The 224,523-nt window shown below is 49.3% G+C and carries 188 protein-coding genes, 1 tRNA gene, 1 rRNA gene, 1 other RNA gene, 3 pseudogenes and 2 other annotated features; of the genes and pseudogenes, 115 read left to right on the forward strand and 79 right to left on the reverse strand.

The window, feature by feature from the left end; genetic code table 11:
- From UF06_RS27585 to argR, 6 genes and pseudogenes are all read right to left on the reverse strand, one after another.
- A partial coding sequence (locus tag UF06_RS27585; protein ID WP_045569808.1) for a helix-turn-helix domain-containing protein occupies positions 1-211 on the reverse strand: 211 nt, incomplete at its 3' end.
- A gap of 52 nt (positions 212-263) precedes the next feature.
- Positions 264-914: pseudogene (locus tag UF06_RS27590) on the reverse strand (IS630 family transposase); the annotation flags it as partial.
- A 126-nt stretch (positions 915-1,040) separates the two neighbouring features.
- The gene (locus tag UF06_RS07060) at positions 1,041-1,478 is read right to left on the reverse strand and encodes a universal stress protein (RefSeq protein WP_045569809.1); all 438 of its coding nucleotides are present in this window, start codon (positions 1,476-1,478) and stop codon (positions 1,041-1,043) included.
- Positions 1,479-1,552: 74 nt separating this feature from the next.
- A complete protein-coding gene (locus UF06_RS07065; protein ID WP_045569810.1) occupies positions 1,553-4,132 on the reverse strand; it encodes a TRAP transporter permease in 2,580 nt (859 codons plus the stop codon).
- A 211-nt stretch (positions 4,133-4,343) separates the two neighbouring features.
- Positions 4,344-5,312, reverse strand: a complete 969-nt coding sequence (locus UF06_RS07070) for a TAXI family TRAP transporter solute-binding subunit (protein ID WP_045569811.1) — start codon at positions 5,310-5,312, stop codon at positions 4,344-4,346.
- 348 nt (positions 5,313-5,660) lie between these two features.
- Complete coding sequence (gene argR, locus UF06_RS07075) at positions 5,661-6,131, reverse strand: transcriptional regulator ArgR (protein WP_039423288.1); 471 nt, start codon at positions 6,129-6,131, stop codon at positions 5,661-5,663.
- A gap of 375 nt (positions 6,132-6,506) precedes the next feature.
- Between argR and mdh the strand changes: the two genes are divergently transcribed.
- Together mdh and UF06_RS07085 are read left to right on the forward strand one after the other, a co-directional pair.
- Positions 6,507-7,439 (forward strand): malate dehydrogenase, encoded by a 933-nt coding sequence (gene mdh / locus UF06_RS07080; RefSeq protein ID WP_039423290.1) that lies wholly within the window; start codon positions 6,507-6,509, stop codon positions 7,437-7,439.
- Positions 7,440-7,579: 140 nt separating this feature from the next.
- Positions 7,580-7,765: a hypothetical protein gene (locus UF06_RS07085; RefSeq protein ID WP_039423292.1), complete on the forward strand. Its 186-nt coding sequence runs from the start codon at positions 7,580-7,582 to the stop codon at positions 7,763-7,765.
- Positions 7,766-7,831: 66 nt separating this feature from the next.
- Here the strand turns inward: UF06_RS07085 and ispB are convergent, their stop codons facing one another.
- Positions 7,832-8,803: an octaprenyl diphosphate synthase gene (gene ispB / locus UF06_RS07090; RefSeq protein WP_045569812.1), complete on the reverse strand. Its 972-nt coding sequence runs from the start codon at positions 8,801-8,803 to the stop codon at positions 7,832-7,834.
- Between the two features lie 270 nt (positions 8,804-9,073).
- Between ispB and rplU the strand changes: the two genes are divergently transcribed.
- From rplU to folA, 6 genes are all read left to right on the forward strand, one after another.
- Entirely contained in the window at positions 9,074-9,385 is a 312-nt protein-coding gene (rplU, locus tag UF06_RS07095) for a 50S ribosomal protein L21 (protein ID WP_045569813.1), read from the forward strand.
- 20 nt (positions 9,386-9,405) lie between these two features.
- On the forward strand, positions 9,406-9,663 hold the full coding sequence (gene rpmA, locus UF06_RS07100; protein WP_004401772.1) for a 50S ribosomal protein L27: 258 nt from the start codon (positions 9,406-9,408) through the stop codon (positions 9,661-9,663).
- 154 nt (positions 9,664-9,817) lie between these two features.
- Positions 9,818-10,984 carry an Obg family GTPase CgtA gene (gene cgtA / locus UF06_RS07105; RefSeq protein ID WP_045569814.1) on the forward strand — a complete coding sequence of 389 codons (1,167 nt, stop codon included), beginning with the start codon at positions 9,818-9,820 and terminating at the stop codon, positions 10,982-10,984.
- 173 nt (positions 10,985-11,157) lie between these two features.
- Positions 11,158-11,925, forward strand: a complete 768-nt coding sequence (locus UF06_RS07110) for a threonine/serine exporter family protein (RefSeq protein WP_045569815.1) — start codon at positions 11,158-11,160, stop codon at positions 11,923-11,925.
- Positions 11,925-12,398 carry a threonine/serine exporter family protein gene (locus UF06_RS07115; RefSeq protein ID WP_045569816.1) on the forward strand — a complete coding sequence of 158 codons (474 nt, stop codon included), beginning with the start codon at positions 11,925-11,927 and terminating at the stop codon, positions 12,396-12,398. Before UF06_RS07110 ends, UF06_RS07115 begins: the two co-directional genes overlap by 1 nt.
- 8 nt (positions 12,399-12,406) lie before the next feature.
- Positions 12,407-12,895 carry a type 3 dihydrofolate reductase gene (folA, locus tag UF06_RS07120; RefSeq protein WP_045569817.1) on the forward strand — a complete coding sequence of 163 codons (489 nt, stop codon included), beginning with the start codon at positions 12,407-12,409 and terminating at the stop codon, positions 12,893-12,895.
- A 36-nt stretch (positions 12,896-12,931) separates the two neighbouring features.
- On the opposite strand, the gene apaH is transcribed toward folA, so the two are convergent.
- The 6 genes from apaH to lptD form a co-directional block, all read right to left on the reverse strand.
- The gene (apaH, locus tag UF06_RS07125) at positions 12,932-13,741 is read right to left on the reverse strand and encodes a bis(5'-nucleosyl)-tetraphosphatase (symmetrical) ApaH (RefSeq protein ID WP_045569818.1); all 810 of its coding nucleotides are present in this window, start codon (positions 13,739-13,741) and stop codon (positions 12,932-12,934) included.
- Positions 13,742-13,755: 14 nt separating this feature from the next.
- Complete coding sequence (gene apaG / locus UF06_RS07130) at positions 13,756-14,136, reverse strand: Co2+/Mg2+ efflux protein ApaG (RefSeq protein WP_045569819.1); 381 nt, start codon at positions 14,134-14,136, stop codon at positions 13,756-13,758.
- A 63-nt stretch (positions 14,137-14,199) separates the two neighbouring features.
- On the reverse strand, positions 14,200-15,006 hold the full coding sequence (rsmA, locus tag UF06_RS07135; protein WP_045569820.1) for a 16S rRNA (adenine(1518)-N(6)/adenine(1519)-N(6))-dimethyltransferase RsmA: 807 nt from the start codon (positions 15,004-15,006) through the stop codon (positions 14,200-14,202).
- Positions 15,003-15,992, reverse strand: coding sequence for a 4-hydroxythreonine-4-phosphate dehydrogenase PdxA (gene pdxA / locus UF06_RS07140; RefSeq protein ID WP_045569821.1), 990 nt, complete (start codon positions 15,990-15,992; stop codon positions 15,003-15,005). Before pdxA ends, rsmA begins: the two co-directional genes overlap by 4 nt.
- On the reverse strand, positions 15,982-17,268 hold the full coding sequence (gene surA, locus UF06_RS07145; RefSeq protein ID WP_045569822.1) for a peptidylprolyl isomerase SurA: 1,287 nt from the start codon (positions 17,266-17,268) through the stop codon (positions 15,982-15,984). Before surA ends, pdxA begins: the two co-directional genes overlap by 11 nt.
- Before the next feature lie 56 nt (positions 17,269-17,324).
- On the reverse strand, positions 17,325-19,655 hold the full coding sequence (gene lptD, locus UF06_RS07150) for an LPS assembly protein LptD (protein WP_045569823.1): 2,331 nt from the start codon (positions 19,653-19,655) through the stop codon (positions 17,325-17,327).
- Positions 19,656-19,802: 147 nt separating this feature from the next.
- Here lptD and djlA point away from each other — a divergent pair, with 147 nt between their 5' ends.
- On the forward strand, positions 19,803-20,666 hold the full coding sequence (djlA, locus tag UF06_RS07155) for a co-chaperone DjlA (RefSeq protein ID WP_045569824.1): 864 nt from the start codon (positions 19,803-19,805) through the stop codon (positions 20,664-20,666).
- Between the two features lie 126 nt (positions 20,667-20,792).
- Here the strand turns inward: djlA and UF06_RS07160 are convergent, their stop codons facing one another.
- The 5 genes from UF06_RS07160 to leuA all read right to left on the reverse strand — a co-directional run bounded on the left by UF06_RS07160 (position 20,793) and on the right by leuA (position 26,480).
- Entirely contained in the window at positions 20,793-21,572 is a 780-nt protein-coding gene (locus tag UF06_RS07160) for a DUF547 domain-containing protein (RefSeq protein ID WP_045569825.1), read from the reverse strand.
- A 148-nt stretch (positions 21,573-21,720) separates the two neighbouring features.
- Positions 21,721-22,323, reverse strand: a complete 603-nt coding sequence (gene leuD, locus UF06_RS07165) for a 3-isopropylmalate dehydratase small subunit (RefSeq protein WP_045569826.1) — start codon at positions 22,321-22,323, stop codon at positions 21,721-21,723.
- Between the two features lie 12 nt (positions 22,324-22,335).
- A complete protein-coding gene (leuC, locus tag UF06_RS07170; protein ID WP_045569827.1) occupies positions 22,336-23,736 on the reverse strand; it encodes a 3-isopropylmalate dehydratase large subunit in 1,401 nt (466 codons plus the stop codon).
- A 19-nt stretch (positions 23,737-23,755) separates the two neighbouring features.
- Positions 23,756-24,847: a 3-isopropylmalate dehydrogenase gene (leuB, locus tag UF06_RS07175; protein WP_045569828.1), complete on the reverse strand. Its 1,092-nt coding sequence runs from the start codon at positions 24,845-24,847 to the stop codon at positions 23,756-23,758.
- A gap of 85 nt (positions 24,848-24,932) precedes the next feature.
- Entirely contained in the window at positions 24,933-26,480 is a 1,548-nt protein-coding gene (gene leuA / locus UF06_RS07180; protein ID WP_045569829.1) for a 2-isopropylmalate synthase, read from the reverse strand.
- A gap of 422 nt (positions 26,481-26,902) precedes the next feature.
- Here leuA and UF06_RS07185 point away from each other — a divergent pair, with 422 nt between their 5' ends.
- From UF06_RS07185 to UF06_RS07220, 8 genes are all read left to right on the forward strand, one after another.
- Positions 26,903-27,553, forward strand: coding sequence for a TetR family transcriptional regulator (locus UF06_RS07185; protein WP_045569830.1), 651 nt, complete (start codon positions 26,903-26,905; stop codon positions 27,551-27,553).
- Between the two features lie 132 nt (positions 27,554-27,685).
- The gene (locus UF06_RS07190; RefSeq protein ID WP_045569831.1) at positions 27,686-28,234 is read left to right on the forward strand and encodes a phosphatase PAP2 family protein; all 549 of its coding nucleotides are present in this window, start codon (positions 27,686-27,688) and stop codon (positions 28,232-28,234) included.
- Between the two features lie 3 nt (positions 28,235-28,237).
- On the forward strand, positions 28,238-29,284 hold the full coding sequence (locus tag UF06_RS07195; protein ID WP_045569832.1) for an MJ1255/VC2487 family glycosyltransferase: 1,047 nt from the start codon (positions 28,238-28,240) through the stop codon (positions 29,282-29,284).
- Positions 29,285-29,633: 349 nt separating this feature from the next.
- Positions 29,634-30,593 carry a transcriptional regulator LeuO gene (leuO, locus tag UF06_RS07200; protein WP_045569833.1) on the forward strand — a complete coding sequence of 320 codons (960 nt, stop codon included), beginning with the start codon at positions 29,634-29,636 and terminating at the stop codon, positions 30,591-30,593.
- A gap of 200 nt (positions 30,594-30,793) precedes the next feature.
- A complete protein-coding gene (locus UF06_RS07205) occupies positions 30,794-32,599 on the forward strand; it encodes a long-chain fatty acid--CoA ligase (protein ID WP_045569834.1) in 1,806 nt (601 codons plus the stop codon).
- A gap of 426 nt (positions 32,600-33,025) precedes the next feature.
- The gene (locus tag UF06_RS07210; protein WP_045569835.1) at positions 33,026-34,750 is read left to right on the forward strand and encodes an acetolactate synthase 3 large subunit; all 1,725 of its coding nucleotides are present in this window, start codon (positions 33,026-33,028) and stop codon (positions 34,748-34,750) included.
- A 1-nt stretch (position 34,751) separates the two neighbouring features.
- Entirely contained in the window at positions 34,752-35,246 is a 495-nt protein-coding gene (gene ilvN / locus UF06_RS07215; RefSeq protein WP_039423616.1) for an acetolactate synthase small subunit, read from the forward strand.
- Between the two features lie 168 nt (positions 35,247-35,414).
- Positions 35,415-37,295, forward strand: a complete 1,881-nt coding sequence (locus UF06_RS07220; RefSeq protein ID WP_045569836.1) for a diguanylate cyclase — start codon at positions 35,415-35,417, stop codon at positions 37,293-37,295.
- A 448-nt stretch (positions 37,296-37,743) separates the two neighbouring features.
- Here UF06_RS07220 and UF06_RS07230 read toward each other — a convergent pair whose 3' ends face one another.
- Together UF06_RS07230 and pykF are read right to left on the reverse strand one after the other, a co-directional pair.
- Positions 37,744-38,403, reverse strand: a complete 660-nt coding sequence (locus UF06_RS07230; RefSeq protein WP_039423623.1) for a GntR family transcriptional regulator — start codon at positions 38,401-38,403, stop codon at positions 37,744-37,746.
- A gap of 167 nt (positions 38,404-38,570) precedes the next feature.
- Positions 38,571-39,983 (reverse strand): pyruvate kinase PykF, encoded by a 1,413-nt coding sequence (gene pykF / locus UF06_RS07235; RefSeq protein ID WP_045569838.1) that lies wholly within the window; start codon positions 39,981-39,983, stop codon positions 38,571-38,573.
- Between the two features lie 428 nt (positions 39,984-40,411).
- Here pykF and UF06_RS07240 point away from each other — a divergent pair, with 428 nt between their 5' ends.
- Together UF06_RS07240 and glmS are read left to right on the forward strand one after the other, a co-directional pair.
- Entirely contained in the window at positions 40,412-41,173 is a 762-nt protein-coding gene (locus tag UF06_RS07240) for a DeoR family transcriptional regulator (protein ID WP_045569839.1), read from the forward strand.
- Positions 41,174-41,246: 73 nt separating this feature from the next.
- Complete coding sequence (gene glmS / locus UF06_RS07245; RefSeq protein WP_045569840.1) at positions 41,247-43,079, forward strand: glutamine--fructose-6-phosphate transaminase (isomerizing); 1,833 nt, start codon at positions 41,247-41,249, stop codon at positions 43,077-43,079.
- Between the two features lie 163 nt (positions 43,080-43,242).
- On the opposite strand, the gene UF06_RS07250 is transcribed toward glmS, so the two are convergent.
- The 5 genes from UF06_RS07250 to UF06_RS07270 all read right to left on the reverse strand — a co-directional run bounded on the left by UF06_RS07250 (position 43,243) and on the right by UF06_RS07270 (position 50,672).
- Entirely contained in the window at positions 43,243-43,773 is a 531-nt protein-coding gene (locus UF06_RS07250) for an MltR family transcriptional regulator (RefSeq protein ID WP_045569841.1), read from the reverse strand.
- A gap of 56 nt (positions 43,774-43,829) precedes the next feature.
- Positions 43,830-44,978: a mannitol-1-phosphate 5-dehydrogenase gene (locus tag UF06_RS07255; RefSeq protein WP_045569842.1), complete on the reverse strand. Its 1,149-nt coding sequence runs from the start codon at positions 44,976-44,978 to the stop codon at positions 43,830-43,832.
- Positions 44,979-45,089: 111 nt separating this feature from the next.
- Positions 45,090-47,042: a PTS mannitol transporter subunit IICBA gene (locus UF06_RS07260; protein ID WP_045569843.1), complete on the reverse strand. Its 1,953-nt coding sequence runs from the start codon at positions 47,040-47,042 to the stop codon at positions 45,090-45,092.
- A gap of 497 nt (positions 47,043-47,539) precedes the next feature.
- A complete protein-coding gene (locus tag UF06_RS07265) occupies positions 47,540-48,622 on the reverse strand; it encodes a TRAP transporter substrate-binding protein (protein ID WP_045569844.1) in 1,083 nt (360 codons plus the stop codon).
- A 286-nt stretch (positions 48,623-48,908) separates the two neighbouring features.
- Positions 48,909-50,672, reverse strand: coding sequence for a GNAT family N-acyltransferase (locus UF06_RS07270; protein WP_045569845.1), 1,764 nt, complete (start codon positions 50,670-50,672; stop codon positions 48,909-48,911).
- 390 nt (positions 50,673-51,062) lie between these two features.
- On the opposite strand from UF06_RS07270, the gene UF06_RS07275 reads away from it, so the two are divergent.
- The 3 genes and pseudogenes from UF06_RS07275 (at position 51,063) to UF06_RS07280 (ending at position 53,284) form a co-directional block, all read left to right on the forward strand.
- Positions 51,063-51,779: an SIMPL domain-containing protein gene (locus UF06_RS07275; protein WP_045569846.1), complete on the forward strand. Its 717-nt coding sequence runs from the start codon at positions 51,063-51,065 to the stop codon at positions 51,777-51,779.
- A gap of 100 nt (positions 51,780-51,879) precedes the next feature.
- Positions 51,880-52,199: pseudogene (locus UF06_RS23995) on the forward strand (tyrosine-type recombinase/integrase); the annotation flags it as partial.
- Positions 52,200-52,345: 146 nt separating this feature from the next.
- Entirely contained in the window at positions 52,346-53,284 is a 939-nt protein-coding gene (locus UF06_RS07280) for a DUF2971 domain-containing protein (protein ID WP_045569847.1), read from the forward strand.
- 322 nt (positions 53,285-53,606) lie between these two features.
- Here the strand turns inward: UF06_RS07280 and UF06_RS07285 are convergent.
- The 7 genes and pseudogenes from UF06_RS07285 to rpsU all read right to left on the reverse strand — a co-directional run.
- Positions 53,607-53,768, reverse strand: a pseudogene (locus tag UF06_RS07285) (HipA N-terminal domain-containing protein); the annotation flags it as partial.
- Positions 53,761-54,096, reverse strand: coding sequence for a helix-turn-helix domain-containing protein (locus UF06_RS07290; RefSeq protein WP_045569849.1), 336 nt, complete (start codon positions 54,094-54,096; stop codon positions 53,761-53,763). The gene UF06_RS07290 and the pseudogene UF06_RS07285, both read right to left, overlap by 8 nt.
- Positions 54,097-54,431: 335 nt before the next feature.
- Positions 54,432-54,507: transfer RNA gene (locus UF06_RS07295), tRNA-Ile, on the reverse strand.
- Positions 54,508-54,650: 143 nt separating this feature from the next.
- Complete coding sequence (rpoD, locus tag UF06_RS07300; protein ID WP_045569850.1) at positions 54,651-56,525, reverse strand: RNA polymerase sigma factor RpoD; 1,875 nt, start codon at positions 56,523-56,525, stop codon at positions 54,651-54,653.
- Positions 56,526-56,624: 99 nt separating this feature from the next.
- Positions 56,625-58,391 (reverse strand): DNA primase, encoded by a 1,767-nt coding sequence (gene dnaG, locus UF06_RS07305; protein WP_045569972.1) that lies wholly within the window; start codon positions 58,389-58,391, stop codon positions 56,625-56,627.
- Positions 58,392-58,477: 86 nt separating this feature from the next.
- Positions 58,478-58,921: a GatB/YqeY domain-containing protein gene (locus UF06_RS07310; protein ID WP_045569851.1), complete on the reverse strand. Its 444-nt coding sequence runs from the start codon at positions 58,919-58,921 to the stop codon at positions 58,478-58,480.
- A 30-nt stretch (positions 58,922-58,951) separates the two neighbouring features.
- On the reverse strand, positions 58,952-59,167 hold the full coding sequence (gene rpsU / locus UF06_RS07315) for a 30S ribosomal protein S21 (RefSeq protein WP_001145625.1): 216 nt from the start codon (positions 59,165-59,167) through the stop codon (positions 58,952-58,954).
- A gap of 227 nt (positions 59,168-59,394) precedes the next feature.
- Here rpsU and tsaD point away from each other — a divergent pair, with 227 nt between their 5' ends.
- The gene (tsaD, locus tag UF06_RS07320) at positions 59,395-60,414 is read left to right on the forward strand and encodes a tRNA (adenosine(37)-N6)-threonylcarbamoyltransferase complex transferase subunit TsaD (RefSeq protein WP_045569852.1); all 1,020 of its coding nucleotides are present in this window, start codon (positions 59,395-59,397) and stop codon (positions 60,412-60,414) included.
- Between the two features lie 53 nt (positions 60,415-60,467).
- Positions 60,468-61,283, forward strand: a complete 816-nt coding sequence (locus UF06_RS07325) for an alpha/beta fold hydrolase (protein WP_045569853.1) — start codon at positions 60,468-60,470, stop codon at positions 61,281-61,283.
- 64 nt (positions 61,284-61,347) lie between these two features.
- Here UF06_RS07325 and plsY read toward each other — a convergent pair whose 3' ends face one another.
- A complete protein-coding gene (plsY, locus tag UF06_RS07330) occupies positions 61,348-61,956 on the reverse strand; it encodes a glycerol-3-phosphate 1-O-acyltransferase PlsY (RefSeq protein ID WP_045569854.1) in 609 nt (202 codons plus the stop codon).
- Between the two features lie 124 nt (positions 61,957-62,080).
- Here plsY and folB point away from each other — a divergent pair, with 124 nt between their 5' ends.
- Genes folB through UF06_RS07345 form a run of 3 tightly spaced genes read left to right on the forward strand, consistent with a single transcriptional unit; the run spans position 62,081 to position 63,738 of the window.
- The gene (gene folB, locus UF06_RS07335; RefSeq protein WP_045569855.1) at positions 62,081-62,440 is read left to right on the forward strand and encodes a bifunctional dihydroneopterin aldolase/7,8-dihydroneopterin epimerase; all 360 of its coding nucleotides are present in this window, start codon (positions 62,081-62,083) and stop codon (positions 62,438-62,440) included.
- Positions 62,437-62,919 carry a 2-amino-4-hydroxy-6-hydroxymethyldihydropteridine diphosphokinase gene (gene folK, locus UF06_RS07340; protein WP_045569856.1) on the forward strand — a complete coding sequence of 161 codons (483 nt, stop codon included), beginning with the start codon at positions 62,437-62,439 and terminating at the stop codon, positions 62,917-62,919. Before folB ends, folK begins: the two co-directional genes overlap by 4 nt.
- A 15-nt stretch (positions 62,920-62,934) precedes the next feature.
- Entirely contained in the window at positions 62,935-63,738 is an 804-nt protein-coding gene (locus UF06_RS07345) for an undecaprenyl-diphosphate phosphatase (RefSeq protein ID WP_045569857.1), read from the forward strand.
- A gap of 89 nt (positions 63,739-63,827) precedes the next feature.
- Here UF06_RS07345 and UF06_RS07350 read toward each other — a convergent pair whose 3' ends face one another.
- Positions 63,828-65,048 carry a multifunctional CCA addition/repair protein gene (locus tag UF06_RS07350; protein ID WP_082069619.1) on the reverse strand — a complete coding sequence of 407 codons (1,221 nt, stop codon included), beginning with the start codon at positions 65,046-65,048 and terminating at the stop codon, positions 63,828-63,830.
- 96 nt (positions 65,049-65,144) lie between these two features.
- Here UF06_RS07350 and UF06_RS07355 point away from each other — a divergent pair, with 96 nt between their 5' ends.
- Complete coding sequence (locus tag UF06_RS07355) at positions 65,145-67,271, forward strand: AAA family ATPase (RefSeq protein ID WP_045569859.1); 2,127 nt, start codon at positions 65,145-65,147, stop codon at positions 67,269-67,271.
- A gap of 51 nt (positions 67,272-67,322) precedes the next feature.
- Here the strand turns inward: UF06_RS07355 and UF06_RS07360 are convergent, their stop codons facing one another.
- The 3 genes from UF06_RS07360 to UF06_RS07370 form a co-directional block, all read right to left on the reverse strand.
- Positions 67,323-67,934: a TIGR04211 family SH3 domain-containing protein gene (locus tag UF06_RS07360; protein ID WP_045569860.1), complete on the reverse strand. Its 612-nt coding sequence runs from the start codon at positions 67,932-67,934 to the stop codon at positions 67,323-67,325.
- A gap of 184 nt (positions 67,935-68,118) precedes the next feature.
- Entirely contained in the window at positions 68,119-69,378 is a 1,260-nt protein-coding gene (locus tag UF06_RS07365; protein ID WP_045569973.1) for an inorganic phosphate transporter, read from the reverse strand.
- A 129-nt stretch (positions 69,379-69,507) separates the two neighbouring features.
- Entirely contained in the window at positions 69,508-70,188 is a 681-nt protein-coding gene (locus tag UF06_RS07370) for a TIGR00153 family protein (RefSeq protein WP_045569974.1), read from the reverse strand.
- A 205-nt stretch (positions 70,189-70,393) separates the two neighbouring features.
- Between UF06_RS07370 and UF06_RS07375 the strand changes: the two genes are divergently transcribed.
- Positions 70,394-71,911 carry an inorganic triphosphatase gene (locus tag UF06_RS07375; protein WP_045569861.1) on the forward strand — a complete coding sequence of 506 codons (1,518 nt, stop codon included), beginning with the start codon at positions 70,394-70,396 and terminating at the stop codon, positions 71,909-71,911.
- 31 nt (positions 71,912-71,942) lie between these two features.
- Here the strand turns inward: UF06_RS07375 and UF06_RS07380 are convergent, their stop codons facing one another.
- A complete protein-coding gene (locus tag UF06_RS07380; RefSeq protein WP_045569862.1) occupies positions 71,943-72,695 on the reverse strand; it encodes a potassium channel family protein in 753 nt (250 codons plus the stop codon).
- A 111-nt stretch (positions 72,696-72,806) separates the two neighbouring features.
- Here UF06_RS07380 and UF06_RS07385 point away from each other — a divergent pair, with 111 nt between their 5' ends.
- The 3 genes from UF06_RS07385 to hldE all read left to right on the forward strand — a co-directional run bounded on the left by UF06_RS07385 (position 72,807) and on the right by hldE (position 78,533).
- A complete protein-coding gene (locus UF06_RS07385; RefSeq protein ID WP_045569863.1) occupies positions 72,807-74,063 on the forward strand; it encodes a methyl-accepting chemotaxis protein in 1,257 nt (418 codons plus the stop codon).
- A 128-nt stretch (positions 74,064-74,191) separates the two neighbouring features.
- A complete protein-coding gene (gene glnE / locus UF06_RS07390) occupies positions 74,192-77,032 on the forward strand; it encodes a bifunctional [glutamate--ammonia ligase]-adenylyl-L-tyrosine phosphorylase/[glutamate--ammonia-ligase] adenylyltransferase (RefSeq protein WP_045569864.1) in 2,841 nt (946 codons plus the stop codon).
- 70 nt (positions 77,033-77,102) lie between these two features.
- Entirely contained in the window at positions 77,103-78,533 is a 1,431-nt protein-coding gene (gene hldE / locus UF06_RS07395) for a bifunctional D-glycero-beta-D-manno-heptose-7-phosphate kinase/D-glycero-beta-D-manno-heptose 1-phosphate adenylyltransferase HldE (RefSeq protein WP_045569865.1), read from the forward strand.
- A 124-nt stretch (positions 78,534-78,657) separates the two neighbouring features.
- Here hldE and tolC read toward each other — a convergent pair whose 3' ends face one another.
- On the reverse strand, positions 78,658-79,983 hold the full coding sequence (gene tolC / locus UF06_RS07400) for an outer membrane channel protein TolC (RefSeq protein ID WP_045569866.1): 1,326 nt from the start codon (positions 79,981-79,983) through the stop codon (positions 78,658-78,660).
- A 228-nt stretch (positions 79,984-80,211) separates the two neighbouring features.
- Between tolC and nudF the strand changes: the two genes are divergently transcribed.
- The 6 genes from nudF to parC all read left to right on the forward strand — a co-directional run bounded on the left by nudF (position 80,212) and on the right by parC (position 87,108).
- Positions 80,212-80,847: an ADP-ribose diphosphatase gene (gene nudF, locus UF06_RS07405; RefSeq protein ID WP_045569867.1), complete on the forward strand. Its 636-nt coding sequence runs from the start codon at positions 80,212-80,214 to the stop codon at positions 80,845-80,847.
- Positions 80,847-81,296, forward strand: a complete 450-nt coding sequence (locus UF06_RS07410; protein WP_039440701.1) for a DUF1249 family protein — start codon at positions 80,847-80,849, stop codon at positions 81,294-81,296. Before nudF ends, UF06_RS07410 begins: the two co-directional genes overlap by 1 nt.
- Positions 81,297-81,314: 18 nt before the next feature.
- Entirely contained in the window at positions 81,315-82,130 is an 816-nt protein-coding gene (gene cpdA / locus UF06_RS07415; RefSeq protein WP_045569868.1) for a 3',5'-cyclic-AMP phosphodiesterase, read from the forward strand.
- Between the two features lies 1 nt (position 82,131).
- Positions 82,132-82,722, forward strand: coding sequence for an esterase YqiA (gene yqiA / locus UF06_RS07420; protein WP_045569869.1), 591 nt, complete (start codon positions 82,132-82,134; stop codon positions 82,720-82,722).
- Positions 82,723-82,947: 225 nt separating this feature from the next.
- The gene (gene parE, locus UF06_RS07425) at positions 82,948-84,828 is read left to right on the forward strand and encodes a DNA topoisomerase IV subunit B (RefSeq protein ID WP_045569870.1); all 1,881 of its coding nucleotides are present in this window, start codon (positions 82,948-82,950) and stop codon (positions 84,826-84,828) included.
- Between the two features lie 3 nt (positions 84,829-84,831).
- Positions 84,832-87,108: a DNA topoisomerase IV subunit A gene (parC, locus tag UF06_RS07430; RefSeq protein WP_045569871.1), complete on the forward strand. Its 2,277-nt coding sequence runs from the start codon at positions 84,832-84,834 to the stop codon at positions 87,106-87,108.
- A gap of 42 nt (positions 87,109-87,150) precedes the next feature.
- Here the strand turns inward: parC and degS are convergent, their stop codons facing one another.
- The 3 genes from degS to zapG all read right to left on the reverse strand — a co-directional run bounded on the left by degS (position 87,151) and on the right by zapG (position 90,304).
- The gene (degS, locus tag UF06_RS07435) at positions 87,151-88,218 is read right to left on the reverse strand and encodes an outer membrane-stress sensor serine endopeptidase DegS (RefSeq protein WP_045569872.1); all 1,068 of its coding nucleotides are present in this window, start codon (positions 88,216-88,218) and stop codon (positions 87,151-87,153) included.
- A 118-nt stretch (positions 88,219-88,336) separates the two neighbouring features.
- On the reverse strand, positions 88,337-89,704 hold the full coding sequence (locus UF06_RS07440) for a DegQ family serine endoprotease (RefSeq protein ID WP_045569873.1): 1,368 nt from the start codon (positions 89,702-89,704) through the stop codon (positions 88,337-88,339).
- A gap of 150 nt (positions 89,705-89,854) precedes the next feature.
- Positions 89,855-90,304: a Z-ring associated protein ZapG gene (gene zapG / locus UF06_RS07445; protein WP_045569874.1), complete on the reverse strand. Its 450-nt coding sequence runs from the start codon at positions 90,302-90,304 to the stop codon at positions 89,855-89,857.
- A 159-nt stretch (positions 90,305-90,463) separates the two neighbouring features.
- Here zapG and zapE point away from each other — a divergent pair, with 159 nt between their 5' ends.
- The 8 genes from zapE (at position 90,464) to sspB (ending at position 96,800) form a co-directional block, all read left to right on the forward strand.
- Positions 90,464-91,567: a cell division protein ZapE gene (gene zapE / locus UF06_RS07450; protein WP_045569875.1), complete on the forward strand. Its 1,104-nt coding sequence runs from the start codon at positions 90,464-90,466 to the stop codon at positions 91,565-91,567.
- A 251-nt stretch (positions 91,568-91,818) separates the two neighbouring features.
- Positions 91,819-92,247, forward strand: coding sequence for a 50S ribosomal protein L13 (rplM, locus tag UF06_RS07455; protein ID WP_039423932.1), 429 nt, complete (start codon positions 91,819-91,821; stop codon positions 92,245-92,247).
- 15 nt (positions 92,248-92,262) lie between these two features.
- A complete protein-coding gene (rpsI, locus tag UF06_RS07460; RefSeq protein WP_039423934.1) occupies positions 92,263-92,655 on the forward strand; it encodes a 30S ribosomal protein S9 in 393 nt (130 codons plus the stop codon).
- A gap of 329 nt (positions 92,656-92,984) precedes the next feature.
- Positions 92,985-93,575 carry a ubiquinol-cytochrome c reductase iron-sulfur subunit gene (gene petA, locus UF06_RS07465; protein WP_045569876.1) on the forward strand — a complete coding sequence of 197 codons (591 nt, stop codon included), beginning with the start codon at positions 92,985-92,987 and terminating at the stop codon, positions 93,573-93,575.
- Positions 93,575-94,840 (forward strand): cytochrome bc complex cytochrome b subunit, encoded by a 1,266-nt coding sequence (locus UF06_RS07470; protein WP_045569877.1) that lies wholly within the window; start codon positions 93,575-93,577, stop codon positions 94,838-94,840. Before petA ends, UF06_RS07470 begins: the two co-directional genes overlap by 1 nt.
- Entirely contained in the window at positions 94,837-95,574 is a 738-nt protein-coding gene (locus tag UF06_RS07475) for a cytochrome c1 (RefSeq protein WP_045569878.1), read from the forward strand. The genes UF06_RS07470 and UF06_RS07475 overlap by 4 nt, the downstream gene beginning before the upstream one ends.
- Positions 95,575-95,672: 98 nt before the next feature.
- Positions 95,673-96,308 carry a stringent starvation protein SspA gene (gene sspA, locus UF06_RS07480; protein WP_045569879.1) on the forward strand — a complete coding sequence of 212 codons (636 nt, stop codon included), beginning with the start codon at positions 95,673-95,675 and terminating at the stop codon, positions 96,306-96,308.
- A 3-nt stretch (positions 96,309-96,311) separates the two neighbouring features.
- A complete protein-coding gene (gene sspB / locus UF06_RS07485; RefSeq protein WP_045569880.1) occupies positions 96,312-96,800 on the forward strand; it encodes a ClpXP protease specificity-enhancing factor in 489 nt (162 codons plus the stop codon).
- A gap of 68 nt (positions 96,801-96,868) precedes the next feature.
- On the opposite strand, the gene UF06_RS07490 is transcribed toward sspB, so the two are convergent.
- Genes UF06_RS07490 through UF06_RS07505 form a run of 4 tightly spaced genes read right to left on the reverse strand, consistent with a single transcriptional unit; the run spans position 96,869 to position 100,213 of the window.
- On the reverse strand, positions 96,869-97,450 hold the full coding sequence (locus UF06_RS07490) for a BON domain-containing protein (RefSeq protein ID WP_045569881.1): 582 nt from the start codon (positions 97,448-97,450) through the stop codon (positions 96,869-96,871).
- Positions 97,451-97,452: 2 nt separating this feature from the next.
- Positions 97,453-98,043, reverse strand: a complete 591-nt coding sequence (locus tag UF06_RS07495; RefSeq protein WP_039423958.1) for a phosphoheptose isomerase — start codon at positions 98,041-98,043, stop codon at positions 97,453-97,455.
- A 3-nt stretch (positions 98,044-98,046) separates the two neighbouring features.
- Entirely contained in the window at positions 98,047-98,415 is a 369-nt protein-coding gene (locus UF06_RS07500; protein ID WP_045569882.1) for a YraN family protein, read from the reverse strand.
- A complete protein-coding gene (locus UF06_RS07505) occupies positions 98,402-100,213 on the reverse strand; it encodes a penicillin-binding protein activator (protein ID WP_045569883.1) in 1,812 nt (603 codons plus the stop codon). The genes UF06_RS07500 and UF06_RS07505 overlap by 14 nt, the downstream gene beginning before the upstream one ends.
- A 68-nt stretch (positions 100,214-100,281) precedes the next feature.
- Here UF06_RS07505 and rsmI point away from each other — a divergent pair, with 68 nt between their 5' ends.
- The 22 genes from rsmI to UF06_RS07610 all read left to right on the forward strand — a co-directional run bounded on the left by rsmI (position 100,282) and on the right by UF06_RS07610 (position 129,061).
- Complete coding sequence (rsmI, locus tag UF06_RS07510; protein WP_045569884.1) at positions 100,282-101,148, forward strand: 16S rRNA (cytidine(1402)-2'-O)-methyltransferase; 867 nt, start codon at positions 100,282-100,284, stop codon at positions 101,146-101,148.
- Between the two features lie 105 nt (positions 101,149-101,253).
- Positions 101,254-101,699: RNase P RNA component class A (rnpB, locus tag UF06_RS23155), an RNA gene on the forward strand.
- A gap of 182 nt (positions 101,700-101,881) precedes the next feature.
- Positions 101,882-102,832: a 16S rRNA (cytosine(1402)-N(4))-methyltransferase RsmH gene (gene rsmH, locus UF06_RS07515; RefSeq protein ID WP_045569885.1), complete on the forward strand. Its 951-nt coding sequence runs from the start codon at positions 101,882-101,884 to the stop codon at positions 102,830-102,832.
- A 3-nt stretch (positions 102,833-102,835) separates the two neighbouring features.
- Positions 102,836-103,153, forward strand: a complete 318-nt coding sequence (gene ftsL, locus UF06_RS07520; RefSeq protein WP_045569886.1) for a cell division protein FtsL — start codon at positions 102,836-102,838, stop codon at positions 103,151-103,153.
- Positions 103,150-104,880, forward strand: coding sequence for a penicillin-binding transpeptidase domain-containing protein (locus UF06_RS07525; protein WP_045569887.1), 1,731 nt, complete (start codon positions 103,150-103,152; stop codon positions 104,878-104,880). The genes ftsL and UF06_RS07525 overlap by 4 nt, the downstream gene beginning before the upstream one ends.
- 35 nt (positions 104,881-104,915) lie before the next feature.
- Positions 104,916-106,400, forward strand: a complete 1,485-nt coding sequence (murE, locus tag UF06_RS07530) for a UDP-N-acetylmuramoyl-L-alanyl-D-glutamate--2,6-diaminopimelate ligase (protein ID WP_045569888.1) — start codon at positions 104,916-104,918, stop codon at positions 106,398-106,400.
- A complete protein-coding gene (gene murF, locus UF06_RS07535; RefSeq protein WP_045569889.1) occupies positions 106,394-107,755 on the forward strand; it encodes a UDP-N-acetylmuramoyl-tripeptide--D-alanyl-D-alanine ligase in 1,362 nt (453 codons plus the stop codon). Before murE ends, murF begins: the two co-directional genes overlap by 7 nt.
- Entirely contained in the window at positions 107,752-108,834 is a 1,083-nt protein-coding gene (gene mraY, locus UF06_RS07540; RefSeq protein WP_039423983.1) for a phospho-N-acetylmuramoyl-pentapeptide-transferase, read from the forward strand. The genes murF and mraY overlap by 4 nt, the downstream gene beginning before the upstream one ends.
- 36 nt (positions 108,835-108,870) lie before the next feature.
- On the forward strand, positions 108,871-110,184 hold the full coding sequence (gene murD, locus UF06_RS07545; protein WP_045569890.1) for a UDP-N-acetylmuramoyl-L-alanine--D-glutamate ligase: 1,314 nt from the start codon (positions 108,871-108,873) through the stop codon (positions 110,182-110,184).
- Between the two features lie 45 nt (positions 110,185-110,229).
- Positions 110,230-111,402, forward strand: coding sequence for a cell division protein FtsW (gene ftsW / locus UF06_RS07550; RefSeq protein ID WP_139046301.1), 1,173 nt, complete (start codon positions 110,230-110,232; stop codon positions 111,400-111,402).
- Positions 111,389-112,456, forward strand: a complete 1,068-nt coding sequence (murG, locus tag UF06_RS07555) for an undecaprenyldiphospho-muramoylpentapeptide beta-N-acetylglucosaminyltransferase (protein ID WP_045569892.1) — start codon at positions 111,389-111,391, stop codon at positions 112,454-112,456. The genes ftsW and murG overlap by 14 nt, the downstream gene beginning before the upstream one ends.
- Positions 112,457-112,469: 13 nt before the next feature.
- Positions 112,470-113,933: a UDP-N-acetylmuramate--L-alanine ligase gene (gene murC, locus UF06_RS07560; RefSeq protein ID WP_045569893.1), complete on the forward strand. Its 1,464-nt coding sequence runs from the start codon at positions 112,470-112,472 to the stop codon at positions 113,931-113,933.
- 198 nt (positions 113,934-114,131) lie between these two features.
- The gene (locus tag UF06_RS07565; RefSeq protein WP_045569975.1) at positions 114,132-114,908 is read left to right on the forward strand and encodes a cell division protein FtsQ/DivIB; all 777 of its coding nucleotides are present in this window, start codon (positions 114,132-114,134) and stop codon (positions 114,906-114,908) included.
- Positions 114,901-116,163 carry a cell division protein FtsA gene (gene ftsA / locus UF06_RS07570; protein WP_045569894.1) on the forward strand — a complete coding sequence of 421 codons (1,263 nt, stop codon included), beginning with the start codon at positions 114,901-114,903 and terminating at the stop codon, positions 116,161-116,163. Before UF06_RS07565 ends, ftsA begins: the two co-directional genes overlap by 8 nt.
- Positions 116,164-116,195: 32 nt before the next feature.
- Positions 116,196-117,392, forward strand: a complete 1,197-nt coding sequence (ftsZ, locus tag UF06_RS07575; protein WP_045569895.1) for a cell division protein FtsZ — start codon at positions 116,196-116,198, stop codon at positions 117,390-117,392.
- A 98-nt stretch (positions 117,393-117,490) separates the two neighbouring features.
- The gene (gene lpxC / locus UF06_RS07580) at positions 117,491-118,408 is read left to right on the forward strand and encodes a UDP-3-O-acyl-N-acetylglucosamine deacetylase (protein ID WP_039424002.1); all 918 of its coding nucleotides are present in this window, start codon (positions 117,491-117,493) and stop codon (positions 118,406-118,408) included.
- A gap of 661 nt (positions 118,409-119,069) precedes the next feature.
- Positions 119,070-121,793 carry a preprotein translocase subunit SecA gene (secA, locus tag UF06_RS07585; RefSeq protein ID WP_045569896.1) on the forward strand — a complete coding sequence of 908 codons (2,724 nt, stop codon included), beginning with the start codon at positions 119,070-119,072 and terminating at the stop codon, positions 121,791-121,793.
- A 106-nt stretch (positions 121,794-121,899) separates the two neighbouring features.
- Positions 121,900-122,298 (forward strand): 8-oxo-dGTP diphosphatase MutT, encoded by a 399-nt coding sequence (mutT, locus tag UF06_RS07590; RefSeq protein WP_045569897.1) that lies wholly within the window; start codon positions 121,900-121,902, stop codon positions 122,296-122,298.
- Positions 122,299-122,391: 93 nt separating this feature from the next.
- A complete protein-coding gene (dapB, locus tag UF06_RS07595; RefSeq protein WP_045569898.1) occupies positions 122,392-123,201 on the forward strand; it encodes a 4-hydroxy-tetrahydrodipicolinate reductase in 810 nt (269 codons plus the stop codon).
- A gap of 482 nt (positions 123,202-123,683) precedes the next feature.
- Positions 123,684-124,823 carry a glutamine-hydrolyzing carbamoyl-phosphate synthase small subunit gene (gene carA / locus UF06_RS07600; RefSeq protein WP_045569899.1) on the forward strand — a complete coding sequence of 380 codons (1,140 nt, stop codon included), beginning with the start codon at positions 123,684-123,686 and terminating at the stop codon, positions 124,821-124,823.
- A 16-nt stretch (positions 124,824-124,839) separates the two neighbouring features.
- On the forward strand, positions 124,840-128,073 hold the full coding sequence (gene carB / locus UF06_RS07605; RefSeq protein WP_045569900.1) for a carbamoyl-phosphate synthase large subunit: 3,234 nt from the start codon (positions 124,840-124,842) through the stop codon (positions 128,071-128,073).
- A gap of 208 nt (positions 128,074-128,281) precedes the next feature.
- Positions 128,282-129,061, forward strand: coding sequence for a TSUP family transporter (locus UF06_RS07610; protein ID WP_045569976.1), 780 nt, complete (start codon positions 128,282-128,284; stop codon positions 129,059-129,061).
- Here the strand turns inward: UF06_RS07610 and UF06_RS07615 are convergent.
- From UF06_RS07615 to gltB (UF06_RS07660), 10 genes are all read right to left on the reverse strand, one after another.
- Positions 129,012-129,857, reverse strand: coding sequence for a LysR family transcriptional regulator (locus tag UF06_RS07615; protein WP_045569901.1), 846 nt, complete (start codon positions 129,855-129,857; stop codon positions 129,012-129,014). The two genes, UF06_RS07610 and UF06_RS07615, sit on opposite strands and share 50 nt — an antisense overlap.
- Positions 129,858-129,989: 132 nt before the next feature.
- Positions 129,990-130,610: a TRIC cation channel family protein gene (locus UF06_RS07620; protein ID WP_045569902.1), complete on the reverse strand. Its 621-nt coding sequence runs from the start codon at positions 130,608-130,610 to the stop codon at positions 129,990-129,992.
- Between the two features lie 73 nt (positions 130,611-130,683).
- A complete protein-coding gene (gene btuF, locus UF06_RS07625; protein WP_045569903.1) occupies positions 130,684-131,520 on the reverse strand; it encodes a vitamin B12 ABC transporter substrate-binding protein BtuF in 837 nt (278 codons plus the stop codon).
- Entirely contained in the window at positions 131,520-132,473 is a 954-nt protein-coding gene (locus UF06_RS07630) for a cobalamin biosynthesis family protein (protein WP_045569904.1), read from the reverse strand. Before UF06_RS07630 ends, btuF begins: the two co-directional genes overlap by 1 nt.
- A gap of 12 nt (positions 132,474-132,485) precedes the next feature.
- The gene (mtnN, locus tag UF06_RS07635; protein WP_045569905.1) at positions 132,486-133,181 is read right to left on the reverse strand and encodes a 5'-methylthioadenosine/S-adenosylhomocysteine nucleosidase; all 696 of its coding nucleotides are present in this window, start codon (positions 133,179-133,181) and stop codon (positions 132,486-132,488) included.
- Positions 133,182-133,274: 93 nt separating this feature from the next.
- Positions 133,275-133,703 carry a DUF1499 domain-containing protein gene (locus UF06_RS07640; RefSeq protein WP_045569977.1) on the reverse strand — a complete coding sequence of 143 codons (429 nt, stop codon included), beginning with the start codon at positions 133,701-133,703 and terminating at the stop codon, positions 133,275-133,277.
- A gap of 101 nt (positions 133,704-133,804) precedes the next feature.
- A complete protein-coding gene (locus UF06_RS07645) occupies positions 133,805-135,217 on the reverse strand; it encodes an FAD-dependent oxidoreductase (protein WP_045569906.1) in 1,413 nt (470 codons plus the stop codon).
- A 17-nt stretch (positions 135,218-135,234) separates the two neighbouring features.
- Positions 135,235-139,698 carry a glutamate synthase large subunit gene (gene gltB / locus UF06_RS07650; RefSeq protein WP_045569907.1) on the reverse strand — a complete coding sequence of 1,488 codons (4,464 nt, stop codon included), beginning with the start codon at positions 139,696-139,698 and terminating at the stop codon, positions 135,235-135,237.
- A gap of 433 nt (positions 139,699-140,131) precedes the next feature.
- Positions 140,132-141,604, reverse strand: a complete 1,473-nt coding sequence (locus UF06_RS07655) for a glutamate synthase subunit beta (RefSeq protein WP_045569908.1) — start codon at positions 141,602-141,604, stop codon at positions 140,132-140,134.
- Positions 141,605-146,143, reverse strand: coding sequence for a glutamate synthase large subunit (gene gltB / locus UF06_RS07660; protein WP_045569909.1), 4,539 nt, complete (start codon positions 146,141-146,143; stop codon positions 141,605-141,607).
- Between the two features lie 547 nt (positions 146,144-146,690).
- On the opposite strand from gltB (UF06_RS07660), the gene UF06_RS07665 reads away from it, so the two are divergent.
- The 4 genes from UF06_RS07665 to UF06_RS07680 all read left to right on the forward strand — a co-directional run bounded on the left by UF06_RS07665 (position 146,691) and on the right by UF06_RS07680 (position 152,439).
- Positions 146,691-147,635 carry a TIGR01212 family radical SAM protein gene (locus tag UF06_RS07665; protein WP_045569910.1) on the forward strand — a complete coding sequence of 315 codons (945 nt, stop codon included), beginning with the start codon at positions 146,691-146,693 and terminating at the stop codon, positions 147,633-147,635.
- A gap of 52 nt (positions 147,636-147,687) precedes the next feature.
- Entirely contained in the window at positions 147,688-149,472 is a 1,785-nt protein-coding gene (locus UF06_RS07670; RefSeq protein ID WP_045569911.1) for a diguanylate cyclase, read from the forward strand.
- Between the two features lie 172 nt (positions 149,473-149,644).
- On the forward strand, positions 149,645-151,993 hold the full coding sequence (arcB, locus tag UF06_RS07675) for an aerobic respiration two-component sensor histidine kinase ArcB (RefSeq protein ID WP_045569912.1): 2,349 nt from the start codon (positions 149,645-149,647) through the stop codon (positions 151,991-151,993).
- The gene (locus tag UF06_RS07680; RefSeq protein ID WP_045569913.1) at positions 151,990-152,439 is read left to right on the forward strand and encodes a hypothetical protein; all 450 of its coding nucleotides are present in this window, start codon (positions 151,990-151,992) and stop codon (positions 152,437-152,439) included. The genes arcB and UF06_RS07680 overlap by 4 nt, the downstream gene beginning before the upstream one ends.
- Before the next feature lie 59 nt (positions 152,440-152,498).
- On the opposite strand, the gene arcA is transcribed toward UF06_RS07680, so the two are convergent.
- Positions 152,499-153,215 (reverse strand): two-component system response regulator ArcA, encoded by a 717-nt coding sequence (gene arcA / locus UF06_RS07685; protein ID WP_045569914.1) that lies wholly within the window; start codon positions 153,213-153,215, stop codon positions 152,499-152,501.
- A 302-nt stretch (positions 153,216-153,517) separates the two neighbouring features.
- Here arcA and UF06_RS07690 point away from each other — a divergent pair, with 302 nt between their 5' ends.
- Positions 153,518-153,997 (forward strand): DUF3293 domain-containing protein, encoded by a 480-nt coding sequence (locus UF06_RS07690; RefSeq protein ID WP_226972774.1) that lies wholly within the window; start codon positions 153,518-153,520, stop codon positions 153,995-153,997.
- 38 nt (positions 153,998-154,035) lie between these two features.
- On the forward strand, positions 154,036-154,518 hold the full coding sequence (locus UF06_RS07695; protein ID WP_045569915.1) for a putative 4-hydroxy-4-methyl-2-oxoglutarate aldolase: 483 nt from the start codon (positions 154,036-154,038) through the stop codon (positions 154,516-154,518).
- On the opposite strand, the gene UF06_RS07700 is transcribed toward UF06_RS07695, so the two are convergent.
- Entirely contained in the window at positions 154,515-154,979 is a 465-nt protein-coding gene (locus tag UF06_RS07700) for a hypothetical protein (RefSeq protein WP_045569916.1), read from the reverse strand. The genes UF06_RS07695 and UF06_RS07700 overlap by 4 nt on opposite strands.
- A gap of 312 nt (positions 154,980-155,291) precedes the next feature.
- Positions 155,292-155,412, forward strand: a sequence feature (Thr leader region).
- A gap of 30 nt (positions 155,413-155,442) precedes the next feature.
- On the opposite strand from UF06_RS07700, the gene thrA reads away from it, so the two are divergent.
- The 3 genes from thrA to thrC are packed head-to-tail and all read left to right on the forward strand — an operon-like array spanning position 155,443 to position 160,154.
- Positions 155,443-157,902 carry a bifunctional aspartate kinase/homoserine dehydrogenase I gene (gene thrA / locus UF06_RS07705; RefSeq protein ID WP_045569917.1) on the forward strand — a complete coding sequence of 820 codons (2,460 nt, stop codon included), beginning with the start codon at positions 155,443-155,445 and terminating at the stop codon, positions 157,900-157,902.
- An 18-nt stretch (positions 157,903-157,920) separates the two neighbouring features.
- Entirely contained in the window at positions 157,921-158,877 is a 957-nt protein-coding gene (thrB, locus tag UF06_RS07710; RefSeq protein ID WP_045569918.1) for a homoserine kinase, read from the forward strand.
- Entirely contained in the window at positions 158,874-160,154 is a 1,281-nt protein-coding gene (gene thrC, locus UF06_RS07715) for a threonine synthase (protein ID WP_045569919.1), read from the forward strand. The genes thrB and thrC overlap by 4 nt, the downstream gene beginning before the upstream one ends.
- 118 nt (positions 160,155-160,272) lie before the next feature.
- Here the strand turns inward: thrC and grcA are convergent, their stop codons facing one another.
- A complete protein-coding gene (gene grcA, locus UF06_RS07720; protein ID WP_045569920.1) occupies positions 160,273-160,650 on the reverse strand; it encodes an autonomous glycyl radical cofactor GrcA in 378 nt (125 codons plus the stop codon).
- 322 nt (positions 160,651-160,972) lie between these two features.
- Here grcA and nfo point away from each other — a divergent pair, with 322 nt between their 5' ends.
- The 3 genes from nfo to UF06_RS07735 all read left to right on the forward strand — a co-directional run bounded on the left by nfo (position 160,973) and on the right by UF06_RS07735 (position 163,504).
- On the forward strand, positions 160,973-161,854 hold the full coding sequence (nfo, locus tag UF06_RS07725; RefSeq protein ID WP_045569921.1) for a deoxyribonuclease IV: 882 nt from the start codon (positions 160,973-160,975) through the stop codon (positions 161,852-161,854).
- Between the two features lie 330 nt (positions 161,855-162,184).
- Entirely contained in the window at positions 162,185-162,865 is a 681-nt protein-coding gene (ung, locus tag UF06_RS07730; RefSeq protein ID WP_045569922.1) for a uracil-DNA glycosylase, read from the forward strand.
- An 87-nt stretch (positions 162,866-162,952) separates the two neighbouring features.
- Positions 162,953-163,504 (forward strand): hemerythrin domain-containing protein, encoded by a 552-nt coding sequence (locus tag UF06_RS07735; RefSeq protein WP_171816711.1) that lies wholly within the window; start codon positions 162,953-162,955, stop codon positions 163,502-163,504.
- A 73-nt stretch (positions 163,505-163,577) separates the two neighbouring features.
- On the opposite strand, the gene UF06_RS07740 is transcribed toward UF06_RS07735, so the two are convergent.
- Positions 163,578-163,763: a DUF3545 family protein gene (locus UF06_RS07740; protein WP_045569924.1), complete on the reverse strand. Its 186-nt coding sequence runs from the start codon at positions 163,761-163,763 to the stop codon at positions 163,578-163,580.
- 700 nt (positions 163,764-164,463) lie between these two features.
- On the opposite strand from UF06_RS07740, the gene UF06_RS07745 reads away from it, so the two are divergent.
- Together UF06_RS07745 and yaaA are read left to right on the forward strand one after the other, a co-directional pair.
- The gene (locus UF06_RS07745) at positions 164,464-165,891 is read left to right on the forward strand and encodes a sodium:alanine symporter family protein (protein ID WP_045569925.1); all 1,428 of its coding nucleotides are present in this window, start codon (positions 164,464-164,466) and stop codon (positions 165,889-165,891) included.
- Positions 165,892-165,986: 95 nt separating this feature from the next.
- Positions 165,987-166,763: a peroxide stress protein YaaA gene (gene yaaA / locus UF06_RS07750; protein WP_045569926.1), complete on the forward strand. Its 777-nt coding sequence runs from the start codon at positions 165,987-165,989 to the stop codon at positions 166,761-166,763.
- Positions 166,764-166,823: 60 nt separating this feature from the next.
- Here the strand turns inward: yaaA and srmB are convergent, their stop codons facing one another.
- Entirely contained in the window at positions 166,824-168,050 is a 1,227-nt protein-coding gene (gene srmB / locus UF06_RS07755; RefSeq protein ID WP_045569927.1) for an ATP-dependent RNA helicase SrmB, read from the reverse strand.
- 104 nt (positions 168,051-168,154) lie between these two features.
- Entirely contained in the window at positions 168,155-168,874 is a 720-nt protein-coding gene (locus tag UF06_RS07760; RefSeq protein WP_045569928.1) for a methyltransferase, read from the reverse strand.
- Between the two features lie 308 nt (positions 168,875-169,182).
- On the opposite strand from UF06_RS07760, the gene brnQ reads away from it, so the two are divergent.
- Positions 169,183-170,496: a branched-chain amino acid transport system II carrier protein gene (gene brnQ / locus UF06_RS07765; protein WP_045569929.1), complete on the forward strand. Its 1,314-nt coding sequence runs from the start codon at positions 169,183-169,185 to the stop codon at positions 170,494-170,496.
- 119 nt (positions 170,497-170,615) lie between these two features.
- Here the strand turns inward: brnQ and fldB are convergent, their stop codons facing one another.
- On the reverse strand, positions 170,616-171,134 hold the full coding sequence (fldB, locus tag UF06_RS07770; protein WP_045569930.1) for a flavodoxin FldB: 519 nt from the start codon (positions 171,132-171,134) through the stop codon (positions 170,616-170,618).
- Between the two features lie 157 nt (positions 171,135-171,291).
- Between fldB and xerD the strand changes: the two genes are divergently transcribed.
- The 7 genes from xerD (at position 171,292) to UF06_RS07805 (ending at position 180,008) form a co-directional block, all read left to right on the forward strand.
- Positions 171,292-172,209, forward strand: coding sequence for a site-specific tyrosine recombinase XerD (xerD, locus tag UF06_RS07775; RefSeq protein WP_045569931.1), 918 nt, complete (start codon positions 171,292-171,294; stop codon positions 172,207-172,209).
- 25 nt (positions 172,210-172,234) lie between these two features.
- Positions 172,235-173,026: a bifunctional protein-disulfide isomerase/oxidoreductase DsbC gene (dsbC, locus tag UF06_RS07780; RefSeq protein WP_171816712.1), complete on the forward strand. Its 792-nt coding sequence runs from the start codon at positions 172,235-172,237 to the stop codon at positions 173,024-173,026.
- A gap of 57 nt (positions 173,027-173,083) precedes the next feature.
- Positions 173,084-174,823 (forward strand): single-stranded-DNA-specific exonuclease RecJ, encoded by a 1,740-nt coding sequence (gene recJ / locus UF06_RS07785; RefSeq protein WP_045569933.1) that lies wholly within the window; start codon positions 173,084-173,086, stop codon positions 174,821-174,823.
- A gap of 139 nt (positions 174,824-174,962) precedes the next feature.
- Positions 174,963-176,061 (forward strand): peptide chain release factor 2 gene (prfB, locus tag UF06_RS07790; protein ID WP_139046298.1). Its coding sequence is split into 2 segments (ribosomal slippage): positions 174,963-175,037 and positions 175,039-176,061, totalling 1,098 coding nucleotides; the frame shifts between segments, so codons are not numbered across the junction.
- 33 nt (positions 176,062-176,094) lie between these two features.
- Positions 176,095-177,636, forward strand: coding sequence for a lysine--tRNA ligase (gene lysS, locus UF06_RS07795; RefSeq protein ID WP_045569935.1), 1,542 nt, complete (start codon positions 176,095-176,097; stop codon positions 177,634-177,636).
- 300 nt (positions 177,637-177,936) lie between these two features.
- Complete coding sequence (gene vpsR, locus UF06_RS07800) at positions 177,937-179,271, forward strand: cyclic-di-GMP-binding transcriptional regulator VpsR (protein WP_045569936.1); 1,335 nt, start codon at positions 177,937-177,939, stop codon at positions 179,269-179,271.
- A 485-nt stretch (positions 179,272-179,756) separates the two neighbouring features.
- Positions 179,757-180,008 (forward strand): hypothetical protein, encoded by a 252-nt coding sequence (locus UF06_RS07805; RefSeq protein WP_045569937.1) that lies wholly within the window; start codon positions 179,757-179,759, stop codon positions 180,006-180,008.
- A 41-nt stretch (positions 180,009-180,049) separates the two neighbouring features.
- Here UF06_RS07805 and UF06_RS07810 read toward each other — a convergent pair whose 3' ends face one another.
- Complete coding sequence (locus tag UF06_RS07810) at positions 180,050-181,084, reverse strand: NADP(H)-dependent aldo-keto reductase (protein WP_045569938.1); 1,035 nt, start codon at positions 181,082-181,084, stop codon at positions 180,050-180,052.
- Between the two features lie 195 nt (positions 181,085-181,279).
- Between UF06_RS07810 and UF06_RS07815 the strand changes: the two genes are divergently transcribed.
- On the forward strand, positions 181,280-181,591 hold the full coding sequence (locus UF06_RS07815) for a DUF6482 family protein (RefSeq protein ID WP_045569939.1): 312 nt from the start codon (positions 181,280-181,282) through the stop codon (positions 181,589-181,591).
- Here the strand turns inward: UF06_RS07815 and mutH are convergent.
- Positions 181,578-182,261 (reverse strand): DNA mismatch repair endonuclease MutH, encoded by a 684-nt coding sequence (mutH, locus tag UF06_RS07820; protein WP_045569940.1) that lies wholly within the window; start codon positions 182,259-182,261, stop codon positions 181,578-181,580. The genes UF06_RS07815 and mutH overlap by 14 nt on opposite strands.
- Positions 182,262-182,882: 621 nt before the next feature.
- On the opposite strand from mutH, the gene rppH reads away from it, so the two are divergent.
- The 5 genes from rppH to UF06_RS07845 are packed head-to-tail and all read left to right on the forward strand — an operon-like array spanning position 182,883 to position 188,171.
- Positions 182,883-183,401: an RNA pyrophosphohydrolase gene (rppH, locus tag UF06_RS07825; protein WP_039424132.1), complete on the forward strand. Its 519-nt coding sequence runs from the start codon at positions 182,883-182,885 to the stop codon at positions 183,399-183,401.
- Between the two features lie 2 nt (positions 183,402-183,403).
- Positions 183,404-185,650: a phosphoenolpyruvate--protein phosphotransferase gene (gene ptsP / locus UF06_RS07830; protein ID WP_045569941.1), complete on the forward strand. Its 2,247-nt coding sequence runs from the start codon at positions 183,404-183,406 to the stop codon at positions 185,648-185,650.
- Between the two features lie 11 nt (positions 185,651-185,661).
- The gene (locus tag UF06_RS07835) at positions 185,662-186,453 is read left to right on the forward strand and encodes a sulfite exporter TauE/SafE family protein (protein WP_045569942.1); all 792 of its coding nucleotides are present in this window, start codon (positions 185,662-185,664) and stop codon (positions 186,451-186,453) included.
- A gap of 41 nt (positions 186,454-186,494) precedes the next feature.
- Positions 186,495-187,307 carry a prolipoprotein diacylglyceryl transferase gene (lgt, locus tag UF06_RS07840; RefSeq protein WP_045569943.1) on the forward strand — a complete coding sequence of 271 codons (813 nt, stop codon included), beginning with the start codon at positions 186,495-186,497 and terminating at the stop codon, positions 187,305-187,307.
- 12 nt (positions 187,308-187,319) lie between these two features.
- Positions 187,320-188,171, forward strand: coding sequence for a thymidylate synthase (locus UF06_RS07845; protein ID WP_045569944.1), 852 nt, complete (start codon positions 187,320-187,322; stop codon positions 188,169-188,171).
- Between the two features lie 82 nt (positions 188,172-188,253).
- Here UF06_RS07845 and UF06_RS07850 read toward each other — a convergent pair whose 3' ends face one another.
- Complete coding sequence (locus UF06_RS07850) at positions 188,254-189,402, reverse strand: flavohemoglobin expression-modulating QEGLA motif protein (protein WP_045569945.1); 1,149 nt, start codon at positions 189,400-189,402, stop codon at positions 188,254-188,256.
- Positions 189,403-189,523: 121 nt separating this feature from the next.
- On the reverse strand, positions 189,524-190,672 hold the full coding sequence (locus tag UF06_RS07855; protein WP_045569946.1) for a Na/Pi symporter: 1,149 nt from the start codon (positions 190,670-190,672) through the stop codon (positions 189,524-189,526).
- Between the two features lie 372 nt (positions 190,673-191,044).
- On the opposite strand from UF06_RS07855, the gene nhaR reads away from it, so the two are divergent.
- Together nhaR and UF06_RS07865 are read left to right on the forward strand one after the other, a co-directional pair.
- The gene (gene nhaR, locus UF06_RS07860; RefSeq protein ID WP_045569947.1) at positions 191,045-191,935 is read left to right on the forward strand and encodes a transcriptional activator NhaR; all 891 of its coding nucleotides are present in this window, start codon (positions 191,045-191,047) and stop codon (positions 191,933-191,935) included.
- 128 nt (positions 191,936-192,063) lie between these two features.
- On the forward strand, positions 192,064-192,372 hold the full coding sequence (locus UF06_RS07865; protein ID WP_045569948.1) for a metalloregulator ArsR/SmtB family transcription factor: 309 nt from the start codon (positions 192,064-192,066) through the stop codon (positions 192,370-192,372).
- A gap of 141 nt (positions 192,373-192,513) precedes the next feature.
- Here UF06_RS07865 and rpsT read toward each other — a convergent pair whose 3' ends face one another.
- Positions 192,514-192,774, reverse strand: coding sequence for a 30S ribosomal protein S20 (gene rpsT / locus UF06_RS07870; RefSeq protein WP_039424157.1), 261 nt, complete (start codon positions 192,772-192,774; stop codon positions 192,514-192,516).
- Between the two features lie 248 nt (positions 192,775-193,022).
- On the opposite strand from rpsT, the gene murJ reads away from it, so the two are divergent.
- From murJ to ispH, 6 genes are all read left to right on the forward strand, one after another.
- Positions 193,023-194,585 carry a murein biosynthesis integral membrane protein MurJ gene (gene murJ, locus UF06_RS07875; protein WP_045569949.1) on the forward strand — a complete coding sequence of 521 codons (1,563 nt, stop codon included), beginning with the start codon at positions 193,023-193,025 and terminating at the stop codon, positions 194,583-194,585.
- A gap of 72 nt (positions 194,586-194,657) precedes the next feature.
- Positions 194,658-195,593, forward strand: a complete 936-nt coding sequence (gene ribF, locus UF06_RS07880) for a bifunctional riboflavin kinase/FAD synthetase (protein WP_045569950.1) — start codon at positions 194,658-194,660, stop codon at positions 195,591-195,593.
- Positions 195,594-195,657: 64 nt separating this feature from the next.
- Positions 195,658-198,501, forward strand: a complete 2,844-nt coding sequence (ileS, locus tag UF06_RS07885) for an isoleucine--tRNA ligase (protein ID WP_045569951.1) — start codon at positions 195,658-195,660, stop codon at positions 198,499-198,501.
- A 78-nt stretch (positions 198,502-198,579) separates the two neighbouring features.
- Positions 198,580-199,083 (forward strand): signal peptidase II, encoded by a 504-nt coding sequence (gene lspA, locus UF06_RS07890; protein WP_045569952.1) that lies wholly within the window; start codon positions 198,580-198,582, stop codon positions 199,081-199,083.
- A gap of 96 nt (positions 199,084-199,179) precedes the next feature.
- Positions 199,180-199,611, forward strand: a complete 432-nt coding sequence (fkpB, locus tag UF06_RS07895; RefSeq protein ID WP_039440512.1) for an FKBP-type peptidyl-prolyl cis-trans isomerase — start codon at positions 199,180-199,182, stop codon at positions 199,609-199,611.
- A 21-nt stretch (positions 199,612-199,632) separates the two neighbouring features.
- Positions 199,633-200,595 carry a 4-hydroxy-3-methylbut-2-enyl diphosphate reductase gene (ispH, locus tag UF06_RS07900; protein WP_039440509.1) on the forward strand — a complete coding sequence of 321 codons (963 nt, stop codon included), beginning with the start codon at positions 199,633-199,635 and terminating at the stop codon, positions 200,593-200,595.
- A gap of 63 nt (positions 200,596-200,658) precedes the next feature.
- Here ispH and btsR read toward each other — a convergent pair whose 3' ends face one another.
- The 3 genes from btsR to UF06_RS07915 form a co-directional block, all read right to left on the reverse strand.
- A complete protein-coding gene (gene btsR, locus UF06_RS07905) occupies positions 200,659-201,387 on the reverse strand; it encodes a two-component system response regulator BtsR (protein ID WP_045569953.1) in 729 nt (242 codons plus the stop codon).
- A 26-nt stretch (positions 201,388-201,413) separates the two neighbouring features.
- Complete coding sequence (locus UF06_RS07910) at positions 201,414-203,093, reverse strand: sensor histidine kinase (protein ID WP_045569954.1); 1,680 nt, start codon at positions 203,091-203,093, stop codon at positions 201,414-201,416.
- Between the two features lie 97 nt (positions 203,094-203,190).
- The gene (locus tag UF06_RS07915) at positions 203,191-204,675 is read right to left on the reverse strand and encodes a carbon starvation protein A (RefSeq protein WP_045569955.1); all 1,485 of its coding nucleotides are present in this window, start codon (positions 204,673-204,675) and stop codon (positions 203,191-203,193) included.
- 45 nt (positions 204,676-204,720) lie between these two features.
- On the opposite strand from UF06_RS07915, the gene UF06_RS26805 reads away from it, so the two are divergent.
- Positions 204,721-204,885 carry a hypothetical protein gene (locus tag UF06_RS26805; protein WP_171816713.1) on the forward strand — a complete coding sequence of 55 codons (165 nt, stop codon included), beginning with the start codon at positions 204,721-204,723 and terminating at the stop codon, positions 204,883-204,885.
- A 36-nt stretch (positions 204,886-204,921) separates the two neighbouring features.
- Positions 204,922-205,263: a DUF2799 domain-containing protein gene (locus UF06_RS07920; RefSeq protein ID WP_045569956.1), complete on the forward strand. Its 342-nt coding sequence runs from the start codon at positions 204,922-204,924 to the stop codon at positions 205,261-205,263.
- 231 nt (positions 205,264-205,494) lie between these two features.
- On the opposite strand, the gene UF06_RS07925 is transcribed toward UF06_RS07920, so the two are convergent.
- Positions 205,495-206,607, reverse strand: a complete 1,113-nt coding sequence (locus UF06_RS07925) for an anhydro-N-acetylmuramic acid kinase (protein WP_045569957.1) — start codon at positions 206,605-206,607, stop codon at positions 205,495-205,497.
- Between the two features lie 105 nt (positions 206,608-206,712).
- Between UF06_RS07925 and nagZ the strand changes: the two genes are divergently transcribed.
- The 3 genes from nagZ (at position 206,713) to tyrA (ending at position 210,108) form a co-directional block, all read left to right on the forward strand.
- Positions 206,713-207,696: a beta-N-acetylhexosaminidase gene (nagZ, locus tag UF06_RS07930; protein WP_045569958.1), complete on the forward strand. Its 984-nt coding sequence runs from the start codon at positions 206,713-206,715 to the stop codon at positions 207,694-207,696.
- A 195-nt stretch (positions 207,697-207,891) separates the two neighbouring features.
- Positions 207,892-208,962, forward strand: a complete 1,071-nt coding sequence (locus tag UF06_RS07935) for a 3-deoxy-7-phosphoheptulonate synthase (RefSeq protein ID WP_045569959.1) — start codon at positions 207,892-207,894, stop codon at positions 208,960-208,962.
- An 18-nt stretch (positions 208,963-208,980) separates the two neighbouring features.
- The gene (gene tyrA / locus UF06_RS07940; protein ID WP_045569960.1) at positions 208,981-210,108 is read left to right on the forward strand and encodes a bifunctional chorismate mutase/prephenate dehydrogenase; all 1,128 of its coding nucleotides are present in this window, start codon (positions 208,981-208,983) and stop codon (positions 210,106-210,108) included.
- A 69-nt stretch (positions 210,109-210,177) separates the two neighbouring features.
- On the opposite strand, the gene UF06_RS07945 is transcribed toward tyrA, so the two are convergent.
- The 3 genes from UF06_RS07945 to ettA all read right to left on the reverse strand — a co-directional run bounded on the left by UF06_RS07945 (position 210,178) and on the right by ettA (position 213,367).
- Positions 210,178-211,182, reverse strand: a complete 1,005-nt coding sequence (locus tag UF06_RS07945; RefSeq protein WP_045569961.1) for a M23 family metallopeptidase — start codon at positions 211,180-211,182, stop codon at positions 210,178-210,180.
- 27 nt (positions 211,183-211,209) lie between these two features.
- On the reverse strand, positions 211,210-211,584 hold the full coding sequence (locus UF06_RS07950; protein ID WP_045569962.1) for a PilZ domain-containing protein: 375 nt from the start codon (positions 211,582-211,584) through the stop codon (positions 211,210-211,212).
- A 115-nt stretch (positions 211,585-211,699) separates the two neighbouring features.
- The gene (ettA, locus tag UF06_RS07955) at positions 211,700-213,367 is read right to left on the reverse strand and encodes an energy-dependent translational throttle protein EttA (protein WP_045569963.1); all 1,668 of its coding nucleotides are present in this window, start codon (positions 213,365-213,367) and stop codon (positions 211,700-211,702) included.
- A gap of 328 nt (positions 213,368-213,695) precedes the next feature.
- On the opposite strand from ettA, the gene sltY reads away from it, so the two are divergent.
- Both sltY and trpR read left to right on the forward strand, forming a co-directional pair.
- Positions 213,696-215,645, forward strand: a complete 1,950-nt coding sequence (gene sltY / locus UF06_RS07960) for a murein transglycosylase (protein ID WP_226972246.1) — start codon at positions 213,696-213,698, stop codon at positions 215,643-215,645.
- Between the two features lie 12 nt (positions 215,646-215,657).
- Positions 215,658-215,966 carry a trp operon repressor gene (trpR, locus tag UF06_RS07965; protein WP_045569965.1) on the forward strand — a complete coding sequence of 103 codons (309 nt, stop codon included), beginning with the start codon at positions 215,658-215,660 and terminating at the stop codon, positions 215,964-215,966.
- 10 nt (positions 215,967-215,976) lie between these two features.
- Here the strand turns inward: trpR and yjjX are convergent, their stop codons facing one another.
- The 4 genes from yjjX to UF06_RS07985 all read right to left on the reverse strand — a co-directional run bounded on the left by yjjX (position 215,977) and on the right by UF06_RS07985 (position 219,413).
- On the reverse strand, positions 215,977-216,522 hold the full coding sequence (gene yjjX, locus UF06_RS07970) for an inosine/xanthosine triphosphatase (RefSeq protein WP_045569979.1): 546 nt from the start codon (positions 216,520-216,522) through the stop codon (positions 215,977-215,979).
- 34 nt (positions 216,523-216,556) lie between these two features.
- Positions 216,557-217,735: a prephenate dehydratase gene (pheA, locus tag UF06_RS07975; RefSeq protein WP_045569966.1), complete on the reverse strand. Its 1,179-nt coding sequence runs from the start codon at positions 217,733-217,735 to the stop codon at positions 216,557-216,559.
- Positions 217,736-217,747: 12 nt separating this feature from the next.
- Positions 217,748-217,869, reverse strand: a sequence feature (Phe leader region).
- A 114-nt stretch (positions 217,870-217,983) separates the two neighbouring features.
- Positions 217,984-218,313, reverse strand: a complete 330-nt coding sequence (raiA, locus tag UF06_RS07980; RefSeq protein WP_039424214.1) for a ribosome-associated translation inhibitor RaiA — start codon at positions 218,311-218,313, stop codon at positions 217,984-217,986.
- Between the two features lie 374 nt (positions 218,314-218,687).
- Positions 218,688-219,413, reverse strand: coding sequence for an outer membrane protein assembly factor BamD (locus UF06_RS07985; RefSeq protein WP_045569967.1), 726 nt, complete (start codon positions 219,411-219,413; stop codon positions 218,688-218,690).
- A 134-nt stretch (positions 219,414-219,547) separates the two neighbouring features.
- Here UF06_RS07985 and rluD point away from each other — a divergent pair, with 134 nt between their 5' ends.
- The 4 genes from rluD to UF06_RS08005 form a co-directional block, all read left to right on the forward strand.
- Positions 219,548-220,525: a 23S rRNA pseudouridine(1911/1915/1917) synthase RluD gene (gene rluD, locus UF06_RS07990; protein ID WP_045569968.1), complete on the forward strand. Its 978-nt coding sequence runs from the start codon at positions 219,548-219,550 to the stop codon at positions 220,523-220,525.
- A gap of 6 nt (positions 220,526-220,531) precedes the next feature.
- On the forward strand, positions 220,532-221,254 hold the full coding sequence (pgeF, locus tag UF06_RS07995) for a peptidoglycan editing factor PgeF (RefSeq protein ID WP_045569969.1): 723 nt from the start codon (positions 220,532-220,534) through the stop codon (positions 221,252-221,254).
- A 108-nt stretch (positions 221,255-221,362) separates the two neighbouring features.
- Positions 221,363-223,936, forward strand: coding sequence for an ATP-dependent chaperone ClpB (clpB, locus tag UF06_RS08000; RefSeq protein ID WP_045569970.1), 2,574 nt, complete (start codon positions 221,363-221,365; stop codon positions 223,934-223,936).
- 501 nt (positions 223,937-224,437) lie between these two features.
- Positions 224,438-224,523 (forward strand): 16S ribosomal RNA (locus UF06_RS08005); the annotation flags it as partial.

Raw genomic sequence — 224,523 nt, forward strand, 5'->3', positions numbered from 1 at the left:
TTGGCTTTTCCTTCAGCCCTTCTAATCCTTCTTCAAGAAAAGTGTGAACCCACTTATTGACACTGGTTCGGCTCACCATAAGAAACTTGGCGATTTGGGTGCGAGAGTGTCCCTCTTTGAAATGAGCGAGGGCCAGCAATCTCATTTTCATCTGAATAGATTTCTGCTGGCTTGCGAGCTTTTTAAAGTCGATATTATTGAGACTGTCCATAGCGAATAAGTTTTATCGTTGAATGGCCTCAATTAGATCACATTTTTACTTAGATTGGTATGATACTGACATTGCTAAACGGTTCTGCAATGTCATTGGTATGCCAACTAGCGCCATCCATAATGACGACAGCGTGACGTCCCTCCTCTGTGACTGCTGATATTTGTTTTAAGTGCGCTATCATGATCTCTTTATTGACCCAAGGGACAACCATAGCCTCACCAATTCCTTTGCTGGGGCAGACAGAACCAAACAGATACGCATATTCAAATTGTTGTTGCTTCACGGCTCTGGGGCGTGTTCCTTTCTCTGCCCACAACCGTGTTGTCGTGTTTTGTTGCCCAAATCTGGCTTCATCTTGAAACCAGACATCAACATGCTCTAGAGCGATATGTCCTGGGATCTTCAGGATCGTTTCAATTTTGAATTTTTTTAAAATCGTCTTGGACTTCTTGAGATTGCTTGGGGTGTTTTGAGCGGGAAGTTATCCATGAAAACCCCATGTGCTCGAGCAGATAATAGATAGAGTCGGGGTGTGAACCCATTTATTCACACTGGTACGGCTTACCTTGAGAAACTTGGCGATCTGGGTGCGAGAATGCCCATCTTTGAAATGAGCAAGAGCCAGTAATCTCATTTTCATCTGAATGGATTTTTGCTGTCTAGCGAGTTTTTTGAAGTCGATATTATTAAGTTTATCCATAGCGAATAAGTTCTATCGTTGAATGGCCTTAATTAGATCATACATTTACTTAGATTGGTATTATTCAAGAAAAGCCCATGTGGGGAAATACTCCCTCTCAGCAGAGCTGAGAGGGGACAGAACTATTCAGCCTTGCGGCTTGACTACCAACACATTAATCGGCGAATTTTCGACCACTTTACTTGCGACGGAACCGAGAACCACTTTGTCGATTTTCGAACGCTTATGACTCGGCATGATAATTAAGTCCGCACCGAGTTTTTCTGCATAATCGAGGATGGTTGCATATGGTTTGCCTTCGGCAACATGTACCTTGTACACTACGTCTTCGGCAATTTGCTCGCTAGCAAATGTTTTCAACTGCTGCGCCACATCTTGTTTCATTTTCTGCGCCGCATCTTTGGGGAAATACGTCGAGACCATCGACATATGGATTCCCGGTAGCACGTTGAGGAGATGCAGTTCGGCATTGGCTTGGCGAGCGTGCCACACAGCCAGTTCGACCGCTTTATCTGAAAAGCCTTTGTCATTCAAATCAACAGGAACAAGAATTTGTCTGTACATGGTTATATCTCTAATTGTGTGTTCAGTAGACGACGGTGAGATAAAGATAGCCCCCAAAACGAGGCTACCATAATTTAAGCGCTCATCTGTTCCTTGCGAGCACGGCGTTTCTGGTTAGTGGCCATCAGTAGCAGTATCAGCAAGCAAGGGGCGAAAACCCACTCTTTCATTGGCCGATCAGCTTCTTGTACCACCGATTGAATCTCCCAATCGAAGTCGATACCAGAGGCTTCTGCTGGGCTACCAAATTCCACCATATCGACCAGCATTTTACCGTCTTTCTCTATTAGAGAGAGACCCATTGAACTGAGTCGCTCTTCTGCTGTGATGGCATCGTCAGCAAAAGGCAGTTGCACGGTTTTCTCGACATGCTCTCCCGTGAGGTTTTCGCCAGCAACACGGAGTTCGAGCGATTGTCCTACATTCAGTGCGGCGGTGATTTGCGTTACCTCAACTCCCGGTGAAAGAACTTTGGCGGGGTACAACATATCCCACCAAAATCCGGGGCGGAAAAACGAGAAAGTCAGTACCAGTAGAAGCAAAGTTTCCCACCATTTGTTCTTGGTTAACCACCAACCTTGAGTTGCCGCAGAAAAGATCAGCATCGCGGTGATGGAGGATAAGATGGTCAAAGCTAAATGCCACCAGGTATCAATGCCCATCAACAGCAGTTGAGTGTTAAACACAAACATAAACGGCAAGATGGCGGTGCGGATATCGTAGGCAAAACCTTGAATACCTGTACGGATTGGATCGGATTTGGCGATAGCCGCGGCAGCAAACGCGGCTAATCCGACAGGTGGCGTATCGTCGGCCAAGATGCCAAAGTAGAACACGAACAGGTGAACCGCAATGAGTGGGATGATCAAACCGTGCTGCGCACCGAGTGTAACGATCACCGGAGCCATTAAGGTTGAAACGACGATGTAGTTGGCGGTGGTGGGCAGTCCCATACCGAGGATCAAGCTGATCACGGCGGTAAAGATAAGCATCATGATCACGTTGCCACCGGAGATAAACTCGACAAAGTCGGTCATCACTAAGCCGATACCCGTCAAAGTAACAACGCCGACTACCGTGCCTGCGGCCGCTGTGGCAACGCCAATGCCGATCATGTTACGTGCGCCAGAGACTAAGCTTTCTGCGAGGTCGACAAAGCCCGCTTTAGTTTGCTCAGTGAGATCGTCACTCTTGGTTAGCCACGCCGTGAGTGGACGTTGAGTGATCAAGATGAAAATCATAAACACCGTTGCCCAAAATGCGGACAGACCCGGTGAAAAGCGCTCAACCGTCAAACACCACACCAGCACGACGATCGGCAAGAGGAAATGTAAGCCCGATTTGATGGTTGGACCGGGATCGGGCACTTCGGTCAGTTCTGTGTCGATCTCGATAGCACCATCTTTGCTGTAGTGAGCTGATACTTTGAGCAGCAAAACGTACGAGAGCAGTAACGCCGTCATGACAATCGGCGTTGCCGCCGCGCCAAATGCGTCTTTTGTCCAGCCAATACCATAGTAGACCGCAGCGCTTATGACGCATAAGGCGACAATGGTGCCAGTAAACGACAGCAGGCTTTGTAAAAGAGTTGGGTTGTGGCGACGTGGGAGGCCAGTCATACCTGCCTTACACGCTTCCAAGTGAACAATGTAGATAAGAGCGATGTAAGAAATCAGTGCAGGCAAGATCGCGGCTTTAATCACTTCGACATAAGAGATGCCGACGTATTCCACCATCAAAAACGCAGCAGCGCCCATAATGGGGGGAGTAAGCTGGCCGTTGGTTGAAGCGGCGACTTCAACGGCGCCAGCTTTGGTACCCGGAAAGCCTACTCGTTTCATCAAAGGAATGGTGAACGTGCCTGTGGTCACCACGTTGGCGATAGATGATCCGGAAACTAAGCCAGACAGACCAGAAGCAACGACTGCCGCTTTGGCTGGACCGCCGCGCATGTGTCCGAGCAGTGAAAATGCCACTTTAATAAAGTAAGCGCCAGCACCCGCGCGCTCTAGCATGGCGCCAAACAGTACAAACAGGAAAACGAACGAGGTCGACACCCCAAGGGCGACACCAAAGACCCCTTCGGTGGTGAGCCACAGATGGGACATGGCTTTGTTGAGACTAGCGCCTTTATGGGCGATCACTTCTGGCATGTAAGGACCAGCAAAAGTGTAAAGCAGAAAGACGGCGGCGACTAACATCAACGGCGGACCTAATGCCCTGCGTGTCGCTTCAAGCAGCAAAACCATGCCCGTTACCGACGCGATGATATCGAACGTCGTTGGCGCGCCAGAGCGGCTTGCCAGCTCGGTATAAAAAATGTAGATGTACGCGGCAGAGAAGCTGCCCGCCAACGCCAGTAACCAGTCAATGAGGGGAATACGATCGCGCGGCGAGTTTTTTAAGGCCGGATAGGCGGTAAAAGCGAGAAAAACAGCAAAGGTGAGGTGAACCGCTCGGGCCTGAGTATCGTTGAGAATAGCGAAATTAAAAATAAATGGTAGCGGTGAAGCATACCAAAGCTGGAACAGTGACCAGCAAAGTGGGACAAACCAGAGAATTTGTCCCGGTAATCCATTCGGATTCCGTGCGCCAGTATCGGCTTGTGCCACCATTTCTTGCACATCTTGTGACGCAGTTTGGTTCCTCGTCATGTACGTTTCCTTATTATTGATGGTCCGGTGTCTATCGGTATTGAGTTATCAGCACGCCTCGCTCTAACAAGGACGATACGTGTGGCGACTCATGGATGGTTATTATTTTTATTGCAGCGCAGCCTTGTGGCGGCGAAATGATGCTCTGACCTAAGAATCGTGGTCAATAGAAGGCAGGAGTTTGTTCTCCTGCCCGAACTGTGGGTGAAATTTACTTCAGAAGTCCCATTTCTTTGTAGTATTTGACTGCGCCTGGATGCAGAGGGATAGAAATACCCGCTTTCACCATATCTTCTTTCTTCAGATTGGCGAACGCTGGGTGAAGGCGCTTGAAGGTATCAAAGTCTTCAAACACGGCTTTGGCCACATTATAAGCGACGGCATCGGATACATCCGCTGATGTCACAAGTGTAGCCGCCACACCAAAGCTTTTAACATCGGTGTTGGTGCCACGATACATATCGGCAGGGACAGTGGTGTAAGTGTAGTACGGATTGTCGGTAACCAGCTTGTCGATCTGTGGGCCGGTAGCCGAGATCAGTTTGGCATCGCAAGAGGTAGTAGCTTCTTTGATCGAGCCATTTGGGTGACCAACCATGTAGATGAAGGCATCGATCTTGTTGTCGCACAGCGCTTGTGAACGTTCAGAACCTTTCAATTCTGATGCCAGTTTGAAGCTGTCATTGGTCCAGCCCATAGCATTCATTACCACGCCCATAGTGGCACGGTCACCCGAACCTGGGTTACCAATGTTCACGCGTTTACCCGCCAAATCTTTCAAGCCCTCAATACCAGAGTCAGAGCGAACGATGATGTTGAACGGTTCTGTGTGCAGAGAAAAAACAGCGCGCAGCTTTTTGTAAGGGCCAAACTCGGAAAACTCACCAAGGCCGTTGTAACCGTTGTACTGAGAGTCTGACTGTACGACGCCAAAGTCGAGTTCGCCAGCACGAATGGTATTGACGTTGTAACCTGATCCTCCCGTTGATTCGACAGAACAACGGATATTGTGCTCTTTACGTCCTTTGTTTATAAGCTTACAAATGGCGCCACCCGTTGGGTAGTAAACCCCAGTCACTGAGCCTGTACCAATGGTGATAAATTCTTGAGCGTTTACTGCACCAGCACCCATTACCGCAGCGGCGATAGCACCCACTTTAACCAGTTTTTTTAATGCCATGAATGTTCCTTCCTTATTCATTATCAACCCTAAAGTCTGTGTCATGTGCTTTAGGAGTTTCCTTTTGGGAAACGGCACCTTTTCCAACGCTTTAGTTTGAAAAAGTGGCCGAATAATAACAAATAATTGGTAGAAAATTATACGATTGTTAAAAGTTGTAGCGAAAAAATCTAGCGAAATTGGCGAGAGCTAGAGCGCTTTGAATGTAATGTCACTTAATTATCAATGAGTTAAGTTGCTCTAATCAGTCACAATCAAAAACGTTGATTGCGTGAAAGGGATCACAAATTCTATCGAGCGATGATCCCTTCTCCCACAAGCGAGTAGAGCCGAGACAGGCTAAGGTGCTCAGCCTGCGTATTCAAACAGGTCGCAGACTGAATTAAATAACTGCTCTGTCGTAATGCTCAGGGTCGGCGTGATGAAGATGGTATCGTCTCCGGCCACGACGCCCAAAATGCCTTCCGATTTGCCCAGTGAGTCTAAAAGACGTGCGATTAACTGTGCTGCGCCGGGGCCAGTATGGATAACAACCAAGGCTTGGTTGTAGTCGACATCCAGCACTAACTCACGTAGCGAGCTGCTGACGGTAGGAACGCCCAGTTCAGCCGGCAAACAGTAAACCATCTCCATTTTGGCATTGCGCGTACGTACTGCGCCAAATTTGGTCAACATACGAGAGACTTTAGACTGGTTGATGTTATCAAAACCTTCATCTCTGAGGGCGTCAACAATCTCACCTTGAGAGCCAAAGCGTTCTTCTTTCAATAAAGCTTTAAAAGCACGGACGAGATTATCTTGTTTTTCTGAATTGCGCATAACAGCTAATATTTCCGATTCTATTTTCATCTTGCATATTCTCGCATAGATATTCATTAAGTGCCAAAGGGGGCGTGTAATCTGCTAGAGATGTCACTGTAAACATTCCATGAAGTGACATTTATTGCTGGATAACTCGATGCCAGACGATGGCGTAATTTGATTTTTGACAGAGAGTTAACTCTTTGTCATGCATAGAAATTGTGTGGATAATCCGCTTTTTTTGTGTGGCACGCAATATGTGAGTTGCGCGAAGTCGCAAAGCGAGCGTTAATTGATTGTAATCAAGTTGTGATTGCTATAGTTTTCTACACAGATGTTTACGAAGTACCCTACGAAAACGTTTATAAGAGATCACTCTCAAGGAGAACTACAATGAAAGTAGCTGTTATTGGTGCCGCAGGTGGCATCGGTCAAGCCCTAGCTCTTTTACTGAAGAACCGCCTGCCAGCGGGTTCAGATTTAGCCCTATACGATATTGCTCCTGTTACTCCTGGTGTTGCTGCGGACTTAAGCCATATCCCAACGCCAGTTTCGATCAAAGGTTACGCGGGTGAAGATCCAACTCCTGCACTTGAAGGTGCGGATGTGGTGCTGATCTCTGCTGGCGTGGCACGTAAACCTGGTATGGACCGCGCTGATTTGTTCAATGTTAACGCTGGCATCGTAAAAGCACTGGCAGAACGTATCGCGGTCGTTTGTCCAACGGCGTGTGTTGGTATTATCACCAACCCAGTGAACACGACCGTGCCCATCGCCGCTGAAGTGCTAAAGAAAGCTGGCGTTTATGACAAGCGTAAATTGTTTGGTGTGACCACGCTGGATGTGATTCGTTCTGAAACTTTTGTCGCTGAACTAAAAGGCAAAAATCCAAATGAAGTCCGTGTTCCAGTCATCGGTGGTCACTCAGGCGTCACCATCCTACCACTACTTTCTCAAGTGGAAGGCGTTGAATTTACCGATGAAGAAGTGGCAGCGCTGACGAAACGTATTCAAAACGCAGGTACTGAAGTTGTCGAAGCCAAAGCGGGTGGCGGCTCAGCGACTCTCTCTATGGGGCAAGCCGCATGTCGCTTTGGCCTTGCATTAGTGAAAGCGCTCCAGGGTGAGGAAGTGGTTGAATACGCATACGTGGAGGGCAATGGCGAGCATACCAGTTTCTTCGCGCAGCCAGTCAAACTGGGTAAGAATGGCGTAGAAGAGATCCTACCGTATGGCGAACTAAGCGCATTTGAGCAAGCCGCTCTTGATGGTATGCTGGATACGCTACAAGGCGACATCCAAATCGGTGTTGATTTCGTTAAGTAAGCACTCCAACGAACACTTTTATTTTAAAGCCGATCTTTACGATCGGCTTTTTTGATCCCTCTTTTCTCTTTCTGCGTATCTTAGATCGTCAGTGATCCAAGCGAAAAGTAACACGCTTTCATTAAAAGAGGAGGGAGACGATGGAAACCTGCGCCATTCGTAAAGGGATGTTGGTGGAGTGTCAGCAAGGCGTTGGCACCATATTGGCCGTTGATCGAGAAATGGAAATGGTCTTGGTGGAAAAAACAGGGACGCAGCAACAGCTCGCATTGCGTTTCGATGAGATTGAAGCGGCCGCGTCGCCGTGTAGCGAACGCCGTGAATAAATGAGACAAAAAGGAAGAACGGACATTCTTCCTTTTTGATTAGCGATGGTTTTTGATTAGTGATGGTTACTTGCTGCGGTTGACTGCCATATGCGCTAAAGCGATCAAAGCCTGCTTGTATTCAGATTCCGGCAAAATCTCCAGCTCAGCGATGGCTTTGTCGGCTTCCTCAACCGCTTTGGCCTCGGTGTAAGCCAGTGAGCCTGCCTGATACATCACCGCCATGATCTCATCCAGACGTTCCATGCCATTGGCCTTTTCAATCGCTTCGCGGATCATCGCTGCGTTTTCTTCGCTGGTGTGGCGCATCGCATGCAGCAGCGGTAGGGTGGGTTTACCTTCCGCGAGATCATCACCGACGTTTTTACCCATCTCTTCGCCGTCGGAAGTGTAATCCATCACATCGTCGATCAATTGAAACGCCGTGCCAAGGTATTTGCCGTAATTTTGCAGTGCTATTTCAACCTCGGTTGGTGCATTGGTCAGGATCGCCCCGATCTGCGTTGCGGCTTCAAACAAGCGTGCGGTTTTCGAATAGATCACCTGCATGTAGCTTTCTTCGGTCGTTTCGGGGTCATTGCAGTTCATCAATTGCAAGACTTCGCCTTCGGCGATCACGTTAACAGCGTTACTCATCAACTTGAGGATCTTCATGGATCCTAGCTCTGTCATCATCTGAAATGAGCGAGTGTAGATGAAATCACCAACCAACACGCTGGCGGCGTTACCAAACGCGGCGTTCGCTGTTGCTTTGCCACGGCGCATGTCCGACTCATCCACGACGTCGTCATGAAGTAAGGTTGCGGTGTGGATAAATTCAATAAAAGCAGCGGCTGTCGTGTGAGCATCACCTTGATAACCCAACGCACGCGCAGATAAGACCGCCAATAAAGGGCGGAGACGTTTACCGCCACCACTGATGATATAAAAACCAAGTTGGTTGATTAAAGAAACATCAGAATTCAGTTGAGCTTGAATAGTTTCATTCACTTTTGCCATGTCATCGGCAGTAAGCGCTTGGATAGTTTTAAAATCCATTGTATATCCGGCTGAAGTTAGACCCTGCAAGGCTTATAGGATTTGTATAATTGTCGAATAATACACTAAAAAACGTTGATTAATACATTACTAAAAGGCATGATTGCGGCACTTTTCTTTGGCGATTAGCTTTTCGCCAATTTTTTCAAAATATGGCTTGTCATAGGGGCATCCTTTCTGTAGAATCTGCGCCCTATTGATGATTAGTTTAGCGCACACCCTTATCGCACAAAATGTTGCATAGGCTGTGCGGAAAGAGCGGAGTAAAATATGTACGCTGTTTTCCAATCTGGTGGTAAACAACACCGTGTAAGCGAAGGTCAAACTCTTCGTTTAGAGAAATTAGACGTTGAAACTGGTGCAACTGTTGAATTTGATAAAGTTCTACTTGTTGCTAACGGCGAAGACATCAAAGTTGGTGCTCCTCTACTTGAGGGCGGTAAAGTAGTTGCAGAAGTGGTACAACACGGTCGTGGCGATAAAGTTAAAATCGTTAAGTTCCGTCGTCGTAAGCACTCTCGTAAGCAACAAGGTCACCGTCAGTGGTTCACGGAAGTGAAGATCACTGGTATCAACGCGTAATCTAATAGGAGAGTTTAACAATGGCACACAAAAAAGCTGGTGGTTCTACTCGTAACGGCCGTGATTCAGAAAGTAAACGTCTGGGTGTTAAGCGTTTTGGTGGTGAATCTGTTCTAGCAGGTAACATCATCGTTCGTCAGCGCGGTACTAAGTTCCACGCTGGTAACAACGTTGGCCTAGGTAAAGACCATACTCTATTCGCTTTGACTGACGGTAAAGTTAAGTTCGAAGTGAAAGGTCCTAAAAACCGTAAATTTGTAAGCATCGAAGCTGAATAATTTAGGTTTCTAGATGAATAGAAAAGCCCTGCCGTTACGGTGGGGTTTTTTATTGCAGTCGACATATTCAAAACACCTTTAATCGGTGTCTTCGATCTGTCATCTGCTAAAATGTAGTGAAATTGATTTACAGGCGAAGTAGTCGGAGTAAAAGATGAAATTCGTTGATGAAGCGGTAATTAAAGTCCAAGCTGGCGACGGCGGAAGCGGTGTGGTGAGCTTCTGGCGTGAAAAGTTCGTAACCAAAGGTGGTCCAGACGGCGGCGACGGTGGTGACGGCGGTGATGTTTACATACAAGCTGATGAAAACCTAAATACGCTGATTGATTACCGTTTCCAGCGCTTCTACGAAGCAGAACGCGGCCAAAATGGTGGTGGTGGTAACTGTACTGGTAAGCGCGGCAAAGATATTACCCTGCGTGTGCCTGTGGGGACGCGCGCGGTCGACATCCACACCAATGAAATCGTGGGCGAAGTGGCTGAACACGGTAAGAAGGTGATGGTAGCGAAAGGTGGCTGGCACGGTTTGGGCAATACCCGCTTTAAATCGTCAGTGAACCGTGCACCACGCCAGAAAACGCTGGGCACTAAAGGTGAAATTCGTGAGTTGCGCCTTGAGCTGCTTTTGCTTGCTGATGTCGGTATGCTAGGGCTGCCAAACGCAGGTAAGTCGACCTTTATCCGCGCTGTTTCTGCGGCAAAACCGAAAGTGGCCGATTACCCGTTCACCACCTTAATCCCAAGTTTGGGTGTGGTAAGCGTCGTGCCAGAAAAAAGTTTTGTGGTTGCCGACATTCCAGGACTGATTGAAGGTGCAGCCGATGGTGCTGGCTTAGGGATTCGCTTCCTCAAGCACCTTGAGCGCTGTCGAGTGCTGCTGCATATGATCGATATTTTCCCGGTTGATCAATCAGATCCGGTGCAAAACGCTCTGACGATCATTGATGAGCTTGAGCAGTACAGTGAAAAACTGGCCAATAAACCGCGCTGGTTGGTGTTCAACAAAGTCGATCTGGTGAGCGAAGAACAAGCCGACGAGATCATTCAAGAAGTGATCGATGCCCTAGGTTGGGAAGAACAGTACTTCAAGATCTCAGCGATCAACCGTCTAGGCACCAAAGAGCTTTGCTACAAATTGGCAGACTACATGGAAACCTTGCCTCGTCAGGCTGAAGAGATCTCAGAAGAAGAGAAAGTTAACTTCATGTGGGATGATTACCACAAAGATGCCATCGCTGGTCGCGATGTGATCACCGAAGATGACTGGGATGATTGGGACGACGAAGAAGATGACGGTCACGTTATCTATGTGCGTGAGTAATCGCTCAGGGTAAAAATAGTAAGCCGCAATCATCAATTGCGGCTTTTTTGTATTTACATCATTTTTGGTCGCTTGCTTTTCGGGCAGAATATGACCTTTTGCAGTATGGCTGCACTTTGGTAAGTCAGATTAGCTGGCAAATCGCCAGTCATTAAAGGGAATTAGGGTATTTTATGGCATCGAATCAGAGAGCGATTTCTCGATTGGTCGCTCAAGCGGGGCAGATGTTGTTAGCGCATGGTGCAGAAAGCACCTTGGTCGGTGATATCATGCGCCGCATTGGCATGGCATCGGGCGTAAACGAAGTGGAAGTGGCGCTGTCAGCGAATGCGTTGGTGGTCACTACTGTTAAGAATGGTCACTGTATTACCACGACACGCAGTTGTGCGGATCGTGGTATCAATATGAAGGCGATCACGGAGATTCAGCGCATCTGTATCATGATGGAAAAAGGCATTTTAGATTTTTCCATGGCGCAGAAAAAACTCAATGCCATCAGCCCAGAGCGCTACAATCGTTGGCTGGTGGTGGCAATGATCGGCCTCTCTTGCGCCTCATTTGCTCGTCTTGCTGGTGGGGATTGGGCTGTGTTTTGGATGACGTTTTTAGCCTCGGCATGTGGCATGATCGTACGTCAAGAGATTGGTCACCGCCATTTCAATCCGCTGCTCAACTTCGCAGCGACGGCATTTGTCACCACCTTAATTTCCGCGCAAGCGGTTAATTTTTCGATTGGTAATCTCCCAACCGTTGTGATGGCATCCTCGGTCTTGATGCTAGTGCCAGGCTTTCCGCTCATTAACGCGGTAGCCGATATGTTAAAAGGGCATATCAACATGGGGATTGCGCGTTTTATGATGGCCAGTTTACTCACGTTGGCGACCAGCCTCGGTATTGTGGCTGCCATGGGGATTACTGGTATTTGGGGATGGATGAGCTAATGGATTTAGTACAACTTCTCGTTGGTCTGTTGAATGACATGTTTTTTGCTGCCATTCCTGCGGTGGGGTTTGCCTTGGTGTTTAACGTACCACCTCGAGCGTTGATCTACTGCGCGCTCGGCGGGGCGATTGGTCACGGTAGCCGCTATTTGATGCTCAAGTTTGGTATTCCGATTGAGTGGGCAACGTTTTTCGCCGCAACATTAGTGGGTATGATTGGGGTGTACTGGTCGCGTAAATTGCTCGCGCATCCGAAGGTGTTTACCGTGGCGGCCTTGATTCCGATGGTCCCGGGAGTCTTTGCCTTTAAAGCCATGATCGCCATGGTGGAGATCAATCATATGGGCTACACCCCAGAATTGGTGGCGACGTGTTTGGAGAACTTCCTTAAAGCGATGTTTATCATTGCAGGCTTAGCCATTGGCCTTGCGGTGCCGGGGCTGTTATTCTACCGCCGCAGACCGATAGTGTAGGAAAAACGATGTTGATTAGTATGATAGCGGCGATGGCCGAGAATAGAATCATCGGTAAAGAGAATCAGATGCCGTGGCATCTCCCCGCCGATTTTGCTTGGTTTAAAAGTTGTACTATGGGCAAACCCGTGGTGATGGGGCGTAAGACGTTTGAGTCGATTGGTCGGCCACTACCAGGGCGAAAAAATATTGTCATCAGTCGAGATACGGCGTTGTCTATTGAAGGTGTCAGCATAGTACATTCGATTGAAGCCGCGCTAACCGAAGCGGGTGACAGCGAGGAAGTGATGATCATCGGCGGAGGTTCGATTTACGCAGAATGCTTGCCAAAGGCGGATAGACTCTACCTCACCTTTATTGATGCGAATGTGGATGGTGATACCCAGTTTCCCAAGTGGGGAGAGGGCTGGCATGAAAGCCATCGCGAGCACTATTCAGCCGATGAGAAAAATCGCTTCGCGATGGATTTTGTTATTTTAGAAAGAGACAATTGCTAGTTTGCTAGTTTGCTAGTTTGCTAGTTTGCTAGTTTGCTAGTTTGCTAGTGCCTTCTGACTAAACACTTGTTTGTCTTCCCAACGGATCATCGTCAGGCTGCCATTCCATACGCAGCCTGTATCTAACCCAATCACCTCTCGACTAAAATAGCCCTGTAAAGCGGCCCAATGGCCAAACAGTACGGGCTTCTCTAGTGCAATACGCTGCGGCAGTTTGAACCAAGGTACCAGCAATGCTTCGTTCACTTCGTTGGGCGGAAGCTTGCAGTCCATGTCTAGGCGGCCGTCAAGAAAGCAAAAACGCATGCGAGTAAAACTGTTGATGGTGTAGCGATAGCGATCCAAGCCAGTTAGCGTCGGGCTCCAGAGATCCGGTGTATTACAGTACATGTTCTCAATCAGCCAAGGCATGTGCTCACTTTGCAGCACGGCTTCGACTTCGCGTGCGCATTGGCGAGCGGTAACCAGATCCCATTGTGGTGAAATGCCCGCATGACACAGTACAAACTCATCATGTTCGAGCAACAATGGCTGTTGTCGCAGCCAGTTGAGCAGTTCATCACGATCACTGGCCTCAAGAATCGCGGTCGTTTGATCTTTTTCTTTGTTTTTGCGCACACCTAAAGCGACAGCCAGAAGATGAAGATCGTGGTTGCCCAGCACAATCCGTGCACTATCACCCAGTGACTTGGCAAAGCGCAGGGTTTGTAACGATTTTGGCCCACGTGCGACTAAATCACCCGCAAACCACAGTGTGTCTCGCTGCGCTGAAAACTGCACTTGCTCTAATAGTAGGGTTAATTCATCAAAACAGCCTTGAATATCACCCACGATGTAATTTGCCAAAACGCCCCCAAAAATCAGTTCAACAGGTTAGGTACCGCCAGACGAAATGGCTCAATTTCTACCACAAACTGATCGCCTTGCGAGTCGCGCATCATGTATTGGCCCTGCATCGCACCGACTGGGGTATCAAGTCCTGTGCCACTGCTGTAGGTATATTCATCGCCGCCATCGATGTAAGGTTGCTGGCCAACGACACCATCGCCTTCGACGGTGATCTGTTTCCCATTCGCATCGGTAATGAGCCAACGGCGGCTGATCAACTGAACCGTTTCTTGGCTGAGGTTTTTAATCGTGATGATGTAGGCAAAGATGTAGCGCCCTAACTCTGGGTTAGATTGCGCTTCGATGTACTTAGTGTGCACCTGAATTTTGATGCAGGGTAGGGAGACATCCATGTTCACTCCTTCTCAGAGAGTCAAAATGAGATGCGAGCAGAGTGCTCGCATCGTGTCATCGTATTACTGATGGTTTGCATCCAACCAGTTTGCCATCGCAACGAATTGTTGCAAGGTAAGATTTTCTGGGCGTAACCCGGGATTGATACCCAGTTCTTCCATCACCTCTTCGCCGAGAAGGCCTTTGTAGCAATTGCGGATGGTCTTGCGCCTTTGGTTAAAGCCCTCACGGCATACGCGCTCAAGCCATTCCAAGCTGGTTGCTGGATGTGGCAAGGTTTCGTAAGGCACCAAACGCACGACCGCAGAATCCACTTTCGGTGGTGGAACAAACGCCGTTGGTGGTACTTCCAAAACAGGGACCACTTTACAGAAGTACTGCGCCATCACAGTCAAGCGGCCGTAAGCTTTGCTGCCTGGGCCTGCCGCCAAGCGGTTGACCACTTCTTTTTGCAGCATAAAGTGCATGTCTTGGATATCTTTATGAAATTCAAAAAGATGGAACATCAATGGTGTTGAGATGTTGTACGGCAAGTTGCCGAAAATGCGCAGCTTGTTATTTGGCTTCACCAATTGAGTGAAGTCGAAACGCATCGCATCGCCTTCGTGGATGGTGAGCTTATCAGCCAACTCAGGATGGTTGCGCAAACGCTCAGCCAAATCGCGGTCCAGTTCGATAACCGTGAACTTATCGACTTCCCGGCCAACAGGCTCAGTGATCGCCCCAAGACCTGGGCCGATTTCCACCAGATTTTGCCCCGATTTCGGATTAATCGCTGAAACGATGCCATCAATAATGTATGGATCGTTCAGGAAGTTTTGACCAAAACGTTTACGCGCTTTGTGTCCTAGATGGACATCATTTCTCATTGTTTCTTCTCTACCAGTTCTATCGCATGCGCGAGTGCTGTCTGAAAGCTCCCTGTATCGGCTTGGCCCGTTCCGGCCAGATCGAGTGCAGTACCGTGATCCACCGATGTTCTTATAAAGGGTAGACCAAGAGTAATGTTCACTGAACGACCAAAGCCTTTGTATTTGAGCACAGGCAGCACTTGGTCGTGATACATGCCTAAGACAGCATCCGCATCGTCTAAATATTTTTCATTAAAAATAGTATCGGCCGGCAATGGGCCGACCAAATGAATGCCTTTTTCACGACGAATTTTTTCCAGCGTCGGCGTGATGGTTTCGATCTCTTCTCGGCCAAGGCAGCCATCTTCACCAGCATGCGGATTGAGCCCGCAAACATAGATCTTTGGCTCTGCGATGGCAAATTTTTCCACCAAATCCCGATGAAGGATATCGATGATTTTTTCCAGGCGATCTTCCGTGACGGCTTTTGACACATAGGCCAGTGGAATGTGCGTGGTGACCAGCGCCACACGCAGCCCTTCGGTCGCCAACATCATGACAACTAACGGGGTGTTGGATTTTTCGGCGAAGAATTCAGTGTGGCCGCTAAAGGCGACGCCCGCACGATTAATCACCCCCTTGTGAACAGGGCCGGTGACAATAGCATCAAATTCGTCATTCATACAGCCCAAAGCGGCTCTTTCCAGTGTTTTTAACACATAATGGCCGTTACTTTCGTTTAACTGTCCGGCGATACACGGCGCGTTCATGGCTATGTGATCGACCACCAGCGAACCCGCTTTTTGTGGCTGCGGCGTGCTCCCTGCTAGATAGTCGTGCAGTTCAACCTCGATGCCGAGCTGTTCGGCGCGCTGCGCAAGTAACGATTTATCCGCGCACACCACCAGTTGGTGATCCCAATCTTGCTTGGAAAGCGCCAGCACCAGATCCGGGCCAATCCCCGCAGGCTCTCCGGCGGTGACGACGATACGTTTAACTGTCATGCTCTTCGTCCTTGACGATTTCAACAAAGGCACCTGCTCGCAGCTCTTGCATCCAAGCGCCCGCTTCTTCGTTAAATTTACGGTTAAACAAAATACGGTAAGCTTTGTTTTTCATCGCCGAATCGGTGCGATCCACTTCGCGGCGATCCAGCACTTCGACAATGTGCCAGCCGTGCACGGTTTGGAAAGGTTCGCTGATCTTGCCGACAGGAAGCGTTTCGACCTGATGCTTAAATTCAGGGACATACAGATCGGGCGTTTGATAGCCTAACTCGCCATTTTGCGCGGCTGAGCCCGGGTCTTGGCTGTATTGCTGCGCTAGCTCAGCAAAGCTGGCTTCACCGGCTTTGATGCGACGGATGAACTCGTTCAGTTCACGTTTCGCCCCTTCATCACTGAGGATAACGGTCGGTTTAAGCAGGATATGACGCGCATTCACTTCGGTCACGGCGATGGTTTCTAACCCTTTGATATCTTCAATCTTCAGGATATGAAAACCGACACCGCTGCGAAATGGGCCAATGACGCTGCCTTTGTTTTGCATCTTAATTTGATCGGCGAAGATGGTTGGCATCTCTTCTTTACGCATCCAGCCCCAATCGCCGCCTTGCAACGCTTTCGGGCCTTTGGAGTAGGTGTAGGCCATGGTACTGAAATCCGCGCCGTTATTGAGTTTTTCAATGATCGCTTTTGCTTGTGCTTCGACGGCCGCTTTGTCTTGGTCATCGGAGAAACGCAGTTGGATGTGGCCAAGCTTGTATTGCACGGTGGCACTGGTTTCTTGCGCGAGCATCTCGGATAAGCTGTCGACTTCGGCAGGCAGAATGTTGATACGACGACGCACTAGGGCGTTGCGAGCTTCAGAAGCCGCAATCTCTTTGCGGATCTGCTCGCGAAATTCCGCGTAGCTTAATCCTTCGCTGGTGATCGACGCGGACAGTTCGGCGACCGTCTGTTGGTTGTTGGCGGCAATCTCACTGATGGCTTGATTGAGTCGATTGTCGTCAATTCGTACGCCGATGCGGTCTGCTTCTTGGGTTTGTAGTGTGTCGAGGATCAGCTTTTCGACGATTTGCTCGTGCAGCACCTCGGCTGAAGGTAAGGCTTGGCCATTTTGCTTGGCGTTGGCCCGCAAGGTTTTCATCGCAGTGTCAATGTCGCTTTGCAAAATCACACCGTTATTGACAATGACGGCAACCTTATCAAGTTCTACAGGAGCGGCCAGTGCACTGCCTGACAGCAACAGAGCGAATAAGATTGTTTTCCAGCTTTTCATTTAATAATCCATTGTTGCATCGATTTAACGTCTGACTACTCAGACGTCGGAAATCACTAATTGTTCAAGTAGAAAGGACGACCATAGACGATGGAATTATCGGCATCTTCCAGCTCTTTGGCGGCGGTATAACTTCTGTTTTTGGTGGCAAAGCCTTGAATACCAAAGTTAACACTGATGTTGGTGTCGTAAACCGGGTCATTGTTGTCACCGCCGACCACGTTGTTTTTCCACTTCACTAATTGATTGGTGTAAGTAAAACCGATATACCAACAATCGGATTGATAACGCAGACTCGCCATCCATTCCAAGTCGATCTCTTCGGTCAAATCATAATAATATTGGCCACTGGCAGACCAGTTGCGGTTAATTTCATAGGCTGCGACCAGACCGGCTTGAGAGATCCCTTTACGAGTGATGGTGTCGAGATCTTCAAACGAAATGGTGTCTTCGATGTACTCTCGAGTAACGTAACGATAGTTACCTTGGACAAAACCATCTTTGAATTGATATTCCAAGGTACTGTTGGCCAATTGCATCGCATTAAGGTCGATGTCGTACTGAACCCCACCGTGATAAAACAGATAGTCGTCGTAGTTAAAATCGGTTTCAATTGCCCATGAAGAGTAGTTCGACGTTTCCTCTTTATCGCCCGTTAGCTTGGTGTTTTTGTCGATGTAGTAGATCTGACCAAAGGAGATGTTGAGTCGCTCCTTATACTCATCGTCAAAAAAGCGCGTACTGGCACCATAGCTGAGCTGATTGGCAGGAGCAACTTTGTCGATGCTGCTGTATTTGCGGCTGCGAAATAGCCCATAGTAGTCAGTTTGCAGCAAGGTTGTGTCGTAATTATATATATTGTCTTGCTTTTCTTCCGGTACATAGAGGTACTGGACCTGTGGCTCTAGGCTTTGGGTGAAACCGTCAAAAACTTTGGCTTCACGTTGCAAAAAAATCCGTGCGTGGCTGCGAAATTCAGGGATAACCCGAGTCACCTGCTCATCCAATTGTGCTTGCAGGCTTGGGTCTTCCAGTTTGCTCAGTTCTTGCTGGTAATAGGTAGCTAAGACGCGCGCTTCCGTGGTCCAAGTTGCCCAAGTGGTTGACAGTGGGATGGTCAAACCGGGTTCTATGTGCGCTCGAACGGCATTAGGTTTGGCTTTGTCGAGTGTATTGAAATGACTCAGTTGGCCTTTCACATCGAAGTTGATATAACGCCCCCAAAGTGGCGTGTAGTAGTTAAATTCCAACTGGGGCAGCAAACGATACGGCTTATTGTTGTCTTCCAATAAGATCTGGAAGTCCCGCACCAGAACAGAGGCATCCCATGAGTTAGAACGGTAAGCTACCTTCCCCTCTTGCACTAGCTGGCCATCTTCTCGGTTACCCAAATCGGATTTGAGATCGCGGAAATAATCGATGTCGCTGACTTTGGAGTAGTCAAGCTTCACCAGCCATTGCTGGTCGATAATGCCATCGTGTTTGTATTGATAGCCCCAACGATCCTCTTCCGCGTATTTTTCATCGCCCGGGAGATATTCGCCTTTGATTTCGCCGCCACCCCATTGACTGGTGAGATAACGGAAATCCGAGTCCAATTTTACTCCGCGCTGTTGCATGTACAGAGTGGTCAGTGTCAGATCATAGTTAGGTGCGATATTCCAGTAGAAAGGAATTTCCGCTTCGACACCATCGCTCGAACCATAAGAGACGGAGGGAAAAAGAAAGCCCGTTTTGCGTGTGTTGCCAATCGGCAGAGTTAAATAAGGCACGTAGAAAATCGGCACATCCATCACTTCAAAGCGTGGATTGTAAAACGTCGCCGTTTCTTCATTTTGGTCAACGTCGATGCTTGATGCGACCAGGCGCCAAGCGTTGTCGTCTGCCGGGCAAGAGGTTATCGAGCCATCTTGCAACTGGTATACGGCTTGTCCGGTCTTGGCGATGTACGCGGCTTCACCGCGACCTTGTTGGCAAAGGAACTGGTATTGGGTGTTTTCCAGCGAGAAGGTTTCTTGTGCCATGTTGTTGGTGACGCGGCTAGAGCTGGCTTTCACCTCGCCATCGTTAAACGTGACGTTGCCTTCGGCCACGACCACTTGTTCTTGTTGATGCAAAGTGACCGAATCGGCAGTGATTTTTTTCTTGCCTTGAATGACTTCCACATCGCCCGAGTAGACGGCTTTATCGCCATTAATCGCTTGTAGACGGTCTGAGTGCACCACAATCGGCGCATTGGCATCATTTTCTTCTGCGCTGACCAAACATTGATCTATAGTGGGCATTTCCTGCACACTATCACCGAGTGTTGTTTGGGCTTGTGTGTAAGGGACAAACAGGGCGGTACTGATAGAGGCCGCTAAAAAAGTGCGGGAGAAATGTTGCATTGAACGGAACTTTCCTATGTCACTACTGCTCGATGGCTATATGATGGCCAGACCGAAAAAATAATTTCCCTATCATAAAGGAAATCGTGGCATCCAGCACTATATGACCGTCATTGACGGGAAAAATTCAGAGATAGAGAACACATAATGCAGATTTTTGGCAAAATACTTGGCGCCTTTTTTGGTTTTTTATTTGGTAATGTTTTTGGCGCTCTGTTTGGCCTGTTTCTTGGCCATCAGTTTGATAAAGCGCGTCGCTTAAACCAAGCGGGGTTTAAAACCTCCGGCTTTGGACAAGGCCCGAGTCAGACCGAAAGACAGGAAGAATTTTTTAAAGCGGCCTTTGCGGTGATGGGACACGTGGCGAAAGCCAAAGGGCAGGTGACGCGTGAAGAGATTCAACTGGCGATGGCGATGATGGATCGTATGAGCCTGCATGGCGAACAGCGTAAAGCGGCGCAAGAAGCCTTTCGTGAAGGTAAAGAGCGTGATTTCCCCTTAGAGCAAGTGCTAGAGCGAGTTCGCATCGCCACTGGCGGGCGTTTTGATTTGCTGCAATTCTTTTTGGAACTGCAGATTTCCGCCGCGTTTGCCGATGGGGATGTCCATCCGAGCGAGCGAAACGTCCTGCATAAAATAGCGCGCGGCTTGGGCTTTTCCTCTGAGCAGCTTGAGCGCCGTTTACATATGCAAGAAGCGGCGTTTCGCTTTCAGCGTCAGGGCGGTTTTGGTCAGCAACAAGGGGGCTCGCAGCGCTCTTCGTCCAACGGTGGTTGGCAGCAAGCCTCACAAACTGATCAATTGGCTGACGCGTATAAAATTTTGGGTGTGGATGCCTCGGCCGATGGTAAAGAGGTGAAACGAGCGTATCGTAAACTGATGAATGAACACCACCCAGATAAGCTGATGGCCAAAGGTCTTCCACCCGAAATGATGAATATGGCCAAAGAAAAGTCGCAAGAGATTCAAAGCGCCTACGATTTGATCAAAAGAGAAAAAGGTTTTAAGTAGACACTGATTTTAAGTAGCTATCGTCATTTTAAGTAACCACCGTCGTTTTAAGTAACTACCGTTGTTTCAGTAACAAACATAAGGGCCGAATGCGGCCCTTTTGTTGACCATGCAAAATGGTTATCTTCAGTCTGCCTGATTCAAGTTCCAGTCATACTGGTATTCAACCTTGGCCGAAAAACCGCGATATTGAGGTGCGTAAGTGCCAATGTGTTCAAACACTTTTTCTTTGCCGCCAAAATCTTCCACAAACCAGTCATAAATCGAAGAGAGCCGTGCCTGATTGCCCTGTATGTCAACGCCTTTCGAGCTATTGATAAATTCTCTTGCCGCCTGTTCAAGTAAGGCGTCACGGTTGCTTGCGGTGAAGGCGTAAGGTTGTAAATTGGGGCAGCCTAAGCTGGCGCAGTTCACCGCATAATGGGTGCGAGGATCGTTCCAGATCGGACGCAAGATTCGATGCTCAATGTCGTTGAGCGTCAGCGCTTTGCCGTTAATGGTGCTTACTTTGTCATTCCACGGGCCAAAACTGAACAGCCCGCCCAGTTTGGTAATCGATTTGACGGGGTAGTGTTGCAAGATAAGGTCGACGGTGATGGCATTGTAAAGGTTCACCCAATAGGCGTACTGTTCGGCGCGTTTCAAGCGCAGTGGATCTTGGGTCGCCAAGTCAGCTAAATATTGCTTGAGGGCTTTTTTATCCGCATCAGAAACGGCAGCATAGCGAAACAGGGTATTTTCCCCTTGGCGCACCAGATAGCGATCGAGTAAGTTCTGCCAAGTTTGGTGGGATACTTCCAGAGTGCTCTGTTCATCGGATGTCTGCCAATAGGGCCAAAGTTCGGATTTAGGCGCCGCGTAGCTGGCAAAAGAAAAGAACAAAAGCAGTAGGATAAGTGGTCGCATAGTCAGGCTCTTCGCTAGGTTATTTATCTAGGTCATTTATCGAGATAACGAATAAGACCGCAGTGCGCGTCCATCCCTTTCATCGGCTCGAAAACAAAATGGGAATAGCGCGCTATTCCCATTGATTTGAACCAAGACATTTTCACGCTTAGCGTAAAAATGCCGGGATATTGGCTTCATAAGCTGCGATCTTCTGTTCATGTTGCAGAGTTAGGCCGATGTTGTCTAAACCGTTTAACAAGCAATGGCGACGAAAATCATCGATTTCAAAGGCGTACTCTTTGCCGTTGGCTCGCACTTTGAGTGCCTCAAGGTCCACTTCGATTTGTGCACCTTCATTGGCCTCGACAAACTGGAACAGCTCTTCGACTTCTTGTTCCGTCAGACGCACGGGCACCATCTGGTTATTGATCGAGTTGCCATAGAAAATATCCGCAAAGCTCGGCGCTATCATGGCGCGAATGCCGTAGTCCGCCAGTGCCCATGGCGCGTGTTCGCGTGATGAGCCACAGCCAAAGTTTTCGCGAGCAAGTAGAATGGATGACCCTTGGTAGCGCGGCGCATTCATCACAAAGTCAGGGTTGGGCTTCTCGCCCGCGTCATCCAGAAAACGCCAATCGTGGAACAGGTGTTTGCCAAAGCCTAAACGAGAGACTTTCTGCAGAAACTGTTTTGGAATAATGGCATCGGTATCGACGTTGGCCGCATCCAGAGGAACCACCAAACCGGTATGTTGTTTAAAACCTTGCATGTTTGCTTCCTCTTATTTCCAATCTCGAATATCAACAAAATGGCCGGCAATCGCTGCTGCTGCTGCCATGGCTGGGCTCACCAAGTGGGTACGACCATCACGCCCTTGTCGCCCTTCAAAGTTGCGGTTGGACGTGGACGCGCAGCGCTCTTGCGGTCCTAGACGATCGTTGTTCATCGCCAGACACATTGAGCACCCTGGCAACCGCCATTCAAAGCCTGCTTGTTTAAAAATAACATCCAAGCCTTCAGCTTCCGCTTGCGCTTTCACCTGTTCAGAGCCCGGAACGATCAGCGCTTGCACATGTGACGCCACTTTGCGCCCTTTGGCGACACTGGCGGCAGCGCGCATATCTTCAATTCGCGAGTTGGTGCACGAGCCGACAAACACTTTGTCGACTTTATAGTCAGAAAGCGATTTGCCCGCTTCAAGGCCCATATAAGCCAGCGCTTTTTCTGCCGAGGCTTTCTCGACCGGGTCGCTGAAGCTTTCAGGTGCAGGAATCGGCTCGTCTACTGCGATCACTTGGCCCGGGTTGGTGCCCCAAGTCACTTGTGGTTTGATTTCTGCTGCGTCGAGTGTGACCACGGCGTCAAAGGCGGCATCTTCATCGGTTTTGAGTGTTTTCCAATACTCCACTGCCGCTTCAAAATCAGCACCTTGTGGTGAGAATTTACGACCTTTAATGTACTCGAAAGTGGTCTCATCTGGCGCAATTAAACCGGCTTTTGCGCCAAGTTCAATCGCCATGTTGCACACGGTCATGCGGCCTTCCATCGACAGGTCAGTAATCGCTTCACCACAGAATTCGACCACATAACCCGTACCGCCAGCGGCGGTGGTTTTGCCGATGATGGCTAACACGATGTCTTTGGCGGTGATGCCTTCGGCCACCTTGCCTTTGACTTCGATTTTCATGGTTTTGGCGCGCGCCTGCTTGAGCGTTTGTGTGGCGAGCACGTGCTCCACTTCTGACGTGCCGATACCAAAGGCGAGCGAGCCAAACGCGCCATGAGTCGCGGTGTGTGAGTCCCCACACACAATCGTCATACCTGGTAACGTGATGCCCAACTCTGGCCCCATGACGTGTACAATGCCTTGATATTTATGGTTTAAGTCATACAGAGTGACACCAAAGTCCAGACAGTTTTTGATCAGCGTTTCCATCTGAATGCGTGCCATCTCGCCGGACGCATTGATGTCTTTGGTGGTGGTAGAGACATTGTGATCCATCGTGGCGAAGGTTTTGCTCACCTGACGTACTTGACGTCCTTTTTCACGCAAACCATCAAAGGCTTGTGGGGAGGTCACTTCGTGAACCAAGTGGCGGTCAATGTACAGGATCGGGGTTTCCCCTGGCGCTGCAACGGCGACATGCGCATCGTAAACTTTTTCGTAGAGTGTTTTGCCCATTGCTCGAACTTCCGTGTTTTTATGAATTTAGAATGTATTGTGCGATCTTATCGCCCATCTCAGAGGTTGTCAGGGCGGGTTTGTTGCCCGCCAGATCCGCTGTCAGCTCGCCTGCAGCCAGTGCTTGAGAGACCGCGTTTTCGATCTCTTGCGCTGCGGTTTCTTCGCCAAGGCTGTATCGCAGCATTAGCGCTGCCGAGAGGATTTGCGCCACTGGGTTAGCGATGTTTTTGCCCGCGATATCGGGCGCACTGCCGCCGGCAGGCTCGTACAAACCAAACTTACTTTCATTGAGGCTGGCGGAAGGCAGCATGCCCATCGAACCGGTGATCATCGCACACTCATCAGAAATGATGTCGCCGAAAATGTTGGAACAGAGCATCACGTCAAATTGCGCTGGATCTTTGATGAGCTGCATGGTCGCGTTGTCGATGTACATATGTGAAAGTTGCACATCTGGGTACTCTTTGGCGATCTCTTCCACCACTTCACGCCATAAAATCGAGCTTTGTAGCACGTTGGCTTTGTCAATCGAGCACACTTTTTTGCGGCGCAGGCGCGCTGATTCAAACGCAATTTTTGCGATGCGCTCTATTTCAAAACGGTGATAAACCTCGGTATCAAACGCTTTCTCGTTAGCGCCTTCTCCTTCACGGCCTTTGGGTTGACCAAAGTAGATACCGCCAGTGAGCTCGCGCACCACCACAATGTCAAAGCCGCGCGCAGAAATATCGGCGCGCAGTGGTGAGAAGTTCTCTAAACCGCTGTGAATTTGCGCGGGACGAAGGTTACAAAACAGTTGGAAGTGTTTACGCAGTGGCAGCAGAGCGCCGCGCTCAGGTTGATCGTTGGGCGGCAGGTGTTCCCATTTCGGACCACCGACTGAACCAAACAGAACCGCATCGCTCTGTTCACAAGCTCTGACAGTGCTTTCTGGCAGCGGGCAACCATGATTATCGATCGCAATCCCGCCGACATCGTGCTCTTCTCGCTCAAAAGTGATGGCATGTTTTTTCTCGATGGCGTCCAGCACTTTATGCGCTTGTGCCATCACTTCTGGGCCGATGCCATCGCCAGGTAAGACGGCGATTTTGTAAGTTTTGTCTGTCATGTTAATCCTTTCGTTTTATTTAATCTTTTTTGAGTTGTGTTTGTCTCAATTCTTTATCTGTGCGCCTGATTGGGCGCAAAGGGCATCAGACGGTGGCAATCTTTTTCTGCTTCAGCTCGGCGATGGTGTCGGCGCGATGAATGCTGTTGATCACGTGCAGCAGAGCTTGTCCAGACGCTTCGACAATATCCGTGGAAACGCCGGTGCCGTGGTATTTTCTGCCTTTGTAGTTGGCGATAATATCCGCTTGGCCTAAACCATCTTCCCCTTCGCCTTTGGCGGTCAGATCAAACTTGTCCAGTACGATATCGTAGCCCGTCAAACGGTAGATACACTGGTATAACGCATCAACCGGGCCGTTGCCAACGGCGGCTTCGCATTTTTCTTCTTCGCCGCATTGCAATTTAATGCTGGTGGTCGCCATCACGCTGCCTGATTGAACGCTTAGATAACTCAATTTATAGAAATCGTCTTCTTCACGCAGGTTGGAAAAATGCATCAACGCTTCTAAATCGTAATCAAATACTTGACCTTTGCGATCGGCCAGTTTTAAGAAATCTTCGTACAAGGCATCCAAATTGTACTCTTCGGTTTTGTAGCCCATTGAATCCATATGGCTTTTCACTGCGGCGCGGCCGCTGCGACTGGTTAGGTTCAGCGCTTGGTTTTTCAGGCCGATCGACTCGGGTGTCATGATTTCGTAGGTGTTTTTGTTCTTTAGCATGCCATCTTGGTGAATGCCGGATGAGTGGCTAAAGGCATTGGCGCCGACAATCGCTTTGTTGGCTTGGATCGGCATGTTGCAAAGCTGGCTGACCAATTTACTGGTGCGATGGATCTCTTCGTGTTTAATGCCAGTGCGCACGCCCAATAGCTCTTGACGTGTTTTGATGATCATGGCGACTTCTTCCAGCGAACAGTTACCTGCGCGCTCGCCGATGCCATTGATGGTGCCTTCCACTTGACGTGCGCCCGCTTGCACCGCGGCAATCGAGTTGGCGACCGACATGCCCAAGTCATCATGACAGTGGACTGAAATGATCGCTTTATCGATGTTCGGCACGCGATTGAACAGCGTTTGAATGATGCCGCCAAACTCGCTTGGCACGGTGTAGCCAACGGTATCGGGAATGTTGATGGTGCGTGCGCCAGCGTTAATCGCCGCCTCGACCATACGGCACAGGTTGTCCATTGGCGTGCGGCCCGCGTCTTCACAAGAAAACTCGACATCATCAGTGTAGTTGCGCGCATGTTTGACGGCATGCACCGCCATCTCAACCACATCATCGTAGCTACGGCGCAGCTTATCTTGAACGTGGATGGTGGATGTGGAAATAAAGGTGTGAATTCGAAACGCCTCAGCGACTTTTAGCGCTTGCGCAGCGGCGTCAATGTCTTTCTCAACGGCACGAGAAAGGGCACAAACCCGGCTGTTTTTAATATGTTTGGCGATGGTTTGCACCGATTCAAAATCACCCGGAGAGGAGACCGGGAAGCCTGCTTCAATCACATCAACGCCCAGCCTTTCCAGCGCGTAGGCAATTTGCAGTTTTTCTTTGACTGTCAAACTCGCTGACAACGCTTGTTCGCCATCACGCAATGTGGTGTCGAAAATTATCACCTGATCGTTCATGTTCGCTTCCTTTTTTCGATAGTTAATCGATTTCTTCCGGTAGATGTTGTGTTTAGATATAAAAAAACCCGCATCTGCGTGCGGGTTTCTTGTCATTCTGTGTGGTTATTTTTCTTCCACAGCCTACCCGCGCGATCTGGTCACGATAAGGAGGAGGTTGAGGAGAGAAAAGTGTGCTGTCATCTTGTTAAGCATTCCACAAAATTAAGTTAACAGATTAGTACCGCACTCGGTGGAGCGCGTCAACCCTAAAGTTGATTTTTTACTCATATCCGATCAGTTCCGCGTGCAAACAGTTTCGCTCGCAAAGAGCGGTGAGGTCTAAAATTCATCGCTGATTAAGCGATGAAGAATAATTGCGATATCACTCTAATCACGACGGGATATAATTCATCGACGATGAATATGGGAGATAAAACGAGATGGCGGAAAAACGCAGAGTAGGGCGACCAAGTAGTAACACCGATGCGCGTAAAAAGTTGATTGACCATGCGCGGGATCTGTTTGTGGTCATGGCGTATGACAAAGTCTCAACGCGGTTGATTGCGCAAAAGGCGGGGGTCAACAGCGCTTTAATTCGCTACTACTTTGGCAGCAAAGAAGGGCTGTTTGAAACCATGTTAAGAGAGACGTTAGCGCCGATGCAGAAGAAAATGCAGCAGTTGGTCATGGAGAGCACAGAGCGCAATCTGCTCGACATTATGAAAACCTACTATCGTGAAATGGTAAAAATGCCGCAATTTCCGCGTTTGATCGTTCAGGTGATGCACATGCCGCCCTCAGACATTCAACGTCGGCTGGTGGAAAAAGTCTTTTTGGATATCACCCAACCGATGCAAGAAATGTTGTTTGGCAAATTGGCCAGCAGTGGCGTGATAAACCCTGAAAGGGATCCGCAGCTCTGTCGTATTTCTTACATCAGCCTAATGGTCTTTCCGTTTATTGCGCCTCCGGCGTTGCTTGCAGTGCATGGCGTTGAAATTAATGAACCGTTTTTGGAGCGTTTGGTGGAACACAATATTCAAGTGATGAAAAGCGGCTTTTTACGGCCTGAACTGGCTACGGTTCTGTAGCCGTCGTAACCTGCTTTCTGCTGCATAGTACGGCAGTGCTCTGTTCACCAAATAGCCAAATTGCCTTCATTGGATTGTCATTAACCTCTTCTAGCTTAACTTTTGTACCCCAAGGTTAATAGGAAGATACTTATGAGGACTCTCGTTTCCCTGAGCCAGCCGATGGAGCGGATCGCGGCGTTGGATTTGGCTTTTTCAAGTCTCTGTCTCAGACACCGCTTTAGCCATCAAGTCGCGACCATCAGTAAAGCGGTGTCGCACAGTGGTGATGGGCACTTGTATCTGGCGCTAGGTTTAGCCGCTTGGTTGATGCAGCCCACTCACGGATGGATGTTCTTGTGCGCAGGATTGTTGGCTTTTGCTATCGAGCTGCCGATCTATTGGTTACTGAAAAATAGCTTTAAACGGCGTAGGCCCGAAGAGTACTGCGCTTATCTCCCCGCTTTTATTACTCCCTCCGACCGCTATAGCTTACCTTCTGGGCACACCGCTGCGGGTTTTGTCATGGCGACGTTAATTGCGCACTTTTATCCTGAGTTGGCTTGGTTTGCTTTCTGCTGGGCAAGTTTAATTGGCTTGGCACGCATCTTACTTGGGGTGCATTTTCTCACCGACGTGTTGATTGGTGCCGTGCTTGGGAGTGCATGCGCATCCTTTGCTTTGTCGCTGCTGTTGGGGTAAAGCATGAAAATATTGTATGGCGTGCAAGGGACGGGCAACGGTCATATTGCCAGAGCGAGGGCAATGGCCAATGCGCTCAAACAACGTGGCGTCGCGGTGGACTTTTTCTTTTCTGGGCGCGAAGCGGAACGCTATTTCTCGATGGAGGCATTTGGCGAGTTTCGAACCTGCCGTGGTCTGACTTTTGCCACGGAGAAAGGTCGAGTGAGCTATGTAAAAACGGCACTGAATAACAACCTGCTACAACTGAAGCGTGAAATCGACAGCCTCGATCTCTCTGCCTACGACTTGGTGATCAATGATTTTGAACCCGTGTCGGCGTGGGCGGCGAAAAAACAGCAGAAAACCTGTATTAGCATCAGCCACCAAAATGCTTTTCGCTATCCGGTTCCACTGAAAGGAGCAAGTTGGTTAGACAAGCAAGTGTTGCAGTACTTTGCCCCTGCGGATATCCACATCGGCTTGCACTGGTATCATTTTGATCAACCGATTCTGCCGCCGATCGTCAATACCGTGCAGCAGAGCTCGGCCCATCGAGATTTCATTTTGGTTTATCTGCCTTTTGAACAGGTAGAGGAGATTTGTGAGTTATTGTGGCGCTTTCAAGGGCAAAAGTTTCTCTGCTACCACCCCGACCTCTTACATACTGAAGTGCTGGAAAATGTCGAGCTTCGTGCCCTCAATCATCAGGCTTTTCAGGCCGATTTACATGCCTGTAGCGGTGTGATTGCCAACGGTGGGTTTGAACTGCCATCCGAGGCCCTCTCCCTAGGAAAAAAATTGTTGGTCAAGCCCCTGCAAGGGCAGTTTGAGCAGCAAAGCAATGTGGCAACACTCGAAACCTTGGGATTGGCGTCGGTGATGGATTCGCTCGATGCACCAGTGGTGCGTGCTTGGTTGGAGGAAGAGCATGCCGAAAGCGTCACTTATCCTGATGTGGCCGCTGCAATCTCAGACTGGCTTTTGCAAGGCGATTGGAGCTCACAGCAAGAGCTCTCCCGACTGCTTTGGGAACGAGTCGATTTCCCCACTTACGTGTCAAATTTATAAATTATTCATTGACGGAATTTCTTGTATCTCATTGTGGTTATATGCCAAATGAATAAGTTCCGTCTTTGTTTTTGTCACGTATACACGAGCTAAATATTACTTATTGAAATGATATTCTTGATTTTTATACTTTTTTATATTTATCTCAACCAATTGAATTTGCTAGTTATTATTTTTTCTTACCTAAAATTTCGTGATTAGTTGTCAATCTGTTTGCCAACCATTAACGGATTCAATGATAGTAGTAGTGCCCTAGCTGACATAGGGGCGATATATATAACAATCCAGGTTATCTATTCCGATTACTACATTCATTTTTGTTGACCGTTAATAATAAGAGGCAAGTCAGATGTTAGATAAAAAAGAAGCGATCAGCGCTATCGCTAGCTATCGGATGGAAAGTACCCTGAGAGGGGTCGATTTGAACCTGTTGACCGTGTTTGATGCCGTGATGCAGGAGCAAAATATTACTCGAGCGGCGCACAATCTAGGGATGTCACAACCTGCGGTGAGTAATGCCGTCGCGCGTTTAAAAGTGATGTTTAATGATGAGCTGTTCATGCGTCAGGGGCGTGGTATTCAGCCAACTCAGCGTGCTCGTCAGTTGTTTGGCCCTATCCGTCAAGCGTTGCAACTGGTGCGCAATGAACTGCCAAGCTCCGTATTCCAGCCTGAATCTTCTACCCGCCTGTTTAAACTGGCGATTTGCAGCCCGTGTGATATGCGTTTCGCACCAAGAATCATGGCCGATATCCACGCCCAAGCACCAAGTGTGCAGTTGCATCTCGATGCGGAATTTGATCGCAAGTTGTCGGAGCGTATGCGTTATCAAGAGATCGACTTTGTGATCGATTACGCGCGTTTTGATGAACAAGGTTTTTCAAGTACCGAGATCTTCAAAGATCAATTGGTGGTAGTGACGTCAAAAGGTCACTCTCGTATCCAAGGCGAGGTGACGGCGGAGCAATTGCTTAGTGAGCGCCACGCCAAGTTATCCAAGACCCATGGGCAGAGAAGTTTTTCTGAACAAGCGTATCGTGAGTTAGAGGTGGAAGCGTATTTTGAAGGCACCAGCTTGAGCAATGTACTTTACGTGGTCGGTCAGTCCGAATTGGTGACGATTGCGCCGCGCTGGATTGTGGAAAATGCCGCCAATCATGACCAATTGCAGATTTTGGATCTGCCGTTTGAAAATTGCGAGATCAGTGGTTACCTCAGCTGGCATGAATCGAGCGAAAAAGACAAAGGCCATATTTGGCTGCGCGATTTGTTGATGGTGACCTGTGGTGAAGTGGTTGCTGTGCAATAAAAGAGACTTCAGCTTGATGAATTAAGCCCTTGACGCTTTAGGCGACAAGGGCTTTTTTCTTGGTTGTGCTTTTTGACAAACTAAGTGATGACGCTCTCTAAAACAGGATAAGTTTGACCCGCATCAGTTGCGTTTTTCTCTTTCATGGCTACACTGTGCCCGCAAATAGAGCTTACAGGTGTAAGCCAAAGGTAGAAGAGATGGCCAATTTAGATTTTCATATTGTAAAACGAGTTCGAGAGCAGATAGCTCAAAGGGCAGAGACGACCGCTTTGAAGCATAAAGTAGGTGACGCCTGGCAAGAGATCAGCTGGAAGCAGTTTGGCCAACAAGTTGACAATCTTTCCCTAGCTTTGCTAACGCAGGGGCTCAATGTACAAGACAAAATTGGTATTTTCTCCAACAACATGCCGCAGTGGACCATTGCTGATTTTGCTGCGCTGCAAATACGTTGTGTCACGGTGCCTATCTATCCGACTAATACGGCCGCTCAGGCGGGATACATTCTGCAAGACGCCGATGTCAAAGTGCTGTTTGTCGGTGAGCAGGCACAGTTTGATGCAGCAGTGACTCTGTTTGCGCAGTGCCCACAGCTTGAATTGATCGTCGCCATGTCGGATGAGATTGAGCTTGGCGATCACCCTAGAGCCAAACATTGGCAACGTTTTATCGCGCAGGCGAACCCAGAACAGCAAAGCGAACTTTTACTGCGCGTTGAACAGGCCAATTTTGCCGATCTTCTCACCTTAATCTACACCTCCGGAACGACGGGACAGCCAAAAGGGGTGATGCTGGATTACACCAACATCGCCGCGCAGCTCAAAGGGCACGACCAAGTACTGAGCCTGAGTGAGAAAGACGTTTCCCTCTGTTTCCTGCCTCTTTCCCATGTATTTGAGCGAGCTTGGACCTTTTACGTGCTCTACAAAGGGGCGACCAACTGTTATCTGCAAGATACCATGCAAGTACGTGCCGCGCTCGGTGAAATCCGCCCGACGGTGATGTGCGCCGTGCCCCGTTTTTACGAGAAGATCTTCTCTGCCATTCATGAAAAAGTCGCCAAGGCCCCTTTAGTGAGAAAAGTGCTGTTCACTTGGGCGGTGAATATGGGGGCCAAAATGGCGGCCTGCCATCAGCAAGGACGCAAGCCATCTTTATTATTGAAAAAATCGTATGCTTTAGCCGATAAAATCGTACTGTCTAAGTTGCGTGAGCTGCTCGGTGGACGGATCAACTTTATGCCTTGTGGTGGCGCCAAGCTAGATGAAACCATTGGTCGCTTTTTCCATGCGATAGGCATTAACGTTAAACTGGGCTACGGCATGACGGAAACTACCGCCACGGTTTCCTGTTGGGGGGATAATGGGTTCAATCCCGATTCGATCGGTGTCTCGATGCCGGGCGCGCAAGTGAAAATTGGTGAGAACAACGAAATTCTGGTGCGCGGTCCGATGGTGATGCGTGGCTACTACAAAATGGCGGAAGAGACCGCCAAGAGTTTCGATGAACACGGTTTCTTGAAAACTGGCGATGCTGGGCATATTGATGAACATGGCAACCTGTTTATCACGGATCGCATCAAAGAGCTGATGAAAACTTCGGGCGGTAAATACATCGCGCCGCAGATGATTGAAGGGACGATCGGTAAAGATCATTTTATCGAACAGATCGCGGTAATTGCCGACACGCGTAAATTTGTTTCCGCTTTGATCGTGCCATGTTTTGACGCGTTGGAAGAGTACGCCAAAGAGTTGAATATCAAGTATCACGATCGCTTAGAGCTGATTAAGCATCACCAAGTGGTGGAGATGTTTGAAAAGCGGGTTAATGAGCTACAAAAAGAGCTGGCCAAATTTGAGCAAGTGAAAGCGTTCAAATTGCTGCCTAAAGCATTCTCAATGGACGATGGTGAGTTGACGCCAACGCAAAAATTGCGTCGTAAAGTGATTAACGATAAATATCAGGATGAGATTGAAGAAATGTATTCGGATAAAGGCAAAAAATAACGCCTTGTTACTCGTTTGATTGTTCAAAGCGCATTGACCGTCTTGTTGGCCTTTCGGCAACCAAGGCGGTTTTTTATCTGAGCATTTTTGCCCATAGTTAACTCGTTATGAGTGCAAGCGTTGGATTATTCATCCTTAATTGCTGGTATCTTGATGTTTTATTCCGCAGAGTGGCGAAGAAGTAACATCAATTTCTTATTAATCTCTAAAATTTAGCATCTTGTTTAAAATTCGATCCAAGTCGCATTAGATCTCCTGATAAGAAAAGGTTACATTTGTTGCGTTACCTTGCTCTTTGTTATGACAAAGGCGGGACATAGCTGAAATTGGAAATATTTCGAATTAGGCTACAAATAAGCCCTAGACTATGTAAAACCAGCACAATTGATTGACCTTATTCGTTGCATGCTGGCAAGGAGAAACGATATGACAGCGATGTTGTCTGGCGCAGAGATGGTGGTGCAATCTCTGATCGAAGAAAAAGTAGAACAGATCTTCGGTTACCCCGGTGGTTCCGTACTGGATATCTACGATGCACTGCATGCCAAAACCGAACAAATTCGTCACGTTTTAGTACGACACGAGCAAGCCGCAACGCATATGGCTGATGGCTATGCCAGAGCCACAGGCAAGCCGGGCGTGGTCTTGGTTTGTTCTGGACCCGGTGCGACTAACACAGTGACAGGAATCGCCACTGCCTACATGGATTCCATTCCGATGATCGTCATTTCCGGCAACGTGCCCAATAGCCTGATTGGTAACGACGCGTTTCAAGAGTGCGACATCGTCGGTGTATCACGCCCTATCGTTAAACACAGTTTTCTCGTCAAGCGTGCGCAAGATATTCCAGAAACGATCAAAAAAGCCTTCTTCATTGCCACCACTGGCCGACCTGGCCCGGTGGTGATCGATCTGCCTAAGGACGTAATGAATCCGCTGGTGAAATTGCCGTACGAATACCCAAAAACCATCAGCATGCGTTCGTATAAGCCAACCACAGAGGGTCACAAAGGGCAGATCAAAAAAGCGCTCAAAGCGTTGCTCGAAGCCAAGAAGCCAGTGTTGTACATCGGTGGCGGCGCCATCATCTCTGGCGCGCACGAGCCAATTCTCAAACTGGCCGAGCATTTAAATCTGCCTGTCGTGAGTACCTTGATGGGGTTGGGGGCTTTTCCTGGGACCCACAAAAACGCTTTGGGCATGCTCGGTATGCATGGTATGTATGAAGCCAATATGGCAATGCATCACGCTGACCTGATCTTCGGGGTCGGGGTTCGTTTTGATGACCGTACTACCAATAATTTGGAAAAATACTGTCCGGACGCCAAGATCATGCATATCGATATCGATCCATCGTCGATTTCGAAAAACGTCAAAGTTGATCTGCCGATCGTCGGCTCTGCTGAGAAAGTGCTCGAAACCATGGTTGGCCTGATGGAAGAGCAGGGAGCGAGCAACGATAGCGCCGCGTTAGACGCTTGGTGGCAAGAGATCCAAGTGTGGCAGGATCGCCAGTGTCTTGCTTATGATACTTCCTCAGAGCGGATCAAACCGCAGCAAGTGATTGAAACCTTGCACAAACTGACCAATGGAGACGCGTACGTCGCATCGGATGTCGGTCAGCATCAAATGTTTGCCGCGCTCTACTATCAATTCAACAAGCCGCGTCGCTGGATCAATTCCGGTGGCCTTGGCACCATGGGTTTTGGTTTGCCGGCGGGTATGGGAGTGAAATTTGCCATGCCAGAAGAAGAAGTGGTGGTGGTGACGGGCGATGGCAGTATTCAGATGAATATTCAAGAGCTTTCCACGGCGATGCAATACGATATTCCAGTTAAAATCATTAACTTGAATAACCGTTTTCTTGGCATGGTTAAGCAGTGGCAAGACATTATCTATCAGGGACGTCACTCGAATTCATACATGAGTTCGGTGCCGAATTTTGTGGCTATCGCTGAAGCGTATGGGCATGTGGGTATCCGCATTGAAACGCCGGACCAACTGGAGTCCGGTCTTCGTAAAGCACTGGAGATGAAAGATCGTTTGGTCTTTGTCGATATCAGTGTGGATGAAACGGAGCACGTATACCCAATGCAGATCAAAGGCGAAGGGATGGACAAAATGTGGCTAAGCAAAACGGAGAGAACCTGATATGAGACACATAATTTCACTGCTATTGGAAAACCAACCGGGTGCTTTGTCTCGTGTGGTTGGCCTGTTTTCTCAGCGTGGCTACAACATCGAATCGTTGACGGTTTCCCCCACCGATGACGAAACCCTATCGCGTCTTAACATCACCACGATGTCGGATGAGATGCAACTGGAGCAAATTCAAAAGCAACTGCACAAGTTAATTGATGTGCTCAAAGTGCAAGAGGTCACCGAGTTTGATCACATCGAGCGTGAGCTGATGATGGTTAAAGTCAAAGCCAGCGGTTTTGCTCGCGCGGAAGTCAAACGCACTGCGGATATTTTCCGTGGGCAGATCGTGGATGTCACCGCTTCGCAATACACCGTACAGTTGGCGGGCAATAGTGAAAAACTCGATGCGTTTATTGATGCGATTTCCGAAGTCACTGAAGTGATTGAAGTCGCCCGAAGCGGCGTCGTGGGCATTGCACGTGGTGAGCGAGCGTTACGCGCTTAACCTGCGTTGATTCTTTTTTCTTTCTGGGCCACATTATGTGGCCCTAGTTATTTACAACGACTTCGTTTGCAACTACTTCATTTACAAAGATTTGATGAGAGTTTGTAGGGGCAAATCTGATTTATGTTATACTTCGCTCTTCATTTAGCCAGGAAGGTGTAGCTCAGAGTGAAAGTCAGAAAACTGTTCGGCATTCTTCTTCTGATCAGCGTCTTTTTTGCAGCACTCATCGCCTTTTATTACCACGACAAATATCGCTCCCTGCTTGATGACAACCTGCAAAGCAGTGCCGAAGATGCGTTGAATCAGCTCGCTTACACTCAGCGCGAGTACACCAATCTCTACGGGCAGATGTTGTCGGTTCTCGATCTGCTCAAATATAACCAAACGCTGACAGACTTCATTCTCACTCCTGATCAAGAACACCAAGCGGCGTTAACCGATTTGTGGTCCTCAGTGCTACTCAATCAGAAGTGGTATACCCGCATTAGCTTACTGGATCTGTCGGGATATGAACGCTTTCGGGTGAACTACGATTTGAATGTGGGGGTTTTCCTCTCCCAAGCCCCAGCGCAAGATGTATCGAATGACCCGTTTTTTGCCAGTGCTCAAGCACTCAAAAATGATGAGACGGGCGTTTGGGGCGTCACGCTGGAAGAAGAACAAGGGCAACTCAAAGAACCTTATACGCCAGTGATGCGCATCTTTGCTCCTGTCACTATCCGTAATCAGCGCGTGGGCTATCTGGTGATGAATCTTAACATTCGCTACATGGCGAGCCGTTTGCACTATTCGCCTGTGCAAGATTTTAACGTCGACATCATCAATCAACGCGGTTACTACGTGGTCAGCGATCAACCAGAGAAGCTGTTCGGGGATTATCTTCCCGAACGAGAAATTTACCGCTTTAGCAAACTCTATCCGCAGAGCTGGCAAAAGTTCTCCCAGCAACAAGCGGGTTATTTTTACGACAATAAGTGTTTGGTCGTTTTTAATACCTTAGTTCTGGGCAGTCATGGTGCGCTGCACTTAGTGATTGATATGAGTCAAGAGCAGTTGATGGCGCGCTCACAGCAGGCGGTCAATGAGTTGATTCGTGAAGCCTTGATCGTTTTTTGTGTGGTGATGCTGTTTGTACTGCCCGTGACCACCGTCGCATTGCATTATCGCCGTCACAGTATCGAAAGTAAGTTAGCGCGCGCGGCACTCAATGGCATGACGGCCGTGATGATCTCCAATACCTCGCACCGGATCATTTTAGTTAACCGAGAATTTGAGCAGATGTTCGGTTACGACAATCAGCAGATCGAAGGCAAGCGAGCATACAACTTGATCTTTTTGAGTGATGATCTCGACATCGTGATGCAGGCTTGGAATGAGTTGCAAAAAAACGATGTGTGGGAAGGGGAGATCCGCTGCCAAACGTATTTCAATCAAGTTCTGACCGCTATCATGCATATCCAAGCCGTCAAGAACTCAGCGGGAAAAGTGAGCTACTACATCACCTCGCTGGTGGATATTACCGCGCGTAAACAGCTTGAAGAGCGGCTGCGCTATTTGAGCGAAAAAGACGAACTGACTCAGATCTGGAACCGACGCAAGTTTGAAGAGCAATTGCAACACCACGCCAGTTTGTTGGAGCGATATCCTGCAACGCCAACAGCCTGTTTGGCCCTAGTCGACATCGACCATTTCAAACGCATTAATGATGAGCAAGGGCATGATGAGGGCGATCGCGTCATCAAAGCCGTGGCGAGCCTGCTACTGCAAAGCCTGCGCAATACCGATTTTCTTGCGCGAGTCGGTGGGGAAGAGTTTGCCATCATCATGCCGCACACCACCATCTCAGCGGCGGAAGTAGTTCTCAACCGGCTACGTATTGCGATTCAAGTTGCAAAAGATTTGGATGTGACAGTCAGCATCGGCTTTACCGACCTGACGGCTAACACAACCCGCAGTTACAAGTGTGCCGACATCGCCTTGTACGATGCGAAAAGCTCCGGACGAAATCGTGTTTCGCTTTGCTACAGTGATGACGACATCGCTTAATTTCTCTGTGCGGCAAATTGTCACAAAATATGTACAGTTAGACTAAAGTCTAATATTTGAGCAAAATTGAACTAGACTGGTTATTAAGTAAACTGTCACTCCTTTTGTGGCTTGTTGTGATCTAAGGCGAATTTCGTCGAGGATTTCGTGCAACCCAGCGTGACACATTGTTCAGTTTGTCCTGTCTTGAACGGATTCAGCGCGCGTGGCGTGTTGGTAAGGAAATACGCAGTTCGGGCATCAGAGGCAGAGTATGGTAAACCATTTTCTAGTGAGACTAACCTTAGGCACTTTATTGATTCTGGGGATTAAGTTGAGTGCCATCTATTTTCTATTGATGGTTGTGCTGCTTAATACCCATCACAAAGAGATCTTTGGTTGGTAAAGTCGTTATAAGCAAAAAATCGGGGTCAACCCGATTTTTTTTGTCATAGAGTCAAGGTCAAGCTCAAGCCGCTTCGATGGCGGATTCAATCACCTTCATTGAACCCAGCAGGTGGCTATCGAGCAAACGAGTGGCCTCCTCGACATTTTTCGCCAGCACCAGCTTCATGATCATCTCATGCTCTTCAATATTAAACAGCGCTTGGCGTTCGCTGTTTGACTGACACAGGGCAAAATAGCGATAACGTTTGATCTGATTGATCAAATCTCGGAAGAACTCAAACATATTGAGCGACTCGGAGCCGGCGAGCAGCGTGGTATAAAATTGATGATGACGCTCTTCCCATTCTGGCCAATGCTCATCGCTCAGTTGCTGCACTTTGGACAGTTTGTGGAATGAGGTTAGTACGCTCAGCTCCCAATTTTCATCACCGCAAGCGATTGCTTTTTTGAGCAAAACGGAAGCGATGACGCGCAGGCTCTCATACAGGTCGTTGAGTTCAAATTTGCACATAGGGGCAACCCAACAGCCTTTTTGTGGTTCAAGTTTTACGTATTTGGTCCAAGAGAGTTGCACTAACGCTTCACGGATCGGAGAGGCACCAACGTCGTACTTTGCTTTTAGGTCAGCAACGACTAACTTTTGCCCCGGTTTCAATGCGCCGCTTAGAATGTCGTCGCGGATCATTTTGGATACTTTGTCAGTAAGAGTAGGACTGGACACAACAAAACCTCATAGATAAAAAACGACGTATAAATAAGAAGTTATCTTTATTTAACAGTACGAAATTCTGACGGTTTTGATGATATAGCGTACAATTTTTTATCGCAAGGCGTTTCATAAAAAAAGAGGGCCGAAGCCCTCATTTCGTTTTATCTTTGTAAATTTATTTACAGTACGTGTACTGATGCTGTGTTGGTTGTGCCTGACGCCACGAGAGCACCAGATACCATCACAACGATGTCGCCTTTGCTGCCTAGGCCAGACTCAAGCGCAAGCTCTTTACCTGCTACGTAGAAAGCATCAGTGTTGTCGATTGATTCAACAACAACCGGTGTAACACCTTTAGTTAGGACAAGTTGAGCGGCTGTTTTCTTGTTGGTAGTCAGCGCAAGAATGTTTGCCGTTGGGAAGTACTTACGTACAGAACGTGCAGATTTACCACCTTCTGTTGCAACGATGATCAGTGGCGCTGCAAGTTTCTCAGCCGTATCTACTGCACCTTTACATACCGCTTCAGTGATACGTAGGCGTGGGCTGTCTAGACGAGAGCCTAGCTCTGCTTTTAGTACAGAATCAGTACGGTTCGCGATTTGCGCCATGATAGTGACCGCTTCAACAGGGTATTTACCTTTTGCTGTTTCACCAGAAAGCATGACTGCGTCAGTACCGTCCATGATCGCGTTCGCAACGTCACCCGCTTCAGCACGAGTTGGACGTGGGTTCTTGATCATAGAATCGAGCATTTGAGTTGCAGTGATAACCACTTTACGAGCACGGTTACATTTCTCGATCATCATCTTCTGCGCGAAGATAACTTCTTCTGCAGGGATTTCTACACCTAGGTCACCACGAGCAACCATGATACCGTCAGAAAGCTCTAGGATTTCGTCGAAGTTGTCCACACCTTCTTGGTTTTCAATTTTAGAGATGATTTGGATGTTCTCGCCGCCGTTTGCAGCGAGAACTTCACGGATCTCTTTCACGTCAGAAGCTTTACGGATGAATGAAGCGGCAACGAAGTCAACGCCTTGCTCACAACCAAATTTCAGGTCGTTTTTGTCTTTTTCAGACAGTGCAGGCAGGTTTACTGAAACGCCAGGAAGGTTAACACCTTTGTTTTCGCCCAGAGCGCCGTTGTTCATTACTTTACACTTAACTTCAGTGGCTGTAGTTGCGATAACTTCCATCTCGATGAGGCCATCGTCAACAAGGATAGTGTTACCTACAGATAGGTCAGCAGCGAAACCTGGGTAAGTGACAGCAACAACATCTTTGTTACCTACAACAGATGTGTCAGTGGTGAAAGTGAACTCTTGACCAGCAACGAGATCAACGTCGTCACCGTTTTCCAGTTTGATAGTACGGATTTCAGGACCTTTAGTGTCCAGAAGAATTGCCAATTGCTTACCAGTTACTTCCATTACTTTACGGAAGTTCGCGATACGAGTGCCGTGTTCAACATAGTCACCGTGAGAGAAGTTCAGGCGCATTACGTTCATGCCTGCGTTTACTAGCTCAGTTAGCTTCTCTACAGATTCAGTTTTCGGGCCAATCGTACATACGATTTTGGTCTTTTTCATGGAAGAGTCTCTCCGGTCAATATAGTTACAATTTGAAAGTCGGTTGTTGTGCTCGGGAGTGGAAAATATCGGCTTCTTGTGGTGTGCGAGCCCATCTTTTCGTGCAAATTCACTGCCTTCCAGAGCTGTAAGTCTTTCATCAAGTTTAGTCATTTTATGACCAACTCAATGAGCAAATATTCAGGTTTTTTGTGACTTCCCCCACCTTATATGAAGAAAGTTGCAAAAAAATAACGGTCAATTCTGTAATTTTTTTTCTTTTCGGGGGCGAATTCTACCATTGAATGATAGCAATATCACTGCCTAAGAATTGTCTTAGGACAAGGTTTTATCGCTATTTATTAATTTTTTGGATCAAAATAAATGGACGAAAAAGTTTCGTTTGGAATATAATAAATTTCATAACGAAACTTTTATTTCAATTAAAGATGTCGAAACGAAACACGCAACTTAGAAGACACGCGATTTCTAATCTGGTAAACGAGAAAGGCGAAGTCAGTGTTGACGAACTTGCCCATAAGTTTGATACCTCAGAAGTCACTATCCGAAAGGATCTCGCCTCTTTAGAGAAAAATGGCCAACTGCTTAGACGCTACGGTGGTGCTATCTCTATCCCAAAAGAAGTGATTCATGATGAACTCAGTAAATATGTTTCGAATCGAAAGATAAGGCTGGCAGAACTGGCCGCGGAGCTGATCCGCGACCACAATCGCATTGTCATCGACAGTGGCAGTACCACAGGGGCACTGATTCAGCAGCTCAATGGTAAACGGGGTTTGGTGGTGATGACCAACTCCTTGCATGTTGCCAACGCGCTGAATGAGCTGGAAAGTGAGCCAACCTTGCTGATGACAGGTGGCACCTGGGATACCCATTCTGAATCCTTTCAGGGTCAAGTCGCCGAGTCTGTATTGCGCTCGTACGATTTCGATCAACTGTTTATCGGCGCCGACGGCGTTGACCTTGCACGTGGCACCACCACGTTTAATGAACTGGTTGGTTTGAGCCAAGTCATGGCCGAAGTATCGCGAGAAGTGATCGTGATGGTGGAGTCTGACAAGGTTGGTCGAAAAATCCCTAATCTGGAGCTGGCGTGGTCGATGATCGACATCTTGATCACCGACGAAGAGCTGCTGCCGGAGCACAAAGCAGAAATTGAAGCAAACGGCGTTCGCGTCATTTGCGCCTAATCCTTATTCTTCGCCATTACTCTTGCTTGCCGAGGGCGAAGAAAACAAAAAATATCAATATGGAGAGATAACTATGTGTGGAATCGTCGGTGCGGTAGCACAGCGAGATGTGGCTGAAATTTTGGTGGAAGGTCTGCGCCGTTTGGAGTATCGCGGTTATGACTCGGCGGGTGTGGCGATTGTCGATGCCGAGCACAACCTAACGCGTATTCGTCGTTTAGGTAAAGTACAAGAGCTGGCGGATGCGGTTAACCAAGCTGAAGTAATGGGTGGTACGGGTATTGCTCACACGCGTTGGGCGACACACGGCGAACCATCAGAAATCAATGCACACCCACATAAATCGGGCGATATCACTGTAGTGCACAATGGCATCATCGAAAACCACGAAGAGTTGCGCGCACTGCTGCGTGAGCGTGGCTATGTGTTTGAATCACAAACCGATACCGAAGTGATTGCGCACATGGTTGAGTGGGAACTGCGCTCCTCTGCTTCACTGGTTGAAGCGGTACAAAAAACAGCGAAACAACTGGAAGGGGCTTACGGTACGGTAGCAATGGATCGCAACGATCCGTCACGCATCGTGGTTGCTCGCTCTGGTAGCCCAATCGTTATTGGTTTTGGTGTGGGTGAAAACTTCCTCGCGTCGGACCAACTGGCGCTGCTGAATGTCACGCGCCGCTTTATGTATTTGGAAGAGGGTGACGTTGCCGAGATCACCCGTCGCGAAGTGACCGTATTTGATGCTTCCGGTGAGCGTGTAGAGCGTGAAATCACTGAATCGAATGCTGAGCATGATGCTGGAGATAAAGGCAAATATCGCCATTTCATGCAAAAAGAGATCTACGAGCAACCAACGGCTCTGATCAATACCATGGAAGGGCGCATCTCTGGCGACTCTGTGGTGACGGAAGCGATTGGTGTTAACGCGGCTGAAATTTTGAGCAAAGTAGAGCACGTACAGATCGTTGCTTGTGGCACATCTTACAACGCTGGGATGACGGCGCGTTACTGGTTTGAAGATCTGGCTGGTGTCAGTTGCGATGTGGAAATTGCCTCTGAATTCCGCTACCGCAAATTTGTCACTCGCCCAAATAGCTTGCTGATCACCTTGTCTCAATCGGGCGAAACGGCGGACACGCTAGCGGCGCTGCGTTTGGCGAAAGAGAAAGGCTATATGGCCGCGATGACCATCTGTAACGTAGCGGGTTCATCTTTAGTTCGTGAATCGGATTTTGCTTTCATGACCCGCGCAGGGGTTGAGATTGGTGTGGCGTCGACCAAAGCGTTTACCACTCAGCTCGCGGCTCTGCTAATGCTGGTCACGGCGCTGGGCAAACAGCAGCAACGCATCAGCAAAGAGAAAGAGAAAGAGATCGTTCACGCGCTGCATCAACTGCCAAAACAGATCGACGCTGCTCTGTCGTTCGAAAAAGAGATTGAAGCTTTGGCTGAAGATTTTGCCGACAAGCACCACACGCTGTTCCTTGGTCGTGGCGAGTTCTATCCAATTGCGATGGAAGCGTCGCTGAAGCTCAAAGAGATCTCCTATATTCACGCCGAAGCCTATGCGGCGGGTGAATTGAAACATGGCCCGCTGGCGCTGATTGATGCCGATATGCCAGTGGTTGTGGTCGCGCCAAGCAATGAGCTACTAGAAAAGCTTAAGTCTAACATCGAAGAAGTACGTGCACGCGGCGGCCTGCTGTATGTGTTTGCCGATGCCAATGCGGGTTTTGAAGCGGATGCCACCATGAAGATCATCACCATGCCACACGTCAGTGAGATCACGGCGCCGATCTACTACACCATCCCAATGCAGTTGCTCTCTTACTATGTCGCACTGATCAAAGGCACGGACGTGGATCAACCACGTAACCTAGCGAAAGCGGTAACGGTAGAATAAATAGCACACTAATTAAGAACCGAGGCACTGGCCTCGGTTTTTTTTGCCTGAGTGTTTGACAAGCTCACGAACAAGGACGCGTGCAAAGGTTGGGCGGTGCTGAGACCGCGAATGGTTATTGCGCGAGTAGCTATTGAGAGAAGGTTGAGGCAAAAAGGTGGCGTTAGAATGGGCTGTCCTTGCCCAATTCATTGCAGATTTCAACGATGGCCAAAGAGAGACCTGAGCGGATCACTTGTTGCCGACGTTGCAGCTGTAATTGATAAAAGCCAAGATCAATGTCGTCATCGGGTTCATCGACGCGCAGTTGCACCATTCCCATGCTTTTCACTAAATGCAGCTTTTGGATCGCTTCTAAAATGTATGGATCGGTGAATTCGTAATCGGTACTGTCGCTGTTAAGTTTATGTTTGAGCTTAATAATGTCTTCGATGTCGTGATAGCAGTGATCGCCCAGCACCCCAAGGCCAAACAGCAGTTTGAGGCGCACGGAGAGATCGCCAAGCGGTCCTGAATCATGAAGTAACGGGCCAACCACCGACTGAACGGCGAAGTTGTCTTTGCGGAAAATACGTTGGATAAGACCGTCAATGGCTTCAGTAAAAATATCTACGCTTTCAACAAAAAAACCTCTGACCGAAGCGGCATTATTCAAGCGTTCTATTATCTCGGTTTCGTTTAGGTTCTCTGCCATATGCTAGGTCAATATATCGTTATTATAGTAGCGGGGAGCTAAGCTCCCCGAACAGATTAAAGTTGTAGGAAAATGGCTTCGATTTGCGCCACTTCCGCACTCTCTTCAGCGAGACCTGTGTAGTGACTTAAGGTCTTTTTCACCCCAAGCTCTCGCAGTGCGTTTTGCAATTCTTGTGCTTGCGGGTCGGTCTCATTTTGGTATTTGAGCGCAGCGGCAATCCCTTTCAGCAGGGTTTGGTTGTCGGTGCCGTACTCAATTGTACCCAGTAGTGGTTTGATTAATCTATCATTTTCGCCAAGCTTGCGGATTGGCTGACGCCCAACGCGATCCACTTCATCCACCAAATATGGGTTGGCAAAGCGGCCAAGAATTTTCTCGATGTAAGCATTGTGCATCTCGCGATCAAAGCCATAACGGCGGATCAGCACTTCACCACTCTCTTGCATCGCCTGTTTGACGTCTGCGTAGATTTCTTCATCCTCAATCGCTTCACGGATGGTACGGTGCCCTTTTAAGCAGCCTAAGTACGCGGTGATGCAATGACCAGTGTTGAGGGTGAACAGTTTGCGCTCGACAAACGCCATCAGATTGTTGGTTTTCTCCATGCCGGCAATATCAGGGATCTCGCCTTTAAACTGCTGTTCATCGACAATCCACTCGCTAAAACTTTCCACGGTGACTTCCAGTGGGTCATCGTTGGCCGCTTCAGCAGGTGGCACGATGCGGTCAACCGCTGAATCGACAAAGCCAATCAGCTCGTCGGCTTGAGCGTGAAGCTCGGGATTTAAATGTTTGTACACTTCGCCTTTCAAATGTGTGGTGCCGCGTACCATGTTTTCACACGCAATGATGTTTAGCGGCGCTTGGTTGCCAGCAGCAAAACGTTGTGCGATGCCTTTGGCAATCGTCTTAGCGATGATATCGAGCACGTTTGGCCCCACTGCGGTAGTGACCAAATCGGTTTTCACAATTTGCTCAATCACATCGTCACTAGCGGAGTTGACCGCAGTAACATGCGTCACGGTGTCGATTTGGCACTCACTGCCGACCACTTTCACTTTGTACTGTTGTTTGTGGCTGAGTTGATCGACCAAGGGAGCGTTGACGTCGGCAAAGGTGACTGCGACATCGGCATCAGCGAGCAGTTTGCCAATAAAACCACGACCAATGTTACCTGCGCCAAAATGAACTGCATTTTTCATATTCTTACCTACCAAAATTAAATCAATGAACGAGACGAAGATGAGGTCAACCGCATAGGGGGTGACAGCTGACCTCGGTTTGCTCAGGAGCAAAAAGGTTGACTCAGAGGCTTACGCGGCTTGTTGACCGCTCAAAATGTTGAGGATTTCTTCAACATCCTGGGTGCTGGTCAGCCTTTCAATCGCTTCTGGCTCGTCAAGTGCGTTGGTAATGGTGGTAATTACCTGAATGTGTTCATCGTTTTTCGCCGCGATGCCAATCACCAACTTAGCCACGTCGTCGGCATCATCGGTAAACTGGATGCCTGCTGGGTATTGGCAGATCACGATCCCGGTTTTCTTCACGCGATCTTTCGCTTCCACCGTGCCGTGCGGTACGGCGATTGATTCGCCCAGATAAGTTGGTACCAGTGCTTCGCGTGCAAACATCGCATCAACGTATTCTGGCTCGGCGTAACCCAATTCAACCAACTTGTTGCCCGCAAAACGGATCGCTTCTTCTTTGTTGGTCGCTTTCAATCCGAGGTGGATGTTTTCACGTTGGATTTGAAAAACCGAAGGTTGCTGAGGGTTGTAATTATCGTCGTTGGCCGCCACCAATGACACTTTCACCGCATTCTCATCGTTTGCCGCCGACGGCTTTTGCGCAGCGAGCAGTTTGGTCACCAGTTGGTTGTACATCTCGCCATCAAGGAAATTCACCAGTGAGATGTGGTAGGCGTTTGGTGCGTGCTTGCGTGCACGGTCAGTGAGATCTTTATGAGTAATCACGATATCGGCACTCTCGGTTAGGCTGTTGATAGCAAGGTTAGTGACGTGGATTGTAAGTCCTGCCTCTTGTACTTTCTTGCGTAGCATACTCGCGCCCATCGCGCTTGAGCCCATGCCCGCATCACAAGCGACGATAATGCTTTGTACTTTGGTCAGATCAACGTTGCCCTTGCTCTGATTGCTTGCACTCACTGTGCCTTTTGACGCCGACTTCATGTTTTTCATTTGTGAGGTTGCTTTGGCCAACGCCGCTTCATCACCTTCTTCTTCGCTTGAGCTCTGGGTTTTCATCAGCAGTGAAGCCACCGCGAAAGAAACCGTTGCCGCCGACGCGATAGACGCAAGAACACCGACGATAGATGCTTTTTGTGTCATCAGCAGTACCGCGAAGATAGAGCCAGGAGAAGCAGGAGAGACGATGCCTGCATCAAATACGGTAAGGACGAATACGCCAGTCATGCCACCTGCGATGGCTGCGAGGATCAAACGTGGATTCATCAGAATGTATGGGAAGTAGATCTCATGAATACCACCGAAGAAGTGGATGATGGATGCGCCGCCAGCGGTTTGACGCGCGGTGCCTTTACCAAACACCATGTACGCCAACAGAATGCCAAGACCTGGGCCTGGGTTTGCTTCAATCAAGAAGAAGATCGATTGACCCATTTCAGAGGCTTGCTGAATGCCCAGCGGTGAGAAAATACCGTGGTTGATTGCGTTGTTCAGGAAGAGAATTTTCGCAGGTTCAACAAAAATGGAGGTAAGAGGGAGCAGGTGTGCTGAAACTAGGAAGTTTACCCCTGCCGCCAGACCGCCAGAAAGGATTTTGACAAATGGGCCAATCAGGAAGAAAGCCAACATGGCACAAAGCATGCCGATGATGCCAGCGGAGAAGTTGTTGACCAACATCTCAAAGCCGCTTTTGATTTTTCCTTCGACTTTTTTATCAAAGGTTTTGATTGCCCAGCCGCCAAGTGGACCGACCATCATTGCCCCCATAAACATGGGGATATCGGTACCGACAATGACACCCATGGTGGTAATGGCACCAACGACAGCGCCGCGATCGCCACCGACCAGTTTACCGCCAGTGTAACCGATCAGCAGTGGCAGTAAGTAGGTAATCATAGGGCCAACCATGGACGCTAAGGTCTCATTGGGTAGCCATCCGGTTGGAATGAAAAGTGCGGTAATAAAGCCCCAAGCGATGAATGCGCCTATGTTGGGCATGACCATGTTAGACAGAAAACGACCAAAATTTTGTATCTTGATCTTTGCATCTGGTGATATCATATCTGTTCCCCGTTTGATGTTCTGATGAATATTGTTGTAGTAAAACGGTTCGCCAAAACCGTCTGATTGCTTAATTCACAGTCAATTTACCACACATTCTCCAATTGGAACTGACAACGGGTTTTTCGTGACCAGTGCCAGATTTTCTCACCCAAGCAAACGTTTTTTAAGTGATGGCGATCAATTAATTGATATGTAACTTAATAACGAAAAGCCAATTCTTTATTTGTCAATGAAAATAGTAGTGACAAGTATCTCACTTAAGTAAATTGTAAATAAAAATATTTTGTGACATATATCACCTTTTATTTATTTCTATACGTGAAATAAAACATTTAAGTTATTTGTGTCACCTTTTGTTTTTTGTGGATCAAATTTGAAATGTGATCTTCGTCAGTTTTTGCTGTTTTTGAAACTTTTTGACAAAAAATGAGCGTGTTTTAGGTGGGGGCGACACTGAAGAAAAACGCACAGTGCCGCCGATTTGTTGCTGTGACTTATTGTGTGTTGCTTTGCAAATAGGCTTGGGTAGAGATGTTGGTCCAAGCGCGAACTTTCTTCAGATACTGCTCTTGTGAGTTGATGATCTCTTTTGCCAAAGGATCTTTGGCCGCTTCTTCTGCGAGCAACTCTTGGGTGGCGGTTCGCATCGCAGCGAGCACCTGCGGCGGAAAGTCGCGCACTTTAATGTCGGGATACTCGCTTTTCATCGTTGCCCAACTGCTGGCATTGGCATCCACCGCTTGGGTGTACATGTCAAACGCCGCGACTCGAAACGCCGTTTCCAAGATCACTTGGAGATCCTTGGGTAATTTATCCCACGTCTTTTTATTGACTAAGAATTGGGTTTCTGAGCCCGGTTCATGCCAAGCGGTGTAATAGTAAGGGGCGATCTTTTGAAACCCCATGCGCAGATCAAACGCAGGTCCGACCCATTCCAGTGCATCTATGGTGCCGCGCTCAAGTGATGTATACAGCTCTCCGGGGGCAATATTGGTTGGTTTGGCGCCGACACGGGCCAGCACTTCTCCAGCAAAGCCCGGAATACGCATTTTCAGCCCTTGCAAATCTTCCAGTGAGTTGATCTCTTTTTTAAACCAACCGCCCATTTGAATATCAGAATTGCCACCGGGAAAGGAGAGCAGGTTATGCGGCGCATACACTTTTTCCATCAGCTCCATACCGCCGCCGTGATAAAACCACGCGTACTGCTCCATGGTGACCATGCCAAACGGCATTGAAGAAAAATAGAGGGTATTCGGCACTTTGCCTTTCCAATAGTAAGAACTGGAATGGCCCAAATCGTATTGACCTGATTTCACCATATCAAACACGCCAAGCGGCGCTTTGTGCTTGTTGGCGGAATCAATGCGGATCTGCAAACGCCCGTTGGACATCTCTTGGGCCAGTTTGGCCATATTTTTCGACGCATCGCCTAAAATCGGCGTGTTTGGCCCCCAAGTTTCCGCGAGCTTGAGACGATAGACTTGGTCGGCGGCAAAGGCGGAAAAGGAGAGCAGGGCGACAGACGCAATCAGCGCGCGTTTTAGTAGGGATTGGCAGGGTTTGTTGGCTGGCATGACTTCCTCGTTATCGATTGTTGTTTGCCAACAGAGTCAAAGCAGATCAATGTCTCGTCAACTGAGTTGCTAGTTAAAATGAGCGTATCGAATCGACTAAATGACTGCGTTTTGATGTTTTATTAATCGTTTGTTGAAGGGTTCTGTGTGATAAGTGGTGCAAAATCGTGATGAATGCCTTATTAGCAAGAGTAAGATCTTGATTTTAAAACTGCCAAAGCAGTCACGGGCCAGTTACTCGCGACTGCTTTCTGTTGATGCTAGTTGAGCTGGTGATCTGGGCTGGTTATTTATCAAGGGCTTGATGGTGCTTGAGATAAGCCTCGGCACCGCTTAGTGTCATGTATTTCGCCAGAGTCTTGTCGGGGACATCACGCAAGTCCACCACGATCAGACCATCCAGTGCGTTGTTAAATGCAGGATCGACATTAAAGCACACCAGTTTGCCATTGAGCCCTAAATATTGCCGCAACAGCACAGGTACGCTTTTCCCTTCATCGAGACGGGCAATAACGCGCGACAACAGTTGCAAATCGCCGAGCGCCGTCAACATACTGGTGTTCCAGCCCAAGTGTGCCTCGGGCAGCGGATTGAGTGGCTTTACATGCTCGGCATTGGCCGTGTCATAGTGGTGCAGCGTCATCGATTGGGCCAGTAGCTGTCGCGCTGCTGGGCTGTAATCGTTACTGATGCTCACCGGACCAAACAGATGAGTGTATTGCGGATGCTGGTGGACAAAAGTGGCGATCCCTTTCCACAGCAGCAGCAGCGCGCTCATGCTGCGTTGGTATTTGGCGGTGATCACCGATCGCCCCATTTCAATCGACTGACCAAGCTGAGAAAGAAAACGCTGATCGTACTCAAACAGAGTGCGCGAGTAGAGGCCGTCAATTCCCAACTGCGCTTGCAGCTCATCTACCAAACCAAGGCGATAAGCGCCCACTAAGCATTGCTGTTCATCGTCCCACACAAACAGATGATGGTAGTAGTGATCAAAATGGTCGATATCTATCGCGTTGCCCGTTCCTTCGCCGACCGCGCGAAAGTTAATTTCTCGCTGGCGGCCAATTTCATGCAGCAAAGAGGGGATTTGCGATGCTTTGGCACAATAGACGCTGAACTCACCTTGTTTCAGTAACCTTGCATCGTGTGGCAGCATGGCCAACTCGCGCAGCAGCATTTTTTTGTCGAGCGGCTGCGCAATCGGTTCTTGACTCACTGGGGGGCTGCTCGGCGTTGTTTGGCCGTCACCTCGATGCCCAAGTAAATAGGTGTTGAGGCGCAAATAACTGACCAATTGCTCGTCATTAAGCGTGGTCACTTCTTTGTATTTGATGGCTTGACCAATGGAGAGCTGGATGGGTTGGTTGTTTTTGTTCAGAAGCTCTCGCCCGAGCATCAGCGTGCGCAGCAAAGGGTGAATTTTGCCCGCCATATAAAAGTGCTGCGAATTTTGCCCATTAATAAACACGGGCACCGCGGTGGCTCTGTTCTTGCGGATCAACGCACTGACAGAGCGGCTCCAGTCTTTATCTTCCACTCGGCGCTGTTTGCGGTCGACCAGTTGCGACACCTCGCCCGCAGGGAAGACCAATAATAAGCCGCCCTGAGCAAGGTGTTTGTTGGCGTCGCGCAGTGCTTTCATATTGGATTTCATCGCATCTTTGCCTTCAAACACATCGACACCGATAAACAGCTTATCCAGCTCCGGCACAGTTTTGAGGTATTGATTGGCTAAGATCTGCACATCGCTACGAATGGTGAGCAGTAGCTCCGCCAAAATAACTCCTTCGACACACCCAAGCGGATGGTTCGCCACCACTACCGTCGGGCCGATTTTCGGTACTGAGTCCAATGACCCGCGCGCGATATGATAGTCGATACCCAGCACTTGCAAGGTATAGCGCAGGAAAGCAGGGGTGTTGCAGCCTACTGGGCGCTGCACATAAAACTTATCCAGTTTACTCAAACCGGTCATCCACTCCGCGACATTTTCGCCGATGCCAAACGGGGTCTTACGTGGGAGACGGAAAGGACTGCTTGTTGCCATAGTCACCTCGAGACAGTATTGCTAAAGGCATGCTAAGGCGGCTTTGTGACAGCCAAGCTGCACAATGATGAGGCTTTAATGACGCGCGCGTGACAGTTCAGTGAAGGGGGTAAGTTCAATGCAACAATGATTAATTTAATTGATATAAATAATCTGTTGCTCACAAAATATACTAATTTTGCATCAAATCCTAAGTTTGGGTGTTAAGTTACAAACGCGGGATAAAAAAATAACGCATAAGTCAATAAACCTTTGTTTTGCTGCTCTGGAAAAACGGGAATCGATATCGGTTCCCGTTTCTTTTTCTTCTTCACGGCGTTTCTTAGCCTTGAAGCAATAAATACGCTATGTTTTAGCCAGTTATCCACTTTCCCCATTAAGGACAGAATAATGAAAGAGCTCAATAGTAGGGCCGCGCTGATTTTGGGTATTTCCCTGATGCTAGGCTTGGGATTGCTCGGTTATTTTTTGCAGCAGACCGCGATTCAGTTTAAAGCGTATGAACGTGTGGTGACGGTCAAAGGCTTGTCGGAGCGAGAATATCCGGCAGATACCGTTATCTGGCCGATCCAATTTACCGTCGCCGACAACGATGTGCAGAAACTGTTTACTCGGGTTGAGAGCCAAACTGCCATCATTGAAACGTTCCTCAAAGAAGCGGGGATTGATGAGAGCGTCACGCTCGCAGCGCCGGCAGTGATCGACAAAAAAGCGCAACAATATGGCGGTGAAATGGAGCCACAATATCGCTATCTGGCGACACAGACGATCACTGTGTTCAGCACCCAAGTGGATGCCGTGCGCCAAGCCATTAGCCAAATTGGCCGTTTGGGTAAGCAAGGCATCGTTTTCAACCAAGATCCTTACTACAACTCTGTGGTGTACAGCTTTACGAAACTTAATGATGTCAAACCCGACATGATTGAAGAAGCCACTAAAAACGCCCGTGAAGTGGCCGAAAAATTTGCCAAAGATTCGCACAGTACCCTTGGCAAAATTCGCAATGCTTCCCAAGGTCAGTTCACGATTTATGAGCGCGATAGCAATACACCACATATTAAAATCGTCCGAGTAGTTTCAACGGTGCAGTACTATTTGTCGGATTGAGCAACACAAAGGGGTAGAATCATTCTGTCCATTTGTTACCTATCGGTTACCCAATACGCGGGTTAATCGCCGAACAACTATTCGCTGGCGCTGGCAATATCAACGACGATTTCAACAACCGAAGAACCCTTATATCTTTGCCGGAGATGCACCCGGTAGACCTATCGCCCATCCGAAGAAGGCATTTGCACGGATTAAGAAAGCTGCAGGGATTACTGACAACTTCCGAATTCATGATTTGAGGCATAGCTTCGCATCGATCCTGATTAACTCAGGTAATGCCACGCTTTATGATGTTCAGCACTTATTGGGCATCAATCACCGCAGACCAGTACGAGATATGCTCATTTAGCTAGTTCAAGACTGAGGGAAGTTAGTGCGAATGTGGCGGAGTTGGTGGGGAATGTGAGCCACGGTTAGATCTAAAAGCAGTGGGTATGTTGCTCGCTGTTTTTTTAGCATTAAGAGCATCAGGTTCATTATCACACTGGCTTGCTAGAAAGACTTTTACTTATATTGTCAATCAGATACCCTTATGACAGAAAGGTTCTCGGTGTCTGTTAGTGATGAAAATACTATATAAATATGTAGAAAATCCAAATTTTATTTTGAAGGATGGGTACATCCGAGCTTCACAATTATGCGCGTTAAATGATCCTTTCGAAGGGAACTACTGTGAGGAAGGGCTAAGTAAACTTGCCGAAGAAATTAAGTTTGGTTATGGGATTGTTACAAATTTGCGTGAGTTTGTTGAAAATAACAAACACAAAATTGGTATTGTTTGCCTTACCGAGTCTAAAGAAAACCTGTTAATGTGGTCACATTATGCCAAAGAACATAAAGGCTGTGTAATTGGATTTATTGTTAGCTCTAAACATGAAACAGAGCCATTTCACTTATTTGATAACCTTTTTGAACATGATAATTTTGAGATAGTTCCATCACCATTCAATGGAGCATTTGAAGCAGTTAGTTACAGAAAGCAGCCAAGGTATCGCATAGATAGCTTTGATTGTGATTACTCGAACTTTCATGAAGAGCAAATTTTGTACGAGATTTTTCAAAGAAAAAGCGATGAATGGATATATGAAAAAGAGCACAGAGCGATTTTAAGACTATCACAAGCGGATAAAGTCATTCTTACGGAAGAGGCATTACTAACACACAGAGATCCTTCACACTTTCTAGAGATGGCGAACGATTTAAAATGCTACGAAAAAGTAAAAAATGAGCATCATTTCTTACTAGAAAAAATTTCAGATCGTTGTGAGCGGGGAGCTATGGCAGATGCATTGGAGAATTTTTCAAAACGTAGAGACGCATTATATTTGTTTAAGCTTAATAAATCATCAATTAGATCAATAACGTATGGGTACAACTGTTCACTTATCGATAGCGCTTGTGAATTTAAAGAAATTTTCCCTACTAGATTTTTTGAACACTGGCAAACCTGTTTGAATAAGACTAGTTATACGCTTGATTTTAAAGAAATTGATTTTATTTAAAATGTTACCCCGACTCGTCCCCATTAACACCCACAACAACAAATCCTAGATCGCTGGGTCGGTCACACCTTACTGGCCCTGTAATCTCTCTCTAAGATCCCGCCTAACTTCCTGCATGCTTTAGCTGTAATTATCGCGACGGTGCCGTCGACGGTAATTACATCTGATTCCACTAACCCAACTCTACACCTTAACTCATAGCAGATTCGCGCTGTAATCCAGTGTGCCGTTAGTTTTTCCGGTTCCAGTATGAATCCTGTAATTAGCTGCTGTTTCTGGGGTTGTGGTTGATGAGTGTGGTAATTTTCGATGCTACGTGGACCTGATCATCGAAAGGGATGTGTGGCGAAATTGGGAAACCAGTGTGTTTCCATTCATCTTCATAGATGAATGAAAACTCTGTTTCTGTTCCGACAGGAAGAATCAAACGACCAATTTTGGTATTCGTACCGATAAACACGTCTAACTGTTGTAACTTACTCATACCAACCGCCCTCACTGTTTCTCACGCTGTTTTCAGCTTGGGAGGTTATTTGGCTATGTGGACGAACAACTAGTTTTAAGTCGATAAGGCGTAACGATAGCCCTAAAATATCCATGAGGACGAGTACATTGGCAAAGGTGACACTGGTATCGCCATTTTCTACCTTCATGACTGTTCTACGAGATAAATTGGCTTTTGAAGCGAGATCATCAATACGCCAGCCTCTATCGGTGCGCTTTGAGCGAATGGCGCTCCCCAGCGTTTCCATACTGAACTCGGTATTCAAATCAGGCATAGGTTGTGCCTTTACCATCTTACCTTTTCTCATAAGTGTCTTTTAATGTACTTTTGTCATTATTGGGTCCATCTTAACATATAAGTTCACTATAACTCACTTTTGTCATGACTGTATAAGAAATTATCTATAAGTGCAATTTAAGTTACTTATGGTTGGTTTGCGAGTTTAATCTCTCTCTTTTTTCTCTATGAGAGATATTTATCAGCCAGAAGGACATATTTGGCAACAGCGTAGTATTCGGATTAGTATTGGAAGAAGACAGAGAAGAGTGCGTGATCGGGGCTTACCTGACCCATTACTTGACCCAAAATCGTCAGGTACAAAAAAAGGTTAGTAAACACTACGCTTACTAACCTTCTAGAATTTGGTGGCCCCTATGTGACTTGAACACATGACCAATCGATTATGAGTCGACTGCTCTAACCACTGAGCTAAGGGGCCAAATAAGAGCCAAGATTATAGGAGAACTAGGGCAGGGTGTCTAGACGTTGTGACGGCTAATTGCGCTTAGTTTTTATTCACTTAGCACAATAAATAACAAAAAAGGTGAGCCGAGGCTCACCTTTTGTCTGAAACACGCTGTGTTATTCGTCTAAGAAGCTGCGCAGCGTTTCTGAGCGGCTTGGGTGACGCAGTTTACGCAGTGCTTTTGCTTCGATCTGACGGATACGCTCACGCGTCACGTCGAACTGTTTGCCCACTTCTTCTAGAGTGTGGTCGGTGTTCATGTCGATACCAAAGCGCATGCGTAGTACTTTTGCTTCACGAGGTGTTAGGCCAGCAAGAACGTCTTTAGTCGCTGCTTTTAGGCTGGTGGCCGTTGCAGAGTCGAGAGGCAGTTCGAGCGTGGTATCCTCGATGAAATCGCCTAGATGAGAATCTTCGTCGTCACCGATAGGTGTCTCCATTGAGATTGGCTCTTTGGCAATTTTCAGTACTTTACGGATCTTGTCTTCTGGCATTTGCATGCGCTCAGCCAGCTCTTCCGGTAGTGGCTCACGGCCCATCTCTTGTAGCATTTGACGAGAGATGCGGTTGAGCTTGTTGATCGTTTCGATCATGTGTACCGGAATACGAATAGTACGTGCTTGGTCCGCGATAGAACGAGTGATCGCCTGACGAATCCACCATGTGGCGTACGTTGAGAACTTGTAACCACGGCGGTATTCAAATTTGTCTACCGCTTTCATCAGACCGATATTGCCTTCTTGAATGAGGTCGAGGAATTGCAGGCCACGGTTGGTGTACTTCTTCGCGATAGAAATAACCAGACGTAAGTTTGCTTCCACCATCTCTTTCTTCGCACGGCGTGCTTTCGCTTCACCGATAGACATGCGACGGCTGATGTCTTTGATGTTGTTAACAGACAAAGAAGTTTCTTCTTCAATCGCTTTCAATTTGGCGATTGAGCGACGAATGTCTTCTTCATGTTGGCGGATTTTTTCTGCGTATGGTTTGTCAGAGGCGAGGATCTGATCTAGCCATGCCTCGTTAGATTCGTTGCCTGTAAACAGAGCAATGAACGATTTTTTCGGCATCTTGGCGATTTCGACCGCTGATTTCATGATCAAACGTTCTTGGGTACGAACGCGATCCATTGCCGTGCGAAGCTCGTTAACCAGATGATCAAACTGCTTTGGTGTGAGACGGAATTCTTTGAATACTTCCAGCATCACTTCATGCGCTTGAGCAACCTGAGCGCTGTCGTAGCCGTGCTCGTTGATAGCAAGCTGAACGTTCTGGTAGCTGTTACGCAGTTGTGAGAACTTCTCAAGCGCCACTTCAGGATCGATGCCGATCTCTTCATCAGAATCTGAGTTTGAATCGTCGCCGTCTTCATCCTCGTCTTCATCGTCGTCTATATCGTTGCTGTCTTCATCTTCCAGATCCGCTTTGGTCAGCTCAGAGCCGATGTGTGTTGCGGTTGGCGCTGCGGTTTCGTCAGCGTTAGGATCGACAAAGCCACTGATAAGGTCGGTCAGACGAAGCTCTTCCGCCTGAACTTTATCAAATTGCTCAAGGATGTAAGGAATGGTACCTGGGTATTCGGCAACCGAAGATTGTACTTGGTTGATACCATCTTCAATGCGTTTAGCGATGTCAATTTCGCCTTCGCGTGTTAGTAGTTCTACCGTGCCCATTTCGCGCATGTACATACGCACGGGATCCGTGGTACGGCCAATTTCGCTTTCTACACTCGAAAGTGCAGCCGCTGCCGCTTCGGCTGCGTCTTCATCGGTAATGTTTGTTTCATCACTCAATGACAGGTCATCAGCATCAGGAGCAGTTTCTACTACTTTGATGCCCATGTCGTTGATCATCTGAATGATATCTTCCACCTGCTCGGAATCGACGATCTCAGCAGGTAGGTGGTCATTTACTTCGGCGTAGGTCAGATAGCCTTGCTCTTTGCCACGAATGACAAGTAGTTTTAGCTGTGACTGCGGATTATGATCCATAGACGGTATCCAACTTCGTAATCTGGTGAAGGAATTAGTATGCGAAATGCAAACCACTAACTATAGCAAATAAAATCGTTGCTGACTAATTAAACAGGGTTACGCTTTTAAATCTAGCATCAGCGCTAGCAGCTCCCTTCTTTCATCGGCTGATAAGCCGATACTTCTATCTTTTGCCTGCAGGTTTTCAATTTGCTTTTCGATGCACTGGGCAAGAATTTTATCCAGTGAATCCAAAAATATATCTTCTTCGTTATCTTCATCGAGTGGGATTTCCCAGCTCGCAAGACGAGACAGAAGGGTCTCATTCTGGCTACCACGCCAGCTTTCTAACAATTGGCCCGTAGTGATATTGGGACGTGTTTGACATTTTTCAAGCACTTCTATCAATAAACTTAAGCCGGGTATGGTTAAGTGAGCGACTGAGCTTAGGTCTGGCACTAATTGAGCAAAATCTGGGCGCTGGATTAACAAGGCGATGACTTCACGCATCGGAGTTCGCTTCAGCTCTCGGTGAGGCTGCGGCTTCTGTTCGCTTTGAGCTTGGCGCGCAATGAGTTGCTGCAATTGACGCTCATCAACCAAACCAAGCCGACGTCCCAACAATTCTCTCAAGTATAGACGTAAAGTTCCGCCTGGCACTTTATCAATTAATGGAACAGCGAGTGTACTGAGTTTTGCCATGCCCTCTTTGCTGCTCATGTCCACCTGTTGAGCAAGGGAGCTAAACATAAACTCGGACAATGGCGTGGCGCTGGCAACTTGTCGCTCGAACTCTGCTTTTCCAAATTGGCGGATGTAAGAATCCGGGTCTTCGCCATCCGGTAGAAACATGAACTTAAGTTGTCGCCCATCGGTCAGGTACGGCAGGGCGTTTTCCATTGCGCGCCAGGCCGCTTCTCTGCCTGCGCGGTCTCCATCATAGCAACACACCACTGTGCTGGTTTGTCTGAACAACACTTGCAGGTGATCGCCAGTGGTGGAGGTGCCAAGGGACGCGACGGAATAATCTACGCCATATTGCGCCAAGGCGACAACATCCATATAGCCTTCGACCACCAAAATTTGTGGTGGCTCTCGATAGGCTTGCAACACTTCATACAGGCCGTAGAGTTCTTTGCCTTTGTGGAAAATCGGTGTTTCAGGCGAGTTGAGGTATTTTGGCGTACCTTCGCCAATCACTCGCCCACCAAATCCAATGACTCGACCACGGCGATCGCGGATGGGGAACATCACTCGGCCGCGAAAACGGTCGTATCGATTGCCTTTGTCGTTTTCGATCAACATGCCGCCTGAAACCAACATCTCTTGAGCTTCATTGTGTTGGCCGAAGTTTCTGCGCACCAAATCCCACTCATCGGCGATGTAACCGATGCCAAATTTCTGCACTATTTCGCCCGAGAGGCCACGATTTTTCAGATAATCAATCGCTACTTTGCCTGTAGGCTGTTTGAGTTGGCCACGATAAAACTGTGCGATGCTCGCCATCAAGTCATACAAGCTGCGTTTTTCGCTGCTGCTGGCTTGAGGGGCTTGGCTAAAGCGTCCACTACCTTGAGCGCGCTGTTCTCTCGGGACATCTAAACCGAGATAAGAGGCGAGTTCTTCAATGGCTTCAACAAACTCAAGTCGCTCGTATTCCATCATGAAGTCGATGGCGTTACCGTGCGCACCACAGCCGAAACAGTGGTAAAACTGCTTTTCCTGACTGACGCTGAACGAGGGGGTTTTCTCGTTGTGGAAAGGGCAGCAAGCACCGTAGTTCTTGCCTTTTTTCTTAAGTTTTACCCGTGCGTCAATAATATCGACGATATCTAGTCGAGCTAGGAGGTCATCAATAAAACTACGAGGGATGTGTCCTGCCATAAAACCTAATAAAAAAGAGAAGAGTAGATACAAACAAGCCGTGCGCTCCAAAGGATAGCACGGCTTGCTGCAAACAGGTGTGGGTATTAAGCCAGTTTAGCGCGAACTAAACCGCTCACTTTACCCATATCTGCACGACCTTGAATTTGCGGTTTTAGCACAGCCATCACTTTGCTCATGTCTTGCATGCCCGCAGCGCCAGATTCAATAACGGCAGCTTCAACAAGCGCGGTTACTTCGTCTTCGCTAAGCGGTTGTGGCATGAACTCTTCAAGCACAGTAATTTCGGCTTTCTCCGCATCGGCCAAGTCTTGACGACCTGCCGCTTCAAACTGCGATACAGAGTCGCGACGTTGTTTAACCATTTTGGTCAGCACGGCGAGAATGTCGTCATCGCTCAGAGTGATCTGATCGTCAACTTCACGTTGCTTAATGGCTGACAAGGCTAAACGGATTGTGCCAAGGCGCTGTTTGTCCTTGGCTTTCATCGCTAATTTTTGCTCTTCTTTGAGAGTGTCAATCAGAGCCATAACTAAATTCCTTAACCAGGAGCTCAGTTATTAGTACAGGCGAACGCGACGAGCGTTTTCGCGAGCTAGCTTCTTAGCGTGACGCTTTTGAGCTGCTGCTTTAGCGCGTTTGCGAACTGTAGTTGGTTTTTCGTAGTGCTCACGACGACGCACTTCAGAAAGGATACCTGCTTTTTCGCAAGAGCGCTTGAAACGACGTAGAGCAACGTCGAACGGTTCGTTTTCACGTACTTTAACTACTGGCATATGCCTTTCACCTCAGAGGTTATTCGTTAGCGCTGGTAATAAACAGACAAATCACTAGCGATTGGTCTCTAACCAGCTTGATCAAAAATGGTGCGGAATTTTAATCCGATCACAATGGCTTTGTAAAGCCTTTTGTCGACTATTGTCTGTACAAAATTTGTTTGTCAGAGCCCAGCGAGGTAATATGTCGCCAATTTTCAATTAGCACTAAGCATACCGAGAACACCATGCGCATTATCGGCATTGAAACCTCCTGTGACGAAACAGGCATCGCCATTTATGACGACGAGAAAGGCTTGCTAGCCCACCAACTCTATAGCCAGATTAAACTGCACGCCGATTACGGTGGTGTGGTGCCTGAGCTGGCCTCCCGTGATCATGTAAAAAAAACCATTCCGCTGATCAAAGAAGCGCTCAAGGAAGCCAATCTGACCGCAAAAGAGATTGATGGTGTGGCGTACACCGCAGGCCCAGGTCTGGTTGGTGCGTTATTAGTTGGCGCGACGATTGGACGCAGCCTCGCTTACGCGTGGGGCGTGCCCGCCGTGCCCGTGCATCATATGGAAGGCCATTTGCTTGCGCCAATGTTGGAAGAGAACCCGCCGCCGTTTCCGTTTGTGGCGGTGTTGGTTTCTGGTGGTCATTCGATGATGGTGGAAGTTAAAGGCATCGGTGAGTACAAAATCTTAGGCGAATCGATCGATGACGCAGCAGGTGAAGCATTCGATAAAACCGCCAAGCTGATGGGGCTGGACTATCCAGGGGGGCCGTTATTGTCCAAGTTGGCGGAAAAAGGCACTCCAGGTCGATTTAAATTTCCCCGTCCCATGACAGATCGCCCAGGGTTAGACATGAGTTTTTCAGGTCTTAAAACGTTCACCGCCAATACCATTGCGGCCAACGGGGATGATGAGCAGACTCGTGCCGACATCGCCTTGGCGTTTGAAGAGGCGGTGTGTGAAACCTTGGCGATAAAATGCAAACGTGCTCTTGAGCAAACGGGCATGAAGCGTATTGTGATTGCGGGCGGGGTGAGTGCCAACAAACGCTTGCGCGCTGAGTTAGCAAAATTGGCTAAGAAAATAGGCGGTGAAGTCTATTATCCGCGCACCGAATTTTGCACCGACAACGGAGCGATGATCGCCTATGCCGGTATGCAACGTCTGAAAAACAATGAAGTGTCAGATTTAGCGGTTGAGGCGCGTCCGCGCTGGCCGATCGATACACTGACGGCAATTGAACAATAACAGAGACAAACGGTCGCCAAGGCGGCCGTTTTTATCAGTCAAAAGGGTAATAAATGAAGACATTCGAGATTGATGGTCACCAGATGGCGTATCAGGATGTGGGCCAAGGTCCTGTTTTGCTGTTTGGTCATAGCTATTTATGGGACAGCGAAATGTGGGCACCACAAATTGAGTGGCTAAGCCAATCCTATCGCTGCATCGTGCCTGAACTGTGGGCGCACGGGCAATCACAGGCGGCGCCAGCGAACTGCCATTCATTGGGTGATTACGCGCGTCATGTGTTGGCCTTGATGGACCATTTAGCCATTGAGCAGTTTTCTGTTGTTGGCTTATCCGTCGGCGGCATGTGGGGGGCGGAGTTAGTCTCGCAGGCACCTGCGCGGGTCAAGTCTTTGGTACTGATGGATACCTTTATTGGTCTGGAACCTGAAGTGACGCATAAAAAATATTTCTCCATGTTAGACGCCATTAGCCAAAGCCAACTGGTGCCGCCACCAATAGTTGAAGCGGTGGTGCCGCTGTTTTTCGCCAACGATGCGAAAGAGAAAAATCCTCAGTTGGTTGATGATTTTACACAAAAACTTGCCTCTCTTTCCGGAGAACAAGCGGTGCAAGTAGCAAGAGTGGGACGCATGGTATTTGGTCGCAGAGATGTGATTGAAGATGCTGAGAACTTTGCCTTGCCGACGCTTATTGCTGTGGGTAGAGAAGATAAGCCGCGTCCGGTGTTCGAGTCCTATCTGATGAAAGATGTGATCACGGCTAGCCAATTAATCGAGATCCCCAATGCAGGCCACATTAGCAATCTGGAGCAGCCAGAGTTTGTTAACCGTATGCTGAGCGATTTTTTTGCGCAGGTTTATGCCTAAATGTGTCAAAAGCAGCGGGCTGATGTTGAGGTCGCTGCTTTAAATCGTTGTTGAGCATCCGTGATTACGGTTTGGGGAAAGGCAATTTTTTTTCGCCGATTTTCGGCTCTTCACCAGTAAAAAGGCGGCGGATATTTTGATGATGGCGCAGCACAATCAAGCAGCACAGCATGCCGACAGGTAAGGTGTAATGAGGTTTGATCATCCACGTATAAAATGGTGCAAGCAGTACGGTGATGAGCGCGGCCAGTGAAGAATAGCGAAACAGCAATGCCACCGTCAGCCAAGTGACCATGATCATCGCAGTCAAATCAAGGCCGATGGGCGCGATCGCGCCAAGTGCGGTAGCCACACCTTTACCACCTTGAAAATGAAAGAAAATTGGGTACATATGGCCTAAACAAGCCGCAATGGCAATCACGCCAAGTAAGATGGGGTCGATACCGAAGTAGTAACCGCTCCACACCGGAATGGTGCCTTTGAGCATGTCACAGAGCAAAACAGCGGCTGCGGCACCTTTTCCGCCAATGCGCAGCACATTGGTCGCGCCAGGGTTATTGGAACCCACACCTCGTGGATCAGGCAATCTTAGCAGACGACAAATCAGTACCGCACTGGAGACAGAGCCCAGTAGGTAGGCGATGATGGTCATTGTCACTGCCAGTGCGTCCATGTGAGTACCTAAATATTTGGAAATTAATGCTCATTTTTCGCGTAGTTGCTATCATAGCGCGATTGCGAAAATAATACGATGAATTTACCCCAAACGGGTATCCGACCTCTAATAAGGACAGAACATGGCGCTGGACAAAGTGTTTATTGAACAGTTGGAAGTGATCACCACCATAGGTGTGTACGACTGGGAGCAGGAGATCAAACAGAAGCTGGTGCTGGATATTGAGATGGCTCACGACAATCGCCCTGCTGGCAAAAGCGACGATGTGTGTGACGCGCTCGATTACGCCAAAGTGAGCGAGGCCGTGCTGACACATATCGAAGGTGGTCGTTTTCTGTTGGTCGAACGTGTCGCCGAAGAAGTGGCTGAGTTGATCATGAGCCGTTTTAACGTCCCTTGGATTCGTATCCGTCTGGCCAAGCCCGGAGCCGTGCCACAGGCACGCGCGGTGGGCGTTATCATTGAACGAGGTCAGGCATGAACACCGCGTATATCGGCGTGGGTAGCAATCTAGAGCGAGAGAAACACGCCCGCGCAGCTTGGCAAGAGTTGGCGGCATTGGGCAGTGATTTACGCGTTTCGCCGATATACGAATGTGCTGCGGTCGGTTTTGATAGCCATCCTTTTTTTAACTTTGTTATTCAGCTCAATACTGACCTCGCACTGCCGGAGTTTGTCGCACGTTTGCGCGCGATCGAACATAAGTGGGGTCGAGATACGAATGCGCAAAAATTTCAAGATCGCACCTTAGATCTCGATATTGTGTTGTTTGGCGACTGCATTTGCGCGCAAAATCCGCAGTTGCCTCGCAGCGATATTTTTAAATATCCTTTTGTCATTCAACCTTTGTATGATTTGCAACCGGAGTTGACCATTCCGGGTGATGGCCGAACCGTCGAGCAAATTTGGCGCAGTGCAAAGGATCTCGACTCTTTGCAAAAAATTGATTTTTCATTATAAAAAACCGAGTAAACCATGAGTTATTTTGAAGCGTTTGTGTTGGCTTTGATCCAAGGCCTAACGGAGTTTTTGCCGATTTCCAGTTCGGCGCATTTAATTTTGCCCTCGGCGATTTTTGGCTGGGCAGATCAAGGATTGGCTTTCGATGTCGCTGTGCATGTAGGGACGTTGGCCGCAGTGGTCATCTACTTCCGCCATGAAGTGATCACGCTGTTTTCGGCTTTGTTCGCCTCCATTTTCAAAGGGGATCGCAGCAAAGAAGCGAAGTTGGCGTGGATGATCGTGCTGGCAACCATTCCTGCCTGTATTTTTGGCTTATTGATGAAAGATGTGGTTGAAGTTTACTTACGCAGCGCTTATGTGATCGCAACCACGACCATCATATTCGGCTTGTTGCTGTGGTGGGTTGATAAGAATGCCACGCTGCTCAATGATGAGTATCAAGCGGGTTGGAAAAAAACGCTCTTTATCGGCCTTGCTCAAGCAGTGGCCATTATACCTGGCACTTCTCGCTCAGGAGCCACCATTACCGCAGCGCTTTATCTTGGTTTTACCCGTGAGGCGGCGGCGCGTTTCTCTTTCTTAATGTCGATCCCGATTATTACCTTGGCGGGTTCTTACCTTGGTTTGAAACTCGTCACTAGCGGTGAGCCTGTGCATGTTGGTTTCTTACTGACCGGGATTATCACCTCATTTTTCAGTGCTTATCTGTGTATCCATCTGTTTTTGAAGATGATCTCACGCATGGGTATGATGCCATTTGTGATTTATCGTTTGATTCTGGGCGTCGGTTTGTTTGCCTACCTGCTCAGCGCTTAAGTGTTTAGTTAGCTCAAGCTCAATGTAAAAGGCCCGCGGATTGCGATCCGCGGGCCTTTTTCTTGCACTCTATGGTCTGCTTTATGACACTAGCGGCCAAGCGCGTTAGCCACCGCTGCAATGCGCCGTTTTTCCAGTTCATCGCGAATCGCAGAACCTTTGAAACCCGCGTCGATCACCGTTTGCACCTCAACGGATAACGCGGCTTGGTATGCACGCATCATGAGTTCTGACTGCGGATAAGGTTCGTTCTCCAGCCCTTTTCTACCGGCATGATCCGCCTCGCAGCACAATAGGATTTCCTTTAATCGCTCCGCCTTGCGCCACACATCAAAACCATTGAGGATCTTGATGATGGTTGCTGGTTTAAGTTCAGCGGCGCGGTGAATGTTAGAGTGTTGCTGACAGACTAACAGCGCCAAATCGCGAAACTCATTGGGAATGCGCACTCTTTCACAAAGGCGTTGGATCAGTTTTTGTCCGGTGTGGCAGTGCAGCTTATGGCTTGGCCACTCCTCTTTGGGAGTCACGCCTTTGCCTAAATCGTGCACTTGCGCGGCGAAACGGACCACAGGCGATGGGCTGCGCCTGGCGGCTTGCTCAGCGACCTGTAAGGTATGAATGCCCGTATCAATTTCCGGGTGCCACTTTTCTGGCTGAGGCACGCCAAAAAGCGCGTCGATTTCTGGCAGCACGACCGCCAAGGCGCCGCACTCTCGCAGTACTTGCAGAAAAACTTGCGGCGCGTCGCTATTGAGCGACTTGAACCACTCCTGCCAAACTCGTTCGGCAGTTAAGGCTTGCAGCTCACCGGATTCTACGATGTTTTTCATGAGCGCCATCGTCTCCTCGGCGACACGAAAACCCTGCGGCGCGAGTTTGGCGGCAAAGCGTGCCACGCGCAGAACGCGCAGCGGATCTTCGGTAAATGCGCTGGAGACATGCCTTAATAGTTTATCGGCGAGATCTTGCTGTCCGCCATAAGGGTCGATGATCTGGCCTTGCGCATCCATCGCCATAGCATTGATCGTCAGGTCACGACGCAGGAGATCTTCTTCCAAGGTCACCTCTGGCGAGAAAAAGCACTCAAAGCCTTTATAACCGGCCGAGGTTTTTCGTTCAGTACGCGCGAGGGCATATTCCTGTTTGGTTTTGGGGTGCAGAAATACCGGAAAATCGCTGCCAACGGCGGTGTAACCGGCACTGAGCATCGCTTCGGCGGTTGCGCCGACCACGACCCAATCGTTATCGTAAACCGGGATTTGCAGTAATCGGTCTCGGACTGCGCCACCGACTAAGTAAACTTCCACGTGTGACCTCGAATAATTGCTGATCTGACTGGACATTGTAGCAAGCAATGGTACTTTGCTCCCTATTGAAATGAGCCCGTTGCGTTTGGATTGTGTATGTATAAGGACTTTTTTGGCTTTTCCGAGTTGCCATTTTCGATTGTGCCGAACTCGCGTTATCTCTATTTGAGTCAACGTCATCGTGAAGCCATCACCCATTTACAGGCAGGACTGGGCGACGGTGGTGGTTTTGCCATGCTGACTGGCGAAGTGGGGACAGGCAAAACCACCGTGGCCAAATCGATGTTGGCGAACTTAGGTGAAAATAAATGCGCCGCGCTGCTACTCAATCCGACCTTCTCCAGCTTGGAACTGCTCGAAGCAATCTGTGATGAGTTCAATCTCAGCTACCCGCAGCAGGCGAGCCTCAAGCAACTCCATCAGATCATCCATCAGTTTTTATTGCGAAATCACCAGATGGGAAGGCAAACACTGCTAGTGATCGATGAAGCGCAGCACCTCGCGGCGGAGGTATTGGAACAACTGCGCCTGCTCACTAACTTAGAAACCGAGAGCAGTAAGCTGCTCAAAGTGTTGCTGGTCGGTCAGCCTGAGCTGCAAAAACTGCTGCAAACCACCCAACTGCGTCAATTAGCTCAGCGCATTACGGGCCGCTACCATTTGTTACCCTTGGATGAGCGAGAGACGGCCGACTACATCGCTTTTCGTCTGCATACCGCCGGAGGTGACAAGCAACTGTTTGACCGCAGTTCGACCACGTTGATTGCCAAATACAGTCACGGTATTCCGCGTTTGATTAACTTGATTTGCGATAAAGCGCTGCAATTGAGTTTCTACCAAAGTACGCTGCTGGTGTCCAAAACCAATGTGCATAAAGCGTGTGAAGAGGTGATGCAGTTTCAGGCGCAAATCTATCAGCAGCCACAAATAGGCCGCTCCACAACAAGATGGGCAAAAAGTGCCGTGGCGCTGAGCGTCATCGCGCTGCTGGCAAGCGGTGGTTACTGGTACACCACGCAGCTAAGCCCAAATCAAGCCGCAGTGGCTAGCGATGTTGAGCCCGATGCACCAAGCAGCGCTCTCGTGATTGAACAAGCGCCGTCAGAGGATATCGTCGATTTGCTAATGGTTCGGCAAGATCCGCAGCAGGCGCTAAGTGAGCTGTATCAAGTGTGGGGATATCAGGCGAGTGAGCAAGACAGCTTGTGTCTTAATGCACCATTGTCGGTATTTCGTTGTGCTCGCTTGCAGAGTAATTGGCAGGAGATAGTGCAGGCCAACCGTCCAGTGGTGTTAACGCTACAGCAGCAGAATCAGCGTGGGTATGTGGTGCTTTGGCGCGTGCAGCATGAGTGGGCGGAGGTGCTCAATGGCGATGCGCGCCTGCGAGTACCAGTGAGCGAATTGCTCACTTTGTGGCGCGGAGAAACGATGGCTATTTGGCGTGCGCCGCTGCGTGACACCTTAAAGCTCAACATGAGCGGCGAAGCGATTGCGCAATTGGACCAGCTACTGGCGAAAGCGCTCAATGATGATCCGCTAGGCGGTGAGCACTTTGATAGCGCGCTGCAACGCCGTGTGGAATGGTTCCAACAGTGGCAGGGGATTGGTGTCGATGGCATCGCCGGGCCGAATACCTTGTCGCGTTTGCAGCAGTTAGTTCAATTGAGCGCGCCGAGTTTACAGCAAGGGGCTGAGTTAGACGAACAAGAGAAGGTGGCGCAACGCGTGAGCTATCCGCCGTTCGGTTATCTATCACCGTTACCCAGAACTTTTCCGCAGGCGTCGCTGGTAGAAGCCAAACCTACGCCTATACTGCTCACGCAAAATGCCTCTTCACCCGCGCAACCGAGCGTGGATAAGGCGCAAGACTTACTCGATAACTTAGATCTCTCAGGTTTTTCACCAGAATTGGCGATGAAAGTGGAAAGTGCGTTGGCATCGCCATCACCCGAACTCAGCCTGACAACACAAGGGGAAGTGCATTCGCTGGAAATGGAAGCGGCACGCTGGCGCGGGCGTTTACCGGCGCTGAATCTGCAATCGCATATTTACTCCAATGACAGCCAACGACGCTGGTTGAAGATCAATGGTACAGAGTATCGCCAAGGCGATTGGATTGAGCAGCAAGTCAAGCTGGTCGAAATTTTACCTCAGTCGATTGTGGTGGAGTTTGACGGTGAGAAGATCGCCATTCCGGCTCTGTATGAGTGGAAGGGATGAGCGTAGAGAAAGATAAAAATCAGGCCGCAATCGCGGCCTGAACGTTTCGCATTATGTCCAGCCTGACGGGGACTTCTTACGGCGTGGGATCAAGTGAGGCAAGATCAAGCCAAATAACAAACCACCACCCGCGACACCGCCGCCATACATAAAGTATTTCAATAGCAGATCGTCTTTCTGGGTATCCAGTTTGGCGCGCAGTTGGCGATTTTCCGTTTGAACAGCGGTGAGCTGCTCGCTGATTTCGCCATACTTCATCTCCAGTTCGGAAATTTGTTGATTACGGTTTTCCAGTGAATCGACCAAGCCCGCTTTCTCGGTGTCGGCACTTTGGCGCGCGTTGGCCAGTTGTGCTTTCACATCTTTAAGTTCTTTTTCCAGACGCGGAAGGCGAATCGCCATGCTTTCTTGGCGAGTGATAAATTTCGTTTGAACCCAGCCTTTACGGCCGCGTTCATCAACCACTTCGCTGTAGCCTGTCTCGCTGTTGCTTTGCAGCAGTTGTACTTTACTGCCTGCATCAATACTTCCGATGATGCGGAAAGTGTTGTTTGGTCCTGAGTGCATATAGGTAAACAGTTCATCTGCAATGTAGCGGTCTTGTGCGAAAAGTGACGGCACAGAAAAGACAGTCAGCAAAACCGTAACGATGAGTTTTTTCACAATAAATCCCTTAACGATTTCTTTAGAGTCGGCGATAAATGCCCCGATGGACGAATAGTAAAAAGTTTCCCAAACTCATGCAACAAAGAAGGGAGGCAAAGCCTCCCTTAATGTGCGTTTGAGTCAAATATGACAAGGTGCTTACAAAATCTGTCCTTGCTTTACATATTTCTGACGCTTTGTGTTAGCTAAAAGCCGCTTGCATCACATAGAAGAAGACGACCGCCAACAGGGCGCCCGCAGGCAGTGTGACCACCCAAGAAGCGACGATATTGCGTACAACGCCAAGGTTAAGTGCAGCGATACCACGTGCGAAACCGACACCTAGTACAGCACCGACAAGGGTTTGAGTGGTTGAAATTGGCAAGCCAGTGCCTGATGCCAGTACAACTGTTGATGCGGTTGCTAGCTGCGCGGCAAAGCCACGACTTGGCGTGAGCTCAGTAATTCCTGTTCCGACAGTAGCCATTACTTTGTGACCAAGGGTTGCCAAGCCGACCACGATACCAAAACCGCCGAGAGGTAGGATCCACCAAGCAATCTGGCTTTTCGCCGTGATTTGACCCATGTGCTCAACGGTAGACACGACCGCAGAAAGAGGACCAATCGCGTTGGCTACATCGTTTGAGCCGTGAGCAAACGCCATGGCACAGGCGGTAATCACCATCAAGACGCTGAAAATGCTCTCTACGCCAGCAAAGCTGTGGTCATCTTCACGGTTGGCAAATTTCTTCTGGATATAAAGGTAACCGCAGACCATTACGAGGGCAGAAACGGCGACCGAGGCCATCCACGCTTCAGAGCTGCTAAGGTGCAAACCCACGTGCTTGAGGCCTTTTTTGATGGTTACCAGCGCGATCACCATGGTGGTGATGAACATGTAAACCGGAACGAAGCGCTTCGCGTTTAGCAGAGGTTTTTCGGTATCGAAGATCAGACGCTGCGCGCTGACGAAGATAAGATAAGCAAAAAAGCCTGAGATAAGCGGAGTGATGATCCAACTGCCGACAATGCCTTTGACACTGCTCCAGTCAACCGCTTCGGTGCCTACAGAAACACAGGCAAAACCAATGATGGCACCAATAATCGAGTGGGTGGTAGAAACAGGCCAACCCATGTAAGACGCCAGCAACAGCCAGCTACCCGCCGCCAAAAGAGCGGACATCATGCCAAAAACCAGAATGTCGGGCTTGTCGGCAAAAAGAGACGTTTCGATTACACCTTTACGGATAGTGTCGGTTACTTCACCGCCTGCAAGGTATGCGCCCGCAAATTCAAATATCATCGCAATGATGATGGCTTGTTTTACGGTAAGTGCTTTCGAGCCGACTGAGGTGCCCATGGCGTTGGCAACGTCATTTGCACCAATACCAATCGCCATCATAAATCCGAAAGCCGCTGCAACAAGAATCAGGACCGTGCCGTAGTTCGCAAGGATATCCATCGTAATACCTAGTTGATTTATAACAAGCGGAGCAAAATCAAACATGCGTTTGTCCTGTTTCGGCCTTTTGCTGTGATGACCAAAACAGGTTTGACTATGCTCTTTGTTATTTTTCGTTTACTTAATGTTTTAAGATCGAGATAGCATCAATTCCAGACGTGCGCCTACGCGCTGAGCCTGGTCTGCAATACCGCCAACCCATTCGAAAATCTTGTATAGGAACATGACATCGATAGGGTTCATCTCCGATTCAATGGCCATCAGCTGCTGACGTAGAGTGATTTGCATCGCGTCGGTATCGTCTTCGATAACATCCAGCTGATGGATCATCTCAGCGACCAGAGTCACTTCACGGCCTTTAAATCCGGTTTCGAGGAGTTCATCAAGCTCGTTGATGACGTTTTGAGCCTGGTTAGCGGCATCAAGACAACGTTGAACGTAAGCGATGAAATTGGATTGGAGTGCTTCAGGAATCACCAGTTTGCGACCATAGGCGCGACCTGCGATGTCCTTTGCCAGATTGGCCAGTTTGTCTTGCTGAGTGAGGAGCTCCAGCATGTCGGTACGATCGACCGGTAAGAACAAACCGCGAGGAAGTTTGAGACGAATTTCTCGTTTCAGGACGTCCGCTTCTTTCTCAAGATGAGAGATTTGTGCGCGAATTTCCGCTGCTTTTTCCCAATCGCCCTCTGAACAGACTTCAAAGAACTTGATTAGGTGTGAGCAACACTCGTTGACACAAACCACGTGACGCTGCAAAGGCTTTATAGGGGACTTTGCAAATAACCCCATAATTGTATTTACTGGCATGGTCATTCAACCTAATAACTATAACCTTAAAAGAACATACACCATTTCATGGTGAAATGTTGAGCGATGGCTATAAAGGCGCGCATGTTAACGCATTCAATCCAGCATTAAAACTGTTTTAGATCATCTCTAGTGCGATATTTCTTTCTTGCCCCATAAGAATTTAGGCAATATCCTGTTCCAGTCTGCTTTGAAAGGTATAACTATGGAAACCGAGATAGAACTGAAGTTTTTTGTTTCTCCTGAATTTTCAGAAACTTTGCGAGAAAAAATCGCCGAAACCAAAGTACTTCAGCACAGTTGTCGAGATCTGGGTAACACCTACTTTGACACCCCAGACAACTGGCTTCGTCAACACGATACAGGCTTAAGGATACGCCGTTTCGATGACGTTTTTGTTCAGACTGTCAAAACAGCCGGACGCGTCGTTGCAGGCTTACACCAACGTCCCGAATACAACGCAGAACATAACTGCAATATCCCCGACCTCTCACTGCATCCACTTGATATCTGGCCGCAAGGCAAAGAGATTGAAACCTTGCAAGCCGAATTGATGCCGCTTTTTTCCACCAACTTTAGCCGTGAACAGTGGCTAATTGGTATGCCGGATGGTAGCCAAATCGAAGTGGCGTTTGACCAAGGGTTGGTCAACGCACAGGACAAAGAAGACACGATTTGTGAAGTGGAACTGGAGCTCAAATCTGGTCAGACCGACGCACTGTTTACCTTGGCTCGTTTGCTGTCTGAATCGGGTGGTATGCGTCTTGGTAACTTAAGTAAAGCAGCCAAAGGCTATCGCCTCGCGCAAGGTTATCAAGGCGATGAGGTGAAATCGCTCAGTTTGGTCGATACAGGCAAGCTCGATAACGTTGAGTATTGTCTGATCAATTCACTGGAGCATGCGCTGTCGCACTGGCACTACCACGAACAGATTTACGTTGAGCGCGAATCAGTGGAGGCTCTGCGCGAAATCAATCATGCCATCAGCTTTATTCGGCAAACGTTAACCATTTTTGGCGGGGTTGTGCCGCGCCGCGCCAGCGCCATTTTGCGCCAAGAGCTGAAATGGTTGGAAGAAGAGCTGGCGTGGTTGGGCGAGCATGCGCATTTAACCGAACTTCTGGAAGACAAAGGTCATGTGCTGCGCAAGCTGGACGCACGTAAATTTCTCGTCGCTGAGCTCACTCAGCAACTTGACAACCTGCCGGATCGTGAAGAGATGCTGCGTCTATTAACCAGTGCGCGTTACACCGGCTTGTTGCTTGATTTGAGCCGCTGGATTCTAACTCGTGGCTGGCAGCCGTTTTTGGATGACAAAGCGCGTGAGCAGATGGCAAGTTCGGTCAAAGAGTTTTCCGTAACGCAGTTGGACAGAACTTGGGCCGAGTTGATGGAAGCGTTTCCCGCCGAGCAAGAGATGTCGGCGCAGGCGTATATTGATCAACGCTATCGCTTAGCGCGCAATCTTTACACTGGGGTTGGCTTTGCCAGCCTTTACGATGCCGAAGAGCGTAACGGTTTTCGTATGCCTTGGGCCGATCTGATCCACGGTATTGATGATCTCCTCATGCTGCGCCACTTGCATCCTTTGTGTGAGAAGCTGGAAGCGGAAGAGCGCGAGCAATTAGAGCGCTGGTTGCTGCGTCAGGAACGCTCCATCTTGCACGCGATGGATCAAACGCGCGCCATCGGCATTGAAGCAGAACCTTACTGGCGACGCTAACTGGGTTGTTTAAGAAAATAGGGCATTTGCCCTATTTTTTTATCTGCTGTTCCAGACGCTCAAGCCTATTGAGGATCTCTTCTTGGCGCTGCAACATCGTCTCTAGCATCTTCTCTTTATTTATAGAGCGGGAAGTTTGCTGGTGGGTCGGGCTGGTGAGTAGCGAGGTGATAAGGCCGGAGATCATGCCAAACAGCCCTACACCGCAGAGGATTACAATCACTGCGACGATCTTTCCCCCATCAGTCACTGGGTAATGATCGCCATATCCGACGGTGGAGATGGTGACAAACGCCCACCACAACGCATCAATGCCCGTCTGAATATTCGCCCCTTCCTCCTTGCCTTCCATAAAAAGCACCAGACCCGAGCCGAGCATCACCAGCACCACCATCAAGAGTAAAATAGAAGCTAACGTCGTCTCTTTACGATTATTTTTCAGTTGCTTAAAAACGGAGTGGGATGAGCGCAGCACCAAAATGACGCGCAGAATGTGAAACAGCCTGGCAAAGCGCAGTGGCTCAACTAATGGGATGCTGGCGAGAAAATCGATCCAGTGAGTTTTCATAAAATTGCGCTTGTCTGTGGCGCGGATCAAATCTACGCTCAGTTGTAGCAGGAAAATGCTACAGATTATGAAATCCAGTCCGATAAGGATTTGGCGAGTTTCTTTATCGATTGGAAAGAACAACAAGCCAGAGATCACAAATAGCGCCATAAAAGACAAGATTAGTGATAACAGACTCATAGGTTTGGTGCTGTCTTTGATATCATTGCTATTCATACGGGGCTCGAAATAAATAGATTGGCTCAAGTTTTTGAGAGTCAGCGCATTTGGTTGCTCGGGCAACACGCTTCGAAATAGGACTATAAAAGACTTGGTGGAGAACTGACAATGGAAAAGCTGGCGTTTAAACCCTGGGAAAGGGTGATTTCAGACATTCGCCTGGTTCCCAAGATGGTCATGCTGATGGTGTTCAGTACGATCTTAATCGTGGGGAAACAGCTGTGGGATGCGAGTACTTTTTATCAAGCCTTGTTGGCAGCAACGCAGAATGAGCAGCTTGCGCAACATCATTATGATGCTTATTTAGTGCAAGTTGCTTGGCAAACCGCACTGTTGATTGTGTTGTTTATTGTTCTATTGATGGCGGCAGCGAGTGTGATGCTGCGTCAGACTCGTTACCTCAATGATGCCATTAAGCTCATGGCGCAGAAGAACCTCTCCGTTCCCTTCGGTATGGAGTGTAAAGATGAATACGGTGACGTGGCGCGTGAGCTGGAGAAGGCCCGTAAACAGTTACACGATGTGATCCAAACCCAGATCAACGCCTCCGATGAGCTTGCAGGGCTGACCGAAGTGATGACGCTGAGTATGTCGGAGACCAAAGAGTCTGCCCAAGAAGAGTTCAATGAAATTGACCAACTGGCCACGGCAATGAGTGAGATGACGTCTACGGTACAGACGGTGGCCGAGCATGCGCATAATGCCTCTTCACTGACTGAACTGGCGTCAGAGCAGGCGAAAAAAGGCCAGCAATTCCTCAAAGGCACCGTGAATAAGATGAGCCAACTTTCCTCCGATATTTCGGCGTCGGCGCAAGCGGTGAACCAAGTTGAAGAGCGTGTGGATGCGATTGGCAGTGTTGTTGGCACCATTCAAGGCATTTCTGAGCAAACCAACCTGCTGGCATTGAACGCGGCGATTGAAGCGGCGCGTGCTGGTGAGGCTGGGCGCGGGTTTGCAGTGGTTGCTGACGAAGTACGTAACCTAGCGCAGCGGACTCAGCAAGCGACGGTAGAGATTCAAGATATGATCTCGCAGTTGCAAAGCAGTGCGACTTCGGCGGTTGAGTTGATGGAAAAAAGTGTGGTTGAGGCGGCTGAAGGGGTCGAGTTGGTTTCTAATGCGGGTCACGAGCTTGACGGCATCGTGGGTCAAGTCACCCAAATTAATGAGATGAATCTGCATATTGCCACCGCAGCAGGTCAGCAAAGTAGCGTCGCGGCCGAGATGGATCAGAACCTCACCAATGTACGGGAACTGGTGGAAGCCTCGGTGGTGGTGGTGAGTGAACTCCTTGAGACCTCGGAAATCATGCAAAACAATGCCGAAGAGCTGGATAAAAAGATCAAGTTATTCCGCGTCTAACACACCGAGAAAAAGCTGAGAAAAAAGCCGAGAAAAAAGAGAGAACGCCCACATTGTCGATGTGGGCGTTTTTTATGGCTGCAACTCTGATATAAATAGCACAAAGTAAAACATTACAAGGAAGAATCATGCACTTGCCTTCGTCATTACAGCCTGTCGCAGAACGGGCGATGCAAAGCGCCCAACAAGCGGGCTACCTCGAGCATTGGTCGGCGGAGTTTACTGAACACTATCGCTATGTCGCAGGACTCAGCCCTTTTATCGTCGAGGCGCTGCAGCGCGATAGTGTGCTTGCCAAGCAACTGCCGACGATGTTGGCGGATGTGAGCCGTCAGGAATCTTACCGCGCTCAATTGGCGGCACAGCTGGCGGAGTGTCGTGACGAAGCAACCGGACAGCGCGTACTGCGTCAGTTTCGTAATCGTGAGATGGTTTACATCGCTTGGAAAGACTTCAGCCAAAGTTGGAGTTTGCAAGCGTCACTGAGCCATCTTTCCCAACTGGCCGAGGCGATGATTTTTGAGACTTACCAGTGGCAATACGCTTTGTGCTGCCAAGAGTGGGGAACGCCGACCAATGCGGCGGGTGAAGCGCAGCCGATGTTGATCATCGGCATGGGGAAACTGGGCGGAGGCGAGCTCAATTTTTCATCCGATATCGATCTGATTTTCACTTATCCGGAAAACGGAGAGACCCAAGGCGCACGGCGTAGCATTGCCAACGCGCAGTTTTTTACCCGCCTTGGCCAGCGGATCATCAAAGCGCTCGATCAACAAACCTTTGATGGCTTTTGTTATCGGGTGGACATGCGTTTACGCCCCTTTGGTGAGAGTGGCCCACTGGTGATGAGTTTTGCTGCATTGGAAGATTACTACCAAGAACAAGGGCGTGATTGGGAACGCTACGCGATGATCAAAGCGCGCGTGATGGGACGGGAGATGTACCCGCAGTATCAAGAGCTGCGCCAGATGCTGCGTCCTTTTGTCTTCCGCCGTTACATTGATTTCAGCGCGATTCAATCGCTGCGGCGGATGAAGTCGATGATCAGCAGCGAAGTGCGCCGCCGGGGTTTGACCAACAACATCAAGCTCGGTGCTGGCGGCATCCGCGAAATCGAATTTATCGCTCAGGTCTTTCAATTGATCCGCGGCGGGCGCGAACCCAGTTTACGCAAGCGTGGGCTCTTGACCACACTGGAAGCGGTTGCCCAACTGCAACTGCTGACTCAAGAAGAGGTCAGCAGCCTGACGCTGGCCTATCAGTTTTTGCGCCGTTTGGAAAACTTACTGCAAGCCATGGCCGACAAACAGACGCAAACCTTGCCAGAAAGTGAATTGGAGCAACTGGCTCTTGCTACGGCGATGGGGTATACCAGTTGGCCAAGTTTATTGCTAGAGGTCAATCACCACATGGCGGCGGTGCATCAAGTGTTTGAAACCTTGATCGGTGATGATGAAGAGGAAGTGAGTCCGGTAGCGCACCACTTCAGCGAGCTATGGGACATGGCTCACAACCCAGAAGTGATTGAACAGATTCTGCAAAGCGATCTCTCCCTTGCCGACCCCGCCACCGTTGCCCAGCAAGTGATTCAATTTAAAGCCGATCTGGCGAAAAAGACCTTAGGACCGCGTGGACGCGATGTGCTCAATCACTTGATGCCGAAAGTGTTTAGCGCGGCTTTTGCTCATCCTGAAGCGCAATTTGGTTTACCGCGGGTGTTTTTCTTATTGCACAGCATCGTCACCCGCACCACGTATCTGGAACTGCTGGACGAGCACCCAGCTGCGTTAACGCAGTTGGTGCGCTTGTGCACCGCCAGCCCGATGATTTCACAGCAGTTAGCGCGTTATCCTATCTTGCTCGACGAGCTTATCGACCCGCAGCAGCTGTATAACCCCATTCCTCTGGAATCCTATCGCACCGAGCTGCGTGATTTCCTCGCCCGTATTCCCGAAGAGGATATGGAGCAGCAAATGGAAGCGCTGCGCCAGTTTAAACAGATCTGCATTTTACGCATTGCAGCGGCCGACATCGCAGGTGTATTGCCGGTAATGAAAGTGAGCGATCACTTAACCTATTTGGCCGAAGCGATTGTTGAAGCCGTTGTCCATCAAGCTTGGCAACAAGTGGCGGAAAAATATGGTGAACCAACCCATTTGAAAGAGAGAGATGGCAAAGGTTTTGCGGTGGTCGGCTATGGCAAAGTGGGGGGCTGGGAGTTGGGGTACAACTCCGATCTGGACGTGGTTTTCCTCCATGACTGCCCAACCAATGTCTATACCGATGGCAAAAAGGAGATCGATGGACGCCAATTTTACTTGCGTCTGGCGCAGCGCATTATCCACATTTTCTCGACTCGTACTGCGTCGGGCATTTTGTATGAAGTGGACACGCGCCTGCGCCCGTCCGGTGCATCGGGTTTGCTGGTGTGCCCAGTGGATGCGTTTGATGAATACCAGCGCCAAGAAGCGTGGACTTGGGAGCATCAGGCGTTGGTTCGCGCCCGTATGATTTATGGTGATGACGAGCTCGCAGGCGAGTTTGCCCGTGTTCGCCACGAGGTACTGGCGTTGCCGCGAGATGAAAGCCAACTGAAAAAAGAAGTGGTGGAGATGCGAGTAAAAATGCGCGAACACCTGGGTGGTAAGAAAGCCGATCGCTTTATGCTCAAACAAGATCAGGGCGGGATCACCGATATCGAGTTCTTAGCTCAGTACTTGGTACTCAATTTCAGCGCGAGTAAGCCGAAAATGACGCGCTGGAGTGATAACGTGCGAATCTTTGAAACCTCGATTGCACAAGGCGTAATGAACGAATCACAGGCGCTGGCGCTAACGCAAGCCTACACGCGCATGCGTGATGAGATCCATAAACGCAATTTGCTTAATCTGGATGCGGATGTGGCTTTAGATAAATTTACCGCAGAGCGACAGGTAGTAATGGATGCTTGGCACGCGTTGCTGAGCTAGCACCTTCAACTATTTAGCCCGCAAAAGGGCTGTGCTAAACTCTGCGCAGCAAAAAATTTGGAGATCGACAATGAAACCTATCCTACCTGATTACAGCAATGCAGGCGTTTTGATCATCGGCGACGTGATGTTAGACCGCTACTGGTATGGACCTGTTAACCGCATTTCCCCAGAAGCGCCAGTGCCTGTAGTCAAGGTCGACAACAACGAAGAGCGTCCGGGCGGCGCGGCAAACGTGGCCATGAACATCGCCTCACTGGGTGGCCTTGCGCACATCGTTGGTCTGACGGGTGAGGACGAGCCTGCCAGAGTGCTGAAGGAAACCCTCAGTTCACTCAAGGTGAAGTGCGATTTTGTCTCTCTTCCTGACTACCCAACCATCACCAAACTGCGCGTAATGAGCCGTGGCCAGCAATTGATCCGCCTCGACTTTGAAGACAAGTTTGCCAATGTCGATCAAGAGTTGATCCTCTCGCGCATGGAGCGCACTTTGCCACAGGTGCAGGCCGTGATTCTCTCTGACTACGATAAAGGCGCGTTAGAGCACGTTGAAGCGTTGATCGCCAAAGCGCGCGCCGCCAATGTGCCGGTATTTATCGATCCTAAAGGCACTAACTTTGAACCGTATCGCGGCGCTACTCTGCTGACACCGAATATGTCGGAGTTTGAAGCGGTGGTCGGCAAAGTCACCTCCGAAGAGGATTTGGTGGCCAAAGCACTGGCGTTGATTGAGAAGTTTGATTTCTCTGCGCTGTTGGTAACTCGCAGTGAACACGGCATGACGTTAGTGCGTCAGGGGCAAAAGCCATTCCATCTGCCAACACAAGCCAAAGAAGTGTACGACGTGACAGGGGCTGGGGATACGGTAATCTCCGTTCTTGCTGCTTCGGTTGCGGCAGGTAAACCTCTGGAAGAGGCGTGTGCCCTAGCGAATGCCGCCGCAGGAGTGGTTGTCGGCAAACTGGGCACTTCGACCTTATCTACCATCGAGCTGGCCGAAGCGATTCATGGCAGCCGTGATACCGATTTTGGCGTGATTACCGAAGCAGCACTGATCGATGCCGTCAAAGCAGCGCAAGCTAAAGGCGAAAAAGTGGTGATGACTAACGGCTGTTTCGACATTTTGCATGCGGGTCATGTTTCCTACCTCAACAATGCCGCCAAACTGGGCAATCGCTTAATTGTGGCTGTGAATACCGATGAATCGGTGAAACGCCTCAAAGGGTCGGGTCGTCCGGTCAACCCAACCGATCGCCGTATGGCGGTCTTGGCCGGATTGGGCGCAGTCGATTGGGTGGTGCCTTTTAGCGAAGATACGCCGCAGCGTTTGATTACCGCGATATTGCCGGATCTGTTAGTTAAAGGTGGCGATTACAAACCCGAAGAGATTGCCGGTGGCGCAGAAGTGATTGCCGCGGGCGGCGAAGTGAAGGTACTCAACTTCGAAGATGGCTGCTCCACCACAGAGATCATCGATGCGATCAAAGGCGGCAAAGGTTAATCACCCGCCAAGATGAAGATCAAAAAAAGGGTTACTGGTGAGGTAACCCTTTTTATTTCGCACTTTCTTTTATTTCGCACTTTCGTTAAGCAAGCCAGTAGAGACACTGGCTCACCATGGGCGATTATTTTTTCGCAATCAAACCCGCATCCACATCGAGAATATCCTGTTCACTCAGGGTTCCTATGGCTTGGCGCAATTGAAGTACGCTCAGAATGTAGTTGTAACGAGCATCAGAGAGGTTTTTGTTGGCATCGTAGAGACGGCGAGTGGCGTCTAACACGTCAACGATGGTACGAGTACCCACATCAAAGCCCGCTTCGGTTGCTTCCAGAGCTGACTTCGCTGAGACAACGGATTGCTCATAAGCGCGTAGCGCACCGATTGAAGCATTGATGTTATTCTTCTGTGCGCGCACTTCTTTGACTACACCACGGTAAGTGGCTTCCAAATCTTGGCTGGTTGCTACGTAGTTGAACTCAGCTTGTTTGGTTTGTGAGGTGATATTACCGCCAGTGTACAGTGGCACATTCAGGTTAAGGCCAATATTAAAGTTGTTGGTTGTGCCGTCAGAATTTTCACTGCTACCAATATCGGCGTAGTTGTAGCCACCATCGAGCGTGAGAGAAGGCAGATGACCAGAGCTGGCCAGAGAGATGTTCTCTTTGGCGATGTCAGTGGCAATACGTGCTGACAGCAAGCTGAGGTTTTTCTCTTGCGCCTCTTCGATCAACGCTTCTGCAGGAGTGCTCGAGCGGCTAGCAGTGAAACGTTTGGTGTCCAGCACATTCAGGTTTTTGTGCTCTTGTCCTGTGATCTCACGCAGCGCTTCGTAGCTGTTGGTTAGGCTGTTTTCGGCCAACACTTCATCAGCCAACACGCCATCGTACTGCGCTTGCGCGTCGTGTACGTCGGTAATTGCGGACAGGCCCACTTCAAAACGCTGTTTTGTTTGTTCAAGCTGACGCGCAACGGCGGCTTTTTCTGCGCGGACAAAATCCAAGTTATCTTGCGCTTTAAGAACCGCAAAATACGCTTGTGCGACACGCAGGATCAAAGCTTGTTGTGTTGCCGCGTAAGAGGCATCCGCTTGACGAGCAGTTTTCTCTGCGTTGTCTAGCGTAATCCAAGAGGAACGCTTGTAGAGTTCCTGAGAAAAACTGATGCCTGCGGAGAGCGCATTTTGGTCATTATCACGTGAACCGCCCGCGTCTAAATCGGTATCCCCACGGGTCAGGTTATACCCAGCAGTCAAATTAATTTGTGGCAACAAGCTGCTGCGACTTGACGTGATCGCTTCAAAAGCAGCATCACGTTTTGCTTTGACACTCAGCAGTTGTGGATCGTTTTGTTTGGAGAGATCGTAAATCTCCGCAAGAGAATCAGCCCAAGCCGATGTGTTGAGGCCGCCGAGTACTGCACCAATAAGCAGTGGAAGCAGTTTTTTCATTTTTTCATTCCTGCCGTTTATAGTTTGATTAATTCCCAAGAGTCTAACCTAAGTTGCTGGATATTTATCCTAAATTCTGCATTTTTTCTAAATAATTGTCCACTTGTATAATAAAAAAGTTGTCGCTACTAAAAAATTTTAGAACAATTATATAAAAAGTTGAGCCAAGTCCTTTGAGTCATGTTTAAACAGTGAGTAAACTACAAGATTCACTCAGTGAGGTGTCCGATGCAACAGTATGACAATAAACCCGGTGTTTTTACTTCCAACGATGTAGACGTGCTGGCCAAAGAGACCTTATTTAAAGGCTTCTTCAAAATGGTGAAATACCGATTTCGCCACAAATTGTTTGCTGGCGGCTGGAGTAATGTGATCGAACGCGAAATGTTTGAACGTGGTCATGCTGCTGCAATGCTGCCTTATGATCCTGTGCGCGATGAAGTGGTATTGATTGAGCAGATCCGTGTCGGCGCCTTAGAGCACAACCATCCGTGGCAGATGGAAATCGTCGCAGGCATGATCGATCGCGACGAATCGGCTGAGCAGGTGGTACGTCGAGAGGCGGAAGAAGAAGCGGGGATTTCGGTCAAAAATATCCACGCGATTGTCTCTTACTACCCTTCTGCGGGCGGATGTTCTGAAAAACTGGATGTATTCATTGGTGAAGTTGATGCGTCTCAAGCATCTGGCATTCATGGTTTAGACTATGAAGATGAGGATATTCGTGTTCACGTGATGAGCCGCTCGCAAGCGTATGATTTAGTAAGAGAAGGTAAAATCGAGAACGGTGCCTCAATTATCGCTTTGCAATGGTTGGAGTTAAATCACTTGCAGGTAAAGTCGCAGTGGTTGGAGAAGGGTTGATGGTGCAGGTCGCAGTTAAAAAGCCGTATTACGTTGATTTGGCAGGGTTAATGAGAACCTACGAGACCAATTATGCCAAATTGAACGCGCTGTTGCCTTTTCAAGCAGAGGTAGGCGAGGTGCGCTGTTACCAAGTGGCCAATATGGTTTATCAACTGACAGTGAAAGAGGTCACAAAATACACCACGATAGTGGAGGTATGTCAGAGTGATGAGGCGCCAGTATTTCCTTTGCCAACGATGTCTGTCAGGCTTTATCACGATGCCAGAGTCGCTGAGGTGCTCTCCAGTGGCGACCACTCCCGTTTTAAAGCGAAATACGACTACCCGAATGACAAGTTAATGCAGAAAGATGAAAAACATCAGCTCAATGCATTTCTCGGTGAGTGGCTCACGTTTTGCCTCAAGAGCGGCATCAGTCGAGCGCCAATAACATTTAAAGAAGAATAACAGAGTCAGGTTTTCATTTTGCAACATACAACCAGCGACACGAGCAGCATAAAGCTGCTGCAAATAACCGATACTCATCTGTTTGCGACCGATGAGGGCAGTTTATTAAGTGTCAAAACGCTTCAGAGTTTTCAGGCGGTCGTCGAGCAGGTCATGCAACGCCAAGTGGCGTTTGATTATGTGCTGGCAACCGGTGATATCTCACAAGACCACAGCGCACACTCCTATCAGCATTTTGCAAAGGGCATCGCGCCACTGCAAAAGCCGTGTTTCTGGTTGCCGGGAAACCACGACTATAAACCGAATATGTCGAGTGTACTGCCTTCAGCGCAAATCACCGCGCCAGAGTATGTCGCGTTGGGCGAGCATTGGCAGATGGTCTTGCTGGATTCTCAGGTGGTTGGCGTGCCGCATGGTCGTTTAAGCGACAGCCAACTGATCTTATTGGAAGAAAAACTGGCCAGCAACCCAAGCAAACATACCTTAATTTTGCTTCATCACCATCCGCTGCTGGTGGGGAGCGCTTGGCTTGACCAACACACGTTGAAAGATGCGGAGGTATTTTGGGAGATCGTTTATCGCTATCCCAACGTCAAAGGCATAGTGTGTGGCCATGTGCATCAGGATATGAATCGTATGCACCGCGGCATCCGCGTGATGTCCACGCCATCAACGTGTGTTCAATTTAAACCCAACTCTGATGATTTCGCTTTGGATAATGTCTCTCCCGGTTGGCGAGAGTTGCAGTTGCACGCCGATGGCGAGATCACGACCCAAGTACAGCGTTTGAGCGCTGGAAGCTTTTTACCCGACTTTACGTCGAGTGGATATTGATATGGCAGAGAAAAAGCCCTCTTTATTACTGTATATTCACGGCTTTAACAGCTCACCGCTGTCATTGAAAGCGCAATTGATGCAGCAATACTGCCAGTCGCATCGTCCGGATATCGAAGTGGTGGTACCGCAACTGCCCTGTTTCCCTAAACAAGCGGCCGACTTTTTGTTGTCCCTGGTTACGCAGTATCACGCAACGCACCAAATTGGTTTGGTCGGCAGTTCGCTCGGAGGGTATTTGTCGACTTGGCTCAATGATCAATTTGCTTTTCGCGTCGTGGTAGTTAATCCGGCCGTCAAACCTTACGAGCTGCTGGTAGATTATCTTGGCCCGCAAACCAACCCCTATACGCACGAAAGCTATACACTTGAAAGCGTGCATATTGACGAGCTTAAAGCTCTTGAGGTAAAACGCATCGCTTCGCCAGAAGATTTCTGGCTGCTGCAACAGACCGGAGATGAAGTGCTCGATTATCGTCAGGCGGTGGACAAATTTTCTGCCAGCCGACAGACGGTGGAAGAGGGGGGCGATCATAGTTTTGTTGGTTTTGAACGTTATCCTGAGCAAATTATCACTTTCCTTGAGTTATAACTCCCTTCACTTTGTACAGGATTGGGGAAGGCTCATAGTTTTGCCGCTCATATCCAACCGTTTCTTGACATAGCCGGGTCGCTTTCCGACTATGTTTTCCGAATCCAGCTACCGTGTAGTACACAGGGCCAAACCTGTGAGTAACAGGGTAGCTTTTTCGTTGTCTGTGTTTAAGATGAGCAAGTTCTACAGACAACAGGTAAATATTGAGAACGATTCCGTATTATGACTGAACAATATAATGCTGGTGCCATTGAAGTACTGAATGGTCTAGAGCCAGTACGTCGCCGACCAGGGATGTATACGGATACCACGCGCCCCAACCACTTAGGTCAAGAGGTGATCGACAACAGTGTCGACGAAGCGCTGGCCGGACATGCCTCCAAAGTACAAGTCATCTTGCATGCAGACCAATCACTGGAAGTGATCGACGATGGTCGCGGCATGCCTGTCGATATCCACCCGGAAGAAAAGGTCTCGGGCGTTGAGCTTATTCTCTGTAAGCTGCACGCTGGCGGTAAATTTTCCAATAAAAACTATCAGTTTTCCGGTGGTCTACACGGGGTAGGCATCTCCGTGGTCAACGCTCTGTCCAAACGGGTGGAGGTGACGGTACGTCGTGATGGTCAAGTTTACGAAATTGCGTTCGAACATGGTGACAAAGTTTCCGATCTTACCGTCACGGGCACGTGCGGCCGACGCAATCGCGGTACCAGTGTGCACTTTTGGCCAGACGCCAAATACTTTGATTCCGCTAATTTTTCCGTCACACGCCTTATCAATAACTTGCGTGCTAAAGCGGTGCTGTGCCCAGGATTAGAAATCACTTTCAGCGATAAAGTGAATAACCAAGAGTATCAGTGGCTGTATCAAGACGGGCTGAAAGACTACCTGTTTGAAGGCGTGAAAGGCTACACCCTGTTGCCCGAGGAGCCGTTTACCGGCGCTTTCTCGGCGGAAACTGAAGCCGCAGATTGGGCGGTCATTTGGCTGCCGGAAGGCGGTGAAATGATCACCGAAAGTTACGTTAACCTCATTCCGACCGCGCAAGGCGGCACGCACGTCAACGGCTTGCGCCAAGGTTTATTGGACGCGATGCGCGAGTTCTGCGAGTTCCGCAATCTGCTGCCACGTGGGGTAAAACTGACAGGGGAAGACGTTTTTGACCGCTGTGCCTACGTTTTGTCGGTGAAGATACAAGACCCGCAATTTGCTGGCCAAACCAAAGAACGTCTATCGTCTCGTCAAACCGCTGCGTTTGTCTCTGGTGTGGTGAAAGACACTTTCAGCCTGTGGCTTAACGAAAAGCCGCAGCTCGCTGAGCAACTGGCTGAAGTGTGCATTGCCAACGCCCACCGCCGCATGCGTGCCAGCAAAAAAGTGGTGCGCAAGAAGATTGCATCAGGCCCCGCTTTACCCGGTAAGCTGACCGACTGTACCGTACAAGACCTAGCCCGTACCGAAATCTTCTTCGTCGAAGGGGACTCGGCAGGCGGCAGTGCTAAGCAAGCACGCGATCGCGAGTTCCAAGCGGTGATGCCGCTGCGCGGTAAGATTTTGAATACATGGGAAGTTTCGGCCGATCAAGTGCTGGCTTCACAGGAAGTGCACGACATTTCGGTCGCGCTAGGCATTGATCCCGACAGCGACAACTTAGAAAGCCTGCGCTACGGCAAAATCTGTATCCTCGCTGATGCGGACTCCGATGGATTGCACATCGCCACACTGCTGTGCGCGCTATTTACCCGCCATTTCCGCGCTCTGGTCGAAGCGGGTCATATCTACGTCGCCATGCCGCCGCTGTATCGTATCGACTGTGGCAAAGAGGTGTTCTACGCCCTCGATGATGCAGAAAAAGAGGGTATTTTGGAGCGCCTCAGTCAAAAGAGAGCCAAGATCAACGTGCAACGCTTTAAAGGCTTGGGGGAAATGAACCCGCTGCAATTGCGTGAAACCACGATGGATCCGAATACGCGTCGTCTGGTGCAGCTCACCATCGATGATTCCGAGGCGACGATGGAAATGATGGACATGCTGCTGGGTAAAAAACGCGCCGACGATCGTCGTTCTTGGTTGCAAAACAACGGCGATATGGCAGAGGTTTAATAGATGTCTACAGAAATTACCTACGATGGCGTCGAACAGTTGCCAATGCGCAAGTTCACTGAAGACGCTTATCTCAACTACTCGATGTACGTGATCATGGACCGTGCCTTGCCATACATTGGCGATGGTTTAAAACCGGTTCAGCGTCGCATCATTTATGCGATGTCAGAGCTCGGCCTTTCTGCGTCTGCAAAATACAAAAAATCGGCGCGTACGGTTGGTGACGTGCTGGGTAAGTATCACCCGCACGGTGATTCTGCCTGTTACGAAGCGATGGTGCTGATGGCACAGCCATTTTCTTACCGTTATCCGCTAGTGGATGGCCAAGGAAACTGGGGTGCGCCGGACGATCCGAAATCGTTCGCCGCCATGCGTTATACCGAAGCGAAACTGTCTAAATTTGCCGATGTGTTGCTTGGCGAGTTGGGCCAAGGCACGGTTGAGTGGCAAGCAAACTTTGACGGCACGATGAAAGAGCCGAAAATGTTGCCTGCGCGTTTGCCGCACATTTTGCTTAATGGTGTGACAGGCATTGCGGTGGGGATGGCGACCGACATTCCACCGCACAACGTGCGTGAAGTGGCGGACGCAACCATTCATCTGATTGACCATCCACAGGCAACGCTGCCTGACGTGATGCAGTTCGTCAAAGGACCGGATTACCCAACCGAAGCGGAAATTACCTCACCAGCGTCAGATCTGGAGAAAATCTATCGCACTGGCCGAGGCAGCATCAAAATGCGCGCGGTATGGCATAAAGAGAGCGCTGATATCGTCATCACCGCGCTACCACATCAGGTATCTGGCGCTAAGCTACTTGAGCAGATCGCCGGGCAAATGCGCGCTAAAAAGCTGCCGATGGTCGAAGATTTACGTGATGAATCGGATCACGAGAACCCAACGCGCATCGTGATTGTGCCACGCTCTAACCGTGTCGATTGTGAACAACTGATGAACCATTTGTTTGCGTCAACTGACTTGGAGAAGAGCTACCGAGTAAACCTCAATATGATTGGCCTCGACAACCGTCCTCAGGTCAAAGGTTTAGTGCAAATTCTGGCTGAATGGATTGAGTTTCGCCGCGAAACCGTTCGCCGCCGCTTACAATATCGTTTGGATAAAGTGCTGGCGCGTTTGCACATCTTAGAAGGTTTATTGATAGCGTATCTCAACATCGATGAAGTGATTGAGATCATTCGTACCGAAGATGATCCAAAAGCGGTATTGATGGCGAGATTTGCCATTACCGATATTCAAGCTGACGCGATTCTGGATACCAAACTTCGTCACCTAGCGAAGCTCGAAGAGATGAAGATCCGCGGTGAGCAGGATGAGCTGGAAAAAGAGCGTAAGAAGCTCGAAGAGTTACTTGGCTCAGAGCGCCGTTTGAATACGTTGTTGAAAAAAGAGATCAAGGCTGACGCTGAGAAATTCGGTGATGATCGCCGCTCTCCGCTTATTGAACGTGAAGAAGCGAAAGCGCTCACCGAGCGTGATTTGCTGCCAAATGAAACGATCACTGTGGTGCTGTCGGAAAAAGGTTGGATCCGTCATGCCAAAGGACATGAAGTCGATTGCGAAGGGCTAAGCTACAAAGCGGGCGATAGCTATCTTGCTCATGCATGCGGTAAGAGTAACCAGCAAGTGGTGCTGTTTGGCTCGGATGGGCGCAGCTATTCACTCGAATCACACACCTTACCGTCCGCGCGCGGGCAAGGAGAGCCAATTACTGGTCGACTCAACATCACGCCGGGTAGCAGTATTCGTCAACTGGTGATGGGAGAAGAGGATCAACTGTGGCTGGTGGGCTCAGATGCCGGTTACGGCTTTGTGTGTAAAGGCAGCGATCTGCTGTCGAAAAACCGCAGCGGTAAAGCGCTCGTCACCTTACCAGAAAATGCCGAAGTGATGACGCCATCGGCGGTGCTGGATCTGGATAATGATGACATCCTTGCGATTACTAACCAAGGGCGCATGTTGATGTTCCCGATCAAGGATTTGCCGCAGCTTGGTAAAGGCAAAGGCAACAAGATCATCAATATCCCCGCGGCCAAAGCCAAATCGAAAGAGGAAGTGTTGTCTCACCTTGTCGCGTTGCCCAAAGGGGTGTCATTAACCCTATATGCTGGCAAACGTAAACTGGGACTCAAACCGAGCGATCTGGAGAATTTCCGTGGTGAACGTGGTCGTCGTGGTGGGTTGCTGCCGCGTGGCTTGCAGCGGGTTACTCGGATCGAAATTGAATCCTCCGACACTGAGCTTGCGCCAGAGCAAGAGTAAAGCAGACCCCAGCATAGCGCTGGGGTTTCTCATTTTATACGGTTAGATTTCTCGCGCATCTTCGGCGATGGTCACTTGCAACGTGATTTCTTGGCCCTTGCGAATCACACCAACATCGGTTGTTGTGCCTGGGCGTAAATCGGTGACAATGTCCATCACGCTTTGCCGTCCTTGGATCTTATTGCCATCAATACTAATGATGATGTCTTGTGGCTGAAAGCCCGCTTTGGCCGCCGGGCCGTTTGGATCAACGCCTAACACCACAATCCCGCCAATGTGCTCATTTCCCAATAAACGAGCGGTTACGGCGTTGATGTCTTGTCCATCAATGCCAATGTAGCCGCGAATGACTCGTCCATCGGCGATGATCTTTTGCATGATTTTATCGGCCAGCAAATAAGGAATAGCAAAAGAGATACCGTAGGTTTCCATGTCGGTAGCTTGCTGGAAAGAGGCGGTATTGATGCCGACCAACTCTCCGCGAGTATTGACCAAAGCCCCACCAGAGTTACCTTCGTTGATGGCGGCGTCGGTTTGAATAAACGCTTGACGGCCATCGGCACTGATCGAAGAACGACCGGTCGCAGAAATAATACCAAATGTGGTGGTTTGGCCTAAGTTGTACGGGTTGCCAATCGCCAAAACGACATCACCGACCTTGGCTTTGTAATTGGGATTTAGCGGAATAACCGGAAAGTTGCTGCCTTCAATACGCAAAATAGCGATGTCGGTGCGGCGGTCTTTCCCCACTAATTGAGCCGCGGCGACTCGACCATCCTGCAACGCGACCACAATTTGATCGGCCTGAGCGACGACATGATAATTGGTGATGATGTAGCCCTTTTCGCTGACAATCACCCCAGAGCCTAACCCTTGCGTGGAAAGCTTACTGCGATCATTTTCTACATATTTACGGCTGTAAATGTTCACCACCGCTGGCGCGGCATTGTGCACGGCTTGGTTAAAGGAGATTTGCATCGTTGCGGCATCTTGAGGGACCGGATCTAAAGGGGTGGTCAAGACTTTGCTGCGTAAAGAGGGAACCGCCAGCAACACCAATGCTGCTGTCATCAGCCCCAATAAAATAGAACGCAAAAGAAAGTTCACCATACCCTCTCCACAAAAACGGAACAATTTGCAAACAAGGGTGAAGAATAGCACTACCGACAGAAATAATAAAAGGGCAGCCTATGCAAGACTGCCCTAAGTTAGTGAAGTCTCAGCGAGATTAACGAATCACGAGGTAGATAGTGCGTTCACCACGCTGAATATTCAGTGCCAGTACACCGGTTTGTTTTTCCACTATGGTGCGGAAATCAGCTAAGTTTTTCACGCGCTGGCGGTTCACGCCGATAATGATGTCATCCTTTTTCAACTGGTAGCGGGCAGCCGGTGAATTGTCTGCGACTTCAACCACTTTTACCCCAGCAATACGGTCTGAGCTGCTAGTATTGGCTAACTCCGCTCCTGCTAGCCCTTCATGCATTTTGTCCGCTTTGGCTTTGGTTTGCTGGGATTCACCCAAGGTGACTTTAAACTCTTTGTCTTTGCCATCACGGATAACACCGAGTTTGATCTCTTTGCCAGCGCCTAGTGTCGCAATTTTGGCTCTTAGTTCAGAGAAGGTCTCAATCTTCTTGCCGTTGAGCGAGACAATAATATCACCAGCCTTGATGCCCGCTTTATCGGCTGCCGAATCTTCGACGACTTGGCTGACAAACGCCCCTTTGCTTGAGTGATAACCCAAAGCGTCAGCAAGCTCTGAGGTGATTTCACCGCCTTGTACTCCGAGCATGCCGCGCTTCACTTCACCAAATTCCAGAATTTGGTCGGTGAGGTTTTTCATCATGTTCGATGGAATGGCAAAGCCGATCCCGACGTTGCCACCGCTGGGGCCTAAGATAGCGGTATTGATGCCAATAAGCTCACCGTTCAGATTGACTAAGGCACCACCGGAGTTTCCGCTGTTGATGGCGGCATCCGTTTGAATAAAGTTCTCGAAATTTTCGATATTAAGGCCGCTGCGCCCCAGTGCTGAAACGATCCCTGAGGTGACGGTCTGCCCTAAACCGAAGGGATTACCGATGGCAACGCTAAAATCTCCGACGCGCAGTTGATCGGAATCGGCAATCTTAATCTCGGTCAGATCCTTAACATCGCTCACTTTCAGCAACGCGATATCCGACATCTCGTCTCCACCCATCAGCTCAGCATCGGCTTCACGGCCATCATGAAGTTGTATACGGATGCTATCCGCGCCTTTGATGACGTGATAGTTGGTGACGATGTAGCCCTTATCCGCATTAATGATCACACCAGAACCGAGTCCGCGAAATGGTCGTTCGCGCACTTGCTCTGTGGGAAAGTCTGGACCGAAGAAAAATTGAAATTGCTCGGGAATGCGTGAGCGTTCAACTTGTTTACCTTCCACGGCAATACTCACGACCGCGGGGGTGACGCGCTCAAGCATGGGGGCGAGGCTGGGTAACTCTTGTCCATTCACTGCGGCAGGAAAAGCCGCACTGACGGGGAGTGGTGCAAGCGCAGAGCTTAAGCTCAGTGAAAGGGCGGTTAAAACAAGCAAAGGTTTTTTCATCCGATAACTCCTCATAAATAAGGTCTATTGCAAGGGAGATTGGCTCAAACGAATAAGCTTATTGCTATTCATATTGGCGCCACAAACAGTTTTCAATAGACACTAGTGTGAGTTGGGACTCAAAAACCTTTGAAAAGTTCAGCAGAAATTTTACGACGCTTTAGCGGTTACTGCGTCAGTTGCCGTTAAAATCTCTTTTTTCTCACCGCTAAAAAGGCCAGTTGCTCCATTGGCATAATCTTTCGGTTGCTCCGTCATGCCTTCAGACTGTGCCTCAGTTGTGGTTTCACTCTCTGAAGTAATCGCTTTTTTATCAAAAGGATTATCTTGTTCGGGCAGGTTTGGCAGCAAGTCAGCTGAGGTCTTCGCCATGTGCTGATACAGCTTACTGTAGTCCTTGCCTAGCGTTTCAAGTAATTCTGCGGTTTGAGCAAAGTGGTCCGCCAGTTCTTGACGTTGCTGTTCCAGCGCATATTTAGCGACTTCCAGCTCCTTTTTGACCGATTTCTGTTTCTTGTATTCGGGGGTAGTCAGTCTGGAAATTATAACGCCGACAATCGCACCGACCAGCAAGCCTACGATGGCATACATCCAAGGCATAACAGCTCCTTATAGTTGTTTTAACATGTTTTTTACTGCTTAGTTACACGTATTGCGTGACCATGTTACTATGGGAAAAGTGGTCAATAAAGAAAAATAGCAACACCGATTTCTCATCCTAGTAATTGTATCGCTTTGTCCTGTTTTGGTATGACAACAATGAGCCCATTAGAAAAATACGAACACGATATCGAGCATCAAGGCTTTAAAAAAGATCCTGCTCAATACCAAGCCGTGCGGGCGTTAGACTCGCTTTTTCACCAATTTATCCAATATTCCGCTACGCCAGTTGAAAGTGTGCCTCGCTGGCAACAATGGCTAGGAAAGAAGCCATCTCGTCCTAAGGTGCCTCAAGGGCTTTACTTCTGGGGCGGCGTCGGGCGGGGCAAAACCTATCTAATGGATACCTTTTTCGACGCTTTGCCAACCCAGCGTAAGATGCGAGTGCACTTTCACCGTTTCATGTATCGGGTGCATGACGAGTTGAAAAAACTGGCTGAGGTGGAGAATCCGCTAGAAAAGGTGGCGGAGCGTTTTAAACAGGAAGCGGACATTGTCTGTTTTGATGAATTCTTTGTTTCCGATATTACCGATGCCATGATCCTTGGTACCTTGATGCAGGAAATGTTCAAAAGAGGGATGATTTTGGTCGCGACGTCGAATATTGAGCCAAAAGATCTCTATCGCAATGGTTTGCAACGTGCACGTTTTCTACCTGCGATTGAACTGATCGAAACGCATTGTCAGGTGATTAACGTCGATAGCGGCATCGACTATCGCCTAAGAACCTTGCAGCAAGCTGAAATTTATCATCACCCGTTAGATGCAGATGCAAGCCGCAATTTGCAACGCTACTACCAACAACTGTCGGGTGACGATAGCCATAAGCACACCTCAGTCGAGATCAATCATCGCCAGATAGAGGTGGTTGAAGCCAGTAATGGCGTGCTGTACGCAACGTTTGCTCAGCTTTGTCAAACGGCAAGAAGTCAGAATGACTATATAGAAATATCAAAGATATACCACACAGTGTTGTTAGCGGACGTTCAGCAAATGGACAACAAAATTGACGATGCGGCTAGGCGTTTTATCGCGTTGGTGGATGAGTTCTATGAACGTCACGTCAAACTGATCATTTCTGCCCAAGTGCCGATGGCGATGCTCTACACCCAAGGACGGCTAGAGTTCGAATTTAAACGGTGTTTGTCTCGCTTAACGGAAATGCAAAGTCATGAGTACTTAGCTAAAGAACACTTGGCTTAGGTTTCAGCCTTTCGAGGAAAATACGCAGAAAAAATTAGTGATTGAGTGCAAAAAAAGGTGATTTTTTCTTCGCCCTTCTCTATAATCCTGCGACCCACCGTTACTGCAGACCTGATTATCGAAGTTATTCGAGATAGAAGGTCGAGAGTGCCAACCGCTCGAAGGGGTGATGACTGGGCTCTTAGACAGTGTGGGAGCACAGCGGTGTGTTCCTTTAAAGTTTAAATTTGAATTAACGGGTTATTATTAGCATGAAAACTTTCGTTGCTAAACCAGAAACTGTAAAACGCGACTGGTATGTTGTAGACGCTGAAGGTAAAACTCTTGGCCGTCTAGCAAGTGAAATTGCATCTCGCCTACGTGGCAAACACAAAGCTGAGTACACTCCACACGTTGACACTGGTGATTACATCATCGTTGTAAACGCGGAGAAAGTTACTGTAACTGGTAACAAAGCTGCAGCAAAAACTTACTACCGTCACACTGAATTCCCTGGTGGTATTAAGTCAATCACTTTTGACAAGCTGATTGTTCGTAAACCAGAAATGGTCATTGAGCTGGCAGTTAAAGGTATGCTACCACGTGGTCCTCTAGGCCGTGCTATGTACCGTAAGCTGAAAGTTTACGCTGGCGCTGAGCACAACCATGTTGCTCAACAACCAAAAGTACTAGACATCTAATTGGGGATTTCGAAAATGGCAGAGAATCAATACTACGGCACTGGCCGTCGCAAAAGCTCAGCTGCACGTGTTTTCATCAAACCAGGCAGCGGCAACATCGTAATCAACAAGCGTGCGCTTGAAGAGTACTTCGGTCGTCCAACTTCTTGCATGGTTGTTAAGCAACCTCTTGAATTGGTAGACATGGTAGAGAAACTAGATCTATACGTAACTGTAAAAGGTGGCGGTATTTCTGGTCAAGCGGGTGCAATCCGTCACGGTATCACTCGTGCTCTAATGGAATACGATGAATCTCTACGTCCTGCTCTACGTGCTGCTGGCTACGTTACTCGTGACGCTCGTTGCGTTGAACGTAAGAAAGTGGGTCTACGTAAAGCACGTCGTCGTCCACAGTTCTCTAAGCGTTAATCTTACGCTTACAGAGAATTTCTCTTGGATTTATCCATGGAAATTGTGGTTCAAAGCTCGGCTATATGCCGAGCTTTTTGTTTATTTTGAATTAGTTATTCTCCTTTCTTTGTTACACCTCACATCAAATATTTAGAATTTTGCCGCTTTTGTGACGACGTGAGCGATTTGCCTCACAAATGTTACAAAAAGGTAGCTTTATCTTGTCAAAAAGTAGGGTTTTATTTATCATTTCTCGTCAATAAATAGAACTAGATTCATATTTTGTTAGCCATGCTCTATTAGCGGAACAATCACGATCCAAAAGGAGCAAATGGGAGAATGTTTGGATGAGCAACGCGCCTTTAAATAACGGCCGCAGGCGTTTTCTGACCGCAACAACCGCAGTGGTTGGTGGGTTGGGGGCAGCTGCCGTCGCCGTTCCTTTTATCAAATCCTGGAATCCGAGTGCCAAAGCGAAATCAGCGGGTGCGCCGGTGGAAGTGGATATCAGTAAAATTGAAGCCGGTCAGATGATTCGCGTCGAGTGGCAAGGCAAACCTGTTTGGGTTGTACGCCGCACACAAGAAGTTCTGGAAAACCTGAAAACGATTGGTGGTCAACTTCGTGATCCTCAGTCCGAAATGGAACAACAACCAGCTTATGCTCAGAATGAGTTTCGCTCAATTAAGCCTGAGTTTTTCATTGCGGTTGGTTTTTGTACACACTTGGGATGTTCCCCAACGTATTTACCGGATTCTTTCTCAGAGCAAGTTCAAGGGGTTAAGTCGGGCTTCTTCTGTCCATGTCATGGTTCTAAGTTTGACATGGCTGGGCGAGTATTCCAGGGCGTTCCTGCTCCATTGAACCTAGTTATTCCTAAACACATGTATTTGAGCGATGACAAGCTTCTTATCGGTGTTGACGAGGGAGATGCATAATGCAAGCACTGTTAGATTGGGTTGAGAAACGAATCCCAGCGATGAATGCTTACAAAAAGCATTTATCCGAATACCCTATGCCAAAGAACTTCAATTTTTGGTACCTTTTTGGTTCTTTAGCCATGCTTGTTCTTGTCAATCAGATCCTAACGGGGATTTGGCTGACGATGAACTACGTTCCTTCGGGTGAAGGTGCGTTTGCTTCAATCGAATACATCATGCGCGATGTGGAATACGGCTGGTTGTTGCGTTACATGCACTCAACTGGCGCGTCTGCATTCTTCGTGGTGGTTTATCTGCATATGTTCCGTGGCTTGATTTACGGCTCATACCAGAAGCCACGCGAGTTGCTATGGATCTTCGGCATGTTGATCTTTTTGGTGCTGATGGCAGAAGCCTTTATGGGTTACCTACTGCCTTGGGGCCAAATGTCTTACTGGGGCGCGCAGGTAATTATTTCGCTGTTTGGTGCGATTCCGGTTATCGGCGATGATCTTACTCTGTGGATTCGTGGTGACTACATCATCTCAGGCGCGACGCTAAACCGCTTCTTTGCGCTGCACGTTATTGCTTTGCCGATTGTATTGCTACTACTTATCGTGTTGCACATTCTTGCTCTACACGAAGTGGGGTCGAACAACCCAGACGGTATCGAGACCAAGTTGCCAAAAGGTAAAATGGGCGCGGATTACAAGTCGCAGTTCAAGTTCCATGAGTACTACTCAAACAAATACGACATCATCGATTCGATTCCATTCCACCCATACGGAACGGTGAAAGATTTGGTGGGCGTCGCAGGCTTCCTATTCTTGTTCTGTTACGTGTTGTTCTTTAATCCAGAGATGGGCGGTTACTTCCTTGAGCCACCTAACTTTGAAGCAGCAAACCCATTGAAAACACCAGCACACATTGCACCAGTGTGGTACTTCACCCCGTTTTACGCAATTTTGCGCGCGGTACCTGACAAGTTGATTGGTGTCGTTGCGATGGGACTTTCGATTGTCTTCTTGTTCCTACTACCGTGGTTTGATCGTTGTAAAGTTCGCTCTTACCGTTACCGTAGCAAAATTCATTTGATTAACATCATCCAGTTTACGATCAGCTTCATTGCTTTGGGTATTCTTGGTGCGTTGCCTGCAACCCCAACATACACATTGCTCGCGCAGATCTTTAGCTTAGGTTATTTCATGTTCTTCATTCTTCTGTATGTGTACAGCAAGAACGAAGCAACAAAACCATTACCAGAGAGGGTGACATTCAAATGAAGAAATGGATTGTAATTCTGTTTGCGATGTTGCCATCACTGGCGATGGCGGCGGGTGTTAATGTTCACTTGGATAAGGCAAATGTTGACCTATCCGATCAGGCATCGCTGCAAAACGGCGCTAAACTGTTTATGAACTACTGTTTCGGCTGCCACTCAACGCAATATCAGCGTTATGAGCGAGTTGCCAATGACATCGGTATTCCAACAGATCTGATGAAAGAAAACCTGATGTTTAATCCGGAGTCGAAAATTGGTGACTTGATGGTCAATGCCATGCCGCCTAAACAAGCGGCAAACTGGTTTGGTGCTCCACCACCAGATTTGACCCTGGTTGCTCGTGTGCGTGGTGCCGACTGGATTTACACGTACTTGCGTTCGTTTTATGTGGATCCGTCGCGTCCGTTTGGTGTGAACAACATCGTTTTCCCAAGCGTAGGTATGCCTCATGTGCTAGAAGAGTTACAAGGCATCCCAACACCAGTGTACGAAACCAAAGTTGTTGACGGTCACGAAGTGCAAGTTGTGGTTGGCACCGAAAGTGACGGTACTGGTGAGCTGAGCAAAGGCGAATACGACAGAGCTGTGCTTGATCTGGTTAACTTCCTCGTTTACTCGGGTGACCCAGTGAAACTCGAGCGTCATAATCTTGGCTGGTGGGTTATGGCCTTCCTTGTGCTGTTTACTATCGTGGTTGTGATGCTGAAGAAAGAGTATTGGCGCGATGTGCATTAATTGTGCTATCATGCTGCGCTAATTCTCAATTTTATTGACAGATCAATGGAGGCTTAGCCTCCATTGTTTTTTTCTATCCTAAGTGTACTGGAGGGCCCATGGCTTTAGCTGCCAATAAACGTTCTGTGATGACTTTATTCTCAAGTGCATCAGATTTGTACAGCCACCAGGTGCGTATTGTTCTGGCTGAGAAAGGGGTAAGTGTTGAGGTTGAACTGGTTGATGAAACCAACTTACCAGCAGAGCTTATCGAGCTAAATCCTTATAAGTCAGTGCCAACTCTGGTTGATCGCGAACTGGCATTATACGACTCTAAGATCATCATGGAGTACTTGGATGAGCGCTTCCCACACCCACCATTGATGCCTGTATACCCTGTTGCTCGCGGTAACAGCCGTCTGATGATGTACCGTATCGAACGTAACTGGTATTCGTTAGCACAGGTAGTGGCGAAAGGCAACGGTGAAGAGTCAGAAAAAGCGCGTATCAAACTACGTAATGATCTACTGACATTAGGGCCACTTTTTGGTGAGTATGAGTACTTCATGAGTGAAGAATTCAGCTTGGTCGATTGCTATCTTGCCCCATTATTGTGGCGTTTGCCTCAATTGGGTATTGAGCTAGTTGGCCCTGGTTCCAAGGAAATAAAGACTTACATGAACCGTGTTTTTGAACGTGATTCATTCCTTGCTTCTTTGACTGAAGCTGAACGTGAGATGCGTCTGGTTCGTTAAGTTATGGAAATTGCTAATATGACTGCCCGCCGCCCATATATGCTCCGTGCATTTTATGATTGGCTGGTGGACAACGATCTGACCCCACATTTGGTGGTTCAGGCGACAATGCCTGGTGTTAGAGTGCCGCTTGAGTTTGTTCAAGATGGACAGATCATCTTAAATATTGCGCCAAGAGCGGTAGGTCAGCTTGAACTTGGCAACGAGGCGATTTCGTTCCATGCTCGCTTTAGTGGTCGTCCTCATTCCGTCATCGTGCCGCTTCATGCTGTGTTGGCTATTTATGCTCGAGAGAACGGCGCAGGCACCATGTTTGAGCCAGAAGAAGCCTACACTAACGTGACTGGTGAGATTGAAGAAGAGTGGCTTGAAGACGTAGATGATTCGGAGTTGTCATTAGATGACCTTGATTCAGACACGGCTTCAACAGAAAACTCTAATCCTGAACCTACTCGACCTAAAGGCAAGCCAAGCTTACGAGTGGTCAAATAAGTGTGATCAGGTAAAACAAAAAGCAGCGAACGCTGCTTTTTGTTTTTTTGCAACTTGTGATTTATCCGTTACTGCTCTTCGGTTTTCGCGTTGCCATATTCAAAGGCGCGGATCACTTGCTTAACGCCAGAAATATTGCGAGCGACTTCAGTGGCCTTTTTTGCTTGAGCCTCTGTGACGTAGCCAAATAGAAACACCTCTTTATCTTCGGTAATCACTTTAACTTTGACGCCATTGAGCTCCGACTCGGCCAACAATGCGGATTTGACCTTAGTGGTTATCCAACTGTCGTTACTGATCTCTGACACACCGAGTGGCGCTTTCACTCTAACCTGATTGTGCAGTACGCTGACCCCTTTAACGTTGCGAGCTTGGCTTTCGAAACTCGCACGCTCTTCGGCGCTGGAAGCTTGCCCCATCAAAACTACCGTGCCGTTGTATGAACTGGCGACGATTCTCACTTTGCCCACGTATGGGGCTTTGTTGCCGATAGCGGCAATTTCAAACTCGATATTGTTGTCCTGCCAAATCTCTTTGGTGGTTCTGGTGTCAGTGACGATGTTAGCGGTGGTTGCCGCCCCAGCAATAAATAGCCCTGCGCATCCACTGAGCATTAGCGTTGTGAGCAGTAATAGTGAGTAACGCAACATTCTTATTCCTCATGAGTTGGAAAGAGCACCTGATCGATCAGATCGCACAAGCAGTGCAAGGTCACCATATGAACTTCATGGATACGTGCAGTACGATGGGAGGGAATGCGAATTTCCACATCGTTTTCACCCAGAAGCCCAGCCATTTCACCGCCATCTTTGCCGGTTAGTGCAATGATCGTCATGTCACGCGTTACCGCAGCTTCCATCGCTTTGATGATATTTTTACTGTTACCACTGGTGGAAATAGCGAGAAGAATGTCGCCTGGTTGGCCAAAGGCCCGCACCTGTTTGGAAAAAATTTCTTGATAGTGGTAGTCGTTTGCCACGGCGGTTAGCGTGGTGTTGTCGGCGGTCAGTGCCATCGCGGGTAAACTCGGCCGTTCGGTCTCAAAACGGTTTAGCAGGCAAGAGACAAACTGTTGGACATTGGCTGCTGAACCGCCGTTGCCGCAGCAGAGAATTTTGTGTCCGTTGAGTAGCGTGGCGACCATCGCTTGCGCGGCATGGGTAATCGCATCGGGCAGCGCTTCTGCGGCCGCAATTTGAATCTGAATACTTTCGGTAAAACTGTCTTTAATGCTGTCGAGCATTGGTTATCCTTGCGTGATGGCGTTATCTATCCAATGGAGATCGTCGCCATTATTGTGTATTGCAATCACATCAAAGCGGATCGCGGTGTTACAAGCGTTGTATCCGTGTTGATCTAGCCAAAGATAAGCGGTTTTGAGTAACTTGTTTGCTTTTGCGGCAGAGACCATTTCGGCGGCGTGGCCGTAGTATACGCTTTTCCGGTATTTAACTTCTACAAACACAATGGTCTCGCCATCGCGGAAAATAAGGTCAATTTCACCCAATTTAGTGTTGAAGTTTTGTTCAATAAACACCAATCCCTGGCCAATAAGCCAACGCTTTGCCAGGGATTCGTATTGTTCACCGACAGCGCGGCGATTAAAGAGAGCCATGCTCTGACCAACTGATCTCGCGCTGCACCACACAGTTGTTGTCGATGGTGAGCAGGCCTGTTTTGCCATTGACGGAATGGCTAGGGACCACTTTCATCTGCGGCAATTCTGCCATGAGTTTGTAAGAGTCCATCCCGAGTGCCTGTAAGCGCTTTTGGAAGTTTGACTGTTCTGGCCACAATTGGTTCATTTGATTATCCAGCGCAGGGTTTGCCTGGATTAGCAGCGGAATGTCACTGTAAGCGATGCCAGAGAGATCTTCATACTGCTTCTCACCACTGTTACTCATGGAGTTGGAGAACAGTTTCGGCGGCTTAGTATCTGGGTTTATGGCCACTTCAATAAAGGGTTTAATGAGTGTCAACTCAGAGCTGCGCGCGGCAATATACACCGCATCGATATCACGGCGGCTGCGTGGTTGAGTTTCCATCGGCACATTCATCAGGCTTTCCATCTGCGCGATGCGCTGCTGGCTCTCTTGCAAACCAAATACAGAGTTGATGTCTCGTTGTAGCTGGCGTTTGTCACCAAAGTAGCTTAGGGCTGGTTTATCTGTGCTGTACTTTTGCCATTCTTGCTCAAACGCGGCGACTACGCGCTGACCAAATGCACCTTGCGGAGCCAGAATGAGCGGGTATTTGTAGCCTTCCGCAAACAGATGTTTCGCCGCTTGCGCTACCTCTTGTTCGGGTGAGAGGGCGACGTAGCAGATGCCTGTACCTGGCTGAATGGTGTCGGGGATATTCAATGCCAAAGATGGAATTTGTGTCTTGCCGTTTTCATCTTGCAGTTCTTGCTGTAAAGCCTCGATCATCTCTTTGCGCAGTGGCCCAACGACAAAATCGATTTGCTCATCAATCAGGCGCTGCTTGATTTGCTTGGCTTGGTAGAGGTTGGTATCAATTACGGTCAATGTGGCATTTGGATCCCGCCCACTGTCATTCATCATGGCAAAAATGAAACCGTCACGAACCAGTTGTGCTTGTTTGGCAAACTTGCCGCTGAGCGGAAGAAGCAAGGCAGTATTGACCGGTTTAATGATCTCCAACGCCAGAATTGACTGTATTTCGACCGGTGTATAAGTCGCGGCCGGATGGTTTGGATTCTCGGCGAGCCAATGCTCTAGGGTATTTTTTAGCTGAGGAACATTCCCCGCCATGTTTTTCATGTAAATCGCCAGTTGCAGCCAGCCGTCCAGCACCTCTTCATCAGATTCGGTATGCAGTTGCGTGATTTCGTACTGTGAATAACGGCTGAAATTGGCCCAAATCTGTTCCGCGATGGCACTTTTTTGCTCTTCTGGCACGTATTTGCTGAGCGCGACCCATTGGCGGTTGGCTTCAAAAGGGCGATCAAGCGCTTGAAAGGCTTGCGCACGCAGGGTGTAGTACTCTTGCCATTGGCTGTCGGCCAGCGTCCACCATGCCTTAAAATTGAGCAGCTCGGTGATCAGGCGAGGTTGATTTTTCTTTTGATGGTAAGTAGCTCGGGCAAGTTGCCATTCGGCTTGCTGTTTCTCGCTCATGGGCAGACGAGCTAAGCGCTGGATAAGCAAATCGGCTTGCTCTAACTGATTGGCCTGTAATGCCGCTTTGGTGGCCATAATTAGCCAGTCGGTTTGCAAACTGCCTTCGCTGCTGTCGGCATTGATAATGTAAGCTTCAACGGACTGGCTCGGCTCAAGGGTAATGTCAACACTGGTCGGCATCTTCGGCGCCGAAGAACAGGCCGCTAAGGTAATTGCCAGTGCAACAGGGGTGAGTAGGCGTGGTACACTGAGTCTCTTATGGTTAATCATTGCCGTGAGTTCTCTATAATTCCGTACAAAATTGTCTCTATCTTAATCGTTGAAGTGATGGTAAACAAATGACAGAAAAAAATAACTTACCCGCCACGGGTGCCACCCTCTACATTGTTCCTACTCCAATTGGGAACTTGGGGGACATCACCCATCGCGCCATCGAAGTACTATCAACGGTCGATCTCATCGCGGCCGAAGATACTCGTCACACAGGTAAATTGTTGTCTCACTTCAATATTCAAACCAAAACTTTTGCCTTACATGATCACAATGAACAGCAAAAAGCACAGGTGCTGGTCGATAAACTGCTCGCTGGGCAAAACATCGCTTTGGTCTCTGATGCAGGGACGCCGCTGATCAGTGATCCAGGGTACCATCTGGTTTCCCAATGTCGTCAGGCTGGCGTTAAAGTTGTGCCGTTACCTGGCCCTTGCGCGGTCATTACCGCTTTGTCTGCATCGGGCTTACCTTCGGATCGATTCAGTTTCGAAGGCTTCCTACCTGCCAAAAGTAAAGGTCGTAAGGATAAATTGCTTGAGATTGCAAAGGTAGAGCGTACCTGTATTTTTTATGAGTCACCACACCGAATCATCGACTCACTGCACGATATGCTGGAAATTCTTGGGCCAAATCGTGAAGTGGTGCTGGCGCGGGAACTGACCAAAACCTTTGAAACTATCCAAGGAATGCTGTTGGGTGAGCTAGTCGACTGGGTGAAAAGCGATGAAAACCAGCAGAAAGGCGAAATGGCGTTATTGATTCATGGTTATCGTGACAGTGCAGAAGATGCTCTGCCGGAAGAAGCGCTGCGCGCGTTGACCATCTTAGTTAAAGAGTTGCCACTCAAACGTGCCGCTGCCATGGTCGCGGAAATTTACAACGTGAAGAAAAATGCCTTGTACAAATGGGGTTTGGAAAACCTCGACCAGTAATGGTTCGCGTATGTAGGCGAGTTGATTGTGCAAATGAGCGCTAATTTGCGCCGATAATGTGATCTGACTAGACACCTTGGTGAGAAGGCTATACAATCCGCCCTCGGAGCTGACTGGGTAGTCGCTGCTTTGTTGATGTCCTTCGGGAGACTGACGTTGAGGTCCTTTAGGAAACTGACGTTGACGTCCTTCGGGATACTGACAAAGGGGAGGAAAGTCCGGGCTTCATAGAGCAAGGTGCCAGGTAACGCCTGGGGGGCGCAAGCCTACGACAAGTGCAGCAGAGAGAAGACCGCCGATGGCTTTTTTTTTCGTTAGAGAAAAGGGGATCAGGTAAGGGTGAAAGGGTGCGGTAAGAGCGCACCGGACGACTAGTAATAGTTCGTAGCAGGGTAAACTCCACCTGAAGCAAGACCAAATAGGCCTCCACATTGCGTTGCTCGCGTAAGGAGGCGGGTAGGTTGCTCGAGCCAGTGAGTGATTGCTGGCCTAGACGAATGGCTACCGCCGCGCAAGCGGAACAGAACCCGGCTTATGTGTCGGCTCCACCTCTTTAAACCCATCATTACTTGTTAATGATGGGTTTTTTGCTTTTTATTGACGTATTTTATTCACCAACCCATAAACTTGGCGCTATATCACGCCTAGGCCCAGTCTAGTAGTGGCACTGGTGATGGAAATCAGTACACTAATGATTCGCCGTCCAAGGCTTAGCTTATTCAACGAGAAGACCATGACCAACACATTCCAGCACATCTCCGTATTACTCAATGAATCGATCGACGGCTTAGCGATCAAGCCAGACGGGATTTACATTGATGGAACGTTTGGCCGCGGTGGTCACAGTCGGACAATTTTGTCGCGCTTGGGCGAAAATGGCCGCCTTTACAGTATTGATCGCGACCCACAGGCGATTGCTGAAGCGGGAAAAATTGACGATCCACGTTTCACCATTATCCATGGCCCATTTTCTGGCATGGCCAAGTACGCTGAGCAGTACGGTTTAGTCGGCAAGGTGGATGGTGTTTTACTCGATTTAGGCGTTTCTTCCCCCCAGTTGGATGACGCTGAACGGGGCTTTAGCTTTATGAAAGATGGCCCACTCGACATGCGCATGGATCCCACGTCGGGCATTCCAGTCTCGCAGTGGTTGCTTGAAGCGGATCTTGATGACATCACGTGGGTGATCCGCGAGTTCGGCGAAGACAAACATGCCCGCCGCATCGCCAAAGCGATCGTCGCTCATCGGGAAAATGAAGAGAAAGAGCCGCTCACACGTACGTCACATCTGGCCAAATTGATCTCTGAAGCGGCGCCAAAAAGTTTCAAAGAGAAAAAACACCCAGCGACGCGCACATTCCAAGCTTTTCGCATCTACATCAACAGTGAATTGGAAGAGATCGACACCGCATTAAAAGGCGCAGCATCGATCTTGGCTCCACAAGGGCGTTTGTCGGTCATCAGCTTTCATTCGCTGGAAGATCGCATGGTGAAACGTTTCATGCGTAAAGAGAGCAAAGGGCCAGAAGTGCCTTATGGGATCCCCCTGACCGAAGCGCAAATTCAAGCGTTAGGTTCGGCCAATATGAAAACGGTTGGCAAAGCGATTATGCCAACGGAAGCGGAAATTGAGATGAACCCTCGTTCGCGCAGTTCGGTTCTTCGTATTGCTGAAAAACTCTGATTCATGGCCAAGCGCACGCCCAATCTCGCCAAATTAATTTTACTCGACTTACTCACTGTAGGTCGGGTGACACTTTTGCTGCTGCTGTGCATTTTTGCCACGGCAATGGCCGTGGTCTTTGCCACGCACCACACTCGTCAAGCGATCACCTTTAAAGATCAAACCTTGCAAGAGCGTGAACATCTCGACAGTGAGTGGCGTAACTTAATGCTGGAAGAGACGGCACTGGCTGAGCACAGCCGAGTACAGGAACTGGCGAAGAAAGAGTTGGAAATGCGCCGTCCGGATGGTGACAAAGAAGTGGTGATCAATCTGAAATGATGGCGAAAAAGAGCAAAAGTAAACTTCAGTCGTCAGAGAGAGAGCAAGCGAGCCCGGTACTGATCCGTTGGCGCTTCCATCTGGTGCTGTTTTTTGTCTTCTTGGCGTTTGCAGCCTTGGTGGCGCGTTTGGCGCTGATCCAGGTGGTGGAGCCTGATAACCTGATTCGTGAAGGGGACTTGCGTTCGATTCGCGTCAAAGCGCTGCCTTCTGCGCGAGGGATCATTTCGGATAGGAATGGAGAGCCGCTGGCGGTAAGTGTCCCGGTGGAAGCCGTGTGGGCCGATCCGGTGACCATTTTCAAAGAAAACGGCTTGGATAACCCGCAGCGATGGTATGCCTTAGCGGATGTACTCGGGCTTGAGCGTGACGAATTGATCGAGCGAATTCACCGCAATGAAACTCGGCGCTTTATCTACTTGCAGCGTCAAGTCAGCCCTGCGATGGCCAACTATATTCGCGAGCTGAAATTGCCGGGCGTGGGGCTGAAAGAGGAGTCTCGTCGCTATTATCCCGCCGGAGAAGTGAGTGCGCACCTAGTGGGCGTGACTGGTATTGACGGCCACGGTTTGGAAGGGGTTGAGCGCAGTTACGACAATTGGCTGACGGGCGAAGCGGGGAAACAGACCATCCGTAAAGATCGCTATGGCCGTGTGGTGGAAAACATCGCGCTGGAAGAGCGTCAAGAAGGCAAACCGCTCAATCTGACCATCGATCAACGTTTGCAAGCAATCGCCTATCGCGCCATCAAACAGGCGGTGGCGGATCATCGCGCGACGTCGGGGTCTGCAGTCATGTTAGATGTCAAAACAGGCGCGGTACTGGCGATGGTCAACGCCCCATCTTACAACCCCAATAACCGCAGTGACTGGCAAAGCTATAAAATGCGCAACCGCGTGATTACCGACTCCTTAGAGCCTGGCTCGACCATCAAACCGTTTGTTATTCTCGCGGCACTGGAAAACGGCGTTGCGACTAAAGATACCGTAATTGATACGGGCAACGGCATTTTGCAAGTAGGAGGCAGCCGAGTACGTGATGTCTCGAAAGTCGGTAAGGCTAATCTCACAGAAATTCTCAAAAAATCCAGTAATATCGGCGTGACGAAACTGTCGATGGAGATGCCGATTGAAGCGCTACTTGGAATGTATAACTCGGTCGGTTTAGGTGAACTGTCCGGGCTGAACTTAGTGGGGGAAGTGACGGGTATTTTCCCCACGCGTACTCGCTGGTCACCGATTGAACGCGCTACGCTCGCTTTTGGCTATGGCTTGTCTGTGACACCAATCCAGTTGGCGCACGCCTATGCCACTTTAGGTAACGAAGGCAAATATGAGCCGATCCACATTATCGAAAGTCATGAACGCGACATGGCCAAGCAGGTGGTGTCGCAAAAGCATGCGCGAGAAGTGCTTAATATGTTGGAAACCGTGACGCAAAAAGGCGGCTCAGCTCGTCGTGCGGCTGTACCCGGCTATCGGGTCGGGGCGAAAACCGGAACCTCGCGCAAAGCGAGCGCGGGTGGATACAGTGATGAGTACATCACCTATACCGCCGGCGTTGCGCCAGTGAGCGATCCGCGCATTGCGCTGGTGGTGGTGGTGAACGAGCCGCAGGGCGATGATTACTACGGTGGCTCGGTCGCTTCGCCAGTCTTTTCCGAAATTATGAAAGGGGCGCTGCAAATCTTAAATGTCGCTCCAGATGAAAACCAGTTCCAGAATTAACTTGATACCTGAGCTTAGCTCGGAGAATTGAAACCATGACAACATCCATCAGTTTGGCCAGCTTGTTATCGCCTTGGGCGATTTATCCAGAGCTCAACGCCGTAACGGTCACTTCCCTTGAGTTGGACAGTCGCAAGATTCGTGCAGGGGATACCTTCGTGGCAATGATTGGCCAGCAAACCGACGGTCGCCGTTTTATCGATACCGCCATCGCCAATGGTGCCAATGCGGTGATCGCCAGTGCTTGCTCTCAACATTCGCACGCCAGTTTGGAGTACCGAGGGGATGTGCCCGTGGTGTATGTCGAGCAGCTCGACATACAGCTTTCGGCCATTGCCGGGAAACTCTATCCGCATCCGCAGATGCGCTTGATTGGCGTGACGGGCACCAACGGTAAAACCACCATCACGCAATTGATCGCCCAGTGGCTGCAACTGCTCGGTGAGTCGGCGGCAGTGATGGGGACGACAGGCAATGGTTTTCTGCATAACTTGCAGCCCGCCGCCAATACCACAGGTAGCGCTGTCGAAGTGCAGAAAACGTTGGCGACGCTAGCGCAGCAAGGCGCACAAACCACCGCGTTGGAAGTCTCTTCTCACGGCTTAGTGCAAGGGCGAGTGAAAGATCTCAACTTTGCCGCAGGCGTGTTTACTAACTTAAGTCGTGACCACCTCGATTACCACGGCACGATGGAGGCTTATGCACAGGCCAAAATGAGCCTGTTTACTGAACATCAATGCCAGCAAGCGATCATCAATGTCGATGATCCGATTGGTGCTCAATGGTTTGCCGAGCTTGAGCGCGGTATTGCTGTCTCGCTGCAGCCACAAACGTCCGCAGAGCGCACCCTTTGGGCAACGCGTGTCGACTACGCGCAAAGCGGCATCACGCTTGAGTTTGATGGCTGTTTCGGTACTGGCCGTTTTCAAGCGCCGCTGATCGGCGAATTCAATGCCACCAATTTGATGTTGGCACTGGCCACCTTGCTCAGTCTCGGCTTTGATAAACAAGCGCTGCTCGATAGTGCGGCCCAATTGCAACCCGTGCTTGGTCGTATGGAGCTTTTCCAAGCTCCGGGCCGAGCAAAAGTGGTGGTGGATTATGCTCACACGCCCGACGCTCTGGAAAAAGCCTTGCAAGCGCTGCGCGTACATTGTCAGGGTAAGCTGTGGGCCATTTTTGGCTGCGGTGGTGACCGAGACAAAGGCAAACGGCCGATGATGGCGGAAATCGCCGAGCGGCTCGGGGATTGTGTGATCCTCACCGATGACAATCCACGCAGTGAAGATGCCTCGCAGATCATCGCCGATATGTTAGCCGGTCTTGCCTCGCCGCAGTTGGCCGTTGTGGAGCATGATCGCTTCAAAGCGCTGCAACACGCCTTGCAGCATGCCCATGCCGACGACATCATTTTATTGGCGGGCAAAGGGCACGAAGATTACCAAGTGTTATCCCATCAGACGATTCACTATTCTGATCGTGAATCGGCGCAGCAACTTTTAGGAATTCAGCCATGCTAGACACCACGCTTAGCCATTTGGCTCAGCTCACTGAGGGCCAGCTTATCGGTGAGGATGCTCTTTTTTCCAGTGTTTCCACCGACACCCGTCAGATTGAAAAAGGGGCGCTGTTTGTTGCCTTAGTGGGAGAGCGTTTCGACGCGCACCATTTTTGCCAGCAAGCGTTGCAGGCTGGCGCAAGTGCTTTATTAGTGCAACGCGCGCTTGATCTGCCTGTTGCGCAAGTGGTTGTCCAAGACACGAAACTGGCGCTCGGCCAGTTAGCGGCCGATGTGCATCAGCGCTGCCAGACGGCGACGGTGGCGATCACCGGAAGCTGCGGGAAAACCACCGTCAAAGAGATGACCGCCAGTATTTTGCAGCAAAAAGGCAAGGTGCTGTTTACCGCCGGTAATTTTAACAACGACATCGGCGTGCCGCTTACGCTGCTGCGCTCACAAGAAGATGATGACTACGCGGTGATTGAGCTGGGTGCCAACCACATTGGCGAGATTGCTTACACCACCCGTTTAGTCAAACCGCAAATTGCCCTGGTCAATAACGTGGCGGCCGCGCATCTGGAAGGCTTTGGCTCGATTGACGGAGTGAAAAAAGCGAAAGGTGAAATCTATCAAGGGCTTGCTGCCGGCGATGTGGCAGTGGTCAACCTAGATAGTAACGGCGGAGACGCATGGCAATCGGTGTTGGCCGATAAAAAAGTCGTGACCTTCTCGGCGCACGATCCAAATGCCGACTTTTATGCCTCTGACGTTTATCTTAATGAAGAGGGCCTAGCAAAGTTTGTTTTGCACACGCCACAGCAAGCTTGGCCTATCTCGCTGGGGATCATTGGTCAGCATAACGTCAGTAATGCGATTGCGGCTTCGATCATCGCGCTGCATTTTGGTGCGAGTAAGGAAGAAATTCAGGCAGGGCTGCGCAATTTGATGCCCGTAAAAGGCCGCGTGGATGTCCAACGTCTCACCGATAAGATTAAACTGATCGATGACAGCTATAATGCTAGCGTCCCAGCAATGAAAGCCGCCGTGGATCTTTTGGGGAGCTTTTCAGGTACGCGCTGGCTAATTTTAGGCTACATGGCCGAATTGGGGGATGAAAGTCTTGCACTTCATCGTCAAGTCGGTGAACATGCTGCCCCATTTGGTTTTGAGCACGTTCTTACTTTTGGTGAGGACACAAGAATGATTAGCGATCTGTGTCAGGGGCTTCACTTCGCTGACCATAGCGCCATGATCGATTATATCAAGCAGCATCTCGCTTCTGACACCGAATCGAGCCATACCTTATTGGTAAAAGGGGCGAACTCGGCTGGCATGAGTAACGTTGTGGCTGCTTTGAAGGAGAACTTTAAATGATTATTTGGCTTGCCGAGCTGCTACAGCCATATTTTTCTTTCTTCCGCTTGTTTGAATACTTGTCGTTTCGCGCCATCTTAAGTGTCCTAACGGCGCTTGGCCTCTCGCTTTGGATGGGGCCTAAGATGATCAAACGGCTGCAACTGCTGCAAATTGGTCAAGTGGTGCGCAATGAGGGGCCGGAGTCCCATTTCAGTAAGCGTGGTACCCCGACCATGGGCGGCATCATGATCCTAACGGCAATCACGGTTACCGTATTGCTGTGGGCGAACCTCTCGAACCCCTATGTGTGGGCGGTGCTGGCTGTGTTGCTTGGTTATGGCGCAGTTGGCTTTGCCGACGATTATCGTAAAGTGGTGCGCAAAAACACCGATGGCCTGATTGCTCGCTGGAAGTATTTCTGGCAGTCGGCGATTGCGCTCGTTGTGGCGTTTGCTCTGTACGCGTATGGCAAAGACACCGCTGCCACTCAGTTAGTGGTGCCTTTTTTCAAAGATGTGATGCCGCAGCTTGGCTTAATGTACGTTATCCTCACCTATTTTGTGATTGTCGGAACCGGAAACGCGGTCAATTTGACCGACGGATTAGATGGTTTGGCCATCATGCCAACTGTACTGGTATCGGCCGGGTTTGCCGTGATTGCCTGGGCGACTGGCAACGTCAACTTCGCTCAATATCTGCATATTCCGTATCTGCCGCATGCCTCTGAGCTGGTGGTGGTGTGTACCGCGATGGTGGGCGCCGGGCTGGGCTTTCTATGGTTTAACACTTACCCAGCCCAAGTGTTTATGGGCGATGTCGGCTCGTTAGCGCTTGGTGGTGCACTGGGCACCATCGCCGTGTTGGTGCGTCAAGAGCTAGTGTTGGTGATCATGGGCGGTGTGTTTGTGATGGAAACCCTGTCGGTCATTCTTCAGGTTGGCTCATACAAGTTACGTGGCCAGCGCATTTTCCGCATGGCACCGATTCACCATCACTACGAATTAAAAGGTTGGCCAGAACCGCGCGTGATCGTGCGCTTTTGGATCATCTCTATTGTTTTGGTCTTGATTGGTCTTGCGACGCTGAAAGTGCGTTAAGCGCCGTCTCGCCGCACAATTACAGTGTGAAAGAATATGGAACGTTGGCAATCGATAAAAAATGTGGTGGTCGTAGGGCTCGGAATAACCGGGCTCTCTGTCGTTAAACACCTGAGAAAAACACAACCTCAGTTGCAGCTTAAGGTGATGGATACTCGCCCGACGCCGCCGGGCGCAGACAAACTGCCAGCAGGCATTGAGCTACATACGGGTGGCTGGAATGACGCTTGGCTTAGCCAAGCCGATCTGGTGGTCACCAATCCCGGAATCGCTTTAGCAACCCCACAGATTCAGGCCGTGCTTGCGAAAGGTACGCCTGTGGTTGGTGACATTGAGCTGTTTGCCTGGGCGGCAGACAAGCCAGTGTTGGCGATTACCGGCTCCAACGGCAAAAGCACCGTTACCGACCTGTGTGGTGTGATGGCCAATGCCTGCGGGGTAAAAGCAGCCATCGGTGGCAACATTGGTGTACCTGCTCTTGATTTGTTGCAGCAAGAGGTCGAACTCTACGTGCTGGAGTTGTCGAGTTTTCAGCTGGAAACCACCGCCAGTTTGTCACTGGTGGCGGCGGCGTTTCTCAATCTTTCCGAAGATCACATGGATCGCTATCAGGGCATGGACGACTATCGCCAAGCCAAACTGCGCATTTTCCAACACGCGCAAACCGCCATCGTCAATCGTGATGATGTGCAAACTTATCCGCTCTCGCCGATGCCATTGATCTCGTTTGGCTCTGATGCAGAAGAATTTGGCTTAATCACTTGGCAAGGTCAGTCATGGTTGGCGCAAAACGGTCAGCCCATCTTGCCAAGCAGCGAGTTAAAACTGGTGGGTCAGCATAACGTGGCGAACGTGTTGGTCGTGCTAGCCCTACTAAGCGCGGCAGGAATTGATTATCGAAAAGGGCTGGAGGCGCTGAAGTCTTACACCGGGTTGACACACCGGTGTCAGGTTGTCGCCGATAATCGCGGCATTAAGTGGGTCAATGATTCGAAAGCGACTAATCTGGCCAGCACTCAAGCAGCTTTGTCGGGCTTGCACTGCACGGGCAAGCTCTATCTTTTGGTCGGTGGCGACGGCAAAGGGGCCGATTTTTCACCGTTAGCCCCTGTTTTGGCCAATTTGCCCGTCGAACTCTGCTGTTTTGGTGCGGATGGCGATAAGTTTATGCCTTTGCATCCGTCGGCCAAACGCTTTGAACGGATGGAAGATGTGATTGAGCAGATATCTGTGCAATTGCAATCGGGAGATATGGTGATGCTTTCGCCTGCCTGTGCTAGTTTTGACCAGTTCAGTAACTTTATGGCGCGCGGCGATCGATTCGCTGAACTGGCGCGCCAGTACGCATAGTAATAGGTTCACCGTTTGGTCAAGGCAGCACATTTCAGAACAACTCTGCTCGGATGGTTTGGTCACAGCGCACCAGAGGCGCTGTTTGATCGCCAACTGGTGTGGATCGCGCTCAGTTTAATGTTGATCGGGCTGGTGATGGTCACGTCGGCCTCTTTCCCGATCAGCTCGCGGCTGACGGATCAACCGTTTCACTTTATGTTTCGCCATGCCACGTTTCTTTTTCTGGCATTGGTCACGTCGGCGGTGGTGTTACAAATGCCGTTGGAAAAGTGGCAGCGCTATAGTCCGTATTTGCTTGGCCTCTCTTTCACTCTGCTCGTGGTTGTGTTGCTGGCGGGGAAATCGGTCAACGGTGCATCGCGCTGGATCCCGCTAGGGCTGTTTAACCTTCAGCCTGCGGAAGTCGCCAAACTGTCGCTGTTTATCTTTATGTCCAGTTATCTGGTGCGTAAACAAGATGAAGTGAGAGCGACTTTTTTTGGCGGCTTTATGAAACCGATCATGGTGTTTGCGGCGCTGGCGGTGTTGCTGTTAGGTCAGCCGGATCTAGGCACAGTGGTGGTGATGCTGGTGACACTGTTTGGCATGTTGTTTATTGCCGGAGCAAAGCTGAGCCAGTTTCTCGCCTTAATGGTGGCAGGCGTCAGCGCGGTCGTTGGACTTATCCTGATAGAGCCATACCGAGTGCGCCGAGTGACGTCGTTTCTTGACCCGTGGGAAGACCCGTTTGGCAGTGGCTACCAGTTAACGCAATCCTTGATGGCATTTGGCCGTGGCGAATGGTTTGGTCAGGGCTTAGGTAACTCGATTCAAAAACTTGAGTACTTGCCAGAGGCTCATACCGACTTTGTTTTTGCCGTGATGGCCGAAGAGTTGGGTTTTATTGGCGTCGTGCTGGTGTTGATGCTGATCTTCAGCCTAGTACTGAAAGCGGTATTCATTGGTAAGAAAGCCTTTGAGCATCAGTTTCAGTTTGGTGGTTATCTCGCTTTTGGTATCGGTATCTGGTTTGCCTTTCAAACCTTAATTAACGTTGGTGCGGCTGCGGGGATGGTACCAACCAAAGGCTTAACCTTGCCTTTGATCAGTTACGGTGGCTCCAGTTTGATTATTATGTCGGTGGCGGTCTCAATACTGCTGCGAATTGACCATGAATGTCGGCTGATGCCAGCCGTGAAAAAAGCAGAGTCACAAACACAAGATGAAAAACAATAAACGACTGATGGTAATGGCCGGCGGAACAGGGGGACACGTGTTCCCGGGCTTGGCTGTTGCCAAAAAACTTCAGCAACAGGGCTGGGAAATCCGCTGGCTGGGCACGGCCGATCGAATGGAAGCTGAATTGGTGCCGAAACACGGCGTTGAGATCGATTTTATTAAAGTCAAAGGACTGCGTGGTCAAGGATGGAAGCGCCTACTGGTTGCGCCGTTTCAAATCATCAACGCTATTTTACAAGCGAAAGCGCACATCAAAGCGTGGCAGCCGGATGCGGTACTGGGGATGGGCGGCTACGTCAGTGGTCCGGGTGGCATCGCGGCCTGGCTATCCGGCATTCCAGTGGTGCTGCATGAACAAAACGCGGTGGCGGGTTTAACCAATCAATGGCTGGCAAAAATTGCTAAAAAAGTGTTCCAAGCTTTTCCAGGCGCATTTCCACAAGCTGACGTGGTCGGCAACCCGGTACGCGATGATGTGGTCGCTCTCGCTGAACCGCTACAACGCATGCAAAGCCGCCAAGGGCCAATCCGCATCTTGGTGATGGGCGGCAGTCAGGGCGCACGCATTCTCAATCAAACCATGCCTGCGGTTATGGCGACCTTAGGTAGCGGCTTTGAGATTCGCCACCAAGCTGGAAAAGGTAATGCGCAAGAGGTCGAACAAGCCTACCAACAAGCGGGCGTCAAATACGCACAAGTGAGTGAGTTTATCGACGATGTCGCCGCCGAATATGCATGGGCAGATCTGTTGGTGTGTCGCTCTGGTGCGTTGACGGTATCTGAAGTTTCTGCCGCGGGCGTGGCAGCCATTTTTATCCCGTTTATGCATAAAGATCGCCAACAGGCATTAAACGCAGATCATCTGGTCGCCTGCGGCGCAGCGAAGATGATTGAGCAACCGCAGCTTACCGTGGAAAAGCTGGTGGCGGAGATTCAGCCGCTGGATCGCAACCGCTTACTCGCGATGGCAATAAAGGCCAGAGCCGCGGCGCAGACCAACGCAGACCAAGTGGTTGCCGACGCGATCATCGCGCTGACCAATAAGAATTAAAGAGTACAGATCAATGACGATTCAACATACGCAAGATTTAGCCCAAATCCGAGCCATGGTGCCAGAGATGCGCCGTGTGAAGTCTATCCACTTCATTGGGATTGGTGGTGCGGGGATGAGCGGCATCGCGGAAGTCCTCTTGAATGAAGGCTACCAAATCACCGGCTCTGACATAGCAGAAAATGCGGTGACTGAACGTTTGGCGCAAAAAGGGGCCAAGGTATTTATCGGCCACCAAGCCAGTAATATTGACCAAGCGAGTGTCGTGGTGGTTTCAACGGCCATCAACGAGGCGAATCCAGAAGTGAAAGCCGCTCGTGAAGCGCGTATTCCGATTGTGCGCCGTGCTGAAATGCTGGCGGAGCTGATGCGTTTTCGTCATGGCATTGCGGTTGCGGGCACGCACGGTAAAACCACCACCACGGCGTTAGTGACACAAATTTACTCAGAAGCGGGGCTCGATCCGACGTTTGTCAACGGCGGATTAGTTAAAAGCGCAGGCACCAACGCGCGTTTGGGTTCAAGCCGCATCTTGATCGCCGAAGCCGATGAAAGCGATGCCTCTTTTTTGCACTTGCAGCCGATGGTCAGCATCGTCACCAATATTGAAGCCGATCATATGGACACCTATGGCGGCGATTTTGAAACATTGAAGCAGACTTTCATCGATTTTCTACACAATTTACCGTTTTACGGACAGGCGATAGTCTGCATTGATGATCCGGTGATCCGTGAGCTAATCCCAAAAATTAGCCGCCAAGTGATCACCTACGGTTTTTCATCAGACGCCGATGTGCGTATCGAAAACTATCGTCAAAACGGGCAGCAAGGCAAATTTACCGTGGTGCGTAAAGATCGCGCTAATCTGGATATCACCTTGAACATTCCGGGACGCCACAATGCCCTCAACGCTTCAGCGGCGATTGCGGTGGCAACCGAAGACGATATTAGCGATGACGCGATCTTGGCCGCAATGATTGGCACGCAAGGAACCGGTCGTCGTTTTGAGCACCTCGGCGAATTTGAAACAGGCAATGGCAGCGCCATGCTGGTGGATGACTATGGCCATCACCCGACAGAGGTCGGAGTAACGATCAACGCTGCGCGCAATGGCTGGCAGGAGAAACGCCTGGTGATGATTTTCCAGCCGCATCGCTATAGCCGCACTCGTGATCTCTATGATGACTTTGCCAACGTGCTGGAACAGGTTGATGTGCTGATTATGCTGGATGTCTATGCCGCCGGAGAAAAGCCGATCGCGGGAGCCGATGGTCGTGCGCTCTGTCGCACCATTCGCAGCCGTGGCAAATTGGATCCGATTTTCGTTCCCGACTCGGCCCTGCTTCCGTCAGTGCTTGCGAATGTACTGCAAGATGGCGATCTGGTGCTGGCACAAGGTGCAGGCGATGTTGGCAAAGTCGCTAGACATCTCGCCGCGTTGGAATTGAATATCGCGAAAATGAAATCATTGGCATAAATAGTGGGTATAAATACACAGAGCCGAACGAGGATCGCGGATTTCCGATAACTTGGTTGCGATTTCTTATTATCAGTATTTGATAGTTTATCAGAGCTCAGTATAATCCCAAGGTTAAAGTGCTTGCTTTTCGTATCGCGAATATACAGAGAGAAAAGTCTAACTAAACTCAGTCAGGAAGCGCAAACTTTGACGGAACTGACAGTCGATGACGTTGATTTTCAACGCGAAAATCGGATAAATAAAACGCCTCATATTATTGGCGCTCTGTTTTTGGCCGTCGTTGTTACGTTAATTGGCTCGATTTTATATTCAACATTAAGTTGGATGTGGGACGATCAGCGTCTACCGTTGTCAAAAATGATCCTACAAGGTGATTTGCGCTATGTGACACAAGAAAATGTGCAACGTGCGCTCGCTCGTATTGATCACATCGGCACTTTTATGTCGCAAGATGTCGATGTGTTGCAACAAAGTGTAGAAGCATTGCCTTGGGTTGCTCATGCCGCCGTTCGTAAGCAGTGGCCAGATACCGTAAAAGTGTATCTGACGGAACATAGAGCCGAAGCTATTTGGAATGGTAACGCGCTGCTTAATGAACATGGCATGGTTTTTGATGGTGATATTGCCCAATTAACAGAAGATAAAGTGAAACTTTATGGTCCAGTCGCTAGCGGTCCAGAAGTGCTCAATGTCTATCGGGAAATCAGTCCCGAATTTGCAAAATTGGATTTATCGATATCATCGTTAGTGCTCAATGATCGCAGAGCTTGGCAAATTATTCTGGATAACGGTATTCGGCTAGAGCTTGGCAAAGAATCGTTAGCGGAACGAGTAGCGAGGTTTTTCTCGCTTTACCGCCAGCTAGGTAGTCAGGCGAAGAAGGTCAGCTATGTCGACCTCAGGTATGATACGGGAGCTGCCGTTGGTTGGTTCCCAGAACAAGAGTTAGGACAAGAGAACACAGATGACTAAGACCGCGGATGATAATCTTATTGTTGGTCTTGATATAGGCACTGCAAGCGTATTAGCTCTGGTAGGTGAAATACTGCCTGATGGTCAAATCAATATCATAGGTGCGGGAAGTAGCCCGTCGCGTGGTATGGATAAAGGCGGCGTGAACGATCTTGAATCTGTGGTGAAATCGGTACAGAGGGCGATTGATCAGGCCGAATTAATGGCTGAGTGCCAAATCAGCAACGTATTTATCTCTTTGTCGGGAAAACATATTGCCAGCCGTATCGAAAAAGGTATGGGAACAATATCTGACGAAGAAGTCTCACAGGAAGATATGGATCGTGCTATACATACTGCAAAATCCATAAAAATCGGTGATGAACAGCGTATCTTGCATGTGATTCCGCAAGAGTTCACCATTGACTATCAGGAAGGTATTAAAAATCCACTGGGTTTGTCTGGGGTGAGAATGGAGGTTAGTGTACATCTGATCTCCTGTCACAGTGACATGGCGCGCAACATCATCAAAGCCGTTGAGCGTTGCGGGTTAAAAGTGGAGCAATTAGTGTTTTCAGGGCTTGCGGCAAGTAATGCGGTGATCACTGAAGACGAAAGAGAGCTCGGCGTTTGTGTGGTCGACATTGGTGCAGGCACCATGGATGTTGCCATCTGGACGGGAGGGGCGCTGCGCCACACCGAAGTGTTCTCTTACGCGGGCAACGCGGTGACTAGCGATATTGCTTTTGCATTTGGTACGCCGGTTAGCGATGCTGAAGAGATAAAAGTGAAGTATGGCTGCGCGCTGAGCGAACTGGTCAGCAAAGACGACACCGTTAACGTACCGAGTGTCGGAGGTAGACCATCGCGAAGCTTACAGCGTCAAACGCTGTCGGAAGTGATCGAGCCGCGCTACACAGAATTAATGGGTTTGGTTAACCAGACCATAGAAACGGTGCAATTAAAGCTCCGTCAGGACGGCATCAAGCACCATTTAGCAGCAGGTGTGGTCCTAACGGGCGGTGCAGCCCAAATCGAAGGATTGGTTGAATGTGCGGAACGCGTTTTCCGCAATCAAGTTCGCGTTGGTAAACCGCTGGAAGTGAGTGGTTTAACCGATTATGTAAAGGAGCCGTATCATTCCACGGCTGTTGGATTACTTCATTACGCACGTGATATGCGAGCCAGTGATGATAGTGACTACAACGAGCCCAAACGTTCGGCGGTCACTGGCTTGTTTGGCAAGCTGCGTAATTGGATACAAAAAGAGTTTTAACCTGAGAGTTGCAGGAAAAACGGAGATAACACATGTTTGAACCGATGATGGAAATGTCTGACGATGCTGTAATTAAAGTCGTTGGGGTTGGCGGTGGCGGCGGTAACGCTGTAGAGCACATGGTGCGTGAATCCATCGAAGGCGTGGAATTCATCAGCGTCAACACTGATGCACAAGCGCTTCGCAAGACGAGTGTGGGTAACGTAATCCAAATCGGTGGCAACATCACCAAAGGTTTGGGAGCAGGCGCAAATCCACAAGTAGGTCGTGACGCAGCTCTAGAAGACAAAGAAAGAATTAAAGAAGTACTCGATGGTGCCGATATGGTATTTATCGCAGCTGGTATGGGCGGTGGTACCGGAACTGGTGCAGCGCCAGTGATTGCTGAAGTCGCGAAGGAATTGGGTATTCTGACCGTTGCTGTTGTGACCAAGCCGTTTAGCTTTGAAGGTAAAAAACGTTTAGCGTTTGCAGAACAAGGCATCGACGAGCTATCGAAACACGTTGACTCGCTGATCACCATTCCAAACGAGAAATTGTTAAAGGTGCTTGGTCGTGGTGTCACCCTTTTGGAAGCTTTTGCTAGCGCGAATGACGTACTAAAAAATGCAGTTCAGGGTATCGCAGAGCTGATTACGCGCCCAGGCATGATTAACGTCGACTTTGCAGACGTACGTACAGTGATGTCTGAAATGGGTCACGCCATGATGGGTAGCGGTATCGCTAAAGGTGAAGACCGAGCAGAAGAGGCCGCTGAAATGGCGATTTCTAGCCCGCTTCTTGAAGATATCGATCTTGCTGGCGCTCGTGGTGTTCTGGTGAACATTACGGCGGGTCTGGATATGCGTCTGGATGAGTTCGAGACAGTTGGTAACACGGTCAAAGCGTTTGCTTCGGATAATGCCACTGTGGTTATCGGTACTTCTCTAGACCCAGACATGGCAGACGAAATCCGCGTTACCGTTGTAGCGACAGGCATTGGCAACGACAAGAAACCAGACATTACCTTGGTTTCTGGTGGTAAAGCCAAAGTTGCTCAACCTGTCGTCGCAGCGAAAGTGGAAGAGAAACCGGCACAGAGTATGCAGGAGAGAGCTCAGGTTGCTCCTCAGCCATCCGCGCCAGTCTCGTCTTCCCAAAACTCTGGCAGCCAGAATACGGCGCCGAAGCCAGAGAAAGAGAGCGGCTACTTGGATATTCCGGCATTTTTACGTCGTCAGGCTGATTAATACCCAAGCACAATTTGACACTGTTCAGAATTGTGGTAGCATTCACGGTCGGTGTACTATACGACCGTGTTTTGTAGCACTTTTATCGAGGCAAGCAGATGATCAGACAACGTACTCTGAAGGAAATGGTGAAAACAACTGGTGTGGGTCTCCACTCTGGTCGTAAAGTCACATTGACTCTTCGCCCTGCCGCTGCAAATACCGGTATTATTTATCGTCGTACGGATCTGAATCCGCCAGTCGATTTTCCAGCAGATCCGGCTTCGGTCCGTGACACCATGCTGTGTACCGCACTAGTGAGTGATGACGGTGTTCGCATATCAACTGTTGAACATCTAAACGCCGCACTGGCGGGAATGGGCATCGACAACGTGATCGTTGAAGTCGACGCACCTGAAATTCCCATTATGGATGGCAGCGCGAGTCCATTTGTTTATCTGCTACAGCAAGCGGGTATTGAATTCCAAAATGCGGCAAAGCGTTTTATTCGAATCAAGAAACCTGTACGTTTCGAAGATGGCGATAAATGGGCTGAGTTTGTCCCATTTAATGGCTTCCGCATGGATTTTGAGATCGACTTTAACCATCCAGCCATTGAGTCTGACGAGCAACGTTTGTTGTTTGATTTCTCTTCGCAAGGCTTTGTACGTGAAATTTCTCGTGCTCGTACCTTCGGCTTTATGCGTGACATTGAGTACCTTCAATCGCAAAACCTCGTCTTGGGTGGCAGTTTTGATAACGCTATCGTACTGGATGATTACCGCATCCTAAACGAAGAAGGCTTGCGTTTTGAGAACGAGTTTGTGACTCATAAAGTTCTAGACGCGATTGGCGATCTTTACATGTGTGGTCACGCGATTATTGGCGAGTTCCGCGCTTACAAATCAGGGCACGGTTTAAACAACCAATTGTTGCGTGCAGTACTGGCAGATCAAGAAGCGTGGGAATGGACTACCTTCGAAGAAGAAGCGGGTTCACCGGTTGCCTTTGCTGAACCAAATATGGTTTTCGCGTAAGAGCTACTCAATCGAATTAAAAAAGCCAGACACCTCGTCTGGCTTTTTGCTATTTCGCTACCTATCTATACTTTTGTTTCTATACTTTTATCTGTACTTCCATCCGGACTCATTTACCTCACCGAGGTGGCGAAGTATGTTGTTCCATAGTTTGATGGTGCTACTGGCGAGCAAGGAACAAATAAATGACACGAATATTTGCCGCATGGCAATCTACTGCCGTACCTATTGGCAAAACTGAGCTCCGGGGCAGGTTGAAGTGCAGAATATCGGGTATGTGATGGCAACGTCTTCGATGGGATGCTTCACTCGAACGGTGAGATCGCATGACGAGTCACCATTAATCTGCGCAATAAATGCACTGTAAGTTGCTTATTAACTAGAGCTCAAGGAACTTTCGCTTGATTTAGGTGCTGAATCCTCCACCAATATCATTAAAAACTTCAAAGCGCTTCAAACAATTGGGGTTAACAATGGTGGTAAAAAAGAAAAATCCTTACACTAGGCAGCATTATTTCCAATTTTAGTCTTGAAAATCCTACCTGACAGTACAATATCTGAGTTACATGATTTATCTCAGTATCCTTAGTTTAAGACTGGTAGAGACTGAAGGCATTTATCGTAGATCACAGATGATCTAACAAAGAGAGATTCATAACAAATGATAACTAAGCTACTGACAAAGGTTATTGGTAGTCGCAACGATAGAACACTGCGTCGCCTTAGAAAGATTGTTAAAGAGATCAACAATTACGAGCCAACGTTTGAGGCTCTGTCTGATGAAGAATTAAAAGCAAAAACCGTTGAATTCCGCCAACGTCTTGAACAGGGCGAAACGCTTGACCAACTGCTGCCTGAGGCATTTGCGACGGTGCGCGAAGCGTCAAAACGAGTTTATGGTATGCGCCACTTTGATGTACAGCTCATTGGTGGCATGGTGCTCAATTCGGGACAAATTGCAGAAATGCGTACCGGTGAAGGTAAAACACTGACGGCGACATTACCTGCTTACCTGAATGCCCTGCCTGGAAGAGGTGTTCATATTGTTACTGTTAACGATTATCTTGCCAAGCGTGATGCTGAGACCAACCGACCACTATTTGAATTCCTAGGCATGACCGTTGGCGTCAATGTTCCTAACATGCCACATCCGGCGAAGAAAGAAGCCTATCAAGCAGACATTCTTTACGGTACTAACAACGAATTTGGTTTTGACTACCTACGTGACAACATGGCGTTTCGCAATGAAGACCGTGTGCAACGTGCGCGTTTCTTTGCGGTGGTCGATGAAGTGGACTCGATCCTGATTGATGAAGCACGTACGCCGCTGATTATTTCTGGTCCTGCGGAAGACAGTTCTGAGCTGTACACGCGGATCAATGCGCTCATTCCGCTGCTGCAAAAGCAGGACAAAGAAGACAGCGAAGAGTACCGTGGCGATGGTCACTACACCGTGGATGAGAAGTCCAAGCAAGTTCACTTGACTGAAACCGGGCAAGAGTTTGTTGAAGAGCTGATGGTGAAAAATGGCTTGATGGAAGAGGGTGATACACTGTATTCACCAACCAATATCAGCCTCTTGCATCACGTTAATGCTGCGCTTCGTGCCCATGTTCTGTTTGAGAAGAATGTCGATTACATCGTCAATGACGACGGCGAAGTGGTGATCGTTGACGAACACACCGGCCGTACTATGCCAGGTCGTCGTTGGTCTGAAGGTCTTCACCAAGCGGTTGAAGCGAAAGAAGGCGTTAAGATCCAAAACGAAAACCAGACCTTGGCTTCGATTACATTCCAGAACTACTTCCGCTTGTATGAAAAACTGTCGGGCATGACAGGTACCGCAGATACCGAGGCATTCGAATTTCAGCAAATCTATGGTTTGGAAACTGTGGTTATTCCAACCAACAAACCAATGATCCGTAACGATATGCCAGATGTGGTTTACCGCACTGAAGCGGAGAAATTTGCTGCAATCATTGAAGACATCAAAGAACGCGTTGAAAAAGGTCAACCGGTTCTGGTGGGTACGGTGTCAATCGAAAAATCAGAGCTTTTGTCCAACGCGCTGAAGAAAGCCAAGATCAAACACAACGTGTTGAACGCCAAGTTCCATGAGAAAGAAGCGGAAATCGTCGCCGAAGCAGGTAAACCAGGGGCTGTGACCATCGCGACCAACATGGCCGGACGTGGTACCGACATCGTGTTGGGTGGCAGTTGGCAAGCAAAAGTTGAACAGATGGACAACCCAAGCCAAGCGCAGATTGAGGCTATCAAAGCGGAATGGAAAATCGTTCATGACCAAGTGCTAGACGCGGGTGGCCTACACATTATTGGCACCGAACGTCATGAATCTCGTCGTATCGATAACCAGTTGCGTGGCCGTTCTGGTCGTCAAGGTGATGCTGGCTCTTCACGTTTCTATCTGTCGATGGAAGATTCCCTGTTGCGTATTTTCACCTCTGATCGCATGGCGGCCTTGATTCAAAGCGGCATGGAAGAGGGTGAAGCAATCGAATCGAAAATGTTGTCTCGCTCGATTGAAAAAGCGCAACGTAAAGTGGAAGGGCGCAACTTCGATATCCGTAAGCAATTGCTGGAATACGACGATGTGGCCAACGACCAACGTAAAGTGGTGTACGAGCTGCGCGATGAGTTGATGGGCTCTGATGACATCAGCGAAATGCTTGAGCACAATCGTGTTGATGTACTGAATAATGTGATTGATGAGTACATTCCTCCGCAATCATTGGAAGACATGTGGGATCTGCTTGGCCTGCAAGAGCGCTTGAAGAACGATTTCGACCTCGATGCGCCAGTGAAACAGTGGTTGGAGCAGGACGATAAACTGTATGAAGAAGCGCTACGCGATAAAATCATCGATCTCGCGGTAGAAGTCTACAAAGCGAAAGAAGAAGTGGTCGGTGCACAAGTGCTGCGCAACTTCGAAAAATCAGTGATGCTGCAAACGCTAGATACCTTGTGGAAAGAGCATTTGGCGGCGATGGATCACTTGCGTCAAGGGATCCATCTGCGTGGTTATGCGCAGAAGAACCCAAAACAGGAATACAAGCGTGAGTCGTTCGAGCTGTTTGAAGGTTTACTGGAAACACTTAAATCTGACGTGATTATGATCTTGTCAAAAGTGCGCGTTCAACAACAAGAAGAAGTGGAACGTATGGAAGCCCAGCGCCGAGCGCAAGCAGAAGAAGCGGCTCGCCGAGCACAAGCGCAACACGCTGCGGCAGATAACCCACTGGCAGAGGGCGATGAGCACGTTTCTCATCAACCAGCAGTGCGCGATGAGCGTAAAGTTGGACGTAACGAACCTTGTCCTTGTGGCAGTGGCAAGAAATACAAACAGTGTCATGGTCAGATCAACTGATCTTGACAATATAAGTACAAAGAGTCGCTTAGGCGGCTCTTTTTGTATCAGTGAGATATCACCCGACGATAGTAGCGGGGAACATAGAGAAAGGGGAAACGCAGCAATGAAACGAATTCATATTGTCGCAGGTATTATTTTTAATCAGGACAAAAGTGAGATTTTTATTACCAAACGACCAGATGATAAGCACAAAGGTGGCTTTTGGGAGTTTCCCGGTGGAAAAGTAAAAGTGGGTGAATCGATAGAGCAAGCACTAGCACGTGAGCTTGATGAGGAGATCGGCATTAGCGTGACTGAGCAGAGCTTGTTTGAGCACTTAGAGTACGACTATCCAGACAAGTCGTTAAAATTCGATTTTATCTGCGTACACGCCTTTGATGGTCAGCCCTACGGCAAAGAAGGCCAGCAGCATGCTTGGGTCAAAGTCACTCAGTTGAGTGACTACGCTTTTCCCGAAGCGAACGTGCCAGTGCTGCAGAGAGTATTAAAAGAGTTTGCTTAATCTCTGGTCTCCCGTTGGGATTGTTGTTAGTTTATGTCGATATTTAAACGATTTGCCGATCGGGTGGATCATGGATTAATGGAGAAAGATGCAATGGTAAGAATTGCAATTGCAGGGGCAGCGGGACGCATGGGGCGCAACCTAGTAAAAGCCGCTCATCACAACCCTTTAGCCGTGGTGAGTGCAGGCTCTGAGCGACCAGAGTCTTCACTGGTTGGTGTTGACCTGGGTGAGCTGTGCGGAGAAGGGAAATTTTCTGTATCGGTGACTGATGATCTGGCTAAGGTTATTGACCAGTTTGATGTGATTATTGATTTCACCGCGCCAGCAAGCACATTAGCCAACTTGCAGTTGTGTCAGCAGCATGGCAAAAGCATCGTCATCGGCACCACTGGGTTTAGTGAAGCGCAGCGCGAGCTGATTGACCAAGCGGCACTGCAAGTGCCTGTGGTGATGGCGCCAAACTATTCGGTTGGCGTCAATCTGGTATTCAAACTGCTGGAAAAAGCCGCCAAAGTGATGGGTGATTATTGCGATATCGAAATTGTAGAAGCGCACCACCGTCATAAAGTGGATGCCCCATCGGGCACTGCAATTGGCATGGGCGAAGCCATCGCGAATGCGATGGGCAATAAGCTGAGCGATGTGGCGGTGTACGCACGTGAAGGCATTACTGGTGAGCGTAGTCGCAATGAGATCGGCTTTGCGACGATTCGAGCGGGTGACATTGTCGGTGAGCACACTGCGATGTTTGCCGACATTGGTGAGCGTGTGGAAATTACTCACAAAGCGACTGACCGTATGACGTTTGCAAATGGGGCTGTCAAAGCGGCGGTATGGCTAAGCGCCAAACCTGCTGGTTTCTACACCATGACCGATGTGTTAGGGCTTAATGAGCTATAATTAAATAATTATGCGCCGGCACTTGCCGGCGTTTCTTTATTTCTCGTTTTTCTTCTCTTTTATCTCTCATTGATTTCTTGTCATTTTGTTGCTTGCTTTTCTTGTGGTTTTTGTTTGTATGCATTGCTTTTTGTTTGAAGTGCCCAAAATTGACATTGTTAGTTTGTCGCGCAACGTTTGCGTCAAAAACAAAAATGAAACTGTGATCTTGGATGATGTTTAAAAGGGGCGTTTCATCAAACTTACATCAAAGTGCCTTTTGTGGATTAATAAACTTATACTTTTGCGGTTAATTTGTGGCTTTTTGCTCTAACTAGTCTAAATGGCAAATATGCTTGTGACTAATTGTTGACAGAAATCACGACGATCTTTAGAATGTCGCCAATTTGTCTGATTTCCCCGAAATCTTCGGAAAGTGGTGTTAAGGAAGGCAGGTTTGCAGTTTAATTTATTATTTTTGCATTTTTATTCTGGAGGTTGTCTTGAGTAAATCAGCACTGTTAGTCCTAGAAGATGGGACAGTGTTCCGCGGAGTTTCCATTGGTGCAGATGGGTCGTCCGTTGGTGAAGTCGTTTTTAATACCTCGATGACGGGGTACCAAGAAATCCTCACTGATCCTTCCTATTCCCAACAAATCGTTACTCTTACTTATCCACACATTGGCAATACCGGCACTAACGCCGAAGACGAAGAGTCCTCTTCGATTCATGCACAAGGCCTTGTGATTCGCGATCTTCCTCTTATCGCTTCTAACTTCCGAAGTGAACGTTCTCTTTCCGATTACCTTAAGTCACAAAACATTGTCGGCATCGCTGACATCGATACGCGTAAGCTCACTCGTATCCTGCGTGAAAAAGGGGCGCAAAATGGCTGCATCATGGCCGGCGATAATCTGGATGAAGCGTTGGCTCTGGCAAAAGCGAAAGAATTCCCTGGTCTAAAAGGGATGGATCTGGCGAAAGTCGTCACGACCAAAGAAGCATACCAATGGAAACAAGGTTCATGGACACTGGAAGGTGGCCTGCCTGAAGCACAAGACGAGAGCGAACTGCCATACCACGTCGTGGCTTATGACTTCGGAGCCAAGCGTAACATCCTACGTATGTTGGTGGACCGTGGTTGCCGACTGACCGTCGTTCCGGCACAAACGTCTGCGGAAGAAGTGCTGGCGATGAATCCAGATGGCGTGTTCCTGTCAAACGGCCCTGGCGACCCTGAGCCATGTACTTATGCTATTGAAGCGACAAAGGTATTCCTAGATAAAGGTCTGCCAGTCTTCGGTATCTGTCTTGGCCACCAAATTCTGGCGCTAGCCTCTGGCGCGAAGACAGTGAAGATGAAGTTCGGTCACCACGGTGCTAACCACCCGGTTAAAGACCTGGATCGCAATGTTGTGATGATCACCTCGCAAAACCACGGTTTCGCGGCGGATGAAGCAACTCTGCCAGAGAACCTGCGTGCAACGCACAAATCTCTGTTTGATGGTTCGCTGCAAGGGATCCACCGTACGGATAAACCGGCATTCAGCTTCCAGGGACACCCTGAAGCGAGCCCTGGTCCACACGATGCGGCACCGCTATTCGACCACTTCATTGAACTGATTAAACAACACCGCGCTTAATTTGGAGTAGTAAACAATGCCAAAACGTACTGACATTAAAAGCATTCTTATCCTGGGTGCGGGTCCGATTGTTATCGGCCAGGCTTGTGAGTTTGACTACTCAGGTGCGCAAGCGTGTAAAGCGCTGCGTGAAGAGGGTTACCGCGTTATTCTAGTTAACTCTAACCCAGCGACTATCATGACTGACCCAGAAATGGCGGATGCGACCTACATCGAGCCGATTCACTGGGAAGTGGTACGCAAGATCATCGAAAAAGAGCGTCCGGATGCCATCCTGCCAACCATGGGTGGTCAGACAGCACTGAACTGTGCTCTGGCGCTGGAAAAACATGGCGTACTGGCTGAGTTTGGCGTGGAAATGATCGGTGCAACGGCGGACGCGATTGATAAGGCTGAAGACCGTTCACGCTTCGATAAAGCAATGAAGTCTATCGGTCTGGAATGTCCGCGTGCAGACACCGCAAAAAACATGGAAGAAGCGTACCGCGTGCTGGATATGGTGGGTTTCCCTTGTATCATCCGTCCTTCTTTTACTATGGGTGGTACTGGCGGTGGTATCGCATACAACAAAGAAGAGTTTGAAGAAATCTGTCGTCGTGGTCTGGACCTGTCGCCAACCAACGAGCTGCTGATTGACGAATCTCTGATCGGCTGGAAAGAGTACGAAATGGAAGTGGTTCGCGATAAAGCGGACAACTGCATCATCGTGTGTGCGATTGAGAACTTCGACCCAATGGGTATCCATACCGGTGACTCAATCACAGTTGCTCCTGCTCAGACTCTGACTGACAAAGAGTACCAAATCATGCGTAACGCCTCTCTGGCGGTCCTGCGTGAAATCGGCGTAGAAACAGGTGGTTCGAACGTTCAGTTCGGTATCAACCCGAAAGATGGCCGTATGGTTATCATCGAGATGAACCCACGTGTATCTCGTTCTTCTGCTCTGGCTTCTAAAGCAACGGGTTTCCCAATTGCAAAAGTGGCAGCGAAACTGGCGGTCGGTTTTACCCTTGATGAACTGATGAACGACATCACTGGCGGCGCAACGCCAGCATCATTTGAACCCACCATTGACTACGTTGTAACTAAGATTCCTCGCTTTAACTTCGAGAAATTTGCTGGTGCCAACGACCGTCTGACGACTCAGATGAAGTCAGTGGGTGAAGTGATGGCGATTGGCCGTAACCAACAAGAATCACTGCAAAAAGCCCTGCGAGGCTTGGAAGTAGGCGCAACTGGTTTTGACGAAATGGTTGACCTGGATGCTCCGGATGCACTGACCAAGATTCGTCACGAGCTGAAAGAAGCGGGCGCAGAGCGTATTTGGTACATCGCAGATGCATTCCGTGCCGGTATGTCGGTAGACGGCGTGTTCAACCTGACTAACGTTGACCGCTGGTTCCTGGTGCAAATCGAAGAACTGGTGAAAATGGAAGAGCAGGTTAAGGCAGGTGGTTTTGCTGGCCTCAACGAAGATGTGCTGCGCGCAATGAAACGTAAAGGTTTCTCGGATGCGCGCCTATCAAAACTACTTGGTGTGGCTGAGAGCGAAATCCGTCGTCTACGTGACCAATACGACATCCACCCTGTATACAAACGTGTGGACACTTGTGCAGCAGAATTCTCTTCTGACACCGCCTACATGTACTCATCTTACGATGACGAATGTGAAGCAAACCCAACCGATAAAGAGAAAATCATGGTTCTGGGCGGTGGTCCAAACCGTATCGGTCAGGGTATCGAATTCGACTACTGCTGTGTACACGCGTCACTAGCGCTGCGTGAAGACGGTTACGAAACCATCATGGTGAACTGTAACCCAGAAACAGTTTCGACCGACTACGACACTTCAGACCGTCTGTACTTCGAACCAGTGACACTGGAAGATGTCCTCGCAATCGTCCGTGTTGAAAAACCAAAAGGCGTTATCGTGCAGTACGGTGGTCAGACTCCGCTGAAACTGGCGCGTGCACTGGAAGCGGCAGGTGTGCCAATCATTGGTACCAGCCCTGATGCGATTGACCGTGCTGAAGACCGTGAGCGTTTCCAACAAGCGGTAGATCGTCTGGGTCTGCTACAGCCACAAAACGCCACCGTGACGGCTATTGAACAAGCGATTGAGAAGTCTCGTGAAATCGGCTTCCCGCTGGTGGTTCGTCCTTCTTACGTACTGGGCGGTCGTGCGATGGAAATCGTTTACGATGAGTCTGACCTGCGCCGTTACTTTAACGAAGCGGTGAGCGTATCGAACGAATCTCCGGTTCTGCTGGACCGTTTCCTTGATGACGCAACGGAAGTGGATGTGGATGCTATCTGTGACGGCGAGCGCGTCGTGATTGGCGGCATCATGGAACACATCGAACAAGCAGGTGTTCACTCGGGTGACTCGGCCTGTTCGCTACCCGCTTACACGCTAAGTCAGGAAATTCAGGACAAGATGCGTGAGCAGGTTGAGAAGCTGGCGATGGAACTGGGCGTTCGCGGCTTGATGAACACGCAGTTTGCCGTCAAAGACAACGAAGTTTACCTGATTGAAGTGAACCCTCGTGCCGCGCGTACGGTTCCGTTCGTATCGAAAGCGACGGGTGCTCCGCTGGCGAAAATCGCTGCGCGCGTGATGGCAGGTCAATCGCTGGAGCAGCAAGGCTTTACCAAAGAAATCATTCCACCATACTACTCGGTTAAAGAAGTGGTACTGCCATTCAACAAGTTCCCGGGTGTTGACCCGCTGCTTGGTCCTGAAATGCGCTCAACCGGTGAAGTGATGGGTGTCGGTGCCACATTTGCAGAAGCATACGCAAAAGCGGAGCTGGGCTGTGGCAACGTCTACCCTGAAGGTGGCCGTGCACTGCTGTCAGTTCGCGAAGGCGACAAAGAGCGTGTGGTCGACCTGGCTTCTAAACTGGTGAAACTAGGCTACAAACTGGATGCGACGCACGGTACAGCGGTGATTCTGGGCGAAGCGGGCATCAACCCACGTCTGGTTAACAAGGTACATGAAGGCCGTCCGCACATTCTTGACCGCATCAAGAACAACGAGTACACCTACATCGTCAACACGGCCGCTGGCCGTCAGGCGATTGAAGACTCGAAAGTTTTGCGCCGCGGCGCATTGGCTGAGAAAGTTAACTACACCACCACGCTGAACGCAGCGTTTGCAACCTGTATGTCTCACACCGCAGATGCTAAAGCGAGCGTGACGTCAGTACAAGAGCTGCACGCGCAAGTGAAAGCAAGTTTACAAGTGTAATACAGTAAGCCGCCTTAAATATATCAATAGGCTTATTTGACAACCTCATTGCCCGCTCATTTGAGCGGGCTTTTTTATGCCAGCATTAGCGAGAACTCGATGTTATATTGATGAAAATTTGGAATGGATTGTTGTCGCTTGTTTCACTGTTGTAACCGTGCCGCCAGTGCTATTTTGTCGTTTTACTCAGTGGTTGATTCGCAAGGTCATGGAAGTCTCGTTAGAAGTTTTAGGATTACTGTTTTTAGTCGCCAGTGTCGCAGGGTTTATTGATGCCATGGCGGGGGGCGGCGGTTTGTTGACCTTGCCTGCACTATTAGCGGCAGGGGTGCCTCCGACTCAGGCGTTAGCCACCAATAAGCTGCAAAGTTCCTTCGGTAGTTTCTCCGCCAGCTGGTATTTCGTGCGTAATGGCATTGTCAGCCTCAAAGAGATGCGCTTGGCGATTGCCTGTACCTTTATCGGGTCTGCGATTGGTGCCGAGCTGGTGCAACAGTTTGATGCGTCGCTGCTGACCAGCTTGATTCCGCTCCTGCTGATCGCGATTTCGCTCTATTTTCTGCTGGCCCCACAGACTCGCGCTGATTCAGGTAAAAAACCGTTGCCGGAAGCGTTATTTGCCCTATGCGTCGGTGGTGGGATTGGCTTTTATGATGGTTTTTTTGGTCCGGGGACCGGCTCCATTTTTACCGTCTGTTTTGTGGTGTTGGGGCATTTCAGCCTAGTCGATGCGACCGCGCGTACTAAAGTGCTCAACTTTACCTCCAATATCGCTGCGCTGACTTTCTTTTTGATTGCGGGCCTGCCCATCTGGCAAATTGGTCTGACGATGGCGGTCGGTGGATTTATCGGCGCTCGCATGGGCGCGAAAGTTGTGGTCACCAAAGGCCAGAAATGGATTCGTCCTCTGGTGATCACCATGTCGATGCTGATGGCGCTTAAACTGCTGTGGGAACAGCACTCACAATCGTTTCTATCAATGTTCTAACCCGTGGTGAGCGATAGCTGGTGGCCCGGAGACAAATGTGGATCGGGCGAAACAGCGGTGCCAATTCGGCAAAGTCAAAGCAGTATTGCGGCTCGATTTTGAGCGCATTGACGATGGATAGGGGGACGAGGGCGGGGGCCATGCCACCCAATGCCAACTGCGCGGATGCGGTGTACGAGTCCATTTCCATCACCGGATTAATGCCAAGCCTAGCGAGGATGTCGGCCTGATAGGTGTTCGCCGGGTTGGTCAAGTCATTGGTTACCACTTCGTCCGGTAGGGTGGAAAGTGGCTGGCGGCTGACAATATAAAATGGCTCATCGAACAGATGCTGCGTCATCAAGCCATGATTTCCGGGTAGATAGCCAGCGCAAAGCCCTAGCGTGGCTTTGCCCGATTGAACCTGTTCGACAATGCGCGGCGTATGGTGAGTGGTGATGGTGAAATGCGGATCGCGCTGGCGATATTCCCCCATCACCTGAGTCAGATAGCCCGCGACCAAAGTCTCTGAGCAGTCGAGACGAATGAGCGTATCATCTTCCAGCGCTTGCTGCTCAAAGATCAGCCCGCGCAGCTCATTGAATGTCGGCCCGATGTTGGCGATCAGCTGCTCGGCTTCGGCGGTGAGTTTGATGTGCCGCCCAGCAGGAACCACCAGTTTCTTGCCCAGTTTCTTTTCCAGATTGGCAATGCGTTTACTCACGGCAGACTGGCTGATATACAGTTGGCTGCCTGTGCGGCTCATGGTTTTTTCTTTACTGAGAACTAACAGCGTTTCGATGCCTTCTAACAGCATGATGAGTGATGAATGTTGGGAATAGATGATTCACTGTAACCGAGAGGACACAACATGCCAAGCGACCAGCGAAATAAAGAGAGTACACCATAGGGCCGCCCAATAAGGCGGCCAATGATTGGCTGTTGATGGTTAGCGGTTGATGGCAAAAATCGGTAGCGACAAATGCCAGCGGATCGCGCCTAGGCGAATGATTAAAGTGGAAATTACCCCGGCTAAAAAAGCGGTGGAGTTATCATAGCCCATGCTCAAGGCAACCGTGTGGAACATACCGCCGATAATACAAGCGGTGGCGTACACTTCGCTGCGCAGCACCATAGGGATTTCACGAGCCAGCACATCGCGGATGATGCCACCGCCACAGCCCGTAATCACGCCCATGATCACCGCCACCATCCCCGAGTCTTGATAGGCTAAAGCTTTTTCTACGCCGATGCCGACAAACACCGCCAAGCCAATCGCATCACACACGGGCAAAATCCACCAAGAGAGGCGTTTTGGACGGCGCACCAGCAGCATGGTGAGTAAGCAGGTGATAAAAATTACCCACAGATAGGTCGTGTCTTTGATCCAGAACACCGGCGTGGCGCCCAGCGCCATATCGCGGATTGTGCCGCCACCGATGGCCGTGACACTGCCCAGAACCGCCACACCAAACGGGTCCATTTTCAGTCGTCCAGCGAGTAACACACCAGAAACCGCAAATACGGCGGTACCAAATAAATCAATAAAATACAGCAGCATGGAATCCATGTTACTCGATACCTTATAAATGCAAGGGAAGGAAAATTTGGGGGCAAATTGTACGAAATTTTTTCGCCAAACGTTAGCGATTTCCGCGGATGGTGGCAAAGTGCTCACACACTTGTTCAATCGCCAATAATGTTCTTGGGGTCGGACGATTGAGCCAGTCGGCATTGAGCTGCCAAAAGTGACCGTTTTGCAGCGCAGGGATCTCATCTCGCCAAGCATCCCACATGCCCCCATCACGCATGGCGTGCTCTGAGGCGAACATCGCCTGCGGTTTTCGCAGCACGACTTGCTCGACACTCACTTGCGGATAAGGTGACGCTGCATTGGCAAAGATGTTTTCCCCGCCACAAAAAGTAAACACCTCGCTGGGCCAGTTTTTCCCCGCAACCGTGATGATCGGCGCTTCACTCAACTGGTAAAAATAACGCACCTTTTCACTGCTGCGATATTTTTCGCTAAGTCTATTTAGTTGAGAGCGAAAACGCGCCGCCTCTTCGCGCCCTTGCTGTGGATTGGCGCTGTACTGGCTGAGCTGTTCGATATTGTTGGCGATGTCGGCCAAGCTTTCGGTTTTCGATTCGTAGAGGTGAAAGCCAAACTGGCGCAATTTTTCCAATTCTTTGGCTGGATTGCCAGCCGGCCAAGTAATGATCAAGTCCGGTTGCAAGGCGATGATGCGTTCAAGTTTGATCCCTTTGTAGTTGGCGATCTTTTCCAGCTTTTGAGCCTCTTGCGGGTAGTCACTCATTTCGCTAACGGCAATCAGTTGTTCTCCAAGCCCTGCCGCATACGCCAGTTCTGTCGCGTGGGGGGCAAGGCTGATCACCCGCTTGGCTGGCTCGGCGAAAGTGGTTTTCACTGTGCATAAAAGGAAGAACAGAATCAAAAGAGCAGGGCGCACGACAGTCATTATATTCCTTGATAGATCAGGCCAAGAATCAGGCTTTGCAGCAGCAACCAGACAAAAATTCGCCACGCCAGCAGCGTTTGGATTTGGTCGATATGCAGCGCGGAAGGGGCAATTCGGCCGCCAATTTTTGCTCGCTCGGTTTTTCGACCAGCATAAATCGCCGGCCCGCCCAGCGAGAGTTGCAATTTGTTGCCCACAACGCACAGCAGCCAGCCAGGGCCGGGAAGCGGCCACGATGGTGCTTGCTGTTTGATGCCACTTAACGCAATGGCGGCATTTTTTCCTAAAGCCAACAACAGGGCAAATAGGCGCAGCGGGATAACATCCAACAAGGCGGTCAAGCGAACGGCAGAGAGGCCGAAGGGGGCATAGTGCTGGCGACTAGGTGACCAAGCGCGGGCGAGCTCTGTGGTGAGTCGATACATCAAGGCGCCGATACCGCCGCCGATCGCAAACCAAAAAAACACGCCAATGACATTACGCCCATAACCCAGAATGACGGTCTCTGCGCCCGCTTTGCCCAATCCAAGCAGAGAAAGAGTACGTGTTTCGCGATTGAGAAACGGGGTGAGTAACTCACGGGCTGTTACTTTGTCTTCATTCGCCATCGCGCGCATCAATTGCCTGGCCAGTGTTTCATTGCTACGCCAGTCAAGCGCCAAGAGCAGCAGCGCCAACTCAAACAGCTCTGTTTGCCACACTAAAGGCTGCAGGGCAACGAGTAGCACTAAGCATGGTAACAGCATCAGTAGCAGTGCAAGAGTGCCGGAGAGTTGATTTTGTGTGTAACTGTCGGGACGATTGACTTTCTCCGCCAACAGTTGGGCGAATTTGTGCCATAGCCTGACCGGATGAGAAGCACGGGGGATAGGCAGAAGCAAATGAAACAACAGCGCGCCCCACATAATGAGGAGCGCGCCATTGGCATAGAGTTGCTTAAACAGTTCTTCCATGAACGCGTGCGATTATTTGATCAGCGACAGCATGCTGAAGACCATTTGCGACGAGCTTTGTGCCGCCAATGGGAGAAACTCTTCAAAACTCATTGGCGACTCTTTATCCGCCACATCTGAGATGGCGCGCACGACTACAAACGGCACTTTGAACTGGTGGCAAGTCTGGGCAATGGCTGAGGCTTCCATTTCAACGGCAATCACATTTGGGAAGTGGCTACGAATGAAAGTTTGGCGCTCTGCGGTGCAGACAAACGCATCGCCTGTACAGATCAAGCCGCGCACCGCGTGTTGACCTTCCATTTGTGCTAGCGCTTTTTCCGCCAGGCTCATCAGCTTTTCATCGGCTTCAAAAGCCGCTGGTTGGCCTGCCATCTGGCCAATTTCGTAGCCAAATGCCGTGACGTCGGCGTCGTGGTGGCGAACTTCGCTGGAGATCACCACATCACCCAAGTTGAGGCTTGCGTCAAAACCGCCAGCCGAGCCAGTGTTAATCACTACGTCAGGTTGATATTCATCGAGCAGAATCGTTGTGCCAATGGCTGCGGCCACTTTACCAATACCCGATTGCAGCAACACCACTTCAACGCCGTTGATCTGACCTGAATAAAAGGTACAGCCTGCTTTGCTGGCTGTTTTTGCGTTTTGCAGCGCGTCTTTAAGAATGGCAACTTCTTGTTGCATGGCACCGATAATACCAACTTTCATATCAATCTCTTGTGTTCAACATTTGAATGGGCGTGAGTATAGCAAAGCTCTCTGACAATAAGTACAGTCTGTTTGGGCGTCTGGCTTCGCTGATTATTCGATGAGTCCGGCCTCTTGTAGCAAGGCTCTTAACTGCTCGGCTCGCTTACGGTTAACACCAAAATCAGAATATCCTACCCGAGATTCTGAGCGCACCAACAGTTGCTTGCCATCCATTTTCAGTTCCAAATCATCGACAAAACGAAATACGCTTGAAGTGCATTCGATGCGCAGATAATTTTCTTGCTGCTGTGCGCTTTTGGCTCCGGGAAGCTGTAATGCAACTTGTTCTATCTGAGCCAAAGTTGCCTGTGGTTTGAGAACAAAAGGCTCAAGGTGAAACTTGTCGCGATTTTCTTGTGTAGAAACGCAGTTTGGCTTATCGCCACAAGGGGAAGCGGTTCGGTCCATCATTGGCGTGACTCCGGTTGCGCAGGCCGTTAGCCCACAAAGGCAGAAGGTGAGAAGAACGGCTTGTTTCATATTGGTACCTCGCATTGAGAGATAGCGACGTTGAGTGAATGTATTCAGTCTAAAACAAAAGAGGTTGGTGTCCATCACCAACCTCTTTTCTACATCCAAAATTAGACTTCTAAGTAGTCAAGGATCCCTTCAGCGGCTTTGCGACCTTCATCGATGGCGGTCACGACTAAGTCGGAACCTCGCACCGCATCGCCGCCAGCAAAGATTTTGCCGTTGCTGGTTTGGAACTTAAACGATTGATCTGCTGGCGCTTTAATGCGTCCCCACTGATCGAGTTCAACGCCATAAGGTTCCAGCCAGCTCATCTGGTGCGGTTGAAAACCAAACGCCATGATCACCGCATCAGCAGGCAGAATATGCTCGCTGCCCGCAACGGGCTCTGGGCGACGGCGTCCCGCTTCATCGGGTTCCCCCAGCGCGGTTTGCACCACTTTGACACCAGTGACCGATCCGGCCGCATCCACTTCAATGCCGAGTGGCTGGAGGTTGAACATAAACTCAACCCCTTCCTCTTTAGCGTTTTTCACTTCACGGCGAGAACCGGGCATGTTCTCCTCATCACGTCGATAAGCACAGATAACCCGCGAAGCGCCCTGACGAATGGACGAGCGCACGCAGTCCATCGCAGTATCACCCCCGCCGAGCACCACCACGTTTTTGCCAGCCATATCAATGAACGGCTGATCGTGCTCAAGCCCCATCACTTTGTAAGTGTTGGAGATAAGAAATGGCAGCGCGTCATACACGCCAGAGGCGTCCTCGTTGCTCAGCCCCGCGCGCATGTATTTGTAGGTGCCAACCCCAAGAAATACCGCATCATACTCATCGAGCAGTTGTTGCATCTGGATATCTTTGCCCACTTCCAAGTTGAGGCGGAACTCAACGCCCATTTCGCTAAACACGCGACGGCGATTTTCCATCACCCCTTTTTCCAACTTGAATGAAGGAATGCCAAAGGTGAGCAGGCCGCCGATCTCTGGATAGCGATCAAACACCACCGGTTTCACTCCGTTACGCACCAGTACGTCCGCCGCGGCGAGACCCGCCGGGCCAGCACCAATGATCGCCACTTTCTTGTCGGTCCATTCCACTTTGGACATGTCTGGCTTCCAGCCCATCTCAAAGGCTTTGTCAGTGATGTACTTTTCGATATTGCCGATGGTGACTGCACCGAAATCGGCATTGAGCGTACATGACCCTTCACACAAGCGATCTTGTGGGCAGACACGGCCACACACCTCGGGCAAGCTGTTGGTTTGATGCGACAGCTCAACCGCTTCCAAAATGCGCCCTTCATTGGCCAGTTTTAGCCACTGCGGGATGTAGTTGTGCACGGGACATTTCCATTCACAGTACGGGTTCCCGCAGTCCAAGCAGCGGTCTGCCTGAGCGGTAGCTTGCTGCTTAGTAAACGGTTCATAAATTTCAACAAACTCAATCTTGCGTATCTGCAAAGGCTTCTTAGCCGGATCGACGCGTTGAACATCAATAAATTGGTATACATTCTGGCTCATGTTCGTCTCCTCCTTGACTATTGGGCCTGCACGCGAAGTTCTGCCGCACTGCGGCTCTGGTGACCAAGCAGCGTGTTTAAATCGGCGGCCTTGGGTTTCACCAAGTAGAACTTAGGAATCCATTCATCAAAGTTAGCCAGAATATCTTCCGCATGGGTCGAGCCTGTCTCTTCGAGATGCTCGGCAATTAAACCGCGCAGATGTTCCTGATGGATATAAAGATCTGACAGGGAGATCGCTTCAACCGACTCGTTGTTCACGCGCCCTTGGAAGTCCTGATTGGTATCCAGCACGTAGGCAAAGCCGCCCGTCATACCTGCGCCAAAGTTGACCCCCGTCGCGCCCAATATCGCCACAATGCCGCCTGTCATGTACTCACAAGCGTTGTCACCAGCGCCTTCAATCACACTGATGGTGCCTGAGTTACGCACGCCAAAACGCTCACCCGCTTTACCCGCCGCGAAGAGCTTGCCGCCCGTTGCGCCATAGAGACAAGTATTGCCGATGATGGTGGCTTCATGGCATTTAAACGCAGTACCCATGTGCGGCTTGATCACCACTTTGCCGCCCGCCATGCCTTTACCGACGTAGTCGTTGGCATCGCCAGTCAGGTAAAGCTCAACCCCGCCTGCGTTCCACACACCAAAGGATTGGCCTGCGGTGCCATCAAGGTAGATCTTAATCGGTGAGGCAGCCATGCCTTGGTTACCGTAGCGTTTGGCTATCTCTCCAGATAAGCGCGCCCCGACCGAGCGATCGGTGTTGATCACTTTGTAGAAGAAGCTGGCGGATTGACGCTGTTCAACCACTTCGAGCGCATCGGCGACGATCTTCTGGTTAAGAATACCTTGGTCAAACGGCGTATTCGGCTGTGTCCAGTAAAGTGGGTGGCCCCGCGGCGACACTGGCGCTTCCAAAATGCCGGAGAGATCCAGCTTGGCCTGTTTGGCTGTCATGCCTTCGACCGCTTGCAAAAGATCGGTGCGGCCAATCAGGTCGGTCAGCTTTTCGACGCCGAGTTCGGCTAAGTAGCCACGGACTTCTTCCGCTAAGCCAATGAAATAGTTCATGACCATTTCGGGCAACCCTTTGAAGTACTCTTTACGCAGCGTTTCATCTTGCGTGGCAACGCCGGTGGCACAGTTGTTAAGGTGACAAATACGCAGGAATTTACAGCCCATCGCCACCATAGGCGCCGTGCCAAAACCGAAACTTTCAGCGCCGAGGATCGCCCCTTTTATTACATCCAGACCAGTTTTTAGCCCGCCATCGACTTGCAGACGGATCTTATGACGTAAACCGTTGGCAACCAGTGCTTGCTGAGTTTCCGCCAGGCCCAATTCCCACGGGCTGCCCGCATATTTCACTGAGGTGAGCGGGCTGGCCGCGGTACCACCGTCGTAGCCCGAGATGGTGATGAGATCGGCGTAGGCTTTGGCAACGCCAGTCGCGATGGTGCCAACCCCCGGCTCAGAAACCAGTTTGACCGATATCAGCGCTTGCGGATTGACCTGCTTCAAGTCGAAGATCAACTGCGCCAAATCCTCAATCGAATAGATATCGTGGTGTGGCGGCGGCGAAATCAGCGTCACGCCTTGCACCGAGTAGCGCAGCTTGGCGATTTCCGCCGTGACTTTGTGCCCCGGTAATTGGCCACCTTCGCCCGGTTTCGCCCCTTGCGCGACTTTGATTTGTAACACGTCAGCATTAGTCAGATAGTGTGGTGTTACGCCAAATCGGCCAGAAGCGACCTGCTTGATGCGCGAGTTGCGCTCCGTACCGAAACGGCGTGGATCTTCGCCCCCTTCCCCCGAGTTGGAGTAACCACCAAGGCGGTTCATCGCTGTGGCTAATGCTTCGTGCGCTTCTGGGCTGAGAGCACCAATCGACATTGCTGCCGAATCGAAGCGTTTAAACAGCTCGGTACTCGGCTCGATTCTCTCCAGCGGCAGTGGTGTTGCACTCGGTTTGAGTTTGAGCATATCGCGCAGCATTGCCACCGGACGCTCATTCACTTGTTTGGCAAAGTGCTGATAGTCACCTTGGTCACCGGATTTCACTGCGGTTTGCAGCGTGCCCACCACGTCTGGGTTGTAAGCGTGATACTCGCCGCCGTGCACGTATTTTAGCAGCCCGCCGTGTTCCATCGACTTACGTTTGGTCCACGCTTTGCGCGACAGGTTAAACAGATCTTGTTGGAAGTCGGCAAAGTTCGCCCCTTCAATACGGCTGGTGACGCCTTTAAAGCACAGCTCCACCACATCACGGCTCAGACCGACTGCCTCAAACAGCTGTGAGCAGCGGTACGAAGCGACCGTGGAAATGCCCATTTTCGACATGATCTTGTACAAACCTTTATTGATGCCGTACTGATAGTTTTGCATCACTTCGCGATAGCTCTTATCTAGCGCGCCATCATCGATCAGCTTGCCCAGCGTCTCGTAGGCCAAGTAGGGGTAAACCGCGGTCGCGCCGAAACCGAGTAACACAGCAAATTGATGTGGGTCGCGTGCGGTTGCTGTTTCGGCGATGATGTTGGCATCACAGCGTAAGTTGGCGTTAACGAGGCGAGTTTGTACTGCCCCTACGGCCATCGCTGCGGGAATAGGTAGCTTGCCTGCAACCAGCGCTCGGTCTGAAAGCACCAGCAATACGGTGCCTTCACGCACCACTTTTTCCGCTTGATCACACAGTTCCACAATCGCCTGCTGCAGATCTTTCTCATCTGGATCGTAGTTAATGTCCAAGATGGTATTGCGATAGTGATCGTCGCTCAGTTCAAGCAACTGCTGCATGTCGGAATAGAGCAGCACTGGCGAGTCAAACGTGACGCGGTGGGCGTGGCCGTCGGTTTCGCAAAAGACGTTCATCTCTTGGCCGATACTGGTGGCCAGCGACATCACGTGCTGCTCACGCAGCGGATCGATCGGTGGGTTGGTCACCTGAGCAAATTTTTGTCTGAAATAGTCAGTAATAAGGCGCTCTTTGGAAGAGAGCACCGCCATCGGCGTATCATCGCCCATCGAACCGACGGCTTCTTGTGCCAAGTCACCCAGCACACGCAGCACTTGGTCAACCTCTTCGTTGCTCATGGCAAACTGCTTTTGATAAGTTTTCAGCAGATCCTCATCAAAGCTGCGCTCTCCGACCTGATCTTCTGCTAGCTCAGAAAATGGCGTCAGGCGGCGAACGTTGTGTTCCATCCACTGGCGGTAAGGGTGACGGCTTTTGAGATCGTTATCGATTTCACTCGATTGCCACAATTTGCCTTTACGAGTATCAATCACCAGCAACTCGCCCGGTCCCACACGGCCTTTTTCCGCCACTTCATCCGGGGCGTAGTCCCAAATGCCGACTTCGGAGGCGAGGGTGATCAGTTTGTCTTTGGTAATGACGTAGCGCGCAGGGCGCAGGCCATTGCGGTCAAGGTTACACGCGGCGTAGCGACCATCGGAGAGAACGATCCCAGCCGGGCCGTCCCACGGCTCCATGTGTTTGGAGTTGAAATCGTAGAAGGCGCGCAGATCCTGATCCATATCGGGGTGGTTTTGCCACGCAGGCGGCACCAACATGCGCATGGCGCGGAAGATATCCATACCGCCAGCTAAGAAGAGATCCAGCATATTGTCGAGACTGGAAGAGTCGGAGCCCGTTTCGTTGACAAACGGCGCAGCGCTTTGCAGATCAGGCAGCAGCGGCGACGCGAACTTGTACGCACGTGCTCTTGCCCACTGGCGGTTGCCTTCTATGGTGTTGATCTCGCCGTTGTGCGCCAGATAGCGGAACGGCTGAGCCAGCGGCCAACGCGGTTGCGTGTTTGTCGAAAAACGCTGGTGGAACAAACAGATAGCTGACTCCATTCGCAGATCGGCCAGATCGAGATAAAAACGTGGCAAGTCGGCAGGCATGCACAGCCCTTTGTACACCATCACTTGCGTCGAGAGGCTACAAACGTAGAAATCTTTGTCGTCGCTGATCTGTTTTTCGATACGGCGGCGAGCGATATACAGACGGCGCTCAATATCACGTTCACGCCAGCCAGCGGGCGCAGAAATAAACACTTGTTGAATGTCAGGTAACGACGCTGCGGCAATCGGGCCGAGTACCGCTGGATTGGTTGGCACTTTGCGCCAACCCGCCACGGTGAGGGTCTCTTTCGCGAGTTCTTTATTGATGATGTCGCGTGCCGATTGCGCGTTAACCGGATTTTGGCTGAAGAAAATCATACCCACGGCATACTGTTTACCGAGGTTAAAGCCTTGTTCTTTGGCGATAAGATGCAGATAAGAATCCGGTTTTTGCAGTAACAGGCCGCAGCCGTCGCCAGTTTTGCCATCAGCGGCGATGCCACCACGGTGGGTCATACGATCGAGTGCGGAAATCGCGGTACGAACCAGTTTATGGCTTGGCTCACCCTCCATGTGGGCGATTAGGCCGAAGCCACAGTTGTCCTTTTCTAGGCTTGGATCATAAAGAGCCATTGCAATTCTCCCTTTGCTTCTCTGTCTTCCGGACAGAAATACCAGCATAAAGTTTGGCGGTATAGATGACTAACTATGCATTTTAATTGTTCTATTTTGTATATTAATGCACCAAAACTGTTAGAAAATTTTAACAAAAAGTAATGCATTATTTTGCATTGAGTTCACAACGTATAGGTTATTGTGAAAAAGGTCAAGTTGTTAGTGAAAAATCACGTTAGCGCGGGATTTACCATGTAATGGTCTAAATAAAATGTTTAAATTCAATTAGATAGTTTTTGTGATGTTACATTTTTGCAACATGAAGAATTTCGTAGGCAGAAAAAAGACCAGCATAAAATGCTGGTCAATAAGAAAAGTTTGGAAGGATTGCGTATTGGTTACCGGTATCAGGCAGCTGTTTTGCGTGCACCGCCTGATACCAGTTGGTTTATCAGCCAGCAGAGAGCATCAGTGAATCGGCTTTGGCTTCTAAGTTGGTGTTGCCCATGAGGTAAGCATCGATAGCGCGAGCACTTTCGCGCCCTTCGTTGATACAACGTACCACCAAAGATTGGCCAGTACGCATATCACCGGCGGCAAAAACGCCCGGTTGATTGGTCTGGAAATCTTGAGTGGCGACGTTGCCGCGCTCATCAAGCGCCACATTCAGTTGTGCAAGAACGCCGTGAGGTTCTGGATGGAGGAAACCCATAGCCAGAAACGCCATGTCACAAGGGATCACACGTTCGCTACCTGCCACTTCTTCAAAGCTAGGGCGCTCACCTGGGGCGGCCTCTTTCCACACAATATCTGCGAGGCGCAGGCCAGTGACTTGCCCCTGCTCGTTGCCGATAAATTCCTTGGTCAAAATGTTCCAATGGCGCTCACAACCCTCTTCATGCGAGGTCGATGTGCGCAGAATCATCGGATATTGCGGCCAAGGCATATTGGCAGGGCGTTTTTCTGGTGGCATCGGCATGATTTCCACTTGCGTGATGCTGGCCGCGCCGTGACGGTTTGAGGTGCCGACACAGTCAGAGCCGGTATCGCCACCGCCGATCACCACCACATGTTTGCCAACTGCGTGGATCTCTTCCCCTTTGAGATCCATGTTGTTCGCGCGGCGATTGTTTTGCGCCAAAAACTGCATCGCAAAATAGACGCCATTCAGCTCACGCCCCGGGATGGGCAGATCGCGCGGCACGGTCGAGCCACCAGTCAGCAGCACCACATCGTACTCTTGGCGAATTTGCTGTGCGTTGACGTTAACGCCAACGTGTTGATTGACTTTAAATTCAACACCAGCTTGTGCCATCAAATCGATTTTACGATCGATGATGTCCATGCCCAGTTTGAAATCGGGAATCCCAAAGCGTAGCAAACCACCGACCTTTTCGTCGCGCTCAAACACGGTGACAAAATGGCCCGCACTGTTGAGCTGCTCGGCAGCGGCAAGGCCCGCCGGGCCAGAGCCGATGATCGCGACTTTTTTCCCCGTGCGTGAACGAGGGGTTTTCGGTTTGGCGTACCCTTCACGATACGCCGTTTCCACGATGGTTTTTTCGATATTACAAATGGTGATCGGATCTTGGTTGATACCAAGCACACAGGCGCTTTCACACGGCGCAGGGCAGACGCGACCAGTAAACTCAGGGAAGTTATTGGTCGAACTTAGGATCTGCCACGCCTCTTCCCAGCTATCACGGTACACCGCGTCATTAAATTCTGGGATGATGTTACCGATCGGGCAGCCGTTATGACAAAACGGCACGCCACAATCCATACAACGTGATGCTTGTGTGTTGATTTTTTTACCAAAATCGTTGTTTAGGACAAATTCCTTGTTGTTTTGGACACGAACTGCTGGGTCAATTTTCTTCGGCAGTTCACGACCAAACTCTAAAAATCCAGTAGGCTTACCCATTTACACGGCCTCCGCTTCTTGTTGTTCTGCCTCTGCCTTGCGTTTTTTCAGCACCGCTTTGTAATCACGTGGCATCACTTTCACCAAGGATTTCAAGCTGCTTTCAAAGTTATCAAGGAAAGACTGAGCCACTTCACTTCCTGTGAATTGAACATGCTTGGTCAGCATCTCCATTAGCAGGTCTTTGTCTTCTTGTTCGATTGGGTCTAAGTCGACCAATTCTGGGTTGAGTTTCGAGTTAAAATCACCCGATTTGTCCCAAACGTAGGCCACGCCACCGCTCATGCCAGCGGCGAAGTTGCGCCCGGTTGAACCAAGAATGAGCGCCACACCGCCGGTCATGTATTCACAGCCGTGGTCACCGACGCCTTCAACCACCACTTTCGCGCCGGAGTTACGCACACAGAAACGTTCACCCGCTAAGCCGCGAATGTAAGATTCGCCAGACGTCGCACCGTAGAAACAGACGTTACCGACAATAATGTTGTCTTCTGCGACGAGCGTGGAGTTGGCGTCAGGGTAGAGCACCAATGTGCCGCCCGACAAGCCTTTACCCCAGTAGTCGTTGGCATCGCCTTCCACCTCAAACTTCACTCCTTTCGCAAGGAATGCGCCGAAAGACTGACCCGCACTGCCAGTGAACTTAACCTGCATCGGCTGTGGTAAGCCTTGATCTTTATACACTTTGGAGATTTCGTTCGACAGCATGGTGCCAACCGAGCGGTCGGTGTTGATGATCGGAAACTCGGCTTGTACCGCTTGGCCGTATTCCAGCGCAGGTTGCGCTACTTTGATCAGTTGGCGATCCAGTACCGCTTCCAAGTGATGGTTCTGCTGAGTTTGACAGTAGATGCCGTCTTGCTCGCGTGGCTGCTCAAGGAACAGCACAGGAGAAAGATCCAAGTTTTTGTACTTCCAGTGAGCAACGTTGTCGCGCACTTTCAGTTTATGCGCTTGGCCGACCATCTCTGCTATGGTGCGAAAGCCAAGTTCCGCCATGATTTCACGCAGGCCCTGCGCCATGTACTGGAAGAAGGTCACGACGTCATCCACGCGGCCGTCGAAACGCTCACGCAGCGTTTTGTTTTGCGTGGCAATGCCGACTGGGCAGGTGTTCTTATGACACTTACGCATCATGATACAGCCTTCCACTACCAGAGCAGCGGTCGCAACACCCCACTCTTCGGCACCCAATAGAGTGGCAATCGCGATGTCGCGTGGGGTTTTCATCTGACCATCGGCTTGCACCACGATACGGTTACGCAGGCCGTTTTTCAGCAGCGTTTGGTGCGTCTCAGCTAGGCCAAGTTCCCACGGCAGACCGGTGTGACGAATCGAAGAGATTGGTGATGCGCCCGTACCGCCATCGTGGCCAGCAATTAGCACCACATCGGCCTTGGCTTTCGCAACGCCCGAGGCGATGGTGCCAACCCCCGCTTCAGAGACCAATTTGACGTTGACGCGACCTTTACGGTTGGCGTTTTTCAGGTCAAAGATCAGCTGGGCTAAGTCTTCAATCGAGTAGATGTCGTGGTGTGGCGGTGGCGAAATCAGGCCCACTCCCGGAGTGGAGTGACGCGTTGCGCCGATCCAATCATCGACTTTATCGCCAGGCAACTGACCACCTTCACCCGGTTTCGCGCCTTGCGCCATCTTGATCTGGATTTCATCTGAGTTGGTCAGATAGTAAGAGGTGACGCCAAAGCGGCCAGAAGCAACCTGCTTGATGGCTGAACGCTCAGAATCGCCATTCTCTCTCGGTTCAAAACGGAGCGGATCTTCACCGCCTTCACCCGAGTTGGATTTCGCGCCAAGGCGGTTCATGGCAACGGCAAGAGTCGAGTGCGCTTCGTAAGAGATCGAACCAAACGACATCGCCCCTGTGGCGAAGCGTTTAACGATGCTCTCAATCGGTTCCACTTCTTCAATCGGAATAGAGCCGGCGGGATTTTTGACAAAATCAAGTTGGCTGCGCAGCGTGACCGCTTTGTCGCCTTGACTATCGACCGCAGCGGCGTACTTCTTGAATTCTTGGAAGTCTTTGTTGCGCGTTGAATGTTGCAGCAAATGAATGGTTTCAGGGTTGAACAGGTGTTTTTCGCCACGCTGTTTCCACTGATACACGCCGCCAACATCCAACATCTGGACTGGGATTTCACGAGTTGGGTAACCAACACGATGACGCACCAAGACTTCTTTGGCGATGTCATCGAGCGTCAAGCCTTGAATACGGGTGACGGTTCCGGTGAAGTATTTATCGACCACCGCTTTGCTGATGCCAAGCGCTTCGAAGATCTGCGCGCCGTGGTAAGACTGCAGCGTGGAGATGCCCATCTTAGAGAAGATTTTCAGCAGGCCGCCGTTGACACCCTTGCGGTAGTTGTTGAAGTACTGCTCAACCGACACGCTGGCATCCAGCTTTTTACGACGTTGCAGATCAACGATGGTTTCGGTGACCAGATATGGGTTCACCGCATTGGCACCGTAGCCGACCAGTGTGGCGAAGTGGTGCGTTTCACGCGCATCACCAGTCTCGACCACGATACCGCATTTGGCACGCAGGCCTTTACGGATCAGGTGATGATGCACAGCGCCTACCGCCAGCATGGCAGGGATGGCGGCGTGGTTGGAGTTTACCGCGCGGTCTGTCAGCAAGATAATTGAGTAACCGTCGATGACCGCATCTTCGGCGTACTGGCAAATACGCTTTAGCGCGCGCTCCAGTTTGCCCGCATCTTCACTGGCTTGGAAAACGATATCCAGCGTTTTGGCTTGTAGATGCTCGTTGTCAATTGCGCGCAGCTTTTCCAGCTCGGCGTTGGAGATAACGGGCGATTCCAATTCCACTTTACGGCAATGAACTGGCGATTCCGCCAATAGGTTCTGATCTTTACCTATGTAGGTATTGAGCGACATCACCATACGTTCGCGGATCGGGTCGATCGGCGGGTTGGTCACCTGAGCAAACAACTGCTTAAAGTAGTTGGCAAGATGCTGCGATTGGTGCGACAAAATCGCTACTGGCCAGTCAGCACCCATCGAACCCAGCGGCTCGTAACCTGTTTGTGCCAGCGGCAGAATGATTTCGTTTACTTCTTCCGCGCTGATGCCGAAGGCTTGTTGGCGATGCAGCAGACGCTCTGGTGAAGGTTGGCTGTGAACGTTGTCGGCATCTGGCAGCGATTTTAAGCTCAGCAGGTTGTCTTGTACCCACTGCTCATAAGGCTGCGCGTTGGCGATGGAGTCTTTCACTTCTTCATCTGAAATGATGCGACCCTGTTCGAGATCGGCGACAAAGATGCGCCCTGGCTGCAAGCGGCCACGGTACTCGACGTTTTCCGCAGGCACTTCGACTACGCCAGACTCTGACGCCATGATCAGCATGTTGTCTTTGGTCACGGTATAGCGAGACGGGCGAAGGCCGTTACGATCGAGCGTCGCACCCACCTGAACACCGTCGGTGAAGCAGACAGACGCAGGGCCATCCCACGGTTCCATAATGTTGGCGTGGTATTGGTAAAAAGCGCGGCGTTTCGCATCCATGGCTTTGTTTTCCTGCCACGCTTCTGGGATCATCATCATCAATGCGTGTGGCAAGCTGCGGCCAGAGAGTACCAAAAGCTCCAGCACCATATCGAAGTTGGCCGAATCCGATGCGCCTTCTTGGCACACAGGCAACAGCATGTCGATTTCGGCTTGAGTGAATAGCTTGGATTCTAGGATCGCTTCACGCGCTTTCATCCAGTTCAGGTTGCCGCGAACCGTGTTGATCTCGCCGTTGTGAGCGATGTAGCGGAAAGGCTGCGCAAGGCGCCATTTCGGGAAAGTATTGGTAGAGAAACGCGAGTGAACCAGAGCGAGCGCCGTCACCATGGTTGGGTTTTGCAGATCCAAAAAGTACTGAGGAACCTGCTCTGTGGTCAGTTGGCCTTTGTAAACCAGTGTCTTGTATGACATCGAGTTGATGTAAAAATCATCGCCGATGTTCGAGACGCTTTCTAGACAGACGCGCACCGTGTAGTTACGCAGCACGTACAGTTTACGCTCCAACTCTTCCGGTGTGCAGCCCGGGCCACCCGAGATAAAAACGTGCTCAAATTGAGGCTCTGTGCTAAGTGGATCAGCGCCGATCATCGAGTTGTCGGTCGGTAAGACACGGTAGCCTAAAATGTCGAGATCGAGACGCTTGGCATTGCGCTGTAAAATATCGCGACACTGTTCACGCTTGTACTCGTCTTTCGGGAACAACACCACCCCGACACCGTATTTTTCAAAAGAAGGCAGCTTGAGTCCAAGCTTAACCGCTTCTTCTAAAAGAAATTCATGAGGTTTTTGCAGCAGAATACCCGCGCCGTCACCACTGCATGGATCACAACCTTGGCCGCCGCGGTGCTCCATTCTTGCCAGCATCTCAAGAGCCTGTGTGACCACTTGGTGAGACTTACGGTTTTTCAGGTGAGCAACAAAACCAATACCACAGGCGTCATGCTCCAGTTCTGGAGTATACAAACCCTGCGAACTTTGCTCTCTATCTACCATAGATACTTCCTTCCAGTTCTAATTGATGCAACAACCCATGCAGAAAACACTGCATAAATAGTGATTGAGCATCCGTCCTTTATAGTTCTGAGTCGCAACCAGCAAGGGAAGCTGGTTTTGAGTCCTTTCCGCATCCCACAGGAATCATGTTGTGGGAAAAACAATCCTTGGTGATATCCCGGTTTTATTGGTCACTTTATAGTGATTTATATAGGTTGGAGTGGGGCATCACCGACATAATCCGTGTTTCATCTTGTAATTAAAGTCACAAAAATGACGGTTATGTGTAAGTATCCTACAATTTTGTGACTAGCCAATGCAACGAAAAGTCTTGGTTGCAGCCCAAAAAAATCGTTTAAAAATGCATTTTTAGTTTAACATTTATGCAACATGCGCGTTTTTTGTCTTTAATTATGCAGGTTTATTGATTTTTACCAGTGAATGGGGTGTTTGAATTCGCTAGCATGCTGTGTTTTTTCTTGCGAATGTGTAATTAAATTACATAAATCGAATTAAGATTGATTCCGCTTTAGATTGGGTGAGTTCAATGCAATTACATCAACTGGTGAACACTCTAGGTCAGGACTTGCAGCGTCGTTATGGGGAGAAAGTCCACAAGCTGACGTTGCATGGTGGCTTTAGTTGCCCGAACCGTGATGGGACGATTGGTCGCGGCGGCTGCACATTCTGCAATGTCGCCTCGTTTGCCGATGAGCAGGCACAAATCAAGAGCATTCAGTTGCAACTTAGTGAGCGAGCTGGCGAAGTGCATCGCGCCAAACGCTACTTAGCGTATTTCCAAGCCTATACCAGCACTTATGCGGAAGTGCAGGTATTGAAGAAGATGTATGAAGAAGCGCTGAAAGCGGCGGATATTGTTGGTTTGTGTGTGGGAACGCGCCCGGATTGCGTGCCCGATGCGGTGCTGGATTTGCTTGCAGGCTATGTGCAGCAGGGATTTGAAATTTGGCTCGAACTGGGCTTGCAGACGGCGAACGATCAGACGCTCAAACGCATCAACCGTGGTCACGACTTTGCCTGCTATGCCGAGATCACCCGCCGTGCCCGTGCGCTGGGTATCAAAGTGTGTACGCATTTGATTGTTGGTTTGCCAAAAGAGAGCGGGCAAGAGAACCGCTTGACGCTCGATAAAGTGATCACCACGGGGACAGATGGGATCAAACTGCATGGTTTGCATATTGTTGAGGGGAGCACCATGGCGAAAGCGTGGCGTGCAGGCAAATTGGAGGCGCCGAGCTTAGAAGAGTATGTGGCGATTGCGTGCGATCTGATCCGTCATACCCCGCCGGAAATCGTTTATCATCGCGTGTCTTCTGCGGCGCGGCGTCCGACCTTGCTCTCCCCATTGTGGTGTGAAAATCGCTGGCTCGCGATGACGGAAATTGGCAAGGCATTAGCGCAACAGGGGGCGCAAGGCAGCGCACTTGAGCGTCCTTTCCGGTTTACAAAACCCCAATTAAAAGCGGAATAACCGCTTATTTGCTGATATATTTGCAAACAGCGTTAAAAATCAGGTAGCAAAGATGGATCAGCTGTTCAGCGCGCTTCGGGACGGAGCACAACATTATGGCCTTATTCTCCTTGGCGCCGTCCTGCTATTGGTGCTGGTTAAGGCCGTGATGATGCGTTTTCAAAAAGATCTCGATTCGTTGGTGCTGGACGCGCTTTCTCCAGTACTGCTGGTTGATCTTGCGCAAAACAAGATCCTTTTGGCCAATACGGCGGCGATGCAGCTTCTGGGCATTCGCCAGCTTAATCGTTGCTACTTCTTCCCCTCCGCTTCATCCACGTCAGACATAGCACAAACGCTCAACTCACTCTCTGGGCGGCAGTTCTCGCATCTCACTTTTACTTGGCGTTTGTCTGACAATGAAAGTTTACAGATAGCCTTGAGCGGTCGCAAAGTCCACTATCACCACCGTTTTTGTTGGCTATTGCATGTGGGCGCGGTGGCAACGAATGACGGCGGGCAGCAAAGCGAATTGGAAGCGCTGCGAATGGCAAAATCCGCGTTAGACTCCTTGTCGGAACTGATTTGTCTGCGCGATCCTGATGGGCGAATTTTAGCCACTAACCGTGCTTTTGAGCAGTTTTGGCAGGGACGGCGTGAAGAGTCGATCGAGCCTGTTGCAGGACAGCTCAAAGGGCGGCGCAGTGAACGTCGTTGGACGACCGAACCGCAAGGGCGCAGTTGTTTGCTGGAAGTAAACCAGAGCCTTTTGATGAGTAAACAAGGGGAACTGCTCGGGTCGCTGAGCATCAGCCACGATGTGACAGAGTGGCATAAAATGCAGCAGAATCTGCGTGATGAAATGGAGCGGCGCAAAGACACCGAAGTGGCGCTGGCTCAGCGCGATACCATTTTGCAGAACATCCTCGAAGCCAGCCCAGACTCGATTGGCATCTTCAATGAAAACATGGTCTATCAGGCGTGCAACAAGCCGTTTGTCAATGCGCTGGGCATTGCTGAAGTTTCTGACCTAATAGGTAAAAGGCTGCAAGATGTCATTCCTGGCGAAATGTACCAGCGCTTGTCGGCGACCGACAGCCAAGTGTTGCATGAAGGTAAATCGCTGCGTTACCTGGACAAAATTCTCAACAGTAGCGGCGACTATTCTTGGTTTGATGTGGTGAAGTCGCCATTTCGCGATCCCGCCTCGGGCACCAACGGAGTGCTGATCATGGCAAGGGATATCTCAGAGCGTTATCTGGCGGAGCAAAAATTGGAAGCGGCGAATCAAGAGCTCGAAAAACTGAGCTTTATGGACAGCTTGACCAAAGTTGCCAACCGTCGCCGCTTTGATGAGCAGCTAAACACGTTGTGGCATCACCATGCGCGCGAAAAACTGCCTTTGGCGATCATGTTGTGTGATATCGACTTCTTCAAAGAGTTTAATGATCGCTACGGCCACCAACTGGGCGATCACGCCTTGACTCAAGTTGCCGAGGTGTTCTCCCAAGTGATCAGCCGCTCATCGGATTGCGTGGCGCGTTATGGCGGTGAAGAGTTTGCGTTCATATTGCCCAATACCACCACCGAAGGGGCGCTAAAAGTCGCGGAAAAAATACATGTCTGCATTGCTCAACTGGCGATTGAGCACCTTGGCTCGAAAGTCGCGCAGCGGATCACCGTTAGCCTCGGGTTGGTCTCCTATATTCCTAAACCTGAAGATTTGCCCGAAATGGGCGTGACCTTGGCCGACAGCGCCTTGTACCAAGCCAAATCCGATGGCCGAAACCGTACTTGCGTCCATCCGGTTTCGCTCACCGCCGATGAAGTGTCCCAGCAGCAGAGTGCGAAAGGTTAACTTTCCCTAATAATGCCCGTTTTGTCACACGAGTTGTCAATTCAATGGCTTAACCGCTAGAGTCAAACACGCTACACTAACCTTCCACCGTTCGACACCTCGCCCCATCCCGTGGGTGTCGGTGCCGAGTTCGGCGGCTATCGCAATGGCCACTCACGCTTTGGAGCTTTAGATGAAACCCATGAAAAATCTTGCCCAGTACTACGTCGATTTGTTAGTCAAGCTGGGCATCGTCCGTTTCTCCATTTTGCTCGCGCTGGCATTGGTGGCATTGGCCGTGGTGGTGCAAGTGGGAATTACGCTGGCGCTGAAAGGGAGCGTGGATGACATCGATATCGTCCGCTCGGTCTTTTTTGGCTTAGTGATCACCCCTTGGGCGGTCTATTTTCTTTCGGTGGTGGTCGATCAACTGGAAGAGTCTCGGCAGCGATTATCCAAACTCGTCTCAAAGCTGAAAGACATGCGCTCGCGAGACCAAGAGCTGAATGTGCAGTTGCAGCAAAACATCGAGCAGCTTAACCAAGAAATCGAAGAGCGGATCAAAGCGGAAGAAGCGCGTGAAGAGGCGATGAAAGATCTGGAAAACGAAGTCTTTCAGCGCGAGCGAACCCAATTAGAACTTGCCGAGCGAACGGCGTTACTGCGCTCGTTTATCGATGCCTCTCCGGATCTTATCTACTATCGCAACGCCGATGGGGTATTTTCGGGCTGTAACCGCGCAATGGAAGAGTTAACCGGGAAAAAAGAGCATCAACTGGTCGGCTTGAGCCCGTGGGATGTCTACAGCAAAGAAGTCGCGCAGCAAATTGTCGACACCGACCAAAAAGTGTTTGCCAATAACCGTGCGCTCACCTACGAGCAGTGGCTTGAATACCCTGATGGGCGCAAGCACTACTTTGAACTGCGTAAAGTGCCTTTTTACAGCAAAGATGGTCGTCACTTGGGTTTGATGGGGTTTGGCCGTGACATTACTGACCGTAAACGCCATGAAGAGTCGTTGGAAAAAGCCAGCCGCGACAAAACCACCTTTATTTCTACCGTCAGTCATGAACTGCGTACACCGCTCAACGGCATCGTCGGTTTAAGCCGTATGTTGCTCGATACGACCTTAACGGATGAGCAGCGTAAATACATGCAAACCATCAATGTCAGTGCTATCACTCTAGGCAATATTTTTAACGACATTATCGACATGGATAAGTTTGATCGGCGCAAATTAGAGCTGTTCCCTGAGCCGCTCGATTTTGAAGATTTTGTGGTCGAAATCGAGAACATCGCCGCGTTGATGGCAGAACAAAAGGGATTGCGTTTTGACTTAGAACGTCTCAGTGAGCTGCCTAAAATGGTCGAGGTTGATGCCACTCGCCTGCGCCAAGTGATTTGGAATCTGGTCAGTAATGCGATGAAATTCACCAAAGAGGGCGGGGTGGTGATGACGGTGAGCGCAGAGGTTGAAGAGGCACACGCGTCGATTATCATTGAAGTGGAAGACACCGGGATTGGTATCCCAGAAGCAGAGCTGGATAAGATTTTTGCCATGTATTATCAGGTCAAATCGGGCAAAGACAACCTGCATGCTGTTGGCACGGGCATCGGCTTGGCAGTCTCGCGTCAACTGATCAACATGATGGATGGCGATATCACGGTGACCAGCGAAGAGGGGTTTGGTAGCACCTTTACCCTGACCATCAAGGTGCCCGTGGTCGAAGGCCAAACCATTGAGGCGGAGGTTGAAGCGCAACTGAGTTTGAACATTTTTATGGTGGAAGATATCGCGCTCAATGTGACGGTCGCGCGCTCGCTGTTGGAAAGTCTTGGCCATCAGGTCACGGTTGCGATGACCGGAGAAGAGGCGATTGAGCGTTTCAAACCACAAGAATACGATTTAGTACTGCTCGATATTCAACTGCCTGATATGACTGGTTTTGATGTGGCTCACTACTATCGCACCCATTATCAGAATTTGCCGCCGTTGGTCGCACTGACGGCCAATCTGTTGAAAGATAAACGCGAGTATTTAGAGAAAGGCATGGACGACGCGATGAGTAAGCCTTTAGCGGTGAAAGCGATGCAGGAGGTGATCAGCAAATTGATCCTCACTGAGCCGGAGCCCATGCCGCGTGCTACTGAAGCTCTTGAAGTCGACGCGCAGACGCATGGTCTAGAAACCCAAGTGTTGGACATTGATATGCTCGAATCGTATGTCGATATTGTTGGTCCCACCCCAGTGTTGGACAGTATTCAAATGTTTGCCGAGATGATGCCAGGTTATTTGGACTTGCTGGATCTCAACATGATTGCCAAAGATCAGTCAGGGATTGTCTCAGAGACACATAAAATTAAAGGTGCCGCGGGTTCGATTGGTTTGAAGCGAATTCAAAGCGTGGCGCAAAAAGCGCAATCTCCGGATATGCCAGCTTGGTGGGAGAATATCGGTGATTGGGTGGAAGAGATCAAAAATGAATATCAACATGATATTGTGATCCTGAAAAGCTGGTTAGAACAAAGGGGAATGAAATGAAACGATGGGCTCTAGCGACACTTTCTCTGGCTCTACTGGCCGGATGTTCTACACAACCTGCGATCAGTTGGCAGCAAGACAACCAAGTCACGGTAAACCAAAGCGTGATCGAACTGAAAAGCACACTGTGGGTTAACCAAATGCCGATGGTTGGAGAACAAGAGGCGCAAAGTTTGCACGGGTCACTCTATCTCTCTTCCAATGGTGAGTTGCCCGCCAATTTGACCGTAAATCTCCTGACCATCAAACAGGGTGAACAGCAGTGGAATCTAAGTGAAAGCGAACTTGAAGTGCGAACCCACAGCGAAAATCAGTGGGAAGTGGCGTTTAACTGGCAGGGTGAGTTCGACATTGAGCAACCCGTTGATATCGCTTTGCAGCTCGAGAATCAAGCGACGATCTTGTGGCTCGTTGAGCGCAAAGTGGCTATTGATAAGGTCTACTAAACTGACGCAAACAAAAAAGGTTGGCACCACGCCAACCTTTTTTTATATCACATTGATATTTAAGCGTCTAAATCACCACAAAAACGGTAGCCTTCACCGTGAATGGTGGCGATGATCTCTGGCGTACCTGATATGGACTCAAAGTGCTTACGGATACGACGAATGGTCACATCAACCGTTCTATCATGCGGCTTGAGCTCACGTCCGGTCATCTTCTTAAGCAGATCGGCTCGGGTTTGGATCTTGCCCGGGTTCTCACAGAAGTGCAGCAACGCACGGAATTCAGAGCGTGGCAGTTTGTAACCATCACCCAGTGGGCTGATCAGTGAGCGGCTGTTGATGTCTAATACCCAACCGTTAAACTCATATTTTTCCACTGAACGCTTCTCTTCGTGCACGATGCTATTGGTCATTGAGCGACCGAGCAAATTGCGCGCACGAATAGTCAGTTCACGAGGGTTGAATGGTTTGGTGATGTAGTCGTCTGCACCGATTTCTAGGCCGAGAATTTTGTCGACTTCGTTATCACGACCAGTCAAAAACATTAGTGCCACATCTGCTTGCTCACGCAATTCTCGAGCCAGAAGAAGGCCGTTTTTACCTGGTAAGTTGATGTCCATTATCACTAGATTAACGTTATTTTCTGACAGCATTTGGTGCATCTCATCACCATTGCTGGCTTCAAATACAGCATATCCCTCTGCTTCAAAAATACTCTTAAGAGTGTTACGAGTTACTTGCTCATCTTCAACGATAAGAATCTGCGGGGTTTGCATTGGCGGTACCTAAATTTGTGACAAAATTGTACTAATAGAATAAATTCTAGGCAAAAACATAACATACAGGTAATGTGATTTTGATAATAAAGCAAAGTGATCAAAAAAACACTTCTTTCAGTTACGTGCCTTCCTTGAGTTCTCGCCAAAAGTAAGCAGCATCCGACTGCTACTGGATTATTCTATAGGGTTTGTTTACCTTTCAAGACCCACAGTGACAGGCAAAGCAGATATGGAAAGGTAAACAACCCTGTTCTTTTGAGCGGATTCTATAATGTTAACAGCATGCTAACAATGCTCAAATGTTAATTCCATTCACTTTGTTGATTTATATCAATTGGCTAAATGTAACAATTATTAATCGTTCGAAACTTATGATAAAAATTGTCGAAACAGTTGTAGATGCTCAATTATGGCATGCATATTCAGACTCATTCTTCGCTTTTGCCCAGAGTTGGACAGAGGGCAACTACGCGATTATTACCGCATGGAACCCAGGAAGTGTACTATTGTCAAATGAGCAAAATTGCATAAATAATCAGCGTCTGAAAGAGAGATTAATGGACCTGGACTATTGCCCAATGTTGGTCGGCAACCAAGATTTGACCTGGAGCGAAGCAAGCTTTGCGGTAAAAGTGGATATGCGTCTAGCCTTGGACATAGCGAAAGAGTTTCAACAAAACGCCATTTATTACATCGAGAATAAAGAGTTATTTTTAGTTTCTTGTTTTGCCGATGAAACAAAACAGTCGTTGGGCAGCATCGCTTCTCGCCTACGATAAACGTTCTGTTTCTGTCATAAAATTATCAAGGAGGATTTATGAACGACATTACTCCGGACATCTGCGATAAGTTTGAAGATAAAGTAAGGCTACTCAATCTTCCTTTGCAGAATTACGGTCAAAAAACGGCGTTTTTTGGAGAGATCGTGACAGTACGCTGTTACCACGATAACTCGAAGGTGCGCGAGATGCTTATTCAGGATGGTAAAGGCAAAGTCCTGGTCGTCGACGGACATGGTTCCTGCCTGAAAGCGTTGCTTGGCGATCAACTTGCCATCTTGGCGATTGAAAATAATTGGGAAGGCGTGATTGTCTTCGGCGCAGTCAGAGATGTGGCGCAGATGGCGCAGATGTCTCTTGGCGTCAAAGCGCTAGGAACCTCTCCATTTAAAACGGAGAAACGCGGAGCTGGAGAGGTGAATGTGACCCTGATGATGCTCAACCAAATCGTGCAACCCAAAGAGTACATTTACGCAGACTGGAATGGAATTTTAATCTCTAAACAAGCGCTTGAGATTTAAAAGCGAAAGCCGATACCCACTTCAATCCCTTGCTGCCACTCCTGATAGTCAAGAGTGGCATGCAAATCCAACGATTCGGTAATCTTGACGCGGCTTGACACTTCGGCCGCGAAACCTGTGGTGTCTGGTTGGCCATCTTCAGGGCTGACTTTGAACGAACGTAGGGTACTCTTTAAGGTAAAATGTTCGTTAATCTTATAACTTACGCCGCTAAGGAAGCCGCTTTGGTTGTTGAGTTGGGAGTTATTAACACGAGCACCGACGTAAAGATCGACCGATTCAAAGACTTGATAGGCGTAACCGCCATCTATATTCCACACATCAAAGTTTTCTTCTGGCTGAGTTTCACTGGAGAAAAACAATTTATGGGGTGAGAGCTTGCTGGGCGCGAGAGAAGGAAGCGGGTTGGCAGTTACTTGGCCACACAAAAGCAACAGCAGCAAAACCAGCATGTTTTTCATACCACTACTCCTTGTGTTTCTTTTTCTTATTCTGGCGTATCTTTGATTAAAGCACACAACCTGACATTGGGCGTACTTTTTGTCGCGCGATTGTCTGAGATTATAGCCCGTCCAAAGTTCATTTTTGCAGCCAGCTTCAAACTATCGAGATAGGCATGTGATTTACACAAATGGCTTTATGCCTTTTTCTCATAGCAAAGAGAGTGAGATTAAAAAAATTGAACTTTTTATTGACGGCAGTACAGAAACTACGGTAAACGTAGAGCTAAGCAAACACACAATCACAATGAATAGTTATCTATGACATTTAACAGCCAATCAGTAATGACCACCACCATTATTATTACCGACATCACACATGTTGGGGCAGGCTGCTGAACGAAAGAAATTCCAAAAAAAGGCCTGTATCCAACAAGATACAGGCCTTTTTTTATACAGTTTAAAAATGATCCGGGAGGAAGGGATGCGAGTATTGAAGTTTGGCGGCTCATCGTTAGCCGATGCTGAGCGCTTCTTAAGGGCGGCAGATATCATTGCCAATAATGCAAAACAAGAAGAGGTTTCCGTTGTTTTATCAGCACCGGGAAAAACAACCAACAAATTAGTCGCTATCATTGAGTCGGCGTTAAAACACGGTGAAGCGGAGCGGCAAATCGCAGAGGTAGAAGAATCATTCCACCAGTTGTTTGATGATATTAAACAACAAATCCCTGCCATCAATGGCGCAGACTACCTCGGCCAAGTGGCCAGTTCGCTTTCTCAGCTACGTCAGTTTGTACATGGCATTAGCCTATTGGGGATGTGTCCTGATAATGTGAACGCCCGCATTATTAGTAAAGGTGAGCGTGTATCTATTCAATTGATGAAGGCGGTTCTTGCGGCTAAAGGTCATGCGGTTAACTTGATTGACCCGGTAGAATATCTTTTGGCGAAAGGCGACCATCTTGAAGGGATGGTTGATGTCGACATCTCCACGCAAAATTTCCGTAACAAGCCGCTACCTGCGGGCCATGTGCACATCATGCCGGGCTTTACCGCGGGCAACAAACAAGGTGAGTTGGTCACGCTTGGCCGTAACGGTTCTGACTACTCGGCGGCGGTGCTCGCGGCATGTTTGCGCGCGGATTGCTGTGAAATCTGGACGGATGTTGATGGCGTCTACAACTGCGACCCACGATTGGTTGAAGATGCTCGGTTACTCAAATCGCTCAGCTATCAAGAAGCGATGGAGCTCTCTTACTTTGGCGCTTCTGTGTTGCATCCGAAAACCATTGCACCTATCGCGCAGTTCCATATTCCTTGCTTGATCAAAAACAGCTTCAATCCTCAAGGGGCAGGCACGCTCATCGGCCAAGATACTGGCGAAGATAAACTGGCGATTAAAGGCATTACCACGCTCAACAATTTGACCATGGTTAACGTTTCCGGTCCTGGCATGAAAGGCATGGTCGGCATGGCCAGCCGGGTGTTTGGCGCGATGTCTGCTTCCGGTGTATCGATAGTCCTGATTACCCAATCTTCTTCTGAATACAGCATCAGTTTTTGTATCGAAGCGGCAGATAAAGCCACTGCCGCTCAAGCCCTCGCCGATGAATTTGAGCTCGAGTTAAAAGATGGCTTGCTTGAGCCTGTCGAGTTTCTCAGTGATGTCGCCATTATTACCTTGGTGGGTGATGGCATGCGCACTTCCAAAGGCGTAGCGTCACAGTTTTTTGCTTCGCTGGCGGAAGTGAACGTGAACATCATTGCGATTGCGCAAGGTTCCTCTGAACGCGCAATTTCTGCGGTTATTCCGGAAGATAAAATTTCCGAGGCGATTAAAGCCTGCCACGAGAATCTTTTTAATTCCAAGCACTTCTTAGATGTGTTTGTGGTTGGTGTCGGCGGTGTCGGCGGTGAACTGGTCGATCAGATCCATCGCCAGCAGGCAAAACTCGCGGATAAAGGGATCGTGATTCGTGTCTGTGGCCTTGCCAATAGCAAAGGCCTGCTGTTAGACAGTAATGGCTTGCCACTGGATAACTGGCGCGATCGCATCAAAAATGCGACCGAAGAGTTTAGCTTGCCGCGTCTGATCGCTACCGTACAGCGCAACCATATTATCAACCCTGTGCTGGTGGACTGTACTTCCAGTGAAGCCATCGCGAACCAATATACCGAGTTTCTCGCTGCGGGTTTCCATGTGGTCACGCCGAATAAAAAGGCTAACACAGCGAGCATGGCGTATTATCACCAATTGCGCGATGTCGCGCGAAGCTCGCGCCGCAAGTTGATGTATGAGACAACCGTTGGCGCAGGCCTTCCGGTGATTGAAAACTTGCAAAACCTGATTTCGGCAGGGGATGAGTTGGAACGTTTTACCGGGATCTTGTCTGGCTCACTCTCATTTATCTTCGGCAAATTGGACGAAGGGATGAGCTTAAGTGAAGCGACCTACATTGCGAAGCAAAACGGCTTTACTGAACCCGATCCGCGTGATGATCTCTCGGGTATGGATGTTGCGCGCAAGCTGTTGATCCTTGCACGCGAAGCGGGCATGTCACTGGAGCTGGAAGATGTGGAAGTGGATCAGGCATTGCCACCTGGCTTCGATGATTCAGGCAGTGTTGAAGAGTTTATGGCTCGCTTACCTGAAGCGGACGCCTACTTTAAGCAGCAACTCGCGCAAGCCACGCAAGAAGGGAAAGTGCTGCGTTACGTTGGCGAAATCATTGATGGCAAATGCAAAGTGTCTATCGCGGCGGTGGACGAAAACGATCCTATGTTCAAGATCAAAGATGGTGAGAACGCACTGGCTTTCTACAGCCGCTACTATCAACCAATTCCATTAGTCTTACGTGGTTACGGCGCGGGTACTCAGGTGACTGCGGCCGGCGTGTTCTCGGACGTAATGCGTACACTCGGCTGGAAATTAGGGGTTTAATCAATGAGTTCAAGTGATATGGGGGTAGTCGTTTACGCTCCTGCTTCTATCGGTAATGTCAGCGTTGGTTTTGACGTGTTGGGGGCGGCGGTGTCCCCCATTGATGGCACTCTGTTAGGTGATCGAGTGATGGTGAAGCAAGGCAGCGAGCCATTTGCACTTAAAACGGCAGGTCGCTTTGTCGCTAAGTTGCCCGCCGATGCCAAAGAAAATATTGTTTACCACTGTTGGCGCGTGTTCGCTCGTGAGTTAGACAAAAAAGGTGTGGCTTTAAAATCGGTCGAAATGACCTTAGAAAAGAACATGCCAATCGGTTCTGGGCTTGGTTCCAGCGCCTGTTCGATTGTTGCAGCGCTAGATGCACTCAACCAATTCCATGCTAACCCGCTCGATGAAACCGAGTTGCTGGCTCTGATGGGCGAAATGGAAGGGGAAATCTCTGGTGGCGTGCACTACGATAACGTTGCGCCTTGCTACTTGGGCGGATTGCAATTGATGCTTGAAGAGCTCGGTATCATCAGCCAAGAAGTCCCCTGTTTTGACGATTGGTATTGGGTGATGGCTTATCCGGGGATCAAAGTCTCGACCGCGGAAGCGCGCGCTATTTTGCCATCACAATATCGCCGACAAGACATTATTGCGCACGGCCGCCATCTCGCCGGTTTCATCCACGCTTGTCACTCTAACCAGCCAGAGTTAGCGGCGAAGCTGATCAAAGACGTGATCGCAGAACCGTATCGTGAGAGACTGCTGCCAGGGTTTGCTGATGCGCGCAAATACGCCGCGTCTGCCGGTGCATTGACGACGGGCATCTCGGGCAGTGGCCCAACCCTATTTAGCATTTGCAAAGAGAAAGAGGTCGCGGAGCGCGTTGCTCGCTGGCTTGAACAAAATTACGTACAAAATGAAGAAGGATTCGTCCATGTTTGCCGTTTGAACAAACAAGGTTCGGTCGTGACAGGAAGTGAGCTATGAAGCTGTACAACATCAAAGAAAATCAACAACAAGTCTCCTTTGGCCAAGCCGTTCGCCAAGGTTTAGGCCGCAATCAAGGTCTATTTTTTCCCGCTGAATTGCCTCAGTTTGCCGATATTGACGCACTGCTAGAAGAAGGATTTGTTGCCCGTAGCAGCAAAATTCTCTCAGCGTTGATTGGTGATGAGCTTTCTGCGCAGCAAGTGAGCGCGATGGTGGATGCGGCGTTCCAATTTCCTGCGCCGATTGCACAAGTTAAGCCGGGTGTCTATGCCCTAGAACTTTTCCACGGCCCGACACTGGCGTTCAAAGATTTCGGTGGCCGCTTTATGGCGCAGTCACTTGTTGCTGTTTCCAATGGTGGCAAAATCACTATTTTGACCGCGACGTCGGGTGATACAGGAGCGGCGGTTGCCCATGCCTTCTATGGTATGGAAGATATCAACGTAGTGATCCTCTATCCAAAGGGAAAAATCAGCCCGCTGCAAGAAAAGCTGTTCTGTACTCTAGGTAAAAATATCCATACGGTTGCGGTTCATGGTGATTTTGATGCGTGTCAGGCGCTGGTCAAACAGGCATTCGATGATGCTGCGTTGCGTGAAGAAATTGGTTTGAACTCTGCGAACTCAATCAACATCAGCCGTTTGATGGCGCAAATTTGCTACTATTTTGAAGCGGCGGCGCAAATGAGCAAATCAGAGCGTGAGAACCTGGTGATTTCAGTCCCGAGCGGTAACTTTGGCAACCTGACCGCTGGTCTGTTGGCGAAAGCACTCGGTTTGCCGGTTAAACGCTTTATCGCCGCGACCAATGCTAATGACACTGTGCCGCGTTATCTCGAGACAGGTCAGTGGGATCCTAAGCCGACCGTTGCAACGACTTCAAATGCCATGGACGTGAGCCAACCGAACAACTGGCCACGCATTGAAGAGCTTTGCCGCGTGAAAGAGTGGGGACTCGAAACGCTGGGGAAAGGAGCGGTCAGTGATGCGCAAAGCGCGCAATCTGTACGCGAACTTTATCAATTAGGCTATCTGTGTGAACCACATGGCGCAATTGCTTACCGTGTGCTTGAAGAGCAACTGCAAGCGGGTGAAACAGGTTTGTTCTTGTGTACAGCGCATCCTGCCAAGTTTAAAGAAGTGGTGGATGATATTTTGGGCACTGATATTGAGTTGCCAGCACCATTGGCTAAACATGCGCAGATGACGTTACTGTCTCAGGAGTTGGAAGCCGACTTTGATGCGTTGAAAGTGGTACTGCGTCAAGTTCAGTAGGTGAGCCAAAAATGAAATAGCAAAGGCGGAGTTGACTCCGCCTTTTTTATTGCCAGATTGCCAGCTAAAAACAAACGGCGCTCAAAGAGCGCCGTTAAAGTAAATGGTAATGTTGTGATTAGAGCGACTCAGTAAAAGTACGAGCGATCACGTCGCGTTGCTGCTCTTGAGTCAAAGAGTTGAAACGTACAGCGTAGCCAGATACGCGAATGGTCAACTGTGGGTATTTTTCTGGGTGAGCGACTGCATCTTCTAGCGTTTCACGTTTTAGTACGTTGACGTTGAGGTGTTGACCCCCTTCGATGCGCGGTGCCGCTTCAATAGCCACTTCACGGCTTTCGAATTCACCCAGTTCGTTGAGCGCCACAACTTGATCGGCTTGATAGCCAGATAGCGCAGCCACACAACGCGCTTCGTTCTTTTCACTGTCCAAAAGCCAGATAGAGTTCAGTAGGCTGTCGTTTGCCGCTTTAGTAATTTGGATACCTTGGATCATCACTATCTCCTAGTCCACGCAGGTGGTGTTATGGTGTTTATTTTCAAATTTTGTCGAGCTGCTAATTATATAGCTAATAACCATTATTCTAGTATTGATTTAAGTCAAAAAACAACTAAAAACATTAAATTTATCAAGGTTAATTTATTGTTCTGGATCAATAAACTCTTTAAAAACAATATCAATTAAATATAGTTGATTGGTTAAAAATTATTTTAATGATCATTTGTTGTAAATTTACTACAAATTGCAAGTCAAATTTGACGAATGAAGGCTAAATCGTTGTAATTGCCCATCAGAGATGAAAGTGAAAAGTGATTAAATGACAAACAGTAAAAATCGATATGGTAACAAATTTATTGGTGCCCACGTTTCTGCAGCGGGTGGTGTTGAGAATGCGCCGCTGCGAGCAAGAGAAATTGGTGCGAACGCCTTCGCTTTATTTACCAAAAATCAGCGTCAGTGGGTCGCTAAACCGTTGGAGGCCAAATCCATCAGTGCCTTTAAAGCCAACTGCCAGATGCTTGGGTTTGCGTCTGAGCAGATCCTGCCACATGACTCTTATCTGATTAACTTAGGAGCGCCTGAAGAGGAGAAGCGAGAGAAATCACGCTTGGCTTTTATCGATGAAATGGAACGTTGTCGACAGTTGGGCTTAACCTTGCTGAATTTTCATCCCGGCAGTCACCTCAATCAAATCTCAGAACAAGAGTGTTTGTCGCTGATTGCGCAGTCGATCAATGTGGCGCATCAAGCCGTGCCTGATGTGGTGGCAGTGATTGAAAATACTGCTGGTCAAGGAACAAACTTGGGGTGGAAATTCGAACATCTAGCGGAAATCATCGACCAAGTGGAAGACAAAGAGCGGGTGGGCGTTTGCCTCGATACTTGCCACACCTTTGCCGCTGGCTACGATCTCAGTTCTATGGCCGCATGTGAGCACACTTTTGCTGAGTTTGAACGCGTGGTCGGCATGCACTATTTAAGGGCAATGCATCTCAATGATTCAAAAGTGGATCTCGGTAGTAAGGTCGACAGGCATCAGGCGTTGGGGAAAGGAGCGATTGGCTGGAGCTGTTTTGAATACATAGCCAAAGATAGGCGCTTTGATTCTATCCCTTTGATTTTAGAAACAATTGAGCCGGATTTGTGGGCGGGGGAAATTCGGGCGTTAAGAGAATTTCATCTACAATCAATCGATTAAATGAAGGTTTAATCATATTGGCATCTTTTTTTCATATCTCACCATGACGATAGTCGCACAGAAGATTTCGCAATGGAGGATGCCACTATGTTACCGACAATCACTGCTACCCCAACGTCCTTTGGCCGCCGAGCTGCACGGCTCCCTGCTCCCAATCGCCATGTTACTGGGCCGGGGCACTACCGAACTCCACAAAAGGCGACGCATCCGCATGAGAAAAGCGAATAGCGGTTACTCTGTGCAGGGGAGGTAATTAAATACAAATTGCCCGGTTTATCTGCGCATTTGGGTGTAAAATAGCGGCTTTGATAGTAACAGCAGGATTCCCCAATGACGCAGGAACTGACCTGGCACGATGTAATTGGTGCTGAAAAGCAACAGGCGTATTTTCAACAAACACTCAGTTTTGTGGACGCAGAGCGTCAGGCCGGAAAAGTCATTTACCCTCCGGCCAAAGACGTGTTCAACGCCTTCCGTTTTACGGAATTTAATCAAGTCAAAGTGGTCATTCTGGGCCAAGACCCGTACCACGGGCCCAATCAGGCGCATGGCCTGTGCTTTTCTGTTCTCCCCGGAATCAAGCCGCCGCCATCTTTACTCAATATGTACAAAGAGTTGGCACAAGATATCGAAGGTTTTCAGATACCAGTACACGGTTTTTTGCAGAGTTGGGCAGAGCAAGGCGTCCTGCTGTTGAATACGGTTTTGACCGTGGAGCAGGGGAAAGCGCACTCGCACGCAACCAGCGGGTGGGAAGTGTTTACCGACCGGGTTATCGAGGCGATAAACCAGCATCAGCAAGGCGTGGTTTTCTTACTTTGGGGTTCGCATGCGCAAAAAAAAGGCCGCTTCATTGATAGAAACAAGCATTATGTCCTCGCGGCCCCGCATCCCTCTCCGCTTTCTGCGCACCGGGGTTTTTTAGGTTGCCGTCATTTTTCTCAAACGAATCAGTTGCTTTCTCAACAAGGAAAAACGCCAATCCACTGGCATTTACCGATGACGGTTTAAATGGTGCTTTTTTGAGCAAGGTCTAAACCGAAACCATTTCTCTCTTATACACTTAGTAGCAGCAATGAAGTGTTAAGGAGAAGCACTATGATGATCGAACGGATAAGACGTGAGCACAGCTACATTGTGCGTTTGTTGGCTATCTTACGTCAGAAAGTGGAACAACTGAAAAACGAGCAACCGATCAACTACGGTTTGGTAGCAGAAATCGTTGACTATCTCTCTGTACATGCGGAAAAAGTGCATCACCCCAAAGAGGACATTCTCTATCGACACTACTTGCAGCATTATGGGGCGCAGCGGACGATAGAAAACCTAGAGCAAGAGCATATCTCGCTGGCAAAAGAGACGGCCAGATTTACCGAGATAGTACAGATGATCCTCAGCGATGCGGTCGTGCCACATGATGTTTTTCTAGAGCACCTTGAAGCCTTTATCACCTCTCAGCGCCGCCATTTAGATATTGAAGAACGTTTAGTCTTGCCTTTAATTGCAGAGTCTTTCACCACTCAGGACTGGCAAACGGTCGAATCACAGTGGTTGATCAACGAAGATGACCCTGTGTTTGGCAAAACCATTGCGGACCACTACCAACAGTTGGCTGAGAGGGTCAAACAAAGTGACAGAGAATGGGCTTAGGGGCGAGTCAGTCGTCGTTCGGACAGCGTAATAAAAAGAGAAATGGCACCCTAAGGTGCCATTTCAGTATTCGTTAAAGTTTAATGTCTTCCAGTGAATAATCGTGACAAAAATCCATGTCTCGAAGCTCTTTTAGAAGATTGCGGCGATCCATCATCGCCTCAATTTCACGCCATTTTCTTTTTACTGGTTTTGACCGGGTTTTGGTGGTGCCAGTCGTTTCAAAATCCAGTAAGTCATCTAGTTCAAAGCCGTCCATAAGCTACCTCACATAAATAACCAGCGCTTGTGCAGTCACTAAGTACCACAGTTTCTCCGAGCTTAGCCACGATATATTTCGCATTTGTGTCGGTAACATGAAATTTTCGCCTGAAACTGAATACAACATCACATTTCACTGAGCCTGATGTGGTTGAAAAGTGAGCATTTGCATCAACGAAAACGTTTAAATGAAAAAAAATTGAATGTTAAAGTGGTGTGTATTTAAACCGTATGACGATACAAATAGATGTTCAAAGGATGGGGTGTTTCCAAATGTAACAAGTATCAGGTTCCGACGGGAGCGGAGAAAGCGTTCGATGGCTTCGGATCATAGATAGGGTAAGGACTGCCGACCAAATTGAAGTGAAAAAGAATGATTATAATTTGATGTAAAAACATTGTGCAGTAAATGTAACCACTTTTCGCTGCTTGCGCTGTTTTTTATGTTAACAAAAAGTATATTTACAGTGAAAAATACAACAAAAATGCACTCTTATGCATATTGATTTTTGTTTTTTCAAGCTGCATTATCCGCTGCGTCAAAAAACGTTGGTACGTAAAAAGGATGCATGAAGCGACATTTACGATTCTGGATTGCCAATCTAAAACGAATAAGACCAAGCTAATTTGACACTTGGTATCGCAATCTGGTGGATGGCTAGGACGCACGGACCGACGCAACTCAATTTGAGGTATGTATGACAGACTTGATTAATTTGATGAATGACCTGCTATGGGGGTCTATTCTGGTTTACCTGCTGGTTGGGGTGGGGATTTACTTCACTATCCGCCTTGGGTTTATCCAGTTCCGCCATTTTGGACACATGTTTTCCGTATTGAAGAACAGCCGTAAAGCTGACCAAGCTGGTATCTCTTCTTTTCAGGCACTTTGTACTAGCCTAGCTGCGCGCGTTGGTACCGGAAACATGGCAGGGGTTGCCGTTGCCCTTACTGCGGGTGGTCCGGGTGCGATTTTCTGGATGTGGTTGATTGCCATGTTAGGTATGGCGACCTCGTTTGCTGAAAGTACGCTGGCGCAGCTTTACAAAACCAAAGATGATGACGGCAACTACCGCGGTGGTCCTGCTTACTACATGGAAAAGGGCCTTGGCATGCGCTGGATGGGCGTGCTTTTCTCGGTCTTTTTGATTATCGCTTTTGGTCTGGTGTTTAACGCTGTGCAAGCCAACTCCATTGCAGGGGCTATGCAAAACGCCTTCGGTTGGGAAGATAAGTACGTAGGCGGTGCGATCATGGTGCTGGCGGGCGTGATTATTTTCGGTGGTATCAAGCGTATTGCGCGCACCGCTGAACTGATTGTGCCTGTGATGGCGCTGGCTTACTTGGCATTGGCGCTGTTTGTGATGTTTAGCAACCTCGAAAAATTGCCTGCGGTGCTGGCTTTGATCTTCAAAAGTGCGTTTGGTTTACAAGAAGCGGCCGCTGGTGGCCTTGGCTATGCCATCGCCCAAGCGATGATCAACGGGATCAAACGCGGCCTGTTCTCCAACGAAGCGGGTATGGGTTCAGCGCCGAATGCAGCAGCGTCTGCAACGCCATATCCACCACATCCTGCTTCGCAAGGTTATGTGCAGATGCTGGGTGTGTTTATGGACACTATCGTGATCTGTTCTGCCACGGTTTCCATCATCTTGATGTCTGGCGAATACGTGCCTCATGGAGAAATCACTGGTATTGAACTGACACAGGTAGCCCTCAGCTCACAAGTGGGTGATTGGGGTGGCATCTTTGTCGCGGTCGCGATTTTCTTCTTCGCTTTCACCTCGATCATTGCCAACTACTCGTACGCGGAAACCAACTTAGTCTTCCTTGAGCACAACCACAAAGCGGGCTTGAATCTTTTCCGTATCGTGGTATTGGGCTTGGTCGGTTACGGTGCGGTGGCACCACTGCCATTTGTGTGGGCGCTGGCAGATGTGTCGATGGGCTTGATGGCGATTGTCAACTTGGTCGCGATTCTGCTGCTCTCTGGCATCGTGATCAAACTGGCGAAAGACTACAACCGTCAGTTAAAAGAGGGCAAATTGCCCACCTTTAATGCTGACGATTTCCCAGAGCTCAAATCTCAGCTTGAAGAAGGCATTTGGGACAACAAAAACAAGTAATCGCTCTTTGCTATTAGTGTGATTGTAAAAGCCATGCAGACATTGCATGGCTTTTTTTGTACCCTAGTGAAAAACAAAATTAGGAAGTCATCGTCATGCTTATTGTTGTTTCTCCAGCCAAAACTCTGGATTACGAATCGCCACTCGCGACGCAAAAGTTTACCCAACCGGAATTGGTCGATTATTCCAAACAGTTGATTGACGTTTGCCGCCGCTTAACGCCGGCCGATGTTGCTTCACTGATGAAAGTGAGCGATAAAATCGCCGATCTCAACGTGGGTCGCTTCCAAGATTGGAGCGAAACCTTCACGCCAGAAAATGCGCGCCAAGCGATTCTGGCTTTCAAAGGCGATGTTTATACCGGGCTGGAAGCCGAAACGTTTACAGAGGCGGATTTTGACTACGCGCAGCAGCATTTGCGCATGCTCTCCGGTTTGTATGGCCTGCTGAAGCCGCTCGATTTGATGCAGCCGTATCGTCTGGAAATGGGTACTAAGTTAGCCAATCCGCAAGGCAGCAACCTTTACCAGTTTTGGGGCAATGTGATCACCGACAAGCTCAATGAGGCGATTGCCGAGCAAGGCGACAATGTGCTGATTAATCTGGCCTCGAACGAATACTTTAAAGCGGTGAAGCCGAAGAATCTGCAAGCTCAGGTGGTGACGCCGATTTTCAAAGATGGCAAAAATGGCCAGTACAAAGTCATCAGCTTTTTTGCCAAGAAAGCGCGTGGCATGATGGCACGTTACATCATTGAAAATCGAATCCGCAGTGTGGCCGATCTTACCCAGTTTGACACCGCGGGTTACTACTTTGTGGAAGAAGAATCCACGCCGACGGAATTGGTGTTTAAGCGCGAAGAGCAGCATTAATTCCGTTGTTGGAAAAAGAAAGGGTTGGCACTTGGCCAACCCTTCTGTTTTATCGTGTGGTTACTTTTTCTTTTTCACACTTTTCTTTTTGCTGACGGCTTTTTTATCGTCTTTTTTCTTTTTCTTCTTAAACACCGGTTTTTTGTGCTGTGGACGCAGCTCTTTGACAAAGCGTTCTTTGATCTCTTCTTTGACGTAGCGAGCTACGCGGTCAAGCATCGTTTGGTCATGCGCTTCAACGATGGAGATCGCGTTGCCTTTTTTACCGGCACGCGCGGTACGGCCAATTCGGTGCAGGTACACATCGGCGCTGCGTGGCATATCAAAGTTCACCACGTGAGAAACGTCAGGTAAATCGATACCGCGTGCGGCTACATCGGTTGCAAGTAGCACGTTAACGCTGCCATCACGAAAACGCGCAATCGCATTGTTGCGGCGATCTTGTGGCATCTCCCCTTGGATCCAAGAGCACGGGATCTGAGCGCTTTCCAGCTGTGCTCGTAGGTCGGCCAAACGCTCGCGTGTTTTCAAGAAGACAATAGTGCGCTCAGCTTGCTCGGTAAGAATGTTTTTCAGCAGCGCCAGTTTGTGTTCCATGCTATCGGCGCGGTAGTACCACTGGGTGATTTTCTTGCGCTCGCGACGAGAAGGCTCGGCATCAATGTCGGCTGGGTCTTTGAGCAGATCCGCGGTGAAGCCTTCCACGCCCTTACCTTCCAAGGTGGCAGAAAAGAGCATGCTCTGTTTACGCCAGCGACATTCGTTCGATAGGCGGTCCACAGTCGGGGCAAAGCCCATATCCAGCATGCGATCCGCTTCATCAAGGATCAGCCACTCAATGGCTCGGCAGTCGAAACGCTCGGCTTGAATGTACTCCATCAAGCGGCCAGGTGTGGCGACGACGATATCCTGCGTTGTAGAGAGAATATCGGCATGCTCTTGATACTGCACGCCACCTGTGATGGTGAAGATATTGAGCTTGGTATACTTTGCCAGTGCGCGCGCTTGGTCAGCCACCTGCATCGCCAGCTCACGCGTTGGCGTTAAGATCAAAATACGTGCCGGCCCCGGTTTGCGACGCGGGAAGTCAATCAGATATTGTAGCGCTGGCAGCACGAAGGCCGCCGTTTTTCCGGTACCGGTGGGCGCACAGGCCAGAATGTCTCGGCCGTCCAGAGCTTGTGGGATCGCTTCGGCCTGAATTTGCGTTGGACGCTCAAAGCCAAGTTCATCAATGGCAGCCAACAGGTTGGGGTCAAGATCCAGTTCAGCAAAAGTTCTGATCACAGTAGGGTCTCCACAAGCTCGGTTAACTCACAGGTTAACAGAGCAGCAACAATTAAAAGGGGACGTATTATAGAGTGAACGGTGATTAGGATCACATGTTATTTCTACATCTTGAGATAAAAGTCTTGCGTTAGGGCGACAAACTCGGCGCTGTAGCCGTTTTCCTCTCGAATGGACAGGCTTTGCTCTTGTACCGCTGTCGCTTGCAATTTCAGCTCGAACAGTAGCCGTGAGACGGGTTTTTGCTCGCTAGGGCGCACCCGGCAAAGACGGCTAAGGTGCCAGCCTTGCGTTTGTGCCAGTTGGATGAAGGCAGTTCCTTCCACATCGGGTAACACAAAGCTAGCTCGCCCGTCTTGGTTGAGCAGCGCTTTGGCGCGCGAAATCAGATCCCAGTGACTTAAGCTGTCTGTGTGCCTCGCCGTGGCACGTTGCTGCATTTTGGCCTGCTCTCCGCTGTTGAAATAGGGCGGGTTGCAGATGATGGCGTCAAAACGCGTTCCCAGATTGAGGGTCAAGACATCGCCTTGCTGCACCTCCAGCCGATCTCGCCACGGGCTTTGTGCAAAGTTATCTCTGGCCGCTTCGATAGCATGCGCATCAATATCGACCGCCGTGATGCGCAGCGTAGGAAAACGCTGTGCAGACATCAGGCTCAAGAGCCCAGTGCCTGTGCCAATGTCGAGCAAGTTGCTCGCGAAGGAAAAATCGCTCCACGCCCCAAGTAACACACCATCGGTGCTGACAGGCATCCCTGAGTGGCTGTCTGCGATCGAAAACTGTTTAAAATTGAAGCCCTTAGTTTTTAATGTGTCACTCTTCATGTTTATGTTTTTATCTCGCTATTTTTTAGATACAAAAACCACTGTTAAATGATTGTGTGAAATTATTCTCTAGGTGTTAACGACTTGTGGGTGAAGTTGTATGGATTATTTGTCTGGATTAAAAATAGATACCAGTGACATCAACTGTAATATTGTCATTTCTGTAAATTAATGTAGTGTTTTTGTCGCAAAGGTTGCCAATTGATGGTGGTTTAGTCATTATGCGCGCCTTATTCGAAAGAGGGATCAGGTTTTCTGATCCACAAAAGCATACACAACATTCATCAGAATTATTCTAAGGGTTATCTGTGAAACAGACTTTAAAATTTTCCGATATCCTCGCAGTCGGCTTCATGCTGTTTGCGTTTTTCCTCGGTGCCGGTAACATCATTTTCCCACCGCTGGCAGGGCAACTTGCCGGTGATAATTTAATGCCAGCGATGTTTGGCTTCTTGCTGACGGCGGTTGGTCTTCCTTTGATCACCATTATTGCCATCGCCCTCGCAGGTGGAACTTGGGAACATTTGACCAAAGATCTACCCAAACAAGCCGCGATGCTGATGGCGGTGCTGATCTTTATCATCATTGGCCCTGCATTTGCTGCGCCGCGAACTGGTCTGGTTGCTTATGAAATGGCGATAAAACCGTTTTTCGCTGAAGCCGCACAGTCGCATCTCACCATTTTCTCTGTGCTGTTTTTCGCGGTAGCGATCTTTTTCTCTTGGTCACAAGGTAAATTGATCGATGTGATCGGCAAAGTGCTGACTCCGGCGCTGTTTGTGGGTTTGATTGTTCTGGCAGTTGCGGTGTTTGTCGACCCACAAGGCGCGTTTATTGCGGCGCAGGGCGAATACCTCACTCAGCCGCTGACCAAAGGTTTCCTAGAAGGTTACAACACCATGGATACTTTTGGTTCGCTGATGTTCGGCATGCTGATTGTTGATGCGCTGCGCAATCGCGGCATCACTGAGCGTTCGGCAACCACACGTTATTTGATCCTAGCGGGCGTGATTGCGGCGGCAGGGCTGGCGTTTGTCTACGTTTCACTTTTCTATCTCGGTGCAACCAGCGCGACTGTGGCTGCGGGGGCCGACAACGGTGGCGTGGTTCTGAGCCTTTACGTTCAAGCTCTGTTTGGTCCTTATGGTCAAATCGTGTTATCGGTCATCGTATTGCTGGCGTGTCTGACCACGGCGATTGGTCTTATCTCAGCCTGTTCTGATTACTTTAGCTCTCTGACTCCGCTTTCGTACAAAGCGTGGGTGGTGATTAACGGTGTCGCGTGTGCGGTCGTGGCAAATGTGGGTTTGGCGCAGCTGATTTCTCTGTCTGTGCCCGTGTTGTTCGCACTTTACCCAGTGGCGATTGCCTTGGTTGCACTGACGTTTGTTCGCAAGAAACTGCCGAACCCACGTGTTGCTTACCGTGTAGTGATTTTAGTTTCACTGTTGTTTGCTTTGATCGACGCGGCAAAAGTCGCTGGTGTGGATGTCTCTGCGTTTAAAGTGCTGCCACTGTTTGACGTGGGCATGGGCTGGTTGCTGCCAACCGCTGCGGCGATTATCTGCATGTTCTTTGTTAGCCGCTCAGTGGCGCAAGAACTGACGCAGCAAAACGCGTAACAGGCGCATCACTTAAGCAACGAAAACAAAAAGCCCGGCACTCATCCTGCCGGGCTTTTTTCATTCTCAATGTTTTTCTCAATTTTCTTTTTGAGCGCTGAGTCGCAAGTATGACCAGCTTAAAGCTTGTCGTGGTACTCGACCAACACTTGCTCAACCCAAGTGGCGATGCGCTCATCGCTCAGTTCATATTGTGAGTCTTCATCCAGCGCTAGGCCGACAAAGTGCGTACCGTCTGCAGTCAACGCTTTTGAAGCGTCGAATTGATAGCCCTGGTTTGGCCAGTAGCCGATAAACTCAGCGCCGGCGATTTTCAGCTCATCGTGCAGCAGCCCCATCGCATCGAGGAACCACTCGCCGTAGCCTTCTTGATCGCCAAGGCCGAACAGGGCGACCGTTTTGCCTTGTACTGGTGAGCTAGACACTTGCTGCCAGATGGCCGACCAATCTTCCTGAATCTCACCAAAATCCCAGGTGGAGATGCCCAATAGCAGCAGATCATACTCTGCCATCAGGGAAAGAGGCGACTCTCTAACGTTGTGAACATCCACTAACTCTTCGCCAATCAAGGCGCGAATTTTCTCCGCTGCCATTTCGGTGTAGCAGGTGGTTGAGCCGTAAAACAATCCGATTTTCATGTTTGTCATCACTGCGATTGGTTAGAACACCGAATTCTACCCATATTTTGCTGAGGATTGCAGCGAATATCGCGTGCACAAGGATTTTTTATAGCATTAATAACCTGCCTGACATACTCTCAGGCCATTAAGTTCTAAACAGGATAAGGAAACAAGCATGCAGCAGTCTGCATCAAGTAATATGCAGGACTTTGGCTTGGTGGAGCAGTTTCTCGATGCGATGTGGATGGAGCGCGGGTTGGCGGAAAACACCCTTGCTTCTTATCGCAACGATCTGATGAAGTTGCTGCAATGGATGGAAACAAGCCATTATCGACTTGATTTCATTAGCTTATCTGGATTGCAAGAGTATCAAGCCTATTTAGCGGATCTCGATTATAAACAGACCTCGCGCGCCAGAATGTTGTCGGCGATTCGTCGCCTGTTTCAGTATCTGCACCGGGAGAAAATTCGCGCCGACGATCCGAGCGCGTTGCTGATCAGCCCCAAACTGCCGCAGCGTCTGCCCAAAGACATCAGCGAAGCGCAAGTGGATGCGCTGCTGGATGCGCCCGATGTAAATGATCCGCTGGAACTGCGTGACAAAGCGATGCTAGAGCTTTTGTATGCCACTGGCCTGCGGGTGACGGAACTGGTCAGCCTGACGATGGAAAACGTCAGTTTGCGCCAAGGGGTTGTGCGCGTTACGGGTAAAGGGGGCAAAGAGCGCTTGGTGCCGATGGGGGAAAACGCCATCGACTGGCTGGAAACCTTTATTAAACAAGGTCGCCCGGTGTTGCTCGGTGAGACAACTTCGGACGTGGTTTTTCCCAGTCAAAGGGCCAGACAGATGACGCGTCAGACCTTCTGGCATCGAATCAAACATTACGCGGTGGTTGCTGGCATCGATACCGATCATCTCTCGCCGCACGTATTGCGCCACGCTTTTGCGACGCATTTATTGAACTATGGTGCGGATCTGCGGGTCGTACAGATGCTGCTTGGTCATAGTGACTTATCGACCACGCAAATTTATACTCACGTAGCAACTGAACGACTGAAACAGATTCACAGCGAACACCATCCGCGTGCTTAGCGGATGCTAATATAAGGTGATTTTAATGAGCGTATTACGCCGACTAACTCTTTTGACTCTTCCGTTTTTTGTCACGGCGTGTGGCGCTGAAGAGAGCCATGCAACCACGCCAGCGACCGAAGTCGTTGCCAGTGCTAATGTTGCCAGTACCAACATAGATAGCGCCGCATTAAAAGCCCGTTTTAGTAAACTTGGCCTGAATATTACCGATATTCAACCTTCGGATGTGGCTGGCTTAGTTGAGATCCAAACCAACAGCGGCGTGCTGTTTTCGTCAAACGATGGCAAGCATTTTATTGCAGGTACCCTGTACGCACTTGACGACAACGGCCAATACCGTGACGTAATTGCCGAGCGCCAAGCACCGCTCAATGCAAAAAAAATCGCCAAGTTTAGCGATAGCGTGATTGAATACAAAGCCGCCAATGAGAAATACGTCGTGACGGTGTTTACCGATATTACGTGTGGCTACTGTGTGCGTTTGCACAGTCAGATGAAAGAATACAACGATCTTGGTATTACCGTTCGTTACATGGCTTTCCCGCGTCAAGGGGGAGTGAGCCCGGTGGCCGATCAAATGGCGGGTGTTTGGTGTGCTGCCGATCCGAAAGCGGCCATGCATGACGCGAAAGTGAATCGTAAATTTGCGCCGGTAGAAAACGATGTCTCGCAATGTAAAAAGACCATTGCCGCTCACTATCAGCTAGGTCAAGAGCTCGGTATCAATGGTACGCCGGCTATTTTCCTTGCCAGCGGTGAAATGATTGCCGGCTACTTGCCACCGGAAAAGCTTTTACAACGACTACAACAGCAATAAATCCATCCATATCCAAGGAGCAGAGCCTGGCGTTAAGCGCTTGGCTCTATTCAACGCATGATAGAAATACAACGTCGACCTGAACCCGATCTCTCTCTGTTACCCGAGAGCCTCCCAGAACTGCTTAAGCGCATTTATATCAACCGTGGCGTGACTGATATTGCTCAGTTGGACAATGCCGCAAAAGGTCTCCATTCCTATCAAAAGCTGCATGGTATTGAACTGGCGGTCACACTGCTGTTTCAAGCCATTCAAGAGCAAAAACGCATCATCGTGGTTGGCGATTTTGACGCCGATGGCGCGACCAGCTCTGCCCTGTCGGTTTTGGCGCTGCGCATGCTTGGTAGCCGCAATGTCGATTATCTGGTGCCAAATCGTTTTGAAGATGGTTATGGCCTGAGTCCTGAAGTGGTGGATCAAGCGATCGAACTGGGTGCAGAAATGATCATGACCGTCGACAACGGTGTCTCCTCGATTGAGGGGGTGCGCTACGCCAAAGAGCGTGGCTTAAAAGTACTGGTCACCGACCACCATTTGCCAGGGCAAGTGTTGCCGGATGTCGATGCGATGGTCAATCCGAACTTGCAGACCTGCGCATTTCCCTCCAAATCCTTGGCGGGCGTTGGTGTCGCCTTTTATCTGATGATGGCGCTTTGTGTGCATATGCGCAAATGCGGTTGGTTTGCTGAGCAAGGCATGGCCGAGCCCAAGTTGATGGAGCTGGTTGACTTGGTGGCGCTTGGCACCGTGGCTGACGTGGTGCCGCTGGATGAAAATAACCGCATTTTGGTCCATCAAGGTTTGCAGCGTATTCGCGCTGGTAAAGCGCGTCCGGGCATTCAAGCGCTGATCGAAGTGGCCAAGCGCGATGCGCGTCGTCTGGTTGCCGCCGATTTTGGCTTCGCGCTTGGGCCGCGCATCAATGCCGCGGGGCGTCTTGATGATATGTCTTTCGGCGTTGAGCTGCTGCTGAGTAACAACATCCACGCCGCGCGGCGCATGGCCAACGAGCTGGATGCGCTCAACCAAACGCGCAAAGAAATTGAAGAAGGGATGAAGCAAGAAGCGCTGGCTTTTTGTGAGCGTCTGGAGTTTGGAGAGAACACCGAGCTGCCTTATGGATTGGCTCTGTTCCAGCGCGATTGGCATCAAGGGGTGATTGGCATTCTCGCCTCGCGCATTAAGGAGAAATACCATCGCCCGGTGATCGCGTTTGCTGATGGCGGTGATGGTTTGATCAAAGGATCTTGTCGCTCTGTTCCCGGTTTACACATGCGTGATGCGTTGGATCTTATCGACACGCAAAACCTAGGTTTGATTCTCAAGTTCGGCGGGCACGCCATGGCCGCGGGGTTGACCATCAAAGAGGCCGATTTTACGCGCTTTAGCCGTCTGTTTGATCAGGTTGTGAAACAAGAACTGGATGAAGCGGCGCTCAAGGGCATTATTCTCTCCGATGGCGAGCTCCAACCGGAGCAGTTTTCTATGCATGTCGCGGAAATGCTGCGTTCGGCGGGGCCGTGGGGACAAGGCTTCCCTGAACCAGTTTTTGATGGTGAATTCAAACTATTGCATCAAAAACTGGTGGGTGAGAAGCACCTCAAACTGATGCTCGAACCGCTTTTTAAAGGCCAGCCGACCAACATCATGGTGGATGGCATCGCCTTTAACGTCGATCTGCGCCGCTGGCCCGATGCGTCAGTAAAAACTGTACGTTTGGCCTATAAACTCGACATCAACGAGTTCCGTGGCAATCAATCATTGCAATTGATGGTGGACCATCTCGAAGCAAGATAAATGTTCATCCGAAGCCCCGAACCGTGGGCTTCGAATGCTTTGGCTAACGAGTCAACATCGGCCAAATTTTTCCTGTATCTCTGTCACATTTTTCAGTAGAATTCTGCGGTTAAATTCTACTCTAAAATGTTGAGCCAACATGTTTGAAATCAATCCTATTAAAAACCGTCTTCAGGACGTGTCTGCGCGCACGAATGTCCTGAGGGGGTATCTTTGACTACGACGCCAAGAAAGAGCGTCTTGAAGAAGTCAACGCAGAACTAGAACAACCTGACGTTTGGAACGAGCCAGAACGCGCTCAAGCGCTTGGCCGTGAACGCGCTTCATTGGAAGCGGTGGTGGAAACCATCGACCAGCTTGATCAAGGTGTTGACGACGTTGAAGGCTTGCTTGAACTCGCTATCGAAGCAGAAGATCAAGAAACGTTTGACGAAATTGGCCCTGAGCTGGAAGCGTTAGAAGAGAAACTGGCGGGTCTTGAGTTCCGCCGTATGTTCTCTGGCGCGCACGATTCATCCGATTGCTACATCGACTTGCAAGCGGGCTCTGGCGGCACAGAAGCGCAAGACTGGACCAGCATGATGCTGCGTATGTATCTGCGCTGGGCCGAAGCGAAAGGCTTTAAAACCGAAGTGATTGAAATTTCTGACGGTGACGTTGCGGGTCTCAAATCGGTTACTGTGCGTATTGTTGGCGATTACGCTTACGGCTGGCTGCGTACCGAAACCGGCGTACACCGCTTAGTGCGCAAATCACCTTTTGACTCAGGCGGCCGTCGTCACACTTCATTTGCTTCTGCGTTCGTTTATCCTGAGGTTGATGAAAATATCGATATCGACATTAATCCTGCCGATCTGCGTATCGACGTTTATCGTGCGTCTGGTGCGGGTGGCCAGCACGTTAACACCACGGAATCGGCGGTACGTATTACCCACGTACCAACCAACACTGTGGTACAGTGCCAAAACGATCGTTCTCAGCACAAGAACAAAGATCAGGCGATGAAACAACTGCGCGCGAAGCTATTCGAGCTAGAACTGCAAAAGCAAAACGCAGAGAAACAAGCGAATGAAGATGCGAAATCCGATATCGGTTGGGGCAGCCAGATCCGTTCTTACGTACTGGACGACTCTCGTATCAAAGACTTACGTACCGGCATTGAAAACCGCAATACCCAAGCGGTGCTTGATGGCGATCTGGACAAATTTATCGAAGCCAGCCTGAAATCTGGCTTATAAGCTTTTCACCGACAAAACAGGATAGATCGAAAAATGACTGATGCTGTTCAAAATGAAACCGTACAAGAAGCTTCTACACCAGAAGAGAATAAGCTCATTGCAGAGCGCCGCGCGAAGCTAGAGCAAATTCGCAAGAGCTGCAAAGCCAATGGCCATCCAAACGACTTCCGTCGTGACAGCCTTGCTGGCGACCTTCAGAAACAGTTCGGTGAAAAGAGCAAAGAAGAGCTGGAAGCGCTAAATCATGTGGTGGCGATTGCGGGCCGTATTATGGCGAAGCGTGGCCCATTCTTGGTTATCCAAGAAACCTCTGGCCGCATTCAAGCGTACGCAGATAAAGAAGTACAAAAAGTACTGAAAGAGAAGTACCAAGGTCTGGATATCGGTGACATCATCGGTATTAAAGGCGCTTTGCACAAATCGGGTAAAGGCGATCTCTACGTCAACATGGAAGAGTACGAATTGCTCACGAAAGCATTGCGTCCTCTGCCAGAAAAATTCCACGGCCTGACTGACCAAGAACAGCGTTACCGTCAGCGTTATGTGGATCTGATTGTCAACGAAGATTCGCGCAACGCGTTCAAAATTCGCTCTAAGCTGATTTCGGCTATCCGCCGTTACATGGAGTCAAAAGACTTCATGGAAGTGGAAACTCCAATGATGCAAGTGATTCCTGGTGGCGCATCTGCGCGTCCGTTTATCACTCACCACAACGCACTGGATCAGCAAATGTTCCTGCGTATTGCGCCTGAGTTGTACCTCAAGCGTTTGGTGGTTGGTGGTTTTGAACGTGTGTTCGAGATCAACCGCAACTTCCGTAACGAAGGTCTTTCTCCACGTCACAACCCAGAATTCACTATGATTGAGTTCTACATGGCGTACGCCGATTACAACGACCTGATCGACCTGACCGAAGACATGCTGCGCACGGTTGCGCTGGAAGTGTTGGGCCACACGTCAATGCCTTACGGCGATTTCACTGTGGAATTCGGCGGCAAGTACGCACGTATGACCATGCTGGAAGCGATCAAGCACTACAACCCTGACCACGCTGACATTCAGGCGCTGACGGTAGAAGACGTGCAGGATCGTGACAAGCTGGTGGCTATTGCGAAATCACTGGATATCTACGTGGAGAAATTCTGGACCTGTGGCCAACTGCTTGAAGAGATCTTCGGTGAAACCGCAGAGCCTAAACTGATCCAGCCAACCTTCATCACCGGCTACCCGGCAGACATCTCTCCGCTGGCACGCCGTAGCGATGACAACCCGTTCTTCACTGACCGCTTTGAGTTCTTCATCGGTGGCCGTGAAGTGGCAAATGGTTTCTCTGAGCTCAATGATGCGGAAGATCAGGATCAGCGCTTTAAAGCGCAGGTTGACGCGAAAGATGCCGGTGACGACGAAGCGATGTTCTATGACGCGGACTACATCACTGCGCTTGAGCACGGCCTACCGCCAACGGCAGGACAAGGCATTGGTATCGACCGTCTGGCGATGCTGCTGACCAACACGCACACCATTCGCGATGTGATTTTGTTCCCAGCGATGCGCCCGCAGTCGCAAGCTCAATAAGCGCACTAAAATAACAAAAACCACCTTCGGGTGGTTTTTTTATCTATGCTGAAACCAAGATGATACGCATCACACTTTTGAGACAAGGCCTTTTGCTTAACTCGAAAGGTGCAAAGAAATTATTTGCTATCTTATTGGTATTCCTTCTATTTTTTTAGAGAAAATGCCAGTTTGCTTCCAAAGCTAAGTGGTGAGCGTATCAATTGTCAGTGGTCTTATTTATAAGACAGACTTGAATGTCATTACTCTTGATAATGTATGCAAAGAAAGAGCGTAGTAAGAAGAATATAAGGGTGTTCTATGGCTGGTCAGTTTAAGATGGATTCTGTCCCAGGTTCTCTTGTGGTGGTAGGCGGATCGTACGAGCCTTGGCTATCTGTGTTAGAGCAGGTGGGCTGGAAGTGTCATCAAAGCGGTGACCTGCGCAAAGCCGATGCACTTTTGGCTGATATTGGGCCCTGTATCGGGATTGTGGATCTCAGCCATGATGAATTTAGCCTCAATGGCATTGCTAACTTGGTCAGTGCACACAAACACGTTCGTTGGCTGGCGTTTATTCGCGAGTCTCAACTCAGCTCTGACACGATTTGCCAGTTTATCGTCAACTTTTGTATCGATTTCTTCACTGCCCCCATTCCGGATGCTCAGCTCCTGAGCACCATTGGGCACCAACTTGGCATGCTCAAATTAGAGAAGAAAGTGTGGCCAAGTTTTGGCAATAATCAGGATATGGGGCTTATCGGCGATTCCATTCCGATGAAGCGCTTACGTGATCAGATAAAACGGATCGGCCCAACCGATGTGAGCATTCTTATTTATGGCGAAAACGGTACAGGCAAAGAGACAGTGGCTCGCGCGGTACATAAAATCTCGTCGCGTGCACACAAGCCGTTTTTCTCAGTGAAGTGTCGAGCGTTAAGCGAAAAGCGCTTTCAAGCGGACGTGTTTGGCATTGGCGCGGACGACAATGCAGGGCCATCGATTCTCGAACAGGCTGACGGCGGCACCGTGCTGTTCAACGATATTCTAACCATCTCAAAAACTCAGCAGTTGAATCTGCTGCGTTTCTTACAAGAGGGAGCCATCGAAACCAACGATGGAATGAAGAGCGTCAATGTTCGCATTTTAGCCGCGAACTCATCGGATATTGAGAAAGCATTGATCGATGGCGATTTTAACGAAGAGCTTTATCACTACATCAATGTACTACGCATCAATGTGCCGAGCTTAAAGGAGCGAGCTAGCGATATCGGCCTTTTGGCGCGCTATTACTTGCAGGAGTTCTCCAAAGAGTACAACTCGCAAGCCAAAAGTTTATCCGAAGATGCGCAGCGTGCCCTAACACGCTATTTTTGGCCGGGTAACGTACGTGAGTTGATGAATCAGATCAAACGTGCGGTGTTGATGTCAGACAACGTGATGATCGAGGAATCGCTGCTTGATCTCCCCAAGCGGGGGGAGAGTAAACGCAGCCTAAAGAGCATTCGAGAAAAGAGTGAGCGCGACGCATTACTGCTGGTGTTGGAATCTCATTCAGGCCAAGTGTCGAACGCAGCCAAAGAGCTCGGTGTTTCACGGGCGACGATGTACCGTCTGCTGAACAAACATAATCTGATTTCTGAACAAGTCGTTTAAATTGGTTGATTCTTACAAGGCCACGTCATAAGTGGCTTTTTGTTTTTAGATTCAGTGGAAATTTTTATATTCTATAGTTGAATATCTTATTCCTAACGTTATGTGCAATTTGTGTATAGGGAAATCTACGGTATTTTTACAATTACATAAAAAGTGTTTGATTATAAGATGCTTTTGGCTAGAATTTAACCGTGACTATTTAGTCACATCCTATCAAATCGTTTGGATTAATAACCTCAGGAGGGGCATAACATGTTGAATCTTTTTGCACATCAACCCGCTTTTGCTTCTCGAGATACACATTCATCTGTGATGTTTGCTGGTGTTGGCGCAGGCGCTGATACCCGTATTGATGGTTAGTTAATCCGCACCTTTAGTTTGTAATTGGGCTGCGGAAAATGGCAGCTCGGTTAGAGACATTCGTTATCTTCATTTTTAGTGTCTGCCATTTTTCTCAGCAAAAATTTTGTTTTTGGAGAAAAATTATGCGTCATTCTATTTATTTGAAATTAGCCACTTTGCTGGTACAAGCCGATCTAAAACGTGAAGAACGCCAATGGGCAGCCCGCGTTCGCCGCAGTAGTTATGATGTTCCTTGGGCCAATGCGTTTTTGCTCAAAGATATCGGTTTGGACGAAGGTGGACGAATGAATCCGAATACGGTACCCGATGATGTTAAAGTCGCTCGTCGCATTCGTCATATGCGTCGGGTATTAAGTGCGCGAATACCGACGTAATATTGAGGCTGCGACGCGTTTTGGGTCGCAGCCTCAACTGATTACGGGCAAGGGTTGGAATAAGTGGTGCCAATCTCCTGAATTTTAGTTAATACCTCTTCACTTAACTCAATATTAATGCTGTCAATATTGGCTTTAAGCTGTGCAATGCTGGTTGCGCCGATGATATTGGCAGCGACAAATGGGCGCTGGTTGACGAAGGCCAGTGCCATTTGAGCTGGATCTAAGCCTGCCTCTTGTGCCAACGCGACATAGGCTTGTGTGGCCTTAATCCCTTGTGGAGTAAAATAGCGTTGAAAGCGTTCAAACAGGCTGCATCTTGCATCTGCTGGTTTGGCCCCATTCAAGTATTTCCCGCTCAGGCAACCAAACGCCATTGGAGAATAAGCCAATAACTGAACGCCCTCGTAGTGACTTATTTCTGACAAACCAACTTCAAAACTGCGATTGAGCAAGTTGTAAGGATTTTGAATCGAGACAATTCTCGGTAAATCATGTTTTTCGGCTAAACGCAGCAAACTCATCACGCCCCAAGGGGTTTCATTTGATACGCCGATATAACGCACTTTTCCTGCATTGACCAATTCAGTCAGCGCCTCTAAGGTTTCTATCAGAGTGACCTCTTCTAGGGCGTCTGGGTAAGGGTAGTTTAGCTGGCCGAAGCAATTGGTTTGTCTTTGTGGCCAGTGTAACTGGTAGAGATCGACGTAGTCAGTTTGCAGACGTTGTAGGCTATCGTTGATCGCCGTATGGATATGACGGCGGTTCAAACTCATGTTCTCGCGGATGTAGGGGACATTTCTTGGTCCCGCCACTTTGGTCGCCAGTATGACTTTTTCCCGTTTGCCTGATTTGACTAGCCAATTACCAATAAACTGTTCTGTAAGACCTTGAGTTTCCGCTTTGGGCGGAACCGGATACATTTCCGCGGTATCGATAAAATTGACGCCATGGTCTAAGGCGTAGTCGAGTTGGGCAAAGGCATCCTGCTCAGTATTTTGTTCACCAAACGTCATCGTGCCTAAGCATATTTTACTGATCTCAAGGCTGGAGTGGGGAAGTTTGCTATATCGCATGGCACATCCTTGTCGGTAGAGAGTGAAGTCAACTCAAGCAGAGATTTTGCTATCTCAACTGGTTGAATCGTAGGTGATCAATATAGGGGAAATTAGGCCGTTGCCCAAGTGGTTTGCGTGCCGTTCGTAATCTCGTTACTTTTGACTAAACTGGATCATTACAGGACTTGTTATCACGGAAGTAGGAGCAGGATGATGCAAAAACATCAACTGGATCTGTGGATGCAGAGTCATTATAAAGAGGGCGGTGGAATGCCCAAAGTGTTTGTGGTTGGTCGCTCAAATGTCAACGAGTACTCGTTAGCGGTGGAATACAAGCACCATTTTGAGCCGATTATCGATGGCGATGAGCTGATTCATTTTACCTCCTTAGAGCAGGTTAAAGACGAACTGCTGCGACTTGGGATCGATAAAGCGTATCTGCGTTTGCATAACGCTTACGAAGAGTGTGGCAGCCCTAAAGTCAGCCTTTATTGTGACATCGAAATCGCCGTTACTCCTCATTAACGGCCGCGATGAAGGCGCTTTTGAGGATCTGTTCGGTAAATTGAGTGCGCAGATAAAAACCTCTTGGTAGGGTTTTGATCGGTTTGCCGTTGGCATTATACGCTTCGGTCAGAGCGCGGCTGTTGGCGGCTTTTGGCCTCAAGTGGAGTGCTTCGCCACGTCGCGCGGAAATTTGATCGTACTGGCCGAGAGCGATCAGCTCCATCAACTCTTCCCAATCTTGGCGTAGGATCATTTCTTGTTCGGCAGAGGGGGACCAAATGAGCGGTGAGCCGACTCGTCTCATGGCGAGCGGAATTTCTCGTTCACCTTCGACCGGAATCCACAGTACGCGAGAGAGCTTGTTGCGTACATGGCTGTTGTGCCACGTTAGGCCATGAATCCCTGTTAAAGGCGCGACGCATACAAAGGTGGTTTCCAAAGGCTTGCCACTATAACTGACAGGGATACTTTTCAATTCAATCCCCAGTTCAGAGAAATCTTGTTGCGGCTTACTGCCTGCTGGGGCTCCCAAGTGCCATTCTAAAAGTTGCCCGACCCAACCTTTATCCCGCTTGAGGTTTTCGGGGACCGCAATGCCTGCTTCTTCGGCCAGTTCCGCAAAACTAAGACCAGCAATTTGTGTCGCGCGCTCAAAGAGCTCTTGTTCTGACTGGGGAACGGGTTTCATTGATAGTAGGCTCTGGCGAATAAAAGGGCTATTTTAGCAAAAAATGCTGCTTGGGAAGCAGTGCAAATCGATCAAAAAGCGTTATTTTGGGATCTTTTGACAAGTTATCCACAGAGGTCATTGCTGTTTTCACTAGTAACTCAGGTGCATGGATCAATAAACAGTACTTATATCACCAATAGAGGCTTGATTTTCTGTATGAACTCTGAGTTTGTCCTACTTTAGTGTGGATAAATTAGTCGCTGTATGATCTTTGACCGATCCGTTTGTGATTAAAAGATCACCAGGGCTAGTGTGATCTTTTAAAGAAGGTTTTTCAGTTTAATTTATTGATTTTATTTGTTTTGTTTTTATTTTTTTAGCGTTTTTTCTAGATTGTGTATTTTTTTTCTTCAAGGCATTAAGAATGTTCCTCTCATTCTACACAAAGTTATTCACAGAAAAGGTGAATAAATGTGGGCAATGTCTCAATCTGATGTTGATAACTGGTATATCGCTGTAAAGTTATGCACTAAAGCTCGAAACGCGATAAATCTTAGCGATATCACATCAGTAAGTTTGCTACTGCTGGGGATATGTGGAAAAATCACTGTAATAAAAATTTATTTTAGAGGTTAGCCAGTGATAGATGGCGATGGTTACCGGCTGAATGTTGGTATAGTGATTTGCAATAACCATGGTCAGGTCTTCTGGGCTAAGCGATACGGGCAACACTCTTGGCAATTTCCTCAAGGGGGAATTGATGATGGAGAAACTCCAGAACAGGCCATGTTCCGTGAGTTGTACGAAGAAGTCGGTCTTACACACAAAGATGTTAAGATCATAGCGAGCAGTCGTCACTGGTTAAGATACAAATTACCAAAACGTCTGGTTCGCTGGGACTCTAAGCCTGTTTGTATCGGCCAAAAGCAGAAATGGTTTCTTTTGCGTCTTGAATGTGATGAATCCAGGATTGATATGCAAAGAGGAAGCTCCCCTGAATTTGATGGTTGGCGCTGGGTGAGCTATTGGTATCCGGTTAGACAAGTAGTCTCATTTAAACGCGATGTTTACCGTCGGGCGATGAAAGAGTTCGCCTCTTTAGCTATGCCTTTTCGAGAACGTAAGGTGAAAGGTAAGAAAAGCAAACGCAGAGGATAACTATGCTGAGCCAACTAAGGGAGATAGTTGAAAAAGTTTCTCGGGTCGAAGATGTTCACCTAGCATTGAACATTTTAGTTCGAGAAACTTGTACAGCATTGAACACGGAATGTTGCACCATTTACCTCGCGAATGAGGAGAGGCAGCGCCTAGAGTTGATGGCAACGCAGGGGCTGATTTTCCAGGGAGATAGTATCCACATTCGTTTTGAAGAGGGGTTAGTGGGTTTGGTGAAGCGCAGTGCCGAACCGCTTAACTTGGCCGAAGCGTCTAAACATCCTGCATTTAAATACTTTCCTCAATTGGGCGAAAAAGTTTACCACTCTTTTCTTGGGGCGCCGATTATTCACCGTAAAAAGGTGCTTGGAGTGTTGGTCATCCAGCAGAAAACGCCGCGCCTGTTTAATGAAATGGAAGAGTCATTTCTGGTGACCTTGTCTGCGCAGTTAGCGGTGTTGATTGCGCATGCGCAAAGCCAAGGGCACTGGTCTCTCTCCTCTAAACCCGCCGCTATTCAAGGCATTGCCGCTTCCAGCGGCGTCGCGATTGGCGAGTTTTGGTTTGATAACTCTCAGCCGCAGCTTTCAGAGGTATGTCCGGCATCCACTCTGGATAAAGAGCGTGAACAAGAGTGGCTGCTGGTCTCTATAGAAGCTGCCTTAGCCGATTTCCGGCGTATGCGTAAAAAATTCGACAGCGAAATCAACAAAGATGCGCTGGCGATATTCGACTTGTTTACCCATTTGCTCAATGATCCCATGTTGCGCACCGATTTGAAAAAGCATATCGAACGGGGTGACCGCGCAGATTGGGCGCTGCGTCAAGTGGTGGAAAGCTACTCCAACCGCTTTGCCCGTATGTCGGATGTCTATTTGCGTGAGCGTGCGCAAGACGTGCGTGAGCTTGGGCAACGATTGCTCTTTTTTCTGCACAATAGTGAGCATGAATTGCAACCTGTTGATCGTCCAGTGATCTTAGTCGCTCATGAGCTGACGGCTTCTCTGCTCGCCTCCATTCCTAAGGAATACTTACTGGCGGTTGTTTCTCTTGAAGGTGCCGCCAACTCGCATGCGGCGATTTTATCGCGCGCCTTAGGCGTACCCGCAGTAATGGGGGCCAACCTCAATCTGGCAGAAGTTCATGGCAAGAAGGGGATTGTTGATGGCTATACTGGTGAAATTTACCTAGAGCCAAACAAGCAGATCCTGCGTGAATACCGCAATCTGATCACGGAAGAGACCGAACTGCATGCCATCGTTAACCAAGAGTTGGCGGAGCCTGCGCAAACGCTAGATAAAGTAGCGGTGGAACTGTTGCTCAATGCAGGGCTCAGTGCCGATAGCAATATCGCCATTAACTCGGGAGTAGATGGCGTGGGATTGTACCGCACCGAAATTGCATTTTTGCTGCAACATCGATTTCCTTCCGAAGAGGAACAATGGCAGCAATATCGAGCTATTCTCCACAGCTATTCTAACCAACGAGTAGTGATGCGCACTTTAGACATCGGTGGAGACAAAGCGCTGCCCTATCTGCCAATTGAAGAAGATAACCCGTTCCTTGGTTGGCGAGGGATACGTTTTACCTTAGATCATCCTGATATTTTTCTCATTCAAGTGCGCGCGATGTTGCGTGCCAGTGTCGAGCACAACAATCTTAGTATTTTGTTGCCGATGATTTCTGGCGTGCGGGAGTTGGATGATGCGGTTCGTTTGATTGAGCAAGCCTATCAAGACGTGCTGCAATTTGCCCCGCAAGTACAACGGCCAAAAATTGGTATTATGATCGAAGTGCCGTCCATGGTGTATTTAATCCCAGTAATCGCCAAGCGGGTCGATTTTGTTTCGGTGGGAACCAACGATTTAACCCAGTACTTATTGGCGGTTGACCGGAACAATTCGCGGGTCGCGGATGTCTACGAATCGATGCATCCTGCGGTGATGCAAGTGCTCAGGCATATCCGCCAACAGTGTGAAAAGTACCAGTTACCCGTGTGTATCTGTGGGGAATTGGCTGGTGATCCTTTTGGTGCTTTGCTGTTGCTTGGCTTGGGATATCGCAGTTTAAGCATGAACACCTCCAACGTGGCAAGGATTAAGTATTTGATTCGCCACAGTCAGCTCAGTGACTTACAACAACTGGCGCAACGCGCGCTCGACATGTCGTATGGCGATGAAATTAGCCAGATGATGCGAGCGTATTTTATTGAACATGATTTTGCTGGTTTTGTTCGTGCCAGTAAGAAGTAGAGTAGGTTTTCGTGAACATTGAGTTGTTGATGCTTTTGTTGGCACTAGGTGCTTTTGTCGGTGTGATGGCGGGCTTGTTGGGGATTGGCGGTGGGCTGATTGTGGTTCCGGCGTTACTCTATCTATTGCCTTGGGCGGGAATACCCACTGAGCTGAGTATGCACATGGCTCTGGCGACCTCCCTTGCGAGCATTATTGTCACCTCGGGCTCGTCAGCACTTAACCACCTCAAGCTGGGTAATGTCGACATGTTCGTCGTCAAATGGCTGATGCCCGGTGTGGTGGTGGGCGGCTTTATTGGTGCCAATATTGCTGAATGGATCCCAACCCAATACTTGCCGAAAGTGTTCGGTGTCATTGTTCTGTTTCTTGCTTTGCAGATGTTTCGCTCCATTCGTGCCACTTCGCAGAAAAACATGCCAGGGAGTCTGCTGACTATGGTGTACGGCAGTGGCATTGGCGTGGTTTCAAGCTTGGCTGGCATCGGTGGCGGCTCGCTTTCGGTGCCGTTTCTCAACCGACACGGGGTCGAAATGCGCAAAGCGGTCGGTTCATCCTCGGTGTGTGGCTGTGTGATTGCTATTGCGGGGATGAGCGGTTTTATTTTGCATGGTTATCAAGCGCAAGGTTTACCGAATTACAGCATCGGTTATGTCTATCTGCCTGCTCTGGCTGCGATTGCGGGGACTTCGATTCTGACCACGCGATTTGGTGCTAAATGGGCGACCACGCTTCCTACCGCCGTGCTGAAAAAAATCTTTGCACTGTTTTTAATGTTTGTAGCACTCACCATGTTACTCTAATTCGAAATTTCTCCAGCTGTTAACATTAAGAGTACCTATTTATGTCTCAGGGATACCTTACCTTTCCCAATATTGATCCTGTGTTGATTTCTATCGGCCCCATTTCCGTTCGTTGGTATGGGCTGATGTATTTGGTCGGATTTATGTTTGCCATGTGGCTGGCCAATCGGCGAGCGGATAAGCCCAACAGTGGCTGGAACCGCGAACAAGTTTCCGATCTATTGTTTGCAGGGTTTCTTGGCGTGGTCGTTGGTGGGCGTTTAGGCTACGTGCTTTTCTACAACTTTGACCTGTTTTTAGCTGATCCGCTGTATTTGTTTAAGGTTTGGACAGGCGGTATGTCATTCCACGGCGGCTTGCTTGGTGTGATTACTGCGATGTTGTGGTATGCCAAGAAGCATGGCCGCACCCTCTTTGGTGTCGCAGATTTTGTCGCACCGTTAGTGCCGTTTGGGCTTGGTGTTGGTCGCCTTGGCAACTTTATGAATGGCGAGCTGTGGGGCCGAGTAACTGATGCGCCTTGGGCGATGGTTTTCCCGACGGGAGGGCCACTGCCTCGCCACCCTTCACAACTGTACGAAATGGCGTTAGAAGGCGTGGTTCTCTTCTTTATTCTCAACTGGTTTATCCGTAAACCTCGCCCGCTTGGCTCGGTCTCTGGGCTATTTTTGGCTGGATATGGTACATTCCGCTTCCTTGTGGAATACGTACGTGAGCCGGATGCGCATTTAGGTCTGTTTGGTGGTTTCATTTCGATGGGGCAGATCTTGTCTTCTCCGATGATCTTCGGTGGATTGGCACTAATGCTGTGGGCTTACAAACGTGGTCACTACCAAGATAAAGCAAGTGCATAGTAAGGAATTGAAGTGAAACAATATTTAGAACTGTGTCGCCGCATCGTCGATGACGGACACTGGGTTGAAAATGAGCGCACCGGTAAGCGCTGTCTTACGGTGATCAACGCGGATTTAACCTACAATGTTGCCAACAACCAATTCCCTCTAGTGACAACACGTAAGAGTTTTTGGAAAGCGGCTGTGGCTGAGCTGCTGGGTTACATTCGTGGGTATGATAGCGCCGCGGATTTTCGCAAACTTGGCACAAAAACTTGGGATGCCAATGCTAACTTAAACCAAGCATGGCTTAGCAACCCTTATCGCAAAGGGGAAGATCACATGGGCCGGGTTTATGGAGTTCAAGGACGTTCTTGGGCCAAACCGGATGGTGGCCATATCGACCAGTTACGCAAAATTGTCGATGACTTGAGTCGTGGGATTGACGATCGCGGTGAAATTCTCAATTTCTTCAACCCCGGTGAGTTTCATATGGGTTGCCTGCGACCATGCATGTATAGCCACCATTTCTCTTTGCTTGGTGACACCTTGTACCTCAACAGCACCCAGCGTTCATGTGATGTCCCATTAGGGCTTAATTTCAACATGGTTCAGGTGTATGTGTTTTTGGCTATCATGGCGCAGATAACCGGCAAAAAAACGGGTCAGGCCTACCACAAGATAGTCAACGCACACATCTACGAAGATCAGTTAGAACTGCTGCGAGAGGTGCAACTGAAACGTGAGCCTTTGGCGCCGCCGACCTTCCACATTAACCCTGAGATCACATCGCTCGAAGATTTGGAGACTTGGGTAACGCTAGACGACTTCTGGGTGGAAGGGTATCAGCATCATGATCCGATCCAGTATCCGTTTTCGGTTTAACGTCACTTGTTCGATAGCAAGTCAGTGATTAATGAAGGGCTCAATGGAGCCCTTCTTGCTTTCCGATGGCATGATTCAGGCATTATTTCAATGCATTAGCAACGAATTTATAGATGGGATCGGCTTGGGCAGGTTTGGCGATGGCTGGGCTAATGAACTTAGGTGGTAAGAGTATTTCATCTTTCACTAACGCTTTGATCGCGGAGAAATAACGAATCTCGGTTTTACCCGCGAGAAGCAAATTGAAGTCATCGCCTAGGTTGTCATACGCGTTGAGAATTTGCCGAAATCCGCGCAAATATAAGTAATCTTTAGTGTAACCACCACCACGGTAGACGCGCGCTGTGATGGTAAAGGCGGTCATATCGTCGGCCTTGTATTGCTCTTTCAGTAGCAAAAAGGTGTTTCTAAAATCGCGGTCTTTGATCATCGACTCCACCGCCACAACGCGCAGGGCCAAGGTTCTCAGCCGTTTCAAACTAAAATGGCCAGAGAGAAACTCACACAGTATCGCCAGCCCTTCTTGCGTGGTGGTGTTGACTGGGCAACCAAGGCTGAGCAATTTTAGCGGTTGAGCGCGGCCATTCAAGGTGGTTAAAAGATGGACGCCAAGCTCATGATGAGCGAGGGCATGTAACTCTTTGGTGGTGATGTTGGCCGAGGCGTTGATCTTAACCTTAGTGCCCGAAACAAGGGCATTGGCGATCATGCTGGGATTGATTTCAATCTCGCCACTGTAGCCGTGTTCTTGGCAAAATTGCCCCATAAAGGCGGCGATAGCATGGCAATCGTGTCGTGATTCTTGCTCTTCTTCTGTCGGTAAATGCAGAAGAAAATGGGCGTTACGCACATCTTTGTCGCTTGGCTCGCCATAATAACGTAACGAGTTATACAGAAATTCAGCCTGACCAATTGAGCAGAGCTGATCGAGCTTATCCGCATAAGACTGGATAACATCGATATAAAGCTGTCGTAGCGCTGGGTGTTCAATCTGTTCGATCGGCAATGCATACAAATTGCGTTTAGCGAGATGAACATCCAACGATTTTGTTTGGTATTTGAAAGCAGGTTCAACGGAGAAGCGATTGTCAAAGAAGCGTTGACGCTCTTCTTTGTAGTTAAGAGGTGTCACACTGCTGAGAATATCGATGTCTTCAACCAGTGGAGCCAGTTGTTCATCAATCGTGCTGGCGACTGAAAGTAGCTGTTGTTTATCTGTATAGTCCATCATACCTGCTGCTCGTTTTTTCTTTAGTGTGTCTTAGCTGGCGATATTTGCCAATTAAAACCTTGTGTTCGAGCAAAACAAAGAGGGAAGCATTCGCTTCCCTCTTATTGGATATCCGTCAATATTAAGCGGTAAAGGCGAGAATAGCGCCAGGAATCAACAGAAAGACGGTCAATAGATAGCCAGCGACAACCGCTTTGTTTTTCATTGCCATCTCAGAGATGAGCTCTGCACCTTTGAGTGGAATCTCACGTAGGAATGGGATTCCGTAGATGAGCAAGGTTGCCAGAACATTAAACGTTAAGTGGACCAGAGCAATTTGCAGTGCAAATACGGCGAACTCACCCGACACCGCGGTTGCGGCGAGGAGCGCAGTAATACAAGTACCGATGTTCGCGCCAAGTGTAAAAGGATAAACATCACGCACTTTCAAAACGCCTGTGCCCACGAGTGGCACCATCAAGCTGGTGGTGGTTGATGACGATTGAACTAAGACAGTCACGACTGAACCAGACACGATGCCGTGAATAGGACCGCGACCAATCGCGTTTTTCAAAATATCGCGAGCACGGCCAACCATAAGGCTCTTCATCAGTTTGCCCATCACAGTGATGGCAACAAAGATAGTTGCAATACCCAAGGCAATCAGCATTACGCCGCCGAATGTTTCACCAAATGTGCTGAGTGGCCCTTTAATGGCGCTGACAACAGGTTTGGTGATTGGCTTGATAAAATCAAAGCCCTTCATGCTCATATCACCTGTATTCAGCAGAGGTGATACCAGCCAGTGAGACACTTTTTCTAAAATGCCGAACATCATTTCCAGTGGAAGGAAGATAGCAACGGCGAGCAAATTGAAAAAGTCATGAATGGTGGCACTGGCAAAAGCGCGTTTGAACTCTTCTTTGCAGCGCATATGACCGAGGGAGACCAGCGTATTGGTCACCGTGGTACCAATATTGGCACCCATCACCATAGGAATGGCGGTTTCGACAGGAAGGCCGCCTGCTACTAGGCCGACGATAATCGACGTAACGGTACTGGAAGATTGAATCAGAGCTGTTGCGACCAAACCAATCATCAGGCCAGCAACAGGGTGTGAGGCAAATTCAAAAAGCACTTTGGCTTGATCACCGGTTGCCCACTTGAAGCCACTGCCGACCATAGATACTGCTAAAAGCAGTAGATATAACATGAATGCCAAGTTAGCCCAGCGGAGCCAGCGAGTTGTCACCGAAATCGGCGCCGCTGTAGTTGTAGCTTGGTTCATCATAATTTTCTCCATTGACCGCAAGAATAGGTGTTTGGTCTGTTGTTGAAACTGAGGGCGATACTAGTGGGGTAATATTTCATTATTATTACAGTTCGGTGTCACAATGACTTTTTCTGTCGTGCTCGAGGTTTTTCGCAGTGAGATAGGTGCTTTTGTTTATTAACTATTTGATTTTAAGTTGATATTTATTTTGGTGGTATTGAGGCTTTTTTGCTTTTTGAGTGGGCGATGTGTCACAAAATATGACAATATGAAATTAATATCTTCGGTATTAATATGATTATCTATGCTTTGTTTCGGATTATTCGATATGTTTGCTGCCTTTTGTCATATTTGCTATAACTATCGTTCGCACATTTTAGGTCAATCATCATGTCACATCTCAATTATAACCACTTGTACTACTTCTGGATGGTTTGCAAACAAGGCTCGGTGACCAAAGCAGCCGATGCGCTTTTTCTCACCCCGCAGACAGTGACCGGGCAAATCAAAGCGCTGGAAGATCGGATGAAAGGCAAATTGACCAAGCGCAACGGTAGAACGGTCGAGCCGACAGAGCTGGGGCAATTGGTGTTCAAATATGCTGATCGCATGTTTGGCTTAAGTTATGAGATGCTGGACATCGTTAATTACAGTCAACACTCAAATATTTTGTTTGAAGTGGGGGTTGCCGATGCACTGTCGAAACGCTTGGTGAGTAAGGTTTTGATGACGACGGTGCCGGAAGATGATCGTATTCATCTGCGTTGTTATGAGTCGACGCACGAGTTGTTGTTAGAACGTTTAGCTCAACATAAGCTCGATATGATCCTTTCTGACTGTCCTGTGGATTCGACCCAAAGCCCAGGTTTATATAGCAAGAAATTGGGTGAAAGTAGCATGAGTTTCTTCTCATCAAGCAAATTGGACAGCACTGACTTTCCCGCTATCTTAGAGCGTAAGAAATTGCTGCTGCCGGGTGGTCGGACGGCGATGGGACGTAAGGTGATGCAATGGTTTGACCGTCAAGGGATGCAACCGGATGTGCTCGGCGAGTTTGACGACGTGGCCTTAATGAAAGCGTTTGCCCGATACCACGACGACGTGATTTTTCTTGCACCAACTGTGTATATGTCTGAGATAGAGGACGACCGCACATTGCAGTTGATCGGTCATGTTGAAGATTTGAAAGAAGAGTACTACGTAATCTTTGCGGAACGAATGATTCAACACCCCGCAGTGAAAAACGTTTGTGACGCAAATTTTAGTCAATTGTTTACATGAACGAGTTCCTTCAATACTACGAATAGATTACTATCTACAAAAGTATAAACTCAAACTATAAAATTACTCTTACACAACTATCTGCAACAACCGTTGGGACATATAAGTTGTAGCTCGGGGACCAACCAATGAACTTAAAAGAAATGGAGCAGAATTCTGCTAAAGCTGTCGTGCTGTTAAAAGCAATGGCGAATGAACGGCGTCTACAAATCTTATGCATGCTGCACAATCAAGAGCTTTCAGTTGGCGAACTCTGTTCTAAACTAGAACTGAGTCAATCGGCACTTTCTCAACACTTGGCGTGGTTACGTCGCGATGGCTTAGTGTTGACGCGTAAAGAAGCACAAACCGTTTACTACACGTTAAAAAGTGAAGAAGTCAAAGCGATGATTAAGTTGCTCCACAGCCTTTACTGCCAAGAGTCGACGCGTGAATAGAGTGGTAATGTGATAAAGAACATCAAAAAAGCTGGCGCCAATGCCAGCTTTTTTATTGCCTGATGCCAGAGCGTAGACAGAATTTAAATATAAAAAAACCGGCGTTAAGCCGGTTTTTTCTTCACTGAAATCAGAACGCTATTACAGAGCTTTGATTTGTGCAGCGAAACGAGACTTGTGGCGAGCAGCTTTATTCTTGTGAATAAGGCCTTTAGTCGCCATGCGGTCTAGGATTGGTGTAACTACAGCGAAAGCCGCAGTTGCGCCTTCTTTGTCGCCAGCAGCGATTGCAGCAACAGTTTTCTTCATGTAAGTGCGCATCATTGAACGACGGCTAGCATTGTGCTGACGACGTTTTTCAGCTTGGATAGCGCGCTTCTTAGCAGATTTGTTATTTGCCAAGGGTCTAACTCCCAAAAACTTTAGTTCGGTGACAATTTAAGGGCGAGGAATATCCCTCATTTATGCCCAATTGTCAAATGATTTGTGCAAAAACCCATCGAGCCAAAAGAACTTTTGGTAAGAAAGGTTAACGCGGTTAAGATGGCGTGGATTCTATCAGCATTTTCAGACCAATGCTAATAAATATCCGCTTCGATTCTAATAAAAGGCGGAGAAAGGTTAGGCTACGGTGAGATTTCGAGGTTATTGTGAGTAAACGACTCCTTAAGTCCGGCTTGATCGTCAGTGCTATGACGCTGATTTCAAGGGTTTTGGGCTTAGTACGCGATGTAGTTGTCGCGAATTTGATGGGCGCTGGAGCCAGTGCCGATGTTTTTTTCTTCGCCAATAAGATTCCTAACTTTTTAAGACGCTTGTTTGCCGAAGGGGCCTTTTCTCAAGCGTTTGTTCCCGTTCTGACGGAGTATCATGCCAGTGGAGACATGAATAAAACGCGCGATTTGATCGCGAAAGCGTCAGGAACTCTGGGAGTGATCGTCACCGTGGTGACCATTTTGGGCGTTCTCGGTTCGGGCGTGGTCAGTGCACTCTTCGGCGCTGGTTGGTTCCTGGATTGGTTGCGCGGTGGCCCCGCAGCGGAAAAGTTTGAGCTAGCGAGCTTTATCCTCAAAATTACCTTTCCCTACCTCTGGTTTATCACTTTTGTCGCGCTGTCGGGGGCGATTCTCAACACCATGGGGAAATTTGCCGTTTCCTCTTTTACCCCAGTCTTTCTCAATGTGATGATGATCTTTGCGGCTTGGTACATTGCGCCGTATCTTGCTCAGCCCGAAGTAGGCTTAGCGATAGGGGTCTTTTTAGGCGGATTGGTGCAATTTCTCTTCCAACTGCCTTTTTTAATCAAGGCCGGGGTGTTAGTGAAACCCAAATGGGGATGGCGAGATCCGGGCGTGGTCAAAATTCGCACTTTGATGCTGCCTGCGCTGTTTGGGGTTTCCGTTAGCCAAATTAACCTGCTTTTTGACACCTTTATTGCCAGCTTTTTGCAAACCGGTTCGATCTCTTGGCTCTATTATTCTGATCGCTTGCTGGAGTTCCCTCTAGGCCTGTTCGGCATTGCGATTGCGACGGTTATCTTACCTGCGCTGTCGCGTAAACACGTTGACGCACACAGCGAAGGCTTCGCCCATACCATGGATTGGGGGGTGCGCATGGTGACTTTGCTCGGCATCCCCGCCATGCTCGGACTGATGGTTTTAGCCAAACCTATGCTGATGGTGCTGTTTATGCGCGGAGAGTTTAGCCCGCAAGATGTTCATCAAGCCTCTCTATCGCTGCTGGCATACGCATCGGGCCTGCTGAATTTCATGTTGATCAAGGTTCTCGCGCCAGGGTACTACTCACGTCAGGACACCAAGACGCCGGTCAAATACGGCATCATCGCCATGGTGACCAATATGGTGTTTAACGGGATTTTCGCGTGGTTTTATGGCTATGTCGGTTTAGCCGTGGCGACGGCCCTGTCGGCCTTGGTGAATATGGCGCTGCTGTATCGTGGTTTACACCTGGCCGGGGTTTACCGAATTTCTAAGCGAACCATCTATTTTATTGCGCGTTTAATATTGGCTGGCGCTGCAATGGTTGCGGTCTTACTGTGGAAAATGGAGCAGATGTCCACTTGGTTGCAATGGACATCGGCTCATCGCGCAGGGGAGCTTATTCTGCTGATTTTGATCGGCGCAATTGCCTACTTAATCGCGGTCTTTTTGCTCGGGATCCGGCTAAAAGACCTAAAAGCTGGGACAGAGTAAGCTCGGTTAGTATATAATCCGCCAGTTTGACACTGCATAAATAGAAAAACAGAGGCACTTCGCTGCATCCAAATGGAACTGATACGAGGCATTCATAATATAAGGTCACAGCATCGTGGCTGTGTATTAACGATCGGCAATTTTGATGGTGTCCACCTTGGGCATCAGCAAGTGTTGCGTCAGGTTTCCCAGCAAGCCAGAGCCATGTCACTGCCGTCTGTGGTCATGACTTTTGAACCCCAGCCGATGGAGTTGTTTGCCAAAGAAAAGGCGCCAGCACGATTAACCCGTTTGCGGGATAAATTTGTGCAACTTGGCAAGTTAGGGCTGGATCGTTTGTTGTGTGTCAATTTCAACCGACATTTTGCCGCTCTTGATGCTGAGGCATTTATTCGCGACTTGTTGGTCGAGCGTTTGGGTGTTAAGTTTCTTGTCGTCGGTGACGATTTTTGCTTTGGCAAAGCGCGTCAAGGCAACTTCGCCATGTTGCAAGAAGCGGGGAAAAAATACGGTTTTACCGTGGTGAATACCCAAAGCTTCTGTTTAGAGCAGTTACGAGTGAGCAGCACTGCAATTCGTGAGGCGTTAGCCGATGACGACTTGCCCGCTGCGGCTCAGATGCTTGGGCGGGATTACAGCATTAGCGGCCGTGTCTCTCATGGTCGAAAATTAGGCAGGACCATCGGTTTTCCGACGGCGAATATTCCGCTTAAGCGCTGTGTTTCTCCTGTTTCTGGCGTCTACGTTGTGCAAGCGCTAGGGCTTGGGCAAAACGCCATTGGCGGCGTGGCCAACATTGGTCAGCGCCCGACAGTAAACGGCGTTCGTCAGCAGTTAGAAGTGCATTTATTCGACTTTCAGGCCAACTTGTATGGCAAACAGTTAGAAGTGGTACTTTTGAATAAGCTGCGTGATGAAAAAAAGTTTGAGTCTTTTGACGCACTCAAACGGCAAATTGAATTGGATGCTGAGGCAGCAAGGGTGTGGCTGCATCAGCTAACTCGTTGAACGGTTTATTCCACCGAACAACATAATGTCTAACTTTCGCCCAATATAACGGAATTAAGAATCGATGAGTGAGTATAAAGATACCCTGAACTTACCTGAAACAGGGTTTCCGATGCGCGGCGATCTGGCTAAACGTGAGCCAGAAATGCTAAAGCGTTGGTATCAAGAAGACCTTTACGGAGCCATCCGTGAAGCGAAAAAAGGCAAGAAATCATTTGTATTGCATGATGGTCCTCCTTATGCAAACGGTGATATTCACATTGGTCATGCACTAAACAAGATTCTTAAAGACATTATTATTAAATCCAAAACACTTTCAGGTTTTGACGCACCTTACATCCCAGGCTGGGACTGCCACGGTCTACCTATCGAACTGATGGTTGAAAAGAAAGTCGGCAAACCGGGCCAGAAAGTGACCGCAGCAGAATTTCGCGAAAAATGCCGTGAATACGCAGCCGGTCAAGTGGAAGGGCAAAAAGAGAGTTTTAAGCGTCTTGGCATCATGGGCGAGTGGGACAAACCATACCGCACTATGGATTTCGCGACCGAAGCCAACATCATCCGTGCGCTGGGTAAAATTGCCGACAACGGCCACTTACTGAAAGGGTTTAAACCGGTTCACTGGTGTACCGATTGTGGCAGCGCACTGGCAGAAGCGGAAGTTGAGTACAAAAACAAAGTGTCTCCTTCTATTGACGTTCGTTTCAAAGCAGCTGACGAAGCTGCGCTATTGGCGAAATTCGATTTAAATGAAGGTCACGAAGGTCAAGGTGACGTCTCGATCGTTATCTGGACAACCACGCCTTGGACACTCCCAGCTAACCGCGCAGTGTGTCTGCGTGAGGATCTTGAGTACGTACTGATCCAAGTTGAGGGCGATGCGGCTTCAGAGCGTCAGCCTGAGCGTATTATTGTTGCGGCTGAACTGGCCAAAGAGGTGATGGATCGCGCGGGTATCGAGCACTTCCACAACCTTGGTTTTGCCAAAGGTGCGGATCTTGAACTTGCTCAGTTCCAACACCCATTCTACGCGTTTACAGTGCCTGCGATCCTTGGCGATCACGTCACCACCGATTCGGGTACTGGTGTGGTTCATACCGCTCCGGGACACGGTCAAGAAGACTTTGCGGTCGGCCAAAAATATGGCCTTGAAGTGGCGAACCCAGTGGGTTCAAACGGCGTGTATCTGCCAGACACTGAACTGTTTGCCGGTCAACACGTCTTTAAAGCGAATGATGCTGTTGTTGAAACGCTAAAAGAAAAAGGCGCATTACTGCATCATCACGCTTACGAGCATAGCTACCCGCACTGCTGGCGCCACAAAACGCCAATCATCTTCCGTGCAACTCCGCAATGGTTCGTTTCGATGGACCAAGCAGGCCTGCGTGCCAAAGCACTAGAGTCGATCAAAGGCGTTCAGTGGATGCCAGAGTGGGGTCAAAGCCGCATTGAAGGGATGATCGAAGGTCGCCCAGAATGGTGTATCTCACGTCAACGTACTTGGGGTGTGCCCATTGCCCTGTTCGTGCACAAAGAAACCGCAGAGCTGCATCCAAACTCGCTTGAGCTGATTGAAAAAGTGGCTCAAGTAGTTGAACAAAAAGGCATTCAAGCGTGGTGGGATCTTGACGCCGCAGAACTGCTCGGCGAAGAAGCGCCGCAGTATGAAAAAGTACTCGATACCTTAGACGTTTGGTTTGATTCTGGCGTAACACACTACGCAGTCGTTGATAAACGTGAAGAGTTCAACGGAGCGGAAGCGGACATGTACCTTGAAGGTTCGGACCAACACCGCGGTTGGTTCCAGTCTTCGCTCATCTCTTCGATCGCAATGAAAGGCAAAGCGCCTTACAAGCAAGTATTGACGCACGGTTTCGTGGTCGATGGCCAAGGCCGTAAGATGTCAAAATCTATTGGTAACGTGGTCGCGCCAAAAGATGTCACCAACAAGCTAGGTGCAGATATTCTGCGTCTGTGGGTTGCTTCAACCGATTATACGGGCGAAGTGGCGGTTTCTGATGAGATCCTCAAGCGTTCGGCCGATGCTTACCGTCGTATCCGTAACACGGCGCGTTTCTTCTTGGCGAACTTGAACGGTTTCAATCCAGAAACGGATATCGTGCCCGCCGATGAGATGGTTGCACTGGATCGCTGGGCGGTAGGCCGTGCATTGGCGGCGCAGAACGAGATCGTTAAAGCGTATGAAGAGTACAACACGCACGGTGTAACGCAGCGTCTGATGCACTTCTGTTCTATCGAGATGGGTTCATTCTATCTTGACGTGATCAAAGACCGTCAGTACACCGCGAAACGCGGTGGTCATGCACAGCGCAGCTGTCAAACCGCGCTGTACTACATCGTCGAAGCGTTGGTGCGTTGGATGGCGCCAATCATGTCGTTTACCGCTGATGAAATCTGGAACCAGATGCCGGGTGAGCGTGACAAGTTTGTCTTCACTGGTGAATGGTTCGACGGTCTGTTTGGTCTTACAGAAGGTGAAGAGCTCAATAACGCATTCTGGTCTGAAATCCAGAAAGTGCGTGGTGCAGTCAACAAACTGCTTGAAGCAGCACGCAGCGAGAAGACCATTGGTGGCTCACTGCAAGCGGAACTGACGCTGTTTGCCAGCGACGATCTTGCAGCGAAAATCAACAAACTTGACGATGAGTTGCGTTTCGTTCTGCTGACTTCGGCCGCCACCGTTAAACCGCTGGGCGAGAAGTCAGACGCGGCGCAAGCCACCGACATTGAAGGTCTGTTTGTTGAAGTGCGTGCAACGGAAGCTGAGAAGTGTGACCGTTGTTGGCACCACACGCCAGACGTTGGCACCATCGCAGGTCACGAGAAAATCTGTGGTCGCTGTGTCTCTAACGTCGATGGCGAAGGCGAAGTGCGTAAGTTTGCCTAATTGTCGGCGAGCGAAAGACTGAACTTTTTATCGTAATTGCAGCCCCAGTATTCACTGGGGCTATTTTTAGGAATTAAGATGAGCGAAAAAGCACTGACGTTAAAGCAATCTGGGGTGCGCTGGCTGTGGTTAGCCTTTGTGGTGTTTGTGGCCGATATTGGCATCAAATTTGTGGTGATGGAGAAGATGGGTTACGGCTGGGCCAATCGCATTGAAGTCCTGCCATTCTTTAATTTGCTGTATGTGCACAACTATGGCGCCGCTTTCAGTTTTCTCAGTGATCAAGAGGGTTGGCAGCGTTGGTTGTTCACCGGTATTGCTTTTGCGGTTACGGGCCTATTGACCTATTGGATGAGCAAACTCTCCGCGAAAGAAAAATGGAACAACATTGCTTATGCGATGATTATTGGCGGAGCCGTAGGCAACGTCTTTGACCGTTTAGTACATGGTTTTGTGGTCGATTACTTGGACTTTTTCTGGGGTAACTACCACTGGCCAGCCTTTAACTTAGCCGATGCAGCCATCTGCTTTGGCGCCGCGATGATCATCTTAGATGGTTTTCGTCGCAAAGAATCTCAATAAAAACCAATAACCCTAAGCGCTGTCCGTTGATTCGGTCAGCGCTTTTGTCTATAACGAGCAAGCAACTGCCACCGTTTTCTACAAGGAAGCCGTAACGTGACCACTATTACCCAACAATCTGCCGTAACGCTGCACTTTACGATTAAAATGAAAGATGGCTCTGTCGCCGATAGCACGCATAACATGGGCAAACCAGCGAAGTTTGTCATGGGCGATGGCAGCCTGAGTGACAACTTCGAGCAGTGTCTGCTTGGGTTGCAAGCGGGCGAAAACAAGTCAATTGAACTCAAAGCGCAAGATGCCTTTGGGTTGCCCAATCCGGATCATATCCACCACATGGACCGCGCACGTTTTGTTGGCGATGCCGCGGTGGAAGTCGGAACGATCATGGCCTTTGCCGGACCCGATGGGATGGAGATCCCGGGCATCATTACCGAAATCGCCGGAGATTCGGTGACGGTTGATTTTAACCACCCACTCGCCGGGCAAGATGTGACTTTTGAAGTTGAAATTTTGTCAGTAGAATAGCCAGCCAAAAGATAACTACCCATGAGCAATGAAATGAAAATCCTGTTAGCCAACCCGCGTGGATTCTGTGCCGGAGTCGATCGTGCCATCAGCATTGTTGAGCGCGCACTGGAACTGTATCAGCCGCCGATTTATGTTCGCCATGAAGTGGTGCACAACCGTTTTGTGGTCGAAGGGCTGAAGCAACGCGGTGCGGTGTTTGTGGAGGAGCTTCATGAAGTGCCGGATAACAACATCGTCATTTTCTCTGCTCATGGTGTCTCTCAAGCCGTGCGTCAGGAAGCGAAAGAGCGCGATCTCACCGTGTTCGATGCGACCTGTCCTCTGGTTACCAAGGTGCACATGGAGGTGGCGCGCGCCAGTCGCCGCAGTATGGAAGTGGTGCTGATTGGCCACGCCGGTCATCCGGAAGTCGAAGGAACCATGGGTCAATATGCCAGCCAGCAGGGCGGCATGTATCTGGTTGAAAAACCGGAAGATGTTATTGGCCTTAAAGCGGTGGTGAAAGATCCGAGCAATCTGCACTACGTCAGTCAAACCACCTTGTCGGTGGATGAGACCGCCGATGTGATTGATGAACTGCGCCGCGTGTTCCCTGATATCCAAGGCCCACGCAAAGACGATATCTGCTACGCGACACAAAACCGTCAAGACGCGGTGCGTGAGCTAGCCAGTGAGGTTGATGTGATGGTGGTGGTGGGGTCAAAGAACTCCTCGAACTCAACACGTCTCAAAGAGCTTGCAGAAAAACTCGGCACGCCTGCCTATCTGACCGACTGCCCGCAGGATATACAGCCAGTGTGGTTTGACGGGAAAGTCAAAGTCGGTGTCACCGCAGGCGCCTCTGCGCCAGAAGAGTTGGTCAATCAGATCTTGGATCGCATCAAAGAGCTGGGCGCACAATCGGTTGAAGAGGTGCTAGGCCGCGAAGAGAATATGTTCTTTGAAGTGCCGAAAGAGCTGCAAATTAAGCAAGTTGATTAAGAACGGTGAAACGAAGAAGGCGACTAATTGGGTCGCCTTTTGCATTTTTGCCACTTAGTGTGGCTACTGGTAAATGCCAAGCATCTCTTTGAGTAATTTAAGATAGCGGCGACTGACCGGAATGGTAAAACCCGTGCGGGTGATGATTTCGGCTAAGCCATTGTCCAACAATTTGATTTCACTGATTGCTTTGATCGCCACCAAATACTGCCGGTGGCAGCGTACCAGTGGTGTTTTCTCTTCCAGCGTTTTTAACGTCAGTTGGGTGCTGGCGGTTTGATTGATGGAGCGCACATGCACGCCACTAATATCGCTGTAAGCGCATTCGACGTTGTCCGTGGCCATGATCACAATCCGGTTGTGGCCGATACACGGGATTTGGTCCAGCGTTTCAGGGGCGATGCCGGACAAATGCTGGCTGAGCGCCGACTGGCTGGCGGCGCGATTTAGGCGTTTTACGGTCTTTTTCAGCCGCTCGGGGTCGACGGGTTTAAGCAGGTAATCAAAGGCATTGTCTTCAAAAGCTTGAATCGCGTACTGATCGTAAGCGGTGACAAACACCACATACGGCATGGTTTCTGGGTCCATCATGCCGAGCAGCTCTATGCCGGTCACTTGGGGCATCTGAATGTCGAGAAACACCACATCGGGTTTGAGCTCGTTGATTTTTTTCAATCCCATGATGGCATTGGCCGCATCGCCAATCACCTCGATCTCACCCGTTTCCCCAAGCAGCTCGCAAAGCTCGTCACGAGCAAAAGGTTCGTCATCAATTACCAGTGCGGTCAACATCCGTATAGTCCCTGTGTTACAGCCATTCAGCTCATCAACGCTGAGTGCGGAATGATAAAGGTCATTTTAGTAAATTGATGCGGTATCGCTTGAATTTTTAGTGCTGCATCACGGCCAAAGTGATGGCTCAAGCGTTTATCGACAATCTCCATGCCAAGCCCGCAGTGATCCTCACTCGGCGCTTGGTAACAACCTGCGTTGTCTTCAACGGTGATGGCGTAGCCTGTTGGGCTCTTTTCGCTGTAGATGCGCACCAAGCCGCCTTCGAGCAAGTTGGAAATACCATGCTTCACTGCATTTTCGACCAAAGGCTGCAAGGTAAAGCTCGGCAGTTTTACCTCCAGCAGTTCGGCGGCGATGTCGATTTCCACGTCGAGACGATCAGCAAAGCGCGCTTTTTCAATGCTCAGGTAGGCGTTGACGTGCGCCAGCTCTTCTTTGAGCGTGACGGTATTGATGTTTTGCTTAAGGTTGCTGCGAAAGAAATGGGAGAGATTTTGTATCAGCTCGCGCGCTTTGTCAGGGTCGCGGCGGATCACGGCACTGATGGTATTGAGCGCGTTGAAGAGAAAGTGCGGGTTGACTTGTGCGTGCAGCAGTTTGATTTCCGATTGTGTCAGTAAGGTTTGTTGTTGCTGATAATCGCCATAGAGAATTTGGCTGGAAAGCAACTGGGCGATGCCTTCTGCCATCGACATATTGATGGTGGAGAAGAGTTTACGTTTGGGCTCGTACAGCTTGATGGTGCCGACCACCTCTTTGCCTGCGCGCAGCGGAATGATCAACGCCGCGCCCAATTTACAGTCGGCAGCCAGTGAACATTGATAAGGGCGCTCACTGCCATCGAGATAAATGATCGCATTCTGCGCCATCGAATCGAGCGTGCTTTGCGACGAGATTGGCGTGTTGGGTTTGTGGTGGTCATCGCCAATGCCGACAAACGCGAGGATCTTCTCTTGATCGGTGATCGCCACTGCGCCGACATTGGTCTCTTCGTAGACGATGCGGGCAATTTTCTCGGCATTGGTGCTGTTAAAGCCGCTGTGCAAGATACCGACCGAGCGATCGGCAATGGTCAGTGCGCGGCGGGAAAAGGTGGCGGAGTATTTTTCGAAGATGGTTTTTCTGTCTTGCAGAATGCTCATAAACAGCGCTGCGCCGACCGAGTTGGCGATGATCATCGGCGCGGCAATCGCCGACACCAGAGCGTAGGCTTCTGAGTAGGGTTTGGCTACCACCAGCAAGATGATCATCTGCATGATCTCGGCAAAAAAAGTGATGCCAAACACCACTGAAGGGTTAAACAGTTGTGCCCCTTTGTTTTTCTTGAGCAGATAGACATGCAATAGGCCACCAATCAGCCCTTCTGTCGTGGTGGAGATGGCGCAGGCGAGATCGGTAAAACCGCCTAAGGTGTAACGGTGAATACCGCCAGTAAAGCCAACCGCAAAACCAACCACTGGGCCGCCAAACAACCCGCCCATCACCGCACCAATTGCGCGAGTGTTGGCAATGGCATCGTTGATATGCAGGCCAAAATAGGTGCCCAGAATACAAAAGGCAGAGAACAGCAGGTAGCACAGCAAGCGGTGACTCAGGCGTGACGAGATGTTGAGCATCGGCAAGATGAGCGGGGTTTTACTCAGCATATAAGCCAACACCAAGTAAACACACATCTGCTGCAGTAGCGAGATAACCAGTTCCATAACGACTCTTCTGTGACTGAACAGGGTTTATTGTATGGCAAAGAAAAAGAGTCTGCGACTGGGCAGACTCTTGGTTTAGGCACTCATGGCGTGGTGCTTACGCGGTTTCGGAAACCGCTTGTGGTTTTTCTTCATCCGCTAGCTCGCGCTCGCCTTTGCCTTTGGAGATCTTGATCACGTAGCCCGTTACCACCAGCGAGAAGATAAGGCCAGCAATGGTGGAAATCTGCATTGGAAAACCAAAGCCCAGCGCGCTGTTGTTGAGGATAAAGCTGACGCACACTGTGGTCATAAAGAAGGCCGGAACCGTGGTGATCCAGTGCAGCTTGTTGTGGCGTAGCAGGTAAGCCGACGCTGTCCACAGCATCATCACTGCGGTCGTTTGGTTGGCAAAACCAAAGTAGCGCCAGATGATGCCAAAATCCACCTGAGTCAGAATCGCACCAAGGACGAACAGCGGAACGGCCATCAGCAGGCGATTGCGCAGGGTTTTCTGCTCCATGTTGAAGTATTCCGCTAAGATCAAACGGCTGGAACGAAACGCCGTGTCACCCGAGGTGATTGGCAGAATCACCACACCTAGGAAGGCAATCACACCACCAAACACGCCAAGCAGGCCAAATGACGCACTGTAAACCACGTTGCCAGGGCCACCGTTTTTCACCGCTTCAGAAAGGGCGTCCAGTGAACCAAAGAAAGACAGAGCAATAGCACACCAGATAAGTGCAATGATGCCTTCACCAATCATCGCACCGTAGAAGACAAAGCGGCCATTTTTCTCATTTTCCATACAACGCGCCATCAGCGGTGATTGCGTGGCGTGGAAGCCTGAAATCGCACCGCAAGCGATGGTGATAAACAGCGCGGGCCAGAGCGGCATATCGTTCGGGTTGAGGTTGGAGAACATGTCAGTGACTTGGAAATCCCCCATCACTGTGTGTTCAGGCGAAAGGGCAATCGCGCTCATCAGGCCAACCGACATGAAGATCAGCAGCGCGCCGAACAGTGGGTAAAAGCGACCAATGATTTTGTCGACAGGCACGATCGTCGCGATGATGTAGTAAGCAAAAATGATCACCACCATGCTTGTCATGCTCACCGAGAAGCTGGTTTGGTCGTTGATCAGGTTAGTAATCATGCCCGCAGGCGCAGAGACAAACACCACACCGACCAGCAGCAATAAAACAATGGCAAAAATGTTCATGAAATGTTTCGCGCCATTGCCTAAGTAGCGGCCAGTGATGGTTGGCACAGAAGCGCCACCGTTACGTACGGAAAGCATGCCAGAGAAGTAATCGTGCACCGCACCAGCAAAAATACAGCCGACCACAATCCACAACATGGCGGCTGGGCCGTAAAGAGCGCCCATGATCGGGCCAAAAATCGGGCCGACACCGGCGATATTCAGCAGTTGCACCAAATACACTTTGGGCGTTGACATCGGCACGTAGTCGACGCCATCGGTTTTGGTGTGGGCTGGAGTTTGGCGATGTTCGTTGATACCAAATACTTTCTCAACGAAAGCGCCGTAGATGAAGTATCCGCCAATCAGGGCAGCGACACAGGATAGAAACCACATCATAGCAATTTGTCCTTGGATAATAGTTAAGCTCAAGGTGGAGAGTAAGTGACTCTCTGCCCAGTTGCACTGGCTTCTAACTTGAGTGGTCGCATAGCCAGACGAGTGGTCGCTATGGCGACTCAGTGGTTTCTCGTCTGCGTGAGCGGTCTGCTGACGGGGCGAGTGGTTTATTTGGCCCTTGATGCGGCGAGTGGGAGATTTAAGTGGTAAGGTTATTGGATAAAACAATGAGTTAAGGAAAGAAAAATGAAACAGAGCGCATTAGGCGTACTGCTGGTGGCCTTGGTCGGCTGCGCGTCGAGCACCGAGGAGTTGGCCAAAGCGGGCGAGTGGTATCAGGTCGGCTATCAAGATGGGGTGAATGGGCGTACCCAACGCAGCTTTAAAGCGCTCGCTGCACTGGGCGAGGTGAATAAAAGTGATTATGACCAAGGTTATCTGCAAGGCGTGGATGAATATTGCAACGCGGATTTTGCCTATCAAATTGGCCTGTCGGGCTCCTATTACGAAGGGGTGTGCGAAGGCACCGAACAGGCGCAGCGCTTTCGCATGGAGTGGCAACGTGGCTGGAATGAGTACCAGCAATAAATCCGCCATTGGGTAGAAAAAATCATCGGGCGAGTGCAAATTTGCCACAATAGTGATCACTTTGCGCCCAAGGTCGGTGAAACGTTGGTTTCCTTGATCAAGGAACAAACGGCTGAAAATAAAGTCAGCGAGAGAAAAGTTACTTAAAAAGTGACTTAGAGAAAAGTCAGCAGAAGAAAAGCTCAGACAAAAAGGTGGCAGCTAAATCGGCCACCTTGCTCTTTTCTGCTGTTACGCTTTTGGATAAAGCACGCCAAGGCAAGCAAGGCGGCTTGCGCCTGTCACCTCAGGCAGATTACTTGGCAGGCGATGCACGTGGCGATACGCCAGCCAAGCAAACGCCATTGCTTCCATGTTATCGCCATCGACGCCTTTCTCGCTCGTCGTCGCGACTTGCCACAGTGGCAAGCGCTGCGCTAAGCGCTGCATCAACAGCGGATTACGCGCCCCGCCGCCACACACCAGCAGTTGCGGGTTCGCTCCGAAGGCATGTTTTTCGACTTCGTTGGCGATGGTCAGCGCCGAGTACTCGCACAAGGTGCGCTGCACATCTTCGACTGAGTAGTCATGAGTGCCAAGCATCTCATCCAGCCATTCGCTATTAAACAGCTCGCGCCCGGTACTTTTGGGGGGCTGCTTGGTCAAATAAGGCTCTTGTAACAGACGCGCCAGCAAGTTGCGATCCACTTCTCCTTGGCAGGCGAGTCGCGCGTCTTGGTCATAGCTTCGCTGCGTGTGCCGTTCACACCACGCATCCATCAGCATGTTGCCGGGGCCAGTATCATACCCGGTGACCCTTTGTTTTGGATGAAGCACGGAGATGTTGGCGATTCCGCCGATGTTCAACACCACGGTGGTTGAGTCCTGCATGGCAAATATGGCTTGGTGAAATGCCGGTACTAACGGCGCACCCTGACCACCTAAAGCGATGTCTTTGCGGCGAAAATCCGCCACGGTGTCAATCTCAGTGCGCACCGAGATAATATTGGCATCGCCCAGTTGAGTGGTAAACGGAGATGGCCCGGTTGGTTGGTGAAAAACAGTTTGTCCATGATTGCCAATCGCGCTCACTTGGCTGGCTTGTATGCCCGTTTTGTTCAGAAGTGCGAGTACGGCGTCGGCAAACAGGTGGCCGAGTTGGTGGTCGAGCTCACCCAGAGTGCGCAAATCGGTACTTTGCCCAGTACAGACAGAAAGCAGTTGCTGCTTTAATGACGTTGGCAGTGGATGATCGTGGTGCGCGAGCAAGCGCACTTGCCCTTGGTTGATTTCAACCAGCGCAGTGTCGACGCCATCCATGCTGGTGCCCGACATCACACCGATATACAGCTCTTTCTCTTGCATCCTGATTTCCCCGCCGTTTTTTCCTCATGCAAAGCATTGTAATGCAAATTCATTCGGAATAACCTCATTTAGTTTTAACCAATATCAGCTGTTTGGAGAGAGAAAATGGGACCGTTATGGGTGGATGTCGCAGGTTACGAACTGGATGCAGAAGATAAAGAAGTTCTTGCTCATCCGACTGTTGGTGGCTTGATTCTGTTTACGCGCAATTATCACGACAGTCAGCAACTGCAAGCCTTAGTGGCGTCGATTCGCCGTACAGTCAAGCGCCCGTTTCTGATTGGCGTCGACCAAGAAGGTGGACGAGTACAGCGTTTTCGCGAAGGTTTCTCACTCATTCCTGCTGCGGCTGAATACGCCAAGCATGCGCAAGGGGAAGCACTCGCGCGCATGGGCGGTTGGCTGATGGCGGCCGAGCTGATTGCGCACGATATCGACCTCAGTTTTGCCCCAGTGCTGGATAAAGGCTTTGCCTGCAAAGCGATTGGTAATCGGGCCTTTGGTGAAGAGACACACACCATCTTGCGCCACAGCAGCGCTTATATGCAAGGGATGCGCAGTATCGGGATGGCGACCACAGGTAAGCACTTCCCCGGTCACGGTGGCGTGATTGCCGATTCGCACTTAGAGACACCGATTGATGAGCGCGATGACCTATGGCAAGAGGACATGGCGATTTTCAAAGCGCAAATTGAGGCAGGAATGTTGGATGCCATGATGCCCGCGCACGTTATCTATCCCCACTATGACTCCCAACCTGCCAGCGGTTCATCATATTGGTTAAAACAGGTACTTCGCCAAGAATTAGGCTTTAAAGGGCTGATTTTCTCTGATGATCTTACTATGGAAGGCGCGGCTGTGATGGGAGGCCCTGCAGAGCGGGCCAAGCAAGCGTTACACGCTGGATGTGACATGCTGCTGATGTGCAATAAACGTGACGCGCAAGTCGCAGCGCTGGATAGTTTGCCTATCACTTCCGTGCCTAGCGCGGTAGCACTGTTGAAGAAGCGGAGCTTTAGCTTAGATGAGTTGACACGCTCTCAAGAGTGGAAAACGGCCCGTGATACCTTGCAGCGTTTGTTGCCATAAAAGTGAGAAAAGAAGCGCTTAAGCGATGAATTCTCATCAATACGCATTTTATCTTTGGTGTAATTTAAAATTTACACTAAATGTTTTTTTATCTTTACGGTTGATTTTCTTTTCCAGCCTGTTATTTTGTCATCAAGGTTGATTGAGCTGCCTTATGGATTTGAATTGTAAAAAATAATATACAGGTTGAGAGTTATGCGTAAAAGTGAGTTGAGTAATATTAATATCAGTGATGAACAGATTCTGATCACGCCCGATCAGTTAAAAGCCAAGTTGCCTCTCAGTGACAAAGCGCGTGGCTTTATTCAGCAATCACGCAATACCATCGCGAACATTATCCATAAGCAAGATCACCGCTTGCTGGTGGTTTGCGGCCCTTGCTCAATTCACGACCTTGCTGCGGCGAAGGATTATGCACGTCGATTAAAAGCACTCTCACAACAACTTGATGATCAACTGTATATTGTTATGCGTGTTTACTTTGAAAAGCCGCGCACCACTGTGGGTTGGAAAGGATTGATTAACGATCCTCATCTGGATGGTAGCTTCGACATTGAACACGGCCTGCATGTCGGCCGTCAGCTTCTAGTGGAATTGGCTGAAATGGAGATCCCGCTCGCGACCGAAGCGCTCGACCCTATTAGCCCGCAGTACCTTGCAGATACTTTCAGTTGGGCCGCGATTGGTGCGCGAACCACGGAATCGCAAACACACCGAGAAATGGCGAGTGGCCTTTCGATGCCAATTGGTTTCAAAAACGGCACCGATGGCAGTTTGTCTACGGCAATTAATGCGATGCAAGCGGCTTCGTCAAGTCACCGTTTCATGGGGATCAACAGCGAAGGTCAGGTGGCACTTCTGACTACGCAAGGCAACCCAAATGGTCACGTGATTTTACGTGGCGGTAAGCAGACCAATTACGATTCAGTGTCCGTGGCTGAGTGTGAGCAAGAGATGGCGAAAATGGGCTTGGATGCGTCATTGATGGTCGATTGTAGTCACGCCAACTCACGTAAAGATTACCGTCGTCAGCCTTTGGTCGCGGAAGATGTGATTCATCAGATCCGCGAAGGCAACAAATCAATTATTGGTTTGATGATTGAAAGCCATATTAACGCAGGCAATCAATCGTCGGAATTGCCACTGAGTGAAATGCAATACGGGGTTTCTATCACCGACGCCTGTATTGATTGGGATACCACAGAGGCACTGCTGCGCAAAGCGCACAAAGAGCTAGTGCCATTTTTACAACAACGTCTGAAGTAACAGTAAACAAGGGATATCATGGCTGTTGAACTCAACGCATTGCGCGATCAAATTGATGCCGTCGACAAACAAATGCTGGAACTGCTCGCACAGCGTCTCGCTTTGGTGGAAAAGGTGGGAGAAGTGAAAAGCCAGCACGGCTTGCCCATCTATGCCCCCGATCGAGAGGCGGCCATGCTGGCATCACGCAGAGCAGAAGCTCAGGCGATGGGCATCCCCCCGCAGTTGATTGAAGATATTTTGCGTCGTGTGATGCGCGAGTCCTACGCCAGTGAAAAAGATTCCGGTTTCAAGTGTCTCAATCCAGAACTGCGCTCGGTGGTGATCATTGGTGGTCATGGCCAATTGGGCGGGTTGTTTGCGCGCATGTTCCGTTTGTCTGGTTACAGCGTAAAAGTGTTGGGTAGCCAAGATTGGCCACATGCCGATGAGATCCTTGATGGTGCGGGCTTAGTGGTTGTCACTGTGCCGATTCATTTAACCCAAGGTGTGATCGATAAGTTAGGGAATCTGCCGCAAGACTGCATTTTGTGCGACCTGACCTCCATCAAAGCCAAGCCGTTGCAGGCGATGCTCAAAGTGCATCGCGGGCCAGTTGTCGGCTTACACCCGATGTTTGGCCCGGATGTACCGAGCTTGGCCAAGCAGGTGATTGTCTGCTGCGATGGTCGAGACAGCGAAGCCTATCAGTGGCTATTGCAACAGTTTGTTATTTGGGGAGCGAGCGTGTGTCAAATCGATGCAGCGGAGCATGATCATGGCATGACGTTGATCCAAGCGCTACGCCACTTTACCTCGTTCGCTTACGGGATGCATTTGAGCAAAGAGAATCCGAGTCTAGACAAGTTGATGAAACTCAGCTCGCCGATTTATCGTTTAGAGCTGGCGATGGTCGGAAGGCTTTTTGCCCAGGATCCGAATCTGTACGGCGACATCATTCTCTCTTCCGAAGAGAATATTGAGATGATCAAACGTTTCCATCAACGCTTTGGTGACGCGCTTGCTCTGCTTGAGCAGCATGATAAAAGCAGTTTTGTTGAGAGCTTCAAACAGGTCAGTCAGTGGTTTGGCAGCTATTCGCAGCAATTTATGGCCGAGAGCCAAAACTTGCTTAAACAAGCGAATGACAACATTCATCGTGGATGAGGCCGTTGCCTACGTGACACAAAACGAAAAGAGCAGCGCGAAGCTGCTCTTTTGCTATCTGCGGCCTGCTTAGTTGGTTTGCAGCGGCTCTACACTGGGCGTTTCTTCGCTGGCAACCGTCTCCATGCTCGCATCGCGATACGGTGAATTGGTCAGATTGACTTGCAGGCGCACCACGCTGCTGATCATCTCCACCAAAGGGGCCCACTTAACCGTTTTCTCTTTTTCAAACAGATGGTTGAAGTTTTCTGGTGTCCAATCCATCAAGTATTGCGGGTTGAGTGCCCGACCAAGAAAACGCACTTCGTAATGCAGATGAGGCCCCGTTGAATTGCCAGAGTTTCCACAGGTGGCAATCACATCGCCTTTACTGACGAACTGGCCACTTTTCACTTTGAAATGCTGCAAATGCGCATACGAACTCATAAAACCAAAAGAGTGACGCATGGTCAGGAAGTTACCAAAACCGTTTTTACTCGGGCGCACCGTTTCTACCACACCATCAGCCGGCGCGACGATCTCTTCGCCGCGTTTACAGGTGAGATCAATCCCCGTGTGTGTGTGGCGTTTTCCGGTGATCGGGTTAGTGCGGCGACCGAAAGAGGAGGAGATCCGCTGGTAAGCCATCGGCGTATCATTCGGCAATAGGCGGAACATGGTCGCGCGCACCGCTGAGTCGACCGCCGCGGCATCGATGCGGTTCTCGAGATTGGCCTCGTCAATCAGCAGTTCTTCGTCGGCAAGGCCGAGCACGGATTCCACATCAAAGACACGTTTGCCAAGTAATTGGATTTGATTGCTTTTCTCGGTCAATGATTGAGAAAGCGAGTGGTTTACATCCAACTGCTCTTGATATTCCATCTCTAACTGCTGCTTTTCAGCAGTGAGATGAGCGATTTGTGACTGCAGAGACTGCGATTCACCGCTTTGCTTTTGGTACAAATACCAACCGCCACCCAGTGAGATCGGTAAGGCGGTCAGGGAAAGCAAAATGGTAAAGACAGTGCCTTTAGCCAAATAAAAAAACTGATCCCCATTTTGAGTGGGGATCTGCATGGTAATTTTCTTGGACATCGTTACTTCGACTTATCGAGCAGACAATTAGTCTTCAAGCTCACCGAGATCAGAGAGAAATTCTATTTCTCTGTGCAGGAGAGCATCATCACCGACATTGAGTTCAACCAAGCGTTTCAAATGGCTGATACTTTCGATATCAATGTGATTAATTTTAAGCCTAATCGTCTGTTGATCAAAGCCTACTACCGCTGCTTCGAGACTAATATCAATATCACTATCTGAAAGTGTGAAGTACACCAACACCAGATCGTCGTGGTTTAACTTGTGAATTGAGTCTGTTCGCAGTAACAACCCGTGCAATGAGAGATCCTGAATGGTGGTGTCTAGCACCAGATCACCTTGCACCAGACGTGCTGGAACTTGATAGATAATTCGGGAAAATCGACGTCGTTCAGCCATGTTTACTCTCTCAATTGACGATTTAGGGTTGCTTGGCAACAGGAAACATAAGACCGTATTTGCAATAAAGGCCGCTATATTAGCGGCCCTTGCACAAATTTCAAGCAGTAATGCGTTATTTGGTAATACGCTTGTATTTGATACGATGAGGCTCTGCTGCCGCTGGACCGAGGGTCTTTTTCAGCCACTCCATGTACTCAGTATAGTTGCCTTCGTAGAAGTTGACCTGACCTTCATCACGGTAATCAATGATGTGCGTGGCGATACGGTCAAGGAACCAACGGTCGTGCGAGATCACCATGGCACAGCCTGGGAACTCAAGCAACGCTTCTTCCAACGCACGCAGTGTTTCAACATCGAGATCGTTGGTCGGTTCGTCGAGTAGCAGAACGTTGCCGCCTGCTTTTAGCAGCTTCGCCAAGTGCACGCGGTTGCGCTCACCTCCTGATAGCTCACCGATGACCTTCTGTTGATCGACGCCTTTGAAGTTGAAGCGAGAGCAGTAGGCGCGCGCTTGGATTTCAAAGTTATTGATCTTGATGATATCAGCGCCTTCGGAGATCTCTTTGAACACGGTGTTTTTGTCGTTCATCGAATCACGGAACTGATCAACCGACGCCAGTTTCACTGTATCACCCATTTCGATGGTGCCGGAATCGGGTTGCTCAACACCGCTGAGCATCTTGAACAGTGTCGATTTACCCGCGCCGTTAGCACCAATGATGCCGACGATGGCGCCTTTAGGAATGCTGAAAGAAAGATTGTCGATCAACACGCGACCGTCAAACGATTTGGTCAGATTCTTCACTTCAATGACTTTGTCACCTAAGCGCTCACCTGGCGGAATGAAGAGCTCGTTGGTCTCATTACGCTTTTGATGATCAGTGCTTTGTAGCTCTTCAAAACGAGCCATACGCGCTTTTGACTTCGCCTGACGGCCTTTTGGATTTTGGCGAACCCATTCCAGCTCTTTCTCAATGGTCTTTTGGCGCGCTTTTTCTTGAGACGCTTCTTGTTGCAGACGCGCATCCTTCTGCTCTAGCCAAGAGGTGTAGTTGCCTTGCCAAGGAATACCTTCACCACGGTCCAGTTCCAGAATCCAGCCAGCGGCGTTATCTAGGAAGTAACGGTCGTGGGTGATGGCCACTACGGTACCGGAGTAATCAACCAAGAAGCGCTCTAGCCAAGCCACTGACTCTGCGTCCAAGTGGTTGGTCGGTTCGTCGAGCAGCAACATGTCTGGTTTTTCTAGCAACAGGCGACAAATCGCAACGCGACGACGTTCACCACCCGACAAGTGGGCAATTTTTTGATCCCATTCTGGCAGGCGCAGTGCATCTGCTGCACGCTCCAGCGCGTTGTCGAGGTTGTGACCGTCTTTGGCTTGGATCAATGCTTCCAATTCGCCTTGCTCTTTGGCCAGTGCATCAAAATCTGCATCCGGATCAGCGTAGGCCGCATAAACCTCATCCAAACGTTTCAGCGCGCCAGCGACATCACCAACCGCTTCTTCGACCACTTCACGTACGGTTTTGCTCTCGTCCAGCACAGGTTCCTGTGGCAGATAGCCAACTTTCAACCCCGGCTGAGGACGTGCTTCACCGTCAATATCGGTGTCGATGCCTGCCATGATGCGTAGCAGGGTAGATTTACCAGAACCGTTTAGACCCAAGACACCGATTTTTGCGCCTGGGAAGAAGCTAAGAGAAATGTCTTTCAGAATTTGACGCTTAGGTGGCACGATTTTGCTCACCCGCGACATGGTATATACGTATTCAGCCATTGCCGATCGTTCCTAAGATTAAAATCCACGTAAGGGCGCCATTTTATATCAACTGACGCCCGTTTGTTACTGTCGAAGGTGATTTTAGTCGCCTTGAATCAAAGCGCAATCTGACTGACGATGGTCTGTCAGGTGTTGGTTAAGTGAGTTTCCCCTCTAACAGTGTTTCATTAAAATGAAATCACTATTATTTACATCTGTCATCTTTACAAAGGTGTAATGAATAAGAGTAAATAGATGCATATCGTTGCTTGCACCTTATAAAAGCAAGAGGGCTTAAGATCGGGAATTTAGAAGTGACGACAAAACGTCAGAGGATATGACTCTAATGAGACTGAATTTTTTAAGACTGCCCAAACCCTGTCGAGCTTGGGTGGGTCTTTTGTGTGGGCTGACTGGAGTAACGGTGAGCGCCGCTGATATCGCGAGCTTGGAAAAGCAGAGAGAAATGTATCAACAAGCGCAACAAAGTCTAGACAACAAAGATCTAGACGAGTTTGCCAAGTTGCGTCCGCAATTGGACAGTTATGCCTTAACCGCTTATCTCGATTACCGTGTCTTTTTGCTGCAACTGAAAGACAAAGCGCCAGCCGAGGTGGAACGTTTTATTGCCCAATCAGAGGATTATCCATTCTCTGGGCGTATTCGTGCACCTTATCTTGATGCGCTTTATCAAGCGCAGGATTGGAAAAATGTCCTGACCTTTCAACGCCAAGAGCCTAGTGGAGAGAGTTATCAGTGCATTTACTACTATGCGCATTACCAGCAAGGGGCGCGAGATAAGGCCTTTGCCGCAGCCAAACGGCTATGGTTGAGCGGTCAAGGGGTAGCGGATGAGTGTGACCACCTGTTTACCGTTTGGGAGCAAGCCGGGCTTCGCAGTGATGAACTCATCTTGCAGCGCATGTTACTGGCCTTTGAAGAGAAAAATGGCAACTTGATGACTTACCTGATGAAGTTGCCACAGAGTGCTAAGGCGCAGAAGCAAGCGCAGCAGATGAAAGCGTTATTTACCCAACCTGAATCGGTTGCTGAATTTGCCAAAAAAAGCAAAGCCAACGATTTTAACCGTATGCAAGCGGTGCACGCGTTTAAAAAACTAGCCCGCAAGGATGTGGTCGAGGCACAAGCTGTCTTGAGCGATGTGGTCAAAGCGCAAAAAATACCCAAGCCACAAGCGCAAGAATTGGCAGAGTATGTGGCATTTCGCTTGATCAATACGGACGATGAGAAACTAGCGGCGTGGCGAGACAAGACGTTAGCCCAGTCATCACGGCAGACATTGATGGAAAGGCGCGTGCGCTTAGCGATACAAGAGGCCGATTGGGCGGGCGTGCGGCAGTGGATTTTACGTTTGGATGACGAACATCGCCAATCGCTTCGTTGGCAATATTGGTTGGGGCGTAGCGACATCGCGCTTGGCAAAGTAACGCAAGGCAAACAGCGTTTAGAGTCACTGCTCGGGCAGCGCAATTTTTACAGCGTGGCGGCAGCCCAAGAGGTCGGGCAGTCGATTGAATACCCCGTCACGACCTTAAAACTGGAGAGCGAACGGATCGCCCCTTTTCGAACATCGCTACAGCGGATCGAAGAGTTGATCGCACTGGATAAAATTGCCGCAGCGAAGAGCGAGTGGCGTTACTTACTCTCGCGTACTGACGATGACACTCAAGCGATGCTTGCCGTGTACGCCGCTTCCAAGCGTTGGTACCATTTAACCGTTACCGCCAGTATTTCTGCCAAAATGTGGGACAATGTGGAAGTGCGTTTTCCCGTAGCGCATCGCTGGTGGTTTAATTTTTACGCCAATAAACACAATATTGATCCGATCACCTTGATGTCGCTGGCAAGGCAAGAGAGCGCGATGGATGTGGAAGCGAGATCGCCAGTCGGTGCGCGCGGCATCATGCAGATCATGCCCTCAACGGCGCGCTACACGGCGAAGAAATATCAACTGAGTTACACCGGAGAGGACGAGCTATATCAGGTGGGGAAAAACATCGAAATTGGTAGCCACTATTTGAATGGGCTCCTTGAGCAGTACGATAATAATCGAATTTTTGCGTTTGCGGCTTATAATGCCGGACCTAACCGAGTAAATAGCTGGCGGGAGCGCACGGGCGGAAAGTTGGATGCGTACGCCTTTATCGAAGCGATTCCGTTTAAAGAGACCCGTGGCTACGTGCAAAATATTCTGATGTTTGAGAACTACTATCGGGATATTTTGGGTGTTGATGGGGCGTTTCTCAATCAGCATGAGCTCGAAACCAAGTATTGAAGTAGGTAGAGAATGTCGCAACAACCCGAGTATTCAGACTGGCAGCAAATCATTGAACTGGTTAAACACAGTGTCGAACAGGGGCAGCATGAGATGTTGCTGACCATGTTGATGACCCCGGATGAAAGAGAAGCGTTGCTTTCTCGGGTGAACATTGTGCGTGAGTTGTTGAGAGGCGAGCTTTCTCAGCGTCAGATCAGTCAACTGCTGGGCGTTGGCGTGGCGACAATTACCCGTGGTTCTAACGAACTTAAAGCGCGCTCTGATGAAGAGAAAGCGATGCTGATGACCTTGCTGGAGGCCAATAAAAAAGGCGGATAATCCGCCTTTTTTAATCCTCGCTTGCCAAATTGGCCGGGAAATGTTGTGGATTGGTAAAAGGGATTAAGGCCAGAATCAAAGCCTGGTGATAAACCGAACTGCGCGTGAGAAGGTTTTGCGTCAGCAAGCTGATTGCACCTCCTTTTTGCTTGATGTTGTCGGTGCCAAACACCTCGTCCATCACATCGCCAAGCTCATTGGTATCGGCAAGCTTTGCCAGCACCGCAGGGGGCAGCATTAAACTGGCCGAGCGCGATTCGCCGCGCTGAGTGTTCGATTCAATTACCATCCAGGCAAAGGTCACATCACCCTCAATGCCCGCTTCCAAGCCCACATAATAGTCGCCATCACTGACCGCTTGTTTGGCATTTTTCACCCGATTGAGCGCGCCCAAATGGGTTTCTTCATCGCTCATCGGTTGATCTGCCACCTCGCTGGGGACGCTTACACCACTGAAGGTAAAACTGCGCTGTGGAAAGGCTTGTTGAAAGGCACTTTCAACCGCACTGAGCTTAGCAGGGTTGAGTGACGCGATAATCACTTTTTGAGTTGCCATGATCTTTTTACTCACCGTGGTTCATTTTCTACTGTCAGGCTAGCTTGACTTGGGTCGGTTTGACATTTTCACTCGGATAGCAGCCAAGTACTTTCAAGTGTTTCGTCAGCTTGGTGAGCTCATTGAGCGCAAGCTGCATACCTTCGGAATCTAGGTGCGCTTCTAAGTCCACATAGAACATCTCTTCCCAAGGGTTGCCCATAATAGGACGCGACTCCAGCTTAGTCATATTGATGCCGTAGCGTTGCAACACCAGCAAGGTTTCGACTAGCGAGCCTGCCTTTTGCGACGTCGACATAATCAGGGTTGTTTTCGCTGGGATTTGTGCTGAGACTTCTACTGGCTTACGCGCAACCACGATAAAACGCGTGTGGTTCTCTGTTTGGTTCGCGATGTTGCCTTGGATAGCTTGCAGGCCATACAGCTTGCCACTGGAAGCATTGCCAATAGCGGCCACATCATCACGATTCAGCTCTTGCACTTTCTTCATCGCATCGGCAGTGCTGGCACAAGATTCGAGTGTGACCCCTTTAAGACGACTGAGAAACTCACTGCATTGCTGATGTGGTTGTGGGTGTGAGTAAAGTACTTTGATCTGTTCAAGTCGCAGCTCTTTGGTAGCCACCAAACAGTGTTCAATTGGTTGGGTTAATTCACCAACAATATAGAGTGTGGTGTGTTGCAGCAGATCATACACCTCGTTGATCGAACCTGAGCTGGTGTTTTCAATCGGCAGAACGCCGAAATCAGCATGACCGGATTCAACCGTTTGTGTCACCTCTTTGAAATGTTCACAGTTGAGCTCAATCAGTTCCGTGTTCTTACGGCTAAAATATTCTCGACTGGCCAAGTGTGAATAAGAGCCTTTTGCACCCAGAAAGGCGACGCGCGCGAGTGGTTTGCGACTTTGCTCTGGATTCAACAGATTCTGTAGATAAGATTGTTGCAGCAGTACCGAGTCTTCAATGATGGTATGAAACAGCTTGGTAATATATTGAGCATCAAGCTGATATTTTTCTCGTCCATTGGTGATCAGCTTAACCAGTAATTGCTGCTCTCGGCTGGCATCTCTCACGGGTTTTGAGGTTTCCACTTTGCTTTTCGCCACCTCAATACTGAGTTTACGGCGCTCCGAGAGGAGGCTAAGCAATTGGTCGTCGAGGTCATTTAAGCGCAGACGGATCTCTTCAAGTGAGATTGGCTGGTCAGTCATCGTGGTATTCCTTATAAAAAAGCCCCCCGAGTTGGGAGGCTTTCTGTTTGTTTTTGACTTTTCTTTCACAAACGGCTTTGCCTCCGGCGGTTAGGGGAGGAAAAAGAAGTCAAAAATAAACAGTAGATTGAATTGCATAAATATCTTTCTTGGTTACGTTTAACCACACAATAAGCAAGCAGGCGTAGAGCGTCAAGCAAAAAAATAGCGCCTCTCGGCGCTACTTCCTTTCACAAAATGAATTCGTTTTATTCGTCTTCTTCTTCAACCAACTCAGGTTTTTCGGCGCGACGCGCTTCGGATTTGTGCTGCAGTTTGTTTAGCTGTCTTTCCAGTTTTTGCTCCACTTCATTAATGGCAGCATACAAATCGTCGTTAACCGCTGAAGCGATAAGTTGACCTTTAGGAACCTTAATCACGGCCTCAAATTTTTTCTGTTTGTTCGGTTCTTCGCTAAAGGTGGCTTGGCAACTGATGATGTCCGCTTGCCATTTTTCTAGCTTCTTAAATTTGCTCTCAATGTGAGTGCGGATAGCAGAGGTGATGTCAATGTTTTTACCAGTGATGTTTACTTTCATAGATGCTTTCCTCTGTGGTATCCCTCATGGGTTGACTCCAGATTACGACTTTGAACTAAAAAAAATGTGACCAAGATCATTATTTATTATGGTGTTTTAAGTGGCTAAACAGAATGTGATCTTAAGCAAGGCTTGTCGATTTTTCTCATGAAAAAGCTTGAGATTCGTTTGGAAAGCAGTAGATTGACTCGAGTAGTTGGCTGAAATTAAACCATTTTTCAGGGGTATTTTACTGCCTAAGTAAAATCTGTAGTCAAAATTTCACCAAGTGAAAAATGTGATCGCCACCCGTAGGAAAGAAAGAATGAAAAAATGCCGCTGAATTTCTCAGCGGCGTTTTTGCGTTTGTAAACGGAATCATTAAAAGAGGCGTATTAGAGTGGATTGAGGCGCATCAGCTCTTTCGTTCTCGCAACCGCATCTTCTAGTCCCAATTGTTGGTAGGCTTTAAGTTGAATTGACAAAGATTTTCTCGCTGCAGTGGTGTCTGGATAGGTTTTCTGCAACTCTTGGCAGCGATTAATCGCTGCAATCCATGCCTCGCGACGCAAATAATAATCCGCCGTCGCAAGGTCATACTCGGCTAAACGATTTTTCAGCGCAAATAGGCGTTTTTGTGCATCTTGGGCGTATGGGCTGTCAGGATAACGTTCAAGCAGCTTCTTAAAATCATCAAATGCTTCTTTGACAGGCTCAGGATCGCGATCGCTGCGCTCAACGTTAAACAGGTCATGCATAAAGTTGCGATCTTGCGCCATGTGGGTTAGGCCGCGCATGTAAAGTACCCAATCCATTTTCTCATGAGTCGGATTAAGCCTCGTAAAGCGGGCAATCGTCGCTAACCCTAGGGCGAGGTCGTCGTTCTTATAATAGGCATAAATCAAATCAAGCTGCACTTGCTCCGAATAAGCACCAAACGGATAACGGGAGTCGAGCGCTTCAAGTTTCTCAATCGCCGTTAGCCAGTTACCACTTTGAAGAGAAATTTGTGCCTCTGAATACAGCTCGGCTGGTGGTACATCAGGGACAATTTGTTCACTGCTTGAACATCCAAACAGCAGTGATACCGCCAAAAGGCCTGATAAAGTATGGTGTCTCATGTCAGGAGTCGATTCCTTGATTCTAAATATTTCTTAAGCTTCCGTTACTTTCTCGTCAGTAACGGATACAATGAACAACAAGTATTTTTCCACAGTAGTGAGCATTAGTCTCACAGTTTTTAAAAAAGTTCGATATGGCTCAGCAGATTGAATTAACAAATACCGTAAAAGATAGCCAATTAGGTCAACGACTTGATCAGGCTATCGCAGAATTGTTCGCCGATTTTTCTCGTTCGCGCCTGAAAGAGTGGTTGTTGGACGGAAAAGTAAAAGTGAACGGTGAGGTGATCACCAAACCCAGAACGAAAGTGATGGGCGGCGAAGCGATCACGGTGCTCGCCGAGCTTGAAGACGAAGAGCGCTGGGAAGCGCAAGATATTCCTCTGGATATTGTCTACGAGGATGACGACATCTTAGTGATTAACAAGCCGCGTGATTTCGTGGTTCATCCGGGAGCTGGAACCCCTGATGGCACCGTGCTCAATGCACTGCTGTTTCATTGTCCGGAGATAGCAGAAGTGCCTCGTGCGGGTATCGTGCATCGTTTGGATAAAGACACAACAGGTTTGATGGTGGTTGCGAAAACCGTCCCGGCGCAAACACGCCTCGTGCGAGCGCTACAAAAACGCGACATTACCCGTGAGTATGAAGCCATCGCTATTGGCCGTATGACCGCAGGCGGTAAAGTGGACCAACCGATTGGTCGCCACTCAACCAAACGTACCCTGATGGCAGTCAGCCCTATGGGAAAACCGGCGGTAACACATTACCGTGTGGCGGAGCATTTCCGTGAACACACACGCTTGCGTTTACGTCTTGAAACCGGACGTACTCACCAGATCCGTGTGCATATGGCCTACGTTCAGCATCCACTGCTTGGCGATATCGCTTACGGTGGGCGCGCGCGTATTCCATCTGGCGCGTCTGATGATGTGGTCGAGATGATACGTGGCTTTGACCGTCAAGCACTGCATGCAGTCATGCTGCGCTTTAATCATCCTATCACTGGTGAAGAGCTTGAGTTCCATGCTCCTGTGCCAAATGATATGGTTGAGTTAACCGAAACACTACGCCGTGATACTCAAGAACATGGCTTACCGGACGTCTACTGATCAACCATGATTCTCCCTAGCTGGCCAGCTCCGAAAAATATCAAAGCCTTTGCGTCAACGCGTGAAGGCGGTTTTTCGCATGCTCCGTATACGAGCCTAAACTTGGGCGCGCATGTCGGGGACGAGCTTCACCTAGTTAGGGAAAATCGCCTTTGGTTAGCCCAAAAGGCGCAAATGCCAAGCGCGCCAGTGTGGTTGAATCAAACCCACTCAACACGAGTGGTAGAGGTATCGACTCCGACAGATCAAGTGTTGGATGCCGACGGGCTATTTACCCAAACCGTCGGAGTGGTGTGCAGTGCGATGACGGCGGATTGTTTGCCGCTGCTAATCACCAACACACAAGGCACCCAAGTTGCAGCAGTGCATGCGGGATGGCGTGGCCTTTCTGCGGGCATCGTGGAAAACGCGCTCGACAAGTTTTGTGGTGAAGTCATGGTTTGGCTTGGCCCAGCGATTGGTCCTTTGGCATTTGAGGTGGGCGATGATGTCCGTCAGGCATTCGCCGACTTTGATCCACAAGCTGCTAAAGCTTTTGTGGCACAAGAGAAAAGTGGAAAGTGGCTTGCTGATATATTTTTGCTCGCGACTCAGCGTTTGAACCGTGCAGGTGTTGGGCAAGTCTTTTCATCGCAGATGTGCACCTACAGTAATTCGGGCCAGTTCTTTTCCTACCGCCGTGATGGCGTTACTGGCCGTCAGGCCAGCTTTATCTGGATGGAAGAATAACAGCATAATTTGTGCGACATCCGCTTTAGTCCCCCCTTGAAAAACGTCGAGCACGTATCCATCTTTCATACTGATTAAACCATTCATTTCAGTTGAGGGAAGGTAGGTATGCGTCTTGATCGATTTACCAGTAAGTTTCAAATCGCTATCTCTGATGCACAATCATTGGCGTTAGGGCGCGATCATCAATACATCGAACCCGTTCATCTTATGGTGGCGCTGCTCGATCAAAATGGCAGCCCAATCAGACCGCTGCTGACCATCTTAAATGTGGATGTCACGCATCTACGTTCCAAGCTCAGTGAAATGTTGGATCGCCTGCCGAAAGTCAGTGGCATTGGTGGTGATGTACAGCTGTCCTCATCGATGGGCACCATGTTCAATCTCTGTGACAAAATTGCGCAGAAGCGCCAAGACAGTTACATCTCGTCGGAAGTTTTCCTGCTGGCCGCTCTTGAAGACAGAGGTCCGTTAGGTCAATTACTTAAAGAGCTGGGGCTCACAGAGCAAAAAGTGAGCCAAGCAATTGAACAAATTCGCGGCGGTCAGAAAGTCAATGATCCGAACGCAGAAGAGCTGCGCCAAGCACTTGAAAAATTTACCATCGATCTTACCGAGCGAGCGGAGCAGGGCAAACTTGATCCGGTCATTGGCCGCGACGATGAAATTCGCCGCACCATTCAAGTATTGCAGCGCCGTACCAAAAATAACCCGGTGATCATTGGTGAGCCCGGTGTCGGTAAAACTGCGATAGTCGAAGGATTAGCGCAGCGTATTATTAATAATGAAGTTCCTGAAGGGCTGCGTGGTCGCCGCGTGCTGTCACTCGATATGGGTGCGTTGGTTGCCGGTGCGAAATATCGTGGTGAGTTTGAAGAGCGCCTCAAATCGGTCTTGAACGAGCTCTCTAAAGAAGAGGGCAATATCATCCTCTTTATTGATGAGTTGCATACCATGGTCGGCGCGGGTAAAGGCGAAGGTTCCATGGATGCGGGCAACATGCTCAAACCCGCATTGGCGCGTGGTGAGTTACATTGTGTGGGTGCGACAACACTCGATGAGTATCGTCAGTATATCGAGAAAGATCCGGCACTTGAGCGCCGCTTCCAAAAAGTGCTGGTTGATGAGCCAAGCGTGGAAGATACCATTGCAATTCTGCGTGGTTTGAAAGAGCGTTACGAACTGCACCACCATGTCGAGATTACCGATCCTGCGATCGTGGCGGCAGCCAGTTTGTCCCATCGCTACGTTTCAGACAGACAGTTGCCGGATAAAGCGATTGATTTGATCGATGAAGCGGCGTCCAGTATTCGTATGCAGATCGACTCCAAACCAGAAGCACTGGATAAACTAGAGCGCAAGATCATTCAGTTGAAAATTGAACAACAGGCGCTTAGCAATGAGCATGATGAAGCGAGTGAAAAGCGCCTACGCTCGCTCAATGAAGAGTTGAACGAAAAAGAGCGTGAGTTTGCAGAACTAGAGGAGATCTGGAATGCAGAAAAAGCCGCCTTGTCGGGCACTCAACATATCAAAACGGCACTCGATCAGGCGCGCATGGATATGGAGTTTGCTCGCCGCGCTGGGGATCTAAGCCGCATGTCAGAACTGCAATACGGCCGTATTCCTGAGCTCGAGAAGCAACTTGATCTAGCCACGCAAGCCGAAATGCAGGAGATGACGTTATTAAGAAATAAGGTTACCGACAACGAAATCGCAGAAGTGCTTTCTAAGCAGACCGGTATTCCTGTGTCAAAAATGCTGGAAGCGGAGAAAGAAAAACTGCTGCATATGGAAGAGGTTCTGCACAATCGCGTCATTGGACAAAAAGAGGCGGTAGAAGTGGTGTCGAATGCCATTCGTCGTAGCCGCGCTGGTTTGTCCGATCCGAACAAACCAATTGGTTCCTTCCTCTTCTTGGGACCAACTGGGGTCGGTAAAACCGAATTGTGCAAAACGCTCGCGAGCTTCATGTTCGACAGCGAAGACGCCATGGTGCGCATTGATATGTCGGAGTTCATGGAGAAGCACTCTGTGGCGAGATTGGTCGGCGCACCTCCAGGCTACGTTGGTTATGAGGAAGGCGGCTATCTGACGGAAGCGGTGCGTCGTAAGCCGTATTCTGTCATCCTTCTTGATGAAGTCGAAAAAGCGCATCCCGACGTTTTCAACATCTTGTTGCAAGTACTGGATGATGGGCGATTAACAGATGGACAGGGTCGTACGGTCGATTTTAGAAACACGGTTGTGATTATGACCTCGAATTTGGGTTCAACCCGAATTCAAGAAAACTTCGCCATGCTCGATTACCAAGGTATTAAAGAGCAGGTGATGGATGTTGTCGGCAAACATTTCCGTCCGGAGTTTTTAAACCGGATAGATGAAAGCGTGGTGTTCCATCCTTTGGGCAAAGAGCACATTAAATCTATCGCCTCCATTCAACTCGGTCGATTGGCTAAACGGATGGAAGAAAAAGGCTACTTATTGGAAGTGTCAGAAAAAGCGCTGGAATTGATCGCACAAGTTGGCTTCGACCCGGTTTATGGTGCGAGACCACTAAAACGTGCGATTCAGCAAAGTGTCGAAAACCCGTTAGCAAAATCCATTCTTTCTGGCCAAGTGTTGCCAGATAAGAAAATTCAATTGGTGGTCAGTAATGAGCAGATCATCGCTCATCAATAGATAAAGCTATACGAGTAAATGACAAAATAAGGGGCCAAGCCCCTTATTTTGTTTGGTAAATGCTCAATTGGGTTAAAGACTGACCGGTTGAACGTTAATTGCGATAAAAAAGCTATTTTTCACTTGCCAAGGAAAAAGCGTTCCCTATAATGCGCATCCACTGACACCGCAGACGCCACAAGGCTTCAGCAGTGCAGTAAGAGGGTAAAGCTTCTAAAAAAGAAATTTGAAAAAGTGTTTGACTCTTCAAATTAACTCGCTAGAATGCACCTCCGCTTCGAGAGAAAAGCTTCTCAAAAAGCAAGCTCTTTAACAATATAAACCTATCAATCTGTGTGGGCACTCGTTGATGATAATCCAAAAGATTTATCAATGAACTGAGTGACCAATTTGATACTTCGGTATCGAGCACAGTCAATTCAAGTTTTCTAGGAACTAGCTTCTAGGGACTAGAAACTTATCAGTATTCATTGAGCCGAAGCGCAAGCTTCAAAAAACTTTTAATTGAAGAGTTTGATCATGGCTCAGATTGAACGCTGGCGGCAGGCCTAACACATGCAAGTCGAGCGGCAGCACAGAGAAACTTG

Origin of the sequence: Vibrio sp. S234-5 (assembly GCF_000960595.1) — a bacterium.
Classification (GTDB): domain Bacteria; phylum Pseudomonadota; class Gammaproteobacteria; order Enterobacterales; family Vibrionaceae; genus Vibrio.

Bases quoted from the DNA above. Each gene is read 5' to 3' on its own strand.
- UF06_RS07855 (WP_045569946.1), bottom strand. From the start codon at position 190,672: ATGATGAACCAAGCTACAACTACAGCGGCGCCGATTTCGGTGACAACT.
- UF06_RS07670 (WP_045569911.1), top strand. From the start codon at position 147,688: ATGGATCAGCTGTTCAGCGCGCTTCGGGACGGAGCACAACATTATGGC.
- ung (WP_045569922.1), top strand. From the start codon at position 162,185: ATGACGCAGGAACTGACCTGGCACGATGTAATTGGTGCTGAAAAGCAA.
- ispB (WP_045569812.1), bottom strand. From the start codon at position 8,803: ATGGATTTTAAAACTATCCAAGCGCTTACTGCCGATGACATGGCAAAA.
- UF06_RS07470 (WP_045569877.1), top strand. From the start codon at position 93,575: ATGCAAGCACTGTTAGATTGGGTTGAGAAACGAATCCCAGCGATGAAT.
- sspA (WP_045569879.1), top strand. From the start codon at position 95,673: ATGGCTTTAGCTGCCAATAAACGTTCTGTGATGACTTTATTCTCAAGT.
- UF06_RS07265 (WP_045569844.1), bottom strand. From the start codon at position 48,622: ATGCCAGCCAACAAACCCTGCCAATCCCTACTAAAACGCGCGCTGATT.
- xerD (WP_045569931.1), top strand. From the start codon at position 171,292: ATGCAGCAGTCTGCATCAAGTAATATGCAGGACTTTGGCTTGGTGGAG.
- pykF (WP_045569838.1), bottom strand. From the start codon at position 39,983: ATGAAAAAGACCAAAATCGTATGTACGATTGGCCCGAAAACTGAATCT.
- UF06_RS07065 (WP_045569810.1), bottom strand. From the start codon at position 4,132: ATGACGAGGAACCAAACTGCGTCACAAGATGTGCAAGAAATGGTGGCA.
- UF06_RS07385 (WP_045569863.1), top strand. From the start codon at position 72,807: ATGGAAAAGCTGGCGTTTAAACCCTGGGAAAGGGTGATTTCAGACATT.
- ileS (WP_045569951.1), top strand. From the start codon at position 195,658: ATGAGTGAGTATAAAGATACCCTGAACTTACCTGAAACAGGGTTTCCG.
- UF06_RS07440 (WP_045569873.1), bottom strand. From the start codon at position 89,704: ATGAAAAAACCTTTGCTTGTTTTAACCGCCCTTTCACTGAGCTTAAGC.
- UF06_RS07810 (WP_045569938.1), bottom strand. From the start codon at position 181,084: ATGCGATATAGCAAACTTCCCCACTCCAGCCTTGAGATCAGTAAAATA.
- dapB (WP_045569898.1), top strand. From the start codon at position 122,392: ATGGTAAGAATTGCAATTGCAGGGGCAGCGGGACGCATGGGGCGCAAC.
- pgeF (WP_045569969.1), top strand. From the start codon at position 220,532: ATGATTCTCCCTAGCTGGCCAGCTCCGAAAAATATCAAAGCCTTTGCG.
- secA (WP_045569896.1), top strand. From the start codon at position 119,070: ATGATAACTAAGCTACTGACAAAGGTTATTGGTAGTCGCAACGATAGA.
- rsmA (WP_045569820.1), bottom strand. From the start codon at position 15,006: ATGAGAAATGATGTCCATCTAGGACACAAAGCGCGTAAACGTTTTGGT.
- leuB (WP_045569828.1), bottom strand. From the start codon at position 24,847: ATGACAGACAAAACTTACAAAATCGCCGTCTTACCTGGCGATGGCATC.
- UF06_RS07945 (WP_045569961.1), bottom strand. From the start codon at position 211,182: ATGTCCAAGAAAATTACCATGCAGATCCCCACTCAAAATGGGGATCAG.
- UF06_RS07380 (WP_045569862.1), bottom strand. From the start codon at position 72,695: ATGAATAGCAATGATATCAAAGACAGCACCAAACCTATGAGTCTGTTA.
- UF06_RS07630 (WP_045569904.1), bottom strand. From the start codon at position 132,473: ATGGAAGAACTGTTTAAGCAACTCTATGCCAATGGCGCGCTCCTCATT.
- UF06_RS07410 (WP_039440701.1), top strand. From the start codon at position 80,847: ATGGTGCAGGTCGCAGTTAAAAAGCCGTATTACGTTGATTTGGCAGGG.
- murF (WP_045569889.1), top strand. From the start codon at position 106,394: ATGCTAGACACCACGCTTAGCCATTTGGCTCAGCTCACTGAGGGCCAG.
- thrC (WP_045569919.1), top strand. From the start codon at position 158,874: ATGAAGCTGTACAACATCAAAGAAAATCAACAACAAGTCTCCTTTGGC.
- btsR (WP_045569953.1), bottom strand. From the start codon at position 201,387: ATGTTGACCGCACTGGTAATTGATGACGAACCTTTTGCTCGTGACGAG.
- UF06_RS07475 (WP_045569878.1), top strand. From the start codon at position 94,837: ATGAAGAAATGGATTGTAATTCTGTTTGCGATGTTGCCATCACTGGCG.
- murC (WP_045569893.1), top strand. From the start codon at position 112,470: ATGACGATTCAACATACGCAAGATTTAGCCCAAATCCGAGCCATGGTG.
- UF06_RS07665 (WP_045569910.1), top strand. From the start codon at position 146,691: ATGCAATTACATCAACTGGTGAACACTCTAGGTCAGGACTTGCAGCGT.
- tolC (WP_045569866.1), bottom strand. From the start codon at position 79,983: ATGAAAAAACTGCTTCCACTGCTTATTGGTGCAGTACTCGGCGGCCTC.
- rpsI (WP_039423934.1), top strand. From the start codon at position 92,263: ATGGCAGAGAATCAATACTACGGCACTGGCCGTCGCAAAAGCTCAGCT.
- UF06_RS07250 (WP_045569841.1), bottom strand. From the start codon at position 43,773: ATGGCAGAGAACCTAAACGAAACCGAGATAATAGAACGCTTGAATAAT.
- UF06_RS07610 (WP_045569976.1), top strand. From the start codon at position 128,282: ATGGAAGTCTCGTTAGAAGTTTTAGGATTACTGTTTTTAGTCGCCAGT.
- UF06_RS07270 (WP_045569845.1), bottom strand. From the start codon at position 50,672: ATGGCAACAAGCAGTCCTTTCCGTCTCCCACGTAAGACCCCGTTTGGC.
- UF06_RS07525 (WP_045569887.1), top strand. From the start codon at position 103,150: ATGATGGCGAAAAAGAGCAAAAGTAAACTTCAGTCGTCAGAGAGAGAG.
- parE (WP_045569870.1), top strand. From the start codon at position 82,948: ATGACTGAACAATATAATGCTGGTGCCATTGAAGTACTGAATGGTCTA.
- UF06_RS07210 (WP_045569835.1), top strand. From the start codon at position 33,026: ATGACAGCGATGTTGTCTGGCGCAGAGATGGTGGTGCAATCTCTGATC.
- UF06_RS07345 (WP_045569857.1), top strand. From the start codon at position 62,935: ATGAGTTATTTTGAAGCGTTTGTGTTGGCTTTGATCCAAGGCCTAACG.
- gltB (WP_045569907.1), bottom strand. From the start codon at position 139,698: ATGGCTCTTTATGATCCAAGCCTAGAAAAGGACAACTGTGGCTTCGGC.
- gltB (WP_045569909.1), bottom strand. From the start codon at position 146,143: ATGGTAGATAGAGAGCAAAGTTCGCAGGGTTTGTATACTCCAGAACTG.
- dsbC (WP_171816712.1), top strand. From the start codon at position 172,235: ATGAGCGTATTACGCCGACTAACTCTTTTGACTCTTCCGTTTTTTGTC.
- nhaR (WP_045569947.1), top strand. From the start codon at position 191,045: ATGTCACATCTCAATTATAACCACTTGTACTACTTCTGGATGGTTTGC.
- cgtA (WP_045569814.1), top strand. From the start codon at position 9,818: ATGAAATTCGTTGATGAAGCGGTAATTAAAGTCCAAGCTGGCGACGGC.
- lgt (WP_045569943.1), top strand. From the start codon at position 186,495: ATGTCTCAGGGATACCTTACCTTTCCCAATATTGATCCTGTGTTGATT.
- UF06_RS07490 (WP_045569881.1), bottom strand. From the start codon at position 97,450: ATGTTGCGTTACTCACTATTACTGCTCACAACGCTAATGCTCAGTGGA.
- murE (WP_045569888.1), top strand. From the start codon at position 104,916: ATGACAACATCCATCAGTTTGGCCAGCTTGTTATCGCCTTGGGCGATT.
- trpR (WP_045569965.1), top strand. From the start codon at position 215,658: ATGTCGCAACAACCCGAGTATTCAGACTGGCAGCAAATCATTGAACTG.
- ribF (WP_045569950.1), top strand. From the start codon at position 194,658: ATGGAACTGATACGAGGCATTCATAATATAAGGTCACAGCATCGTGGC.
- murG (WP_045569892.1), top strand. From the start codon at position 111,389: ATGAAAAACAATAAACGACTGATGGTAATGGCCGGCGGAACAGGGGGA.
- UF06_RS07695 (WP_045569915.1), top strand. From the start codon at position 154,036: ATGAACGACATTACTCCGGACATCTGCGATAAGTTTGAAGATAAAGTA.
- rpsU (WP_001145625.1), bottom strand. From the start codon at position 59,167: ATGCCAGTAGTTAAAGTACGTGAAAACGAACCGTTCGACGTTGCTCTA.
- UF06_RS07915 (WP_045569955.1), bottom strand. From the start codon at position 204,675: ATGATGTGGTTTCTATCCTGTGTCGCTGCCCTGATTGGCGGATACTTC.
- UF06_RS07060 (WP_045569809.1), bottom strand. From the start codon at position 1,478: ATGTACAGACAAATTCTTGTTCCTGTTGATTTGAATGACAAAGGCTTT.
- rsmI (WP_045569884.1), top strand. From the start codon at position 100,282: ATGACAGAAAAAAATAACTTACCCGCCACGGGTGCCACCCTCTACATT.
- recJ (WP_045569933.1), top strand. From the start codon at position 173,084: ATGATAGAAATACAACGTCGACCTGAACCCGATCTCTCTCTGTTACCC.
- UF06_RS07205 (WP_045569834.1), top strand. From the start codon at position 30,794: ATGGCCAATTTAGATTTTCATATTGTAAAACGAGTTCGAGAGCAGATA.
- pdxA (WP_045569821.1), bottom strand. From the start codon at position 15,992: ATGACAGTTAAACGTATCGTCGTCACCGCCGGAGAGCCTGCGGGGATT.
- rluD (WP_045569968.1), top strand. From the start codon at position 219,548: ATGGCTCAGCAGATTGAATTAACAAATACCGTAAAAGATAGCCAATTA.
- thrA (WP_045569917.1), top strand. From the start codon at position 155,443: ATGCGAGTATTGAAGTTTGGCGGCTCATCGTTAGCCGATGCTGAGCGC.
- petA (WP_045569876.1), top strand. From the start codon at position 92,985: ATGAGCAACGCGCCTTTAAATAACGGCCGCAGGCGTTTTCTGACCGCA.
- vpsR (WP_045569936.1), top strand. From the start codon at position 177,937: ATGGCTGGTCAGTTTAAGATGGATTCTGTCCCAGGTTCTCTTGTGGTG.
- UF06_RS07310 (WP_045569851.1), bottom strand. From the start codon at position 58,921: ATGGCTCTGATTGACACTCTCAAAGAAGAGCAAAAATTAGCGATGAAA.
- rsmH (WP_045569885.1), top strand. From the start codon at position 101,882: ATGACCAACACATTCCAGCACATCTCCGTATTACTCAATGAATCGATC.
- ftsL (WP_045569886.1), top strand. From the start codon at position 102,836: ATGGCCAAGCGCACGCCCAATCTCGCCAAATTAATTTTACTCGACTTA.
- UF06_RS07925 (WP_045569957.1), bottom strand. From the start codon at position 206,607: ATGCAAGAGAAAGAGCTGTATATCGGTGTGATGTCGGGCACCAGCATG.
- tsaD (WP_045569852.1), top strand. From the start codon at position 59,395: ATGCGCATTATCGGCATTGAAACCTCCTGTGACGAAACAGGCATCGCC.
- nfo (WP_045569921.1), top strand. From the start codon at position 160,973: ATGACAAACAGTAAAAATCGATATGGTAACAAATTTATTGGTGCCCAC.
- arcB (WP_045569912.1), top strand. From the start codon at position 149,645: ATGAAACCCATGAAAAATCTTGCCCAGTACTACGTCGATTTGTTAGTC.
- UF06_RS07500 (WP_045569882.1), bottom strand. From the start codon at position 98,415: ATGGCTCTCTTTAATCGCCGCGCTGTCGGTGAACAATACGAATCCCTG.
- nagZ (WP_045569958.1), top strand. From the start codon at position 206,713: ATGGGACCGTTATGGGTGGATGTCGCAGGTTACGAACTGGATGCAGAA.
- UF06_RS07615 (WP_045569901.1), bottom strand. From the start codon at position 129,857: ATGCTGTTAGAAGGCATCGAAACGCTGTTAGTTCTCAGTAAAGAAAAA.
- UF06_RS07935 (WP_045569959.1), top strand. From the start codon at position 207,892: ATGCGTAAAAGTGAGTTGAGTAATATTAATATCAGTGATGAACAGATT.
- UF06_RS07950 (WP_045569962.1), bottom strand. From the start codon at position 211,584: ATGGCTGAACGACGTCGATTTTCCCGAATTATCTATCAAGTTCCAGCA.
- surA (WP_045569822.1), bottom strand. From the start codon at position 17,268: ATGAAAAGCTGGAAAACAATCTTATTCGCTCTGTTGCTGTCAGGCAGT.
- UF06_RS07195 (WP_045569832.1), top strand. From the start codon at position 28,238: ATGAAAATATTGTATGGCGTGCAAGGGACGGGCAACGGTCATATTGCC.
- mdh (WP_039423290.1), top strand. From the start codon at position 6,507: ATGAAAGTAGCTGTTATTGGTGCCGCAGGTGGCATCGGTCAAGCCCTA.
- ispH (WP_039440509.1), top strand. From the start codon at position 199,633: ATGAGCAATGAAATGAAAATCCTGTTAGCCAACCCGCGTGGATTCTGT.
- folA (WP_045569817.1), top strand. From the start codon at position 12,407: ATGTTGATTAGTATGATAGCGGCGATGGCCGAGAATAGAATCATCGGT.
- raiA (WP_039424214.1), bottom strand. From the start codon at position 218,313: ATGAAAGTAAACATCACTGGTAAAAACATTGACATCACCTCTGCTATC.
- UF06_RS07365 (WP_045569973.1), bottom strand. From the start codon at position 69,378: ATGGATATCCTTGCGAACTACGGCACGGTCCTGATTCTTGTTGCAGCG.
- ptsP (WP_045569941.1), top strand. From the start codon at position 183,404: ATGCTGAGCCAACTAAGGGAGATAGTTGAAAAAGTTTCTCGGGTCGAA.
- UF06_RS07745 (WP_045569925.1), top strand. From the start codon at position 164,464: ATGACAGACTTGATTAATTTGATGAATGACCTGCTATGGGGGTCTATT.
- ilvN (WP_039423616.1), top strand. From the start codon at position 34,752: ATGAGACACATAATTTCACTGCTATTGGAAAACCAACCGGGTGCTTTG.
- thrB (WP_045569918.1), top strand. From the start codon at position 157,921: ATGGGGGTAGTCGTTTACGCTCCTGCTTCTATCGGTAATGTCAGCGTT.
- apaG (WP_045569819.1), bottom strand. From the start codon at position 14,136: ATGGATGTCTCCCTACCCTGCATCAAAATTCAGGTGCACACTAAGTAC.
- UF06_RS07690 (WP_226972774.1), top strand. From the start codon at position 153,518: ATGTTAATTCCATTCACTTTGTTGATTTATATCAATTGGCTAAATGTA.
- leuO (WP_045569833.1), top strand. From the start codon at position 29,634: ATGTTAGATAAAAAAGAAGCGATCAGCGCTATCGCTAGCTATCGGATG.
- rplU (WP_045569813.1), top strand. From the start codon at position 9,074: ATGTACGCTGTTTTCCAATCTGGTGGTAAACAACACCGTGTAAGCGAA.
- argR (WP_039423288.1), bottom strand. From the start codon at position 6,131: ATGCGCAATTCAGAAAAACAAGATAATCTCGTCCGTGCTTTTAAAGCT.
- UF06_RS07255 (WP_045569842.1), bottom strand. From the start codon at position 44,978: ATGAAAAATGCAGTTCATTTTGGCGCAGGTAACATTGGTCGTGGTTTT.
- UF06_RS07355 (WP_045569859.1), top strand. From the start codon at position 65,145: ATGTATAAGGACTTTTTTGGCTTTTCCGAGTTGCCATTTTCGATTGTG.
- carB (WP_045569900.1), top strand. From the start codon at position 124,840: ATGCCAAAACGTACTGACATTAAAAGCATTCTTATCCTGGGTGCGGGT.
- lysS (WP_045569935.1), top strand. From the start codon at position 176,095: ATGACTGATGCTGTTCAAAATGAAACCGTACAAGAAGCTTCTACACCA.
- UF06_RS07325 (WP_045569853.1), top strand. From the start codon at position 60,468: ATGAAGACATTCGAGATTGATGGTCACCAGATGGCGTATCAGGATGTG.
- yjjX (WP_045569979.1), bottom strand. From the start codon at position 216,522: ATGGCAACTCAAAAAGTGATTATCGCGTCACTCAACCCTGCTAAGCTC.
- lspA (WP_045569952.1), top strand. From the start codon at position 198,580: ATGAGCGAAAAAGCACTGACGTTAAAGCAATCTGGGGTGCGCTGGCTG.
- UF06_RS07920 (WP_045569956.1), top strand. From the start codon at position 204,922: ATGAAACAGAGCGCATTAGGCGTACTGCTGGTGGCCTTGGTCGGCTGC.
- UF06_RS07370 (WP_045569974.1), bottom strand. From the start codon at position 70,188: ATGCCAGTAAATACAATTATGGGGTTATTTGCAAAGTCCCCTATAAAG.
- dnaG (WP_045569972.1), bottom strand. From the start codon at position 58,391: ATGGCAGGACACATCCCTCGTAGTTTTATTGATGACCTCCTAGCTCGA.
- ftsA (WP_045569894.1), top strand. From the start codon at position 114,901: ATGACTAAGACCGCGGATGATAATCTTATTGTTGGTCTTGATATAGGC.
- UF06_RS07110 (WP_045569815.1), top strand. From the start codon at position 11,158: ATGGCATCGAATCAGAGAGCGATTTCTCGATTGGTCGCTCAAGCGGGG.
- UF06_RS07620 (WP_045569902.1), bottom strand. From the start codon at position 130,610: ATGGATTCCATGCTGCTGTATTTTATTGATTTATTTGGTACCGCCGTA.
- clpB (WP_045569970.1), top strand. From the start codon at position 221,363: ATGCGTCTTGATCGATTTACCAGTAAGTTTCAAATCGCTATCTCTGAT.
- nudF (WP_045569867.1), top strand. From the start codon at position 80,212: ATGCAACAGTATGACAATAAACCCGGTGTTTTTACTTCCAACGATGTA.
- parC (WP_045569871.1), top strand. From the start codon at position 84,832: ATGTCTACAGAAATTACCTACGATGGCGTCGAACAGTTGCCAATGCGC.
- yqiA (WP_045569869.1), top strand. From the start codon at position 82,132: ATGGCAGAGAAAAAGCCCTCTTTATTACTGTATATTCACGGCTTTAAC.
- UF06_RS07085 (WP_039423292.1), top strand. From the start codon at position 7,580: ATGGAAACCTGCGCCATTCGTAAAGGGATGTTGGTGGAGTGTCAGCAA.
- UF06_RS07260 (WP_045569843.1), bottom strand. From the start codon at position 47,042: ATGATATCACCAGATGCAAAGATCAAGATACAAAATTTTGGTCGTTTT.
- folK (WP_045569856.1), top strand. From the start codon at position 62,437: ATGAACACCGCGTATATCGGCGTGGGTAGCAATCTAGAGCGAGAGAAA.
- zapG (WP_045569874.1), bottom strand. From the start codon at position 90,304: ATGCCTTGGATGTATGCCATCGTAGGCTTGCTGGTCGGTGCGATTGTC.
- UF06_RS07505 (WP_045569883.1), bottom strand. From the start codon at position 100,213: ATGATTAACCATAAGAGACTCAGTGTACCACGCCTACTCACCCCTGTT.
- UF06_RS07865 (WP_045569948.1), top strand. From the start codon at position 192,064: ATGAACTTAAAAGAAATGGAGCAGAATTCTGCTAAAGCTGTCGTGCTG.
- UF06_RS07805 (WP_045569937.1), top strand. From the start codon at position 179,757: ATGCGTCATTCTATTTATTTGAAATTAGCCACTTTGCTGGTACAAGCC.
- UF06_RS07700 (WP_045569916.1), bottom strand. From the start codon at position 154,979: ATGAAAAACATGCTGGTTTTGCTGCTGTTGCTTTTGTGTGGCCAAGTA.
- folB (WP_045569855.1), top strand. From the start codon at position 62,081: ATGGCGCTGGACAAAGTGTTTATTGAACAGTTGGAAGTGATCACCACC.
- rpoD (WP_045569850.1), bottom strand. From the start codon at position 56,525: ATGGATCATAATCCGCAGTCACAGCTAAAACTACTTGTCATTCGTGGC.
- UF06_RS07375 (WP_045569861.1), top strand. From the start codon at position 70,394: ATGGAAACCGAGATAGAACTGAAGTTTTTTGTTTCTCCTGAATTTTCA.
- murD (WP_045569890.1), top strand. From the start codon at position 108,871: ATGGAACGTTGGCAATCGATAAAAAATGTGGTGGTCGTAGGGCTCGGA.
- UF06_RS07115 (WP_045569816.1), top strand. From the start codon at position 11,925: ATGGATTTAGTACAACTTCTCGTTGGTCTGTTGAATGACATGTTTTTT.
- UF06_RS07190 (WP_045569831.1), top strand. From the start codon at position 27,686: ATGAGGACTCTCGTTTCCCTGAGCCAGCCGATGGAGCGGATCGCGGCG.
- ettA (WP_045569963.1), bottom strand. From the start codon at position 213,367: ATGGCTGAATACGTATATACCATGTCGCGGGTGAGCAAAATCGTGCCA.
- UF06_RS07985 (WP_045569967.1), bottom strand. From the start codon at position 219,413: ATGAGACACCATACTTTATCAGGCCTTTTGGCGGTATCACTGCTGTTT.
- plsY (WP_045569854.1), bottom strand. From the start codon at position 61,956: ATGGACGCACTGGCAGTGACAATGACCATCATCGCCTACCTACTGGGC.
- UF06_RS07760 (WP_045569928.1), bottom strand. From the start codon at position 168,874: ATGAAGAGTGACACATTAAAAACTAAGGGCTTCAATTTTAAACAGTTT.
- sltY (WP_226972246.1), top strand. From the start codon at position 213,696: ATGAGACTGAATTTTTTAAGACTGCCCAAACCCTGTCGAGCTTGGGTG.
- yaaA (WP_045569926.1), top strand. From the start codon at position 165,987: ATGCTTATTGTTGTTTCTCCAGCCAAAACTCTGGATTACGAATCGCCA.
- leuA (WP_045569829.1), bottom strand. From the start codon at position 26,480: ATGAACGATCAGGTGATAATTTTCGACACCACATTGCGTGATGGCGAA.
- UF06_RS07240 (WP_045569839.1), top strand. From the start codon at position 40,412: ATGTCGAAACGAAACACGCAACTTAGAAGACACGCGATTTCTAATCTG.
- UF06_RS07910 (WP_045569954.1), bottom strand. From the start codon at position 203,093: ATGGAACTGGTTATCTCGCTACTGCAGCAGATGTGTGTTTACTTGGTG.
- mraY (WP_039423983.1), top strand. From the start codon at position 107,752: ATGATTATTTGGCTTGCCGAGCTGCTACAGCCATATTTTTCTTTCTTC.
- tyrA (WP_045569960.1), top strand. From the start codon at position 208,981: ATGGCTGTTGAACTCAACGCATTGCGCGATCAAATTGATGCCGTCGAC.
- UF06_RS07495 (WP_039423958.1), bottom strand. From the start codon at position 98,043: ATGCTCGACAGCATTAAAGACAGTTTTACCGAAAGTATTCAGATTCAA.
- degS (WP_045569872.1), bottom strand. From the start codon at position 88,218: ATGGTGAACTTTCTTTTGCGTTCTATTTTATTGGGGCTGATGACAGCA.
- ftsZ (WP_045569895.1), top strand. From the start codon at position 116,196: ATGTTTGAACCGATGATGGAAATGTCTGACGATGCTGTAATTAAAGTC.
- djlA (WP_045569824.1), top strand. From the start codon at position 19,803: ATGCAGATTTTTGGCAAAATACTTGGCGCCTTTTTTGGTTTTTTATTT.
- mtnN (WP_045569905.1), bottom strand. From the start codon at position 133,181: ATGAAAGTTGGTATTATCGGTGCCATGCAACAAGAAGTTGCCATTCTT.
- leuC (WP_045569827.1), bottom strand. From the start codon at position 23,736: ATGGGCAAAACACTCTACGAAAAAGTTTACGATGCGCATGTCGCCGTT.
- hldE (WP_045569865.1), top strand. From the start codon at position 77,103: ATGAAACCTATCCTACCTGATTACAGCAATGCAGGCGTTTTGATCATC.
- arcA (WP_045569914.1), bottom strand. From the start codon at position 153,215: ATGCAAACCCCGCAGATTCTTATCGTTGAAGATGAGCAAGTAACTCGT.
- UF06_RS07680 (WP_045569913.1), top strand. From the start codon at position 151,990: ATGAAACGATGGGCTCTAGCGACACTTTCTCTGGCTCTACTGGCCGGA.
- mutH (WP_045569940.1), bottom strand. From the start codon at position 182,261: ATGAAACCCGTTCCCCAGTCAGAACAAGAGCTCTTTGAGCGCGCGACA.
- grcA (WP_045569920.1), bottom strand. From the start codon at position 160,650: ATGATCCAAGGTATCCAAATTACTAAAGCGGCAAACGACAGCCTACTG.
- glmS (WP_045569840.1), top strand. From the start codon at position 41,247: ATGTGTGGAATCGTCGGTGCGGTAGCACAGCGAGATGTGGCTGAAATT.
- UF06_RS07160 (WP_045569825.1), bottom strand. From the start codon at position 21,572: ATGCGACCACTTATCCTACTGCTTTTGTTCTTTTCTTTTGCCAGCTAC.
- UF06_RS07645 (WP_045569906.1), bottom strand. From the start codon at position 135,217: ATGAGCCAGAATGTATACCAATTTATTGATGTTCAACGCGTCGATCCG.
- zapE (WP_045569875.1), top strand. From the start codon at position 90,464: ATGAGCCCATTAGAAAAATACGAACACGATATCGAGCATCAAGGCTTT.
- lpxC (WP_039424002.1), top strand. From the start codon at position 117,491: ATGATCAGACAACGTACTCTGAAGGAAATGGTGAAAACAACTGGTGTG.
- pheA (WP_045569966.1), bottom strand. From the start codon at position 217,735: ATGACTGACCAGCCAATCTCACTTGAAGAGATCCGTCTGCGCTTAAAT.
- UF06_RS07850 (WP_045569945.1), bottom strand. From the start codon at position 189,402: ATGATGGACTATACAGATAAACAACAGCTACTTTCAGTCGCCAGCACG.
- fldB (WP_045569930.1), bottom strand. From the start codon at position 171,134: ATGAAAATCGGATTGTTTTACGGCTCAACCACCTGCTACACCGAAATG.
- UF06_RS07640 (WP_045569977.1), bottom strand. From the start codon at position 133,703: ATGAAACAAGCCGTTCTTCTCACCTTCTGCCTTTGTGGGCTAACGGCC.
- UF06_RS07275 (WP_045569846.1), top strand. From the start codon at position 51,063: ATGAAAGAGCTCAATAGTAGGGCCGCGCTGATTTTGGGTATTTCCCTG.
- leuD (WP_045569826.1), bottom strand. From the start codon at position 22,323: ATGCAAGGTTTTAAACAACATACCGGTTTGGTGGTTCCTCTGGATGCG.
- UF06_RS07280 (WP_045569847.1), top strand. From the start codon at position 52,346: ATGAAAATACTATATAAATATGTAGAAAATCCAAATTTTATTTTGAAG.
- UF06_RS07185 (WP_045569830.1), top strand. From the start codon at position 26,903: ATGGCGGAAAAACGCAGAGTAGGGCGACCAAGTAGTAACACCGATGCG.
- rplM (WP_039423932.1), top strand. From the start codon at position 91,819: ATGAAAACTTTCGTTGCTAAACCAGAAACTGTAAAACGCGACTGGTAT.
- UF06_RS07070 (WP_045569811.1), bottom strand. From the start codon at position 5,312: ATGGCATTAAAAAAACTGGTTAAAGTGGGTGCTATCGCCGCTGCGGTA.
- UF06_RS07655 (WP_045569908.1), bottom strand. From the start codon at position 141,604: ATGGGTAAGCCTACTGGATTTTTAGAGTTTGGTCGTGAACTGCCGAAG.
- sspB (WP_045569880.1), top strand. From the start codon at position 96,312: ATGGAAATTGCTAATATGACTGCCCGCCGCCCATATATGCTCCGTGCA.
- UF06_RS07735 (WP_171816711.1), top strand. From the start codon at position 162,953: ATGATGATCGAACGGATAAGACGTGAGCACAGCTACATTGTGCGTTTG.
- glnE (WP_045569864.1), top strand. From the start codon at position 74,192: ATGCACTTGCCTTCGTCATTACAGCCTGTCGCAGAACGGGCGATGCAA.
- mutT (WP_045569897.1), top strand. From the start codon at position 121,900: ATGAAACGAATTCATATTGTCGCAGGTATTATTTTTAATCAGGACAAA.
- rpmA (WP_004401772.1), top strand. From the start codon at position 9,406: ATGGCACACAAAAAAGCTGGTGGTTCTACTCGTAACGGCCGTGATTCA.
- UF06_RS07740 (WP_045569924.1), bottom strand. From the start codon at position 163,763: ATGGACGGCTTTGAACTAGATGACTTACTGGATTTTGAAACGACTGGC.
- UF06_RS07815 (WP_045569939.1), top strand. From the start codon at position 181,280: ATGCAAAAACATCAACTGGATCTGTGGATGCAGAGTCATTATAAAGAG.
- lptD (WP_045569823.1), bottom strand. From the start codon at position 19,655: ATGCAACATTTCTCCCGCACTTTTTTAGCGGCCTCTATCAGTACCGCC.
- btuF (WP_045569903.1), bottom strand. From the start codon at position 131,520: ATGACTGTCGTGCGCCCTGCTCTTTTGATTCTGTTCTTCCTTTTATGC.
- UF06_RS07290 (WP_045569849.1), bottom strand. From the start codon at position 54,096: ATGAGAAAAGGTAAGATGGTAAAGGCACAACCTATGCCTGATTTGAAT.